Below are 230,686 nucleotides of genomic sequence, written 5' to 3' on the forward strand. Positions count from 1 at the left end.
TAGATATAAAGGAATTTGTCCATGTCTCTGATTTATGTACGGAAAACGGATGTGTAAAAGGAGTGGTCACAAATATAGGCGAATTTTCAAGTGAAACTGTAATTGTGGCAAGTGGTGCGTGGAGTGCCTTCCTCCTTGAAAAATCAGGGATAAACCTCGATACATATCCGGTAAAGGGAGAGTGCTTTTCCGTCCTGACTGATCGCCCATTACTTGAAAAAACGATCTTTTCACATGGCTGCTATCTTGTGCCCAAAGTTGGCGGAAGAATCATTGTCGGCGCAACGGTTAAAGCGAACACTTTCGATCAAAAGGTAAGTTTGGAAGGGATTTCAACGTTAATAGAAAAGGCAACGCAATTGCTTCCGGCAATTAAAGGAACCGAGTGGGAAAAGACATGGGCAGGTATACGTCCCCAAACAGGGGATGGATTGCCATATTTTGGTGAACACCCAGCATGCAAAGGACTTTTCATTGCAACGGGGCACTTCAGGAATGGCATCCTGCTTTCTCCAATTACAGGTGTACTTATAGCGGATATGGTGGAAAGGAAGACAAATCCTGAATGGTCCGCTTTTCGATTGGATCGTTCGATACAGACCCTTTTTTCTTAATGGAGGTGGATGAATTGGAATTGATTATTAACGGGGAAAAAATACGGATACCTGCTGATGAATCAACAGTTACAGCGCTTTTGAAACACTTTAATTTACATCAAAAAGTAGTGATCGTTGAATTGAATGATGAAATATTAACAAAAGAAAATCTAAGTGAAACACTTTTGTCAAATGGAGACAAGGTCGAGATTGTACATTTTGTAGGAGGCGGATGAAATGTTAAAGATAGGTTCTTATGAATTTTCTTCAAGGTTATTATTAGGTACTGGGAAATATCCGAATTTCGATGTTCAAAAGCAATCAGTGGAGGTTTCAGAGACGGAAATATTAACGTTTGCGGTCCGGAGAATGAACATTTTTGAAGCCAGTCAGCCTAATTTCTTAGAAAAGCTTGATTTGAAAAAATATACACTCCTTCCCAATACAGCAGGAGCTAAAACGGCTAAAGAAGCAGTGCGTATAGCCCACCTTGCGAAGGCTTCAGGTTTATGTGACATGATTAAGGTAGAAGTCATCGGCTGTCAAAAAACCCTTCTGCCCGATCCGATTGAAACATTGAAAGCTGCTGAAGAATTAGTGAAACTGGGATTCACTGTATTACCCTATACCTCGGATGATGTGTTGCTTGCTAAACGCCTGGAAAAAGTGGGATGTCATGCAATCATGCCTGGTGCTTCACCGATTGGCTCTGGTCAAGGCATTATAAACCCACTGAACTTACGATTCATCATCGAACAATCAGAGATTCCGGTTATTGTTGACGCAGGGATTGGAACGCCCTCCGATGCGGCAATCGCCATGGAATTAGGGGCGGATGGCGTATTGCTTAACACTGCAGTCTCCGGAGCAAAAGACCCCGTCAAAATGGCGAAAGCAATGAAGCTTGCCATTGAAGCAGGTCGATTAGGGTATGAAGCAGGAAGAATTGAAAAAAATGAATACGCCATTGCAAGCAGTCCAGTTGAAGGAATGAGCATTGGATGAATGAACGTTATTCACGTCAAGAACTTTTTGGCCCTATAGGGGAAGAAGGGCAATTGAAAATTCGCAAAAAACACGTTTTAGTGATTGGAGCGGGTGCTCTTGGTACAGGAAGTGCGGAAGGCCTTGTACGAGCAGGAATTGGGAAGCTGACCATTGTAGACAGGGATTATGTGGAGTGGAGTAACCTTCAAAGACAACAGCTTTATTGTGAAGAAGATGCTGAAAAAAGAATACCGAAAGCAGTGGCAGCGAAGAATCGTTTGAATGCTTTAAATTCAGATGTTACCGTAACATCGCTTGTGGCGGATGTCTCGGTTGATGAATTGGCGAAGCTCGTTGAAGACGTGGATTTAATATTGGATGCCACTGATAATTTCGATACCAGGATGATCATTAATGATAGTGCACAAAAATATAAAATACCCTGGATTTACGGAGCGTGTGTTGGGAGTTATGGGATAAGTTACACGGTGATTCCAGAGGTGACCCCATGTTTGAATTGTTTGCTTGAAACGGTTCCAATTGGAGGGCTGACCTGTGATACGGCTGGGATCATAAGCCCTGCCGTTCAAACGGTCGTTGCCCATCAAATGGCGGAAGCATTAAAAATCCTTGTCGAAGATTATGCATCTCTTAGAAACAAGATCGTATCATTCGACCTTTGGAAAAATGAGTACTCGTCCATTGATGTAACGAAATTAAAAAAAGACAGTTGTTTGTCATGCGGGGAAAATCGTACTTATCCACATCTTTCCTTTTCAAATCAAACAAAGACTGCCGTATTATGCGGGAGGGATTCTGTCCAGATCCGGCCGGCGATGAAACTTGAAAGAGACCTAGCGGAACTGGAAAAAAATCTTCTTGCACAAGGTGGGAAAATCGTTAGAAATCCTTATTTACTTTCATTTACGAACGGAAACCATCGGTTGGTTATTTTTAAAGATGGACGGGCCTTGATCCATGGAACTAAAGATATTGCAGAAGCCAAAACATTATATCATCGTTATGTTGGGTGAAGAAAACGAGAATGGAACTGACCTGATATGAACAAGCGTATTAATGAAAGAAGTGCCAAATGAATTTGGCATTATAATAGGAAGTTATCGAACATTCTTCTTGCGACTTGATTGCAGTGAAAACATAAAACGAAAGCGGTGTCTGCCTTTAAGGGCGGCACCGCTTCGCTTTGGATCGATTATATAAGCAGCTTACATATCATGACTGCTATTATGCTTCTGACGGGAGTGCTGTCTATTTTTTACCTTATGAGAACCGCTTAACGGTGCAGGTTGACCTGGGTTATTTCCTTTAGGTGCATTTTTTCGAATATCTTTACCATCATTTTTGTTCATGTGCGATCCCTCCTACTACTTAAGATAATCAGTCCGTGAAATTTTATTCACATACATATATTTGCAAACCTCGTACATGCTATGGATGGACACTATATTTAAGGAGCTGAACACAAATGCAGGATAAACAGGATAAGCGAAGGACTTTCCAGGAAGCCCAGCAAAGTTATCAACAAGTATTTGATGTATACTCATCGATCGAGAAAAACGCACCGAATTATGGAACGGAATTGAAACATGTGAAGCAGGAAGTGAATGAGGCCTATCAGCAAATACAATCTGCTTTAGTCACCGCTTCCGAGCATCAGAGAGAACAATTGAAGCAATTCGAGCAGGATATTCAGGCTATCGTCAATGAGGTCAATTCAGAGGACTATTGAGTGCCTAGGTCTATCGGGATTTTCCTGATTTTTATAATGGAATAGGCTTTTTGAAAAGAGCAGTACATCTGCAATTTCAAAAAGCCTATCCTATTTAAAGCCTAGAAAAGAGGGAAATCATTGGTTTTTCTTTCTTTTTTTATTATTTTGCCTTTGCATTTCCGATAATGGGGGTTCATTTCCCAGTTCATCATTGTAACCTGCTCCATTACCTTGCGCTTTTGCAGCATTCATTCCTGGTATAACATGATTTGCCTTTTGTTTTGACATTTCGACACCTCCACCCATAGAATGTGATAATGCTGAATGATTATGTATGTATGACTAATATGTTTTACTGGTATAATTTATCAGGTCATAAATGGTAGTATTTTCAATGAAAAGCACGTTAGTAAGGCTTCCTAAATGCACTTTAACATGTGGGGGATTTTTTTCTATAAGAGAAACTTATCAAAAACAATAACTTTCTTGTTATTTACTTATACTCATTTCTATATTAGTATTAAGTTGAAGGAAGAGTTAGGGTGGGAGAAGAGAGAGAAAATTCGACAAACTAACTTTTTTATTTATATTTATAGTAAACATGGTTTCAGTGAACCAGGTTTTACTTTTATGTGCAGAATAAGTTCTGACAGTTTAATAGGGGGTAATATTCATGACGAAAAATGACGTATACCAAGCGCGTAAGTCCTTTGAAATTGAAGGAAAACGCTACAACTACTACAGCCTAGACGCTATTGAAACAGCAGGGGATGGCCAAGTATCACGCCTTCCATATTCCATCAAAGTATTACTTGAAGCGGTACTTCGCCAAGTAGACGGAAGAGTTATCACAAAAGAACACGTTGCGAACCTTGCTAAATGGGGAACAAGCGAGCAACAAGATATAGATGTTCCGTTCAAGCCATCACGTGTAATCCTACAAGATTTCACTGGTGTTCCAGTTGTTGTGGATTTAGCTTCTTTACGTAATGCTTTCGCAGCACTTGGTGGAGATCCAGACAAAATCAACCCGGAAATTCCGGTTGACCTTGTAATTGACCACTCTGTACAAGTTGATAAAGCAGGTACAATGGATTCCCTTGATGCCAATATGGATCTTGAATTCGAACGTAATGCAGAGCGTTATCAGTTCCTAAGCTGGGCTCAAAAATCATTCAACAACTATCGTGCAGTTCCACCGGCAACTGGTATCGTTCACCAAGTTAACCTTGAGTACCTTGCGAACGTGGTTCATGCTGTTGAAACTCCAAACGGTGACTTTGAAGTGTTCCCTGATTCTGTTTTCGGTACAGATTCACATACTACAATGATCAACGGTATTGGTGTTCTTGGTTGGGGTGTCGGCGGTATCGAAGCAGAAGCAGGCATGCTAGGACAACCTTCTTACTTCCCGGTTCCAAAAGTAGTTGGAGTTAAATTGACTGGCCAACTTCCTAAAGGTACAACAGCTACTGACCTTGCATTGAAAGTGACACAAGTTCTTCGTGCACACGGCGTAGTTGGTAAATTTGTTGAGTTCTACGGCCCTGGAGTAGGATACCTTCCACTTGCTGACCGTGCAACAATCGCTAACATGGCTCCTGAATACGGTGCTACAGTTGGTTTCTTCCCTGTTGATGCAGAAGCGATCGATTACATGCGTTTAACAGGCCGTGATGAAAAACAAATTAAAGTGGTTGAATCTTACTGCAAAGAAAATGGATTGTTCTACTCTCCTGAAAACGAAGATCCAGCATACAATGATGTTGTGGAAATCGACCTTTCAGCAATTGAACCAAACCTTTCAGGCCCTAAACGCCCGCAAGATTTGATTCCACTTTCTCAAATGAAATCATCTTTCCATGACGCTATCAATGCACCTATGGGCAACCAAGGTTTTGGCATGGACAATTCCGAATTGGATAAAGAAGTAACTGTTAAATTTGCCGATGGTAAAGAAACGGTAATGAAAACAGGTGCGATTGCAATTGCTGCAATCACAAGCTGTACGAACACTTCTAACCCGTACGTAATGCTTGGAGCAGGTCTTATTGCTAAAAAAGCAGTTGAAAAAGGCTTGACTGTTCCGGAGTATGTAAAAACATCATTGGCACCAGGTTCTAAAGTTGTTACTGGTTACCTTCGTGATGCAGGTCTTCAACCATACCTTGATCAATTAGGATTCAACGTAGTTGGTTACGGCTGTACAACATGTATCGGTAACTCAGGTCCATTGGCGGACGAAATCGAAGCAGCAGTTGCTGAAGCAGATCTTCTAGTAACTTCAGTACTTTCCGGTAACCGTAACTTTGAAGGTCGTATTCATCCACTAGTGAAAGCAAACTATCTTGCTTCTCCAACTTTGGTTGTTGCATATGCACTTGCTGGTACTGTGGACTTCGATCTTAACAATGATTCACTTGGTAAAGACAAAGATGGTAACGATGTATATCTTGCTGATATCTGGCCATCACAAGAAGAAGTTAACGCTGCTGTTAAAGCAACAGTTACACCGGAATTATTCCGTAAAGAATACGAAACAGTATTCAACGATAACAAACGTTGGAATGAAATCCAAACAAGCAACGAAGCGATTTATGCTTTCGATTCTAAATCAACATATATTCAAAATCCTCCATTCTTTGAAGGATTATCACCAGAACCAGGTTCAGTTAACCCACTTTCCGGTTTGCGTGTAGTAGGTAAATTCGGTGACTCAGTTACAACTGACCACATTTCTCCTGCAGGTGCAATCGGTAAAGATACACCAGCTGGTATCTACCTACGTGAAAACGGTGTAAAACCGCGTGACTTTAACTCTTACGGTTCTCGTCGTGGTAACCACGAAGCGATGATGCGCGGAACGTTCGCAAACATCCGTATCCGTAACCAAGTTGCTCCAGGTACAGAAGGTGGATACACAACTTACTGGCCAACAGGCGATGTAATGGCTATCTATGATGCTTGTATGAAGTACAAAGCTGATGGAACAGGTCTTGCAGTCATCGCTGGTAAAGACTATGGTATGGGAAGCTCTCGTGACTGGGCTGCGAAAGGTACTAACCTTCTTGGCATCAAAACAGTCATCGCTGAAAGCTTTGAACGTATTCACCGTTCTAACCTTGCGTTAATGGGTGTTCTTCCACTTCAATTCAAAGAAGGCGAAAACGCTGAAACACTTGGATTGACAGGTAAAGAAGCGATTGCAGTTAAAATCGACGAAACGGTTAAACCACGTGATATCGTAACAGTTACTGCTACTGATGAAGCTGGAAACGTAAAAGAATTTGATGTACTTGTTCGTTTCGATTCCGAAATCGAAATCGATTACTACCGTCACGGTGGTATCCTTCAAATGGTATTACGCAATAAATTAAAAGGCTAATTTCTGCTTAGGAAGCGGTAAACCTACTTGATAGGTTTACCGCTTTTTTTGTGTCAAGTTTATGAAAACAGGGGATAACATGATAAGATGATAGGAATTTTACTTTTCCGACTGTCCATTTATTGATAAGATGGAATACGGAAGTAGTTCTATTTCTGGAAATGGACTAATATTTTTATTGTGATGGGACTAGGGGGACGAGTATGCTTAAAAAAATTATTGCCTCGGTTGTCTTACTGTCACTCTTTACGATAGCGATCGTGCAGGCGATGGATAATGAACCGAAGGAAAATGATGAAAAAGATTCACTGGGCGGATTGAAAATTGGAGCTAAAGCACCGAATTTCTCCCTGAAAACTTTGGATGGGAAACAAGTTGAATTATCGGATTATAAGGGGAAAAAGGTAATGCTGAATTTTTGGGCAACGTGGTGCCCGCCTTGTAAGAAGGAAATGCCGGATATGGAGAAATATACACAACAAGCGGGTGATGATGTTGTTGTTCTTGCTGTCAATATAGACCCGGAAAATGATGTACAATCCTTTGTAGACAATAATGGAATTACTTTTACCATACCGCTGGATAGTCAAAGTGCAAAAAATCCAGTGAATGAGCGCTATAAGATTCTTAGTATTCCGACAACTTACTTCATCGACAAAAAAGGCATTATCAGGAACAAGGTAATTTCAGCCATGCAACTTAAAGATATGGAACGTAACATCAATAGCATGCAATAGCGAAACCTTTTTGAGGTTCTGTTAGTTTGTCTACAAAAGGTGGCTTGGAATGGTCATATCCCAAACCACTTTCACGATTCTTTGACTACGCAATCATAAATGAAAGAAAAATCAATGGCAGCTTCCATTTTTCGGATACATGGTTCGGGGACACAATATAGTCTAAAGCGAGGATCTCATTTGGTATCATTGGATATTATCATATTGGTTACCTCGAGGGGATTATTACTTAAATCAAAATTTGGTTCTACTCCATGACCTTTTCTGATTTAAATGGGTTGAAATAAACCCTCACAAGATTGAATAATATTTGCGACACTCCTTCTGAATAGCTGGCTAGCCAAGACCCCACAGACGCTTGCGGCGAGGCAGAAAGTCGGCGGAAAGGGAGCGGATTTCTCTTCAACAAACTCTAGGTAAACTCAATATTCTTCGAGATTGAATATGCTCCAGCGGAACCTTTATGAGGTTCCGTTTTTTGTAATGTTAACAAAGTTGTCAAAAGTTAATGGAAAAATCAAAAAAATTAAAAAAATATGGTTAATGTTCATGAAAAAAGGGTTAAAGTATAGAGAGTGTAGTAATGGATTTTTTATCGGAATAAAAATCTGATAATTATGACAATTTATGGATTGCAACCATATAGTCATAATTTTACATTAATTTGGCAATGCTGAATAATATACTAAAAATAAGTAGGTGAAAACCATGAAAAAAAGAAAAAGGACATTTGAAGAATTAATTAAAGAAAACAAAAAAGAATTGCTGATGGACCTGGAACAAATGGAAAGACTTGAGGAACGTCTTGAAAAAAAACATATGCAAAAGGCTGAATAAGTTTTGCAAAATATTTCGAAATAAGAGTCAGTGCCATGAAGGTCCCTTCAAAGTGCTGGCTCTTTTTTTTGGATTTTTCAAAAACTGGCATTCATGAATTTCCTCATTTATATCCATGATAAGAGAAGGAGGCGATAGAATGGGTAATCCAAAAAAAGATTCCAAACACTTTAGACCAAGCCATCTGGGGACACAACCAATAGCAGCAGGTGGGAATAACGGGAAGAAAATGCAGGACAAATCAGGGAAACATCCTCAAGTCATTCAAACTAAAGGTGAGTAATCAAGGGATTTTATAAAGTAATCGTAATAATATTATGTAAACAAAATAACATGAGGTGAAATTGATGGGCTCATATAAGCACAATCAGGATAACCGTTTGGATAATGTTGAAAAAATTCAAGATGCGATTCAAAATACAGAAGAAAACATAGTCGCAGCAAATGAAACGTTATCATTCTCTTCAGGGGCGGAAAAAGAGGCAATTAAGGACAAAAATGAACGAAGAAGAAAGAGCATTGATGGGATGAAGGAAGAAATGCAAGAAGAGCAAGAAGCACGGGAAAGCGGTTATAGTAACGATAATATTTAGCAAATGGGTAATGGGGAGAAAGAGGCGCGAAATCTTTCTCCCCTTCTTTATATTGCGAAGCAGACCGTTGAAACAGCTTAAATGAAATTTGAATAGTTATTATGGTAAAATGTTTATTGCAATAGACATGAAAGTGGGGAAACAAAATGTTCATAGCAGAAAACGAAATTGAAGTGCGGTATGCAGAGACGGATCAAATGGGTGTCGTTTACCATGCGAATTATTTTATATGGATGGAACTGGGCAGGACAAAATTGATAAATGATTTAGGTTTTTATTATGCTGATATGGAAGCGGATGGTATCCTCTCACCTGTTATGGATATTCAGGCTTCGTATAAAACCCCTGTCCGATATGGTGATAAGGTAAAGGTTAAAACCTGGATTGAAAAGTATGACGGCTTACGGGTCATTTATGGATATGAGATCGTTAATGGGAAAAATGAAGTGGCGGCTACAGGTCATTCTTCTCACGTTTGCGTTAAAAAGGAGAGCTTCCGCCCGATATCCATTAAACGCATGTTTCCTGATTGGCATGAGGCCTATGAAAAAAATAAAAAGCAGGATGAATTGGTTTAATAACAATTATTGAGGTGATCAAGAAATGGCTTTTGGGATTAAACGGGTAGACGTCGTAACCTGGAAACAGCGAATCGATCAAGGCCAAATAGCTTTTTTAACTCATTATTGGATCGATGACCGATTTCCTGGTTGCAAGACGGTTACAAAAGTGGGCTGCAAAGATTTAGGGCGTTTATCGGAGTGGGGTAAGAAATATGGCCTTAAAAAAGAGTGGATTCACCACAGGAAGGATGGTTACTCTCATTTCGATCTTCTAGGGGACAAGCAAAAGGAAATTCTTGAGGCAGAAGAAATTAAAGAGCGTCTGCTCGATTGAAACAAGAAAAAACAGCAGTTTACACCGCTGCGCATTGTCAAGCACTTTTTTCATAGTGAAATTCAGGTTCAGACAGTTTTTCGTTAAAGGTAATAATTAAATCATGGCCATCAAAGTACCAGATATCTTTCTCTTCTACATAGAAATTAATCTTATTCAATGTTGTTACGGCTCCTGTAGTTTCTGGTTCTTCTTGCATGATACCTAATGAAAAGCCGCTTTGGACGGAACTATGTCCACCATATCTTACATAAAAGCGCAAATGAGAGCCTTCTTGAAGCCCCAGTTCATCAATATACCACTTAGCTGCTTGATCGGAAATGGTAAGTTTCATAAAATTCTCCTTCCTGAGGTTCGTTATTTAAGTATAAAGTAATTATGAAGTAGATGCGAATAATGTGCGTTTTAGAAAGGAAACAACAATGGAGATCATATATAATATTTGTTTCATAACTCGAAAAATATCCAACGAAGTTGAAGTGTTGATGCTATTTCGCAAAAAGAATCCGAATAGGCATAAATGGAATGGAGTAGGTGGGAAATTAGAACAAGGTGAAACCATCGATGAATCGATGGAGCGCGAAATTCTTGAAGAAACTGGATTGAAGGTCAAGGGGTTGGCCTTTCGAGGGATTGTGACATGGAATCAAACGGGTGGAATGTATGTTTACCGAGCTGAAGATGCCGGGGGCGTGCTTGATGCCTGTGATGAAGGAGAACTTGCCTGGAAGCCATATCAATGGGTTATGGAGGCAGATGAAGTGGTGTCCAATATAAAGTATTATCTAAAAGATATTTTACAGGATGACCCACCACTGGAATTTGCCTGTATCTATGAAAATGAACACTTAATATCCGTCAAAAAGAAGCCTTTGCCTGATTTGGCAAAAGAATTGACTCTCACCATTTGAAAACCGCCCATGTGCGGTTTTTTTGCCGTATTCCGATTAGTAAGCTATATATCAAAAAGTGGCATAGGAGTACTCAAAGGAAGATATATATCATATAAAAAGGATAAAACCGAAAAACTATATGGTATGAAGATATAGCGATAATACCATCTATTTAATTACCTTATATAGTGAATGCTGCTGATTTGCGGAAAACGGAGCTGTTAAAAGGGAGTAGGGATATGGTGTTGCTTTCATTATTATCATTATTAGCCTAAAAGGATATGTAAGGGTATGAGATGATTGTAAAGCTCAAACAGTTATTAAGTGATGGTTATTTACATTATAAAGAAGGGATGCTTTACCCAGCTTTAAAAAGGCGGGAAGAGAAAGAGAAATTAAAAAGACTTGTGGGATTCTTTAGAAGGATCGAACAATGGAAGGAATGGAACGGATTTCAATAACTAATCAGTAAGGTCGTTTCCAAAACATATGGACACACAAAAATAGCTGCAGATTCCTGCAGCTATTTTGTATTTTCTTTTGCTTCAGCTTCTGCAAGCTTTCTCAGCAAGATTGGGGTAGGCATATGCATGATTTGCTCTAAAGGCAAGTTAAGCGACTTGGATAACTTTAATGCCGTTTCCGGTGATATTTGCAATGGCTTCATGGCACTTTCTCCTATCGATGGTTATTAGCTAGTTCCAGTGTAGCCTTTGTTCTACAATTATACAATCCTTACTTGACCATTTCTCGATCAAATAAAATCCATGCTTTACATATGAATGGAAGTTATCGTAAGAATTTTCAGTATATTTTACCTTGACATAGAGTGTGGTTGAAGGCAGAATAGGATAAGTGGTAGTTCGTATGGACTATAAATACCATTTGTAATTCATGTATTTTTATTTAATATAAATAAAACGGGTACAAAGATTCATGTTGATTTGATGGTTAAGATTGGCCTTATCGCGAATTACATGATCAGGGGGATTAGGAAATGGGGATTTTCACGAAAGCTAAGCCGGAAAAAGCAATCTGGCTGCAAAAGGCAAAAGAGACGGATGGTATATTGGATGTAAGCAGTGAACAGGTGAGACTTCAGGTAAATATCATTGATTTAAAAGAATTCGATTTAAAGCTGATTCATGCTTTTAGGGAGGCAATCGAACCTAAGGTCGAAAGTGTTGTGGATTCCTTTTACCAAACGATTCTGCAGGTTCCGGAATTGAAAGGGATAATCACGGAGCACAGTACAGTGGAAAAATTGAGAAAAACGTTAATTTCTCATATGCTATCATTATTCAATGGTGTGATCGACGATGAATTTGTTGCATTGCGAACGAAGGTGGCGAAGACTCATTATCGAATTGGATTAGAGCCACGTTGGTATTCATCCGGTTTTCAAAATGTACAGAATTTTTTGCAAAAGATTGTCTTTGAGCAAACCAAGAATGAAGAAGAGCAGCGTGCATTGATATCAGCGATAGGAAAAATACTCAATCTCGAACAGCAGTTAGTCATTGAAGCCTATGAAGCGGAAAATTTAAAAGCAAGGGAAAATAAATACAAAGAAATCAAGGAGGAAGTGAAAAAGAAAATCTCATTGATTAGTGAAGAAGTACTATTATTAAGTAAAGAAACGGATGTATCCGTTAAACAATTGATAGAAAATGGGCATTTTGTCAAAGCGCAGATCGCAATGCGTGCTAATCTATCACTTCGTTCAAGAACGATAGCTGAAGAGGGTCAGGATCGTATGCAGATCATGACGGAAAAGATACAAAACCTTGTTATATTCATGAAAAATGTTGATGAAAACATCGGTTTGTTAAACCAATCCTTCCTAACCATTACCGAGTTTGTAAAGCTTGTACAGGGGATAGCCGACCAGACAAATTTACTCTCATTGAACTCAGCCATCGAGGCAGCACGTGCAGGTGAACATGGTAAAGGATTTGCAGTTGTTGCGAATGAAGTCAGGAAGCTTGCTGAACAGACTAAAACTTCAATCACTGAAATAGATGCAATCGTCCATACTTCCGGTAAATATATGAAAGAAGTTGTTGAATCAGTCCAAAGGGTCAAGGCGGTCGTTCAAGCAGGAGAGGAAGAATCTGAGTTAACCGAAAAGGCCTTCAATGAAATAATCGGAGTGATCGAAGGGAATATAACGGATTCAAATGAAATGGAAAGGACAATTCAGGAATTAGTATCAGTCATCCAGGAAATCGGAAACTCTACGGAAAAGGTGGCAGGGCATGCCAGTATACTGAATAACACGGCAAATCAACTGTAGAATGGAAATAAGCCCGTTCATAAGGGCTTATTTCGATGGACATTATGATCCTCTTACAACCATTTTACTTTTGGTTCAGTTTTATTGATAATCCGCTTGATGTTTGCACGATGCCGGTAAAAAATGAAAATCGTTAATATACCGATTACAATAATAAGCGGCCAATCCCCGGCATGAAACACTAAACTGTAGATGAGAGCAAGTAGAGAAGCAATCATGGAAGAAAGCGAGACATATTTGGATATGTATAAGGATATAAAGAATATGATAACGGCAAAGACAAAAAACAATGGTTCATAAGCAAGAATGACACCAGCTGAAGTTGCCACCGCTTTCCCGCCACGAAAGTTAGCGAAAATGGGAAACATATGACCGATGACTGCAAAAACGCCGGCTAGCAATAAATGCATTTCCACGCCTAACAAGTACGGAAGAAACGTTGCTAGGGTACCCTTAAGTATATCCATGATGGTAACGGTAAGCCCTGCTTTGACACCTAGTGTCCTGAAGGTATTTGTGCCGCCTAGATTTTTACTGCCATGCTCCCGAATGTCGATTTTGTAAAAGGTTTTACCTATTATTAAACCGGAAGGAATCGAACCGATCAGGTAGGCTGACAGTAGAGTGATAAATGTAAACATTCTATGACCCTTTCTTTAAAGAAAAATCTTCTTTTTTATCACGTTTAAGAAGCTGATTATTCCTTTTTTCAAAAATAAACGTGTAGAAATAGCTAAAAACAGCCTTAAAATACCTGTTAAGCTTCTCTTATTGTAACATTTTCGTGACAAAATGGTACGGCTGTCCAAAAAAAAATCCACTGAAAAAATGAATTTTCCTTGATGATCTTATATCTTTTGATATACGTTAAGTTCATGAAGGGTTAAAGGTTTACGCTTCCTTATTTTCGTGAATATAAATTGATGGAAGCCTCTTTGTATAAATTATTACAATACGTGGTAGTCTGTATGAACAGAAAGACAGTTAAGATAAGTTAAGTGGGTCACACCTTTTCGAAACATATTCTTTCTTGTATAATGGTCTTTCTTAATAAAGGTAATAAACAGCTTTTCTCTTAAATAATACCCGTGTTAAGGAATACTCTATATGCAAATATTACACTTTATTATAAAGGGGATTGAAAAGAATAATGGAGAATCCAAGCAGAGAAGAAATGGGTCAGATGTTGAAAAAATCAAAGCGCATCGCTGTCGTTGGTTTATCAAATAACCCTGAGCGAACTTCTTATATGGTATCAAAGGCCATGCAGGAAAGCGGTTATGAAATCATCCCGGTAAACCCTGCTGTATCTGAAGTGCTAGGTGTCAAGGCTGTAAAAGCCCTGAAAGATATTGAAGGGCACATTGATATCGTCAATGTTTTCCGCCGTTCAGAGTTCCTTCCAGAGATTTCCAAGGAATTTGCAGAAATCGATGCTGATATCTTTTGGGCACAGCTAGGGGTGGAAAATGAAGAAGCCTATAATTTTTTAAAAGAAAAAGGATATACTGTCATCATGAATCGATGCATTAAAGTCGAACACGCCCTTACTAAGTAAAATGAAAAGAGCGGAACTTCCGCTCTTTTTTAAGGATGGCAGTGTCTCAACCAGAGAAATAGTGGGGATTGAGCTTCAGGGCAAATTTAAGCCATTTAAGCTTAATTTGATTAAAATAGTAAAAGTATATTTGCCAAATGAAAATTTACCGCTACAATTAGAAAGGTAGCTATGATACGTTTTCAAAAAAGTGACCAGTTCCAAACAAAGGTGCTAACGCTAATAAAAGGGACGAAAAAAATAGAACACTTGTTCTTTGTTCGTGAAAGTATTATACTTTTTATATGATATTAACGTATGAATGAATTTGTTAAGCTAGTGAGTCATTTCATTGCAGTATGATTTGGCCCGGAAATTGTGTTTAGTAAGGAAAGGGGAATTTCTGTGGCAAAGAAAGTAAAAACAATCGAGTACAATGATGATGCAATTCAGGTACTGGAAGGACTCGAAGCGGTCAGAAAACGTCCCGGTATGTATATCGGCAGTACTGATGCACGCGGACTTCATCATTTAGTGTACGAGATTGTCGATAACTCCGTAGATGAGGCTTTGGCTGGATATGGAGACCAAATTAGTGTGAAAATACATAAAGATAACAGTGTAAGTGTGTCAGATAAAGGCCGTGGAATGCCTACCGGTATGCATAAATTGGGTAAACCGACGCCTGAAGTCATTTTGACGATTCTTCATGCCGGGGGTAAATTTGGACAAGGCGGTTATAAAACGAGTGGAGGCCTTCATGGGGTTGGTGCTTCGGTCGTTAACGCGTTGTCTGAATGGCTTGTCGTGACGATCAAAAGGGACGGGTTCATCTACGAACAACGTTTTTTCAATGGCGGCAAGCCGGAAACCACCCTGGAGAAAATCGGTAAAACCAATCAAGCTGGTACCAAAATCCACTTCAAGCCCGATCCAAAAATATTTTCGGTGACAACGTTCAATTATGATATCCTATGTGAGCGTCTTCGCGAATCAGCTTTTCTTTTAAAAGGCATGAAGATAGATTTGACGGATGAACGAAACGACCATAATGAAACTTTTCACTATGAAAATGGAATTGAAGCGTTTGTGGATTACTTAAATGAGGAAAAAGAGACCCTCCATAGTGTAGTCAGCTTAGAAGGGGAACAAAATGGGATAGAAGTCGATCTCGCCTTTCAATTCAACGATGGGTATTCAGAAAATATTTTAAGCTTTGTAAATAACGTTCGAACAAAAGACGGCGGCACCCATGAGATTGGCGCAAAAACGGCCATGACACGGGCATTTAATGATTATGCCAGAAAAATGGGGCTATTGAAGGAAAAAGATAAAAACCTCGAAGGTACCGATATACGTGAAGGCTTGTCTTCAATAATTTCTGTTCGTATCCCAGAAGAACTTCTTCAATTCGAAGGACAAACCAAGAGCAAGCTTGGAACTAGTGAAGCCCGTTCTGCAGTCGATTCCATCGTGTCAGAGCACTTAGCCTACTTTTTTGAAGAAGATCCGACCACGAGTACACTATTGGTTAAAAAAGCGATTAAAGCGTTCCAGGCCCGGGAAGCTGCGCGCAAAGCCCGTGAAGATGCAAGAAGCGGAAAGAAACGGAAAAAATCTGACGCCATCCTTTCAGGGAAATTGACACCAGCTCAATCGAAAAATCCCGAACGGAATGAATTATATCTCGTGGAAGGGGACTCTGCTGGAGGATCCGCAAAACAAGGGCGCGATCGCCGATTCCAAGCAGTACTGCCATTACGGGGTAAAGTTATCAATACGGAAAAGGCAAAACTAGCGGATATTTTTAAAAACGAGGAAATAAATACGATCATCCATGCTATCGGTGGAGGTGTCGGGGCGGAGTTCAATACGCCGGACACCAACTATGATAAAGTTATCATCATGACTGATGCCGATACGGATGGTGCCCATATCCAAGTGCTGCTGCTGACTTTCTTTTATCGCTATATGAAGCCGTTGATAGAGGCAGGAAAGGTTTACATTGCCTTGCCCCCTTTATATAAAGTGAGTAAAGGGACCGGGAAGAAAGAAGTCATTGAATATGCTTGGAGCGACGAGGAACTTCAGGGAGCGATAGACAAGGTAGGGAAAGGCTATATGATTCAGCGCTATAAAGGGCTGGGTGAGATGAATGCCGATCAATTATGGGATACCACCATGAACCCGGAAACTAGGACATTGATACGTGTGAAGATCGATGACGGTGCCCGTGCAGAAAGACGAGTGACAACGTTGATGGGAGATAAGGTCGAACCGCGCCGTAAATGGATTGAAGCCAATGTCGCTTTTGGTCTCGAAGAGGAATCGAATATTTTAGATAATGAAAATATGTCGATTGAAGAGGAGGTCAATAACGATGGTATTTGAAGAAACGTTTCGAGATTTGCCGCTAGAAGAGGTAATTGGGGACCGCTTCGGGCGTTATAGTAAATATATTATCCAGGATCGGGCACTGCCGGATGCAAGGGACGGATTAAAGCCAGTTCAGCGCAGGATATTGTATGCGATGCATGTAGAAGGAAATACACAGGAAAAAGGATTTAGGAAATCTGCAAAAACGGTCGGTAATGTAATTGGTAACTATCATCCTCATGGCGATTCATCTGTTTATGAGGCAATGGTCCGGATGAGCCAAGACTGGAAGCTGCGAAAGGTCATGGTTCAAATGCACGGAAACAACGGTAGTATTGATGGTGATCCGCCTGCTGCGATGAGGTATACAGAAGCAAGGCTATCATCGATTGCCTCCGAGATGTTACGAGATATTGAAAAAAGGACGGTCGATTTTGTACCGAACTTCGATGATACTTCGGAAGAACCTATTGTTTTGCCAGCGATGTTTCCTAACTTGCTTGTAAACGGATCCACAGGAATTTCTGCCGGTTATGCCACTGAAATCCCGCCACATCAAATAGGTGAAGTCATTGATGCTGCCATTATGCGAATCGATAAGCCAGAAGCGACAGTCGCTGACTTAATGACGGTCATTAAGGGGCCGGATTTCCCTACAGGCGGTATCATTCAAGGAATTGAAGGCATTCGTAAAGCCTATGAAACAGGTAAAGGGAAAATAATCATTCGCGGGTTGGCGGAAGTTGAAACGATTCGCGGCGGCAAACAGCAAATCGTCATCACTGAAATCCCTTATGAAGTCAATAAAGCGAACCTTGTTAAGAAAATGGATGAGTTCCGTCTTGACCGGAAAGTGGAAGGTATCGCTGAAGTAAGGGATGAAACGGACCGTACAGGACTGCGTATCGTCATTGAACTGAAAAAGGAAGCGGATGCCAATGGCGTCCTGCATTATTTATATAAAAATTCCGATCTTCAAATTGCTTACAATTTTAATATGGTCGCGATTTATAAAAAGCGGCCGACATTGATGAGCCTGCCAAAAATGCTAGATGCTTATATCGATCACCGTAAAGAGGTAATCGTGAACCGCTCCCGTTATGAGTTGCAAAAAGCTCATGACAGGGCACATATTGTCGATGGTTTAGTGAAGGCTTTATCTATATTGGATGAAGTCATCGCTGTAATCCGTGCCTCTAAAGATAAACGGAATGCCAAAGATAATCTCATCGCTAATTTCGCATTTACAGAAGCTCAAGCTGAAGCCATTGTCTCCTTACAGTTATATAGGCTGACAAATACGGATATTACAGCGCTTGAAGCAGAGGCAGCGGAATTGAAGAACAAAATTGAGGAATTGACCAAGATTCTTGGCAGTGAAAAAGTTCTTTTTCAAGTTATAAAAAAAGAACTTCGATTCATTAAAAAAGGTTTTGATGACGGCCGGCGTTCCAAAATCGAAAAAGAAATTGAAGAAATCAAAATTAATCTTGAAGTCTTGATTGCGAGTGAAGATGTGATGGTGACCGTGACGAAAGAAGGCTATGTCAAACGGACTTCATTACGGTCTTATGCAGCATCAGGCGGTCTTGATTTTGGCATGAAGGATTCCGATCGCCTGCTCCAGAGGCTGGAGATGAATACGACAGATGTCCTGTTACTGTTCACATCAAAAGGAAACTTCCTCTATTGTCCAGTTCATCAGCTTCCTGATATTCGTTGGAAGGAAACCGGTCAGCATATCGCGAACATCATACCTATCGACAGGGAAGAACAAATCATAAAAGCGATTCCTATCAAAGATTTCACCCTGCCGCAATTCTTAGTGTTCATCACTAAAAATGGTATGGTGAAAAAGACTGAAATAGCTTCCTACAAAGCCCAGAGACATTCAAAACCACTGGTCGGTGTCAATTTAAAAGGTGATGATGAACTGGTCGATGTCCATCATACCGATGGACAGGCAGACCTTTTCCTAGTCACGCATAATGGCTATGGTTTATGGTTTGATGAAGAAGAAGTAAGTGTTGTAGGTGTCCGGGCAGCAGGAGTCAAAGGGATTAATTTGAAAGAGGATGACTATGTCATTGGTGGTAAGGTTTTAGCCAAGGATAGTAAAGAATCAATCCTTATCGTTACCCAGCGCGGAGCCATCAAGAAAATGAAATTAACCGAGTTTGAGAAAACGAGCCGGGCAAAACGCGGTGTCGTGGTCTTGAGGGAATTGAAATCGAATCCTCATAGGGTCATTGGATTTGATACCATCAACAAAACTGATAGTCTATTCATTCTTTCCGAAAAGGGAACCATTGAAACGATCCACGCCGCTTCATTAAAGAATCATGATCGATACACGAATGGATCATTTGTTTTTGATGAAACGGTTAGTGGAAAAGCGAAAGAACTGTGGAAGATATCATTGGAAGATGACTCCGCCATAGAGCAGTGAATCATTTTTTTAAAGGGATGCTGATCATGATCAGCATCCCTTTTTATTTTTTTTACAAAAGAACAGTCCTATAAGAAAATAATCCCCGCATATCCCCATTACAGGTTGAGTCCTTTTACGAGAGTAACCTTTTAAGTCAAAAATGACTTATTGAGTCAATTTTAAATCCTAGCATTGCGAGCCGTATATTTCTAATGGGACAACAAATAATTCAATTTTGAATTTTAATATTAACAGAATCTACATAACATAACGATTTATTTTTGGCACACTCCTTGCATATTGTTAGTATGACTTCTTTATTTTTTGAATGAAGAAAGGGGAGGACCAATGGATAGACCTTGGAAAAAGCATATCCCGCCCGGAAATCCAATGGAGATTGATATTCCTGAAATGTCTTTAACAGAACTATTTTATCAATCAGTCGAACAATATTCGGATAAAACAGCGGTTACGTTCATGGAGCAAAGGTATACATATTCAGGGTTAGGGAACTTAGTGAAAAAATGTGCCCGCTTGCTTGCTGATGAAGGGATTAAAAAGGGGGATCGTGTGGCTCTTATGCTTCCTAATTGCCCCCAATATCCGATTGGTTTTTTCGGAACTCTTTTGAATGGAGCAATAGTTGTCCAAATCAATCCGATGTATAAGCAAAACGAATTAATACATGTCCTGAAAGACTCAGGTGCAAGGCTCATCATTGTGCTCGACGAATTATTGCCAATAGTTGAAGCCGTAATGGCTGAAACCGATGTTGAAAAGATGTTGTGTGTGTCTCTGGAAAAAGGTAAATGTGAAATGATAAAAAAGCTGCTATCAGTAACAGAGGCGGATTTCACAGTGCGGATTGAACCCTCCGAAGATGTCGCCGTTCTCCAATATACAGGAGGAACGACAGGGCGTTCTAAAGGGGCGATGCTAACCCATGGTAATATCGTTGCGAATACGCTGCAAAGTGCAGCTGCTTCAAGAATAAATACTCAAAAGGGGAAGGAAAGGGTACTTGGAGTTTCCCCATTATTTCATGTTTACGGGATGACTTCAGGGATGAACCTGACATTTTATAATGGTGGAGAATTAATTCTTGTATCCCGGTTTGAGGTGACGGAAATCGTCGATATTATCAATAAACTTAAACCGACCATTTTTCCAGGGGTACCAACGATGTATATTGCTTTATTACAATATTACCAGTCCCAACCATTTGATTTGCATACATTGAAATCTTGCGTTTCAGGTTCGTCACCATTGCCATTGAATGTATTGTCAAGGTTTAACGAATTGAGTGGAACAAAGATTGCAGAGGGCTATGGCCTGTCCGAGGCGTCACCAGTCACTCACCGAAATCCAGTTAGCGGTCTCCAGAAATCTGGAAGTATCGGGATTCCTTTACAGAATACTGATGCCGCCATATTTGACAGTATTACAGGAGAACCATCCCTCTTGGTTGATACACCAGGTGAATTGGTCATAAAGGGTCCACAGGTAATGAAAGGCTATTGGGGCATGCCTGAAGAGACGCGAAATACGATTCAAAACGGATGGCTTCATACCGGTGACATTGCCAAGATGGATGAAGATGGCTTCTTTTACATTGTGGGACGCAAGAAAGAAATGATCATCGCAGGCGGATTCAATATTTATCCAATTGAAATTGAAGATATTCTCTACAGCCATCCTAAGGTTCTTGAAGCTGCCGTCTTTGGCGTTCCCGATCAATATCGCGGTGAAACGGTACATGCTGCGGTAGTTTTAAAGCCAAGTGAAAGGATAACTGAAAACGAGTTGAAAGATTATTGCCGAAAACAGCTCGCTGCCTTTAAAGTCCCAAAAATAATCACATTTGAAAGTGAACTTCCGAAGACAGCGGTCGGTAAAATCTTGAAACGCAAGCTTCAAGAAAAACATATCGCTTATTCGGATAAAATATGAAAGCGTTAACAATCAATTCGCAGATAAAGGGGAATGCAAATGGACTTTCGCTTAGATGAAGACATCCTGCTATTAAAAGAAAATATAAGACAGTTTATCGAAGAGCAAATCGATCCTTTTTCCATGCAGATAGAGGATGAAGATCATATACCGGAATCGATCATTAATTTATCGAAGGAAATCGGGTTATTCGGACTTAGTATCCCGGAAAAGTATGGTGGGCTCGGAATCGGAATGGTAGGGAAATGTGCTTTATATGAGGAAATCGGCAAAACACATAATGGATATACCACTCTGATTGGGGCCCACACAGGTATAGGGACAGTAGGGATAGTTGAAATGGGCAATGAAATGCAAAAGGAAAAGTATCTTCCAGATATGGCAAGCGGTAATAAAATTGGCGCATTTGCTTTAACTGAGCCTGCAGCGGGGTCCCATGCGACGAATCTCAAAATGACGGCTGTCAAAAGTGGCGATAAGTATATCCTAAATGGGACTAAGCATTATATAACGAATGCAGATGTAGCGGATATTTTTACAGTTATGGCCGTAACGGACAAAGATAAAGGGGCAAAAGGAATCACTTCATTCATAGTAGAAAAGGATTTTCCTGGTTTTAGAGTTGGTAGCCTGGAAAGGAAAATGGGACTACGAGGCTCACATTCGGCCGAATTGGTTTTTGAAGATTGCGAGGTTCCGGCTGAAAATGTACTGGGGGACGTTGGTCAAGGGTATGTAAATGCATTGAAAATCCTTGCAAATGGCCGGGCAGGCCTTGCGGCACGAAATTTGGGGTCCTGTCAATACCTGCTGGATCTATCTACTAAATATGCCACTGAACGTGAACAATTCGATGTTCCTATCATTGATCATCAAGCCGTATCTCATATGATTGCCGAGATGGCAATGGAAATAGAAGCACTTCGCTCATTCACATACCGTGTCGCATGGATGGTCGATCAGAAAGAAAAAATCATTAAAGAAGCGGCAATGCTTAAGTTGTATGGTTCAGAAGTATATAATCGTGTCGCTGATAAGGCCGTTCAGATTCATGGCGGGATGGGATACATGAAGGATTATCCAGTTGAACGTTTCTATCGGGATGCCCGAATCACTAGAATATATGAAGGCACATCCGAAATCCAAAAAAATATCATTACTGGGCAATTGAAGAGAAAATATCAAAACTAGTCTAATTGGAAAGTGGAGGGGTTAAAATGGATTTACGATTATCGGATGAACAAAAAATGGTACAAAAAACAATACGCAAGTTTGTGGAAAATGAATTGATTCCCTTGGAAAATGAAGTACTACGGAATGAAATGGCTGGAAAACCTAGTTTACCAGAGGGGACATTAAAAGAATTACAGGAAAAAGCAAAAAAAGCTGGGTTTTGGGGCATCAATACTCCGGAGGAATTTGGTGGGGCAGACTTAGGACAGCTTATGATGGCCATTGTCTTGATGGAAGTATCAAAAACGTTTGTACCATTCAGCTTTGGAGGTTCGGCGGACAATATTCTTTATTATGGTAATGAAGAACAGAAAAAGAAATATCTGATCCCTACGATTAACGGGGAGAAAAAGTCCTGTTTTGCCATGACGGAGCCGGGAGCAGGGTCCGATACGCGAAATATTAAAATGACGGCAGTAAAAGAAGGGAACGAATGGGTGCTTAACGGGGAAAAAACTTTCATTACAGGAGGAAACGATGCCGATTTCGTCATGGTCATTGCTGTAACCGACAAAGAAAGTCATCAAGCAACCGGAACGGAAGGGGTAACTTGTTTCATTGTAGACCGTGATATGGGCTGGAGATCAGAATATATCAATACGATGGGAGAATGGGGACCGGCCGGTTTGGTTTTTGATAATGTCAGGGTACCTGAAGAAAACATTTTAGGGGAAGTGCATGGCGGTTATAAACTAGGCTTGGAATGGATTGGGTTTGCAAGATGGATTGTGGGGGCGCGCGCTGTCGGTTCTGCAGAAAGATTGCTGCAAATGGCTATAGAATACGCTAAAGAACGTGTTACATTCGGTAAACCGATTGCTGAGCGACAGGCCATTCAATGGCAGATTGCTGATTCGGCTGTAGAAATCGAAGCTGCAAGATGGCTTGTTTTGAATGCAGCTTTCACACTTGATAATGGAGAAGACAATCGCCATTTAGCTTCAATGGCTAAACTCTATGGAGCGAATATGGGGAATCGGGTCGTTGATCGCGTATTGCAGATACACGGTGGCATGGGTTATACGAAGGAGCTTCCTATTGAACGTTGGTACCGTGAGGCTAGGCTTTGGAGGATTTATGATGGCACGGATGAAATACAGCGGATGATCATTTCCCGAAATTTGATTAAGGGACATGTTAAATTAGGACAATTCTTATAATAGATTAGGAGGAAACGATTATGACAGGGAGATTTACAGGGAAAACGGCTTTAGTTACGGGTGGAAGCAGAGGGATTGGCCTGGCGATCGTCGAACTATTTGCAAGCGAAGGCGCAAATGTAGCCATTATCGATATCAACGAAGAGGTTTTGACATCAACAGGAAATGAATTAAGGGATAAGGGTTACACCATTTTTACAAAAGTGGCCAATGTGGTCAATTCCGAAGAAGTGGAAGCATCCATTAGAGAAATAGCCGACACATTCGGCTCCCTTGATATCCTCGTGAATAATGCGGGGGTCATCCGAGATAATCTACTTTTTAAAATGACCGATTCAGATTGGCAAACGGTGATGGATGTGCATTTAAAGGGTACCTTCAATGCAGTACGTTCCGCCCAGAAGCATATGGTTGCAAATAAATACGGAAGAATCATCAATATATCATCCACCTCCGCCCTTGGGAATCGTGGGCAGGCTAATTATTCAGCTGCAAAAGCCGGGCTTCAGGGGTTAACAAAAACACTAGCGATCGAACTTGGAAAATATGGAATAACGGCTAATTCGGTCGCACCAGGTTTTATCGAAACCGAAATGACGAAAGAAACAGCCAGGCGGGTGGGAGTGAGTTTTGAACAATTCATCCAGGATAGGGCAAACAGTATTCCTGTTGCTAGAAGCGGTTTGCCAAGTGATATTGCTCATGCTGTTGCATTCTTTGCTGATGAAGCATCCTCATTCATTAGTGGGCAGGTTTTATATGTCGCAGGCGGTCCAAAAAATTAAGGGAAAAGGCGGGATGTTATGTTCAACGAAAGTATTGGAAAACGATCCAAACCCGTTAAAAATATGGTTGAACGGGGTGCCGTTAAAAAATTCGCATTATCGATTGGTGATCCCCACCCGATTTTCATCGATGAAGAAATAGGCAGGCAATCAAGGTATGGAACGAATATCGCACCACCAACTTTCCCAAGGGTTTTTGATTTTGGGACGATCGAAAGCTTAAACCTCCCGAATAAAGGGTTGATTCACGGCGAGCAGATATATCGCTACAACAGGCCGCTGAAGGTAGGGGAAGAAATCACCTGTTATACGGAAGTGAAAGACTATTATGAGAAAAAGGGAAAACAAGGGGAAATGGGATTTCTAGCCTTTAAAAATTATGGGACGGATGCGGATGGGGAAATTGTCTTCACTGCTGAACAGCTTGTCATTATCAATGAAACGATCAGAAAGATGGTGATGAGTAAGTGACGACATTAACCGAACTTCATATTGGTGACTCGTTACATTCAATTGAGCTTGAACCTGTAACGCGTTTGGATCTCATTAAGTACGCTGGTGCATCAGGTGATTTCAATCCCATTCATACGATTGATGAGGAAGCAAAAAATGCTGGTCTTCCCGGTATCATCGCACATGGAATGTGGACGATGGGAAACCTCGCAAAGATTTTCAGTAATCTTTATGAAATCGGATTTATCGAAGAATACAAGATTCGTTTCAAAGGTATGGTTTTCTTGAATGATGTCATAACTCTTCAAGCCGATCTAAAAGAAAAAAGTGGGGATAGATATTTTTTCAATGTAGCGGCCACTAACCAGTCAGGTAAGGAAGCGATCAGTGGAGAGGTTATTTTTAAGGCATACTAAGGGAAAGTAGTGATGAAAGTTATTTCATCACTACTTTTTTTAGGAACGAAATTCGACAATTTTAAAGGGATTTCGAATTTTATCCAGAATTGTACTTAAAAAGAATTCTTTTTGCGGCGGTGAATAGTATTGAATCAAGTGAAACAGGATTCTCAGTTTAATTTGCTCAAAGAGTGGACCTTTCCTGCACTAGTCGTGGATTCTGCAAACCGGATAAAGGATTGGGGCTATTATTTTAATCAATTGTTAGGTCAGAATGGTAATAAAATATTAACCGAACAATTCGATGAGTGGCAATTTCTCGATAATAAAAGGCTTGCAGCTGCAAGGCTGCGTGATAAACGGTATTTATTTTTATTGATGAAACAAATGGATACTGACAATATTCTATATATAGGCAGAGAAACACAATTTTTGGATGATTTATTGATTGATGCTCATGAAACGGATAAGTTGAATCGCGCTCTGGATGCCATTATCGAAAATTCCTATGATGGGATATACATCACCGATCAAGATGGAATCACCCTTTATACCAATTCGGCAATTGAACGGATCACTGGCATTCCAAAAGAGTATTATATAGGCAAGTCGGTGGACCAATTGATTAAGCGCGGCATCCTGAATGCTTCGGTGACGCATAAGGTAGTGAAGCTGAGACGAACGGTATCAGTCGTACAGGATAATTTTGCTGGAAAAGAAACATTGATTACAGGAAGTCCCGTTTTTAATGCGGCAGGGGAAATAGAGCAAGTCGTTACGAATATAAGAGATTTATCAGATTTAAATGAACTGATGCATGAGTTGACGAAAGTTAATGAATTGAATAATCAATATAAGCAGGAAATTGAAAAACTGCGGAAGATAACAAGCCAGGATGGCGTCGTATTCGTCAGTGATAAGATGAAAATGATTTATGAGATTGCTGAAAGAATATCGGATATTGATGCGACCGTACTCATTTTAGGAGAAACGGGCGTTGGAAAAGATGTCCTTGCCCGTAATATTTATAATCGGAGCATCCGATCTAAAAAAGGAGATTTCATCAAAATAAATTGTGGGGCAATTCCTGCTGATTTATTGGAATCCGAGCTCTTTGGATATGAAGGAGGGGCATTTACCGGTGCCAATCAAAAAGGTAAACCAGGGATGTTTGAGCTGGCGGAAAGTGGGATCTTGTTCTTGGATGAAGTCGGTGAGCTTCCCCTGCAACTTCAAGTGAAGCTGCTTCGGGCCCTTCAGGAAAGGGAGATTCAAAGAATCGGAGGTACAAAGCCAAAGAAAATCGATGTTCGCATAATCGCAGCCACGAACCGGAATCTATCGGAAATGGTCAAATCGGGCGATTTTCGTGAAGACCTCTTTTATAGGCTGAATGTCATTCCGATTACGATTCCTCCCCTAAGGGAAAGAAGAGAAGATATCTTGGCATTGATTGACCTATTTTTAACAAAGGCAAACGAACAATATAAATTCTCAAAAGAAATAGATTCGAGGCTGAAGGAATACTTTTATCAACATGATTGGCCAGGAAATGTCCGTGAATTGATTAATATAGTGGAAAGGCTCGTCGTACTGACGGATAATCATTTATTATCGATTAACGACCTTCCAGAAGAATATCAGCCGGAAAATCGGAATCAGCCCAACCGTAATTCTTCCCTAACTTTAAAGGAAGCGGTGGAAAGAGCCGAAAAGGAAATCTTGACGAAAGCGGCTCAAACCTACCAAACTACATATGAAATCGCAGAAGCCCTTGATTCCAGCCAGGCAACAATTGTGCGGAAACTTAAAAAATATCGATTGAAGGTCAGTGGAAAAGAATAGGTAAGTATGAAATGCACCTCCCATTGTTGGACACCATCCAACAATGGGAGGTGCATTTTTTTTGACTAAATACCGGATAGGCGAAAAATTACATGGAGTTAAGTACTTGGAAGGGGAAAAATTTTATAGATCCATCGCAGATGAAAGAAATGTAGTTTTATCCATCTAATAAGATGGGTGACTTGCTATCTAGTAGACGGGATGGGGGGAATTGCCTTATTAAAGATTGTTATTTACTTTTTTCTAATATTCAAATAAATAAGGAAAAATATTATTGTGTTAGCAAGATTATCCAGAATATATACAATCATGAAATCACCTTCTTTTTTCAATAAGTAGTCTCCAACCAATATTTGTCTTTGGCAACCCTTGTATATACTCTAGAAACGTTCAACTTGGAATTTTGAGATGCTCAATACTTAATCTCCCCCCATATGCACTGTAATTTAATGTCTCCGTACCTCATGGTCATGGGCTTCTATTGAACAGTACTGAGTTCTAACTTCATCACATCAGAGATACCAACATCAGTAAGAAACATAGAACTCATTACTGAATAACGAAGTAATATTCTTTTCATGAATAAACTACCTCAACTTGGTAAGGAGCCTTCTTTACAAGAACAACAGATAGATAATTACCACATATTTTGTTCATATCAAAAATTACCCCCGAAAAAATTTCGTTTTTAATGTTGCTTTTTGTGCATGATTACCTCCTATTGCGAGAAATAAATGTAGTTGTGAAGGGTATTTTTAGATACTTGTCTTTTTATTTCTTCATTCTGATTCTTTTACTGATTCAGAAATGATTTTTTCAGTCAAAAGTGAATGATGGATAACCCATATGGAACCCATACATTTGGTTTTTACAATTCAATAATGAATTCACACTGCTGGGAATAGGCGGTTGGACAGTGTGTTACTTATGGCACGGCACTTGCATTCATAATAGGAAATTAAATCTATCTACGGAAGAACCTGTAGAAAGTGCGAGGTGAAAGGGGTGAACGATCCAGACGATTACCGTGGGGAAACTGTTAATCAGAGAAGAAGGAATCAGTGGCTATCCCTAAAAACAGCATATGCATTTCAGATAATCGTATCGCCTGGGATTCATTAGGCAGAAAGAATAAGGACTTAAAAACGTTAGGTGCATGTACTGAAATAAGTAGTCATTATAAATGAAAGCGCTAACAAGAACCCGAGTGGTGTTATCCGCTACTCCTAAGCTATATCTGTAGGCGGAAAGAATAGGGAAATAAACAGTGCCTATCTAATTGATCGATGATTGAGTTACTGCTCCTCCTCGAGAGGTTGAGCCAGTGAGGAATAAGTGAAAGTGTTTTTCGTCGCAGAAGTGTGCTTTCAAAATATGGACAGGAATGTGGGCCAGGGAATGAACCTAGGAGCAAAGTGAAATTCAATAATTATCAGGGAGGAAGTAAATGGATATTTTGATCCAGCAGCTTTTTAATGGTTTGACGATTGGCAGCGTATATAGTCTTGTTGCCCTGGGATTGACGCTAGTATATGGAATTTTGCATATCCCGAACTTTGCCCACGGTGCCCTATATATGTTGGGTGGATATATCACGTTGTCAATGATGACATTATATGGGGTCAATTACTGGATTGCCATGTTTGTATCCGTTATCGTTGTTGGTTTGTTGGGAGTCCTTTTGGAACGTTTCGTGTTTCGTCTGTTAAGGGAGGCACCTCCATTGCACGATAAGATAGCAGCAATCGGCATTCTCCTTTTTCTTGAAGCTTTTGCCCAATTTGTCTGGGGTGCAGACTTCCATACAATGACTTCTCCATACGGCCAAGTCGTCAACTTCATGGGCTTGACGTTCACACTACAGCGGTTATTGATCATCGTGTCAGCTATCGCAGTAATGGTTTTACTTTATCTTTTCCTTAAGAAAACTTATACCGGGTCAACGATAATAGCGATGTCCCAAAGCCGTGAAGGTGCGTCATTAGTGGGAATCAACATTAATAAAGTCGCGATGCTGACCTTCATGATATCGGGTGGTTTAGCTGCCATCGCTTCATCCCTTGCATCACCGATTAACCTTGTTTTTCCCGGCATGGGGCATTTAGTCATCCTAAAAGCATTCGTCATTATCATCTTGGGCGGGATGGGGAGCATCCCGGGGGCGATCGTAGGCGGATATATCCTAGGTTTTAGTGAGAGCCTGGGCGCAACTTATATTTCAAATGATTATAAGGACATCATCGCATTCATTCTTTTAGTCGTGATATTAACCGTGAAACCAACAGGTCTTTTTGCCAAGGGGGAGAGGTAGCGTGAAGATCTTAACGAAAAGAAATGGAATCATCGCTCTTATCATCTTTTCATTTTCATTCCCCTTTATCGCGCAAAACGACTATTATCTCCATATGCTGACGCTTTCGTTCATCTGGGCGATAGCTGTTTATGGGATTAATTTACTGTCAGGATATACTGGATATCTCTCACTTGCACATGCTGGATTTTTTGCCATTGGAGCATATTCACTTGGGCTGCTGACGGTAAAAGCGGGAATGAACTTTTGGTTGGCACTTGTAACGGCATGTTTAATAACATGTGCAATTGGGTTTTTAATCGGATTGATAGCGTTGAGGACAAAGGAACACTTTTTCGCGATTTATACCCTATGTGTTGGTTACATCATATATCTGGTCATCGATAAATGGGAGGGGCTTACAGAAGGGGTTAGGGGATTGATCGGTATTCCTGCTCCTGGAAATATAGGTCCAATCGCATTTGATACTGCAGCATCACAATATTATTTGGTCCTCATTTTCCTGCTTGCAGTGATTTTGATCGTGTATCGAATTATCCGCTCGTTGACCGGCAGGACGTATATGGCCATCAGGAACAGCGAGGACCTTGCACAAACGATAGGCATATCCACAATGAAGAATAAGTTAACCGCATTTGTCCTATCCACATTCTTTGCAGGTTTAGCAGGTGCCTTGTATGCTTCATTCATTCGCTTCATTGGACCTGATATCGGATCAACTGCCATAATGTTCGATCTATTGATGTATTTATTGGTTGGTGGAATCGGGACACTCTCAGGTCCATTGGTAGGTACATTACTATTAGTTATCCTTTCGCAGAATCTGCAATTCCTTCAAGAATATCGAATGTTGATATTCGGACCATTGCTTACGATAATCATCATCTTTTATCCGCGCGGAATCTCAGGGGCCATCTTTGATTGGCAAAACAAGCGAAAAGTTAATAAGCGGTCCAAGGTGAGAAACGAAATTCACATGAAAGCGGAGGAGGGATGAGTTTGCTTATCGAAACGAGGAATTTGACAAAGCGGTTTGGCGGATTAGCGGCGGTCAATAATGTGGATTTTATGATTGAAAAAGGCAGAATCAATGCAATAATCGGACCGAATGGTGCAGGAAAATCAACTTTTTTCAACTTGATCAGTGGCTTTCATCGCCCAACTTCAGGTACGGTCCTTTTTAAAGGGATAGATATCACCAAACTTCCTGCCAATGAAATTGCAGGGCTTGGAATTTCAAGGACCTTTCAAACGACAAGCCTTTTTGATCAATCGACCGTCTTGGATAATGTCATTGTCGGGCATAGACTGCGTACCAAATCCAATTTGGTTGATGCCATTCTAAGAACAAACCGTTTTAAACGGGAGGAAGCGGCATGCAGGGATAAGGCAATGGAGGTGCTTGATATTGTTGGATTGACGCAATCTGCTGACAGAATGGTCTCCAGCATCTCGCAGGAGGAAAAGAAACGGACAGCCATTGCCCTTGCCCTTGCAACGGAACCGGAAATTATCTTTCTCGATGAACCTGCTGCGGGAATCAACCCGGATGAAACGGAAGGTTTGACAGAACTGATTAAAAATTTAAATCGATCAGGACTGACCATTTGTTTAATCGAGCACAAAATGCATATGATCATGAACTTGGCAGATCAAATCATGGTCCTTAATTACGGGGAAAAAATTGCCGATGGCACACCTAAGGAGATCCGCGGAAATGAAGCGGTGATTAAAGCCTATTTGGGAGGTAGTGCCAGTGCTTAAGTTAACCGATGTCGCCGTGAATTATGGGAGTTTCACTGCGATAAAACATGTGAATATCGAAGTTGCCAAGGGAGAAATCGTAGTTTTGTTAGGAGCTAATGGGGCAGGGAAAAGCACGACTTTTCGTTCCATAAGCGGTATCAGTAAGCTGTCCAAGGGGGAAATTCATTTTCAGGGCATGCCCATAGGGGGCCGTGCCCCGGATAAGAATGTTCTGGAGGGAATAGTCCAGTGTGCCGAGGGACGTAAACTATTTCCACAGATGACCGTCCAGGAAAACCTGAGGATGGGTGCCTATGTGCATCGAAAGAAAAAGGCTGAGATCAAGGATTCCTTGGAATACGTCTATCATTTATTCCCGATTTTAAAAGAAAAGCATCATGATGAAGCGGGAAGCCTGAGCGGAGGTCAACAGCAAATGCTGGCAATTGGAAGGGCCTTGATGTCGAAACCCAAATTGTTGATGCTTGATGAGCCTTCGGTGGGACTGGCTCCACTTATTGTCGAACAGATGTTTCAAGTCATTGAAGAAATAAACCGGGAAGGAATCACAATCCTGCTTGCGGAACAAAACGCGAATGCTGCCCTTAGCATTGCAGATAAAGGATATGTTTTTGAAAATGGGGAAATTGTCGTTCAAGGGACAGCCAGTGATTTATTAGCCAATGATGAAGTCAGGAAAGCATATATTGGAGCCTGAAAAATTGAATGGGGGATTTTTATGAAAAAATTGAAAGTAATATTTGTCTTCATGCTGCTAATGATCACTGTTTTGACTGGGTGCAATAAAGGGGATAGCACTGTGTCTAGCAGTGGCGGTAAAGGTAAAAGTGAAAATGTCGTTAACATTGGTTTTAGCGGTCCATTAAGCGGGGCAGCAGCGCTATATGGGAAAAGGACATTGAATGGTGTCGAAATGGCCGTCAATGAAATTAACGATGCTGGTGGTTTTGAAGTGGAAGGTAAGAAATACACATTGAATTTGGTATCATTGGATGATAAATACTTACCAAATGAAACAGGTGCGAATGCAAAACGGCTAATTCAGGAACATGATACGCCGATCATTTTCACGCCTCATAGCGGAGGTGTGTTGGCACTGCAGGTTTTTAATGAACAAGAGGAATTCATCATTGGTGCTTATACGAGTGAACCGACAGTGACCGAGAGTGGAAATTCATTAACCGTTCGAATTCCGCCGAATTACGAAGGGTATATCGAACCTTTTACAACTTACGCAATGGAAAATTTCGGCAAGAAAATAGCCGCTTTACCTACTTCCTCCCAATATGGTAAAGACTGGACGGAAGCCGTTCTCCCACATTGGGAAAAGCAAGGCGGTAAAGTCGTTTATAATTCGTCGATCGATTTCGCCAAAGAAACCGATTTCTTCACGATCGTTACCAATGCCTTGAAAAAAGACCCTGATGTTCTATTTATCGGTGGTGCTTCGGAACCTACGGCAAAAGTAGCGAAGCAAGCTCGGGAGCTAGGGTTTAAAGGCGGTTTCATCATAATGGATCAAGCAAAGCTAGATCAAATGAAGCCGATTGCCGGTTCATATGAAACATTGGAAGGCTCGATTGGCGTTCTTCCACTGATGGATTCGGATGAAGAAGCAGTTCCCGCTTTCGTTGAGAAATATCAAAAGAACTATAAGGAAGATCCAAGTTCCGAAGTAGGTTTGAATTATATCGCCATGTATGCCTTTGTTGAAGCTATGAAATCTGCAGGCAGTGTGGATGATGCGAAGGCTATCCGTAAACATATGCAGGATGGTCTTTCAAATATAGGGCCAGATCAAAAAATATATGATATTCCCTCAATTGATGAAAATGGAGGATTTGCATCAACTATTGTCGTCGGCGCTGTCGAAGACGGGAAAGTTGTCCCCGTCCGTTAACTGGGTCAGGGGTTGCAGGCGTCCCGAGTCCTGTGAGTAAACCAGTTTAGCATTTTGTTATAGTACTTATGCGTGTATCGTACCCAAGTTTGGGAACGGTACACGTTTTTTTATTGTCGGAAAAATCAGGAGTGCAATATTACAAAACTAGAGGTTTCTATGGGTAAATCATTACACACAGAAGGCGGCTATAGATGCATCCATTTCCCCAGGATGTAATGAAATTTTATTTGATTCCAAATAAGGAGATTGCCTGTGTGGGGTATGTTAAGGGAATGAATAATGTGAATTTTACAAAAATATCTTGTGTCAAAGTAATGAAACCGCTATCATTGAATATAATATGAAATATAATTTCATTATTTTCTATCAAATTTTGAAATTATATTTAAGCAATAGGAGGATTTGATTGTCTATGGAAGAACATCTGCGTTCGTTAACGACTGAATTACGGAACGAAGGGACGATGAATATCGATAGTGTAAATACGATGGAAATCATTTCAGCAATCAATAAAGAAGATTCAAAGGTGGCAGCAGCGGTACAGGAGGTTTTGCCAGAAATAAAAACGGTAGTTGAATGGGCTTACGAATCGTTAAAAAAAGGTGGGAGACTCATATACATCGGAGCAGGAACGAGCGGAAGACTCGGTGTTCTGGATGCCGTGGAATGTCCACCTACTTTCAGTACCCCGCCTGATAGGGTGCTGGGAATTATTGCAGGAGGGGAAAAGGCATTTGTTCGGGCTGTTGAAGGAGCGGAGGATAAAGAAGAGTTTGGGGAATCTGATTTAATTGACGTGAACCTTACAGCAAATGATACGGTAATAGGCATTGCGGCAAGCGGCCGTACCCCTTATGTGAGGGGCGCTTTACGTTATGCAAGGAAAGTTGGGGCTAAAGCGGTGGCTTTATCATGCAATAAAAACGCGAGCATCACAGAAGCAGCTGATATAGGGATTGAAGTGGTGGTCGGACCGGAAGTGTTAACGGGATCCACGAGAATGAAAGCGGCAACCGCACATAAAATGGTACTCAATATGATTTCAACAGTAACCATGATCCGCTTGGGAAAAGTCTATGAAAATCTGATGGTTGATGTAAATGTCAGTAATCAAAAACTGAAGGACCGTGCGATAGGCATCATAGAAACTGTAACGAATGCTGACTATGATCAAGCTTTGAATACGCTTGAGAAGGCAAATAATCAAGTTAAACCAGCGATTGTCATGATAAAAACGGCAACAGATTATCAAAAAGCAATCGAGTTACTGGAAAAGGCTGATGGAGATGTCAGAAAAGCCATCTCGATCCATAAAGATTAAGGAGGGAAACAATGGCTACAGGAGGATTATCCATCATACAGACGATGTTGAGCAAGCTGCCGCAATCAGAACAAAAACTAGCAGAATATATTCTACAGAATCCTCATGAAGTTGTGAACAGCACTGTACAGGAATTGAGTACGTCTGCCCAAACCAGCGGGGCTGCTGTTATTAGGTTGTGTAAATCGCTTGGAATAAAGGGGTTTCAAGATCTGAAAATAAGGATAGCTGGAGATTTGATGAAGACTGTAGAACAGGGTTACCGGGATATCGAGCCTTCCGAATCACTGTATCGGATTGTTGAGAAAACGACGAGTAATTCGATTCAGACCATTCGGGACACATCTGAAATAATCGATCATGATAATCTCAAACAGGCTATAACGCTGATGCTGAACGCTAAAACCGTCCACTTTTGCGGAGTGGGTGCTTCGAATATAGTTGCTGCAGATGCTCAGCAAAAATTACTTCGCATCAATAAAGGGGCAACTGCTTTTACAGATATGCATTTAGTTGCAACCCTGATTGCAAATGCAGATGAAAATGACATCGTTTTTGCCATTTCATTCTCAGGGGAAACACCTGAAGTTGTCAATATACTGAAGCTTGCTAAAGAACGTGGGGTCAAGACGATCGGGCTTACTCATTTTGGCCAAACAACGGTGTCTTCTTTATGTGATGCGACACTGTATACATCCTTTTCGAATGAAGCACCGTTTCGAAGTGCAGCAACATCCTCACGATTGGCGCAGTTATATATGATTGACATTTTGTTTTTGGGGATGGCTTCAGAGCAATATGAAGAAACTGTCCAATATATTGATAACACCAGGTCCGCAATCAAATCGATGACGGATCGATATAAATGAATATTACGAGATTTGACAAAGGGGGTTTTTGAATGGGTAAGGGGGATAAGTACGCCAGTTTAGCAGAAGAGATATTGGGGAAATTAGGTGGGGCATCGAATGTTGCCGATGCTGCACATTGTATGACCAGACTAAGGGTAATGCCAATCGATCGTTCAAAAGTAAACATGGATGATATAAAAAACACGGACGGCGTTCTTGGCGTCATTGAAGAAGAAACGATCCAAATCGTCCTGGGACCAGGCGTGGTGAACAAGGTTCATACAGAATTTGAAAAGCTTCTGGAGTCTTCCGGCGGTTTGGACTTAAAAGAAGTGGCCTCGAAGAACAAATCCGAGAATGATAGGAAAAACGCCAAACCTTTTAAACTTTTTTTACGCAGGATTGCAAGCATTTTCATCCCCTTAATTCCCGCGTTAGTGGCATCAGGTTTGATTACCGGTATTACAAAAGCGATCGTTCAAGCGGGCTGGCTTGCAGCAGAGTCGCAATTAGCCATCATTTTAACCGTTATCGGGTCAGGGCTCTTTGCCTATTTGGGAATTTTGGTTGGGACCAATGCGGCAAAGGAATACGGCGGATCACCTGCACTTGGTGCAGTAGCGGGTATCTTGGTCATCAATCCGGCAGTCGGCGACATTTCATTGTTCGGTGAAAATTTACTTCCTGGCCGCGGTGGGTTGATAGGAGTCCTTTTTGCTGCTATCTTCATAGCCTTGGTGGAAAAACAGGTCAGGAAATTCATTCCGCAATCACTGGATATCATTTTGACGCCAACCATCGCTTTACTCATTACCGGGATTGTCACTTACATTGTTTTTATGCCGGTAGGAGGGTTTTTATCGGATGCCATTACGACAGGGTTATTGAATATATTGGATATCGGCGGTGTTGTAGCAGGATTCGTGCTTGGTGCGGCATTCCTACCTCTCGTCATTACTGGTTTACATCAAGGTTTAACGCCAGTTCATCTAGAATTGATCAATTCGATTGGAGATGATCCACTGCTACCCATTTTGGCAATGGGAGGTGCAGGGCAAGTAGGAGCGGCATTTGCCATCTATATGAAAACGAAGAAAGCTAGTTTAAAGAGAGCAATCGGCGGGGGTCTTCCTTCAGGGATGCTTGGTATCGGCGAACCGCTTATATTTGGAGTGACGCTGCCACTGGGCCGGCCTTTCTTAACCGCCTGTTTAGGTGCAGGAGTAGGTGGGGCATTCCAAGCTCATTTCGGAATCGCAACGTCGTCAATCGGTGTTTCTGGACTACCGCTTACCTTTTTAGTGCATCCAAACCAAATCGGTCTGTTCCTCGTAGGGTTGTTTATTTCCTATATAGCAGGATTTGTTTTTACGTATTTGTTTGGATTTAAAGATGAAATGGCAGTAGAATTCAAGTGATTGGAATCTCTTTTTATTTACAGGATCCACATGCAGAAGCACAAATTATCCATGCCGCCAACCTAGGAGTGAAGAGGGCATTTACCTCGCTTCATATTCCTGAAGAAAAGGGTGACCTCGTAAAGAGGATGATCAAGCTTTTAAAGCTTTCAGAGTCCTATGGAATGGAAATCCATGCAGATGTATCATTAAACACGCTTAATCATTTGGGGATTAGCAAACTTGAGGATTTATGGCCATTAGGGATTAAAGGTATTCGCCTTGATGATGGGTTTGATCAAGAAGCGGTTACATCTTTATCTAAGGTGTTTTCCCTCTCACTGAATGCAAGTACGTGGAATGAAGTTGAACTTCTAGCCGTGCTTGGGAGCGGGGTGGAACCGGAAAGTTTGATAGCATGGCACAACTTTTATCCAAGGCGTGAAACGGGACTTGAGGAAGAATTCTTTCATGTGCAAAATCGTATGTTCAAGAAATACGGCATACCGATTTTTGCTTTCATCCCGGGTGCTGGGAGTAAACGCGGCCCACTGCATGAGGGCCTTCCAACGCTTGAAAAACACAGGTTGATGAATCCATATGCTGCCGGTGTTGAGCTGTTTCAGCATGTGGAGGGAGTTTTCGTTGGAGATCAAGGAACGGAGAATAATTTGCTTGAGAATCTAATTACCTATAAAAGTCTAAATATTCTATCTATTAGAGTGAAATCCCGACTCTTGCAAAGCGGTCAGTTTAAATTGAGGCCAGATGTTTCTCAAGATGTTTTCCGGCTGCAAAATACCCGAGTCACAGTAAATGTTGAACCGAGTAATACTGTTGCACGCACCCTTGGATCCATAACGATGGACAATGATGGATACGGTCGATATCGGGGAGAGGTTCAAATTTGCAGGAGAGACCTGGAGGCAAGTCATCGGGTCAATGTGATAGGGCGAATTATAGAAGAAGATATTCCCTTGCTGTCCCTTCTAAAGCCTGGTCAAACGATAAAACTTATAATTGAGTGACCAATTGGGCTCTGAAAATCAATTATACAGGGATAAATGGATATATTCATGAAGGCTTGTTAAAAGAAGGCGGCTGATGGGGTTCCGGATGCTGCCTTGATTTCTTTTTAGGACCTAAATAGCTCATTTCCAATCTCATCCTTTCAGGGTTATGGATATGGAATTGTTACTAACAGAACTAAAAAGTATACAAGGGAGGAAGCCTAAATGATAAAAAGGATATGTGCCCCTGCTGGAATCGCATTATTCTTGGTTTTATCCAGTCTGGGAGGGAATGCGACAGCAAAGGGATCAGAGAATGAGAATGAAAAATCAGTATCGGAAATTCAGGAAATCGTAGAAAACATGACAATCGATGAAAAAGTCGGTCAAATGCTCATGCCGGATTTTCGCAATTGGCAAAAACAAGGAGAAGATAAAGCTACAGGGTTTACTGAAATGAACTCAGAAGTTGCAAGCATCATCAAAAAATATCATCTGGGCGGTGTGATTCTGTTTGCTGAAAATGTAGTCGATACCGAACAAACTGTTCGGCTCACGGATGGTTTGCAAATGGCAACCCCAGACCTTCCGCTGTTCATTACGATTGATCAGGAAGGAGGAATCGTAACTCGCCTTCAAACTGGAACGAACCTTCCTGGTAATATGGCGCTTGGTGCAGCCAGAAATGGAAATTACGCTTATCAAACTGGAGAAATCATTGGAAAGGAACTTTCGTCACTTGGCATAAATGTCAATTTTGGGCCGTCTGTCGATGTCAATAATAATCCCGGAAATCCAGTTATTGGCGTTCGTTCCTTCAGTTCTGATCCAGAACTTGTATCAAAGCTTGGCATTCAGACGATAAAAGGATTGCAAAACCAGAACATGATAGCAACGACCAAGCATTTTCCTGGTCATGGAGATACAGCAGTCGATAGTCATTATGGACTCCCACTTGTCTCTCATGATAAAGAGCGTTTGCGATCCATAGAGTTGGTTCCTTTCCAAAAGGCCATCGATGCTGGAGTGGATATGATGATGACTGCACATGTTCAATTTCCTGCATTCGATGACACTACGTATATCAGTAAAAATGACGGACAAGAAATTATGGTTCCTGCAACGTTGTCACATAAGGTCATAACCGGTCTTTTACGTGAAGAAATGGGTTTTGACGGTGTTGTGGTCACAGATGCTTTGAATATGAAAGCCATTGCGGACAACTTCGGACAGGAAGAAGCTGTTGTCCTTGCCCTGAAATCGGGTGTTGATATTGCGTTAATGCCTGCACAAGTAAATTCGCTACAAATGGAAAAGAATATAACCTCTGTATTCCATGCAGTGAAGGCAGCAGTGGAAAGCGGCGAACTTCCTCTAAGTCAAGTCAATCAATCCGTAACAAGGATACTTGAACTGAAAGTGAAAAGAGGGATATTAAACCCTGATAATACTCTGATCGATAAAAAAATCGAAACCGCGCTTCAAGTGGTCGGGAATGAAGAGCATTTAAAAAAAGAAAGGAAAATCGCGGAAGATGCCATCACTCTATTGAAAAATGAAGATAGAACATTGCCTTTCAAACCTAAGAAAAATGATAAAGTTTTAGTTCTTGCCCCTTTTGATGATCAAGTTGAATCCATGTCAAGGAGCATCCTAGAATTAGCTGATAAAAAGAAAATAAAGAAAGTCCAAATAACGGGTATGAGTTTTTCAGGAAAGTCATTTACAGTTGAAGTGGCTAAACTAATCGATGAATCGGATTTTGTCTTAACCGGTTCCTATGTTGTCAAAAACGATCCGGCTGTAAATGATGGAGTGATCGATGATAGCATTCAAGATTCGTCGAAGTGGGCAACAGCCTTCCCAAGAGCGATCATGAACCATGCTAATAAGAAGGATAAAGAATTTGTTTTAATGAGTTTAAGAAACCCGTATGATGTTGCAAACTTTGAAGAAGCGAAAGCGGTTCTTACTGTTTACGGGTTCAAAGGTTATTCGAATGGGCGTTATAGACAGCCGAATATCCCGGCAGGCATCTCGACCATTTTTGGAGAATCAAAACCTAAAGGCACGTTGCCGGTCGATATACCATCAGTGACTAAGCCCTCTGAAAGGATTTATAAATTTGGATATGGATTAGATATTAAATCAGGAAGATCCATTAAAAAATAGGGAGGGAAGCAATTTGAAAAGAATGATTATCTTATTTACCATTTGCATGCTTTCTTTCGGCATCGTTTCCTCAAAAAGTGTAACCGCTGTTAAAGAGAAGAAAAAACAAAAAGTCAATCCCGGTATTGAAGTCCTTTTAAAAGAAGAAAAGGACGTGTTAAGCGGAAAGAAAGTCGGTTTGATCACGAATCCAACTGGCATCGATTCTAAATTAACCAGCATCGTAGATCTACTTCATGATGATCCGGATATTAATTTGACAGCGTTATTCGGTCCTGAACATGGAGTGCGAGGAGATGCGCAAGCAGGTGCAAGCGTTGAATATTATATTGATGAAAAAACAGGGTTGCCCGTTTATAGCTTATATGGCAAAACGAAAAAACCGACGCCCGAAATGTTAAAAGATGTTGAGGTCCTTGTCTTTGATATCCAGGATGTCGGAACACGCTATTACACGTATATCTACACGATGGCTTATGCAATGGAAGCAGCCAAAGAAAATGATATCCCCTTCATCGTGCTGGACCGGCCGAACCCACAAGGCGGGGAGTCGGTAGATGGACCGGTGCTTGAACCTGAATTCTCATCGTTTGTTGGTTTGTACCCAATACCGCTTAAGCATGGGATGACTGTTGGGGAACTCGCGACTTTGTTCAATAAGGAATTTAAAATTGGTGCAGATCTAAAGGTCATCAAGATGAAAGGCTGGAAGCGAGATATGGATTATGACGATACTGGGCTTCCTTTTGTCTTGCCGTCACCGAATATGCCGACAGTCTCCACTACATTTGTATATCCGGCTACAGGCTTGATCGAGGGAACGAATGTCTCGGAAGGCAGAGGAACGACTAAACCATTCGAGTTGATTGGTGCTCCTTATATAAACGGTGATGAGCTTGCTGGGAAATTAAATGCTCTTCGTTTACCTGGTGTAAAATTCAGGGCAGCCTCTTTTACACCTATGTTTTCAAAGCATGCAGGTAAACTTAGCCACGGAGTGGAAATTTATATAACGGATAGAGAGGAATTCAAGGCTGTCCCTACTGGACTTCACATCATCAAGACCATTCAGGACCTATATCCTGGTGATTTCGAATTCCTTGCAGCCAACAATTTCAATTTATTGATTGGAAATGGCTGGGTAAGGTCCAGAATTGAAGAAGGTTCTTCAGTAAATGAAATTATAAAAGAATATCAAGAAAAGCAGGATGCTTTTAAAAAGGTTCGCAAAAATTACTTACTCTATAAATAAGTGGAGAAAAAGGAAAAGTCCATTTGGACTTTTCTTTTTTTTATGAACATTAGAAGGAGGAGTAAATCGCTAAGACTTTTTTCCTGAATATAGTCAATTTATTAATGAAATGAAGTTCTAAAATGGAAGGAACAGTTGTCTAATAGAATATGGGGTTTGCCCTAAATCAGTAATTGTCAGGAGGAAAGCGGAATGAAAAAATATCTTCAAAAAATTGGACGTTCCTTGATGCTGCCAGTAGCCGTATTACCGGCAGCCGCCATTTTAATGGGGATCGGTTATTGGATAGACCCAGCAGGATGGGGAGCGGAAAGTCCGTTAGCGGCTTTCTTAATCAAAGCAGGGTCTTCCATCATTGACAATATGGCTATCTTGTTTGCTGTTGGAGTGGCGTTGGGGATGTCGAAAGGAAAAGATGGAGCCGCCGCTTTGAGCGGGCTGGTAGCCTATCTAGTCGTAACGACATTGCTTTCCACGGACTCGGTAGCGATGCTGCAGGGAATTGATGTAAAAGATGTAAACCCAGCATTTGAGAAAATAGAAAATGCATTTGTCGGAATCCTCTCGGGTCTAATAGCGGCAGCTATGTTTAATCGGTTCAGTAAGGTCGAACTGCCGGATGCATTCGCTTTCTTTAGCGGTAAACGCCTTGTCCCGATCCTTACTGCGGTTGCCATGTTACTGGTTTCTCTTATATTATTCTTCGTTTGGCCACTCATCTATTCCTGGTTAGTAATATTTGGGGAAGGAATAAGTGAATTAGGTGCTGCTGGAGCAGGACTCTATGGATTCTTCAATCGGCTTTTGATACCAACAGGTTTACATCATGCGTTAAACTCCGTATTCTGGTTTGATGTAATAGGTCTTAACGATATCGGTAAATTCTGGGCTGGAACAGGAATAAAAGGAACCACGGGTATGTATCAAGCCGGATTCTTTCCCGTCATGATGTTCGGTTTACCGGCTGCGGCTCTTGCCATGTACCATACAGCAAAATCACGGAAGAAAAAACAAGTGGCTTCATTAATGCTTGCAGCCGGTTTCGCTTCATTTTTCACAGGCGTCACTGAACCGTTGGAATTTGCTTTCATGTTTGTTGCACCAGCCCTTTTTGTTGTGCATGCCTTATTAACAGGAATATCGTTAGCTATTGCTGCGACTTTCCAATGGACAGCAGGGTTCGGTTTTAGTGCAGGATTCATTGACTTTGTTTTAAGTTCAAGATTGCCAATGGCAAATGAACCTTATATGCTACTTCTTCAAGGACTTGCTTTTGCTGTCATCTACTATTTCTTATTCCGATTCTTGATAACAAGGTTCAATTTAATGACTCCCGGCAGAGAAGATGATACAGAAGATGAGCTTGATGGTGAAGGAGTGATTGCGGAGGCAGACAACAGTCAAGGCGGGAATAATGAGAGTAAATTCTTTAGGATGGCTTCTGTTATTTATGAGGGATTAGGCGGAGACGCCAACGTAACATCTGTAGATAACTGCGTTACCCGATTAAGGGTTGAGGTGGAGAATATGGGAGCTGTCGATCAGAATAAAATCAAATCAACAGGGGTTGCTGGAATCAATATCGTGGGTCCCCAAAGCATTCAAGTCATCGTAGGGACACAGGTACAATTTATAGCAGATGAAATTGAAAAGATCCGACGGCATTAGGTCGGGATAAACTGCATATTGGCTTCCAATTCCCCCTTTAATGCAACTGTTTGTTTAATGTAAATGGGATGGATACACTAACTCTACGATCAGTTTTAAGTTTCCTTATCATTCTGATCGTAGAGATATTTATGATAACGTACTGTTTCATAGGTACCAATCAATTGATGTGAATCAAATCATTTCCTAATCTTAGATATATCTTATTAATCTCTGCTTTTAAATTAGAATAAAACGAATCAATGTTCTATAATATAAGGGTATTGAATAAAGGATTTGCAATGAAGTTTGGAGAATTACTAAATGAAGCTCGTCCGCATTCATTTGAATAGTAAGGATTTCATCGATAATGTAGGCTGTAGCTGTATACATAAAGACAACCTTAAAGAACACGATCGAATAGGGTACTTCGTTTTGAGCAAAGGATATCTTTGAATTTTTCTACCTTTTAGTATAGGAGAGGTTCAGATCATGTATAAACAAAAAACCAAAGAAACTGACAGTAGTGTCATTGAGTTCATTGAGAACGTCGATAATCCTAAAAAGCGTGAAGATGCATATCAATTATTGGATGTTTTTGCCAAGACGACAGGTTATGAGGCAAAGATGTGGGGACCGAGCATCATTGGATTCGGTATCTATCATTATAAATATGAATCTGGTCACGAAGGCGATGCCCCTCTGGTTGGCTTTTCACCCCGAAAAGCAAAAATCAGTTTATATTTTTCTACGGGTGACAAAAAAAGGGAAGAATTGTTACAGGCATTTGGAAAACACACTTCTGGAAAAGGGTGTGTGTACATCAATAAAGTGGCAGATATCGAAATTGATGTTTTGAAAGAATTGATTAATCAGTCTCTCAAGTTTTTGAGAGAAAAGTATCCAAACAATGAAGTGAAATAAAGCGGTTGATCAATTTAATATTTGTTTCAGAGAACAAGAAAGCGAGAGGGAACCGAAAATGAGAAAAATTAAAGTGGGTTTAGTTGGGTATGGATTATCGGGCTCTACATTTCACGCGCCTTTACTAAGTGTTTTAGGGCAATTTCAAATAGTGAAAGTTGTCAGCTCCCAAAAGGAAAAAGTCCTAAAAGATTTGAAGGATGTGGAAGTGGTAGGCAGCTTGGAGGAAATACTTGAAGACTCGTCAATCGATTTGGCCGTTATTACGACACCGAGTGGTTTACATTATGAAATGGCCAAGCAAAGCTTGTTAGCCGGGAAGCATGTCATCCTTGAAAAGCCGATGGTAGTGGAAGCCTGGGAGGCAGAGGAGCTCATTAAGATTGCAGAGGAAAAGAATCTGCTCTTAAGTGTTTATCATAACAGGAGATGGGATAATGACTTTTTGACGGTGAAAAAACTTATGGATGATGGAGTGCTTGGGGAAATCAATACATACCAAGTCCATTATGATCGGTTTAGGCCAATGGTCAGGGATAGATGGAGGGAAAAACCAGGCCCGGGGTCAGGTATCCTATTTGATCTAGGTTCACATCTCATCGATCAAGCCATGCATTTGTTTGGGGTGCCGCAGTTCGTTTGGGCAGATGTATTTTCGCAAAAAGAAAATGCAGAAACTGATGATTATTTCCATGTGATATTAGGATATGAAAAGCTGAGAGTTATATTGCATTCAGGTTCAATCGTCCCGACTAATGGACCTCGTTTTCAGGTTCATGGAAGTAAAGGATCATTTATAAAGTCCGGTAATGATTGCCAAGAGGCCGACCTAAGTGATGGTAAAAAACCGATTGATGACTCTTGGGGTGCAGATGCTCCTGAATTTTATGGTAAGCTGGTTACGGTTGAAGGAGAAAATGAGACACATGAAACCATTGAAACACTGCATGGTTCTTATTTAACGTATTACCAGGCAGTTGCCGATAGTATATTGAGCGGAAAAAAAGCTCCAGTCACTGCCGAAGAGGGACTAGCCGTCATTAAAATCATTGATGCGGCTTTTGAAAGCAGTAAATTGAGGAAAGCCGTTTATATTAAATGAAATTAATTTTCCCCTTATAACAATTTGAAGAACTATAAGCGGCCTTAACCTCTTTCAAGAGGAAAAAGGCCGCTTTTTATTATCGACAAATGTATGATTTCCTGGTTTATTAGGGAAATCATTAACTTAAGGAACATATGAAGCATTTACTCGTGAATTTGGAGCAAATACTCGTGAAATTCGTACATTTACTCGTGAATTCGAAGCAAATACTCGTGAATTCGAACGTTACGCAAGATTTCGAGCTGTAAATGCATAAGTTTGGCCCCAATACGGTAGAGGGTAGCAATACTCGTGAATTTAAGCCAAATACTCGTGAATTCGAACGTTGAGCAAGATTTCGAGCTGTAAATGCATAAGTTTGGAGCAAAAATTAGAGAGTTGGAAGCAAATACTCGTGAATTCGAACGTATTACTCGTGATTAAACTGAATGAAGGATCACGATTACAAGAGGAAAGGATATAAAAATCCTAATGAAAAACCCCGAATAGCGCTGCTACTCGGGGTTTTATCATGCTATAAAACTTGAAATGCCTTTTTGAGTTCTAGGATAATGCCTTTGCATGAAGAGATCGCTTTTGCCAAGCCATGGTAATCATCAAAGTAATGATTAAGAGGAAAAGGCCCAACATGAACGGATAGGTGATGTGGATATCATACATCATTCCGGCAAGTGTGGGTCCAAGCACATTTCCGATACTCATATACGCATTATTCATACCCATTGCAAATCCCTGCTCATTCCCTGCCATTTTGGAAATCAGTGTGTTAAGAACTGGCCGTAAAATGGAAGTGGAAAGGAAGATAATAAGTGAGATTAAAAAGAAAATCAGGTAACTTGAAGCAAAAAGTGATAGAAGGAAACCTATGGCTGCAACACTGATAAAGATATTCAGCACATTCACTTCCCCAAAACGCCGTACAATCCGGTCGACGACAAACAATTGTACGATTACACTGACGATACCTGTTGCAGTAACCATGACAGCGATGTCCTTAGGACTTGAGTTGAATTGATTATCAAGATAAAGACCAATTACAGACTCATATGCCATTAATCCAAAGCTCATTACAAGAGTAATGATAAGTGGAATGAAATAGGGCATTTTCACGGATAAGGCAATCTTCCGAACCATTGTTTCAGTTTCTGCATCCATGGATTGAGTAACTTGTGCCGTTTCGCTTTCTTTTAATACAAAAATCGAAAATACCACTGCTGATAGGGATACCAGTGCAGAAATTAAAAAGGGAAACTTCAGGCCAAAGTCAGCTAAAAACCCTCCAATTCCTGGACCGACTACAATTCCTAGGGACATAGCGGCAGATACTAAACTATTGCCTTTAGCGCGTTGATCAAATGTGGTGATGTCAGCTACATAAGCAAATATTGCGGGTATAAGCAAAGCGGCTCCAATCCCACCGATGATACGCGACGCATACAATAACCAAATGGAATTGACTGCATAAAAAATAAACATGGATAATGTCAAACCGACCAATCCATAAATAATCATTTTTCTGCGCCCGAATTGGTCAGTCCATTTTCCGGCAATTGGCGAAAAGATAAGTTGTGCACCTGCGAAAATGGCGATCATTAGGCCAGCGGCGGTTCCGCCTTGATTAATGGAGGCCAAGTATGCAGGTAAAATGGGAATGATGATACCGAAACTTCCTATTGCTATAAACATATTGATCATAAGGATTATGATCTTTTTACGTTGCTCTGCTGACATGGACAGCCTCTCTCTCTTTAAAAAATCAATAACCATTTTAGTTCGCATGGTTAATTTTTTGATACGTTAATTATGTTATAGTTTTAGATAGATAGTTGTCAATAAGAAAGGATTGTCAAACATGCATTCAAGTGAATTGTATAATTTACATATAGAGATTAAAGAACTAAGCAGCCTCTCACAGGAAATGGTGGAACCGTTATTGGTTAAATACGATTTAACTTCTGTACAGTACCGTGCATTGCAATTAATAGTCTTAAATGAATCCATAGCTGTTAAAAATGTTTCGAATCATTTGAAGATTAAACCTGCAGCAGGAACTGCGCTAATTGACCGGCTTGAACGGAAGGATTTGATCGAAAGGGTACACAGCAAGGATGATCGGCGGGTCGTTTTTATCCAATCAACCGAAAGTGGAAAGGAAACCTACCATTCCATCAATAAGTGTTTTGCCAAAATCTTTCGTGATTTTTATAGCGTCTTAAATGAAGAGGAAACGGAAAGGCTTAAACAAATCGTTGGGAAACTGACAGAACATGTGTCGTCACGTATAGATAATAAAATATAGTCTTCTTGGAGGGGTTCCCTTATATATAGAAAGAAAAAGCACTATATTGATTTTCACGCTGGCCATTTTTATTAATTAGAGCAATGAATTCCACTATAACTTCATTGCTTTTAGGTGATTAATTATCAGAATGATTAATGATAAATGTTCCTAAACTTTTTTTCATTGTGTTCATAAAATGCCCAACGATGTAATCTGTTCACCACATACACATTCCCCGTAGACTAATTTCAGCAAATTCAATGATTCTTAAAAATGATGTCAGAAATCCATTAAAGAAGATATGATGATGGGAAATTGAATATGTATCAAAAGATTAAGAATTTTTTTTTAATGTGAAATGCAAATGGTTCATACTAATGACGGAACTTGTAAAATGATACACTCAAACAAACTGGTGTGTAGTTCTATAAGAAGATAAAAAGGTCGATTCCTTATCGTGAGGAAATCGAACTTTTTAGGTTGGAATTCTCTTAGCGGATAAACTTTCCGAAAAGGAATTTTAGGGATTAGTTGGTATATTTCCTTTGAAATGGCACGATTCCTGCATATTATTTTTGCATATATATCTAACAATTATTTATGGGGGAGGAAAAGAATAGGAAACTGATGGAAGAACAATTATTGAAAACATTTATTTGAGTACCTTATCATGTTCGATGTAATTTAGGTTTAATTTCTCAACTTTGGATACCTATAGCCCCTTGGTTATAAAACATATTGGCTAGGTTTATATGTCAGAAAATTAATCCCGATTTATATGGGCAAGGCAATGCAATTAAACTTAAAAAAGTTAGGAGATTATTAGTATGAAAATACCAGTGGAAAATATAGTAGAGTTAACTGTAGAACATCAATTCTTACAGGCTTACCCTATATTGAGTCAGTTACGAACTGATTTGACCCTAAAGGAATATCTACAATTATTAAATGATATGCGTAAGGAGGGTAAACAGCTATTTGCTTTATATCATGATACAAGCATCGTAGCTTTAGCGGGTATTAGCTGGCGTGAAGATTTATATAATGAACGCTATGTGTTTGTACAAGATTTGGTTACTGATGTAAATCATCGTCCTAGTGGCCTTGGATATAGTCTGCTTAGTTATATACATAATTGGGCAAAAGAAAATGGTGCTGAATATATTTCATTGGAATCGTGAATTCGGCGCGTTTTTTAGGAGGCTAGTACCTATTAGGTGCAGCCTTTTTTTTCGTACAAAACAAGTTAAAGGGATCCAAATGAAAAATGAAATGAGTCAGGAAGAATACTATGCACCTATTCAAAGGGGGAGGTGCCCTGCTGGAATTTATGATTGAAATTATCCTATGAATAAATGCATAAATTGCCAATATACGCATAATTTTGACTGAACCTTTATTTAATTGTACCGAATTACCTAATAAATTTACTGATTTATTTTTTTGTAATACTTTATATATTTAAATTTTAAGAGCAATTACTTAGGTAGGCTTATATCAGTCTGTATACTGGCAGGTAGATTAATCAACGAGGGCTTCTAAATGAAAGATTCGATTTAGTGTAATAAATATAAGTTATTTTAGATAAACTTGGTTTTTTACCACTAGCATAGACTGATACGTGGTAAGCGTGTTTTCCGGAATGATATGCTGCAATTAAACTATTTGGACTGCCAGCGAGTGCGGATGCCAGTGCAGTAGCTACTCCTGCTGGTGCTGTTGGACCACCTGCAAACACAAGAGTACTTACGATGCTTAACCATGTTGTTCCCTTTTGATAAGCCTTTACCATCTTTCCTAATTGGGCATTTGTTAGTTTAGCTTGATGAGCAATAGGTTTGCTCATTTCAATAATGCTTGCAGTTGGTTGTATTTGTATAAAATCTCCACTAATTAAATTGACTTCTACGATTGGGTTTACTGCTGTTGATGAAGGTGTTAATTCAATTTTCTCTTCTGTGAATGCATTAGGAACATTAGAGACCACCAATAAACTTGTTATTAGTATTGAAAATAAGGACTTTTTCTTCATTTAATAACACTCTCTTTGTATTTTTTTGAATATTGGATATAATTTGATACTATATAACTATATAAGGGAGGTCAAGATAAATATGGAAATAAAGGAAAGAAAATATAAATCAGTGAAAATTGTACTTATCTCTACTTGTATAGGTTTAATAATAAGGATGTTTTCAGTAATTATAGCTGATCAAAAAGTATTTTCTATTTACAACATAGACATATTAATTTTAATTATAGCCATAATTGGATTAATCATATTTTTGAATAAAAAGAAAAAAATAAGATAAAATTAATAATGTATTTAGAATAAAATGTTGCAATGCTCTCTATATCCTAAAGTATCTAGAGGTTATCTTTATTTTTTATGATATATAGTACGGTAACCGACTGGAATGCTATTTTTGTATTCCCATAGGGCCTATGATTTTTTGAAATTTAGAATTTTGGAACATCTGTTACATCAATTGTCTTTTTGTATAAATCCGTGAAAAAATAAAAGGCGGGAAGAAAAACAGATTGTTTTTCTTCCCGCCTTTTATTTCATTGGACAGTCCCCAAATTGTTTAAAAGATCCCCAAACTAGATCACAATATAAGGGAGAAATTAACAATTATAGCGAAAGAAAAATAATGAATGATTTATGTATTCTGTAAATTCAAATCAAACATTATAACGTTATATTGATTAGTTCGGTAAAATATGATAATCTATTTTTGTAAAGAGAAATGAAATGAATTCTCACACAATTCAGTGTAACCGTATACAAAGTCCTTGCAATCGATAGGATGTACCGAAAAGGATGAGGGAAATGACAGATACGTTAGTTCTGAAGAATGTAAAGATGATAGAGGGATATGCAGCTGATATCATACTGGAAAATGGGATGATTAAAGAAATCGCACTTCCCGGAACTGCAACAGGAGATAAGGTAATAGATTATGATCAAAAAGTATTTGTTTCCAGCGGATGGATCGATATGCATGTACATGCTTTCCCGGAATTCGATCCTTATGGTGATGATGTTGATGAGATTGGATACAAAACTGGTGTAACAACGGTCATTGATGCGGGAAGCACGGGGGCAGATAGGATATCTGATTTGGTTAGCAGTTGTGAAAATTCCAAAACGAATGTTTTCGCCTTTCTGAATATTTCGCGGATTGGATTGAAAAGGATTGATGAGTTATCGGATATTTCATGGCTGGACGAAGGGGAGATCGGGAAGGCAATTTCCAAGTACGGGGATTTTGTCGTTGGACTAAAAGCGAGAATAAGTAAAAGTGTGGTTGGTCCAAATGGTATCGAACCATTGAAAATCGCTAGGAAGTTCTCGGTTGAAACTGATTTACCTTTAATGGTTCATATCGGTTCAGGGCCGCCTGATATTAAGGAAGTCCTTGATTTACTTGAGGAAAAGGACATTATTACACATTTCTTAAATGGTAAAGCGAATAATTTATTTGATGAAAGAGAAGAGCCACTGCCTGAGTTCAGTAAGGCGATTGAACGTGGTGTTCATTTGGATGTAGGTCATGGAACGGCAAGCTTTTCTTTTAAAACGGCAGAAACGGCGAAAAAGCGGGGAATCCGCTTCAATACGATCAGTACGGATATCTATCGGAAAAACAGAGAGAATGGCCCAGTTTTTAATATGGCACATGTGCTTACAAAATTTTTGTATCTGGGCTATCCATTAAAAGAAGTAATAGATGCCGTTACGGTCAATGCAGCATCATGGTTGCATAAACCAGAGTTAGGCAGGATTTCTGCTGGGGATATTGCGAACTTAACCTTATTCTCAATTGAGGATGAGCCGACGCTTTTATTGGATTCCGATGGCGAAAAAAGAATGGCAGAAAAAAGAGTTGTCGTAAAAGGAGTGGTTATAAATGGAGAGTACAATGAATGCTAAATACGGTTTGAAAAGAGTCATCAATGCAAGCGGAAGAATGAGCATATTGGGGGTTTCTGCCCCAACGGATACAGTGATGGACGCGATGAAAAAAGGTGGACAAAATTATGTTGAAATTTCTGATTTAGTCGATAAGTCAGGCCAGCATATAGCGAATTTGCTTCAGTCTGAAGCAGCTGTCGTCGTAAACTCGGCATCAAGTGGAATTGCCCTTTCAGTAGCGGCGATCGTTACTGGAGGAAACAGAAGAAAAAGCGAAAGGCTTCATCAAGAACCGATTAAAAAGAATGAAATCATCATGCTGAAAGGCCATAACGTTCAGTATGGTGCACCGGTTGAAACCATGATTTACCTGGGTGGCGGAAAATTGGTTGAAGTTGGGTATGCAAACGAAGGGAAAGCGGAACATATTGCGGATGCCATTAATGAAAATACTTCCGCCATTTTATACGTGAAATCACATCATACTGTTCAGAAAAATATGATATCTGTCGAAGAAGCATGGGAAGTGGCCAAAACGAATAATATCCCTCTGATTGTCGATGCAGCAGCGGAGGAAGACTTGGAGAAATATGTACAATTTGCCGACTTGGCGATTTATAGTGGATCAAAAGCTATTGAAGGACCGACATCCGGTATCGTAGCTGGCAGAAAAAAATATATCGAATGGTTAAAGGTTCAATTGCACTGTATCGGAAGGAGCATGAAGGTCGGTAAAGAAACTACCTTTGGGCTGCTTCAGGCATTGGATGAGTATTTTGTCAAAACGGATAATAGTGAAAAAGAAAAAGCTAGTTTACAAGTTCTCGCTTCACTAAACTCCATTGATGGCGTAAAAGTAACGATTGTTCAGGATGAAGCCGGTCGTGCCATATATAGGGCACGTATTTCCATTGATCCTTTGATTACGGAAACAACGGCGAAGGAAGTGAACGAGCAGCTCAGAAATGGGGATATAGCCATTTATACACGTGATTATGGGATACGGCAAGGCTTTTTCGATATAGATCCACGTCCATTGCAAGGCGATGATATAAACGTCATTGAAGCTCAATTAAGAACCATTTTAGGAGGAAAATAAGGATGACAAACATAAACAAACGGTTATTGAATGATCGTGTAGCCTTAAATGTACTAGCAAACAGTGTAGAAAATGCAGTGGAAGTCTTTGAAGCAGCGGAAGGCCATGTATTGGTTGGTGTACTCTCAAAGGATTATCCAACTGTGGAAGCTGGTGTTACAGCAATGAAAGAATACGGGGAAGCCATTGATGAGGCCGTTTCCATTGGATTGGGCGCGGGCGATAATAGACAGGCAGCAGTTGTCGCAGAAATTGCAAAATACTATCCAGGCAGTCATATTAATCAGGTTTTTCCGGCTGTAGGTGCTACAAGGGCTAATTTAGGTGAGAAGGATAGCTGGATAAATTCACTTGTTTCTCCAACGGGGAAAGTCGGTTATGTGAATATTTCCACTGGTCCTGTAAGTGCAGGTGCAAGTGAAACGGCCATTGTGCCTATCAAGGCTGCCATTGCGCTGGTTCGCGATATGGGAGGAAATGCATTGAAATACTTCCCGATGAAAGGCCTGAAGCATGAAGATGAGTATCGTGCTGTGGCAAAAGCTTGTGGTGAAGAGGGATTTGCTTTGGAACCAACAGGCGGAATCGATTTAAATAATTTCGAGACCATACTGGAAATTGCATTGGAAGCAAAAGTGCCTAAAGTCATTCCCCATGTCTATTCTTCCATCATCGATGAAGAAACTGGAAAAACGAATGGGGAGGATGTACGGAAATTATTAGCCATAACAAAACAATTGGTTGAAGAACATGCCTAAAAGGATTGTGGCATTCGGGGAAGTAATGATGCGTTTGCAGGTACCAGGGTATGAATTGCTATCACAGGCTAACACTCTGCAATACTCCTTTTCAGGCACGGGGGTAAATGTTGCTTCTGCTATGACCAAGCTTGGACATGATGGATATCTTGTTACAAAATTACCGGATAACCCCCTTGGGGATTCAGCGGTTTCGGCTTTGCAGCGCTTAGGAATTGGACGGAACTTCATCTCTAGAGGTGGAAAATACTTGGGGATGTATTTTTTGGAAAATGGTTTTGGACAGCGGGCGAGCCGTGTCACATACTCCAATCGATTGGAAAGCAGTTTTAATACAGCATACTCTTCCGATTATGATATGGATATGATTTCAGAAAATGCGGATATCATCCATTTTTGCGGAATCACGCTTGCCATGGCGGAAAATGTACGGGAAAGTATGAAGGTGCTGGCTAGAAAAGTCAAAGAAAAAGGCGGTACAGTCTGTTTCGATTGCAATTACCGCCCCTCTTTATGGGAGGGTGGTTACGCGGACGCAAAGCCTCATTATGAAGAAATGCTTTCTTTGGCTGATATCGTCATGATGAATGAAAAAGACGCACTATATATTTTAGGAATGAAGTCAGAAGGCTCCACAAGGGAAGGGCAGCTTGTTGAGTTGATCCCAAAAGTAGCAGAGACATTCAATATTCAATCGATAGCGGGGACACATCGTTCGATCAACAGCGATAATACCCATACGTTGAGGGGATATATGTATAAGGAAGGAACATTTTACTTTTCCGATATCCTATCATTTTCCGTATATGATAGAATAGGTTCTGGAGATGCCTATACCAGCGGAATCTTACATGGTGAATTACTGGGATATTCCCCTGAAAAGACAGTTCGGTTTGCGGCTGTATCAGGAATGCTGGCATGTACTGTCGTTGGAGATACTCCTTTGGCAACCGAAAAGGAGATACTTTCGGCGATGGAAGGTAAAATGGAAGATATTAAGAGATAAAAGGCAGGAGATTAGGAATGAATGTGAACAGAAAAAATGGACCGATGTATTTACAAATAAAAGAAATATTGAAGGATCGTATTTTACATGGGGTTTATGCCATCGACACAAACATTCCCTCCGAGCCTCTATTGGAAGAAGAATTTAATGTAAGTAAGGTCACTGTCCGTAATGCAATCAAAGAACTTGTGCAAGAGGGGTATGTTGAAAAGAAAAGCGGCAAAGGCACCAGGGTCATAGCTAATGGATCTATTGTCAAACTTTCTAAAGGAAAGCGTTTTACAGAGCTTTTGGTGGAAGAAGGGCACTTCATTGTAAAAAAGGTGTTAAACATAAGTCATGTTGACCTTTCTTCGGACGCTAAGCTGCATTCTTTATTTGGTGACCAATGCACAAAAATCGAACGAATATATTTATTGGACAATGAACCTTATATTTACTTTACACATTATGTTTCACTTAATATAAATCAAGAAGAGATTAAAGAGGTCCAAATCAATTCTTTGTACCGCTTTTTGGAAGATCAAAACGTCAAACTTGAAACATTCAGAGATGAGTTTGCCGTTGCTATCGCTCCGGATCACATTTGCGAAACACTGAAAATCGAAAACAATAGTCCAGTATTGAAAAGGATTCGGATTTCCAGTGATGGGGACGGAAATGTTATGGAATACAGTGAAGGGTATTACAACACGGCTAAACAGAACTACATTGTGACATATAACGAGCCGGTACAATAATCCCATTTATTGTATTGGTTTGATTGTAAGCGATTTCTTAGGGATGGGGAGAACATATGGATCTATATTTATTAGGAATCACGCTGATAGCAATCGTAATTGTTATTTTGGGGGTATCATGGTGGAAATGGCATGCATTCATAAGCTTGACTGTAGCCAGTTTATTTTTAGCGGTTTTTTCCGGACTGCCAATGGACAAGATTGTAGGAGCTTATGAAACGGGTGTCGGAGCTGTCCTTGGTCACCTTATTGGAATATTGGCCTTAGGGACCATCTTAGGAAAGATGATGTCCGACTCAGGAGCTGGTATGCAGGTAGCTGACTTTTTCATTGATAAATTCGGCGTGAAGAACCTTCCATGGGCCATGCTTTTATCTGGTTTCATCATCGGTATTCCGGTATTTTTTGAAGTTGGTTTAGTCATATTGCTGCCTTTGGTCATTTCCATTCGAAAATCAACCAAAGTGAACATCTTGTTAATAGGTATTCCCGTGCTTGCTGGTTTATCGATCGTACATGGTCTGGTACCTCCGCATCCGGGAGCCATGACAGCTATTGGAATCTATAATGCAAACATGGGACACGTACTTCTGTACTCATTGATCATCGCATTCCCGACAGCTGTAATTGCCGGACCAATATTTGCAAAATGGCTTCATAAACGGGTCATTCCTGTTGGAGAACCGGAATTGATTCGGGTGGAAACAAAGTCAAGTGGATTACCGGGGACTGGAGTTTCGTTCTTCATCATCCTTTTGCCGGTTTTGTTGATGGTTTTAACTGTAGTGGCGCCTTATCTGTCGCTACCAGGTTCCATAGAAAAATTCCTATTGTTTATCGGAAGTCCAGTGATCGCCTTATTAATCTCCTGTTTTGCAGCTTACTATTTCTTGGGTTTCAGACAGGGCATGGACAAATCGCTACTTAAAAAGTTAACGGAAGAATGCTTATTGCCATTAGCTTCCATAATCCTTATTATCGGTGCAGGTGGAGGATTCAAGCAAATTTTAATTGATAGTGGCGTAGGGACTGCAATTGCTTCCATGTCTGAAGAAATATCATTATCACCCATCGTCCTTGCATTCCTTGTGGCCGGATTGATTCGGGTTGCCACAGGTTCTGCAACAGTCGCTTTGACCACGGCAGCAGGAATTGTATCACCGGTCGTTGCCAATATGACGGGTGTTAATCTAGAATTACTCGTTATTGCCACGGGCGCAGGCTCACTTATGTTTTCCCATGTTAATGACGCCGGTTTCTGGTTAGTAAAAGAATATATGGGATTAACCGTAAAAGAAACCTTCAAAACATGGACAGTCATGGAAACCTTGCTTTCTTTCGTGGCATTCGGTCTGGTTTTAATTTTGGATATATTCATATAGTCAACAAAGGATGCAATTGTTGAATAAGTAACTTTTACCTCCGTGATATGTCTTGGGGTGACATATCACGGAGGTTTATTTATTGAAAAGCTTTCTGGGAAGGGATCTCTTCTAAAGTAAATGAAAAGGATTGAATATAGTTGCCTTAGCTATGGAAGTGATTTGACTAGTGACAAGGGCAGTTTTCACCCAGAAGACGTTTGTTTTGCTCCTCGAAGATATAAGTCCTGACAGAGACTTCTATATTGAAAGATTGACAGCTTCCCGTTTACATATTCATTCTGAATATAATCCAGTAATTCATTGGCATGGTTAGGCTTTTGACGTTTTTCCTGAATATAATGGAGAATTAAAACTTCTATATTCACACACTCACCTTACTTGACAAGTATTTTTTTCCATTAACAATATAACATGGTAATACAAAAAATATCATTTTTTGAATATTTTAACTATCGACATATTTATACAAATAAAGGAATGATTAGGAATGAACGCTGGAAAAATTGACGAATTATTATCGGGAAATGCTAAAAAGAGCTATACCGACTGATATGAGCTCTTTCCAACTTTTATTGTGCCGGCTTGCATTTAGGTCCGCCCAAGAAAAAAACCCTTGAAATTCAAGGGTTGGAGATTCAAGGGTTGGAGATAGTCCATTAAACTAGTGTTCGTCTGATTTTACAAGGAACGTTCTCTTTAGACTTGTATCTTTTGAGCAGGCAAAGGTGATAAAAGCAGTTCTGCCGCTTCTCTCTTAATGGAGAATATATAAGCTGCCAAACCTAAGAGGGCTGCAAAAATCAGCATGGCGATCGATGAACTGAAATCCCCGCCAGACAAGTCACGAAGCCATCCCATGATATAGCTCGAAAAGCCGCCCATGATATTCGTGAATCCAATTAGACCAGCGGCCCGTCCTGCCGTTTCAGGTGTTGAGTATTTTACCATGAGCATATTACTTAGATGGAACACACCGCCTTGACATCCCATTGCCAGTCCCATACATAGCCCGGCCAAAATAGGATTGGGGATGAATACCGCTACAGTCAGAAAGACAGCCGTCAATGAAAATAGAATCGAGGCCATCAAACTTGGACGTCTGGTTTTGTCAGCCAGAAAACCGCATGCCAAGACAAATCCTAAAGCGAATAGCCAGGAAAGTGAAGTAATGCTCGACATTCCTTCCTTTTCGAATCCTTTTGCTTCAATGAGGTAGGTAGGAAGCCAAATGCTGATTCCGAAAAATAAGAAGGAGCATACGAGCATGCCGAACCAAACAATCCAGAAACGATAATCTTGGGCGAAACTCTTATTCTCGGAGGCAGCTGTTTCTTTCACTTCATCATCCGTTTGGCGAATGAAAGCCAATTCCTCCTTACTTATACGGGGGTGCTCTTCTGGTGTATTCCGAGTCATAAAGATGAACATCGGGATATTTATAAATAAGTTGAATGCTGCAAGCATAAAGAAAGCTGCCTGCCAGTGGAGTAAAGATATCACGAGCACCAAGAAAATGGCTCCCATTGCCGGTCCTAAATAGTTTCCGGTAAGCCAAGATGCCTGGGCCCTCCCCAATTCCCGTTTATTAAACCAGTTAGAAATGAATTTTCCGGAAACCGGAATCATCATCCCTTCACCAAAACCAAGAATGATCCTGCTTATTAAAAACATTTCATATGAATTTGCCAGGCCTGACGTGATCATCGTGAGTGTCCAAACGAATAAACCGGCGATGGCTGTTTTACGTGCACCTAATTTATCAATGATGAAGCCCCAAAAAAGATTTGAAACTCCATAAGCAATGGTGAATACAAATGATAGAAGACCGATCTTTGCATTTTTGTCATCGCCTGTCATACCGAGTGCATGCAAGAATTCCGGATCTGTTTGAATGATGGAAATGCCAACTTTATCAATTTGTCCAAAAAACCAAAAGAAAAAAATTGGAACGGCAATATACAACCATCTTTTTTGCCCATTTAACATAATACCATCTCCTTATCGCTTTTTAACATGCCTTAAAACGCTTACATTTGAGAATAAGTGTTTTTCGGTTATCCCTTTAGAAAGGTACTAGTTTTGATTTTTCCCGCCTTTCTTTAAAATTTTGATAGATAAAAAGGAACAGAAGTGTTTTGCAAGGAAAACAAAGTTTTACTTCCTTAACGATAAATTAAAATAATTTGATTGTCAATTTAATATTTTGATAATTCTCCATTTTTAGAATAAATGATTCGATGGCCATTTTTAAATAACCCATTGGGATTCATGTTTAAAATCGACCTCCGTTGCACACTATTTTACGTTGTGGGGGAAAACATACAAGCAAATGAGTGGAAAGGCACTTATATAGGATTTAAAAAGAGAAGTGTATTAGATTTGTGTCAAAAAAAGGAATTAATATTAAATTATTAAAAATTCCGACTTGTTTATATTGAATTTAAAATCAGGAAAATTTATAATTCATTTAGGTTGTTTTATATATGAAATACTTATTATGGAAAATCACATGATTTGGTAGAAAAATATTGATGTATTAAGATTCTTCTTTTGTTCTTATTTGCATATTTAGATATATTTGGTGGATCGGGATGTCTTCAATAAGTCGTGTAATTCTATCGTTACGTCAATTAAGCTAGGCCCTTCAAATAGTTTTATAAATGTAATTATGCTTTAATTGACAAATAAACACTTAATATTCATGAAGAGTAAAGGATTGTGAGGTTGCAAGGATGCCAATTAGCCATTTAGAAGAAAGCTCGATTGCTCGATTCATTATCTGGAATCGGGTGAAGGAAAAGCGCTTGTTATCCTCCATGGTTTGGGAAACAATTCTTAATCATGGAGACAACAGCTCGGTCAGTTGGATGATGAATTTAGAGTAATTGCCTGGGACGCACCAGGGTACGGTGAAAGTTCTGCTGGATACCGGTCCGTTGCCTTCTCTTTATCAAATTTAAACCAAATGGACATCCTTTCTTCTATATCTATCCCGACAATGGTCATGTGTGGTGAACTGGATCAGGTCACACAGGTTAGTGAATCAAGAATTTTTCATGAATTGATTCCTAATTCCGAGTTTGCCATGGTACCGAATCCCGGCCATTTATGTTACCAGGAAGTTCCAGGGGTTTTCAATGAATATGTTACCGAGTTTTTACTGAGACAAAAGGCAGGCAAAGATTGAAGTAGCATGAAAAAATATTCACCAAAAGAAATTGCAGAAAAAGATGTACATATACTGCAAGTTATTCTTTCTAGGTATGAAGAAAGCTTTACTGAATGTGTTATAGTCAGGAGAAAATGAGATTTATTCACAACGGGGGGAATACTCGAATGGCAAGCGAAGAAAAAGAGAAAGAGAAATATAGTGCTAATTCATTGGTTAGAGGGTTGGAAATCATTAAGCTCTTTAATGAAGTACAGCCTAGTTTGTCTCTTTCAGAAATTGCAAAACAACTGGGAGTAAGCAGAACGGTACCTTATCGTTTATTATTCACATTACAAAATATTGGTTATTTGTCTCAGGATGAACATACCAAACGTTATAGTTTAACGCCAAAGGTTCTTGAATTGGGATTTAGCTATTTGAACAGCTTGAAATTCCAGGAAATTGTCCAGCCTTATATGGAGAACCTGCGTGATGAAATCGGAGCCTCCTGCCATCTGTCCATTTTGGATGGACAGGAAGTTGTTTATGTTGGAAGTGCCCCAATCAGAGGCGTATCAGCTGTCAATGTGAACATAGGTTTGCGGCTGCCGGCACATGCTTTGGCCAATGGAAAATTACTTTTGGCATATCAACCGAAAGAAATGCTGATGCAAATGTTTAAAATCTCAAATCTAACTCCTTATACAGACAAAACACTGACCGCGCCAGGTGAATTTCAAAAACAGCTGGAATCGATTCGGCAAAATGGCTATTCGATGACAAGCGGGGAATTCCACCCTGGCATCCGTTCTGTTGCCGCTCCGATTTTTGACCGCACAGGAAATGTATTGGCTGCCTTGAATGTCGTGGCGACGGAGTCGGCTTATCAGGAAGATTTCATCGATAAAGTCGCCTTGCCTAAACTCCTTGATGTTTCTCGGCAGTTATCCGTTTATATGGGATATAGTGGGGTGACGCCGTTTCAGCATGAAGATATCTGATCATGATTGAGTGCCAATCTAAAAAAATGAATAATCTTCGAAAGTGTGGATCCCCTACTCTAGGGTATCCGCACTTTTTTTGTGTTAAAAAGGAATATGGTGGTTGCGTCATTCCAAGTTATACCAAGAGGGGAGAAGGTTTGAATTATAAAAAAAGTTTTAAATATTCTAAAAACTCATTGACAATAAAGCGGTTTCATTTTAGTATTAATTCATAGACGAAACAATGTTTTGCTTATAAAACGCAATGTGGTTTAGAAACAACAAATAAGGGAGGAATTTTAAAATGACAAAAGAAACTTTTTCAGTGAAAGATTTTGAAAAAAAATATGTTGCCCGATTGAAAGACCGTACGCTTGATTGGGGTGTATTGAAGTTCCAAGAAGAAATCGATCCAGCTTATAGACGTGCACAGATGAGATATATCGGACGCGGTGCCACCGCAAATAACGATACAAATGTAATTGCAGGTGAGCATTTCACTCTTAGTACAATGGTGCTACCGCCGGGATGTATCGGGCCATTGCATCTTCACGATGATGTTGAAGAAGTGTTTTTCATTCTTGAGGGTGAAGTCACGGCGTTAATTCAAGAGGATAGCTTCAGTGAAGTGCATGAAATTAAACTAAGTGCGAGAGACTGCATCAGCAGCCCACCAGGGGTTTATCGGGGAATTAGGAATGACGGTGATGTTGAAGCGCGCATGCTCGTGATGCTAGGGGCAGTGAAGCCTAACTTGCCAACATATCCTGAAGGCAGCGAGCTGGAAGAACTGCGTAAACAACGCTCAAAAGAAAGAGAAGCCATCATTAAAGACTGATCATTTAGCCGAAAAGGGCACCTGCATTATGGAAATTAATGAGGCGCCCTTTTCGAATAGATTTTAATGTGGTCAATGTAAATTTTCTAAAGGTAATCTGATTTATGGGAGGTATAAAAAAAGATGCTAGGGATTACTCATTTACGACATATTAGCATGATTACTCCGAATTTCGACGATCAAGCAGAGTTTTACGAAAAGGTTTGGGGACTGGATAGAGTGGATGCTCCGGATGAGGAGAACACCGTTTATTTTCGGGGGGCAGGACCGGAACATCATATTTTAAGCCTTCACAAGGGAGAAAAACGTGGGTTGCACCATATATCTTTCGGCATGGTCGATAAAAATGCGGTGGATCGAGCAGCGGGAATATTACAATCGAAAGGTGTTCGAATTATTGAACCGCCTGGATATTTGGATGAAGCAGGTGCTGGTTATGGCCTAAGGTTTATTGATCCGGAAAATCGCGTGATAGAGCTTTCGGCTTGGGTGGAAGTTCAAACGTCAATTTGGAACAATAAAAATGTTGATCCAGTGAAGCTGAATCATGTTGTAATGAACACTAAGAACTTGGATATGATCGTTGAGTTTTATACAAACGTACTTGGTTTTAAAGTTACCGATTGGAGTGAGCATCAAATGTCATTCCTGCGATGCAACAGAAAGCATCACTCCATTGCATTCAATCAAGATGAACATGCGTCAGTCAATCATATCGCCTACGAAGTCGATTCCGTGGATGAACTGATGCGCGGCATAAGCAATGTGCGGAAAGCGGGACTGTCAGAACTTTGGGGACCTGGACGTCATGGACCTGGAGACAATATTTTCTGTTATTTTCAAGATCCAGGCGGTTTTGTTATGGAGTATACATGTTATCTGGAAACGATTGAAGATGAATCGGAATGGAGAGCACGTGTATGGAAACGGGTACCACATTTAATGGATCAATGGGGGATTGCAGGGCCGCCGAAACCCGAAGCCCGCAAAGCAATGGGAGGAGATCCCGATCCTGGCTGGGTGGACTCTGCTATAGATGATTCAGTCATGTCTAAAAAATGAGAAGGTATTCCATTTCCTTCCATTTGTACTTGCGCTAGATGTATTGGTTACAGTGAAACAACTTCCTGTATTTTAAAGGACAGCGCACTTAAGGAAAATGGCTTTGAAAAGGAGTGACAAGATGGATTTAGGATTGAAAGGGAAAGTGGCTGTCATTATGGGCGGCACATCGGGCGTGGGATTAAAAACAGCAGAAATGTTTTTAGCTGAAGGAGCGAAAGTGGCTATATGCGGCAGAAGCACAGAGCGTATGGATAGTGCACAAAGTCAATTGCTCTCATTTGGCACTAAGGATGATATTTTTGCTTCAACCTGTGATGTCACCTCCAAATCGGATGTGGATTCTTTCATTAATGGTACGGCTGAGAAGTTTGGCGGGATCGATATATTGGTGAATGCAGCCGGCCAAAGTGTTATGGGATACTTTTTTGACATTACGGATGAACAGTGGGATGAACAGATTCAATTAAAGTTTTTTGCCATCATATATGCCGTTCGTGCAACGCATCCTCATTTAGTTAAAAGGGGAGGGGGGCGGATTATTAATATTAATGCAACGCTTGCTAAAGAACCTGAACGTCACATGGTAGCGACTGCAGCAGCAAGGGCTGGTCTCCTTAATTTAAGCAAAACCTTGTCCCAGGAACTGGCCTTTGACAACATACTGGTGAATTCAGTGAGTCTTGGATTGATCCGGACCGATCAATGGGAGCGAAGAAGATTGAAAAATGCGCCTGATATGGACCCGGAAGAATATTACGGAGACCTTGCGAAAAAACGGAATATCCCTCTCGGCCGCGTAGGGGAAGCGGAAGAAGTGGCCAGTGTCATTGTTTTCCTTGCTTCAGACAAAGCAAGTTATGTAGCGGGTTCGACGATTGAGACAGCAGGAGCGATCGGAAAGGCACTTTAAATATATTACTAAAAAAGGTAGGATAACGCGATGAAAATACAAGAAGAAATAGAGTTTACGACTGCCGATTCCATCGTAAAGGAACTAGTTCTAGCAGGAGTGGAAGCGGCTTTCGGGATTGTCAGTATTCACAATATGCCCATCTATGATGCAATTCTTAGAGAAGGGAGCATTAAACTCATTTGTTCACGCGGTGAGAGCGGTGCCGTCAATATGGCCGATGGATATGCCCGCGCTACTGGAAAATTGGGTGTAGTGATCACGAGTACCGGTACAGGGGCAGGTAATGCTGCTGGTTCATTAGTGGAAGCTTGGGCAGCTGGTGTTCCCCTTCTTCATCTTACTGGTGAGGTAGCTTCTTCTTATCTTGGTACAGGCAAAGGATACATACATGAGTGTAAAGACCAGCTTTCAATGATGAGCGGAGCGTGTAAAAATGCAGTGAGGCTGAGAAATCCTGAGCAAACTGCGGCAGTTGTAAGGAAGGCGATCCAAGAGGCGTTAACTGCACCAACAGGACCGGTTACATTGGAAATTCCCATTGACTATCAATCGGCAATCATAGAAGATCTAACCCTCGAAGGACAACGAGCTTCAACGTCTGAAACAAATTCAACGCCATTCATTCCCGAACAAGCCGTGCAAAAAATGGTTGAAGCACGCCGTCCTGTGATATGGGCCGGGGGTGGAGTCATCACTGCCAATGCTTCGCAAGAGCTGCAAAAATTGGCGGAAATCCTTGGTGCAGCAGTTATAACCAGTCAGTCAGGAAAAGGTTCGATCCCAGAAAACCATGAACAATGCATCGGACATTTTGCGGCTTATGAAACAACAAAAGAGTTTTTGAGAAATGCGGATTTATTGATCAGTGTAGGTGTAAGATTCAGGGGAAATGAAACATCCAACTGGAAAGTGCCGGTGCCAGAGGAACATATAGCGATCGATGCGGATTGGCAGGCCATTAACCGGAATTATAAGGCCACGCTGGGTTTGGTTGGCGATGCAAAAGATATGCTAGCTGCCATCATTCAAAATCTGGAAGGAAATTCAGTGCAGGCTGAACCTTCTTATTTACGAGAAGTCCTTTCGCTTAGAAACGAAGTGCGTGCTCAACTCCGGGAAACGCTTGGACCTTATGAGCAATTTGTAGATGGCATGAGGGAGATATTACCGGATGATACCATTTTAGTTCGAGATGTAACTGTACAGGCAAACGTGTGGGGCAGCCGTTTATTTGAAATCTATGAACCGAGAACATCCATTCATGCATCTGGCGGTGGAATAGGTCAAGGTCTTCCAACAGCAATCGGTGCCCAAATGGGGTGTAAAGATAAAACCGTGGTTCTTATGGCTGGAGACGGTGGATTTATGGTGAATGTCGGGGAAATGGTTACGGCAGCCGAAGAAAACTTACCAGTTATCATCGTATTGTTCGATGACTCAGGCTATGGGGTTCTTCGCAATATTCAAACTGCCGCATATGGTCGGCAGGTAGCCGTGGATTTATTAAGTCCAGATTTTGTGAAACTGGCTGAGTCCATGCATTTTGATGCAGTACGGATTGGATCTGGAGATGAATTCATATCTGAACTGAAAAAAGCAAAAGAAAGACGTAAACCTTCAATGATCGTTGTTGATATGGATGCTGTCGGTCCAATGGCCAAGCCATTTGGTGGACCACCAGGAGCTGCAGAAGCATTTAAGCCAAAAAAACTATAAGGAGGATTGAGAATGATTTCGACATACCCATTTGTTTCAGGAAAATGCCTTGTTAATGGAGAATGGATAGAAATGATTGAAAAAGCCGATGTGATCAATCCCGCAAACACATCGGAAGTAGTTGGCCAGGTGGCAAAATGCACTGGGGAAATCGTGAATGACGCGATTGAAGCGGCAGAAAATGCTTTTGAAACGTGGTCTCGCTCTGATGTCAGGGATCGGGCTAGCCGGATGAATTCAGCGGCAGAAGAACTTTCAAAAATAATCGAGGAAAATGTTACAGTGTTTGTACGTGAAAATGGCAAAACACTAGTTGAAGCTAAAAAGGATTTATTACGCTGTGTTGAAGTCATGAAGGGCTGCGCGGCAGAACTACTTGATTGGTGGAAGCCTGAAGTGCTCCCAGGAAATCAAAAAGTCCAAATCCGGAGAAGGGCAAGAGGTGTCACGGCAATTATCACACCGTGGAATTCTCCGATGATATTAACATTTAAAAGGGTCATACCTGCTGTCTTGGCAGGCAATGCAGTTGTAGTAAAACCTGCAACGAATTGCCCGTTAACGATAATGACCTGTTTAAAAGTAGTTGCTGAACATTTTCCTCCAGGAGTCATCAATATAGTCTCAGGATCAGGAAAAGCAATCGGCGACAAACTTTGTTCCGATTCCCGTGTACGGACAGTGGCATTTGTCGGAAGTACAGAAACTGGAAAAGATATCATGAAGAAATCAGCTGGAAACCTGCAAAAAGTGTATATGGAACTTGGCGGCAATGACCCTGCCATTATTTTGGAAGACGCAACTATGGATGAAGCGGCGATCAAACGTTTGAGGATGGGGATTTTACGGGCTGCAGGTCAGGTGTGTTCTGCGGTTAAACGAGTATATGTCCATGAATCACGTTATGACGAGGTAGTTGAGAAGCTGACCAAAGAGTTTAGCCGGGTGGTAATTGGGGATGGCATTCAGCCTGACGTAACGATGGGTCCATTGAATAATAAAGTACAGTATGACTATGTGAATGGCTTGATCGAACGTACCGCTAAGGAAGGAGGAAACATAATCACTGCTGGCATTCAACTGAATCCTGAAACTTGGGATAAAGGTTATTATATGCTTCCTTCCATTATTACTGGTGTCAATCAGCAGAGTGAAGTGGTTAGGGTAGAACAATTCGGTCCTGTCATTCCAATTTTACCTTTCAATGATATTGATGAAGTTGTAAAATTAGCGAATGATAGTGAGTTTGCCTTGCGTGCGTCTGTTTGGACCCAAAATGAAGATATAGCTGTTGAAATGGCAGATCGACTCGAAGCTGGTGCGGTTTTCCATAATAATCATACCGTTTTCAGCGACTTAGCTCTGGATTTCCCTGGCTTAAAAGAAAGTGGTGTTTCCCGGGAAACAAGGCATTGCGGGCTGGAATTCTTTGCGGACTCATACGGGTTTGCTGATTGAGGAAGGATGAAACTATATGAAGTTAGGCTTAATCGGGTGCGGCAATATCGGGAAATTTCTGCTTCAGGCAATTAATAACGACGGACTTCTTCCAGGTGGGAAAATCGTTTCGATTTATGCCCGCCGTGAAGAAATCGCAGCTCAACTGGCTGAAGATTTCAGGACACAGCCATATAGTGATGTCGACGAACTCCTTAAATCGGATGTAGATTTAGTCATAGAGGCTGCAACGATTGAAGCTGCTGAAGAGTACTCATTGAAAGTACTTAAAAGCGGGAGAAATCTCTTGTTAAGCAGTATAGGCGTGATGGCGAATGCTGCCTTCGAAGAACAATCAAACCAGATTTGCAAAAAAAATAAAGTGAATATTTTCCTTCCGTCTGGTGCGATTGGAGGTCTCGATGTCCTTAAATCGGCAAAAGCGGTGAATGGCCTTGATTCTGTTTGCATCACGACGAGAAAACCGCCAAACGCATTGCCCACAGGTGCTTCAGTGGAAGAAGAAACGGTTTTATTCGAAGGATCGGCTGCAGAAGCGATCAAACAGTTTCCGAGAAACATTAATGTTGCGATTGTGCTGTCTTTGGCTGGTCTTGGATCTGAAAAGACGAAAGTGAAAATCATTGCCGATCCAAAAGTGTTTAAAAACAACCACTTAATTGAAGCGTCAGGTTCGTTCGGGAAACTAAAACTTGAAGTGGAAAATGATCCGATGCCAAATAATCCGAAAACGAGTTATCTAGCCGCATTAAGTGTTTTGGCTACTCTGCAAAACAAGGAAAAGAGCGTTCAAATCGGGTAATGAATTATTGGTCAAGTTTATGGAAGGGAGAGAGTAAGTATGCTTAAAACTGATAAATCCTTAGAAGAAATGTCAAAACAGCAAGTTGTCAACTATTTGAATGAAACCGTTAAACCAGAGGAAGGCGTTATACCTGCATACCTCCTTGGAGATCAAAAGGTTTATGATATAGAACATGAAAAAGTGTTTTTGAAAACATGGGTTTTTGTCGGTCATGAATCTGAAGTTCCCAACAAAGGAGACTTCATGACCCGTGACCTTGCTGGCTACTCGCTCATCATTACTCGTGATGCTGAAGGGGAAATCAGGGCGTTTTATAATATGTGCACCCATCGCGGAATGAAACTATGCCGTGCAGATAAAGGGAACAAGTCTTTATTTACATGTCCCTATCATGGATTTAATTTTAAAAACACAGGTGAGCTCGTGGGGGTACCATTACAAAAGGACATTTATGGGGGCACCCTTGACCGTTCAGAAATGGGCCTTCATAAAGTGAAGCTTGAATCTTATAAAGGTCTTTTATTTGGAACTTGGAATGAAGATGCAGAGCCGCTTGAAGAGTTTCTTGGAGATATTAAATGGTATTTGGACTTACTTGTAGGTCGTGCAGAAATGGAAGTTATCGGCGTCCCTCAAAGATTCGTCGTTAATTCCAACTGGAAAGTGGGTTCCGATAACTTTGCTGGTGATTCCTATCACACGATGGTCACGCACGGCTCCATCGCAAAACTGGGGATGGTGCCCAATGCTACCTATTCAAAGCGTGGTTTTCAAATCCATATGGATAATGGACATGGACTAAACTTAGGGACACCTAACCCTGACTTCGCTTTCCCTGAAGAATTGAAAGATGAATTTAAAAGTAACCTGACTGAAGAACAATATGAAGTGTTATCAAACTTAAAGAATATGATTGGAAACGTTTTCCCCAACTTATCCTTTTTAATATCCCATACAAAAATCAAAGACCAGTTCATCTCCAACACTTCAATTAGAATGTGGCGTCCAATCGGTCACAATAAAATGGAAGTGATCGCTTGGATGCTCGTGGAAAAGAACGCCTCCCAAGATTGGAAAGATAGATCAAGAGATTCGTTTATATTGACCTTTAGCCCATCCGGTATTTTCGAACAGGATGATACTGAAGTGTTTACTGATATTACTGAAGCAGCCCAAGGTCCAATGCCTTTCCTTAAGAACTTAACCTATAATTATACCATGGGACTACATCGTGATCCTGTTGATTTTATTGGACCGGGTATTGCTTACGATGATAAATTTACAGAAGCGAGCCAACGGAATTTTTACAAGTACTGGCTGGAATTAATGACGAAATAATAACTGGGAGGGGGAACGGAAATGAACGTGGAGAAAATGTTGCTTAAATGTGAATTTGAACAGTGGTTGTATGATGAAGCACAATTATTGGATGATATTGAATTTGATGATTGGTTCGATCTAATGCACACCAGCTTGCGTTATCAAATGCCTGTTCGTGTTAATAAAGAAGGGGTGGAACGCCCGGATTATTCAACGGACATGTTTACATTTAATGATGATATTGAGCTGCTGAAGCTGCGCGTGGATCGATTGAAAACAGATTATGCCTGGGCGGAAATACCACCATCAAGAACACGGCGTTTTGTCTCTAATGTACGCGTTAAAGATTTTGTAGAAGGTGAAAAGGCAGTCGTTAAGAGTTATCTGCTTATCTATCGAAGCCGAAGCACGGATATTCAACACGATTTGATTTCGGGGGAACGAAATGACGAATTCATATTCGAAGAAGGTAAATGGAAACTTTCCAAACGGATATTCATTGTTGACCAAACAACGATAAATACCAGGAATCTTGCTATCTTCGTATAATATGGACTTGGATAAAAGAGAAAAACAAGGAGGCTGGTTACAATGGCAATGGCGTTAAAGGATAAAGTAGTGTTGATTACCGGAGGCAATTCAGGTATAGGAGAGGCTGTCACTAGACGTTTTATACAAGAAGGGGCAAAAGTCAGCATTATCGGCCGCTCGATAGAAACGCTAAAGAAAATGAAAGAAGAATTTGGTGAAGAGATTCTCATTAACCAAGGTGATGTAAGTAAATATGAAGACAATGAGAGGGCTGTACAGGCCACTGTCAAGCAATTTGGAAAGCTGGATGTTTTCGTTGCCAATGCAGGAGTCTTTGATGGATTTGCTAAATTTGCCGACGTAACTCCCGAGGCACTTTCCGATGCATATGATTTTCTGCTCGATATCAACGTAAAAGGATCTTTCTTCGGTGCGAAAGCCGCTCTTAAAGAACTGCAAAAATCGAATGGCAATATTATTTTCACCGTATCCGGTGCTAGTTTCTATCCTGATGGCGGCGGGGTTTGGTACACAGCAAGCAAGCATGCTCAAATAGGGTTGATGCGCCAACTTGCCTTTGAACTCGCTCCGAATATTAGGGTGAATGCTGTTGCGCCTGGTGGTACACTGACAGCATTATCCGTCATTCCTCCTCTAAGTCCATTCGTGAAAATCGTGGATAATGATACGAAGGCCAAAAGCATAAAAAAAAGAAACCCACTTCAGCTTGCCCAGATGCCCGAAGATCATGTAGCTGCTTATGTCCTGTTAGCATCGGACGAAGCGCGTGCAATTACCGGAGAAGTCATTTCCAGTGATGGGGGATTGTCAGTTCGCGGACTGGGATGAGTTTATAACAAAATAAACTATGGGAAGTAGCTTAATAATTATGGCTGAATCACTATTGGGCAATAGGAATATTAATCAACTCGCATTTGTTGTAAAAGATATTGAAGCTGCTAACCTAGCTTTCACAAAACTGCTGGGCATTAAGAAGGCAGAACCATTTTTAACTGGGGACAGTTCTGTTTCGAAAGTCACTTTTAGAGGTGTGCCGACGGAATCAAAATCTAAACTGGCTTTTCTGAATACACCAACCGTGCAATTTAAACTAATAGAACCGGATAAAAATCCAGGAACGATGCGTGAGTTCCTGGATGAAGTGGGCGAAGGGATCCACCATATTGCTTTTGATGTTGACTCCATCCAAAAGAGACTGCCAATCATGGAGAAAAGTGGATACCCGGTTTTGCAAACGGGCGAATTCACTTCAAGTGACGGCAGATATGTATATGTGGATACACTGGATGATCACAAAACCTTAGTTGAACTGCTTGAAAGTGCAGAACCAAGACAAATGGAATGGGAAAGACCTGAAGATGCAAGAGTTCAGCCGCTATTAGGGACAAACAAAGTGGAACAACTTGCACTGGTTGTGAAAGATCTGGATGCGGCTGCAGATGCATATTGTGAGTTGTTGGGTATTGAAAAACCTCCCATCATTCATTCGGGTCCCACCGAAATTACAAATGTGATTTACAAAGGGCAGCCCACTGAAGGAAAATCAAGATATATGTTTATCGATACTCCGTTAATTCAGATTGAATTGATCGAGCCGGGCGAATCACCTAGCACGTGGAAAGATCATCTTGAAACATATGGAGAGGGAGTTCACCATATCTCGTTTGTCGTAGAAGACATGGAGGATAAAATGAGGATGTTGGAAGAAATGGGGTACCCGGTCATACAGACAGGGAACTTTTTTAACGGAAAAGGCCGATATGCCTATATGGATACATCCTCGACCTATAAAGTGATTATTGAATTGCTAGAACGTTTTGATGCGTAATCGTATTTCATTTGATCATCAAAAAGTGTTCCGAAAGCAATTATCTGAGCCCTTTGAACTTACATAATCAGGAATATTGAACTCCAGGAGTCTATATATCCGAAACTTTTATTCACTATAATCTATAGTTCAGCCATTCATCAGCATTCCCCCTTCGCAGTTGATAAACTTACTGGACAAATTAAAACCGTAGAAAGCATTTACAAGGCAATGGGCAAGCGGGGGACTTCACCATTGCCTTGTACGGTTGGATAAAAGTGAGATATTTAGCAACAAAAGAAAAAAGTAGTTGACAAATAATTCTGAATATTAATATTATTAAAGGGCGTCCTTTGGTTCTAAAAATTTAATTTAAGATGTATACATGTATGCATCTTAAATTGTTAATCTTTTCAAGAAACAAACGGGTTATAACAAAAATTTGTACGTATGGAGGCTGAATGAATTGGAGATATCGGGAAAAATAAACTTTGATTTTAGTACAGAAGTGATTTGGGAAGCCATGCATAATCCGGAATTACTAAAGAATGCCATACCAGGATGTCAAGATCTGTCATTAGTTGCAGATGGCGAATACGATGTTGAACTAAAGCTTGGTGTTGCAGCTGTAAAAGGTGACTATACGGGAAAGGTTAAGTTGAGGGATTTGGAAGTGCCTTATCAGTATATCTTAAATGCTGAAGGCAGCGGGAAGCCGGGTTTTGTTTCTGCGGTAATGGCCTGTAATATCGTTCCTGATGGTGAGGGATGCCAATTAATTTGGGAATGTAACGCAGATATAGGTGGAATGATCGCTGGTGTGGGAAGCAGGGTCATTGGTGGTATTGCAAAATTCATGGCAGGTAAATTCTTTAAGGATATGGAGAAACAATTAAAAACACATCAAAGAATTTGATGCGGTCATTCAAACCAATTTGAAAGGTGAAATAAGAATGGAGGGGTTCCTATCAAACCAGCTAAGTTTAATTACCTTCGACCTTCGAGCATGGAAGAAGCGGTCCACTATTTATCGGAATACGGAGAAGATGCGAAAGTTTTATCCGGTGGTCAAAGTTTGATCCCATTATTGAATATGAGACTTTCAACACCTAAATACCTTATTGATATAGGTAGGGCTGAAGGGTTGAGCTATATAAAGGAAGATGGTGAATCACTGGTTATCGGAGCTTTGACGAAACACACGGAAATAGAAAAATCTGAATTGGTTAAGGGAAAGTGTCCATTGCTATCGGAAGCGATCCGGTGGGTAGGCCATGAACAAATTCGCAATAGGGGAACGGTTGGTGGCAGTATTGCCCATGGGGATCCATCTGCGGAGCTACCATGCGTTTTAACCGCATTAAGAGGTGGAATAGTCATTGTCGATGTAAATGGCGAAGAAATAGTGAGCCCTGAAGATTTCTTCCTTACCTATATGCTAACATCCTTGCAGCCGGATCAATTGGTTAAAGAGATTCGGTTCCCGAGCATAAAACCGACTAGTGGATCGGCATTTGTTGAAGTGGCCAGAAGGCATGGGGATTTTGGTTTGGTTGAGGTGGCTGCAGTAGTGGATATATGTGAAGATGGCAGATTTTCTGATGTTAAATTAGCTATTGGTGGAGTGAACTCCGTTCCCACACTTTTAGAGGATGTGGAGAGGCTTTTAGTTGGAAAGGAACCTACTGAGGAAATTTTTAACGAAGCGGGTGATTTAACCATGGAGTTGGTCGAACCTGAATCGGATCTCCATGGTACTGCCGAATATAGAAGGGAACTATCTGGTACGATGGTCATCCGGGCCTTAAAGCAAGCGACCGATCGTGCACAAGGGGGCAGGGTGATGTGATGGAGGGAATTAAGATACACCTAAAAGTTAACGGACAAGATATTTCGAGGGAAGTAGATCCTAGATTGCTATTATCGGATTTTATCAGGGAGAACCTGTTACTTACTGGAACACATATTGGCTGTGAACACGGAGTTTGCGGTGCTTGTACAATCCAGGTTAATGGTGATCCAGTCCGCTCATGTTTAATGCTTGCAGTCCAAGCGGATGGATGTGAAGTCAAGACTGTGGAGTCACTGATCCAAGAGAATGGGGAACTTAGTCACTTACAGCAAGCTTTTTCTGACAATCATGCCCTGCAGTGCGGATTTTGTACACCAGGTTTTTTGATGACGCTTTCAAGTTTACTGGAAGAAAATTCAAATCCGAGTGAAGAAGAAATAAGAAAATGCATATCAGGAAATTTATGTCGATGCACAGGCTACTCCAACATTATTAAAGCTGTCAAGCAGGCTGCCCAGACGGTGTCCAATTAAGGAGGGATGAGGCATGATGAAATACGTTGGCCAAAGTATTAAACGGAAGGAAGACTATCGTTTGGTTACAGGTACAGGGCAATTCGTGGGAGATATCCGAATGGCAAATATGGTTGAAGCAGTCTTTGTCCGCAGCACGCATGCACATGCCACCATCAAAGGGATTGATATCAGCGAAGCTCAGGCATTGGAAGGTGTACATGCAATCCTCACCGGAAAGGATATAGATAGAAAAATAAAGCCTCTTGTCCAATTTGAATCCCATTGTGCTTTGCCTCCCAATCTAGTGGAAGCGATCAATCCTACTATCCATTTTTGTTATGAAGATGTCCTGGCCAAGAATAAGGTGATGTATGTAGGGCAACCAATTGCAGTCGTAGTTGCAGAAAACCGTTATGTGGCTGAAGATGCAGCAGATTTAATAAAAGTGAAATATGAAACATTACCAGTGGTTGTTGATCCATTCAAATCATTGGAAAAAGGCGCACCATTGATTCAAGAACACTTACAGAGTAACATCCAGTCAAATTTTCATGTTACGACAGGAAATGCCGTACAGTCGCTTAAGGATGCAAATCATATTCTAAAGGCAAGAATCAAAACGCCTAGAGTTTCTTCCAACCCGCTCGAAACGAGGGGGGTCGTTTCAACCTATGAAAACCGAACCGATCAATTACATGTTTATTCTTCTACCCAGCTCCCTTTTGAGATTAGAACTTATATAGCTAGATCATTGGATTTGGTTGAACAGCAAATCAGGGTGACAGCACCCGACGTAGGTGGAGGCTTCGGACCAAAGGGTGGGGTTCACCCAGAAGAAATCGTGGTTCCATATTTATCCAAGTTAATGAATAGACCTGTAAAATGGATTGAAGACCGCCTTGAACATATGACAAGTGCCCGCCATTCAAGGGATCAAATCCATGATGTTGAGGTTGCTTATAATCGGGATGGCACTATTTTAGGAATTAAAGATCATTTCATTATAGATAGTGGCGCTGTTAATTATTTTGGTTTAACATGCGCCTACAATAGTGCCTACCATCTAAGGGGGGCATATAAGATTCCAAACTATGATTCTACTTGCCAGATTGTCTTAACGAACAAAACACCGAATGTTCCATTCAGGGGAGCGGGGAGACCAGAGGTCGTTTTCGTAATGGATCGAATTATCGATATGGTCGCTAGAAAGTTGAAAATGGATCCGGTGGAAGTTATGCGAAAGAACATGATTCAAGCGGAGGATATGCCTTATGACCAAGGGATTTTGGTTAAAGATGGAGCACAGCTGATTTATGATAGCGGGGATTATCCTGCAGCACTGGATCAAGGGTTGAAAATGGTTGATTACGAAGGCTTTAGAGAGCAGCAAAAAAAGTGGAAAAAGCAAGGAAAGCTTGTCGGTGTCGGCATTTCAACTTATGTAGAAGGAACCGGTGCTGGTCCATTCGAAAGCGCCTATGTCACGATTGATGGTTCCGGTCAAGTTGTGGCATATCTTGGAGCATCCCCACAGGGGCAGGGACACGAAACGGTATTCTCCCAAATCTGTGCGGATGAATTAATGCTTAGCCCCAATGAAATTACTATAAGGGTCGGGGATACAGCGAACTTAGCCTTTGGTGCCGGGACGTACGCAAGCAGGAGTGCAGTAAATGCTGGATCTGCCATTCAAATTGCTTCAGCAAAGTTAAGGGAAAAAGTATTGGTTGTCGCAGCTGCCATGCTTGAAGTGAAATCCTCTGATTTACAAATGGAGAATGGTAAAGCATTTGTTAAGACCCAACCTGAAAAATGTGTGACCTATAAGGAAATTGCGGAAGCGGCACGTCCAGGAAACAGATGCAAGGTGCCTGCAGGAATGGAACCAGGCCTGCAAGTCACACATTACTTCGTTCCGCCGACTGTTACTTTTTCATCGTCCGTCCACATTGCCATGGTGGAGGTGGATAAGAAAACAGGTTTTGTCGAGTTGAAGGGTTATAGTGTGGTCCATGACGCAGGAAAGGTCATCAATCCAATGATCGTGGATGGTCAGGTTCAGGGTGGCATAGCCCAGGGAATTGGTGCGGCCCTATATGAAGAAATCGTTTACGATGAGAAAGGTCAACTGTTGACTGGATCTTATATGGATTATTTATTGCCGACATCCATGGAGATCCCGACTGTTGAAAAGTCCCATCAAGAATTCCTCTCCACCAGAAATCCACTTGGTATCAAGGGAGTAGGTGAAGGTGGAGCCATTTCGCCGCCTGCAGCGATAGCGAATGCTGTCGTTGATGCGCTCGATCCATTAGAAATCATGATCAATCAATTGCCCATTAGCCCTAGTAAACTCCGTAATTGGATTAAGGAAGCGGAAAGGAAACAGTATAAAATCGAAGTAGGTTAAAAGGATTCATTTTAGCGATTCAGGATTCATTGTTGATGGATATTACCCTATGCCATGACAGAATGACAGACGAGCATGAAAATGGAAGGTGTAAATAGGGGATTACACTCGTTACCAACATTTCATGAATAGGGGCTGATTTTCTTGAATAATTTAAATCCACAACTGCAAGTTCCATCGGGGAAAATGACGAACACTCGTTGGTTCTTTACGGCTTTTCCTTTGCTTATTCTTTTCACTGTTTCCATGATGGATAAGGCAAATATAAATATTTTACTGGCCAACAAGCCTTTTCTAACTGATTTGGGCATTGATGGAAACTTAGTGAAAGGAACACTTAGCAGCATATTTTTAGTGACTTATGCTTTTGGTCAATTAGCATGGGGTTTCATCGTTGATAGGATTGGTGCACTACGCAGCGGTCTCATTGGGATCACTCTATGGGCATTTGCGATGGTTTTAGGTGGAATGGCCGATTCCATTAGTGCAATCTTATGGTCCAGGGCCATATTGGGAATCGGAGAAGGTGTCCTGTATCCAATGGCACTGAAATTGACCTCAAGCTGGTTCCCGCAGAATGAACAAGCAAAAGCACAAACAACATGGTATAACGGGAATGCGATAGGGCCAGTTATCGGGCTTCCGCTAATAGCCATCATAGCGTCTACATACGGCTGGAGGGAAAGTTACTTTATACTTGCAGCATTATCGGTCGTATGCTTGATTATATTTGTGATCATGACAAGAGATAATCCGGCTAAGCATTATGCAGTTAATTCAATGGAATTAAACTATATTCAAAGTAATCAAAAAGAGGGGAAAACTCCTGCCGCAAATAAAGGGAATGTAAAAGCGGTTCTTACGAGTCCGATGTTCTGGATCTTAACGATTGTTTATTCTTGCATTTCCATTGCCTACTATGGAATTTCCACCTTTTTACCAAGCTATTTAACGGAAGAAAAAGGGATTGCTTTTGTAAATTCCGCTGTAATAAATGCCGGGGGTTTTGCATTAGCTATTGTTGTACAAATGGTTGCTGGGTTTCTCTCTGATCGATTCATGAAAAGGGCTGCTTTTGTATGCGGGGCATGCGGGCTTATCATCGTTTTCATGCTTTTCTCCCTTTTCACTACTGACAGCACAGTTGCGGCCGTATTGAGCATTTTACTGATAGGTCTTTTGTTTATGCCAGCTGCCCTTACCATGACCATGCTTCACCGTGTCGCATCACCGAAGGTAATGGGGAGCATCAGTGGGGTTTTCGGCTGTGTATCTTATTTAATTGCAGCTCTAGGACCTATGGTTGTCGGATTATTCAGTCAAATGAGCAGTTCATATAATGGTGGGTTTATTGCCCTTTTATGTTTTGTTGCCCTCTCCCTAATCTTAAGTGTTTTCTTAGTCAGAAAAGGATATTAGGTGATCTGATTTAAATTACTGAAAATGAATAATGGGGGAGAGACAAATGGGCATTTTCTATTTGTCTCCCTTTTTTTGCTTCCAAATATGTGATTTCAAGAAGGGGGTTAAGTATGTCAAGGTTACAAGAACTAAAGGATGTATTGGAAAATATAAATTCAGCATGGGAGCGGCACGAAAAAGCAGCTATGGTCATGCAGATAGGTGTAAAAGGTTCTGCATACAGACTTCCAGGTGCAAAAATGATGATGGCATCGGACGGCAAGATGTTTGGCACGATAAGTGGCGGATGTTTGGAAAACGATTTATATGGCTGGGCGGAAAAAGCTATGGAAACCAACACTTTCCTTACACACCAATATGACTTAAGCGAGAATGAAATTTGGGGGATTGGGAATCGGATGCAAAGGTAAATTGGATATATTTATCCTCCCTATTGAGCCAGATGATGAATTCTGGCTCATGACCAATCAAATTGTCCAGAAAGGTCAAAAATTCACATTGATATTGGATGTCTCCACCGGTAAAGGATTAATCATCGATAAATATGGTAACCTCATTGGAAATCATGAGAATGTGCCTTCTGAAGTCATTGAAAAAGCAAGAATGGTGATGGATACACAAACTCGTGCGGAAATGGTGAACCTGGAGGGAAACCGGTTTTTAATTGATGCTATAAAGCCTAGTGAGCATTTGATAATCGCTGGGGCTGGCAGGGATGCTGTACCAGTTGTTGATTTGGCGGCAAAAGCTGGGTTTTCCGTAACGGTATTGGACTCACGTAAAGATTTCAATAATGATCGTCTGTTTCCTTTGGGTTCGAATTTGCAAAAATGCCCAGAGGAAATAAATCCTTGTGAATTCACTGGATCATGGTGGGTAGTCATGAATCATGTCCAGTCTTTAGATGAGAAAACCTTACAAGTGGCTTTAAAAAGTGACCCACGATATATTGGTGTGCTTGGCCCAATCTCCCGTACAACGGAATTGCTCAATACCATTGGAGAAGACTTCAACAGCGGTCCAATTCACTCACCAATTGGTTTGGACCTTGGTGCTGAAACGATGGAAGAAGTTGCACTAAGTATTGTGTCGGAACTTATGGCTGTAAGGAATGGAAGAATTCCTGCACCCTTGCATGGTAAAGTGAAGATTCATGCCTAAAATAGGCGCAATCATACTTGCGGCAGGCATGTCCATTCGAATGGGAGAACCTAAACTGTTACTTCCTTTACGGGGCCAACCTCTTTTTCGTCATGTCATTCATCCTATCGTTGGAAGCTCCATGCAGCCCATCTTCTTGGTTGCCGGTAAATATATAGAAGAAATACGTCAACATTGTAATGATTTTCCAGAATTGAAGATTATTCACAATCTGAAATATGCAGATGGAATGTCCACCTCCCTAAAACTTGGAGTTCAATCCATCAAAGAACATGTGGATGCAGTCATGATCTTCCTTGCGGATCAGCCGCTTATTTCCCCTGACGTCATACAAGCTTTAATTCAAAAATATACAGCATGTAAAGATGAAGGAATACGGATCGTTCAACCGAAATATAAAGGAGACTTAGGACATCCGATACTAGTGGATGCAGTGATCCTCAATGAATTCCATTCAATAGAAGGTGATCAAGGTGGTAAAAACATCATTAGGGAATATGCCCGGGTGACTGAAACAGTTTCTTTTGATAATTCGATGTGGGGATTTGACATTGACACGCCTGAAGACTTCCTTAAAGTGAAACTGCATTTGGATTCATAATGCAAACAAACTGAATGACATGAGTAATACTGAACGAAATATCCCGCGGATGGCCGGAATAAGCGAGAGAAGGTTGGAATATCACGCGAATCGATCGTATACTTCCTGAGGGTCGTTAAATGTCGCATAAAATAAAAGGGTTCCTACAATTGCGGACTGAATTTCGCAAATAGGCACCCTTTTATTAAGGTTAATTTCATTCAGATATACGTTTTATGTAATCAAGGTAATAATCATGACTTTTTTGGATATGGATTGTATTGACCTTTATTGCTTTTTCTACATCTTTGTCACGAATTGCATGGATTAACTGTAAGTGCTCGTTGTTCCGATCCTCATACCAGTCTTTATCAACCATTGTAACATCTTCATTACGGGCCGACAAAAAGGAAATTCTTAAAGAAAGCCATAATGAATCAGTAGTCTTTTGGAGAAAGGTATTTCTCGAGTAGGAATATAATAAGCGATGAAATTCAATGTTTGCACGACTAGCCGCTATTCGGTCATTACTCTTTATTGCCCCTTGCAGTTTATCCGTTGCCCATTCCAATTTTTTTAATTCCTCTTCCGTAATTCCTTCACATGCTTTTTGTATCGAATAGTTTTCGAGCATTTTCCTGATTTCCAATTCTTGTTGCAAAAGTCCAATATCCACATTGGATATGACCATACCTATACCAGGTTTCACCTGAAGCAAATTTTCCTGTTCTAATTTCCTCAAAGCTTCACGAACCGGTGTACGGCTACAATTGAATTGTTGGGCGATATCATCTTCCGTTAAACGATCTCCTGGTAAAAATACCCCTTCGATGATCGCATTTTTAATAACAAAAAATATAGCTTCCCTTAAGGGCTTAGAAGAATAATGTTCTATTTGTTCTGTAATATATTGATAGTGTTTGGTTTCCATGGTGCTCCTTTCTAAAATCCAATTATATACAAGTATATTTATTTTATCTTAAAAAACGATTGAAGTCATTTCAATGCTTCAGACTTTTGATTATTTATACATTTCAATGGTTCGAGTCCGTTTCTGTTTCGGCATAACTAATGATTTAGCATTTATTTCAAATCCAAGAGGTGACTTATATAATCTAGGGAATTGCCCGATAATATAGTGGAAAACAAGGGAGTCATAGAATAAGCGGAAGCAAACTTACAGTAAACATCGGTTTGATATAGTCACTTTGCCGTGATGAATGATGTATTCTATCCTGCTAGAAGTGCAATGAAGTTGCTCGTTTACCTAAACATGCTATGATGGAAATAGAAGTGTTTGCTATTATTTATTTTCTAAAGTAACGAGAACGTCAGATTGTTTTTTTTCAAATGTACAACAGAGGATACAGGAGGAGTTTTTATAATGAATTTAGCACAATTTCCCAGAAAGCGATATACACCAACATATACATCAGTTGAGAGATTAGATCATTTTTCTGAAGTTCTTGGGGGCTCATCCATATATGTTAAACGAGATGATATGCTTGGTCTGACGGCTGGGGGAAATAAAACAAGAAAACTGGAATTCCTTGTTGCCGATGCATTGGAACAAGGCGCGGATACGTTGATTACATGTGGAGGCATTCAATCGAATCATTGCCGCTTGACACTAGCTGCTGCCGTTAAAGAGAAAATGAAATGCATCCTTGTGTTGGAAGAGGGGCTTTCAAAAAATTCAGAGCCGGATTATAACGGTAACTATTTTCTCTATCATTTATTGGGGGCTGACCAAATTATAGTTGTACCTAATGGAGCGGACTTAATGCAAGAAATGCAGAAAGTGGCTAAAGAGGTAACGGAGAAAGGACATAAACCTTACATCATTCCCGTTGGAGGATCCAATGTCATTGGTGCAACGGGATATGTTGCATGCGCTCAAGAGATTTTAGCACAGTCCTTTGAGCAAGGGATTGATTTGAAAGCAGTTATTTGTGTAAGCGGCAGTGGGGGAATGCATGCTGGTTTGGTGGCAGGATTTCATGGAAATCAAAGTGGAATATCAGTAATTGGCATAAATGTAAGCAGAGGAAAAGCTGAACAAGAAGAGAAAGTTTTTCAGCTTGTTAGAGAAACTTTAACACATATAGGCATAGAAAATTCAATCCCTCGTGAGGCTGTTACGTGTTTGGATGAGTATGTCGGTCCTGGTTATGCTTTGCCTACCCCTGAAATGGTGGAAGCTGTCAAGCTTATGGCAAGGACAGAAGGGATTTTGCTGGATCCGGTATACACGGGTAAAGCGGCAGCGGGACTCATTGATTTAATCCAAAAAGGCACCTTTAAGCCGGAGGATAACATCCTTTTTGTACACTCTGGTGGTGCTTCATCGTTATACGCCAATACTTCTCTCTTTAATTAAATGTCATTGAATAATAAATACTAATCTTAAAGTGGAAAAAGCTCGCCATTTGCATAGCTCAATTGGCAAGACAACAGAAGCAGTGAGAGTATTCTAAACGGGATTCTTTCTATACTTAATATGCAGGCGAATTCCAATATGAGTCATTAATTCCTAGTTTATAACTCTTTATTTCAACTAAATTTGAATGGGGAGAACATATGTTTTATAATGTTCTTTGAGTAAGTAATTATCTATCGGAATAGGGAGGGATTATATGTATATTACAATTTCAGATTTTATTAAAGAATGGAATAAAGAAGCTATACTGACTCAAAAGGTTTTGGATAGCTTGACAGATGATTCATTAGAACAACAAGTTTATCCTGAAGGTCGTACTTTGGGAAGAATTGCGTGGCATTTCACAACAAGCATTCCAGATTATCTAGCTCATTTCGGTTTAAAGATTGATCGGATAGAAAGTGCAGAAAACGTCCCATCTTCAGCCCAGGAAATAGCTATTACTTTTAAAAATGTAAGTTCTCATGCAGCCAAAATTATTGAACATCAATGGACAGACGAATCCTTAGAACAAATACAAGAAGCTTTTGGAAGACAGGAAACAAATGCGTCCATCCTTATGGGGCTAATCAAGCATATTGTACATCATCGGGGACAAGTTACGGTTCTGATGCGTCAAGCAGGAATAAAACCTTCTGGGGTTTATGGGCCGCCAAAAGAAGATTGGATTCATTTAGGTGTGGAAAATCCACCACTATAATTATGCTATCTTATAAAGCTTAAGTAATGATCTTCAACAAAAAGGTTCTATTGTTTAATATTTAAATCCCAATTCCTCATTCATAGACTGAGAAATTGGGATTTTTTTAATCGTGGAATACCCTTGAAACTTCGGAGCTGTCTTAAAGAGCTTTTCCTTTTATGAAACAGAAGGGGGGAGCTAAGTGCTTTTGCAGAGAACAAAGCTATTAAGCTGTACGTAAAAATGGGGCTTTAACATAAGAACAGTTACTATGAGTTTGCTGTTTTGAATGAAAAGCACTTTAACTTCACTGTGAAAAATACTTACGGCTGAAATAGGGAAAAAGGAGATTACTTACTATATTTACATAATAAAAAATGGATGGTACGGAACAAATCGTAAGTCTTGAAATAAAACTAAACAAATCGAACAGTTATTCGTCAACTATGCTATACTTGTAAAAGTGGGTGAAAATTTTGTATATTTTGAAAATTAGTTACAATTTTTCTCCTAAATATGGCTTTTTTTTTATGGATCAGGAGTTCTTTTATTGATTAAATATGTAAAATATCTTTAAGTCGAGATATGGTCGTAAAAATAGATTTTGGGAGGAAAAGCCTTATGAAAGAAACAGCTATAGTATATTGTGAAAATAATTTTGGGACAATGGATGGAAAGACAGCTAATGGACTAGTTAGAAGCTCTAGGAAATTTGAGATTGTTGGTGTGATTGATAGTACAAAGGCTGGAATGGATGCGGGCAATTACCTTATTGGGGAGAAAAATGGAATACCTATATTCAAGGACCTTAACCAGGCACTCGAAAATATACAGAATGTTCCTGATCAATTCATATATGGAATAGCTCCTTCAGAGGCATTCCTTAAAAAGGATGAGAGAAATCTCCTTCTCAAAGCTATGGAACATGGGATGAATATCGTTAACCCTCTTCATGAGTTTTTTACAGATGACCCAGAGTTCATTAAGCACGCAGAACAATTCAATATCACGATCCATGACGTAAGAAAACCTGCACGAAAAAAGGATATGCATCTCTTTTCAGGACGGATTTTAAACATTGATACACCCATTGTAGCCGTTCTTGGTACGGATAGTGCAATAGGCAAGCGTACAACGTCGGTTCTGCTCGAAGATGCCTTACTAAAAAGGGGCTTTAATGTCGCTTTTATTGCGACGGGACAAACGGGACTGATACAGGGGGCGAAATACGGTGTGGCGATTGATGCAATCCCGTCCCAATTCATGACAGGTGAAATTGAAAACCAAATCATGAAGGCATATGAAAATGATAATCCGGATATTATTATTGTCGAAGGTCAAGGGGCGTTAAGCCACCCAGCGTATATAAGTTCGTGTGGAATAATAAGAGGCTCAAGACCTGGAGCGGTCATCATTCAGCACGCACCCAAACGGGAACATTTAGGTGACTTTAGCTATATGGAAATGCCGACGGTAAAAAGCGAGATCGATCTTATTGAAAATTTTTCAAAGGCAAAAGTGATTGCGGTGACCATCAACCATGAAAACATGTCCGATGATGAGCTGGCTAAAACAATTTCCGAATATGAAGAGGATATTAAACTTCCAACGACTGATGTACTAAAATTTGGCTGCGACAAACTGATTGCAAGTATTTTTGATGCCTTCCCCAACTTGAATGGTAAACAGGAAAAAGCATTGATTAAATGACACAGTCTTTTACACCAAGGATCGAAATCAACCTTGCAAAAATTGCCCATAATGCAGCTGAGCTTGTTAAAATATATGGCACAAAAAATATTGAGATTATGGGCGTTACAAAAACGGTTTGCGGAGCTCCGGAAATAGCAAGGATCTTATTGGATCAAGGGATTCATATGCTCGCAGATTCGAAGGTTGCCAATCTTCAAAAAATGCGTGATGCAGGAATCAAGGCAAACTTTGTATTATTAAAATCTCCTTCTTTAAGTGAAGTGGATTCCGTTATAAAAAATGCAGATATTAGCTTGAATACCGAGTTTTCCGTTATTGGAAAATTATCAGAAGCTGCTTTAAGGCATAACAAGGAGCAGAAGATTATTCTTATGATCGAAATGGGAGATTTAAGAGAAGGAATCATGCCTGAAGATCTAGATTCTTTTATTTCAGAGGTCTTGAAACTCCAAGGTGTCAAAATAGTGGGCATAGGTGTTAACTTTGCCTGCTTTGGAGGAGTAAAACCAAACGAGCAGAAAATGGGCATGTTATCTTTACTGGCCAGCGCAGTTGAAACGAAATTCTCTCTTCCTCTTTCCTATATATCGGGAGGGAACTCTGCCAATTATAATTGGTTCATGGCAGTTGATTCAGTAGGGAAGGTTAACAATTTACGGTTGGGCGAATCCATTTATTTGGGTCGTGAAACCTTAGATAGACTGGCCATCCCGGATTTATATACTGATGCGTTCACTTTCGTGACTGAAGTTATTGAATCGAAAAGAAAACCATCCGTACCCTATGGGGAAATAGGTCAGAATGCTTTTGGAGTCTTTCCTCAATTTCAAGATCGTGGCCAAATGAGTAGAGTTATTCTTGGAGTGGGTAATCAGGATGTTCTGGTGGCAGGGTTAATTCCGACATCGGATATCGAAATCCTTGGTTCGAGTAGTGATCACACCGTGCTTGATCCAAAAAAGTGTAATCTGATAGTAGGAGACGAAGTCACTTTTAACCTTAACTATGGTGCGCTTCTTTCCATTATGACTTCTCCTTATGTTTATAAAAAATACAGCAACGCCATTTAAGCAAGTCATCATTCCACGTAATAAACTCCATTTTCCTCTCCATTCATTAAATCAAAAGGCAGGCTGTGAATGCTAATAAAGTACAGAAGCAAACTGTTAAACAGCCTAATCCCGGATCATTCGGTTAAGTTTGTTAGTCTATATCACTTAAAAAGGTTCCTGTCATCAGGATTACCAGCAAGTACTTCATTCATAGATTGCATCTTTTGCAAGGATCAAATTATCGGCTTGGCTTTCATAGGCCATTTTTTGTTTAATTCAGTTATAAAAGTCTTGACATTCTTTTTATCTTCCATAATTGGTGAATACACGTAGGAAAGAGTTCTGTTAAAGGATTCATTTTTTAACTGAATAATAGAAAGGATTTTATTTTGCACATCCCTTTCAATGACACTTTGGGAAAGGAGAGCCAGCCCTACGCCGTTTTTTATAAGTGTTTCTTTAATACCTTGATTGCTGCTAATCGTAAGTATCGATTTAATCTTCAAACCATTTGAACGTATGACATGGTTAAGGTATTCTCGTGTACCGGACCCAACTTCCCTGGTTACCCATGCTTGGTCATGTAAATCGGTAATTTCCACTTCTTCTTTATAAGCGAGTTCATGGTCGTTGGAAGAAACAACGAAAAGCTCATCTTGCATGAAGGGGTGTACAGAAAGCTCTTTTTCATTAGTTTGACCCTCGATCAAGCCGATATCCACTTTGTATAACCGAACGGCTTGAACGATTTCTTCAGTGTTTCCAATTACGACTTGAAGTTCAAGTTCAGGGTAATCCTTTTGAAGGTCGATGAGCAACGAAGGTAGGATATACTCTCCTATCGTAAAACTTGCCCCTATCTTTAATTCTCCTTTAATGGACCTATCATGTTCCTGGATGTCTTGTCTGGTCTGTTCATATATTGTGATCATTTGCTTAGCCCGATCGTAAAGAATTTCTCCTGTCAAGGTGACTTTTAGGAATTTAGGGGAGCGGAGAAATAATTTGGTTTGGAACTCTTCCTCTAATTTTTTTATGTGCAAGCTAACACTTGGTTGTGACATTAGAAGCATTTCTGCCGTTTTAGTAAAATTCTTGACTTCCACAAGGGTCACAAATGTTTTTAGAGCATCATAGTACATAGAATTACCACCTTATTATTAATATTCTTAATAGTTACAATAAATTATATATATTTTACTAATGATGTGCCTTCCGGTAAAGTTTAATAAGAAACTTATTTTAGGAAGAGTCTAGACTGGGGAAGGATAACGTCCTTTATAACCTTATTTTTTATTTCTAGCTTGCTATGAAAAAATGTTCCCTCCGTGTATGAACTGTACTTTGTGATTTTTTTTGCAGTTAAAACCGACTTGGTCTATAGGAGTAAACGAGTTAATTGATTTTATGGATGGAAATAAATGTTTAAACCCACTCTTTATACATAAGAGTCAACTAAGATAAGTTAATATCCCTTTGTGAGGTGGAAATCGTGCAACTTCAGGTAATGAACAGTCCCTTTAAACATGAGCAGGCAGAGCTCCTTAACAATCTACTGCCTAGCTTAACAGAAACACAAAAAATTTGGTTGAGCGGTTATCTGACGGCATCTTTGTCAGTTTCGAATATGGGAACGGCCGAAACACCGGTAATGGAAGCTCAAAGCAGCGGGAAGACAATATCAAAAGAAGTTACCATTCTTTATGGTTCACAGACGGGCAATGCTCAAGGGCTGGCAGAAAATGCGGCGAGAAAGCTTGAGGGTAATGGCTTTCAGGTTACCATTTCATCCATGAGTGACTTTAAGGTGAACAATTTGAAAAAAGTCCAAAATCTTCTTATTGCCGTTAGCACGCATGGGGAAGGTGATCCACCGGATAATACGTTGTCCTTCCACGAGTACCTTCATGGCAGGAGGGCACCAAGCCTTGAAGAACTCCGCTTTTCGGTATTGGCGCTTGGAGACAGCTCATATGAGTTTTTTTGTGAAACGGGAAAACAATTCGATAAACGCTTGGAGGAACTTGGCGGGACAAGGTTATTTCCTCGAATGGACTGTGACCTTGATTATGATGAGCCGGCTTCAGAATGGCTGGAAGGAGTCATTTCCAGTTTAAGTGAAGAGCAAGGAAGTACCGTTACAGCAGTCCCTGCAGCGAAAGCTCCAGAAAGTGAACACACGTATTCCAGGACAAATCCGTTTAAAGCGGAAGTGCTTGAAAATATAAACTTGAACGGCCGTGGCTCTAATAAAGAGACACATCATCTTGAATTATCACTTGAAGGATCTGGTCTTACATTCGAACCTGGAGACAGCCTTGGTATTTATCCGACAAATGATTCTGAATTAGTGGATATGCTTCTTATGGAACTCGATTGGGACCCTGAAGAAACCGTGAAGGTCAATAAGCAGGGGGATCTTCGTCAGCTTAGGGAATCGCTCATCTCCGATTTTGAAATTACGGTTTTGACAAAATCGTTCCTTGAGCAGGCCGCTCAGCTTTCAGGTAACGAGGAATTAAAGGAGCTCCTATCACCAGGTAATGAAGAAGGACTAAAAGAATATCGTGAAGGCCGTGATTTACTTGATTTTCTCCGTGACTTTGGCTCATGGGGTGAAACGGCGCAAGAGTTCGTATCTATACTCCGGAAAATGCCAGCACGTCTATATTCGATCGCGAATAGCTTATCCGCTTATCCGGATGAAGTGCATTTGACCATAGGTGCTGTCCGGTATGAAAGTCACGGTCGGGATCGAAAAGGAGTCTGCTCCATATTATGTGCGGACCGAATACAGCCAGGGGACACCCTGCCCGTTTATATTCAGCATAACCAGAACTTCAAGCAGCCTAAGAATCCAGATGCTCCAATCATCATGGTTGGACCGGGAACGGGCATTGCTCCGTTCAGATCCTTTATCCAGGATCGCGAAGAAACGGAAGCGAAAGGGAAAACGTGGCTCTTTTTCGGCGATCAGCATTTCGTGACGGATTTCCTTTATCAGACTGAATGGCAAAAGTGGTTGAAAACAGGTGTACTTACGAAAATGGATGTTGCCTTTTCACGTGATGCGGATGAAAAAGTGTATGTTCAAAACCGGATGCTCGAGCACAGCGCGGAATTATACGAATGGCTTCAAGAAGGGGCAGCGGTTTACATTTGCGGTGATGAGAAAAACATGGCACATGACGTCCATAATACGCTTATTGAGATCATAGAAAAAGAAGGTCAGATGAGCCATGCTGATGCGCAAGCTTATCTTGAAGATATGCAACAGAATAAACGTTATCAACGTGATGTGTACTGAAATATGGATGAAAAGGAGATAACAACATGGTGAACCCACTATTAAAAGCACCAGAAGGCCCGCCTAGTGATGTTGAGCAAATTAAAGCGAAAAGCAATTATTTGCGAGGTACACTTGGAGAAGTGATGCAGGAGCGGATCAGCGCCGGTATTCCAGATGATGACAATCGGTTAATGAAACACCACGGCAGCTATTTGCAGGATGACCGGGACCTACGCAATGAGCGTCAAAAACAAAAACTTGAGCCTGCCTATCAGTTTATGTTGCGTGTCCGCATGCCAGGCGGGGTTGCACAGCCTTCCCAATGGCTTGTCATGGATGACCTTGCTCAGAAATACGGTAACGGTACCTTGAAATTGACAACAAGACAGACGTTTCAAATGCATGGAATCTTAAAATGGAATATGAAAAAAACCATTCAGGAAATCCATGCGTCCATGCTGGATACAATCGCTGCATGCGGGGATGTAAACCGTAACGTAATGTGCAATTCAATTCCATTTCAATCCGAAATCCATTCCGAAGTATATGAATGGTCGAAAAAATTGAGTGATTATTTATTGCCACGTACAAGGGCGTACCATGAAATCTGGCTGGATGAAGAAAAGGTTGTCGGTACACCTGAATTGGAGGAAGTCGAACCAATGTACGGTCCGCTTTATTTGCCAAGGAAGTTTAAAATAGGCATTGCGGTCCCGCCTTCCAATGACATTGATGTCTACTCCCAGGATCTTGGCTTCATAGCCATTATTGAAAATGGGAAACTCGTTGGCTTTAATGTGGCGATAGGTGGCGGTATGGGAATGACCCATGGTGACAAAGAGACTTATCCACAGCTAGCCAAAATAATCGGCTTTTGCAAGCCTGACCATATACTGGATGTCGCGGAAAAGATCATTACGATTCAGCGCGATTACGGAAACCGTTCCGTCCGGAAATATGCCCGGTTCAAGTATACGGTTGACAGGCTTGGGCTCGAACCGGTAAAGGCTGAACTGGAAAATCGTCTTGGATGGAAACTTGAGGAGGCGAGAACTTATCATTTCGACAATAATGGTGACCGCTATGGCTGGGTAGAAGGCATTCAAGGTAAATGGCATTTTACACTATTTGTCGAGGGTGGCCGAATTGCCGATATCAAAGATTACAAACTGATGACCGGCTTGCGCGAAATCGCTAAGATCCACACGGGCGATTTCCGTTTGACGGCCAATCAAAACCTGATCATTGCCAATGTATCAAGCGAGACAAAGGAAAAGATCGTTGAATTGCTCGAAACATTCGGTTTGACGGATGGTTCACGCCATTCAGCGCTCCGACGCAGCTCGATGGCATGCGTGTCGCTTCCAACATGCGGGTTGGCAATGGCAGAAGCGGAACGTTATTTGCCGGTTCTGATTGATAAAGTCGAGGCCATCGTTGATGAAAACGGGCTGAGGAACGAAGAAATCACGATACGAATGACCGGATGCCCGAATGGCTGTGCCCGACATGCACTAGGAGAAATCGGTTTTATCGGGAAAGCACCTGGCAAATATAATATGTATCTCGGTGCTGCATTCGATGGAAGCCGATTAAGCAAAATGTATCGTGAGAACATCGGTGAAGATGAGATTTTAAAAGAGTTGCGAGTGCTACTTTCCCGTTATGCAAAAGAACGACAGGAAGGGGAGCGTTTCGGGGACTTTGTCATCAATGCAGGCATTGTTAAAGAAGTGACGGATGGAACGAATTTTCATGATTGACTAACACGAACGAGAGACAGGAAAGTATTCCTGTCTCGGTTTGTATTTAAGGTGTTTTTTATTAAATAGAAAAGTTTTCTGGCTTGTATCCTTCAATCACTCAAGTTTTTTCTCTTCCAATTTTCCTCATCAATCAACCCCTTGGTTGCACTTTTGAATTCAGATAAAGTTCGCCCAAAAGCCCGCCCGATTTCAGGTGATTTTTCAGGACCAAAAATCACAAGTGATAAGAATTATAACTAGGCCTGGAACCCCGAGATTTTGAAACATGACCATTCACTTCTATCGTCTATTTTTTTGACTTGCTGTTATTTTTAAAGGCTACCTCTGCTTCAATCTCAATGAGATAATCCGGCGAAACCAGACTTTGCACCCCTACTGTGGAACGAGCTGTTTTCACTGGATTTTCTTTTGTATTAAAGAACATAGCATAGGCATTAAACCAACCTTGATAGTCTGGAGTACCTTCTTTGTTTGGATCTGGTGCGACATACACACGAAGAAAGGTTACATCAGCGAGGGAAAGTCCTTTTGTTATCAAATCTGCTTTTAATTTTTCTAAAATTCCGATAGCCTGCCTTTCTGTATTGCCATATCTCTCATAAGTGGTTTTTCCATCCTTGTTTAAAAGAGGAGAGACTGTTCCACTAAACAATAACCGGTTATAACTTTGAGGTACAGCAACTGAACTGGAAATCGCAGAAGTTGGGGACCCAAAGAAGGTCACTTTATCCGAGTTCAATTCATCTTTTTCGCTACTTGCGGAAGCTAAAGAGAATCCGACGATTAAACTTATACCTAATATTGAAGTAGCAATGACTGATATTATGGTATTCTTCATAAAGTCAGCTCCTTTCAATTATAAAAACATCGTAAGGTTAATGTTTTATCCTACTCAAGTAGTGACCTTACCTTCTTTTATGCTATCTGGCTGATTTAAAAGCACCTGCCGTGCAACCGATTTAATAAATGTGATATTCACAAGCAAAATGAATTCTACCCTGTTGTATATTCAATATATGGTAGTAGTTTTTACGAACAGATGAAGAATATTAAATGCCCTATTGATATTCGTTTAATATTTATTATTCTGAGACCCCGGTTTGGATGATGTCAACTTTGGTTTTTACTTTAATGTCCATCTTCGGATAAATCTTTTTCCAATGTTCATAGGTCATTTTTTTATTTTTGGCGTGATATTTTTCCTTTAAGCCAATCGGATCAATGTTTTTTTTCTGAAAATTTTTAATAAGACGGTTTGCTCGCCTCGTTAAATCATCTTCCATATCCTGTTCGATTTTTTTTATCATCTTTCTATTGGTTAGATTTTCACTTCGCATTGATTCCTTGATTTGCCCTTTTATTTTAAGTTTAATCGTGATTGAGGGATTTCTCTCTGAGTCGGAGACCTCATAACTTGAACCGCTTCGGATGCTTTCCACTACGATATCGCTTTTTTTCTTGTCTTTTAATTTAAATTTGTAAATTCCCCGTCTATGAGATTGAACCAATGTCTTGAAAACGAACATATCTCTCGTTCGGACTTTACTGACGATTTTATTTTCATGAAACAAGGCCACTCCCGATACCGCAACTTCATTGTTAATTATTTTAATTAAAGGAAGATACGAATCTCCGCCATCTTCCAGGGCGTTTCCTAAAAAAAGATGGAGGTTTGTATCGGGTCCATTCCCTGTTTCATTCTGTTGATTAATCAAATCCGATAAAAAGATTCCAACATTCACATTCGTATTTGGAGGTTTCGTATTTATTACATCCTTGACCTTTCCTTCAACGACGGCCAATATGACCCTGTTTCCAAGTTGTGGCTCACGGTAGAGATAATCAGTCAGTTCTGTCACTCCGATTTCATGAACGATTTTTTCGCTAAATAAAACGATGCGTGTCTGTCCAAGAAACACAGGCTTATCCGCTTTTTTGGAAACGACAGCCTGAACATCACTCGTTGTCGTCGATGTTCCAGTTAAGATTTGATATTTACCGATCTTGTCCTGTTGGAAAATAGGGATGACGAACATCCCTTCGACGATATCATTCTTGAGTATATCGTAGCCAATGGCTTGGGACATATTGACTTCGTCAACCACCCTTGGCTGGGCACAGCTGCAAAGGAGGGGGAAAGTCAAGATAATAAGAAGTAACTTTCTCATTTGCGTTTCCTCCTATTCTTTATATAAATGATGACCAAAAGAAGAGGCAAGTATAAAGCAAGGAAGAGCACGCCGTATGGATTGATTATTTTATTCAATATATATAGGGAATCGACATCAAAAACAAAAATATTTGTAAGCAGGATGATAATGGACATCACCCATAATGGATACTTTTGCTGAACATTGAATAAACGCTTGAAACCTCGGCTTGCAGCCCACAAGGCGATGGTCATGTTGGGAATGATTACGATGGCCCACCAAGAAACATCTATATATTCAAATCGCTGAATAAAGGGCAATTCGACAATGCTGGTCAATGACAGTGTCGGCCATATAGTCAGTTCCAATTGTTTTTGTGAATAAAAAACCAGTGAAACCAAATAAAAGGATAAGTTTATTAAGGTTGTTGTCAAGGCCCCTCCATGAGCATATTTTTGTGAAGTTTTAGCATCTTTGATGAACGGATAAAACATCAGGATCATTTCAAAACCAAGCATCGTTAAGGAAGTACTTCTGGTTCCTTTCAATATATCCAATAGAGTGTGGTGAAAAATAGGGAGCAAATTAGTGAATTCAGAGTATTTCATGGCATAGAACAGGACAAATAAAAGCCAGTATGTCAAAATGACGCTTAAAAAGGCAATACCCGTAATTGTTCGGAACCCTCCCGTATTTATATAATAAATGAGGATCAGGAATATTAAAGCAAACGCCCAAGATGGTACCTCTTCAAACATCCATACATGTATGACATTTATATAGCTGATCATGACTGTCATCCCAAGTATCAAAAAGTAAAGAATGAATAATAAACTGAAGAAATTCCCGATCCATTTCCCGAATGCATGATTATTTGCGGAAATGATATCACCAGGGACGATACTGAAGATTTTATATATCACCCAAATCAATATATGAACGATCAGTCCGGCTAGTAATATCGAAATCCAGCCATCCGTTCCCGTGGACTTCGCTAAAACTCTTTGAAAACTTAAAACGCCTACTCCTGTTTGCATGGAATGCACTAAAAAAAACACATAGAACGGTGACACTTTATACTTTTCATTAACTCCAGCTTGGTTCATATAGGACCCTCATTTAAATCATTCATTAAAATCATTTTTTTTGATTCTTGCTTTTTTGGGCTGTGGCTGTCTGGACGTATTATCAGGACGTAAATTTACAGGTCGCGACTTGAAAAAATTAAAGGGGAGTCGGACAAAGCTATCTTTCCAATCTTGCATGCGAAATGGGTATATCGGTTCAAGGTATGGGTGTCCCATTGACGTTAATTTGATAAGGTGGGTCAACAAAAACACAGCTGCTATGGTTATGCCGAGCAACCCCCAAATCTGGGCGCCCACTAAAAAGGGGAACCGCAGCAGCCGTATGGCATTCCCCATTTTATAAATGGGCGTAACAAATGATGCCAATGCCGAGAGGGCAACGATGATCAATAAGATATTACTGGTCAAGCCAGCTACAACAGCAGCTTGACCGATAACGATACCGCCGACGATACCTAATGTCTGACCTACCTTTGTTGGCAGCCTGGCAGCCGCTTCACGTAATAACTCAATGGAAATCTCCAAGAATAATGCTTCGATCAAGGGTTGAAAAGGTATTAAGTTCCTTGAAGTAACAATCGTTTCCAAAAGATCTTTAGGAATCAGTTCATAATGATAGGTCAGCACGGCTACATAAATGGGAGTAGCAAATATCGAAAAAGCGACCGCGAATATCCTTAATAAACGGAATGCAGATGCCGGAACCCACGGCATATTATAATCTTCCATGGTGATAAAGTATTCCAACAAAATGGTTGGAGTAATAAGTGCAGAAGACGACCTATCGATTAACAGGGCTACTTTACCTTCAGCCAATGCACTTGCGATGCGATCGGGTCTTTCCGTATTTAGAAAAAGGGGAAACACGGTATTTGAATCATCATATAGCAATTGCGCGAGATAGGACCCGTCCAATATTTCATCAAACTCTACATCATTGATCCTTTGAATAACATTATCGACATTTTCCTGATCAACGATTCCTTCTATAGATAAAACCGCCACTTTCGTTTTAGACAACGACCCCACAGTCAGTTCGCTTACCTGCAATCCAGGTACAGGCAGCCTTTTTCTGACTAGATTCAGGTTGATATCAAGATCCTCGACAAAAGCTTCTTGAGCACTTATGATTCCAAATTCAAGTTCAGGTTTATCAACTTGCCTTCCTTGTTGGGCAGCAACATTGATTAATAGGCATTCATCAAGATTCCCATCTAAACGAATGGCAATTTCGCCTCTCATGATCCTTTCTTCGATTACAACCTTGGTACTGGTGATTAGTGTATTTTCTATAGGAACGTTTTCTTTAATTTGCTCCAAATTTATCGCTTCCAGAGTTGGTATGACAGAAAGGACACTTTTATGAAGTTCCTGCGCATCAATTAAAGAGCGATAAAAAGATACCCAATAGCCTACGCCATGATATGTTCCTTGATGGTTCATGAAATCATTGGATGAAGAAAGGGTATTGAATAGATCCCTTACATCCGAAACTTTATTTAATTCATCATTTTTATCGTTTGGTTGATTGGGTTTTTTTTTGAACTTTCCGCGGTTAAACAATGCTGTCACCTCTAAACTAAAGCTTGTTATCCTAGCATTTGCAATTTAATTACATATTAACCATTTTGGATTGTTTAGGATGCTCGTTTCGGAAAGGGAATACATTATAAAGATCCTTGGTCTAAAAGCTGTCACCATATCCTTTTCGAATAAAATAATTGAAGAAAGTGGAAACTAAAATAAAACGCATTTAATCAAAGGAGTTCACCATGAAAAGTAAACCCTTGCATATAAGATTGGATCAAAAGCAGGAAAAATTGAAATCTGAATTGGATATGCAGGATGATGTAGTTTTTAAACAGATATTCATTCCCGGTTATGAAGTTTCAGGATTATTTATATTTGTCAATGGAACGATGGATTATCCAGCATTCAATGATATAGTCCTGGATTTATCCGCTGCGCAGGTCGAATCAAGGCACCCGGTTTCCATCGAGAAGCTGGTCATTTCCAAAATCTGTTCAGTCAGGGAACAAGATGTTGAAACATATGAAAAAGCAATAGAGCATATTTTTGACGGGAAAACACTTTTATTTATAGATGGAATAACAAATGGTTATGTTTTGAATCTGGAAAAGGAGAAAATTCGTACACTGAGTGAACCTTCGACAGAGAGGGTTGTCCGTGGACCGAAGCTTGGGTTTATCGAAAGTCTCCAGGAAAATATCGGCTTGATAAGACAATATTCAAACCATCCCAACCTAATCGTCAAACAACAGAAGTTAGGGACGCTTGAAAAGCGGGAAGTTGCATTGGTTTATTATGAAGGAAAAGCAAGCGATTCTTTGTTAAAAGAAGTGAATGATCGGATAAACGGAGTAAAAGCTACCGATCTCCAAGACTCGGGGATGCTTGAAGAATTAATTGAAGATACATCGTTTAGCCCTTTCCCACAGATCCAGAATACGGAGCGTCCGGATAAAGTATTGGCGGCACTGCAGGAGGGAAGGGTGGTCATCATGGTTGACGGCTCGCCATTTGCGTTGATGGCACCTACGACGATCACGATGCTGCTGCAGTCACCTGATGATTATTATGAAAGGTGGGTCGCGGGTTCTTTTCTACGTGTCCTTCGTTACTTTTCTTTATTTATTACCGTTTTTCTTTCAGGAATTTATATCTCCTTGGTTTCGTTCAACCCTGGATTGCTGCCGACGGAACTAGCGATGACCATCGCTGGTACAAGGGAGAACGTGCCATTTCCGCCTTTTGTTGAAGCTATCATTATGGAATTGACGATTGAACTGCTTCGCGAAGCAGGCATTCGGCTCCCGGCGCCCATTGGGCAAACGGTTGGATTGGTTGGTGGTGTAATTATTGGACAAGCAGCCGTTCAAGCGAATATTGTGAGTTCCCTCATGGTCATAATCGTTGCGATTACTACGATTACCTCTTTTACGGTACCACAATATAGCTTTGGACTGGCATTCAGGGCATTAAGGTTCGGGGCGATGATTTTTTCCGCCGTTCTAGGCCTATATGGAACCACTTTATTCTTTATCATCGTTATCAGCCATTTGTCGAAATTGACTAGCTTTCAAGAACCTTATTTTCAACCAACGGATTTTATCGGTAAAAAGACTTGGAAGGACGCGTTCCTCCGGTTACCGAAGCGGAAAAAGGGGGGAGAACTTTCTTGAGCCAAGCAGACGGCAAAATTTATAGTGGGGAATTGGCATCGATCATTTCATGCGCCATGTTAGGAGTTGGGATGCTTACGCTGCCAAGGACGATAACGGAAAAAGTTAATTCATCCGATGGATGGATCGTCTTGATTTTTAATGGGATTGCTATTGCCCTTTTCATATGCTTATTGGTTGTACTGTTAAAAAAACATAAGGTGGCTAACTATTACACATACATGGAGGAGGCATATGGAAAGTGGCTCTCCAAAATTATTGGGTTGATCGTGGTGGTGTACTTTGTAGGTGTGGCCAGTTTTGAAGTTCTTGCAATGAGTGAAATGGTCCGATTTTATTTGTTGGAGGATACCCCGGTTGAAATAGTAATGCTCACATTGATTTTAACGAGTGTCCATCTATTGACAGGCAAAATTAAAGCGATAGCAAAGGTGTGCGTCTTCTTTCTACCACTGACAATTGTCATCGTTTTGTTCATTTATATGTTCAGTATAAAAGTAGTCGATATAAAAAACCTGCAGCCTGTTCTTGGAAAAGGGTTTCTCCCTGTGATGAAAGGAATGAGCTCCGGGACTTTGTCTTTTTTTGGAATTGAACTTTTCATCTTTTTGTTTGGCGTCGTTAAAAATCAAAACAAGATAAAAAGTGGCGTTTTAATCGGTTTTTTCATACCGATGATATTATATGTGATTACATATGTTCTGGTAGTCGCTACACTGGCTGTTCCTGAAGTCAAAGCTGTTACATGGCCAACCATTTCTTTTATTCAATCGTATGAAGTAAAAGGGATATTTATAGAGCGTTTAGAGCTGTTTCTCTTAATCACCTGGATTCTTCAGTTCTTTTGTACACATGCAATTTACTATTACTTCGCAGCAGAAGGACTGACGAAAATTTTCAACAATTCATATTCAACGAACCTTATTGTTTTGGTTCCAATCATTTTTTTTCTCGCCAAAATCCCTAAAAATACAACCGAGATTTTTAAAATGAGCGATTTGCTGGGCTATGTATTTCCCTTTATATTGATTGGGTTGCCAATTATTACATTCGCAATCGTTCAAGTGAAAAGGAGTAGAAGAAGCGGATGAAAAGATTATGGTTAATCTTGCTTATTCCTTTGCTTACAGGCTGTTGGGACAGTCAAAATATTGAAGAATTATCCCTTGTGGTCGGAATGGGAATCGATAATAGTAAAAAGAAAGACGAAATTATGTTAACACAGCAAATTCTGGTACCTCCAGGAAGTGGTGTTCAGGAGAATCAAGCTCAACTAAAATATAAGAATGTTACCGTCAGTGCCAAAACGTTGCATGAAGCAATAAGGGATTCTTTGCTCATAACCAATACGGTTTTAACCAATCATCAGCGTATCCTGATCATTAATGAAGATGTATTAAAGAAAGTACCTATGGAAGCTATCATTAATCAGTCCATACGAGATAACAATACAAGGAGAAGTTGTCTTGTTTATTTAACAAAGAGACCGACAAAAGAAATTTTGGGACTATCCGACGATGGTGAAATCCCTTCGAATGTAATTTATGGATTGAAAGATAATGTGAATCGAACGAATAAAATCCTTCCACCTTTAACGATGGGCAAAGCTTCCTCAAATTTGCAATCAGATGGAAGCTTTGCCATTCAGGCCGTTAATATTAGGAGAGGGAAATTAATTTTGGAGGGTGCAGGGGTGATCAACAATTCAAAGTTGGTCGGGGTCATGAATGATGAGGATATAGCTGCTTTGAATTGGTTGAACGGAAATTTGAAAGGCGGGATAATCGAAACGGTCCAACACGGTAAGCCTTTAAGTGTTGAAGTGATCAAAAGGACAAGGAGGAAAATCACGACGGAATTGAACGGGGATCATTTGACGATAAATGTTAAGGTCGGTTACACAGGAAGACTTTCGGAAGATTGGTATGGTAAGGAAAATTCATTTGAAGAAGCCTATTTAAAAGAGATTGAGCGAATTGCCGAGGATGAAGTTGAGAAGGATGTCGAGAAAATCGTATACAAATTACAGCATGAATATAAAACAGGGATAGCTGGATTTTATCGTTATGTGGAAATTCAGCATCCGAAGTTTTGGGAGAAAAATAAGCAGAAATGGGACGAAGTTTTCAGTAAAGCTGATATTAATTATGATGTGGATTTAAGGGTCATAGACTTCGGTTCAAAAGGAGGGATAAAGTGAATGGTCATAAGAAGAAAAACCTTCCAAAGGGAAGGTTTTTTTTGTTAAGTGCTCCTTAGTTGAGTCATGGTCAAATAAGGAAAAGTCCCTTCATTTATAAGGGCCCATCGAACGCTCTAGGAAGATTCGTTACTTCATGTGCAACCCTGATGCCGGATTGGATGGCTCCTTCAATCCATGCTGGTACGGTTGATGTATGCTCACCAGCGAAGTGGACCCTTCCTTCAGGAGTGGGGATGTATGGAAATAAGTCCGTTTCCTGACCAGGTTTAAACATGGAGAAAGCGCCGTATGCATACTGATTTAGTGTCCAGCTATATGAAGCTCCTGATAAAAAATGATCATATACTTGTTTTCCATGGATCACTGCCAAATTTTTCAATGCGTGCTGTAAACGGTCTTTTTCTGGAAGGATATCCCACAAAGTGGCGTCATCTTCCCATGTATAACTTGCTAAGATGAGACCGGATTCACTCTGGTTGCTCGTTTGGCTGGGGTAATAAGAAAATCTAATGGGCAAATCGGTCGTCAATTTACCGCCGAAGATTCCTTCCTTTTCCCAAAACCTATGTGTGAACTGAAGTCCAATTTTTGTGGACGCAGCATAATGGAGTTCCCTTATTGCCTTCCACTTATTATGGGAAAAGGAATTCCGGGGTTCAATATCCATAAATTGCAGCAATTGAAGAGGGATAGTCACGATGGCAAGGTCACCGGTGACCGTTAAGGGTCTTTTGCTTTGAGTATGTTTGGAATGGATGGTGACTTGATTATCATGTTGAACGATCTTTGTCACTTCATATCTGAAGTTTAGATTATCCTTCAATTCAGGTAGAAAAGCATTAGGAAGCCGGTCGTTTCCTCCTTCGATTGCAAAAAAATTTACGTCTGGATTAAAGAGCGGCATAAGCTCCCGAAGTATGGCAGGAAAAGAAAGTTCAGGGAATCCTTCTATACCCATCAGGACTTTGATGCTTTCAATCGCCCCTGTTGATAGACTGATTCCTACTGGATTGTACTGCAAAAAGAAGCTCATGGAGTATTTATCAAACTCTTTAATGACTATTTCCCAATTTCTACGTGGGTCTTGAATGATGAAGTCAGTCACAGGCTTAATTGCCATGTTGAGTAATTCTTCAGCTGTTTTACCTCTTTCATGCGGAGCTACAGGGTACCTCAGTATATCCGGGTTTCGTTGATATATAGCGGCGGTCGTCTTGATTCCATTGGCATAAATGGGATCATTAGGAGTCGTATTCACAAAAGTGTTGACTCGTAAACCATACTTCTTGATGTATTCAGCAACTAAGTAATGATAATTCGGGATGCGCATGGCACCGGCTTCAAGGTAGGAACCTTCTGAAAATGGCTCCCGTATGGTCAAAACACGCCCTCCGACCCTCCCTGTTGCTTCCAATATCGTTACATCGTGCCCCGCTTGTTTTAAAAGGGATGCTGCAACCAACCCTGACATGCCGGCACCAATGATTATGATTTTTTTGGGGATTTGGGATTTTCCCAGTCCATTTCTGATGGCAGACAGCATTTGATCGGGTGACAGCGGACTATTGATAAAGGACAAAGTGTTTTTCTCCTCTCCGGTTACACTTTCCTAATACGCTATCCTATTCTCATGGGTCCACCATTTATGAAGGATCTTCATTAATTTGTCATGATTGATTATTGCTATCATATTCCGCTAGGTTTATCCTTTATGTGGAATACTCAATTTTTAGATAATTTAAATGTGCAGGAGATGAATAAGCTGCTGATTTGAGGTTAAAAGATGATGCCTTTTTTTCGGCAGCTAACTATCTTAAGACTACTATTTATGATGGCGCCGAAATTAATTTAGAAAGTTAGAGAAGCAGTGTTCAGCCTTTTTTGAACAATGGGATGAAATAACGAAGAATGCTATTCGCAACCTTATTAAAATATTGGAAAGATCGCACCAATCTAATATATATAAATAAAAGTTGATCAAGCAATAAAGAAAGTGGATATTAAATAACTGAGGCATTAAGCGTGGCAAGGAAGTTTTTCGAAATGATTAAATTCATTGTTTCGAATTTCAAGAATTTATTTTCTTTCTTGGTCCATTGAAACCAAACGCTAATTTAGCACAACAATTGGAGTCAGTATAGTTTCATATTTTTAGTGAGTGCACACATAAAAATTATATGAGAATCATGAAGAGCATTTGCTGAGTGGTAGTTATACGGCGATTGTGTCCCATGATCATCGTATAATTGCCAGCGTAAAAGAATTTGTTTAAAAACACAATATTCCAAGTAACCAATTTGAGTTTCAGATGTTATATGGATTTAGAATAGACATGCAACTAAGTTTAGCTAAAGAAGGATATACATTGCGTGTGTATATTCCTTTATGTAACGACTGGTTTGGTTATGTTATGCGTCGCTTGGCAGAAAGACCCCAAAATATTGCATTTGCCCTTAAAGGATTCTTTTCTAAATAATTGATGAGCTAATAATAATGGGTGAAGTTTTCATAGTAAGATATTTTACGTTTAGAGTTCGAAACTGGGAAATTAAACCAAATAGGCACATCTACTATTTTTCTATAATAGAAAAACATAAGCATAAATCTTGTCTCTTTCTCCGCTTTATCTTTGATCATGCATAATAAGCAAGATTTACGTTGTTAATAATAAGTAGAATTCATTGATAATGATTCAGTTTCAACGGAAGTGGAAATTAAAGAAAACCCTCAGTTATGAGTATGATCTGACCACGTCCTCCCTTGACCGGTGGCTTCACCAATATGAAAAGTCTGGTTCCTTCCAAGAGAAAGACAACAGTTACTCGAACAGGAGGAGCTTTTATTGCTTCGCAAAGAGCTGGAGCAACAGCAGATGGTGAATGATATTTTAAAGCAACCTGCGCATTCTCGGAACACTAAGCTATGTAGGCCGAAAGTGAAGGATAAAAATCTCAAAATTGTATCATAATATTACCATATACTAAAAGTTTACATAGGTGATTTCAGGCCCATGTTTTAGGAGGACGGGTTTATAGAAGCAAAATATTGCAAAGAATCAAGGGTGATAAGAACGAGTCGTATTTTTCCAAATGATGTGAACAATCATAATACATTATTTGGCGGCAGATTAATGAGTGACGTCGATCAAGTGGCATCGATTTCTGCAGCACGTCATAGTCGAAGTGAATGTGTAACTGCTTCAACAGATTCAGTTGACTTTTTACATCCCATTCGTACAACGGATTCAGTTTGTTTTATATCTTATGTGGCATGGACAGGCACTTCTTCAATGGAGGTATTTGTAAAAATTATTGCTGAAGATTTAAAAAGCAGTGTACGGAGAATTGCAGCGACTGCTCTATTAACATTTGTTGCACTTGATGAACAAAAACGTCCAACACGTGTTCCAAAAGTTATTCCGGAGACAGAAGAAGAAAAAAAATTACATGAAACGGCATTAGATCGAGCAAAAATGCGGAACCAGAGAAAACAAAAAAGCAAAGATGTGGCTACGTTTTTAAATGTAGATTATCCTTAACTTTCATATAAAAGATAAAACTTATAACCTACGAGGTGAAAGAAGGTAAGAGGCAATCCTTATCAATATCGATCAAGCTGAAAATCCGGACAATAAGCAAAGTGAAGTATTTGATTTACTAAGTTCAATCCAGTTTATTATAAAAAAAGTAATTCAAAAGTTAGATAACATTGTACGAGTTACTGAAAGAACCTGTTCGAATGGGTGATGATTAAGTAAAAGTTTTCACCGGCTATCGATCTCAACAAAATGATGCAGTTGAGCCTTCCGTTTTCACCCAGAAGTAACTGCTTTATCCATGTTTGATGGAGGAAAAGATCCTCCCGAACATGTCCTCTTCTGAATTAGAACGGGTAAGTCGATGTATATGGGTGCGATTAGTCAAATTGTTGGCACAACCAAAGAGATTCCCCAGAGGTCTATACACCCACAAATTTGGCATGGATGATAGATGAATACAGTCATAAACAAGATTCGAATGGATTTATTACTGTAAACCCTCTTGTAATAGGCAGATTACAAGGGTGTGAAACAGCGACAACTATAATTGAAGCAACAACCATATTAGCAATACTGAACGTATTGTTAGTACTAGCAATACTTGCTGGTTTCTAGGGCTCTACGATATGGTAGAGTTTTTTTATTATAGAAGTCCTTCGTTATGATGCAAAAATCGCTCGCTGGAAACATAGAGCTATTTTTGCAATAAAGTTAATTTTGTAATGTATTGTTCTTTTTATGTCTAAGATAGTTCTACGGATAATAAATAAATATATATAGGCTAGTACCCGTACTTTTTTATTTGATATATAGAAAAATCATTCCTAAAACTGGGCAAAAGTCAATGCCGGCCGCAATACACACATAGACTACTATTTTGTAGGGTATGTGTGTATTTTTATGTGAAGGAAATATAAAAATGAACGTTCTTTAGAGGATTGTGAAGAATTCGCGGCAATCTTTGATGCCACTCCTAGTGATGTCAATGGTAATTGTTTGGTGACCCGTTCGTTATGCGGAAGAATAAATTACAAGTTAAAGAGGAAGTAATTTATTTTATAAATACTTTATTATTTGCACAGTTATAATAAAATTGCCGTTCGTACATGCAATCTAAGCGAGGTTAAGAAGCGATTAACTGAAATAAATATATCCTAAGAATAACCTCGATAGAATATTGAATAAAAAATAATCCAAAAACATCATTAAGTAAATTACTGACTTTCTGTAAAATCTTTGAAAACTTTGTTTGTGGAAAATTATTAAATATTTTCCTTTACAGAGGAGATACTACCAAGAGACAAAGGTTAGAAAGGAAGACAGTATGGATCATATACAAATGGCCCGTGCGATGTTCGGGACGAATATGGCTGTACATATCATATTTGCAACGATCGGCGTCGGGTTGCCGATGATGATGTTGGCCGCGGAATTGATGTATCAAAGGACAAAGGATTTACAGTATGTTGTCATGGCTAAACGCTGGACCAAAACATTAGGGGTTTTACTTGGGGTCGGGATTCCGACCGGTACGATTGCGGGTGTACAACTGTCACTATTATGGCCTGGATTCATGGAAGTGATTGGGCGTGTCATGGCGCTTCCGTTCCAAATCGAGATTTATGCATTCATGGTTGAAGCGTTGTTCATGTCGATCTATGTGTATGCTGCTGAAAAAATCAAGCCATGGGCGCGAATCGTGAGTTTATTCTTTGTTGCATTCGGAGCAATGGCTTCGGCTGTTTTGATATCGAATGTCCATGCTTTTGAAGGGACACCTGCTGGGTTCCGGTTTGAAAATGGGGAAATCGTCGATGTTGACCCTTGGGCGGCATTTTTTAACCCAAGTTTCTTAGTGACTGCAGGACATACGGCCCTGACTGCTTATACTACAGGAGCGTTTGTCGTAGCGGCAGTTGCAGCCTATAAGATGCTGAAAAATAAATATGGGACTACTGAATTTAATTTTCACCAGAAAGCACTCAGGCTCAGTATTGTATTAGGTTTGGTTTTTTCTTTTTTGACGGCACTGAATGGTCATGCGACTACACAGCATTTATATAAGGAACAGCCAGAAAAATTGGCGGCTGCAGAAGGATTGTTCGAAACAACGGACCATGCTGGACTTACCTTATTCGGTTATACAGATAAGGAAGCCCAGGAAGTGAAGTATGGGATCGAATTTCCATGGGTACTAAGCTTCCTATCTGGAAATAGTTTCGATACGGTCGTAACGGGTTTGAATGATTTTCCAGAAGAGTATTGGCCGCCACTTTATGTCCATATCTTATTCAACGCCATGGTCCTCATTGGTTCAGGTTTAATTACGTTAGCACTGTTTGCATTGGTTTGGAATAAGTGGCTGAAAAAGGAGACTTATCCGAGATGGATTCTCTGGCTGTTTGTTGCTGCAGGGCCGCTTTCGGTGATATCAATCGAATGCGGTTGGATTTTTGCTTGTACAGGCAGGCAGCCATGGACGATATACAGGATGCTGACCACAGAGGACTCAGTCACCTCGTACGAAAACCTTGGATTTCTTTTCACGATGTTCATTCTTGTATATATCATTTTATGCGTTTCGGTCGTGTTTACACTTTTGTATTATTTCAAACGACATTCCGTGATGGATGATATATATAAAGCCGAACAGAAAGATGTAAGGCTTTTCGATTCGAATTCATAAAAGGGGGAGGGAAGGCGAATGAGTGATGCTCTTCTTGCAATAACACTTGTGTGGGGCTTTATTTTTCTTTATGCCATCATGGCCTCCATGGATTTTGGCGCTGGCTTCTGGGCAATGACTTACATTAAAAAGGAGGAAACGAATGCTACGAAGATAGCGAATAGCTATTTATCACCGACTTGGGAGGTGACTAATACTTTTGTTGTTGGTCTTGTCATTGCGATTTACAGTTTATTTCCAGGTGCAGTTTTTCCGATCGGGGTAGCTTTGATCGTTCCCGCGAGCCTGATTTTGGTCCTGCTATGCATTAGGAGTGCTTTCTTGGTTTTCTCGCATAGCGTAGACAAATATGAAAAAGCGTTAACGTATATATCAGGATTAACGGGATTGATCATACCCGGACTATTAATCAGCGTATTACCAATCACCCATCTGGGATTTGTCGAGGGAGTGAGAGGGAATGAAGAATTGAATCTTTCGAGACTTTTCACGAGCCCGAATGAGTATGCATTTGTGGGGTTTGGGATTATGAGCACGCTTTTTTTATCATCTTTGCTCCTATCTGATTACTCAAAACAGGCTGATGAAATGAAAGCATACAAAATATACCGCAGGGATGCGATGATAACGGGACCGCTTATGTTAGCCATGGCTCTGCTGGTAATGTTCACGTTAAAAAATGAAGCGTATTGGATCTACGAAGGGATGATGAGAAACTCTGCATTATTACTCGTCTCGCTCGTCTTTTTCATCATTAGCGGGGTAGCTCTGTACCTGCCCTATTTTTCTAAGCAGGAGGTTAAAGGGATGCCTCGCCTCGCCGTAATAGCGATTATCATTCAGTATTTGATCGGCAGTTATGTGTATGGAATCGCACATTTACCCTATATCATTTATCCGAATGTCACGATTCTTTCGGGATTTACCGACCCGACTTCATTCCGTGCCGTTTTTGCCACATATATCGTGGGCTTTGCGATATTAGTGCCAGGTTTCTATTATTTCTGGTCCATCTTCATGAAAGATCAGCGTCGAAAGTTCAAACGGCGCCAAATGTCAAATTAGTTCATCTTGGAAAAGAGAGGTTATCACTATGAAAAAGTTATATCTGCTAAAATATGCGGTTTTAGTCATCTCACTCTTTTTGAGCTATCAAGCGGTTGAAGCACATGATAAGAATTTTCAGGTCGATGGCACATATATTTCAACAAAAAGGGATGTAACAGGTGACCAGAAAATAGACATCATCCAGATTCAGGGGTTGCCTTATGAGGAAGGAAGCAAGTTTCTGAAGAAAATTGAGTTAAGCGTTGAAAGCAATCGCCGTACAATCAGTGTCCCGCTTGAAGCAGGGTATAAACCTGATCTCAAGGTTGCGGACTTGAATAATGACGGGGTCCAGGATGTATTGGTCACGGTTTTGATGGAAGGCAAGGACCGTTTGATAACCAGTTACGCCTATACGTTTAAAGATGGAAAAGTTAAGGAATTGGAAGTACCTCCATCCGTTCCCGTAATGGCCCAATTTCTAGACGGATACAAAGCGGAAATCAGAATTGAAGGGCAAAAGCCAGTGGTGATAGATGTGAGTTCCAGAAAACAAACGTATGATGAATTAGGCATTTATCGTAATGGAAAGCTTAATGAACCTACCGAGCTTTTGGTTGATCCATACTCTTCACTGGACCTCAAGACCGTTTTGGGAAAAGGAAAGGGGCTTATGGGAATCCAAAATGTGAAAGGGTCCGATGAACGTGATCCGATATTTGAGATTAAATCAGTCTGGAATTATAACCATGGATGGAAGCTTGTAAAAGCCCAGGTAAAACCAGTCAAGGCAAAAAATAATAAATAATCAGTGTGATTGGTAAACGGATAATTTGAATGAATCATTGTTCAGGCATATCTTACTTAAATAAAGTAAGTTGACAGCTCTTGGTTTTGAGGGCTGTTTTTTTTGTTTATAATTAAAAATTGACAATTTTTAAATATTTGGTAAAATCTAAATAAATCCAATTAACTACATAGCAACACTCTTTATGTTGTTAAATGTAAGCGGATACAAATAGGGGGTGCAGTCTTACGGAGTTAAAAGAAAAAATAATTGAAACATCGTTGACACTCTTCGATCAGCATGGTTTTCATGGTGTCTCCGTTAATGAAATCGTTAAGGCATGCGGAACTAGCAAGGGTGGTTTTTATCACCATTTCTCTTCCAAAGATGAGCTCTTATTTGTCATTCATGATTACTTTATTTCATATGTTTTAACAAAAGCACAAGAAGCCATTTCAGCAAGTACCCATCCAACAGAAAAAATGCAAAAGATCATTCAATCATTCGTTAAAGTTTTTGACCTCTATAAACCACACATCTCAGTTTTCTATCAAGAAAGCATTTACTTAAAGCCACCTTATGTTGAAGCAATTAAAAAAAAGCGTCAAATGTATAAGGAAATCATTTTTTCCGTCATCAAAGAAGGTATTGATAAGGGAGTGTTCCGCAGTGAATTGCCTGTTGAAATAACCGGGATGTCGATTCTGGGCATGGTGAACTGGTCCTACAAATGGTACAAAAGGGACGGCGGAAAAACAATCGATGAAATCGGTGATATCTACGTAGATTTAATTCTCCAGGCATTATTGACAGATAAACAAAAGAAAGCGGAAATAACCCAGCCATTTTTACTGAAAAACCAAATGGTTGCGGATTAAACAGAAAATATGACTTGTACAGACCAACTAGTCGGTCTTAAAAGGAAGGGGAATGAACAAATGGATTTCTCACTTACAAAAGAACAACAGATGATTAAGGAAATGGTTAGGGAATTTGCCGAAAAGGAAATTAAACCAATTGCGATAGAATTGGATGCCAAGTCGATGTTTGCGGAGGATGTATTCAAAAAAATGGGGAAACTTGGGTTGCTTGGAATTCCGTTCCCCGAAGAATATGGCGGCTCGGGCGGAGATACGATTTCGTATGCCATTGCCGTTGAAGAGATTGGCAAGGCATGCGGGGGAACCGGCTTAAGCTATGCAGCAGCCGTTTCACTTGGGGCCAGTCCAATTTACTATTTTGGAACCGAAGAACAGAAGCAAAAATATCTCGTTCCAATCACGACAGGTGAAACTCTGGCAGCATTCGGGTTAACAGAGCCCAATGCGGGTTCGGATGCTGGGGGTACGAAAACGACTGCTGTATTAGAAGGTGATGAATATGTGATTAATGGCGAGAAAACATGGATAACCAATGCCAGCTATTCAAGAACCATCACCGTTACCGCTGTATCGGGTAAGGATTCCCGGGGCAAGAACATCATCTCTGCATTCATCGTGCCAACGGATACAGAAGGACTTACGATCAATAGCAATTATGAAAAAATGGGAGTTCGCGCTTCCAATACGTGTGAAATCATTCTTGATAATGTCCGCGTGCCAAAGAAAAATTTATTGGGAGATCCAGACAAAGGGTTCAAACAATTTTTATTCACGCTGGATGGCGGCAGGATTTCGATTGCAGCTTTGGCCGTCGGCATCGCACAAGCAGCCTTTGACAAGGCTTTAGCTTTTTCAAAAGAGCGGGTTCAATTCGGTAAATCCATTTCAAGTTTCCAGGCGATTCAATTCAAGCTTGCAGACATGGCGATGGAAATTGAATTGGCTAGGAATATGGTATATAAGGCAGCATGGTTAAAAGACAACAAAAAACCTTTTGCAAAGGAAGCGGCATACGCCAAGCTTTTTGCAAGTGAGACCGCGTTCCGTGCCAGCAATCAAGCGATTCAAATACATGGCGGTTCTGGCTACATGCGCGAATATGAAGTGGAACGCTATTTAAGAGATGCTAAGTTATTGGAAATTGGGGAAGGCACATCCGAAATTCAAAGAATCGTTATCGCCAGACAATTAGGCTGTTAATCTTTTTGGAACGCAAAATGAACAATGATGCTAGGGTTCATTTAGGTGAAAAGCAGATGTTATCTAAACAGCAAAAAGCGTTCATCCTTACTTTTATTTGATAGGAGGAGTATGATGTCCGATTTGCTAGATGTTACTATCGGGAAACTGCTTGAAAAGACAGCTGAACAATATGGTGATAATGAAGCTGTGGTTTACCATGAACTTGGCCTTCGCCATTCGTATCGCGAATTTGAAAAGATTTGCCGAAAGGCAGCCCGGGGGTTCATGTCACTCGATATTGAAAAAGGGGAACATATCGCCATTTGGGCGTCCAATAAACCGGAATGGCTTATATCCCAATTTTCCACTGCGAAAATGGGCGGGGTGCTGGTTACGGTCAATACTAATTACCGTACAAGTGAACTGGAATACCTACTTAAGCAATCGGATTCGACGACGATTATCCTGATGGAACAATATAAGGATCATTCCTATATAGAAACGCTGTATGAAATCGTACCTGAATTGAAAAATGCAGAACCGGGAAAATTACAATCTGAGAAACTGCCAAAATTGAAAAATATCATCGTTTTAGGCGAAACGCGTTATCCCGGCACGTTTTCCTGGGATGAAGTCATTAGTGGGAGCGAATCCATTTCGGAGGAGTCGCTGGACATGAGGATGGGGGAATTGGGTCCAAGTGATGTGATTAATATGCAATATACATCAGGGACGACAGGATTTCCAAAAGGTGTGATGCTAACGCATTCAAACTTGGTCAACAACGGCTTGAATGTTGCGGAATGCATGAAGCTTACCAAGGATGACCGGCTTTGCATCCCCGTTCCGTTTTTTCATTGTTTCGGCTGTTCCCTTGGTACGATGGCCTCTGTTACTGTAGGGGCAACAATGGTGCCCATCGTGGAATTCAATCCACGCGCAGTCCTTCAGGCCGTTGAATCCGAAAAATGTACGGCGCTTCATGGTGTACCGACGATGTTCATCGCTGAACTTAATCTCGATGACTTCGACCAGTATGATTTACGTTCGTTACGGACTGGAATCATGGCAGGCTCAACATGCCCAATCGAAGTCATGAAAAGTGTGGTGAATAAGATGGGGATCTCGGAAATTACGATTACCTATGGTCAAACGGAATCATCTCCAGGAATTACGATGACAAGAACGGATGACCCAATCGAACTTCGTGTTTCCTCAGTGGGTAGGGCCTTGCCGAAAGTGGAAGTGAAAATTATCGATCCAGCTACTGGGGAAGAAGTCCAGCGGGGCAAACAGGGTGAACTTTGTTCAAGGGGATACCATGTGATGAAGGGATATTATAATAACCCGGAAGCTACTGAGCAGGCGATTGACCGGGAAGGCTGGCTTCATACGGGAGATTTAGCGGTGATGGACGAAAATGGTTATTGCAAGATTACAGGTCGGCTGAAAGATATGATCATTCGCGGAGGGGAAAATATATATCCCCGTGAGATAGAAGAATTCCTCTATCAACATCCTGCAATAGTCGATGTACAGGTACTCGGCGTTCCAGATCAAAAGTATGGGGAAGAGGTAGCGGCATGGATCATTTTGAAAGCGGGAGAAACCCTTACGGAGAAAGAATTGATTGAGTATTGCAAAGGGAAAATATCTTTTCATAAAATTCCCCGTTACATTCAATTTACGGATGCTTATCCAATGACTGCATCCGGAAAAATCCAAAAGTATAAGCTTCGGGAACAAACTCTTGACCTACTATCGGAACACACTAAATAAGGAGGATATCGAATGATTCGAAAAATTCTTATCGCAAACAGAGGAGAAATAGCATCACGTATTATTCGTACATGCAAGAAGATGGGAATACTTACTGTCGCCGTCCATTCGGAAGCAGATTCGGATTCGCCATTTGTGGGATTGGCAGATGAGGCATATTTATTGGGTGGTTCAAGAGTACAGGAAAGCTATTTGAACGTCGATAAGATTTTGGAACTCGCTAAAGAAACCGGAGTCGATGCCATTCATCCAGGTTACGGATTTCTTAGTGAAAATGCAGATTTCGCCCGTTCTTGCGAAGAAGCCGGCTTGATATTCATTGGTCCCAAACCAGAGGTCATCCAGCAGATGGGGAATAAAGTCGAGGCAAGGAAAAAGATGGAGGAAGCGGGACTTCCATTGGTTCCAGGATTTTCACGTCCATTAATTGATAGCGCAGAAGCGGCAGCCGTTGCCGAAAGGATTGGATATCCAGTCATGTTAAAAGCAGCGGCGGGCGGCGGGGGAATCGGCATGCAGGCCGTTGCCGATGAAGATGAACTTTCCAAAGCCTTCGAAGGGAACCAAAAACGTGCCCAATTGTTTTTTGGCAATGGAGATATGTTCATTGAAAAATTGATAGAGAAACCTCGTCATATCGAAATTCAAGTATTGGCGGATTCCTTTGGGAATGCTGTTTACTTATGGGAAAGGGAATGCTCCGTTCAAAGGCGTCACCAGAAGGTCGTGGAAGAAGCTCCCTCTTCTTTCCTGGACGAAGAAACAAGAAACAGGATGGGAATGGCTGCAGTGAAAGCGGTAAAATCCATTGGTTATAGCAATGCGGGTACCCTCGAATTTTTAGTTGATGCGGATAAAAATTTCTATTTCCTTGAAATGAATACGCGCCTTCAGGTTGAGCATCCTGTCACCGAAGAAATTACGGGACTGGATTTAGTCGAGCAGCAAATTAAAATAGCGTCAGGCAACAAACTGGAATTCACACAAGCAAAGATTAAAAAGGATGGACACTCCATTGAAGTGCGCATATATGCTGAAGATCCGAAAACCTTTTACCCAGCACCGGGGAAAATCACCAGCATGGAACTTCCTGAAGGTGAGGGGATCCGTCATGAATTGGCGGTTCATGGAACTTCTGTCGTCTCGCATTTTTATGATCCGATGATCGCCAAATTGGTAGTGAGCGGCGATTCGAGGGATAAAGCAATCGAGAGATTAAGAGAAGCGCTGGAAAGCTATAACATAGAAGGAATCAAAACAAACCTTCCATTGCTGAGGGAAATAATTTCTCATGAAGCTTTTTCCCAAGGGGATACGACTACGGATTTCATTGGGAAATATATTAAAAAATTGACTGTATAACGCATATTTTTAAAACATTAATGATCTGGGGGAATATAAGATGGCAGAATTAAAGGCAAGCATGGCAGGAAGCGTTTGGAAGATCGTAGCGAACGAGGGGCAAAGTGTAACCGAGGGACAGGATATCATTATCTTGGAATCCATGAAAATGGAAATTCCGATTGGAGCTGAGGAAGCCGGCACCATCAAAGAACTTAAAGTGAATGAGGGGGATTTTGTAAATGAGGGCGATGTATTGGCCGTCATTGAATAAAGGGACGGAGGGATAAGATGAATTGGCCCGAAAAGGTGATAATTAAGGAAGTCGGTCCGCGTGATGGGCTACAAAATGAAAAGGTCATCATACCTACGCGAAGCAAAATCGATTGGATCGACCATCTTTCTGATACAGGACTATCTTATATAGAAGTGACTTCTTTTGTACATCCAAAGTGGATTCCTCAATTGAGTGATGCCGTTGAGGTGGCTAAGGGAATTAAGCGCAATCCCGGTATCACTTATGCTGCCCTTGTACCCAATCAAAGGGGACTTGAGTCGGCGCTTGAGGCTAATATCGATGAAATTTCAGTGTTCATGTCATCCAGTGAAACCCATAATCTTAAAAATATCAATAAATCGATTTCCGATACCTTTCCAGTATTGAAGGATGTCATCGGGACAGCAGCAAAAAGCGGGAAAACGGTTAGGGGTTATGTTTCAACCGTTTTCGGCTGTCCTTATGAAGGGGAGGTTTCAACCGAACAGGTTTTCCGTGTTTGTGATCAACTTTTTGAATACGGAATCAATGAGGTCTCATTGGGTGATACCATCGGGGTTGCATCTCCAAGACAGGTTGCCTTGTTCCTTGAACAGGCTGTTAAAAGATATGATATCAGCCAAATTGCCCTCCATTTTCATGATACAAGGGGCATGGCACTCGCTAATGTACTCGAATCACTGAATTATGGAGTGGTCACTTTCGACTCTTCGCTCGGTGGTTTAGGGGGATGCCCGTATGCACCAGGTGCGAGCGGCAATGTGGCAACGGATGACCTGATTCATATGCTTCATAATATGGGAATACACACGGGAATCAATCAAGAAAAACTAACTAAGGCTGCGACCATGATGCAAAGCTTTTTGGAAACGCCATTGCCTAGCCATCAAATGGCTGTATATAACGCGGAAAAAGAAAATTGAGGTGGAATTTATGACTTCATTAGTTGAGATCAGTCATGAGGAAAAGGGAATTGCCATCGTGACTTTGAATCGTCCGGATGCTGCCAATGCATTATCCACGGAATTGCTTCATTGCTTAATCGAAGGGTTGGATGACCTGAAAAGGGATTCCAATTTACGAACCGTCATATTAACGGGAGCAGGGGAAAAGGCGTTTTGTGCAGGTGCTGACCTTAAGGAACGAGCTGGGATGAATGATGATAAAGTCAAGGAAACAGTCAAGCTGATCGGTGAGACGATTACGGCTGTAGAAAACCTTCCAGTCCCAGTCATCGCTGCAATTAACGGCTCGGCTTTTGGCGGAGGGCTGGAGTTGGCTCTTGCTTGTGACATACGCATCGCATCGGAAACGGCAAAGGTGGGACTGACGGAAACGGCATTAGGAATCATCCCGGGCGCCGGCGGTACTCAGCGCCTGCCGCGAATAGTCGGAATACCTACAGCTAAAGAACTGATTTATACAGCAAGGAGATTGGACGCAAAAGCAGCACATGCCTTGAAAATCATCAGTCATGTATATCCGCCCCAACAATTACTTGAGGAAGCGAAAAAACTGGCTGGGGAAATTGCGGGCAATGCCCCATTAGCACTCAGGGCAGCAAAAGCGGCGATCAATCAAGGGGCTGATACCGACTTGAACACAGGATTGCAAATTGAAAAAGACTGCTATCAGACAACCTTAAAAACCCGCGACCGACAAGAGGGTCTGTCAGCATTCAAGGAAAAGCGCAAACCGGTATTTACGGGTAAATGATTTCAATTGAAGGAGGAACATGAATGGTAACGACGGATAAACTAACCGAAACGGTTGAAACGATTAAAAAAGGCGGTTTAGAAAAATATCATCAAAAAAATGCTGAAAAAGGAAAGCTTTTCGTACGTGAACGGCTAGAGCTTCTATTCGATGAAGGGGTCGAAATAGAGGACGCTTTCTTTGCGAATTGTTCCAGTGATGGCCTTCCCGCAGATGGTGTAGTTACAGGTATCGGGAAAATCAATGGTCAGAGGGTCTGTGTCATGGCCAATGATTCGACGGTAAAGGCCGGTTCCTGGGGAGCAAGGACAGTCGAGAAAATCATTCGCATTCAGGAAACAGCTGATAAATTACAGTTGCCCCTCCTTTATTTAGTCGATTCTGCCGGTGCTCGAATCACGGATCAGGTAGAAATGTTTCCGGGACGCCGCGGTGCAGGACGAATCTTTTACAACCAAGTGAAGTTATCGGGAAAAGTCCCGCAAATTTGTCTATTGTTCGGTCCGTCTGCGGCGGGTGGGGCATATATTCCAGCTTTTTGTGACATTGTCGTAATGGTTGAGGGCAATGCATCTATGTACTTAGGTTCACCGAGAATGGCAGAAATGGTCATTGGCGAAAAGGTGAGCGAAGAGGAAATGGGCGGGGCGAAAATGCACTGTTCTGTTTCAGGGTGCGGGGATGTGCTTGTTAAGTCGGAAGAAGAATCCATCGCGTTTGCACGCCGATACTTAAGCTATTTTCCAGGAAATTATCAAGAAAAGCCTAAAGCCACAAAGCCTGAGCTGCCTGCGGATTTCGAAAAAACATTGGAAGAACTGATTCCAAAAAATCAGAATGCAGCCTTTAATATGTATGACCTGATCGATAGGATCATAGACAGGCAATCGTTTTGTGAAATCAAGAAGCTATTTGCTCCTGAATTAATTACTGGGCTTGCAAGGCTAAATGGGCAAACGATAGGGATCATTGCCAATCAGCCGCGAGTCAAGGGCGGCGTACTGTTCCATGATTCAGCCGATAAGGCAGCCAAGTTCATCAATTTATGTGATGCTTTCCATATACCGTTGTTGTTCCTGGTGGATATTCCTGGATTCATGATTGGGACGAAGGTCGAACGGGCAGGCATCATTCGCCATGGTGCGAAAATGATATCGGCCATGAGTGAAGCCACGGTCCCAAAAATTTCAGTCATTGTCCGTAAGGCTTATGGGGCTGGACTTTATGCGATGGCCGGTCCCGCTTTTGAACCGGATTGCGTTCTTGCCTTACCGACGGCATTGATTGCGGTCATGGGGGCAGAAGCTGCGGTCAATGCCGTCTATGCCAATAAAATCAATGCGATGGAACCAGAAGAGCGCCCGGCATTCATCGAACAGAAGCGCAATGAATACAATGAAGACATTGATATCTACCGCTTAGCCTCCGAGATGATTGTTGATGGCATCATCCAGCCAAATGACCTGCGTGATGAATTGTGCGCCAGGTTTGAAGCATATAGCAGTAAACAATTGACATTCACCGATCGTAAACATGGAGTCTATCCAGTCTAATTAATTCAAAAAAAAGCCCGGTCATGATGACCGGGCTTTTTATCTTGTGTTAAAATAAATGACTTTTCAAATAATAAAAAATTTTTTTCCATTATTTATTCTAATAATAGAAAATTTAAGGAAATTGAATTCTCTGATGGATTAAATATTATTATGGGAAAGGTAACAAATAAAAAGGATTTAGATTCTAATTCTCACAATCTTGGGAAAAGTACCCTCATTAATTTAATTGATTTCATGTTTTTAAAAGAACTTAAATCAGGTCATTTTCTAAAAGATAATTTCGATAAGTTCAGTAATTATATCTTTTATATGGAATTAAAAAAAGCAGAAAATGATTATATTACAATAAAAAGACCAGTTAAAGCGAACACAAAAATTTCTTTAAAATATCACAAGCGGGGTAAACAAGATTTTCGATATGATCAAGACTGGGATTATAAGGATATTCCTTTAACCTCCTCAAATTTGGATAAAAATCCAAAGGAAATACTTAATCGTTACTGGGAATTTAGTTCGATCCTTCCTTATAACTATAGACAATACTTAAATTACTTTCTTAGAACCCAATATGATTATGATGCGGTCTTTAAATTATCTAAATTTAGAGGTTCTGATTCAACTTGGAAGCCAGCAATTGCAGATTTATTTGCGTTTAATGGTTCTCTTTTAAAGGAAAAATATTTTTTAGAAACAGATATATCAACTGAGCAGAGATTGTTTGATGAAATGCAAACTAAACTAAATATAAGTTTAAATGAGCTAGACCAAATCCAGTCACTTCTTGATATTAAATACGTAAAAAGACAGCAGGTTACTACTAAAATAGACAACTTTGACTTCTATCTAAAAGATAGGGAATTAAACAGGGAGTTAATTGAAGAGATAGAAACCACAATATCTAGTTTGAACAGTAGGGAATACACAATAAGGTATGAAATTGAAAAAACAGAAGAATCTTTAAGGAATAGTGTGTCATTTGATGAGATCAATGTGCTTTTTCCTCAACAATTAAAAAAAGATTATGATGATCTGATTAAGTTTAATAATGACATTACTGAAGAAAGAAATGGCTTTTTAGCAGAAAACTTATCTAAATTAAAGCAACAATTAAATGATGTAAATAATAAATTGCTTATACAAAATAAGCGGCGTAATGAGATTCTCTCCGTTTTAAAGGAAAAGGATTCCTTTGTGAAATTTAAAAAATATCAAATGGAACTTGTTGAGTTAGAAAATGAAATAAGTAATTTGTTAAGTAAGATTGATAACTTTGATGTTTTAAAACAGATGCAAACAGCTATTAAAGGAAAGATTGCAGAATTAGAAAAACTTATTGTGCAGATAGATAATCATCTAAAAAGAGGTAGCGAAATATTTAAAGCAATAAGGTTAGATTTCTCAGCATTAGTGCTCGACATTTTAGGAGAGACGACGATACTATATAATGAATTGAATGGATCTAATAATGTTGATTTTAAGGCACACATCGTTGGAATGGATGAAGCTCAAATCACATCGAAATCAGATGGATATTCCTATAGAAAAATGCTTTGTGTTTGTTTTGATCTAGCGGTTTTACTAAATTATCCGACAGAAAAGTTTTATCAATTTGCTTACCATGATGGAAGTTTAGAATCAGTGTCTGATTCAAAAAAAATAAAGTATATTGATAAGATTCAGGAATTGTGTTCCACAAATGGAATTCAATACATATTTACTACACTGGAGGATGACATACCTCGATATGCAGATGGTTCATTGTATAAAATTCAAGATTCAGAGATAGCTATTACTTTGGATGACAGGGAAAACAATGAGGGCATGTTATTTGGTATAAGTTTTTAGATAAAAAAAATAGGAGAACTGAAAAAGCTCTCCTATTTTTTTCAGTATCCGCAAGTGCTCCAAAATTAATTACAGTAATACAGTTTTTATGATTTATAATAATCTTGAATTATAAGTGCCTTTGAATGACCTATTAGTTTATTAAATATCAGCCTCCTTGATATAAGCTTATTTACTATGATCAGTCTCACTAATGGTAAGCATAGCATCAGCAACTATCAAACTCATCACTTAATTCTTCCTGTGCTATATCAAAATGTAGCTTATATTACTTGATGCATAAGGGTTTTCAAAAGTATACAAAAAGCTGTATAGCTTATTCAGCAGCCTGTTCTAATTATTCGACCAATAAAAGGAGTCACAGTCATCCTCTTTTCTAGAAGTGATTTTATTAGCTAGTACAATACAATAGAATTACTATAAGAGCCATGTTCATTCCATGGTGAAGATCAAAACCATTTAGTTTCGTATTCTGATGATAATTGGAGTGACAGGTATCATCATGAATTTCAGTACCTTATCGAACAAGATATGATATTTGGAGACCCTTTATTAGAGTTACTAAATGATTCTCTAAAGGATTAACGGTTAAGGATTTACCATATATTCAACAGATAACCACAAATCTGTGTCATGAAAATACACGCTGGTATGTGAGTTACTATAGTGTAGGTGAGATAGCAAGTCATAGAAGGAGTCTAGAAAGATGCTCAATCTCTGAAAACAAAGTTGCTTTCTTTAGACTTTGTGATTTGTAAATACATAAAAAGAATTTCTAGAATGCACATGTTTGTTTTGTATTTTAAATGATACTTTGAACTGTATAAAAATTGTGAAGATTTTCACTTAAACTAGCGTGCGCTTTTTTTGAATAAGTGAAGAGGGACCTTTAAGGTTCTTTTCTTTTTACTAAAAATCAAAAGCATCTTTTAACAGAGCTATATTAATAAAGAGAGAGTTAGAAGGTGCTAGCCCTCTACACTATAAATACCTTCTGCTCTCCCTCAAATAAACCCATTCCATTAGACTCATTAAAAAAACTTAGCTGTTTTATCGTTCTCTGCATCTATTTTCCTCTGCTACTTCCTCAGCAGTCATTTTCTTAAAGCCTTGATTTGTTTTTCTGCCTCTTTTAAATCTAGGTTGCTGTACTTCCTCATTTGTATCCTTAGACGCCTCTAACAGCATCCTCATTAAATCATCTGCATTCTCTGTAGGTTCTACGGCTTTCCTCCTCTTAACTTACTTAAAGTATCTTGCTCCTGATCCTCTATAGGTTCTAAGTCCATAATAAAAGCCTCAGGCTGTGTAGCCTCAGGCTTTTGTATTGCTGTATTGGCTCTATTGGCGTTGTGTGTTCTACCGTATCCTTATCCTCTAATTCCATTGTTTCTAAGTCCTCAAGGGTATTGTCCTGCTTACTTTGTTCCTGTCATTCATGCTGTCTATCTCTTCTTTTATGTTTTAGTAAGCTGTCCCTTATTTGAAACAACTTTCTACATCTTTACATTCACCTGAATAGAGCTAAACCAAGCATTTACAGCTTTTATTAATGGTAATAAACCCTGGTTTATTGGGTGTAGTTTTACAGTTACCAAACGGAAGTTTGGAGGAATAAATGGAGCAGGTAAGGAACAGGGAGAGGGGCTGAGTCAAGGGGCACTTGTCCCAATTTGAATAACATGCATAGGATACATCAGAAGAAGCCTGCTAAATTTTAAAGTATGATTAGACTTTTGGAAGGAATTTCATACAGTTTGGAATCCTTGATAAATAAGGGTTGAGAGAGCTAGAAAAAGTTTCTACAAAAATATACTTTATTTCGTGGCTTGCAACTGTCTAGGAACTACCAACTTCCTTAAGGACCTAACGGTTAATACAGTAAAGAAAAAGTGACTTAAGTTATTAATTGATGCTATTAATGCTACTTGCCCATCCATTTCTCAGGGTATACAGTACCTCGAAGATGAAAAATATATAAAAAGACTAGTGGAAAATATAAATAAACAAAGCTTCCAGCAGAACCTTGAGTTTAATACTGGGAGAGGTAATAGCGCGTTCAGTAACCTAACGTATTTGGGAGATAAAAAAATACTGATGGATGTTAGCGAATTAAAAATAAAAGGAATATGGTTGTATACAGGAAGGATTTACGATGATTTAATCATATTTGAAACAGAAGAAAATGAACCTTTTATTATAAATGGAAAAGAGACTTATAATGCATTAAGAGTCAACAATGAACATATAGTAGAAGCACTTCACCTAAATACAGGGTATGTAGAAATTGGAGACGAAGTATTTAGTCTTAGTGACCTTCACGTACAAGAAATCAATAGATCAAATTATTATAAGTATTACTTTATTGGCACTGAGTTTCACTCTTCAATAATACCTGAGAATGATTCTGTGTTAGATGGGTTTCAAGAAATAGAGATCATAAATGGAGAAGTAGTATCACAAGTGATAAGAACTATAAGAAAGAAGAAACATAGAGAGGTATCATATAGGTTATAGTAACCGTGAAAATAAATGGACGTTAAAACACATTAAATAAAAAAGGAGGGGCTGTTTAGAGCTCCCTCCAATGAATATCTAACTTTGGCTCATTATTTGTCTCGATGATACACTAATAAGCAAACTGTTTAACAAAATGAGGGTTGAGTTAATGTATTGACCGGTTTAAATGAGTATCCTGAATTAGGTATAAAATTGAGGGGAGCATTAGAGTTTAAACTCCATTCGATGATTTAAGAGAGCCTTTTGGCTCTTTTTATTTTGAAAAAGTTTTAACTTTGTAAATTTGTGTTTTGCTGTCCTACCCTCCCCCTACAGGGATTATTTCTATTAGGATCATGGTCCTTTGTTTACTCTAAGCTATATTTATATTATGTAAATTGGGGAGGATAAAGTTTTCGCTTATTATAAAACGGATTTACATAAATATGGGGATGACTTTACATAATATAGAAGGATATGAATTCCTTTGTAATAGGGAGGTGATTAGATGTTCTTCAAAAAACGAAAGATTAGAAATAATAAAGACAAACAGGTCGTGACTGAGAATTCACAAGATATTGGCCAGCTGTTTGCTAAGGTTAAAAAATCCAGTGATTTTAAACAATTTCCACTTACGGATGAATCGGGACATTTAATCATTTCTTACTACAATACACTGGTCGATAAACAACAACTCCAACTGAAAATTTTAATGATTTTCCGAGAGACCCCTTTTGAACTAGGCAGGCTAGAGAAAATTGATGACATAAAGAAAATCATCGCAATAGAAGATATTGTAATAACGGATAATCGGAACGAAGCTGAATCAAAGTTACTTAAAGGGTATGCGATAATTCAAATGAAGGAAAATGATCAAAGGGTTGCTTTAATTCTCTTATCTAATGATACAGCTGGATTGCGTGAACAAAATAATGTTGAAAATGAGTTTAGTGTGGTGGGGCCACAAATTGGGTTTCTTGAGAATATTGATGTAAATATACATTTATTAAGACAACAAATAAATACAACTGATCTAATTACGAAGGAAGTAAACATTGGTTCTACTTCAAATACTCGAGTTATTATTGCTCATATTGATGGGATTACGAGTGAGCAGCATGTTAATACCATGACCCAACGGCTTCAAGATATTGATTTTGATGTCATTTTTGATACTTCTCAGCTGCATCAATTTATAGAAGATAATTCCCTTACACCGTTTCCTTTGCTTCTTCCAACTGAACGTGTGGATAGGGCGGTTCAAGCTCTTATTAACGGACAAGTAGCTGTTTTAAGTAGTGGGTCGCCATATGTCATTACAGGTCCTTCTACGATCATTGATTATTTTATGTCACCTGAAGATTACTTTCTCCCATGGATTCTTGGATCTTTTTTTCGTTTAATACGGGTATGCAGTGTCCTTTTCTCCATTTTTGGAACATCTATTTATATAGCTGTTATCACTTACCATTACGAGATGATTCCAAACGATTTATTCGGTTCACTTAGTATTTCTCGTTATAATGTCCCGTTTCCGCCGGTATTAGAGGTGATTTTTCTGGAATTCACGATTGAACTATTACGTGAAGCGGGAGTCCGGTTACCTACAAAGGTAGGACAAACATTGGGAATAGTGGGCGGTATTGTTATCGGCCAAGCGTCAGTTGAGGCGTCCCTTACAAGTAATGTCTTACTCATTATAGTCGCCTTATCTGCCTTAGCTTCCTTTACTACCCCAATTTATAAAATGTCGAACACTATACGTTTTTTACGTTTTCCATTAATTCTCTTCGCATCTATTTGGGGGGGACTAGGCATCGTTATCGGGATTGCCTTTTTAATCATTCACCTTACACGGTTAGAATCTTTAGGAACACCCTATACCGTTCCATTTTATCCTTTTAGGCCTGAGGATTTAACGGACAGCCTGATCCGTTCCTCTTATAGTAAAACATCCAAAAGGCCAAATTATTTACGTCCTAAATCAATTTGGAGATACCACCCACATAATCACAAAAAAAAGAAAAGTGATTTTGATGAATAATCAGGAAAGGATAATAAAGGTGAAGTAAATGAAATTATGTTTTCTGTTAACTTTTAGCTTAACTTTCTTTTTATCAGGGTGTGGTATACATGAGAGGATCATTGATGAAGTTCAGATTATTGAAGCTCTAGGATATGATCGGGAAGAAGGCAAAGTTAAAGGAATTGCTCTTTATCCTACTTTCGCAGAAAAGGATAATATCAAATTGAAGATTTATAAAACGGTGTCTGATTCAAATGAAGACATACTCCCGAGAATGAATGCAAAATCGGCCTACCCTATTGAGACAGGAAAATTAGATTTTATATTGTTCGGCAAGGAATATGCCACACAAGGGATCGAAGATGTTATCACTAATTTTGCCCGAAATCCAAGAACTGCGAGTCGAATGCAGTTGGGCATTGCTGAAAACAAAGCCGAAGATATACTTCAATCCAGTAAACATGTGAATCTTTCATTCCATTTAAGTGAAAAAATCAATCAAAACATAGAAAGTGGTAATTTGCCAAAAATGAATCTGCACATGTTTTTGAAAAATTTTCATCAAGAAGGGAGGGATCAAATTTTACCTTACTTTATCCTAGAGGAAAATCAAATTAAAATTGACGGGTTAGCCTTATTAAAAAACGGGAAGTACATAAATCATATTAATTTAAGACAGTCCTTAATTCTAAAAACATTAATTGACGGGTCTCAAAATGGACAATATAAAACCAAAATCACGCAAAATAAAAAGGAAGGTTTTATTCTCTTGAAAAACCTGGATGCAAAAACTACATATACGGTTGAGAAAAGCGAAAGCATTCCCAGTATATTCATCGATTTAACCATCCATGCAGAGATTGAAAAAGCATCATCCTGGTTTGATTTGAAAAAAGATAAAGATATTGTAAAATTGGAACGAACTTTAAATGAACACTTTAAGGAAGAGGTCCAACGTTTAATTTCACTGGTACAAGGATACAATGTAGATCCCATTGGGTTGGGAGAAAAGGTTAGAGCCACCTCAAGAAATTGGGACTATCAACGGTTTATGGAGATATACCCAGAAGTAAAAACCACTGTACACACAAATATTGACATCCTAAATACAGGTATTGAAGATTAAGTCTGCATGATAAGAGGAGGAACCACGTGAAATCATTACTAGACGAACGACATTTAGTATCCTCTTTTTACGTTTTCTTTCTGATCTACACGAATATTATTGGCATAGGAATCATGAGTTTTCAACGAGATATAACGAAGGACGCAGGTTATGATGCATGGATTTCCATCATTTTATCAAGTATAAGCATTCATATATTAGTTTGGATGATCTATCGTATTCTTGGAATTGCTAATAATGATGTCATACATGTTCACAAATTTTGCTTTGGAAAATGGATTGGCGGACTGTTCAACATTTTTATGATTTTCTACTTTCTTATATTAGCGTTAATTGTTTTCCGTGTTTATATTGAAGTTGTTCAAGTTTGGCTGTTTCCCTTAATGAAGACCTGGCAAATAAGCCTCATTCTTCTAGTCCTCATTTATTACGTTGTATCCGGTGGATTCCGCGTGATTACTGGAATGTGTTTCTGGGGAACTATCATACCCTTTATTATCCTGTTTCCCCTTAATTTTTTTTCATTGGAATTTGCCAATTTTCACAATTTATTACCCGTCTTTAACCACTCTGTGAAGGAAATCGTATCATCCTCTAAAGCTATGTTGTTTCAGTATGTTGGCTTTGAGACCTTATTCATGTTCTACCCATTCATTAAAAATCCAGACAAATCACAAAAATGGGCCCATTTTGGACTTTTGTTCTCAAGCTTACTTTATCTAATAATAGCACTCATCACATTTGTCTTCTTTAGTGAAGGACAATTAAACCATACAATATGGCCAACATTAGCTCAAATGAAAATTGCGAAATTCCCTCTAATAGAAAGAGTCGAATTTATCGTTGTTTCGATTTGGCTACTTCTCGTATTACCCAATATCAGTGTGAAAATATGGGCAGGTTGTCGTGCTATTAAGAAAGTAATAAATGTGAAACAACGTATAAGTCTGTTCATTGTACTGGTCCTATTCTTTATTATAGCTAATGTGCTCAAAGAGAGGAGTCAAATAGAGCGATTGAATGAAATGTATTCAAACATTGCTTTTTACTTTGTGTATCTATATATCCCTTTTCTCTTTTTGTACATTCATATTAAGCATAAAATAACTAAGTAGGATGGAAAGCTTCTAGAAACTTATAATACAGTCTGGGCAGATCGTTTTGTAAGGATTCAACAGAAAAGGTCTGCAGTTACATTTGGGAAGGTGAACCCTTCCAAATCACAGAAATTACAATGGATGATCCTAAACTAAGTGAGGTTTTTAGTTCGCCTTATTGCGTCAGGGATTTGTCACACTGATGTTCTAACACAAATCAAGCTTACCATTATATATTTCTCCATTGGTTCTTGTAAATTTAGTTATCATAACGCATTTTGTTTGTTTGAAGTTAATTAGGGGGTTTGTAGGAATGGGAGTAAGTAGGGTAGGTGCAATTATACTTGGAATAAGCCTAAGAATCTTAGTTTTAATATTAATTACAGATTAAAATAAGAAAGAAAATTGAAGAGAACCATTTGATTGATTAATGAAGTACTTCTTAAACTAACGAGTGAGATACTTCAATAAGAGGTATCGTTTTTCTTATTGAGCTCCCATGAAAATTAAAAAAGCTCAAAATCCAGAAAAAACCACAACAAAATAGACCCAGTAAAAACGCTTTATAAAAAAGGGCTGAGCCTTATGAGTGATCTGATTGAGTTTGGTAAATCGTTAAACAAAAACCTCCAATCATTGCAAATTAAGTAAAGGCTAGCGCGACGATCAAAAAAGGATTAATCTCCCAAAAGTATTACCCATAAAGGGCGCGATAGTCGATAGGTACACCGTTGTTGTCGGAGTCAGGCTAACGGATGGGCTCAAAGGCACCATAGTTCAACGACCTTCTTCGCCAGCCATTAAAACATTATCGACATAGAGACCAATTTTCATTCTCTGTGGTGAAACGCTGATTTTTGCGCTTCATAGATGGTAACGGATGCGTTAGCTGAAAACAGGAGCTGTTTTTAAGGCAGCACATTCTTTGTATACCGGGCATTTTGGTTGAAGAAAAAAATGAATTGATTAGTGTTGAATTAAATACTAAATACCCTAATTATAGCTTATACCAAGGCGTAACTGCCGGGGAAAAAATATTTAGACAGTGGTCAGAATTTTTGAATAAGAAAAAAGAGTCGGCAAAGCGACCCTCTCTAAGATTCTCTGTGTTTAACTTAATAAGTATTTATTCAATGCTTGTTGTAAAGTTCCAAATGTTAGTGCTTTTTCATTGAATCTCATTCCTATGTTTATCATATTTCTAACCACTTCAGATCTTAACCCGGTAATCACAGTGGTACATCCCATTAATGAAGTACCGTCAATAATCTTCATTAAATGATCAATTACTTCAGTCTCCATTTCCATAATTCCAGATAAGTCCATAATCAATGTTTGAATGCGTAATTTTCCAATCTCTGTTAAAACTTTTTCCTCGAGGATATTCGTTCGGTAAAGATCAACCGCACCAATTAAAGGTAAAATACATATAGTGGGTGTTATTGGTATTATAGGCACCGAAAGATTTTCAACCAATTCTTTTTGAGCCATTATCAAGGAATCTTTGTATTGAGAATATGTGATAAAAAAAACATTTAAAAACCTGTCGACTTGATTATTAACTTGTTTTTCTACCGAAAAAAATTCTTCAGTTATAACCTTATTCGTTACCTCGTTATATTCTTGTAGGAACTTCCACAAGGTTCTTCGAATGGCTTGCACCCACTCTAATTTGAATGATAATGGTATTGCGTGTGTCGCCCAAGCTATGCCTTCTTGTTTAGCAAATGATTGAAGTTCTTGTTCTTTACCCTCAATAATGTATTGAACCAGCTTATGGGCATTATTTATCAGATCAATATTACCGATCGTTAAAATCTCTTCAATTTTGTCTTTCACATTAGATGCTTCGTTTAATAATGAATCTTGAAAATCCGTTTTATTTTCTTGGATGAATTCCAGTAATTTATATTTATCTAGTGACTCCTTCATAATATAATCCCCCTATTTTTTATATACCAAAACTTTAATTACCCTGTAATTATAATTATTAAACCCGTTTACACTATAATAAGCTTCTACTTTAAAGGAAAAATGGATGTATTTATGTTAATTAATCTTGTTTAGATTTTCACTTAAACTAACGGTCGTTAGCTATAGATCAGAGCTGTCTTTAAGGCAGCTTTTTCTTTATGCAACTCCCATGAAAATTAAAAAAGCTCAAAATCCAGAAAAAAACCACAACAAAATAGACCCAGTAAAAAAAGGCTGAGCCTTATGAGTAATCTGATTGAGTTTGGTAGATCGTTAAACAAAAACCTCCAATCACAGCATATTAAGTAGAGGCTAGCGCGACGACCAAAAAAGGATTAATCTCCCATGAGTGCTACCCATAAAGGGCGCGACAGTCGGTGGTACACCGTGGTCGTCGGAGTCAGACTAACGGATGGGCTCAAAGGCACCATAGTTCAACGACCTTCTTCGCCAGCCATTAAAACATTATCGACATAGAGACCAATTTTCATTCTCTGTGGTGAAGCGCCGATTTTGCGCTTCATGGATGGCTAACGGGGCAGGATAGTTGCATAAGCATAGTGTAGTCGTACTGCGCAATAGGTTCTTTCAAATATTCCCCATAGTTACTCATTAAGATAATTCTGATAAAATAGATATTATTTATTAATTTGGAGGCAACATGACTGACTTAGAAAGACAACCGACGACTACTTTATTGGCCCAACTAACTTATAGCCCTTTATATATCAACACTGTAATAATGGCTCTTGGAGTGCTTATTTTCTTAAAAAGTGAAAAAGGTCGCTTAATGTTTTTGATTAGAATTTGGGCTGTGTGTCATACAATTATTTACTTACTAGCTATTTACTTTAATTTAACAAACCCTAATTAATGCACAGTTTGTGTCAACTCTACAATAAGTCTTTATAGAACTAACGGGTGCTTTACTTCTTTACCAAGCGAATCAGTAGCTCCTTCTGTTATGCAACAAACGGTGCAGGGCAGGTTAAAGAAGGGATTTGGACTACGAAAAAAAGACATTCTGTTTTCAAGAATGTCTTTTATTAATTTATTATTGTATTTTAAGTTTTTCTTTTTCAACAATATCCTTAGCAATATCTTCAATGGTTACATTTTCCAGTACCTTTTCCATAGCAAATTGAGCTGCTGACAACACAGGAGTGATCGAATCTTGAATGTTCCTGCCCACAAGGCAATCAGGGTGCGGATTTTCATGCACACTAAACAATTCTTTTTCCTGCACAACATCGACCGCCTTATAAACGTTAAGTAATGTTATATAAGAAGGTTCCTTGGCTAGTTTTGCCCCTGCAATACCAGGTTGTACTTCAATTAACCCTGCCTTTTTTAACATACCCATAATTTTTCTTATCAAGGTTGGGTTCGTGTTTACGCTCCCCGCTAAGAACTCCGATGAGCTTATTCCCTCTTTATTTAATTCAATAAGAGCTAATATATGAACACCAACGGTAAATCGGCTGCTGATGGACATATCATTCACCTACCTTTTACTTCATCGCAAAGTTTATTACACAGATTAATCATGTATTTAATTTGATTACAACGTATTATACCTTAAAATTTGAAGAAAATATAAAAGGTTTATAAATTGGTTGACAAGACAACTACATGTATCTATTATAAATACATGTATTAGATATAGATACAGGTTAATGGATGTTTAATTTGAATATAAAATATTATTGGAGGAATACCAAATGAAAATATTAGTAACAGGAGCAACAGGAAAGTTGGGAACGAAAGTTGTAGAAACCTTATTGAAAACTGTACCAGCTAATCAACTGGCTGTAAGTGTGCGAAATCCAGAGAAAGCTGAAGAATTAAGAACTCGCGGAGTAGACGTACGTCAAGGAGATTTTGATCGTCCAGAAACATTGGATACAGCTTTTGCAGGAATTGATCGCTTGTTAATTATTTCTGCGGATGGAGACAATGAAACAAGGATACGTCAGCATTCAAATGCGGTAGTTGCGGCAGAGCGTGCTGGAGTTAAATTTATTGCTTATACTAGCTTGGCCAATGCAAAGGAAAGTAAAAATTTTCTTGCTCCAACGCATCAGGCAACAGAAGAATCCATTCTGAAAACAGGCATTCCATACTCCTTCTTACGCAACAACTGGTATTTGGAGAATGAAATTTCAAGTATTCAAGGTGTTCAAGCAGGAGATCCTTGGGTAACATCAGCAGGAAATGGCAAGGTAGGATGGGCACTACAACAAGATTATGCAGAAGCTGCGGCATCGGTACTATCTGGTAACGGACACGAAAATACAATCTATGAGCTTTCTGGCAAGTTATTGACTCAGGAAGAACTTGCATCTGCAGTTTGTAATGTATTGGGTAAAGAAGTACCTGTTCAACAGGTTGATGATGCTACTTATGCTGATATTATGAAAAGTGTTGGCTTACCTGATTTCCTTATTCCTATGCTCATTGATATCCAAAAAGGCGTTCGAGAAGGCACCCTTGAAGTAGAAAGCAATGATTTCGAAAAACTTCTTGGACGGTCAGCTACACCAATTAGTGAGGGCTTAACTCAAATCATTAAAGGTATCTCTTAAACAGCATAATTGAACTTAATTTAAACTAGAAAGGTCGGTCGGTTTTAAATATAAGAATCATGCAACGCCAATAAGAGATTACTTGTATTCAATATGTAAAATGTTCATGGGGAAGGTTGCTAAGGCAGCCTTTTTCTTATAGAGCTAAAGGGGCAGCATTCCTGTAATAACTGAAAATGAGGTTTGAACGAAAAAAGACCTCTTGATAAGATGAATGTGTCCTGAGCTGGCCAGCTAAAAAGGACAATACATCTATTTGGAGGTCTCACAATGAATTATAACCAAAATCATAAAATCTCTCAAATTACTTCTGAAACCTTAATTGTCGGAGTAGATATAGCCAAGCACAATCATGTCGCGAGAGCACAAGATTTTAGAGGATTGGAACTAGGTAAAACGTGTTTCTTTGAAAATACGAAAGCAGGATTTCATTCGTTTCTAGATTGGATTACCCAACTTGTTAAAGGATGTAAGTTAAATCAAGTGATTGTAGGGATGGAGCCAACCGGTCACTACTGGTTAAATCTAGCTCATCTTCTAAAAGAGAATAATATTAAGTTCGTATCAGTCAATCCACTACATGTTAAACGAAGTAAAGAATTAGACGATAATTCACCTACAAAGAATGACGTGAAAGATGCAAAAGTCATCGCACAGTTAGTCAAAGACGGAAGATACGCCGAACCAACAATTCCACGAGGAATTTATGCAGAACTCCGAGTGGCCAAAAAACTTCGCGATCTTCTTAACGTTGATTTACAGGTCGTTCAGGGACAAGTTCATAACTGGCTTGATCGTTACTTTCCCGAATTTTTGACGGTGTTCAAAAGTTGGGAAGGCAAGGCAGCTATTCATTTTCTATAGCTAGAAGCCTTGCCACATGAACTTGTAAATTATACGGATGAAGAGCTCTTACTTTCCTTAAGACAAGTGGTAAAACGCAGTATAGGCTTAAAGAAGATACGAGCACTTAAAGAAGCAGCCAATCGTTCGATTGGTATTCGTCAAGGGGCAGCTATGGCGAAATTAGAGTTGAGAGCTTTACTAGAGAAGTATGATTTTATTCAAATGAAATTCGAAGAATTAGATCAGTTATTAGACCATATCCCAGGTGTCACACAGATGTTAGAGGTGTCAGGAATCGGTCGAGATACAGTAGCAGGGTTTTTCGCAGAGGTCGGCGACCTCAGAGACTATCAACATCCTCGCCAAATCGTAAAATTAGCAGGTTTAAGTTTAAAAGAAAACACATCCGGAAAGCACAAAGGTCAGACCAAGATTACCAAACGGGGACGAAAGAAATTAAGGGCTCTCTTATTCCGGGCAGCCATGATACTGGTGGCAAAGAACAAGGCTTTTAAAGCTCTTCATATATATTACACAACACGTTCTCACAATCCCTTAAAGAAAATGCAATCTCTGATAGCTTTGTGTAACAAGCTTATTCGAATTCTGTTTTCAATCAGTAAAAAACAATTTACGTTTCAAGAAGACAAGATGTTAAAGGATATCCCTCATATGGCAACATTTGTAGCACATCAAACAGTCGCATAGTTCATCGGATTTTTATGGTTACACGGTCATTTAATTAACACTCATTTAAAAGTGAAGCACGGATTAGTCGGCAAAGCAACTAACGTGAGGACTTAGATCCTGTGGGGCAGCATGACCGACATCCACCTCATGGAAAGGTTGAACGAAGGAATGTAGGAGCATCGACTCTGTGAGACATGGGAGGGTTGACCTCCATGAGACATGTGGATATCCTAAAGTGCGATCATAACATTACTTAAACCAATTTTTTCCTATGATTGGCTAGTTTAGCATACACTTTTTTCGATAAATCCCTATCCTAGAGGAGTAATGCCGAGCTTACATAGATAACGGTTAATGATATGACTATGAAATCCTAAGAATTCTAGAGCAATCGTGAGATTGTGTTTAGTTTATTGAGGGAGGTTAGTTTAAAAGAGGGTAGCTTCAAACGAAGGATTTATTCTATAAAATCTACCAATTTAAAATTTTCAATTTGGTAACCCCCATCAACAGATTATGACGGGGGTCTACTTTAATTTGTTTTTTCTAAGCTAAATATTAGAGATAGTCCATAATTTTACACGCCGTCAAAGTACTGTTTCAACCATAGGTTAAGAGAAAATAGATTTTATAATTATAAATCAGACTTTATTATTGTTTCTAATGATTTTTTTAGCACTTCTTTATCGTTATCTGACAAGTTTTGAAGAACCTTATTATTCAACTTAAATGTTGCAGCTTCAACTTCATCTCTAATTTTGTTAGATTTTTGAGTAGCTATCACTAAAACATTTCTACGATTTTTTGGATCTACCGAACGTTCTATTAATTCAGCTTTTTGCATTTTATCTAATATCCCAGAGACAGTAGGGGCTTCTAAATATACCATTTCTCCAATTTGTTTAGGAGATAATTGTCCTTCTCTCCACAAACAATTCAACACACCATATTGAGCTGGTGTTACTCCAAATTCCTCTAAAAGCTTGCTAAAATATTTGAAAACTTTATTCTGACTAACACTTAGTAAAAAGTTCATACAATTTTTTAATTCCATAGTATCTCCTCCATATTGACAGTAACCATAATATCATGTTAGATTTTGCAAGGAAACATTTTTGTTACAAAAATGTTTTGTGGCGAAAAAAGGAGTGGATAATTATGAATACATTCAAGGCAATTATTGTACAAGAAAGACAGGATCAAGTAATTTATGATTTGGAAGATGTTAATCTTGACAGTCTTTCTGATGGCGAGGTTTTAATAAAGGTGGCATATTCTTCAATAAACTATAAGGATATGTTGGCTGTTCAAAAAAATGGGGGAGTTATTCGAAATTATCCAATGATCCCTGGAATTGATTTAAGTGGAACCATTGTTCATACTACAGATAATCGTTACAAAGAGGGACAGAAAGTTGTTGTTACAGGTTTTGCAATGGGGATGAGCCATACAGGAGGGTTTGCAGAATATGCTAGAGTCTCTGCAGATTGGATTGTTCCTTTGCCAATCAATTTAACCTTGAAAGATGTTATGGTTTTTGGGACAGCAGGATTTACGGCTGCACTCTCCATCATAGCTTTAGAGAAGAAAGGCATGAATATAAATAACAATCCTAGGATACTAGTCACTGGTTCAACTGGTGGAGTAGGTAGTATTGCATTACAAATTTTATCTAAAATTGGTTACAAAAATATTTCTGCTTTAGTTCGAAAAGAACACCAAGCAGAGGTAGCAAAATCATTAGGAGCAACCAATGTGATTTTTGTTAATGAGTTAGGAGAGCAAAATAAACCATTAAATAAACAAAAGTTTGACTATGTCCTAGATACTGTTGGTGGGGAAGTTGCTTCTGTATTAATTCCTCAAATTTCTTATGGTGGAAGTATGAGTATGTGTGGGAATGCAGGTGGTATAAAACTAACATCAACAATATTACCGTTTATACTCAGAGGGATTAACCTTTTGGGAATTGATTCTGTAAATGTACCAATTAATAATCGTGGTTATATTTGGGAGAAAATAGCGAATGAATGGAACATTTCTCAAACTACTCTTATAAGGGAGATTTCACTTACAGAATTACCTAAAACGATTGAAGCAGTTAAGAACGGTCACCATTTAGGAAGAACAATTATTAAGTATTAAAAATCATTTAAACTTACTCAAAAGTAAAAAACGCCTCTTATTATAAATCGATTTATATGTAAATTTAAACAATGGATGCTTTCCTGATTCAGTTGCAATAATCAGTAAGATTTTTAGTTAGGTCGCTGTTGGGGCAGCATTTAATTTAAGAAGAAATTTACTTAAACTGTCGGGTGCGTTAGCTGAAGAATGCAACTGTCTTAAAGACAGCTTTTTTGTATGAAAGTACATTAGTGAAAGACCATACTAAAATAAGCCCACCAAAATTCTAATTTTTTGAAGGACTAAGTGCACAATGTCGTTATTTGCAGTTTTTTGTTCAGATGGAAAGATTGTTGTATATCCTTTCTTTTTTAGGTATTCTATCATTTTTAATTCTTTGTTCATTTGTTTTTCTTCAAAAGGCGACCTTCATCTTGAAGTATCGCCCAAAGTTAGCTGAACATAAGTGTGTTCTTATCAAAATACTTTTTAACTTCCTCAGTAAAACCAGTATCCTCGTATTATAAGGTCGACCAGTAAAAATGAACTGCACCCCAATTGTTAGACACAACTAACAATTGGAGGTGCAGTTTTTTTATGGCGAGATTTTCTTCAGAAGAAAAAATACAGGCAGTAAGACAATATATAGATGGTAATGAGGGAGGACAAACCATTGCTAAATCTATTGGTGTTCATCCGAGTTTACTCCATCAGTGGATTAAACAATTTGAACTTTTTGGTGATGATGCTTTTGAAAAACGCTATACACCCTACCCTGCACAGTTTAAACTAGATGTACTTAATTATATGAACGAACAAGGGACGTCTATCAGGAAAACAGCAGCGATTTTTAATATTCCTTCTTATGAAACGCTTCGAAAATGGAAAGTTGCTTATGAAACAGATGGATTTGATGCCCTACAATCAAAGAAAAAGGGGCGTCCATCCATGAAAAAATAAAAATAATAAGACATCAAATTCTCAATTACCCGATGAAGGATCAATAGAGGCTTTACAGGCGGAGAATGAACGTTTACGTATGGAGAATGCCTATTTAAAAAAGTTGAATGCCTTAGTTCAAAACAAGGAAAAATCACCAAACAAGACAAAGCACAAGTAGTCTATGAATTAAGGAATGCATTCTCGGTGAAAGCACTTATACAGCTCGCAGACATTCCGCGTAGCACGTATTACTATTGGGTGAAAAACTTCGGTCGTCCTGATGCAGATGCAGAACTGAAAGTATTGATTAAATCTGTTTTCGATGAACATGAAGGTCGGTTTGGTTACCGGCGTATTCGTGATGAACTTAGAAATCGCGGACACAAAGTAAACCACAAAAAGGTGCAACGTATCATGAAAGAACTAGGGCTAAAATGTCTTGTCCGTATGAAAAAATATCGCTCTTACAAAGGAACTGTGGGCAAGATTGCACTAAATATTTTAGATCGCAATTTCAAAGCTGAACAACCAAATGAGAAATGGGTTACGGATATTACAGAGTTTAAATTATTTGGAGAAAAGCTATATTTATCGCCGATATTGGACTTATTTAATGGAGAAATCATTACGTATACAATCGGTTCAAGGCCAACCTACTCACTCATTTCAACGATGTTAGATCAAGCTTTTGAACGTTTAACAGACGACGATACTCTCCTTATTCATTCAGATCAAGGCTGGCATTATCAAATGAAACAATTCCGTGATGCCCTTAGGGAACGTGGCATTACGCAAAGTATGTCTCGCAAAGGGAATTGTTACGATAACGCTGTTATGGAAAATTTCTTTGGTATCATGAAATCGGAACTTCTTTATCTAAAAGAATTTGAAAGTGTGGAACACTTTAAACAAGAACTAGCAAAATATATAGAATACTATAATCACAAACGAATCAAGGCAAAATTAAAAGGCATGAGCCCGGTACAATACCGAACTCATGCCCAACAGGCTGCCTAACGATATAACCTGTCTAACTTTAGGGGGTCAGTTCAAAATTACTGGTTGACCTTTTTTTAATAGAATCTATTATATCAGTAGCCAGGGTAGGACGTACGGGTGCGTGGGACTTGATCCCGTGAACTAAACTGTCCGCCCCCTACTTGTAGAAACATGTTTGAGGCTGGTTGGGACTTAGATCTCGTATATCAAGCGAAGCTATGACACTACTAGGAGGACTAAGGGATACTGGTCAGTAAGTTGAGGAGGAAAAAACGATGAATCCAGTTGTTGGTCTGGATGTGGCAAAAGGAGAGAGCCAAGTTCAGGCATTTTTAGATCAATCTAAACCGTATGGGAAGAGCTTTTCAATGATGCATATCAAAGAGGAACTAAATCATTTTTTAGACTTTCTAAAAGAAGTTGAAGAAGTGGCAGGGCAGATGCCTATGGTCATTTTAGAATCTACAGGTCATTACCATTCTCCCGTTATTCAATACTTGGAGGAACAAGGGATTCTATATATCTTACTAAATCCGATTATTTCTTATCAGGCAAAGAAGTCCAGTTTAAGGAAGGTAAAAACAGACGCTATCGATGCGTACCAGAAGTATGTTTTTCACGTACTATCAGTAATAGCGTACTAAAGAAGAGGAAAGTTTTGTTTGACAGATTTATTTTGAAATAAGAAAAGTAAGATTTTAAAAGACTGATATATATTAATTGATTATTCTGTTATTAGGGAAAGTTAACTCTACTTCAAATATCTTTATAAGATTCTCCTTACCTTTATTTGTAAACGCTTTCTTTTTTTAGGGGGATTTGATTCATAAAATAGGAGGGATGACAACGTGGACGATAAAAGGAAAACGTAAATCTCTGGCCACTATTTCGTTAGCTAATACCAAAAGTAATAGTATTCCGTTTTAGATTCCGTCCTAGGAGTTGGCCAGAGACAGAATCTTTTTCTATCCAATGAGATGATAAAAAAGGAGGTTCCCAAAATGAGTATCGAAAGAGGTACAGACGTTAGGAAAAACATTATGGATTTTTTTGGTAATTTAACTCCCGCTGCTCTTGGAACTGGTTTGGTTGCTGCATTGTTTAGCATTATGGGGCCAGGTTTAATTGTAATGAATTCAGCTAAAGAAGGTAATCTTTCTGTTGAGCAGGCAATTTCTTGGTTGTTTATTATTTATACGGCGGGAGGTATATTTACGATTATCTTGTCACTCCGCTATCGCATACCTATTGTGGTGGCCTATAGCATACCTGGTGCAATATTAATAGGTAATGCCTTAAAGCATATACCCTTTAATGAGGCAATTGGTGCATCTATTGTTGCTGGAATAGTAGTTACAATTCTTGGATTGTCAGGGGTAATCAAGAAGATAATAGAATTAATTCCTCTTCCGGTTATGCTAGGAATGATTGCGGGTGTCCTTCTATCTTTTGGTATCAAAGCAATACAGGCTGTGGTAGAGGCACCAGCAGTTGCAGGGAGTTCTTTTGCAGTCTTCTTCCTCTTAATGGCGATGAAAAAATTCTCAAGAAAATTCCCGCCTATTCTAGGAGCAATAATAATAGGAGGGATAATCGCAACAGCCCTTGGGCAAACGAACTGGGGGTCGATACAACCTTCATTTGCTCATCCTATATTTGTAGTACCTCATTTTAGTATTCAAGCTACATTAGAACTAACGTTGCCCTTAATTATATTGATAATTGGTGTTCAGAATATGCAGGCTGTCGGGGTCCTATTTGCTACAGGATATAAACCTCCTATCAATGCTATGTTTACTATTCCAGGTATTGGTACAATCGTTAACTCTCTTTTTGGAGGACACCCAACTGTTATAGCTGGACCAAGTACTGCAATGGTTTCTAGCGATGCAGCAGGTGAGGATAAAAATTTGAGATATGTAGCGGCAACTTTTGATGGATTACTTTGGATATGTTTTGGTTTAGTAGCCGGGATGGTTATTGCGGTTTCGACGGTGGTTCCTGGTCAATTGCTTTCTGTGCTCGGTGGTCTTGCTATTTTTAACGTGTTTATAAGTACATTTGCCGGGGCTTTCAACGGGAAATTTAAAAATGGAGCCATGGTAGCATTTCTTATAGCCATTTCTAATGTAACAGTATTTACTGTTGGTGCCGCATTCTGGGCTCTATTGGTAGGATTTGTCGTTTCATTATTACTTGATCGAGAGGACTACAGCAAAGCAAAAAGTAAAATGGATTCAAAAAAAGATGGAGCAAAGATTGCATAGTAATATAAAGGGTTTGGGATTTATGAAGCTCCCCTTTGGACTATATCCCTTAAAAGGGACAAATTAAAAAGGGGTACTCTATAAGAATATGGATCATGGTATTTGAACTGGAGTCTTTTCTTTAATTTCCATTGGTTTCTCTCAAATAATAATCGTATCTAAATGGTCTGCCTTTGTTTTATTTCATTAAGTTCTCACGTGACTTATGATCCATTACATCTTTAAGATGACAAAATAATTAAATTTGAATTATCCTAATATTCTTTTTTGAGACATTGATTCTGTTACCTTTAGTTTTTTTAAAAGAGGAGGATGTAATAGAAGCCAATGGAGAAATAGAAAATGACATTAGGGTGAAATTGTTATACTAAGCGTCTTTCCATTTACACAATGTGTAAAAAAATAGAATTACCTAATAGATGACATATTAATTTATCAGTCAACATATTTGAGGTATGGGAACATATTGGCATAGTAAAAAACTTTGGAGTAAATGGTATTCTCCAAGTTTATATTAAGTTAAAAAAAATTAAAAGCCTGTGCGCAATTTTAGAAGGGGAATATTGAATATTCGAAATAATAAGAAATATTTTAAGTGATTTAAACAAGATTTTGAAAATGGAAAGTAAGTTTATAGATTATTATGCTAGTAATGGAAGGTGAAATCACAATTAAAACAATCCATATTATTAATGCAATACTTTTTTTTCATTTATTATTTATCATTTGAAACCGCTTTCTTGAAAACGTTGTTAAAGATAGGATAGGAGGAGTTTATGATGGAAGGTAAAGGGAGTTTGAATTTGCCAGCAGGAATTGAACAGTCTTGGGATGTGTTATTAGATTCAGAGGTGCTTAAGAGATGCATCATGGGGTGCAAAAAATTGGAATTAGTTGAAGAAAATAAATATGAAGCTGATATATCAATGGGTGTTGCATCAGTGAAAGGTGATTACTCTACAACAATTGAATTAGCGAATATTAATAAACCGATATCTTATCAAATGATCGTTAAAGGTGAGGGAGGACCTGGAAGCATAGAAGCCGTCGCAGATATTACTCTTGAATCAGTAGATGAAAACAACACTGTTCTCTCTTACAGCTTTGAAGCAGAAGTAGGAGGAAAAGTTGCGATGGTCGGTCAGCGAATGCTAGGAGGCGTATCTAAACTGGTTATTAAAGACTTCTTCAAAAAATTTGGGAAAGAATTAAAAAAGGCTGAAGTTACCAATTAAATAAGTAATGAACCATCAAGGGGAGAAAGGAGAGATTTTTTATGAATTTAGGTACATTATTGGATTTTGCGGTGGAACGCTATCCAAATCAAATTGCTCTCGTTCAAGGCCTGAAATCTTATACTTATGCCCAATTACAAAAGGAAGTAGAAAAAGTTGCTGCCTCTCTGCAGCGTTTAGGCATTCAAAAACAGGACCGTGTTGTTGTCATCTTAAAGAACAGACAGGAAAATGTTATGGTTTACTGGGCAATACAACAGATTGGTGCAATCTATACTCCAATAAACCACCGCTTATCCGCCAAAGAGGTCGAGTATTGTGTAAACGATTCTGATGCGAAGGCCATCATCTTTGAATCCACCAGTCAAAGTGCTGTGTCAGGTGCGAACTTTCTCGAAAGACCAATCTTGATTGGTGTTGAAAATGATAATGGTGTGGATATTTCTTATCCGGAACTAGTAGACAGAAGCCCAGGAAGCTATCAAAGGCCAATTCTAGATGAGAATGATATATCGATAATGCTATACACATCCGGTACAACAGGACGTCCAAAGGGAGTACCACGAACGCATAGGAATGAATATGCCTCGGCTATGGCACATATCGTCCAAAACCAGTACCAGTTGTGGGAAAGTACATTAGGAGTAATGCCGCTTTATCATACAATGGGTGTTCGTTCGTTGCTCTCTATGACTTTTTTAAATGGAAAGTTTGCTCTTTTATCAAACTTAGACTTTGATGCTGGTGAGGCGCTTGAGATTGTAGAAAGAGAAAAAATTTCATCCCTTTATTTAGTTCCGACGCTTTATCATGATATGTTATCATACCCGGATTTTGGCAGGTATAACCTTACCAAGCTTGAAAAAATCGGGTATGCTGGTGCCGCAATGACCACTACGTTAGTAAATCAATGTGTGGAGTTACTTAAACCAAAACTGTTTGTAAATCATTACGGCAGTACGGAGGTATATACGTTTACCATCTGCCCTGATGTACATGAAAAGCCAGGCAGTGCAGGTAAACCAGGGATTCATCAAAATATTCGCCTGGTAAAAGCAGATCCAGACGGTCATTCTACTCCTGATGATATTGTTGGGAGAGAAGAAGTCGGCGAAATTATTGCGAATCTGAAGTCCGTTGAAGCCTTTAAAGGGTATTGGAATCGCCCAGAGGCGACGGATAAAACTATTCGAGATGGCTGGTATTTTACAGGAGATATTGGCTTTATTGATAAAGACGGTGACTTATTCGTTGTTGGCCGGGTTGACGATATGATTATCTCTGGGGGAGAAAACATTCATCCATTAGAAGTCGAGGATTGTCTGACTCAACATCCAAAAGTTAGGGAAGCTACCGTAATTGGGGAGCTTGATGAGCGCTGGGGACAGATTGTTACCGCTTATATTGTTGCTAAAGACGAATCTGTTACAGAGCAAGAACTGGATGAATTTTGCAAGAATCTACCCAGTTTATCAAACTTCAAAAGGCCTCGTAAGTATACGTTTGTAAAAGAGATTCCAAAAAGTCCTGTAGGGAAAATTCTTCGCCGTAAATTGCGCGAGGGTGATATTGATGCACCGCACAATGAAAGTGAAGCTATCAGCCAATAAAAATTTTAAAATAGAAAAGGGGAAATAACAAATGACTATAACAGAACAAACGTATGACCATATTCGGGTAGAGAAAAATACAGAAAAACAAACGGCAACAATCGTGTTCGATCGTCCAGAGAAAATGAATTATATCAGTATGCTCGGCAGAGAACAGCTGACAGAGATTTTTGATGGTTTGAATCAAGATGATGAAGTGCGTGTCATTATCCTCAAAGGAGCAGGAGATGTATGCTTCAGTGCAGGAGGAAGCATCCCAGAATTTATGGCGACCCATCAAGAAAAGCTTTCCCATTTAGCCGAAAACGTGGCTGCTCCTGAACGCTCTCCAAAACCTGTCATCGCTCAGCTGCAGGGGTATACGTTCGGTGTAGGCCTAGAACTTGCGATGGCCTGTGATTTCAGGATTGCACGCGAAGATACCCTGCTTGCCCTTCCAGAAATGAACCTAGGAATGATTCCTGGGAGTGGAGGTACACAGAGAATTGCAAAGATTGTGGGCTTAACAAGAGCAAAGGACATGATCATGCGTGCCAGAAAAATTCCTGCAAATGAAGCGTATCAATGGGGTCTATTAACACAAGTAGTGTCCAAAGGGGACCTTCAACAAACAGTGGATTCGTTAGTTGAGGAGCTTGTTCAATTTTCTCCGCTTGCTCAGCGTGTTGCAAAAGAAGTGTTGAACGCTTCTGAAGAAAGTCCGCTGGGAGTCGGATTGAAAATGGAAGGGAAAGCCTACGGCCTCCTTCGCACAACAGAAGACTTTAAAGAAGGCGTAGATGCGTTCGTAGAAAAGAGAAAACCAGTTTTTACAGGGAAGTAATAAAATGAGAATCACCGGCAGCCTCTGCCGGTGATTCTCATTTTAGATCAAGAAAAGTCGCTTTAAATCATGTTTGATTCAGGGAAGTTAATAGAACGATATGGGAAGGATTGAAGGTATGCAGCTAAAAAAGAGTTCTGAAAACAAGAAAGGTTTATTAAGTCATTTAAATGTAAGAACGGTTAGTGCAGGAACGCTGGCAGCAATTTTTGGCTGTACTGGTCCGTCGCTAATTATAATAAACGGAGCATCAAATGGTGAATTAACTCAAACACAAATGATTTCTTGGTTATTTGCCATTTATTTTTTTGGTGGGATATTAGGAATACTCATCTCCTTAAGAAATAAGCAGCCGATTGCAGGCGCTTATTCAATTCCAGGTGCTGTACTTGTTGTAGGTTCACTGTCAAACTATTCTTTAAATGAAGCTGCTGGTGCTTATTTGGCAGCAGGCCTCATTGTCTTTATGTTAGGGATAGCAGGGGTTATTGGTAAAGTTATGCACTGGATTCCGGTTCCAATTGTTATGTCGATGGTCGTTGGAACAATGATTAGTTTTGGGACTGAGATGATTGCATCCCTCGAAAAAGCACCAATCATTGCAGGTTCATCCATCCTCGTGTATCTTCTCTCATTCCGTTATATAAAAAAATTTCCACCTATTTTAATATCATTTGCTGTTGCTATCATTTTATCGGTTTGGATGGGAGAATTCCAAGTGAAAGACGTGAGTTCCGTTTTTGTCGTTCCTCAACTAGTGACTCCATCCTTCAATATTGATGCGATTATTTCAATGGGCACCCCACTTGCACTTTTAGTAATTGGTGCTGAAAACGCCCAGGCTACAGGTGTGTTAAACACCCAAGGATATAAACCACCGGTTAATGAGATGACGATTTTAAGCGGAATTGGCGGGGTTATTACGTCTTTTTTTGGAGGTCATAATGCGAATATTGCGGGGTCAATGACTGCAATCTGCGCATCAAAAGAAGCTGGTCAAATGGAAGGGAGATATGCAGCAGTAGTTGTATGTGGTGTGTTATTTTCTACCTTTGGATTGTTTGCAGGTACAGTCATGCCTTTTGTAGCTGCAATGCCGAAAGTATTAATCAGTACTGTTGCAGGACTGGCTATGATGGGAGTGCTTTTAAGTTCATTACAAGAAGCGTTTTCTAAACCCCAATTCCAAGTTGGTTCATTTTTTGCCCTTATCATTGCGATGTCAGGAGTCCATTTTTATGATATAAGCTCTTCATTCTGGGCGATATTGGGTGGTGTTGCTGTTTCTCTAATTATTGAAAAGCCTGATTTTAAAACCATCATTGTTCAACAAAGTAAAAATAGTACAGATTCTAACGTTTCTCAAGGAGTTTGAAATAAATAATAAACATTCATCTCTAATAAAAGCCCTCTCGATTAAGAGAAGGGCTTTTTACATTAAACAATCACGGTTGGTTATCCTTTTTACTTCATTATTTTATTGGTACCGACTTGGAATCAAGTACTATTATGCAGTTCACAAGGTGTGACAGTAAAATGAATGCCACTCAGATCGGTATCGACGTTTCAGAGGAAGAGCAAAATTTTTTTTGTTTATTTGAAATTTGCCATCCAGTAAGGTTCGAGCCTTACCCTAGTCTTCAAGAAAGGAATTAGTGTGTTTCATTAGAATTTTTTCCAACTCTAAAAGCTAGTTATTTCTATGGAACTAGCTTTCTTATAATCTTTAATCGACAAGCGGAACTGCAGGGGTTCCAGTTGTAACGTCATTCGTTCCAGTTGGATGGTTAATGGGTAGGAAAGAGTGAATTTTAAACAGTTTATTAATGGCATGAAACTTGCAAATATAAAAGATGAATATTGAAAGTTGAAAGGGGGGAACTTTGAAAAGCATGCAGTTAACAAAAGTGGATTGATTACCCGCTTCAAAGTGCATGATCCAAAAAGTCGTTTTCAAATGTAGGAGGAAACAGAGTGAAAAAAATTGTTATAGGTATATCAGGGGCAAGTGGATCCATTTACGGTATTAGATGTCTTGAGACATTAAACAAACTTCAAATTGAAAGTCATGTAATTATTAGTTCCTCTGCTGAAAAAACCATCGAATATGAAACAGAATACTCGGTGGAACAAGTAAAATCACTGTGCAGTTTTGTATATGATTCAAATGATATAGGTGCAAGCATCTCAAGTGGTTCCTTTCATGTTGACGGGATGATCATTGCTCCATGTTCTATTAAAACTCTATCATCTATCGCAAACAGTTTTAATGATAATTTAATCACTAGAGCTGCTGATGTAACTTTGAAGGAACAAAGGAAGTTGGTTCTAATGGTCCGTGAAACACCATTGCATTTAGGGCATTTGCGGTTAATGCAATCAGCTGCAGAGAATGGTGCAGTAATCCTCCCTCCTGTTCCTAGTTTTTATCATAAGCCAACATCATTAGATGATATTGTTAATCAAAGTGTAGGTAAGGCGTTAGATCAGTTTGGTATTGATGCTCGACTGTTTGAAAGGTGGTCGGGACTCAATAAAGATGAAATAATAACCAATCTATAATCCTTATTTTTTGGGTATTAATATACTATTTTTCCCGTTTAACATGACTCAGAACATGATATGAAAAAATGGAGGTACTCTAATGTCTAATGTAGTCGCTCATTCTGAACAAGAAAATGTAATCGTTAACAGACGTCAGGTTGTCTCTGCAATGACAGCGTCACTATTAGGGTGGTCTTTTGATCTTTATGATCTTTTTCTTCTACTTTTTGTGGCTCCCACAATTAGTGTACTATTTTTCCCTACAACCAGCCCTACGCTTTCTTTAGCTGCTGTTTATGCTTCTTTTGGGGTAACGCTTTTGATGCGGCCTCTTGGGTCGGCAATATTTGGATCTTATGCAGATAAAAACGGGCGAAAGAAAGCAATGATTGTTTCTGTGGTAGGGGTTGGTGTTAGTACAGCTGCCTTTGGTCTTTTGCCTACTGTCCCACAAATTGGTGTGACGGCTGCAATCCTTTTTTTAATTCTACGATTAGTTCAAGGGGTCTTTGTCGGCGGTGTCGTGGCATCTACACATACAATTGGAACAGAATCTGCGTCGCCTAAATGGCGCGGATTGATGTCTGGTCTTATAGGTGGGGGAGGAGCCGGGTTAGGAGCATTATTCGCTTCACTAACGTTTACCATCGTTTCTGCTTTTTTTCCTGGTGAAGCGTTTAATGATTGGGGTTGGCGAGTCATGTTCTTTACAGGGATTTTAGGTGCAGTAGCTGGTCTACTTGTATTTAGAACACTTAACGAGTCTCCGCTTTGGGCACAATTACGTAAAGAAAATGAAGAAAAAGGGCAAGAGGATGTAATACCGCAGTCTCCTATTAAGACCCTATTTACAAAATATTTCCGAGTTATAGCTGTGAATCTAATGATTGTTATTGGTGGTGGTTCAGGTTATTACCTTACAGCTGGTTTTATTCCCACATTTCTAAAAGTAGTTAACAATGTATCTTCAGAAGTTTTATCAGGTGTTCTCATTGTCTCAAGTATTGTCACGATAATTTCGGCTTTACTGTTCGGACAACTTAGTGAAATTATTGGAAGAAAAAAGACCTTTTTAGTTATTGGATGTTTAAATATCGTCGGACTTCCATATTTTTATCTAGCATTAGCCGATTCTGTTACAACGACTTCGATTTATTTGAATACGATGGGTCTGGTGTTTTTAGGAAATGCTGCTTATGCACCTGTGTTAATTTTTCTTAATGAACGCTTTCCTACATCAATACGGTCTACGGGTACAGGACTGTCATGGAATATGGGATTTGCAATTGGCGGTATGATGCCAACTTTCGTAACATTAGCAAGCGGTTCGATTGAAAATATACCGTACACACTTATGTATTTTGTGATTGTAATTTTTCTTGTCTACATTATTGGAAGCCTCATCGTTCCAGAAACAAAAGGCAATCTCAAATAGAAACGGGGGGGGGTAAATAGTGATTACAAAATTAGAGATTACTAGAAATTATATTAATGGCGATTGGCAAGAAGCCAAAACTGGGGAAACGATGACATCCGTAAATCCTGCTACAGGTGAGATCGTTGGAGAGTCACAGAAATCGGGATTAGAAGATATTAAATTGGCAATTAAATTGGCGAAGGCAGCATTTCATACATCCGACTGGCGTTCAAATTCTTCGCGACGTTCTGATGCTTTAATGCAATGGGCTTATAAATTGAAGGAAAATAGAGAAGAAATTGCTAGAATTTTAACCACAGAGAACGGAAAGCCGATAAAGGAGTCTCGTATAGAATTGGACGCCTGTATTGATATGTTAAAATATTTTGCAGGTATGGCTCGAAGTATATTCGGTAGGTCGATAAATCTTTCCTCCACGTCATATGGCATCATTGACAAAGAGCCGATTGGAGTAGTAGGGATTATTTCACCTTGGAACTGGCCGGCTATGCTAATGATTCGAGAGGTTGCTCCAGCCCTTGCTGCAGGAAACGCAGTGGTTTTAAAACCGGCAAGTCGGACACCACTTATCAGCACTGCCATTGTCAAATTAATCGAGGAAAATAGCGACTTTCCACCAGGAATTGTGAATATCGTGTCTGGTCCGGGAAAGGTTATTGGAGATGAAATGACTACAAATCCCGATGTTAATGCCATCAGCTTTACAGGTGACACGACTACTGGCAAAAACTTAATGAAAAAAGCAGCAGAAAAGGTGAAGAAACTTGCTCTTGAACTGGGGGGGAAATCTCCTAATATAATATTTCCTGATGCAAACCTAAACAAAGCAATTCAAGCCGTTGCAAAATCAGCCTTTATTACTGCCGGCCAAATGTGTTTTGCTGGATCAAGAGTGATTGTTCATGAGTCGATTCATGAAGAAGTGGTGGAAGGATTGCGTAAACAGGCTGAAAAATTGAAAGTTGGTAACGGGTTAAATGAAACAACCGATATGGGACCTGTCATCTCGGAAGAACAGCTTAATAAAATTTTGGAATATTGCGAGATTGGAAGACAAGATGCAAAACTTATTACGGGTGGTAATAGGTTGACCGGTGGAGATTACGATAAAGGGTATTATATTGAGCCAACCATTTTTGATCAGGTGCCAGTTGAATCAAGAATAGCACAAGAAGAGATTTTTGGGCCCGTGCTGGCCATACAAGTTTTTAGGGACGAGAAAGAAGCGATCTCACTTGCTAATGGAACAATTTTCGGTTTAGCTGCTGGCGTTTGGACAAAGGATGTCAACAGAGCTGTGAGAATTGCGAAAAAGGTGGAGGCCGGAACGGTTTGGATTAATACCTATAACAAAAATTACCCACAAGCAGAATTTGGGGGTTATAAAGAGAGCGGAATTGGGCGTACAAGGGGAATTGAAGGATTAATGGAATATACCGAAACAAAACATATTAATATTGAAATAGAAGAATAGGGGGGAATCTATCTATTATGTATCAATCATTTGAGTTTCATCTTCCCACAAAGATTTATTTTGGATATAACAAAATCAACGAACTTAACAATATACCTTTTAAAGTAAAACGTGCCTTTATCGTTACTGATAACGGTGTCTTAAAATCAGGGTTAATCGAAAATGTAACAAAAATCTTAGAGGACAATCACATTTCTTATGTGATTTATGATGAGGTGGAACCGGATCCGAGCGTTGAAACCGTTGACAAAGCAGCTCACGGATTTCAACAGGAAGAATGCGATGCTTTAATCGCCATTGGCGGGGGCAGTCCGATCGATACAGCCAAAGGTGTTCGTGTAATAGCTGGAAATGGAGGGAGTATTCGTGATTATGCTGGAGTAAATCTCATCAAGCAATCATCCAATATTCCTCTCATTGCAATACCTACGACATCCGGCACCGGAAGTGAAGTGACCATGTTTGCTGTTTTTTCGGATTGGGAGGAGAATCGAAAAGTTACGGTAACGAGCCCATTCATCGCACCGGATATAAGTATAGTGGACCCTAAAATGACGATGACTGCACCAACGAAAATTACAGCAGCCTCAGGATTTGATGCCTTTGCACATGGGGCAGAGTCATTTGTGTCACGGATATCCCAGCCTGCCAGTGACACACTTGCATTATCAGCCATGCGAACTGTTAGCAAATACCTTCGTCGGGCCGTATTTAATGGAAATGATGTAGAGGCAAGGATCAAAATGGCAGAAGCTAGTCTTTTGGCCGGTATAGCATTCAATCAATCCTTCCTCGGATTGACACATGCCATTGGAAGTGCGTTAAGCGGATATGCCCATGTTAGTCACGGAGTAGCAATAGGTCTGCTTTTACCTGAGGTTATCCGCCGTAATTCGATATCCCTGGTCGATAAGCATGTTGAAATGGCGAGCGTTTTTCGAGTAACTGATCCATCGTTACCTGGTTGGAAGATTACAGACCAATTAATAGAAGATGTGACTAAATTACGAAACGATATCGGGCTTCCACAGAAATTGCAGCAGGTGGGGGTTAAAGAAGAGCAGCTTAAGGGGATCGCACACGACTCCGTGAAAAGTGGAATGTGGAAATTTAATCCTTGGCTAGCAACAGAAGAAGAGATTTTGGATCTACTGAAAAAACTGTTTTAAAGTTTGATTTTTTTATTAAAGACTATTAATTCTATTATAAAATTGGAGGTAATTGTAATGACAGAAAATATCGATAAAACTGAAGAGCTAATCCCTAGTATTGATAAGACGACGGATGAAGTGGCATGGGACTTATATCGAAAAGCGATTCGTTTTGGGACTTGGGATCCTGCTGCTATCGATCTTAGCCAGGATAAAAGGGATTTTGAAGCGCTTGATGAAGACCTTAAAGGATATCTTATTCATTTTTGTACAGGATTTCTCGATGCTGAAGAAAATGTTGCCTTAAAGTTTTGTCCCTGGATCATGTTAGGTACCTCTACAGAACAACAGGCATTCCTTAGTACTCAATTGCTCGAGGAATTTAAACATACTGAGTTTTTTATGCGCTATTTTAAAGAAGTAATTGGTCGTAAGCGTATTCCTTCAGTGAAAAATATGGTTCAGCAGAAACTTGATAATCGTGTAAAAGTAATGCTGAATGCTCTTGAACAAGGAGAAGAGGAACGTGAGGCTGCACTTGTAGAAGGGTTAACCCATTACCAAGGAATAATAGAAGGTGTTCAAGCGATGACTGGATATGATGTGTTTCGAGGTGTATACGGAAGTAAGGGCCTATTGCCTGGTTTGAGTGAAGGATTTGCCCGAATCAAGGAAGACGAAGGACGGCATGTAGGCTTTGGACTTCGTATGCTAAAGCTGTTTGCCCGTAAACCAGAACATGCCAAGAGAATTCGTGCGTTATACGAAGAATACCTTCCTCTTATCTTGGTTCGATATGATCAACCTGTCATTGTAGATGGTAGGGAATACCCAACTCCACCTGAAGTTCGAGGCCGTGAAAGAGTGTCTAAAATGTTAGAACGCAGACTTAAAGACATATTAGGTTCATCAGTTACCGTTTAATGAGGATTCTTTTATTATGAAAGCATAGCCATTGCGTACCTGGCTTGGGCATCTTCAAACATGAATAAATGAAAATTCATAAATTCATTTCTAGATTAAAATGGGGGAGTTACTGTGCCTAATGGTAATATAATAATTTTAGGAATTGTCGTCTTTTATATTTTGCTTACTGCTTTCTTTGGTTTATATACAAAAAAATTCTCAAAAAGTTCCGATAAGTACATGACAGGCGGAAAGGCGTTTGGGCCTTTTATTATTGGAGTTTTAATGATGTCAGAGTTTATTGGTACCGGATCAACGATCGGAACAGCCCAAACTGCTTACAGCACAGGTATTTCGGCAGCATGGAATTTGATTACACTTGCATTGGCATTTGCGTTATTTGCTTACACTATGGCAAAAAAGTTTCATGAACGGGGAGAGTATACAATCTCGGGAGCCATTGCTAAAACGTATGGGAATGGTGCACGAGTTATAACCTCGCTAATTATGATCTATGCCCTGGCAGTAGTTAATGTTTCAATGTACGCTGGCGGAGCGGCTACATTATCAGCAATTCTTAATGTCCCACATACAATGGCAGCAATAATTGTTGGGGTGATAACCGTAGTATATGTCTCATTAGGTGGAATGTTTGCAGTTGCATATACCAATTTAATTCACGCCTTTATCAAGTACTTGGGTTTGATACTTGCGCTTGCATTTGGTTTGGCGGCAGCGGGGGGACTTTCCGGGTTATCCTTGAATCTAGAGTCTGAGATGTTTGACTGGACGGGAATCGGCTTGTCAACAATCATTGCTTGGACAATAGCTAATATCGGTTCCATTTTTTCAACTCAATATATTATCCAGGCGATATCTTCAACACAAGATGATGCTAAGGCCAAGAAAGCGAGCATCTATGCCGGTTTCCTTGTAATTCCCGTTGGTATCATTGCATCTTTGATTGGGATGACTGCCTCAATTGTTTTTCCGAACATCGCGCCAGCAGAAGCTTTCCCTATGATGACAACGTTAATGAATCCGTTTCTGGCGGGACTAGTTGTAGCTGGATTAATTGCCGCTGTCTTTGGTACAGTTGCAGCTTCAACTATTGGGTCGGCTGCCCTTCTATTGAAAGATTTCTACAATCCCATTTTTAATAAAGATGCTTCTGACACGAAATCGTTGCGGTTTGCCCGAATTGCAACAATTGTTATGGGACTGATTCCGATTCCATTTGCGATTTTTGCACCAGAAATATTAAGCACTGTCTTTTTTGCTAGAGCTTTAAGAACCACCTTAGCCGTTATTGTCGTTTTGATGTTCTATTTCCCGCGTTTTAGTAGTGGACGAGGAGCAGTATTGGGAATGGTCTTTGCCGTGATTACGACAACTGTCTGGTATCTTGGCGGTGATCCATTAGGGATAGATAATATCTATGTCGCTGCAGTTACTCCATTAATTGTCATGTTGTTTGATCATTTCATCAATAAGAATAATAGAGTTTCGTATAACGAACCTAAGGTCAAGACGGAAATCATATAGGGATGAACGCTATAATTGAAGCTAAAATGAAGTAAATAATAATAACTATTAAAAAAATCAGGAGGATTCAATTTATGAGATCAAAGACGTTTCGGACATGGCTTACACACCTGCAAACAACGGGTCGTTTAGCGACAATTGATAAAAATGTCAGTTTAGAATATGAGGTTGCTGCTATTGCGAAAAAATTAGATGGAAAAAAGGCTACCTATTTTACTAGCGTAGAAGATTATGAGATTCCTGTCGTATCAGGAATTTGTTCAACACGTGAGGATTTTGCAGAAGCTTTGGAAACGGATCAATACAATGTTATAACAAAATTCACAGAGGCGGTATCCGCTCCAGAAGCATGTCTGCTAGTTAATGAAAATGAAGCCCCTGTTAAAGAAAATATTATTCTAGAAAATATCGATTTGATGAAGATGTTTCCAATTCCGGTTCACCATGAGAAAGATTCGGGTAATTACATCACCGCTGGATTGTTTATTGTTAGGGATCCAGTTACTCGGAAGCAGAACGTTTCAATTCATCGTCTCCAAATTTCTGGGAAAAATAAGATAGGAGCCTTAATTTTGCCTCGCCATACTTTTCATTTGTATAAGCAGGCTGAAGAGGCGGGGAGACCACTGGAATGTGCAATCGCCATTGGCGTCGATCCGGTGACCTTACTGGCGTCTCAAGCTAGCACTCCGTTCGGAGTAGATGAACTTGAAATTTCAAGTGCTCTCCGTGGAGAACCATTAGAAGTGGTTCGTTGTAAGACGGTTGATATTGATGTCCCGGCTTATGCGGAAATTGTATTAGAAGGAAAAATTCTTCCACATGTTCGTGAGCCGGAAGGTCCTTTTGGGGAATTTCCGAAGTATTATGGACCGCGCAGTGACAAGGAGGTCATTGAGATTACTGCAGTAACTCACCGAAACAATCCGATTTTTTATACGATTGTTCCTGCGGGATACGAACATCTTTTGCTTGGTGGGATTCCACGTGAGGCAAGTCTATTCCAAAGCATTCGCCAGACCGTCCCGTCAGTAACAGCGGTGCATATGAGCCCTGGTGGCACATGTCGCTATCATGCGATTGTTTCAATAAAAAAACGGAATGAAGGCGAAGCGAAAAATGCAATTTTAGCTGCTCTTGCTAATAGTTTTGATATTAAACATGTCGTTGTAACTGATGAAGAGGTTGATATTTTTAATATGGAAGAAGTGGAATGGGCAATCGCAACTCGCTTTCAAGCAGACAGAGACTTAGTGGTAGTTCATGAAGCACAAAGTTCGAAGCTTGACCCGTCAACACGCGATGGAGTGGGCTCGAAGATGGGATTTGACTGTACAATCCCCTTAGACAGTGAAGAAATGCAATACTTGCGAGTTCAAATTCCCGGCTACAATGAATGTAATCTAGATGATTACATAAATCCTGATAAATTGATTCAATCAGTTCATCTTGAAGGAGATATAGACTTCTAAAAAATATGAAAAAATTGTGGCTGACTCAAAAGGCTTAGTGTTTGACCTTTTGGTGTCAGCCTTTTCAACATGGGTAATCAAAAAAACACTTCGCTCATTTCCTACAAGTTATCATTCATATTCTCCTCTATTCAATGTGATTGTAAGCAAACCTGTACAAAAAGTATTAGTCAAACTTTTGAATTCATGTTGAACAGTATGCCTTTGATTCACTTGGTAAAAAAGACCTGCAAAGTCTCTTGAAAAATAAACGGCTTCATGCTTTATTTTTTTCCTTTAAAACCACTATCAAAACAACTAAACTACCTTTTCCAGATGGAATTATAAGGAACAGGAAGCCTAGGTTTTTTTATAAATGGAACTTGGCTTGTTTTTTGCAGTTTTAATAGATTCAATATAGGTACATTGTTTGTACTAAGGAAAATATTGATATGAGGAAAGTGAAATATTGAATACCAAAAGTAAGTTATCGATTATTATGTCTATTAAAAAATTTAAAGATGCATTCTTAATTTTAAAATCATTTTTTGAAACACTACTCTTCTATCATATGTTATTTTAGTAAAGTAATATAAAGCGAGGGGGTATTCATCATGGAAGGTATAGGGAGTTTAAAATTGTCAGCAGAAATTGAACAGTCTAGGGAGTAGATTCAGAGGTGTTTAAAATATGCATCATGGGGTGCAAAAAAATAGAGCTTGTTAAAGAAAATAGAAAATATGTATTAAGCTGATATTTCTATAGTTGTGTAGCAGTGAAGGGTGACTACTCGATTGTAAATCTATATCTTATCGAATAATCGTAAAGGGTGTGGGGGGCCTTGGAATCAACTGACTCAAGGATAATACCCGCAACAGCCTCCATGCTAAAAAACCACAACTGGCCTTTCTTAGAATTAAAAAAACGAGTAAAAAGTGATTTAGATAAGATAAGCACAACTCAAGGGGAAAAGGAGAGATGTAAAATGAATTTAGGTACATTATTCGATTTTGCAGTTGAGCGCTACCCAAACCATGTCGCTTTAGTTCAAGACCAAAAACGCTATACTTATGTCCAATTACAACAGGAAATAGAAAAAATTGCAGCCTCTTTGCAGCGTCTAGGCATTCAGAAGCAGGATCGTGTTGTAGTCATCTTAAAGAACCGAGTTGAAAATGTAATCATTTATTGGGCATTACAAAAACTTGGTGCGATCTATACTCCGCTTAATGACCGATTATCCACTAAAGAGGTCGAGTATTGTGTAAACGATGCTGAAGCGAAAGCTGTCGTCTATGAATCAGCCAGTCAAAATGCCGTATTAGGATCGAACTTTTCTGAAAGGCCAATTTTGATAGGTGATGAGAATTATATTGGTGTAGATATTTCTTATCCTGAACTAGTAGACCGAAGCCCAGGTAGCTATCAAAAGCCTACTTTAGATGAAAATGATATTTCGATCATGTTATACACGTCAGGAACAACAGGACGTCCAAAGGGAGTACCACGTACCCATAGGAATGAATATGCCTCAGCGATGGCACATATCGTCCAAAACCAGTACAAGTTGTGGGAAAGTACACTAGGAGTAATGCCGCTTTATTATACAATGGGCGTTCGTTCACTGCTTACCATGGCGTTATTAAATGGAAAAATTGCTATTTTGCCGGACTTTGATTCTGGAGATGCTCTTGAGATTATTTACAGAGAAAGAATCTCTTCCCTTTATTTAATCCCTACGCTTTATCATGATATGCTAACACATCCAGACTTCAATAAATATGACCTATCCAAGCTTGAAAAAGTTGGATATGCAGGTGCTGCAATGACCACTACATTAGTAAATCAATGTGTGAAGTTACTTAAACCAAAGGTATTTGTAAATCATTACGGCAGTACAGAAGTATATACGTTTTCTATTTGTCCTAATGTATCTGAAAAGCCAGGCAGTGTAGGTAAACCAGGTATTCACCAAAATCTTCGTATTGTAAAAGCAGATCCCGACGGTCGTTCTACTCCCGAAGATATAGTTGGGAAAAAAGAAATTGGTGAAATAATTTCAAATTTAGATTCCATTGAAGCATTTAAGGGGTATTGGAATCGCCCTGATGCTACTGTTAAAGCGATGCGCAATGGTTGGTATTTTACAGGAGATATTGGTTTTCTTGATGAAGACGGCGATTTATTCGTTGTTGGTCGGCTTGACGATATGATTATCTCTGAGGGAGAAAATATTCATCCATTAGAAATTGAAGATTGTCTGTCACAACATCCAAACGTTTTGGAAGCTATTGTTATTGGAGAGCAGGATGATCGATTGGGACAAATCGTATCCGCCTATATTGTCTCTAAAAACGAAACGGTTACAGCACAAGAGTTAGATGAGTTTTGTAAAAGGTATCCTAACATGTCGAACTATAAAAGACCAAGAAAGTATACATTTGTTAAGGAAATGCCAAAAAGCCCCGTTGGAAAAATCCTACGCCGAAAATTACGTGAGGGTGATTTTGAGGCACTACAAAATCAAAGCGATTCTGTAGGCTGATATAAAATAAATCTCTCCGCTGAGAGTGTTGAAAAAGATGTATTTTCTAACTCTAGTGAAGTGGTTAAATTTTTATAACTCTCATCTTAAAAAATTAAAACTAATTATTTCTGAATATTTTTATAATAGATTTACATAGAAGTAAAGAGGTGTCCTATGGCAGAGCTGCTAATTGTTGATACAGACCTAAGCTGTATAAGCAATATTCGTCATATTGTTGAAAATAGCGACTATAACTTTCTTCGTATTTATGAAGCTAATAACGCACAACGGGCTATGATGATGCTTAAACAATCCCGTCCAAGTGCGCTTATAATGGATGTTTCACTTCCGAACATGGATGGCATAGATTTTGGAAAAAACGTACTACTTATCTATCCAGACTTACCCATCATTGCAATTACAGGGTTAAAAATGTTTGAAATCGTCCAATCAGCCATTAATGCGGGTTTTTCAGCTTATTTATTGAAACCGCTTACTAAAAACCAGCTTTTGAACATATTCGATCGTGTTTTAAGACCAATAATTAAAATGGAAATAAGTCAGACGGTTAAAAATGAAGGTGAATTCGAATTAGATTTAAGAAAACCGATTCAAAGTGCCGTACAATACATTCAGTTACATTACAATGAATGTCTTACTCTTAAAAATATTGCTGATAAGGTTTATTTAAGCCCATCCTACTTTAGTAAATCTTTTAAGGAAGAAATAGGGATGACATTTGTAGAATACTTATCTTGGATTCGTGTTCAGAAGGCAAAAAATATGTTAAGAATGATTTCACTACCAATTGATGTTATTGCTAATAACACCGGTTTTGCAAATTCCAGTTACTTTGCAACAACATTCAAGAAAATAGAAGGAAAAACTCCAACTCAGTATCGAGAGCATTTTTGCTGGGAAAGAAAAAAAGATATCAATTGAAAAAAATATTTTTTCACTTTGGGAGGGGTGGTTATGATTACCATAATAAATGAGATGGACAGGTGTGTCAGAGAAAAGAAAAGAGGAATTCTGGCCACTGTCATACGTGTCGAAGGTTCAACCTACCAGAAAGAAGGGGCAAAATGTTTTTTTGCTGAAGATGGAGAGTTAATAGGCTTGTTAAGTGGAGGATGTGTGGAAGGTGATGTCCTTGAGCATGGAAAAGAAGTTTTACAGACAGAAAAACCCAAAAAAATCCATTACAATTTCAGAGGCGAAGAAGACCAAATTTGGGGCTTGGGTGTAGGGTGTAATGGAGCCATTGAGATTTTTATAGAGCTATTTGATCCTGTTGGTCAACATGAAAGAAGCAAGTTAATGAGAGAGGCTTTTACAACAAGTCAGCCCATTATCATAGCAACCATAACTCGTGATGAAGAAGAATCTAAGATCGGTGAGAGATGGGTTCACTCCAATTTACAAATTGGGGAACCAATGGATCTCAAGATGAGAGATAACAGTGAAGTCTTCTATGACCATATTACGCCGGTTCCTACCCTTTACATATTTGGTGCAGGACCAGACGCTGTTCCATTGGTGAAGACGGTTAAAAATTTAGGCTGGACTGTAAATGTATTAGATCACCGACCGGGCTTTGTTAATAAAAGAAATTTTCCCTTAGCCGATGAATTAATATGCTATGAACGAGACCACCCCACTTCCGTTCCATTAAGTGAACATAGTTATGCTATTGTGATGAGCCACAATTTTACTCAAGACCAATTGGTTCTAAAATCGTTGTTACATTCATCGGTAGCCTATATCGGAGTGTTAGGACCAACAACTAGAACAAACCAGTTGCTCCAACCGATAATGAACGGTTTCACTATTGATGAAATACAGTTAAACCGTATTTATAGTCCTATAGGCCTTGATATTGGTGCAAAAACTCCTGAGGAAATTGCTATCAGTATTGCTGCAGAATTGGTTAATGTTCATCGTGGTGGTAATTCGATGCATTTAAAACAAACGAAGGGTAAGGAACTTTTGTATACCTCTAGAGATCAGAGGGGAGTGATTGCTTATCAATGATAAGAATCATGAAGTCTGGGGGATCATTTTAGCTTCGGGCTTATCAACCAGAATGGGTACTCCAAAAATGCTTTTGCCCTATCAACAAAAGACACTAGTTCTTCATGTCATCGAAACGTGTTTACACTCAGTACTTGATGGGATGGTTGTTGTGATAAATCCAAAAGTGAATGGGTTGGTAGAGGCGGTATCTGTTCCTGGTATAAAACAAGTGGTAGAGAATCATGATTCACATTTAGGTATGTCTACTTCGATTAAAGTCGGACTGGAAGCTTTACCCCAACAAGTAGAGGCCATGGTTATTCTTTTAGGCGATCAGCCTGAAATGGATGAAGGCTCAATAAACAGAATTGTTGAAACCTACCAAGTAAAGAATAGGCCATCCATCGTTCAGTCGGTTTTTTTAAACAACGAGAAGGGGCATCCTGTTTTATTCAAACGAGATATGTTTCATCATCTTTTACAGGTAGAAGGAGATAGTGGTGGAAAGTCCGTCATTCAAAAGTTTAGCAGGGAAGTTGTATATGCACCAATGAATCAGCACATTATTCCGGATGTTGACACAATAGACGATTATCAAAGATTGATTAAAAAGAGGGGGGTTGTACATGACAAAGGTAATAGGTAAGTCTGCTACGAGGGTGGAGGACAAACGGCTACTAACCGGTCAAGGAACTTATATTGATGATCTGGGTAACACAACAAATACAGGCTATGCGGCAATTTTACGTAGTCCACATCCTCATGCTTATATAATATCCATAGACGCAACCGAAGCGGTAAAAATGCAGGGAGTAAAGGGAGTAGTAACCGGTCAAGACATAAAAGACCATGTAAAACCATTTAGTGTTGGGGTTACGGCACCAGTTAAGTATTTTCCTCTTGCCATCGAAAAGGTGAGGTATGTTGGAGAACCTGTTGCCATTGTAGTTGCCAAGGATCGTTATACTGCCGAAGACGCAATGGAAAAGATTAAAGTTTCTTATAAACAGTTACCAGCCATTGTAGATATTGAGAAAACGGTACAAGAGGATGCACCGATCTTACATGAAAATGTTGGGTCGAATATCGCCAATCATCGTCAATTCCATTATGGAGATGTAGACAAAGCCTTTAAAGAAGCAGATCATATCGTCAAGCATAAATACAAGTTTCCGAAATATACGGCTACCCCTGTTGAAACATATGGTGTGGTTGCAAATTATGATTCTGCTCATAATCAGTATAATGTTCATGCTAATTTTCATGGACCCTTTATTATTCAGGCAATCATGGCTCAATCCTTACAAGTCCCCAGCAATAAATTAAGACTGATCATTCCAAAGGATATTGGGGGAAGTTATGGAATAAAGGCAGGGCTTTTCCCATATATCGTTCTTTGTTCCATCACAAGTAAACTTCTCGGCTGTCCAGTTAAATGGATAGAAGATCGACAGGAACATCTTTCATCAAGTGCGAGCGGAACAGATCGCGTGACCTACATTGAAGCCGCCGTCAAAAATGATGGCAAGGTCACCGGTTTAAGAATGAAATTGATGGATAATGTTGGTGCTTATATTCGCGCACCAGAACCAGCCTGCTTATACCGTAACCATGCCAACTCAACCGGGGCATACGATATACCAAATTTAAATATTGAAGCGTTTGCAGTCATGACAAACAAGTCACCTACCGGGTTAATCCGTGGTTACGGGGGACAGGAGCATTACTTTGCCCTCGAAAGAATTATGCAGCTTATTGCAAAAGAACTTTCTTTGGACCACTCTGAAGTGATTAGAAAAAACCTGATTAAAAAACAACAATTTCCATTCACAACAGCTTCGGGTGGAATTTACGACAGTGGGGATTATGAGAATTCATTTGAACTCGCCCTTTTAACGGGGAAATATGAGAACTTTAGAAAAAAACAAGCAGAAGCGCGTAAAAACGGAAAAATTTTAGGCGTCGGCCTTGCATGTATCGTCGAACCATCCGGATCAAATATGGGATATATCACGGTTGCCTTAACACCAGAAGAAAGAGCGAAATCCTTACCGAAATCAGGGGCATCAGAAGCGGCTACTGTTTCAATGGATCCCTTAGGAAGTGTAAACGTGAGAATTAGCACTGCACCAACAGGTCAAGGACACGAAACTGTGGCAGCCCAAATTGTATCTGAAGTTTTAGGGATACCAAGGGAACAAATAAATATAATCGCTGAACTTGATACAGCGACTAGTCCTTGGTCCATCGCTTCAGGAAGCTATTCAAGTCGGTTTGCCTCGTTAGGTTCAAGCGCTATTTATTATGCAGCCCAAAAGGTAAGGAAAAAACTTTTTAACATTACTGCCTCTCAACTTGGTGTAGACGTCTCTGAGCTCGAGCTGGGAGAGGGTTTCATTTACGTAAGGGATAATCCTACTAAAAAGTTTCCTATCAAGCGCCTTGCAGGTCTAGCACATTGGAATCCGCTTGCATTACCTGAAGGAATGGAACCAGGAATCTATGAAACTCATTATTATACACCTCAGGCTGCAGAACCACCGGATGATAACGACCTGATCAATTCCTCTGTCACATACGGATTTGTTGCGGATATGGTGACCGTGGAAATTGATCAGGATACAGCAGAAGTGAAAATAATAGATTATTTCACCGTTCATGATGCTGGAAAGCTTTTAAATCCGTTGATTGCTGATGGACAAATCATGGGTGGTCTGGCTCATGGTGTTGGTGGCGCTTTATACGAGGAATTAGCTTATGACAAGAATGGACAGTTCTTAACGGGGTCATTTATGGATTATTTATGCCCAACTGCTCCAGAAATCCCTAATGTAACGATTAAACATACGGAGTCTCCATCCCCTCTTACTCCATTAGGAGCCAAAGGCTTGGGTGAAGGGAATACCATGAGTGCACCGGTGGCGATTGCCAATGCCGTAAGTGATGCCTTAGCCCATTTAGATATTATGATCGATGAACTACCATTAAGCCCTAATCGCATTTGGAAGTTACTCAATGAGGCAAAGGAAAAAGTGACAGCTCCTTAAACAAATTTTCTGAATCTCATAAAAATAGGATTGCCGAAGGGGAGGGGAAATATGAAACCACCAAAGTTTGAATACTATAAACCTACCACACTAAATGAAGCATTGAATCTTTTAGAAGAAGCCGGTGAAGATGGAAAGATCATTGCCGGTGGGCAAAGCTTAGTTCCCATTATGAATATGCGCCTTGCATCACCCAAGTGCTTAATTGATATAAATGGTTTATCAGAACTAGATTATATTAAAAATGATGAAAATCAAAATCTACTTCAAATAGGAACTTTAACAAGACAAAGTAAAGTAGAAGAATCTGAAATGGTAGCCAATACCTGCGGTCTATTAACCGAAGCAATTACCCAAATTGGACACGTGCAAACAAGGAATAGGGGAACTATAGGCGGAAGCATTGTTCATGCCGATCCAAGTGCCGAGCTCCCGCTTGCCTTGCTAACACTGAACGGTTCAGTGCAAATTGCATCAAAGGATGAGGTTCGAAACGTTGGTGCAGAAGATTTCTTTGTTACTTATTTGACGACAGATATTATGCCTACAGAAATCTTAACGGAGATTAATATTCCAATCATTGGAGGTAGACGAGGGTATTCGTTTCAGGAAATTGCCAGGAGGCATGGGGACTTCGCGTTAGTTGCTGCTTCTTGCTATATGACAGTTGATGATCATGACAAGATTTCATCCATAAGATTAGCCCTTGGCGGAGTTGAGGCTATTCCTTTGTTAATAGAGGATGCAGAAGACTTCATGATAGGGGAAACACTGTCCGATTCTTTGCTAGGAAAAATAGTGGAAAGTGTAGAATTAGCAGTTGAGCCCGAATCAGATCTTCATGCTTCAGCAGAGTATCGAACACATCTTGCTAAAGTTTTAACGAAGCGTACGTTAACACAAGCCTATGAAAGGGCAAGGAGGTAGAGAAATGGGCCGTCATCAAGTGGAAGTAACTATTAATGGCAAAGTCTATCAAGAAGAAGTGGAATCACGAATGCTGTTAAGTGATTTTATCCGAGATGTATGCGGACTGACTGGAACACATGTTGGATGTGAACACGGTGTTTGTGGTGCTTGTACCGTACACGTAAATGGCACAGCTGTGAGAAGTTGTCTCATGTTTGCTGTACAAATAGATGGGGACGAAATTAAAACCGTTGAAGGGTTAGCAAATAATGGTGAGTTGACAGATCTACAGAAAAACTTTGTCGAATGCCACGGTCTTCAATGTGGATTTTGTACACCAGGTATCTTAATGTCTACAACAGATTATCTTGAAAAAAAGCCAGATCCCTCTACCAAGGAAATCAAAGAAATGCTTTCTGGCCATTTATGCCGCTGCACGGGGTATGACGGTATCATTAATGCCATCGAGAAAACCATTGTAAATAAAAAAACAGCGATCTCATCTTAAATAGAAAAGGGGAAATAACAAATGACTATAACAGAGCAAACGTATGACCATATTCGGGTAGAGAAAAATGCAGAAAAACAAACGGCAACAATCGTGTTCGATCGTCCAGAGAAAATGAATTATATCAGTATGCTCGGCAGAGAACAGCTGACAGAGATTTTTGATGGTTTGAATCAAGATGATGAAGTGCGTGTCATTATCCTCAAAGGAGCAGGAGATGTATGCTTCAGTGCAGGAGGAAGCATCCCAGAATTTATGGCGACCCATCAAGAAAAGCTTTCCCATTTAGCCGAAAACGTGGCTGCTCCTGAACGCTCTCCAAAACCTGTCATCGCTCAGCTGCAGGGGTATACGTTCGGTGTAGGCCTAGAACTTGCGATGGCCTGTGATTTCAGGATTGCACGGGAAGATACCCTGCTTGCCCTTCCGGAAATGAACCTAGGAATGATTCCTGGGAGCGGAGGTACACAGAGAATTGCAAAGATTGTGGGCTTAACAAGAGCAAAGGACATGATCATGCGTGCCAGAAAAATTCCTGCAAATGAAGCGTATCAATGGGGTCTATTAACACAAGTTGTGTCCAAAGGGGACCTTCAACAAACAGTGGATTCGTTAGTTGAGGAGCTTGTTCAATTTTCTCCGCTTGCTCAGCGTGTTGCAAAAGAAGTGTTGAACGCTTCTGAAGAAAGTCCGCTGGGAGTCGGATTGAAAATGGAAGGGAAAGCCTACGGCCTCCTTCGCACAACAGAAGACTTTAAAGAAGGCGTAGATGCGTTCGTCGAAAAGAGAAAACCTATTTTTAAAGGAAAGTAAATAATGGATAGTAAGTCAACTGAGGTGTTGAGAAACCCCTGAATCCGTTCTTTCCCAGCTTGTAGAGAAAGCGTGGTATTACTCTCTCTACAAGCTTTTTTTGTTCCTTTTGACTTCCTTACAAGGACTTACACCTTTGGATATTTAAAATAATTAAAAAGAAAAATCTTCTATCCTTAGTTGACCAATGAACTATCGAATGATATACAGTTATACCTATTTGAAGAGTAATAATATTATTGTTTTAAGAGGTTGTTTACTCTACTGATATTATTCACGATGGTGTTTATTAGGTTAATTTTTATATTCGTTTTCATATATAAGAGCTTCATTTCTACACATCTATTTAACAAGAAACAATTCCAAATATCCTTAATCTGTTCGAAAAGAATGAAAAAAGGTGATATACATGAACTGGTTAGATCGTATTGAACAAAATGTTCCTGTCGTTCAAAGTGCAGATCCTATCTGGAAAGCGGCTGAATACATGAAGTCTTCACAATTAAATGAGATCCCTGTTTTGTCGGGTCAAAATTTCATAGGAATAATTCATGCAAGGGATTTACTAAATACTGATTCAGACCGATTCGTCGAAGAGTACATTGATAAAGACTGTGTTTCAGTCGACGGGACGGAAGTGATTTACGGCTTACCGTGTTCCAACACCCACCAAATTATTCCTGTTGTAAAGGATGGAATTTATTACGGCAGTATCAAATGGAATGAGATTCATCGTTGCCTGCAGGAAGAATTAAATCAGTTGATGCTCGTTATAGACAATTCTTATGATGGAATATTGATAACAGATGAGACAGGTTATATTCTGCATATCAATAAAGAGTTTGAACAGATCACTTTGCTGAACAAGGAGGTAATGGTCGGGGCGCACATGAACGATATGGTGGATAATGGCCTATTTCTGAATGATTCTGTGGTGATGAAGACGCTACAATCAGGAAGATCCTATACAAACGTTCAGAAGTATAAAAATACTGGAATATATACTCTGGTTACAGCTACGCCGGTTTGCAACCAAAAAGGAGAATTGATCCGGGTTCTGGCAAACGTCAGGGACGTTTCGGACTTAACTAGACTTCAGGAACAACTTGCTGAATCCAAGAATTTACCTTCGGGCTACCAAACCGAGCTCAAACAGGTGCGCATTCAAAATATAAAAAGTTCAGGAGAAGTGATAGCCTATAGCCAAGAAATGCTAGATGTCCTTGATCTTGTCTATCATGTTGCATCATCCGATTCTACTATATTATTGCTGGGGGAATCTGGAGTTGGGAAAGAGGTCATTGGCAAAGTGCTACATGAAAACAGCTTGCGTTTTGAAAAAGGATTATTCGTGAAAGTAAACTGTGGAGCGATTCCTCCTAATCTATTAGAGGCAGAGTTGTTCGGATATGAACAGGGTGCTTTTACAGGGGCAAAAAAGGCAGGTAAGCAGGGTATTTTTGAATTGGCCAATAACGGAACTCTTTTCCTTGACGAAATCGGAGAGTTGCCATTAGACATGCAGGTAAAATTCCTGCGGGTTCTTCAGGAACAGGAACTTATCCGAGTTGGAGGAACACAAACGATCAAAATTAATGTAAGGGTTATTGCTGCAACCAATCGAAACCTGGAAAGAATGGTAGAGGAAGGAACATTTAGGCTAGATCTCTATTATAGGTTGAATATCATACCAATAACAATTCCGCCACTAAGGGAAAGAAAGGATGATATTACTCCGCTACTTGGTTATTTTTTGAAGAAATTTAATGAGAAACATCAATATTCAAAACGCTTATCCAAAGAAGTTGTGGATCAATTGTTAATGTATAAATTTCCCGGGAATGTTCGGGAGTTATCCAATATAGTGGAACGACTAGTGCTTACCTGCCGTGCCAAGGTCATTAAATTGAAGCATATTCCAAATATAGTAAGTGAATGTAACGAGATAGAAAATAAACAGAAGGTTCAAGAAGGTAAACCTGAGGTAGACTTGCAAATCCTCAAGCTGTCTTGTTACGGTCCTGCAGAAGGAGGCAACCTGGTCGATCTGGAAAAGGAAGCACTAATCCAAGCCCTGAAAAAATACGGATCAGTGCGAAAAGCTGGTAAGGCCATAGGTGTCACTCATACAATGGTTCTCAAAAAGATGAAAGAGTTTGGGGTTACCCTCAATGCGATACGCTAAAGAACTATGTACATTACTATTCTAATTATTGTTCGTTTTGGATCCGGTTATATATTGAGATTCATATTCGTCGTTGTTTTGTTCTGCTTGTCGTACATTTCTTTTGTACTGTATAGAGAAGCCGTTTCAGAAAGGGCTAACAGGTGACACATAAGCGTTACTGGAAATGGTTTATAACTATACAATTTGGATCGTAGGAGGAGAACATGGAGTTTACGAGGATACCTGATTTAGAATTATATCGGACAATTGTGGAGAATTTTCATGATGGAATTTTGGCGATGAATCAGGAAGGGAAAATTCTATTGGTCAATCAGTCCATGCTTAAATTAAGTGGTTTACCTCGCGAAGCTTATGCTGGGCGGAATATAAGGGATATTGTGGAAAGTGGAATCTTCCAAAAAGAATCTGTCACATTGAGGGCTATTCAGGAAAAACAAACGGTGACCGATTTCCAACAGTATCAGAACGGAAGGACTGTCTTGGTTACTGCAATTCCTATCTTTGATGGAGGAAACCGTTTGATTCGGGTGTTATCCATCACCCATGATATAACCGATCAGATAATTATGAAGAAAAAGGTAGAAGAAATAGAGAGGCTTTCAGCAAAATATTATATGGAACTTTTATCACTTCGACAGCACCATTCCAAAAGGGGAATCATTACCGCTAACCGGATAATGAAGGAAATTATCGACCTTATTCACCATATCGGTCCAACTGACTCAACAGTACTTCTGTTGGGTGAATCTGGAGTAGGAAAAGATGTCTTGGCTAGGGAAATTCATGAGACAAGTAAGCGGAAAGATTCCGGAGCCTTCATCAAAGTGAACTGCGGGGCCATCCCTAAGGATCTCTTGGAATCTGAGTTCTTTGGCTATGATACCGGTGCCTTCACCGGTGCAAAGAAGGATGGGAAGCCAGGATTATTTGAACTTGCTGATCAAGGAACCTTATTTTTGGATGAAATCGGGGAGTTCCCCTTATATCTTCAGGCAAAACTTTTAAGTGTGCTACAAGACCAGCAGTTTACCCGGGTCGGTGGAACGAAGGTGATTCAGGTCAATGTAAGAATTGTGGCAGCGACCAATAGGGATTTAGAATCTATGGTCCTGAGAGGAGAATTTCGGGAAGACCTATATTACCGATTGAATGTCATCCCTATCCAGACTCCAGCATTGAGGGAACGAAAGGATGATATCCCCTTGTTAATCGGCCATTTTCTCCAAAATTTTAATGAGGAATATAATAAGAATAAATCATTTACGATGGATGCTATGGATATTCTTTGCGCATATCACTGGCCAGGCAACATCCGAGAATTGTCAAATATTACAGAGCGACTTGTCCTAACCACTAAAAACGATGTAATAGAACCGAAGGATTTGCCTATTGCAAAACAACATACGGGAGTCAGTCTATCAAAACTCTTAAGAAATGAGGATACCAAAAGTAACTTATTTAAGTCTGTGGAGAAAAATCTAATCGAGAGCATGATTCAGCGGGAAGGGAGTATTCGCAAGGCTGCCAAGGTATTGGGCGTTTCGCATACGACCTTAATCCGCAAAATGAAAAAACATGGTCTATAACGTCTACTCAAAGGGGGAAAGTCTCATCTTCTCCAGGGTCTAAGATGGAAAAGATAGTCGTTGTACACTCTCAGCTAGTTGAAGTCCCTAAAGTGTTATGTCGAAGTAAATGACTAAAAAATTAAATAGTCATATTTCTTTATTCATTAATATAAGCGTACTCTTTGCTAGTCTACTTTCTTAATTGAGGAACTTGCCCTCCTTGACCCTGCACCCCTGCCATCCACAATGAAGAAAGATGGTTGCCGTAAACTTACCCGATGAGTGAACACTTGGATCTACTCCAGCGAAGGCAACCAGTTTTTTCGGATGATTAAACCGATCGATTTCACCAAATTCAGAGATAATCGTGGCTGCGATTTTTTCTCCTATACCGGAAATCGATTGGATGATCTTATATACCAGGGACACCTTTCTGATTTGGAAAATCGTATAGTGGCCCTGGCAAACACTTGGCTCTCTGGCTGGCATCCCGAATTAACAAAGTTCAAACGGAAGGGGATCGGAAATACTCTGCTTGTACCTATACAGAGCGTATTAAGTTTGGCAGGGGTTTCGGATCTGAAGAAGATGTGGGAAATCCATGAAGAAAAAGGGGGAAGTAGTCACGTAGCTGCTCAAGAAGTATCTGAACGTTGTAGGTTAGCTTCACCGATAGAATTGTTGCCTTTGAATGTCGAGCAAATTTTAATTCATGATGAGTTAGACCGCCATGTTCCAGTTGATTTGAGTGTTGAGTATCATCGTAGGGCTATTGAACAGGGCGATTTTACTTTGTCTGAAGAAATTCTAGAGGAAAAAAAGGAATATGACACCATAATTATTTTGACTACGAAGATTATCCTGATTATGTTAGTGGTCGCTGTGACAATTGCGGTAAAGCTCAGGTTGAAAATTTGGTTAAGAACTATGTATATATTCGTAAATGCAGAGAGTGGGCATGAAGAAATCGATTTAACCCTATTAAGAAAGAAGTAAAATTATTAAAACACAACAACTTATTGATTGGATCATCTACATTACCGATATTCCCCCGTTTACTAAGAACTTGCTATAATATACCCTTAAAAAAAGCAATGTATCTCAAGTTTGAGAAATTCATTGCTTTTTTCCATTTGCCCGAACCTCTGTGTGATCTGTCTGTTTTCACATCCATGAGTTGACTTTATTGTTGAGGAAGATTTAGGGCTGTATTTGCTGTATTTATGTCAACTTGTAATTGTTCACTTAAATCATGTGGATGATAGTAACCTTTTGAAATCATATAGTTACTTATCTCTCCGTGTCTTTCTACAGCAACACGAAGCTGTTCTCTTAAGGCTGCTTTCAATTCAGGTGTTTTTGTTTCTGTAATGGCAAATGCAATATTTCTAATTGCTGATTTTGCGGATATTAAGAAGTCCGTTGCAATCACCTGATCAGTCATGCCACCCATACCCGCCATATTTTGCAAAAAATTTGTCATTGCTGTTCCCCTCGATTTGTCAGAATTTCCTGCAGTGTTTGAATATCTTGTGTCCCAGTGCTCATGTCTTTTAATAGAATATTTTGTAGTTCTGTATCCTGCACTAAACTGCTCATTGTAGAGGACTTTGTTAGACAAAGACTCTTGAAAGTTAAAATTTCGTGCGCCTCTAAAGTTTCATGCAGTCCTAAATTTTTGGTCATGATTTTTCACTCCATTTCTTTGAGAATTCACTTACATATCTTTCGTAATACAAAAGTTTTTATACATCATCATTTGCAAAGGTAACGTGTATTTTGCGTAAAAAACTACCTATCGGTCAATATTCCGTATAACAAACAGATGAACTGGGAAAGGTATTTTTGTTATATAGATTTAGGGAGGTTAACGTATGGAAAATGAAAGTTTGGCATTTCATGAAACCATGGAAACGCATGAAATTTTAAATTTTAAAACAATCGGTTTAATGAGATCAAAATTAATGCAAGGAATTTGCTTTGACAATGACTTAAAAGCATTAATGGAAAAAGACGTACAACAATCTATAGCTGCTATAAACGAGCTAAAGGGTTTTTATAAAGAAGCCCGAACAAACTATGAAAAATGAGGTGAAATATAAATGGAAATGGATTTTTTAGATCCTCAAGGCGCTGAACATATGCCGGAAATGGCTGATTCCTCTTTCGCGTTAGATTTTCTACTCTCGATTAAAAGTGGGATCCATACTTATGGTATTGCATTATCTGAAACAGCGAATCCCGCATTGAGAAAAGCATTGTACCAGCAAATGGAGCAATCTATTGACTTACATGGTGAGTTATCCGATTTAATGATCAGGAAGGGCTGGCTTTATCCGAACGATGTAGGTAAACAGGTGGAATTAGATTTGAAATCAGCCGATATGGCGGTTAGTATCGCTGGAATGAATCTTTTCCCGAATGATACTGACAGACTCGGCATGTTCGCAACGCCGAATAAATAAAGGAGGAAAAGCATCATGAAAGCCGTAACTTACCAGGGCAATAAAAATGTACAGGTTAAAGAAGTTAAAGACCCTAACATCAAAAATTCGGATGATATTATTGTAAAAGTCACTACTTCAGCGATTTGCGGCTCCGATTTGCACTTAATTCATCAATTAATTCCCAATATGCCTACAGATTATGTGATTGGTCATGAGCCGATGGGGGTTGTTGAGGAAGTTGGACCAGGGGTAACTAAGGTAAAGAAGGGAGACCGGGTCATTATCCCCTTTAACGTTAGCTGCGGGAGCTGCTGGTATTGCGACCACGACCTTACAAGTCAGTGCGATAATTCAAATCCTCATGGGGAAATGGGTGGTTTTTTTGGATACTCTGAAACAACTGGTGGGTATGCGGGCGGGCAAGCTGAATATATGCGTGTTCCTTATGGAAACTTCACCCCTTTTAAAATCCCAGAAGACTGCGAGGTAGAAGATGAAAAGTTGGTGTTGCTCGCTGATGCAGCATCCACAGCATTCTGGAGTGTAGATCACGCAGGTGTCAAATCTGGCGATACGGTTATCGTTTTAGGCTGTGGTCCTGTAGGTCTACTCACTCAAAAATTCGCTTGGTTTAAAGGGGCGAAAAGAGTGATTGCTGTCGACCATCTCGATTATCGTTTAGAGCATGCAAAAAGGACGAATAAAGTCGAAACCGTAAATTTTGCACAATATGAAAACACTGGCGAATACCTTAAAGAAATCACTAAAGGTGGTGCAGATATCGTTATTGACTGTTCCGGGATGAGTGGCAAAATGACTCCGATGGAATATCTTGCATCGGGTCTTAAATTACATGGGGGAGCCATGGGAGGAATCGTAATTGCGTCCCAAGCCGTGCGTAAGGCGGGAACCATACAAATAACAGGCGTTTATGGCGGCCGTTATAATGGATTCCCCCTAGGAGATATTTTCCAAAGAAACGTGGATATTAAAACCGGACAGGCTCCTGTTATTCCTTATATGCCCTACCTTTATAAACTAATATCAGAAGGAAAAGTAGATCCTGGCGATGTTGTAACCCATGTACTTCCAATTGACCAAGCAAAGCATGGGTATGAAGTATTTGATACAAGGACAGATGGATGTATTAAAGTGGTCCTTAAGCCATAAAGATGGTTGTTTTCATTTGGGAAAATAGATTTTACAACTATGGATATGGACTATGTGTAAGAAGGGAAGGTATCAAACCCTTTTTTTAACTATTTGGAGTAAGGATGAAATACGCATAGAAGAATATTTTTGAACACCCCTGTCTTGAGAGCTACATTTACCTTATTCAAAAATAGCACCAGAAAAGACGATTTTGCCCACGTTAAGGGAAAATCGTTTTTTTTGTGCTCTAAGCTATCTTTTTTTCAGAAACCCACGACCTACAAAAACTATAAGGGGCAAATTAGTTATAGGGTTTTCGTTATTTTTTACTTCTTTCGTTTGGATTTTTCACATATACTTTTTCTTTTCTTTGGAGAACAAAATCAGAAAGGTTATAGCAGTAAGTGGATTCATTCAGCGAATCATTCGGCATATACTCTTTCATAGTAAAATCCCTATCAATTGTGATAGGGGTTTTAGTTTGTTATTTTGATTTAGCAAATGTTTTTTGCAAATTCAAATCCAATCGATCCATCATCTTTCAAAACAAGAGAAGCATCAAAAGGCTTCTTTTCTTTTGCCTTTGGTTTCATCCCTTTAATCACACTTGTTTTCTTCTTGGTGCATAAATCTTTCACATGTTTTTCTGTCACTTTCTTTAAGCATTTGAGATGGGAATGTCTGTTTACACCCACTTGCATATTCCGAGCATCCAAGTGAAATGAAATGTGATCAAAGCCATTACGATGACTGATATCCGAAGAAGATTATCCTCAATAGCTTCCAAGTATTATCTTTTTGTCCTCTCCAATAAACGATCTATGGAATCCTGTATGTGGCTGGAGATCGCAATCTCGGCTCTGTATACATCCCTTGTCCGGATGGCCTCAATGATTTCCATATGTTCCGATGGTGCGTCTTTTTGGTCGATCTCACCTTTGACGTGATAAAACCGGCCTATATGAAGATGACAGTGCATGCCTTTATATGCTTCAAATAAAAACGGATTTCCTCCAGCGTTCATGATGGCATGATGAAATTGTTGATCTAAATGAGTAAAATCTAGTATTTTTTTGTTGGAAGCACCTGTGTTTGTGGAAAACATTTCATCTGTAAGCGCGGCCATTTCTTCCGTCACGCTTACATTATTTAAGCGGATAATATTCCGGACCGCATGCGTCTCCAGTAATATCCGGGCCTCTAACATTTTCGCCATATTTTCAGTATCTAATATGTCACTGACCCGATACCCCTTATTTGGTTCTAAGATGACTAAGTTCTCAGAGTTCAGACGAGATAATGCTTCTCTGAGAGGTATGGCGCTAATGTTGATTTCCCGGGTTAAGTGGCTGATATTGATTTTTTGTCCCGGCGATAAATCCCATTCAAAAATCTTTTCTTTTAATAAATTGTAGACATATTCCGTTGTCTCTCCGCGTTCTTTTTCCTTTATCATCGAAATGCCCCTAACTTAAAAAAATTTCTATGAGAACGAGTGTTATTTCATATAGATGTAACAACTTAAATTATTATTATTACTGAAGTAGCTTTCTGCTTGTTGCCCCTATCAATAAGATAAGGCGAAACCATATTGATATCAAGAATAGAGAGTTTATAAGGGGACTCTATAGTTTGCTGGATAGCTACAAAAATATATCCTCATTACTGATAATTATATATTATATTCGGTGAGTTTTGTGAAAATTATATATGAAATCATCCGAATTATTATGAATTAATTAATCTGTCGATATTATTAAAAGTCATAAATCCTTTATTAGTAAGGTTTTTATAAAAAAACTGAATCTTTTTAATTTTAAATATTTACACAATCGTATATTATATGATATATTTTTGGAAATGATTACATACTATTTTTTGAGCAGGATTATATAAACAACAATAATCAGTTACTAAAGAGTATTGATGGGCAGGCAATATCTTAAGTTTAAAATGGAAGCGCTTTATGCTTGCAGTTTTCTTGATTGAAATTTATTGAATCTATTAGAAGAAATAACTGTGAAGTTAAAAAAAGTGATCTTTATTTTTCAAAGGAGGAATCTTCAATGAGCACAACGCTGAGCAGAAAAGACACATTTTATGGCCATTTCATAAATGGGCAATGGATATCCGATCAACATACAATCGCTGTTATTAACAAATATAACAAAGAAGAAATTGCCCAGATCGGCAGGGCATCCCGGAAAATTGTTTCTGAAGCGGTGACCAATGCCTTGGAAACCTTTAATACGAGAAAGCTAGATTCCAATCAACGCTATGAGATTCTAATGCGTGCAGCGGATATCGCTAAAGAGAGAAAAGAAGAGCTGGCGATGATTCTGGTTCAGGAAGTCGGTAAAGTATTGAAGGATGCCAGAGGGGAAATCGATAGAGGAATCCAAACGATGATAGCTTCAGCGGAAGAAGCAAAAAGGATTGCCGGTACAGGCGTTCCTTTGGGGCAGTCTGGAAACGACAATAAGATGGCTTTCACCATCAGGGTTCCTGTTGGGGTTATCGGTGCGATCACCCCGTTTAATTTCCCATTCAATCTCACCATACACAAGGTAGCTCCTGCGTTGGCAGCGGGAAATACAATCGTGTTGAAGCCAGCTGAAATGACGCCACTCATTGCATGCAAGATCGCAGAAATTTTTTCTGAAGCTGGATTGCCTGCAGGTTTTCTGAATGTGGTTAACGGGTTTGGGCAGGAAACAGGTCAATACCTTTTGGAGGATGAACGAATTGCGATGTTCACTTTTACAGGGAGTCCCGGTGTAGGTCGGCATATTAAGAGCAGTACGGGAATTCGTAAGGTTACTTTGGAATTAGGGAATAACTCCCCAAACATCATTCACAAGGATGTCCATGATTTAGACAGAGCAGTTGAGCTCTGTGTCACACGAGGGTATGTGAATGCAGGGCAAGCTTGCATCTCAGTACAGCGAATCTACGTTCATAGAAATATTTGCGATACGTTTGTGGAGAAGGCAGTCAAGGTGGCACAGGGCTTGAAGGTCGGTAATCCGGAAGATTCTTCCACGGACATTGGCCCTATGATTTCCGAGAAAGAAGCAAGGCGTGCGGAAGAATGGATCCAGGAAGCCAGGCGTCTTGGGGCCAAAGTGGTATATGGAGGGAAAAGGCGGGATTCGATTCTAGAACCTACTATATTAATAGATGTGAAACCGGAAATGAAGGTAGTCTGCCAGGAAGTGTTCGCGCCGGTGATTAGCATCATTCCTTTCGATAGCATCGAGGAGGCTTTCCATCAGGCCAATGATACGAAGTTCGGCTTACAAGTTGGTTTATTTACATCCGATATCACTTTAGCCATGCGGGCAACACAGGAACTCCATTTTGGCGGTGTAATCATCAATGATGTTTCTACATACCGTGCTGACATTATGCCGTATGGCGGTGTGAAGGACAGCGGAATTGGCAAAGAGGGACCGCATTATGCCATGCAAGAAATGACAGACGAAAAACTTGTCGTCATCAATCTTTAGACTTTGGAGGTAAGGAATATGAGAAATACATGGGATTTTTATTCTACCGAAAGAATCGTATTTGGAAACGGGGCAATCGGGCAATTGGATGTGATCCTTCAAAGATTAAAGGCGAAAAACATCTTACTCGTTACTGACCCAGGGATCAAAAATGCAGGAATCGTAGACAGAATTTCATCGTTGTTGGAACATGCAAATTACGAAACAGTTATCTATGACCAGGTCGTACCGGAGCCTCCGGTAGATTCGGCGATGGATTGTTATAAGTTTGCTAAATCTCAAATGGATATTGATGCAGTAATTGGCCTTGGCGGAGGAAGCAGTATTGATATGGCGAAGATTGTCGCTTTGTTGGTTGCCCATGGCGGACATCCCCTGGACTATTATGGCGGAGAAAACCAGGTTCCTGGACCCATCGCCCCTCTTGTAGCGATTCCGACGACGGCTGGAACCGGTTCAGAAGTGACATCTGTAGCGGTGTTGACCGATGTGGAAAATAACCTGAAAGTTGGTATCTCGGATAATTACCTAAGACCAACTGTTGCTCTACTTGATCCAGAATTAACGTTAGGACTTCCCGCTTATGTTACAGCTTGTTCCGGAATTGATGCTTTGTCACATGCGATAGAGGCGTACACAGCCAAACCTTCTGCATATATCCAGGCAGAAGGTAGCATTTTATTCCAAGGTTCAATCCCCATAAGCGATGCACTCGCCTTCAGAGCCATTGAATTGATTGCAAAAAACCTGCCGCTTGCGGTGCAACAAGGGAGCAATCTCGAGGCCCGTTCCAATATGCTAATGGGCAGCCTGCTTGCTGGAATGTCCTTTTCAAATGCAGGTACAGCAGCAGCCCATGCATTGGCTTACCCAATCGGAGGACTTGTGAAGTCACCTCATGGAGAGGTGACCGGACTCTTGCTTCCATATGTCATGGAATATAATGCAACTGTAGAAACAGAAAAAATGGTGAGGATTTCCCAGGCATTCAATGTGAACTCGGATGGCCTCTCCGATAAGGAAGCGGCTTTGGCTGCTTCAAAAGCTGTGCTTACCTTGCTTGGGGAAATTGGACTGCCTACAAAGCTGACGAAGATTGGGATCAAAGAAGAGGATATTCCCGAAATTGCTGAGAAGACCCTCCAAATCGATCGCCTGATTCGGAATAACCCAAGAGTGCCAACCCAGCACAGTTTAGAAGAATTACTTAGAAAAGCTTTATAGATTGCTTGAAGGAATGGTGTCCTTGGAAGGTTAAGCATCATTCATGATGGATCTGCAGACTGCGGAGGAAAGGGTTTCACTATCTAATAGAATATAAATGGAGAGGAAGATGAAAATGTCTCTTTTGCCTTTTACATATAGTATGCCGACACGGGTGGAGTGCGGTAACGGAATATCGGGAAAAACAGGGGAACTAATTAAGGATTTAGGTGTATCGAGTGTGCTGATCGTAACAGATAAAGGGGTTAGAGGAGCCGGTCTCTTACAAGGCATTGAAAAATCCCTTGCTTCGGCAAACCTTTATTTTGAGATTTACGATGAGGTAGAGCCTAATCCATCAGCTCAAACAATCCAACAGGGGACAGTGTATCTTAAGCAACAAAAGATGGAGGCGGTTCTGGCTGTAGGCGGAGGAAGCAGCATTGACACAGCCAAGGGCATCGCGGCAATGGCTACTAATCCCGGCAATATCCTGGATTATGAAGGAGTTGGAAAGATTTCCAATCCTCCGCTCCCGATCATAGCAATCCCGACTACGGCTGGAACTGGCAGTGAAGCTACTAATTCGACGGTGGTAACGAATAAGGACACCTCTTTTAAATTAGGAGTACTTAGTTCACTTTTGTTTCCAAAGCTAGCTATATTGGATCCTGCTCTTACATTAAATTTGCCTCAAGAGATTACTGCAGCTACTGGTATGGATGCTCTGACTCATGCGATTGAATCTTACACCTCCAAATCTGCCAACCCTGTCAGCAGGGCTTTCGCGATGCAGGCCATTAAGATGATCGGTGAAAATTTAACACGATCGTACTTTGTGGGAACGGACATGGAAAGCAGGGAAAACATGCTTGTAGCCTCCCTGTTAGCTGGTGTAGCCTTTTCACAATCCCGACTGGGTAATGTACACGCCATTTCCCATACATTTGGAGGAGTCTTTAATATCCCGCATGGCATCGCAAATGCAGCACTATTGCCATTCGTCATGAGATTCAACCTGCCGGCATGTGAGGATCAGTATAGAGAAATTGCAATAGCTTTAGGAAGGGATGTAAGCGGTTTATCCAATGCGCAAGCAGCCGAGAAAGCAATCGAAACCATCATCGATATGAATCGGAGCATGAATATTCCTCTTAATATTAAAGAGCTTGGAGTATCATTGGACGTTTTGCCGAAATTAGTGGAAGATTCCATGCGAAGCGGTAACGTGGTGGTTAATCCAAGGCTGACGAAGGCATCGGATATCCAACTGATTATAGAGAAGGCTTATGAGGGGGACTTTGAAGGTTTTAATAATGGTAATCGAAATGCAAGCAGTGCAAAAAATTCAGAAACGGCCATCGTGAATGTATAAAAACCATTCAACTTGAAAATCACCTGGAATTTCAGGGGATTTCGAATCAGTTTCCCCTTTTTAACTTTTTTCGGACACATGGATTTCCCGCAGCATTTTTCTACCTGAATATAATTATCTAATGAGGTGACGTATGAAAAAGACCAATGGAAGATGGCTTGTAGTGGTACTCCTTTTCGTCGCAACAACAATCAATTATATGGATAGGGCAATTCTTGGCATTGCAGGACCCTCGATGATGAAGGATCTTTCGCTTTCGGCAGTAGAATTCGGGATATTGGGGTCAGCGTTCTTTTGGTCGTATGCCTTAATGCAGATCCCGGTCGGGGTAATCGTTGATAAATTGGGGGCACGCTTAACGTATTCGATTGCCATCGTTTGGTGGTCGCTCTGTACGGTGTTTACTGGAATGGGACGTTCGCTTGGCGGACTGATCGGTATCCGCGTTTTAATGGGAATCGGAGAGGCTCCAGCGTTTCCAACCAATACGCGCGTTATTTCAGACTGGCTGCCGTCACACGAACGGGGCATTGCAAACGGGATATTTAATTCTGGTACAGCTATCGGGATTGGCATAACGACACCCATTTTAGCATGGATCATCCAGACTTGGGGATGGCAAGCATCCTTTGTGGTAATTGGATCCATCGGTTTTGTATGGCTGGCATTCTGGTTATTCTTTTTCAAAAACCATCCAGAGCAAAGTAAGATTGCAAACGAGGCCGAAGTAGCCTATATCAAAGAGGAGCAAAGTCAAACCGAAAAAGCGACGACACTAAACATCTCGCCATTTAAATTCTTCAAATTCAGAAGTGTTTACCCTATGTTATATGGCTTGTTTGCCCATAACTATCTTACTTATTTAATGATGACCTGGCTTCCCACTTATCTTGTAGTCGAAAGGCAAATGACTCTTTTAAAAGCCGGATTTTTCACGATGCTACCTTGGATCATGTCCTTTCTGGGAAATATTCTAGGAGGGGTTTTGTCGGATTTCTTGATTAAAAGAGGCTGGAATTCCATCAAAGCAAGAAAGACTGTTTTAACTATCGGCATGCTTTTTCCATTAGCCATTATACCGACTATCTATACAGACAGCGCCATAATGGCACTTACGTATATCTCAATAGCAATCGGCGGTGAAGGATTGGCTGCGGGCATTCTCTGGGCCACTGTTTCGGATGTTGCTCCAAAGGGTGCGGAAGGAAAGCTTGCAGGGCTGCAAAACTTCGTAGGGAACCTCGCTGGCTGGATAGCTCCAGTCGCAACAGGGATCTTAATAACGAAGTTCAATAATTTCAATATAGCCCTGATCATACCTGTAGTCATTTGCCTTATTGCTGCTGTGGGGTATACCTTCGTTCTTAAAAATGAAAGGATTTCCATTAACACGGACATTGACGGGGGAACTAAAGTTTCAGGACTCTAATCTTTTTGTGTATATAATGAAGCGCTTTGCAAATTCAACGAAAAAAGGAGACATATTCATGCTGAAAACTAGTGGATTAGTCAATTTATCTGAACTGAAAATGTATGTGAACGGTGAATGGACTGCAGCACTTAACGGAGAAACTTTACCAGTAACAAATCCATCAACAGGGAAAGTGGTGGCAAAGATTCCAAGTGGAGGACGCCAAGAAACGCATGCCGCAATTGCAGCTGCTGAGGAAGCGTTTAAAACCTGGTCAAAACTGACGGCACAGGAACGCAGTAAATATCTTAAGAAATTGCATGACCTTATGCATGAATATAAAGATGAATTAGCAGAAATCATGAGTATGGAAATGGGCAAGCCCTTAACGGAAGCCCGGGGTGAAGTGGATTTTGCTGCAAGCTACCTGGAATGGTTTGCTGAAGAGGGCCGCCGGATTTATGGGGAAACGATCCCTGCTTCTGCCGCAAATAAAAGGCTATCGGTGATCCGCCAGCCGATTGGAGTGGTTGCTTCCATTACCCCTTGGAATTTCCCGTTGGCCATGATGACGCGGAAAGTAGGACCTGCCATGGCCGCTGGATGTACAGTCATTGTCAAGCCTGCAAAACAATCTCCTATTAGTGCGTTAGCGTTTGGTAAATTGGTAGAAATGGCGGGAGTGCCTGCTGGAGTGGTCAGTATCGTAACAGGGAGTGCTGGACCTATCTCGGATGAAATTTTTGAAAACCCGGTAGTAAGGAAAATATCTTTTACCGGATCTACTGAAGTAGGCAAATTGCTGGTTACCAAGTCAGCCCCGCAGCTCAAGAGACTTTCCCTTGAGCTTGGAGGACACGCGCCCTTCATCGTTTTTGAGGATGCTGATTTGGAAGCCGCAGCAGCTGGTGCCGTTGCAAGCAAATTCAGGAACACCGGACAAACGTGCGTATGCGCAAATCGAATTTATGTCCACCGTTCTGTCATCGATGAATTCTCTTTACTTTTTGTTGAAAAAGTAAAAGCTCTAAAAGTCGGAAATAGCATCGATCCAACCGTTGAAGTCGGGCCGCTTGTCAGCAGTGATGGCCTGGAAAAGGTAGAGGAACATGTACAAGATGCCTTGGAAAAAGGTGCCAGACTTCTTTGTGGCGGACAAAGAGTTGAAGGGGAATTGGCTGATGGATTATTCTATGAACCGACCGTACTGGGTAGAGTGAACAAGGATATGCTCATCACATACCAGGAAACATTTGGACCGGTCGCGCCAATCATTCCGTTTGATACAGAAGAAGAGGTGATCGAGCTTGCCAACAATACAGAGTACGGGCTGGCCGCTTATTTTTACACACAGAATATAAGCAGGGGGGTCAGGGTATCCGAAGCTCTGGAGTTTGGCATCATTGGGTACAACGACGCCATTCCCACCGTTGCACAAGCCCCATTTGGCGGCATGAAAGAAAGCGGCATGGGAAGGGAAGGCGGCCATCAAGGCCTTGAAGAATATTTAGAAGAAAAATATATATCGATGGGTTTTTAAAATAGGGCAAGAAAAGGCTTAAGGTGAAGTAGAATCCTTAAGCCTTTTCTTATTTACCTCATAAAAAGACTTAATTCAACACACGCTCCCCATTGATTAACAAACCTCAGTTACAGAACCTATGGCCAGGTTGCTTTACATCCTAAGACGAATATAAAATATCCTGAATTTTTGAATTGGTAACATGCAAATTCGCTTAATTGTGACAAAGGAAGGTGCAAAGATGAATGTTTCAGATATAAAATTGACAAGTTTACCGAAGAGTTTATAGATAAAGGTAATGTTAGAAAAGACTTTGTGGAAATAATTGAAACAGAACCGGAACTTGATTCAAATGTATTAACGGAGAAAGAGGATTTTACTATGATGCAGAAGAAGAGAAAATATTAGACCCATATGGATGCCATCATCCCTAACTTGATAAGCCTTTCCTGTTTGCTATAATTACCCTGTTCGTAAAAGTACACTTAACGGCAGTTGCTGCAGAAACAGTAATTCCATTATCGGTTCCTTTAGTTGTTAATACAAGTCCAGTACGACAAATATTTGCATTTATACCGCTAGTTTTAGTGGGTATGGCGAATAAATTTTTTACTATTTCTATTCCGAAATGGTATCCAGAGGGATTTGACTTTTCAAAGATAGGATTAGATTTGTTTGGGAAAGTAGATCTTGCGACAGTAACAGGTATTTGGTCTGTCGAACTACTCTAGTATTAGGTATTATTGCAACCGTTGCTTACGATTGGGGACGTGTTACAACGGGGTTTCAACAGGGCATTAATGCCAGTATTGGTGGAGCGTTACTAGCAGCTATGAATACTGCTTCTGAATTTGGTGGGGTCATTGCTTCATTACCAGGATTCGCAACTGTACGTGATGGTATTTCACACACTTTTACGAATCCACTTGGGGCCGTTACAACAAACGAGTTATCTGGTATTACTGGTTCTTCGTCTGGTGGAATGGGAATTGCGCTTAGTGCGATGGGAGATAAGTATATACAAGCTATTAATCAATATAATATTCCTTCCGATGTAATGCACCGTGTCATAGCGATGGCATCAAGCGGGATGGATTCGTTACCTCATAACGGCGCTGTTATTACCTTACTTGCGGTTACAGGCTTAACACACAAACAATCATATGGAGATATCTTTGTGATTACAATTTTTAAGACACTAGCAGCATTTGTAATTATTTTAGTCTACAGCTCAACTGGATTAGTCTAATAAAGGAATTAGAAGACCATGATAAATTGTACTTAAAGTAACGATATTTTACTTCAATCCCAGAAGCTGATTAGCAGCTCTTTTGTATGAAAACAAATAAGCCCTCCATAATCAAATTTTTGAATTAGGGATGGAAACGTTGCGATCCCTTTATGATTGAGGAGAACTTGCTGTTTGTCACCCGCCTATGAATGACATTTCGATTTTATCCTGTTTTTTCACTGTTCCCGCTGACCGCTCATCCGAATAGCGGTCGTCCCTCTGGTTCCAAAGTGAAATGATGAAGCAAGTCAATTCTTCATCTGACATCTTGGAACGGAGCAATGACTTTAAGTCATGCCCCTTTCCATTAAACAGGCATGTATATAAACTTCCGTTAGCAGAAAGACGAGCACGAGTGCAACTGGAACAAAAAGACTCAGACATGGATGTTATAAACCCCAATTCGGTTGTAGTTCCCTTATACCGGAAGCGTTTTGCCACTTCTCCAAAATAATCTTCTTCAACTGGTTCAAGATCGAATTTTGCTTGGAGAATCTCGAGTAACTCTTTTTTTGTAAGTACATTCTTCATCTGCCAGCCATTTGTATGTCCGACGTCCATGAATTCTATATAGCGTAATTGAATACCTTCTTCTTTACAAAAATGTGCCATTGGAAGTATTTGGGATTGATTAATTTCTTTTTTCACTACCATATTCACTTTAACTCCAAGGCCTGCTTCTTTGGCAGCCGCTATACCTTCTATGACAGGCTTTATCCCTATACCCCTGCCGTTCATCTGCTTAAAAAGTTCATCATCCAGGCTATCTAAACTGATATTCACCCTCTTTAATCCCGCTGATTTCAAATTCCCGGCTTGTTTTTTCAGAAAAACACCATTTGTAGTCAAACCGATATCTTCTATACCTTCAATTTTGACGAGCTTTGAAATAAGAGTTGTAAGGTCTTTCCGCAGTAAAGGTTCCCCGCCTGTCAATCTTAGTTTTATAACTCCCAAGCTTGCAAATATTTTAGAAAGCCTTACGATTTCCTTAAATGACAAGAGCTCACTTTTAGGCAAAAATTGAAAATTATCATGAAAAATTTCAGCAGGCATACAATACTGGCAGCGAAAGTTACACCGATCAATGACGGAAATCCTTAAATCCCTTAGTGGTCTGTCCAATGAATCTTTTATATGCCGGTTCACTTAACCACTCCCATCCCCAAGTATTAGAAAAAACAGATCATAAAAAGTGGCGCCACGGTCTAAAGCTTTTTGGCGTTCACTTTCAGTTAAAGAGCTGATGAATAGTTTTCTACTTCCAAAAAGGTTATTAATGTATATGCATCTAACATCAAATAATTAAGAGTATCAGTAAAACTTCTTACAAACTCCTCAAACTCTTTGCTTCTTTGCTTATTCTTAACCCTTTCAAAATCCTCATTACCTTCAATTTGTAGATTGGTTTAGGTTTTCTGAAAGACGACTTGAAAGTTAACCGGACTACCTTAAGGTAATCCGGTTATTGTTAAAGATACAAGAAGGACCCCATCAAGATGGGGCCATTTTACTGTTTAAAAGGGCGAAAAAAAAAACTTTACTCTGGGAAATAATTCGGGAAGTGGGGACGGTCCCCTATTATGGAAGCATGTAAATGGTGTTGTGCGGTGGCTGTTCCAGTTTTGATTGTCGGAGGCGTCCTTCTTGTACAAGTTCCTGCAATCCTTTTTCGATATGGGAGATGGAGGTTTCTAGGAGGTCTGCAACTTTCACCGTAGAGATGCTCATGTATTTTGGTTTCTTTGATGAGGACATGATCATTGATTGAACTAGTTGTAAAAGATTTTCTTTTTCCATAGCTTCGGTTCGCCTGCCTTCAGTTAAATTTCTTTATATATGTAGACTCGATTCGCTATCAACAAATCATCTCCTATAAACTTGCCAAAAAAGAAAGGATTAATACACAGAGGCTTTAGAATAATTTTTAAGGGCTGTAAAAATATATTTTATTTTATTCATATCCTTTTTGGGAATACTAGGATGAATCAACAGCATTTGCTGGTGTATGGCTTAATTTATAAAATAATTCAGCTTAACGGCAGCAAGATAGGAGGAATCACATGTCTGACCATTCTTTTTCCATCCGAATCAACGAAAAGGAATTAACAGCACAGCCAGGTCAAACGATATTGCAAGTCGCCCAAAGTCATGAATTGTACATTCCAAGCATTTGTTATCATCCCGATCTGGGGACAATCCAAACCTGTGATACATGTTTTGTGCAGGTGGATGGGGAATTGGTCCGTGCTTGCTCGACAAAGGCTGTTCCAGGTTTGACGGTTGATACAATGTCAAAGTCTGTTAAGGATGCCCAGTATGAAGCGATGTCACGGATCCTAGAAAATCATGAACTGTATTGTACTGTTTGTGATAATAATAACGGCAATTGTACCGTCCATAATACTGCCGAATACTTAGAGATTGAGCATCAGAAATATGAATTTAGAGAAAAACCCTACCCTCCGGATAATTCCCATCCTTTCTATAGGTATGAACCGGATCAGTGTATTTTGTGCGGCCGGTGTGTTGAGGCCTGTCAGGATTTACAGGTCAATGAAACCTTAACTATTGACTGGGGAAGAGAAAGACCAAGGGTTATCTGGGATAATGATGTTCCAATTGATGAGTCTTCTTGTGTATCCTGTGGACACTGTGTGAACGTGTGTCCATGTAATGCTTTAATGGAGACATCCATGCTCGGTGAAGCAGGATTCTTAACAAACCTGCCGGCTCCAATTTTAGAGCCTATGGTTGATTTAATTAAAGAAGTGGAGCCTGGATATAAAGAAATTTTTGCGATATCAGAAGTGGAAGCTGCCATGAGGAAAGCACGGATTAAGAGGACTAAGACGGTTTGTACATACTGCGGTGTAGGCTGCAGCTTTGAAGTATGGACAAAGGACAGGCAGATTTTAAAAATTCAGCCTACCCATGAAGCTCCCGTTAACGGCATTTCCACCTGTGTAAAAGGAAAATGGGGCTGGGATTTTGTTAACAGTGACCAGCGCTTAACCAAGCCTTTGATTCGTAAAAACGGAGAGTTTGAAGAAGCGACCTGGGATGAAGCGTTAGATCTGATTTCAAGTAAGCTTACGGAAATAAAGGAAGAGTATGGCCCGGAATCCATTGGGGTGATCGCTTCTTCCAAGTGCTCCAATGAAGAAAACTTCGTGGCGCAAAAATTTGCGCGTGCGGTTATCGGAACAAACAATATCGACAACTGCTCTAGATACTGCCAATCTCCGGCTACTGCAGGACTCTTAAGGACAGTAGGATTGGGGGGCGATTCTGGAACTATCCAGGATATTGAAACTACAGACTTGGTTATTGTAATTGGTGCAAATCCAGCGGAATCTCATCCTGTCCTCGCTACACGTGTAAAACGGGCTCATAAGCTATTTGGACAAAAATTATTAGTAGCTGATATTAGAGAGCATGAGCTAGCACAACGTGCGGATTTCCTCTTGCATCCTAAGCCGAGTTCTGATTTAATCTGGATTTCTGCCGTAACGAAGTACATTATCGATCAAGGTTGGCATGATAAAGAATTTCTGGCAAATCGTGTATCAGGCGTAGAAGGATATATTAAAACACTGGATAAATTCACCATAAGCTACGCAGAAGAGATGACCGGACTTTCGCAGGAGGAATTAATCAAAGCAGCTACAATGATTCATGAAGCTAATTCAGTTTGTATCCTTTGGGCTATGGGGATTACCCAGCATTCCGGCGCAACAGACGCAAGCACTGCCATTTCAAATTTATTGCTGATTACGGGAAATTATGGCCGTCCAGGTACAGGTGCCTATCCGTTAAGAGGCCACAATAACGTACAGGGAGCCTGTGATTTCGGTACAATGCCATCATGGTTTCCTGGTTATGAGCCAGTCGGAAATGCCGAGGTTAGAGAAAAGTATGAAAAAGCATGGGGCGTTGAAATTCCAAAAGATCCTGGAATGGACAACCACCACATGGTAGAGGCAATCCACAAAGGAAAATTAAAATCCCTGTATCTATTTGGAGAAGAAATGGGGCTTGTGGATGCAAACTCGAACCATGTTCAGAGTGCATTTGAAAAATTGGACTTCTTTGTCGTACAGGATATTTTCTTCTCGAAAACGGCACAATTTGCCGATGTTGTTTTACCGGCATCACCTTCACTTGAAAAAGATGGGACATTTGTAAATACGGAAAGGCGCATTCAAAGGTTCTATAAGGTGTTTGATCCGCTGGGCGATTCGAAACCGGATTGGCAGATCTTCCAGGAAGTAGCGAACCGGATGGGTGCCAATTGGGATTATTCGCACCCAAGTGAAATTATGGATGAAGCAGCCAGTCTTGCTGTCCTATTTGCAGGTGTGAGCTATGACCGTCTTGAAGGCTTTAACAGCCAAGTTTGGCCGGTTCACAAAGATGGAACGGATACACCTCTATTATATGAAGACAAATTTGCCTTTGCGGATGGAAAGGCAAGGCTGTTCGCTGTTGACTGGACTCCTCCATATATGGCAGGAGAAGAATATGATCTCCATTTAAACAATGGACGTTTGCTTGAGCACTTCCATGAAGGAAATATGACGTACCGGACAGAAGGACTTATCCATAAGGTACCTGGCACATGGCTGGAGGTATCGCACGAATTGGCGGAGGAACGCAATCTCAGTGACGGTACATTAGTTAGATTAAGTTCACCATATGGACAGGTTAAAGTAAGGACGCTTGTTACGGACCGGGTTAAAGGCAAGGAAATTTATCTCACGATGAACAGCTTTGAGGACGATGAAGCTGTCAATTACCTGACAAGTAGCTATCATGATCTAGTTACACATACTCCTGCATATAAGGAAATCGGTGTTAAAATGGAGATTTTAGAAGCAACAGGTGAACCGCCATTGCCTAAGCATAACCACCGGTTCGGTAACAGGAATCCGCAGATCAGCGTTCGGGTTGAGGAAAAGTGGCAGCGTGACGATTTTCAAGCGATAGAAGAGTTATTTGGAAATGGAGGGGAAGCATATGGCGAAAGCAATCAGGCAAATTAATAAACATGTGCCAAATACGATGGAAGAACAAGCTCAGTCAATCGGGGAAATATTAAAAGCTCTTGCTGATAACAAAGAAGGGATTCTTTCCGCACTCGCTATTTTAAAGAATCTGCAGGAAATCGGGATTCTCGATGCGCTTCATGCCATTTTGGAAAATCGTACAGACGTCGGGGTTATTGCCATGCAGCAAGTTAACCAGCCTGGTATGCATAACACCATCAAAAATGCCATTTACCTTTTCAATTTCATGGGCACCTTAAAACCGGACCAGCTGCAATCTATGCTGGGCGGTGTTACAAAAGGCCTTGACCATATGGGCGAAAGCATCAAAAACCATGAAAAACACAGCTTATGGAAATTAGGTAAAAGCTTGAGAGATCCAGAAATCAAAGCGGCGATGACAACCATGGTTGAATTCCTTCATGGCATGGGTGAATCATTTACACAGCATCCTTCACAGGAACTTCATCCAGAAGGAGGACAAGGGTAATGGAAGAACAAGGTGTTATCAAGATTCATGGACCACTATCGGAAAAAGATTCCGACAAAATCATTCGATCATTAAACGGTGTATGGGGCATTCTCCGGGCTGATGTAAATAAAGAAAGCGGAGAAGCAAGAATCGGCTATGACAAAAATGCCGCTTCATTCCAGGACTTTCAACAGGCCATCAGAGACTCAGGCTATGATATAAAAACGGAAAACCAAAAATCACCTCATTAAGAGGAGGAAGATTATGCAGATTTGTGAATTATGCGGCAGTGAGCAGGAAATGGAAACCGAAGAAACAGAATCAGAAAGAACCAGAATTCTTCATATCTGTGAAAACTGCCAGAACGACAGAGCGTTCAACTATTTTGACAATTAAAAGAAGACGTGAGAAAAGGGAATCCGATTATGGAATTCCCTTTTTTTATAGCAAGGCAGTAAGTGCAGCTGCCAGTTTGACTGTATAAAGCTGTGAGTTAAATCAAATAGCCAAATAGCATATGAGCGAGAGTACTTGAAGCTGTGACTCAGTCAGCATAAACCAAAGCGGATTGCGATATAAAGAGGTTTATTAGCCACCTAAAATTGCAGTATGGCTACTGTTATGCCTTAGTCTTACCGGGTTTAACTTTACGTTCCATACCCTAAGAAACCAGAACCTTCATAAAAAAAGCGATATAAAAATCTATATCGCCTTCCATTTTATTGAGCATCCTTATATAACACATCTTCTGCCAGCGATCGGAATAGCTCTCCTACCAGTGAGTCTTCGTCATATACAGAAGAGCCTGCTGCTTGTACAGGACTCGCAAAGGGGACTCGTGCGATTACATCTGTTTGAAGCCGTTCAGCCAGGCGTTCTCCGCCGCCTCTTCCAAAAAGGTAATTCCGTGTGCCATCGCTTTCTTCATAGTAGGCCATATTTTCAATTACGCCTAATATGTCATGTTTCGTATGACGCGCCATGACCCCAGCTCTTGAGGCAACATGCGACGCTACATTATGAGGAGTAGTCACGATCACTTCCTTTGCCTGAGGAATCATTGCAGCCACATCAATTGCCACATCTCCAGTACCTGGAGGCAGGTCGAGAAGCAGATAATCCAGTTCGCCCCAATAGGTATTGGCAAGGAAGTTTTGAATCCATTTATTCAGCATCGGCCCCCGCCACATAACCGGGTTATTATCCTCAGCAAAAAAACCCATGCTCATTACCTTCACATCATGACTGAGAATTGGTATTGCGGTTTTGCCGATCATAGTCGGCTTTTCATTAATCTGCATCATGGACGGGATGCTGAATCCATAAATATCCGCGTCCAAAATTCCTACCTTTTTCCCCATTCGGGCGAGAGCAGCAGCCAGGTTGATGGTAACGGTCGATTTCCCTACGCCGCCTTTGCCGCTGGTTATCGCGATAAAGCGTACCCCGGAATCATGGCGTAGCATCGACGGCATCCCGCTTTCCGTTGTTGAATTCTTCTTTAATACTTGAGTTAATGAAGCTCTTTCTTCAGGACTCATGACCCCAAAGCTTACATACACATTTACAGCACCAATGCCTTGAAGAGCATTTTGAACCTCTTCTTTAATCTTTGCTTTTAAGGGACAGCCCTTAATGGTTAATACAACCTCAACACTAATATCTGATTGTTCTATTTTTACGTTTCTAACCATTTTTAACTCAACAAGGCTTCTATGAAGTTCTGGATCCTGCACACCACTTAAAACTTGCATCACTTGTTCCTGTGTAATCATTTTATAACATCCTCTAATGTATTTATCCTCAGTATGGTCATTTTTTATAAAAAAAAGACTGAAAAGATCAAGTGTCCTATAAATCTTTCATCAAAAATTGTGTAAGCGGGCAGAAGAGTCTGTATAGCCGAGATTCACATTAACAAGGAATAACCCTATAATTGAAACATATCTTCCTGCCGACTAATGTTGACAAATACATTATTTTCCTCAGAAAAGGAGCCTTAAGCACATCTATTTCATTTAAGAACATGCGTATATCCTGTCATAGCAATTGCTGCATTTTCGGTAAACTCCTGCGATGATAAATAGCGAGAAGCTGATGGGTTTTCTCTGATTGAACTGGAACTACCGCATCAAAGCGGCTGCCTTTTGTCCCAAAGTGGAATACTCTCTGACAGAACATGGAGAAAGCCTAATGCCGATTCTTGATTCGATGTATATATGGGGTAAAAATTATATGGAGAATATCCTTGGGGGACAAGTGGAAAGAAAAGAGGATATCAAGTAGAAAAATTATTCCTTCCTTTTTTCTTATTCAGAGATGTTTTCTCCTTTTTCTTTACCTTGATATGGTCACGTATCAAATTTTTAAGGTTGAGAAAAGCATAACATATAATAATCAGTTATTAAAAGCCTAGGTTAGCGATTTTTGTATAGCGCTGACCTTGGCTTTTTCACATGCACCCGGCATTGGTGCAATTCCATTGGTGTACGGTAAGCTTAATGAAGGAGTGTCTACCTTGAGGGGAAAACCTCTTCGTTTCTAGGAATATTATATAAAGACACAGTAATTAATATACTTTATTACACTATGTAATTTTATTGATACTATATGATTATAAAGTGCGTACTTACACAAAATAAATATACGTAATATAATAATTTACTGACAAATAGATTTGGATAAGATTCAAAAAAAAATGGATAGGATTTAATTTTTGAAGAAAATAATTAAAAAAATTATAAAGAGCTCCATGTATCATGGTGCTCTTTGAAGTGGAAATTCTACAGTTCATCATTTACTTCAGAAAATATATATACTTTTCCCCTTTAAGAAATAGTGTTAACTATACTGATGATTTTTAATTATCAGATCCTTTGTGAAATAAGGAATTAAAAACGGCAGAACTTATAATTTTCCCAATAAACACAATGAAATCAAGAAAGGACATCCTGGTTTTTCATTATCCATTGTTATTAGATAAACCTTCATTTTTAGTATTCCGCCCGAGCTTTCTATAAATTGTGCTTCTATGAATGCCAAGTTTTTTTGCAGCCGCTGTAACATTGCCATTTGCCTCATTAAGTACCATAAGAATCATATGCAATTCTTGCTGCTTTAAAGAGTTTGGATAACTCACTGATTCTTCGTGAGATGAGGAAGGATTAGTAAGTATTAATGGCTGTTCTTTATTATTCAATTTTTGATGTGTATGATCTGTCGCTGAATAATTTATTATCCTTTTAGTTAGTCCGATTTCTTTTGGGAAATCACTGTTTGTGATTATATTGCCATTTGCCTTTATGGCCACTTTGTAGGCAAAATTCCTTAATTCACGTACATTCCCAGGCCATTCATACTGCTCTAAGACAAACATGTCTTGGTCGCCTATTTTAAGTGGTGGTCTTCTAATTTCTGCACAGGTTTTTGTCAAAAAATGATTTAATAATAAGGGGACATCCCCTGTTCTTTCGCGCAGTGGGGGGACTTCCAAGGAAAGGATATTAAGTCTGTAGTAAAGGTCTTTACGAAAAGTGCCTTCCTCGCAGGCTTTTTTTAAATTACAATTTGTTGCCGCAATTACCCGTACATTTAATTTTATCGGTTCTCTTCCACCCATTCGTACAATTTCTCCTTCTTCAAGCACGCGTAAAAACATGGCCTGTAAATCTAGTGGCATCTCGCCAACTTCATCTAAAAAAATTGTTCCTCCTTCAGCCTGTTGGAATTTTCCGGCACGGCCACCTTTTATACTTCCTGTGAAAGTGCCTTCCTCATAACCGAATAATTCGCTTGCTGCGAGTTCTTTTGGAATTGCCCCACAATTAACAGCTACAAAAGCAGCTTCAGATCGATGGCTATAAGCGTGTATGGATTGGGCGAATAACTCTTTGCCAGTACCGCTCTCTCCCTCAATTAAAACGGGTAAATCCAGATTGGCCATTGTATACGCCTCATCGATAACAGATTGGAATTCCGGAGATTTCCCAATCATATTTGTGAAGGAGTACTTTGTACTAAATCCCGTTTTATTTAAAGGTTTGACTTTTGAAATCGCATGTATCATAAAACCAATAGGGAATCCTTGATGATAAAAAGGGACTGACTCAAAAATCCAGCCGTCTTTCATGCCTTCTGTGCCACTGCAATCTGATAATGAATTTATTAATCGGTTATTGTAATCAATCCAACCTTTGTCATACCATTGGGTGGAGGCTTTAATGACTTGATGTCCACGATCGAGCACAGCCACTATTTTACTGGGGCTTTTACGAGTTGTTTCAATATAATGTTCAAGTAGCAAAAAGTGCTCAAATTTGAGCTGGCTTTGGAGCTTTTCTTCGATTGTTTGAGTGATAGAAACAACAGCGGATAGAGAGAGGGGATGTACCACGTCCCAAATACCGGTTAAGTTGACCGCTCCAAGAACCTTTTGTGTTGCAGGATCTTTAATCGGCGAGGCTGAGCATACCCAATTGTGAACAGGTTGGCAGAAATGTTCTCCCGCGAAGACTTGCATGGGGACTCCTGTAGCCAAAGAAGTGCCCATAGCATTTGTCCCTACATAGCTCTCTGACCATGAAGTCCCTGCTGCAAAATTTATATTTTCGGCTTTCTTTTTGAGAGAGGCATCTCCTTCTAGATATAATAATTCTCCTTTATGATTACAAATCACAATTAAGTGACCTGAATCTATTGCTGATTCTTTAAGTTTTGGTAGAAGGGATTCTGAAATAGAAAAGAACGTGTGGGTTGTTTGATATTCTTGTATTTCATCTTGTGACAGAACCAGTGGGGCTCTCCCTTTGGTGGGGTGTACTCCATGACGAATAGAGCGCTCCCAAGATTGATAAGTTAAGGATCTCACTTCAGATACTAAATTTTGGCCTGATATAAAATTCTCCCAGGCTCTTTCGATTCTATCCTTTTCAGTCTTCGGTGAAGAGAAAATATCCAACGAAATATATGGGTTCTTCATACCGGTACCTTCCTTTTAATGTAAGTGCGTGCCATGTTTCTGAAATCACCCTGACCTTTCAGTAAACGCTTACAATATTTTTAAGTGATTGATAATAAAAAGTTCTACATCACGTTGGTAATATAGTTACACATATTATATACCAATTATCTGAATTATCAATCTTATTAGTCTCCACTATGCTTTCCCACTCTCAAATATAATCTACTATTCTTAATCAAACTAATAAGTTAGGTGTGTCGCACTTTGCTTAATTACGATTGTCACTTTTAGATACAGTGTCGCTTAATGCACCATATATCATTAAAAAAAAATACAGAACTTTCAATATTTTTATTTAAATCTATAGTTATCATTCCAGATTTCCAATTATTTAGAACCTGATAAAATCGGAATAGATGTACTCTTGCTTGTATTAAAGAAACATTTAATAATTTTTGATAGTAAAGAAGGAAGTTTTGGCACAGTATTTGCAATGAAGTAAAGAGAAAGGCAAAACTTGAAGGGGTGATAATGTTGTATAAAACGAAAAGCGGGGAAGAAATTTTTGTTATTGATTCTCATGTGGCAATTTGGGATGGAAGCAAGGAAAACCAGCTAAACATACATGGTGAACAGTTTATTAGTTGTTTCTATGATTATCATAAGAACTTGAGTCCTGAAGAATATTTTTGGCCAAGGGAAAAATTCGAGAAATATGGCTCTGAAACGTTGGTACAGGATGTCATTGTAAAAGGATATGCTGATATGGCTATTTTTCAACCGGTATATCTTAAGGAGTTTTACAAAAAAGGGTTTGGAGATTTTGATGTGAATGATGCCCTTTCAAAAAAATATCCAAATCGTTTTATATGTAATGGGACGCTTGATCCTCGACATGGTGAGCGCGGGTTAGAAAATCTAGAAGCGATGAAATTGAAATACGGTTGGCAAGGTATAAAACTTTATACAGCTGATTGGTATGGCGATTCTAAAGGGTATAAGCTGTCTGATCCGTGGTCTCAGCGTTATCTGCAAAAATGCCTTGATCTGGGAATAAAAAATATTCATATCCATAAAGGTCCAACGGTCACACCGCTTAATCGTGACGCTTTTGATGTAGCTGATGTTGATGATGCTGCAAGTACTTTTCCAGAACTGAATTTTATCGTAGAGCATGTTGGGTTGCCTAGACTGGAAGATTTTTGTTGGATTGCAACACAAGAGAAAAATGTATACGGGGGATTAGCTGTAGCCATATCACTTATCCATCAACGTCCTCGTTATTTTGCAGAAATCATAAGTGAGTTATTGTACTGGCTGGATGAGGATCGCATCCTTTTCGGGAGTGATTATGGAATATGGGAACCAAAATGGCTTATCGAAAAATTCGTAGATTTTGAGCTTCCTGAAGATATCCAACAGGAAACAGGCGTAACTTTTGATTTGAATGTAAAAAAGAAAATTTTAGGTGGTAATGCAGCCAGACTCTATAATATTGATATCGAGGCTCAAAAAGCGAAGTTACAAAAGTGCGAACTAGCTTCACATATAATGGTTTAATCTCAATCAATAGACCAGTTGAGTCGTGTTAAAGTTTTGTATCAATCATTGAAAAAGAGAGGTGCATCGAACTTTATGAACAAAGAAAAACAGGTTTATAGCATGCTTGATAAAGTTTATGATCCAGAATTAGACCAGCCTTTAACTGAATTAGGATTTATCGATCACACAGTAATAAAAGAAAACGATGTCGAAGTAGTTTTTCGATTACCAACTTACTGGTGTTCACCTAACTTCGCATATATCATGGCCGAAGATATACTGAAGTATGTGGCTGAATTAGACTGGGTAAATGAAGTTAAAGTAACTTTATTAGATCACTGTGCTTCGGATGAAATCAACCAAGGAGCAACTTCAGGTAAATCCTTTAGCGAATCCTTTAGTAGTTTATCTGATGGAGATCTTGATGAATTACGTAAGACTTTCCAGATAAAAGCTTTCTATGCAAGGCAAGAGAAACTTATAAGATATTTACTTCAAAATGGGATGTCAAAGAAAGAAATCCTCAATTTATCTATCCAAGAGCTATATGAACTACCTTTATCTGTAGAAGGGAAGTTACTTAGGGAAAAATACCTAGAAAAGAAAAAAACGTCGAATTACTTAAATCAATTAGCCATAACGACTCCTGAAGATAAAGAGATAACTGAAGAAGGGTTTGCTGATTATCTGCGAGGTGCTAAAGGGTCACGAATGAATATGGAGTTTAATGCTCATTATTGTCGCGGTTTGTTAGAGGCTCGATATAATTTGCCTTCCGCTGATGAAAGTACATTGACGAAAATATAATTTTAAGTATGCTAAGGGAATTTTAAAAAATTTCAGAAAAGGAATGTGATGAAAAATGAGTAAAAACGTTCTTATTATAACTGGTGACGCTGTAGAGGCATTGGAAGTATTTTATCCATATTATAGATGTATCGAAGAAAATATTAATTGCACAATTGCCTCACCTGTGAAAAAAAGTCTCCAGACAGTTGTTCATGATTTTTTGCCTGAAATGGAAACGTTTACAGAAAAATGGGGATATAAAATTGAATCTCATGCCTCGGTTGAAGAGATTGAACCTACTGATTATGACGCACTTATTATTCCTGGGGGCCGTGCTCCTGAATATATTCGTATGAATAAAAAAGTACAAGATATAACCGCCCATTTTTTAAAAGAAAATAAACCACTTGGAGTTATCTGTCACGGACAACTGGTATTAACAACGATAAGAGAATATATTAAGGGCAGGGAGATGACAGCTTATAACGCATGTAGACCCGAAATAGAAGCTGCAGGAGCTACATACGTGGAAAAAATGCTTCATGTTGATGGCAATATCGTGTCAGGGCATGCTTGGCCAGATCTCCCAGGTTTTATGAAAGAATTCTTTAAATTGCTAAATGTTAAAAAAGAAGCTTCTGTTTAAATAAGTCAAAAGGACTGAAACATTCCCTCCTTATTTTCAAGCTAATATGGGTGAGAATACTAATATTGAGAAAAAAGGGTTGCCACTGGCAATCCTTTTTAAATTGGACAATATTTATGGCTGAATTTATTAAAACGGCTTCCAAATAGGTTTTTTAAAAAGTATTAGGCAACTTTGAGTTTTTGTGACATCGAATAATCATAGACAACACCTAAGATATCAAAGACCGTTTTCTTGTTATAACGATGACATTTCCGTCCGTTTTTCTCCAAAAGGTAAAACAGATGGAGATAAGTCTTTGATAGTTCTTGGGTGTCCTTTTGTAATCCTTGATAAAACAATAAATAATAGTCTTTTATCATATAGATAGATTTATATTCACTTAACTCCTTCTATGTCTAAAAGTAACTGACGCATTTTAAACATGGTAGAGGAACAGAGTAAAATGCTAATCAGTTGCCCATATAAGTGACACTCTAAGCGTTCCCTTTTGATCTCTTTGCACTTGTCAATTTGAAAGAAAGATTTTCCAGTTCTTAAATAGAATGTCAATCTGCCAACGTAACGAATACAGGTCATGGATATGTTCCGTTGGAACGTCTTCTAAAGGAAGATTTGTAATATATACGTTCATTCCACTTAATCGTTTGCTTCGGTCTTTATAGGTAATGCCCTTCTTCTTTTCTTTTTTTGCTTGTTCTTTCAATCTTTTCTCTGTTTGTGCCTCAGTTAGTCGATGAATAACCACTCGGGCGGGTAGTTTTTGATACAGTCCGATGTATGCTTCTGAAATTTCGAGTGTTTGACCAGGTTGTAATTAATTCATAAGCTCTTCCGTGTCTAACTGAATAAAGAGAGTACCTTTCTTCACAGTCCCATTCCGAAAAAACTCTGGTTCATCATTCTTACGATATATACGAGAATTCAACTTCAAACGTGAGACATAGTAAGCACCTTCATCATTCATTTTCTGTAAGTCGTGTAAGTCGAAATACCCTAAATCCCTTATGTATAAGTCTTTCGGTTGAATGATTTGTAGACTCGTTGAACCGAAGGTTTTATCATTTTCTCTCCCTTCTCCTACATAAACGTGAAGGAACTTCCCACTCAATAAGTCATATTCAAGTTGGATTTTAACACCTGCGGTATGGCTGCTTCCGCCAGAACCTTGATAATGTGAGGCAAACTTATCTGGAAGTTGAAATGTTGTATAATCTAGGATCCGAATACGATTAAAAGTCGTGGAGTATGGGTGAAGTATTTCTTGTGTTGAATGAATTCTTTGAGTGAGAAGATTAGCTAGAACTTGTTGAAGAAACTGTACGGCTGAACCATTAAATCGTTGATTAAGCCCTTCGGGGCTCATGAGGACACCTGTAGATGCTTCGAGATGGCTACAAAATTGTGTGAGTGGCGTTCGCAACCTGTTGACTAAGCCATACACATAAAGCAATTAATTCTTGTGCTTGATATTTACTTTTACGTTGAACAAAACCAACTTCTTTAGCTAATTGTTGTAGAGAAGACGGAGATAAGTAGTTTTGAAGTTCTTGAGAAAAGAGATTCATTTCGTCTGAAACAGAAAAACTCATAGAAAACGCCATCCTTCCTGTATATTTCTACAAAAAGAATAGCGTTTTTTTCGTTATGATGATACAAATTCACCTTAGCTTAACGGCCATGCGGTGGGACCCCTAAAATAGTAAAATATCGACTAATGTCTCATTATGGATGATATACTATTATTTTAATAAATTTCCAAATTATGAGGAGGTTATTCAATGAAAAAGGTACGTTATGGAATGTGGATGTTTGCTACACTCGTTCTCATGTTTTCTCTACTTCCAGAAACATTCGTTAAGGCGGCAGCCGATCCATTCATTAAGGTCAAATTAAAAGGCTATCTTGGTAACAAATCCGAGATTACTGTCGAACCGGAAGTCACGTACACTACGAATCTAGCAAATGTAAAACTAGAATCGAACAAGAAGTATACGTTGAGGGTCAGCGGTACGGACATTGTTGTTCTAACAGATTCAAAAGAAGTTGGTAAAGCTTCTGAGATTGAAGTGAAACCCGAAACAGGCAATGGTCCACTTTCGATTAATGGCCGTACATACTTAGGTAGTTTTCGTTTTATTATCGAAGATGGGAAATTCATCCGTCCGTATAACTCAATTGGTCTTGAAGATTATTTAAATGGGGTCGTTCCAGCTGAAATGCCGGCTTTATGGAATCAGGAAGCCTTAAAGGCACAGGCTGTTGCGGCGAGAACCTATGCAATGAGCTACATTAACAAAACGCCCGATGACACAATGAGTTACCAAGTATACGGTGGCTATGCTTGGCACGAAAACTCAACAAAGGCTGTTAAAGCAACAGAAGGTCAGGTCATTGGTTATGGTGAAAAACTACATATAGGTTCAGATGCACTTTTTTCCTCTAGCAATGGAGGAAAAACCGAATCAAACAAAAATGTTTGGGTCGGCACAGAGCTACCATATTTAAAGGTCAAAGACGATCCATATGATCCACAAGCTGTGTGGAGTTTTAGTGTGAAAAAGCAACAAATAGACCTTACAAACTTAGATTTGACAAAAGCAGATGCATGGTGGGCTAATACCAAGGAAGCTGAACAAACACCAGTAATTTCTAATATTAGAGCATGGCTACAGAAAAATGGCTATACCGGCAAAGACATTAAAATAACGGCTGTCCCTCATCTATCCCTTCACGCACTAACAAGTGGCGGCAGGGTAAGTAAAGGAAGTATAAAGATTGAATTTATGGTGAAAGAAAAGGGGAAAGCGCTACAGCAAAGTGTAATATTAGAAGATGTAACGGCTTCGAAAATTAGAGAAATTATCGGTCTGAGCTTCATGAAAAGCTTTTTAGTAGACAAAGTGGATACTGCAAGGGATGCGATTAACGTTTCAGGCAAGGGCTACGGCCATGGTGTCGGACTAAGTCAGTATGGCGCGAAAAAGGCTGGCGAAAAGGGAAATACGTATCGCGAGATTCTTGCTTTCTATTATGAAGGGACAAGCTTAAAACAAGCTTATCAGCCAGAGCCTGAAGAAGTAGAACCAGTCAAGCCAGAACCGGCACCTATCATTCCAACGCCAATTCCAACACCAGCTCCGGATCCCGCACCTAAAGATGAAACAGCACCAATGATTAATAGTTTAAAAGCCCATTACGATTCTAAAACAAACCAAGTCAAAGTAACCTTTGATACAAATGAAAAAGCGAATGTGACAGTGGAAGTTACGGATGAAAAAGAGCAAATCATCGCTTCTCTTGTCAAAGGGGATCAAAAGCCGTCAGGATCGCAATTAGCCATTTGGGATGCATCAGAGGTAAGTAACGGTTCATACACCTTTGAAATTAGAGCGATTGATAGTAGTAATAATGCAAGTTCAGCATCTGTTCCATTTTCATTAACAAAGCCTGACACAGCGGCTCCAGTTATTAAAAATACAAATACCTCATATGACTCAAAAACGAATAAAGTTTTCCTGAAGTATGAGATTAATGAAAAATCAAAGGTTACCGTTCAAGTAAAAGATGCAAAAGGCAAAATCCTAGCTACTCCGATCAATAATGCAGAGAAAAATCCCGGTGTCCAATGGACATCATGGAATGTGTCGAATGTATCGAACGGGAAATACTCATATGAAATTGCAACGATCGACAGCAGTCAAAATAAAGGCTCAGCAACGGTTCCATTTACATTAACAAAACCCGATACAACGGCACCTTCCATTAAGAATTTAAAAACCTCATATGATTCAAAAACGAGTAAAGTTGGTTTAAAGTATGAGATTAGCGAAAAGGCGAAGGTCACCGTTCAAGTAAAAGATTCAAAAGGAAAAATCTTGGTGACACTAACCAATAATGCTACAAAAAATGCCGGTATACAAAGTGCATCATGGAATGTAACAAAGGTATCGAACGGAAAGTATACATTTACCATTACAGCGATTGATCCAAGCAAGAATAAACGTACAACGACCACTTCCTATACAATAAACAAATCGGCAGCGAAGAATTTGACTGGCAAGGTCAATGCTACGAAGTTAAATGTCCGTTCCGAACCATCCACATCAGGGAAAGTTCTTGGCTCTTTGAAGAAAAACCAAATCGTTACCGTAATTACTAAGAGCAGTTCTTGGTACAAAATTCAGTTCGGTAAGGGCACAGGTTATGTACACGCAAAATACCTAACGAACGTCCGATAAAGAATCCGATCAGTGAAACGGGCTTATCAAAATTTAGAGCATTGAAAAGACCATGATTTTTTATAAGTCATGGTCTTCTTTTATAAATTCATTTCCGATAGTAAATTCAGTCTGAAACAGCCTCTTATTGGGGTCCCCACCGCATCGCCATCAAGATAAAAAATATTAAACACTCCAAAACGAAAAAAGAGCTACTTTTTCTGTAAATCAATCAATAGAAAATAGAATTTTTTCGTTATGGGGATACAAATATATCTTAGCTTGATGGGAATGTGGAGGTACCCTTAATGAACTAACGGGGCTGGATAGTTCTACAAGCACAGTGTTTTCGAACTATGATTAACTTCTAAAGGAATTTTTTGAAACTTGTTGAATTTCTTTAGGTAAGGTCCAATGAAAGGTGGGAAACAATGGAAATAGCCAGTTCTCCTATTAATAGAAAAATAAACAATGTTTTTATCCATGTTAAAGATTTAAAGAAATCAGTTGAATGGTATTGCAATCTCCTTGGCATCTCGCGAAATAATGACTCTGTAGAATCACCTGTTTACAATATTCCTGTAACAAGTGAAACTGGATTAACTTTAGATGACCATACGTTTGATCCAAATTTTATATTTAAACCATCCAATAATGTCTTATTTAATTTCTACGCAAAAGATATAGACGAAGCTTACCAATTTATCAAGAGTAATAACATAGCCATTGTTAAAGAAATAGAGCGTATTGGAAATTTTGCTTATTTTAACTTTCAAGACCCAGATGGTAATGTACTTATGATTTGTAATGGTTAATGTTCTTAGGGAGTAGCCGGCTCACTACTCCCTTTACTTAAGTTTTTTTCGCACTTCATTTTAACTTCACAGTTTGTGACAACTCTACAATAAGGCAGGTTGCTGAAGCTGCCTTTTCATATGGCGGGAGACAGATTTATTTTTCTAACCAGGCTGCTGGACGGGAGCAAATCATAATAGTTTTTATGTTAGTTCTAAAATTGACTGCAAACGTAAATTCAAATGCTCTCATTCCCCGTCTTTGGAGAGCCAGTGGAAGTTTGAATCACTTTATCGAAACTCCCATGTTTCTCCTGGACTAATAAACCTACAGCATCCATCACGATAGAAAAATTTATCAAGAAACAGGCACTACAAAAAAATTTCATCATATATAGGTGATATCCGTTCGGATTTGATGAGGAGGATATCATGCAACCTATGTTACCTATGGAAAAATATTTTGGGCAGTTTGAACTGGTGCATGCTTTTTATGGGGCTATGCCTACAGGTGTCAGCGTTTCCGAAACCGGTCGTATTTTTGTATGCTTTCCGAAATGGGGAGACGATGTTCAATTTACTGTGGCGGAAATTGTTGAGGGTGCATTACAGCCTTATCCCAGTGTAGAAACCAATTTAGTTAATACTGGAAATATTACGATGTCTTTCGTCAGTGTCCAAAGTATCGTTGCTGATGGAAGAGGAACACTTTGGGTACTAGATACAGGGGCACCAAATTTTTCTGAACCTATTCAAGGGGGAGCAAAATTAGTTGCTGTTGATTTAAGCACGAATACAATAAGGAGAGTATATACCTTTACAGAAGATGTTGTCTTGCCAACAACTTATCTGAATGATGTCCGTTTGGATTTTCGGGTTGGAAGAGCAGGCTATGCATATATAACAGATTCTTCTTCCAGTGGGCCAGGGGCTATTATCGTCGTAGATTTAGAAAATGGGAACGCGTTTAGACGGTTAAATGGGGCAATATCAACTTCACCTGATCCCTATTTTTTACCGAAAGTAGAAGGTGGAATTTTGATGAATCGAAACCCGGACGGCGCAACTTTCCCATTTAGATTGGCTTCCGATAGTTTAGCGATTTCTCCTGATGGAAAGGTTTTATTTTATGCTCCGCTAACCAGCCGTCAGCTGTTCTCGATCTCAACAGAAGCCCTAAGAGACAGAAGAATACAGGACCTGAATTTATCCCAATATGTGCAGTATTGGGGGGAAAAAGGTGCGTCTGATGGAATGATCACCGGCGCAAAAGGAACCGTTTATGCGGGAGACTATGAAAACAATAGTATCCGGAAGATATTGCCGAATGGCGCAATGGAAACCATCGCACATGACCCCAGAATTTTATGGCCGGATACTTTTTCGATTGGCCCCGATCAATACTTATATGTCATTGTGAATCAATTACATCGGCAGGCGAGATTTCATTATGGAAGAGACCTGCGGGAAAAACCATATAGTTTACTTCGTATGAGAATTGATGAATTCCCTGCTCCTACCTTTTCATAGTAATCGTAAACGAAGGTAGCTATCCCCCATCTGGGAGCTGCCTTTTTTGTCAGATATTCCCGCAACCGTCCTATAATAAAGAGGTGACTTAACTCAAATTGAAAAGCCTGCTTCATCTTAGACTTTAAAATATAAATAAAGCACCATAGGCATGAAGCTATATAAGTATCAACTTACGGTAAGAGGAAAAACTTTGAACAAAACTAGGAGGTAATCATGGGAAGATTAGTTCACCTCGAAATTCATGTGGATGACATGGAATGGGCAAAGAAATTTTATGGTGAGGTATTTGGATGGTCATTTCAAGATTGGAGTGATTTCGCAGGAATGCCTTACTTGGGAGCGGTGACTGGCGATGAGAATGAACCTGGGATAATGGTGCTTTGATGCAGCGTCAAAGTCCTCCGCCGGAAGCAGGCCAAGCTCTTAATGGGTACTTGGCCAATCGAACCACCATAGGAGTCAAACGCGATCACATTAGCTGTGCCGGGGGCGGTTTGCAAGTTATGGATCAATACGCCAAGTGCCGCATCTGACAGAGGTTCGTAGGCATAGGCGGAAGAATGTTTAAATTTGTCTTGCTTTACCTGTCGTCCTGCAAACAGGCGGGCTGCTTCAATCCAAGTAGTGGAGTGGAACTCAGCGGTCTTGGGCCGAGTCGCCTCTTGCAGAGGACGCATAATCTGCCTGAGCTCTTGTTCCGAGCCGACAAATACGCCGCTGGAACGGAGATCGCCCTGGTTTTGCGCAGGAACCAATAGCAGGGATGTCAGACGTGCATCGGTATGGGGAGCCCACGTCTGCCAATAACGCACCACTTTTTCGAGATCGGCAAAGTCCCATGTTATTCTGTAACGAGCGACATACTCGATCGGATGCACACGAAAGGTAAAGGATGTGATCACGCCAAAGCTGCCGTCTCCCCCACCACGGCAAGCCCAAAACAGGTTGCTGTGCTGACTGTCATTGGCACGGATAATCTTGCCTTGTGCTGTAACCATTTCCACCTCGAGTACGTTATCGCAGGTCATTCCCAATTGCCTGGACAACAACCCGTATCCTCCTCCGAGAGTTATTCCGGATACACCGATCGTCGGACACGTCCCGGATGGGATGGTTAATCTTTGTTTCCAAAGCGCTTCGTACAAAGGTAGCAAACGGAACCCCGCGCCGATCTGCGCCGTGCCGCCCTCTTTATTGATTTGCAGCTTTAGCAGCCCGCTGACATCAATGACGAGACCACCGTCGACGAGGGAAAATGCTTCATAGCTATGTCCGCCGCTGCGTACGCGAAAAGGAAGCTGCTGCTTACGTGCCCATAGGATCGCGTTGACAACGTCCTGTGTGACCTCACAGTAAACGATCACCTTTGGGAATTTATTAAAGCGGCCGTTATAATTTTGTCTTGCTTCGTCATAGCGGGGTGAGCCTTGCAGGATTACACGCCCGGTTAGTCCTCCTATGCTTACCATGGGACGATACCTCCTTAAAAACGTAAGATGCGGAAAGCTTTATACAATCCATATGTAAAACGAGAAGAAACAGAACTGATGGACGAATTCTTTCTGATTATGGACAGATGATTCCATAAATCAACCTGTTCTTTTTTGATCATTTGCATGGCCTCTACTCCAAAATGAATGGATGTAGCTGTGTCAATAGACTTGAATCCTAACATAGACTATATTCCTTCAATTAATCGATGTTTTCAATTCCGGTTTACCAGGAATTATTTAGGCTTTGAGTATGAAATGCTTGTTGATTAGAATTTTTAACTTTTCAAAAACTAGAAAATATAGTGGTTCTTAAACTGCGTTAGTTGAACTAGAAATAAGGGGTTCTTAGTAACGAGGATAAATCTAAGTTATTCCATTAAAGGGCGCTTTTCTTTTATAAGAAGGCGTCTTTTTATAATATACTTATAAATTTCAGGGATTGGATTTTTTTAGGTAAAGAAATGATTGTGAAGCTTTCTACTTAAACTAAAGGGTGCGTTCGTATTATACGGTCGACCAGTAAAAATGAACTGCACCCCAATTGTTAGACACAACAAACAATTGGAGGTGCAGTTTTTTAATAGAATCTATTATATCAGTAGCCAGGGTAAGACGTACGGGTGGGGCTATTTACATGTGTTAAAATAAATGATTTTTAAAAAAATTAGAAAATTTTTCTTATTTTGAGTTGCTAAATCTTACAAGGAAGAGTACTATAATTAGTAATTAATGATTTACTAATTACTCAATCCCATACTTAGTGAAAGAAAGTGAGAGTTGCCATGGCTCAGCAGGAAAAAAAGAAATACATTACTCCAGATGGATATACGGCAGATATTGCGATCTTTACTATAACTTCGAAGAAAACGGCAGAGAAAGCCCCGCCTGAAATGTTTTTGAAGCTATTATTAATCAAACGCGCAACAAAAGATAAAGAAGGACGCCCAAATGTCGAAGGAGATAAATGGGCTTTGCCCGGAGGCTTTGTCAATGCTTTCGAGACTGCCTATGAAGCAGCTAAACGAGAATTAAAAGAAGAAACGGGCGTAGCTGGATTCCATGTCAAGCATTTCGGGGTCTATGACCGGCCAGGGCGCGATCCCAGGGGATGGATCATATCCAATGCTTTTTATGCAATTGTCCAGGAAGAGTATCTTCATCAAAGAAAAGCGAATGACGATGCAGCCGAGGTTGAATTGTTCACGATACAGGAAGCCTTACGATTAGAGCTTGCATTTGATCATCATACAATCATTAACGACGCGATGAACTTAATGAAAAAAGAAATGGTGCAAACGACGATAGCCCAAAAATTCCTGCCGGATGAATTTACTCTTTCTGAACTGCAACGGGTTTTGCTGACAGCTAGAGATGATGCAAAAATCAGCGCAGATTCACTTTTTTATGCTAAAGCCCCTAAACTCCCGTTCTTGGAGAAAGTCTTGGATGAAAAGGGTATGCAGAAGAAAACGAAACGTAATTCATATCGGCCTTCACAACTTTACCGATTTAATGCAGAGGTTGTCATGGACTCTATTTATTACTAAGGGGGAATAGTGAAATGGGTAAAAAGGCATTGATCAATATCGATTATACGTATGACTTTGTGGCAGACGGAGGTTCATTGACCTGCGGGAAGCCAGGCCAGGATATCGAGAAGGCACTTGTCAGCATAACAAAGGAATTTATCAAACAAGGCGAATACACAGTCTTCGCGATTGACTTACATGAAGAAGGAGACCGCTTACATCCTGAATCGAATTTGTTTCCACCGCATAATATTAGCGGTACAATGGGTAGAGACCTATATGGGGCGTTAAAAGAAGAGTATGAAACAAATAAAAATCAAAAGAATGTTCATTATATAGATAAAACGCGTTATTCGGCATTTGCAGGAACGGACCTAGATATCCGCCTAAGGGAACGCCACATTACTGATGTATATTTAGTCGGGGTTTGTACAGATATCTGCATTTTGCATACGGCAATCGACGCTTATAATCTAGGCTATAAAATCTTTGTATATGAAAATGCAGTGGCCTCGTTCAATGATGCCGGTCACCATTGGGCGCTTGGACATTTTAAAGGATCTCTTGGAGCCACCATTCTATAATAACGATTCACGCAACAGAATAGAAGGGAAGCGAATGCTTCTCTTTTGGGAGGAACTATCCATGGAAAAAAAGTACAACGACGACAGTTACGCATTACACACTGACCTTTACCAAATCAATATGGCCCAAACTTATTGGCAGGACAAAACACATGACCGAAAGGCAGTTTTCGAGATATTTTTCAGAAAGCTTCCATTTAATAGCGGATATGCGATTTTTGCGGGACTTGAAAAAATTGTCCATTATCTTCAAAACTTTTCCTTCTCGGAAAGTGATATCGACTATTTGAAAACGGACCTGCACTACGATGAAGAATTTTTGAAATATTTGCAGAACATCCGTTTCACGGGAGCGATCCGTTGCATGAAAGAGGGAGAGCTCGTCTTCGGCAATGAACCGATTTTACGGGTGGAGGCACCACTTGGCGAGGCTCAACTAATAGAAACGGCGTTGCTCAACATTGTGAACTATCACACACTCGTGGCAACAAAAGCTTCGCGCATCAAACAGGTCATCGGTGAAGAATCTGCCCTTGAATTCGGTTCAAGACGGGCGCAAGAAATGGATGCTGCAATTTGGGGAGCGAGAGCGGCCTATATTGCCGGCTTTGATTCCACTAGTAATGTACGTGCTGGAAAGCTGTTCGGCATTCCGGTTTCAGGAACGCATGCCCATTCCATGATCCAAGCTTATAAAGATGAATATACGGCTTTCCATAAATACGCTGTTTCCCATAAAGACTGTGTATTCTTGGTTGATACCTATGATACTTTGCGTTCAGGCATCCCGAATGCAATCCGTGTTGCCAAGGAACTGGGCGATAAAATCAATTTCATTGGCGTCCGTCTTGACAGCGGTGATTTAGCTTACTTATCTAAAGAAGCACGACGTATGCTTGATGCTGCAGGCTTCCATGATGCGAAGATTGTCGCTTCCAATGACCTGGATGAATATACGATCATCAACCTTAAGCAACAAGGAGCAAGAATTGACATTTGGGGAATCGGAACCAAATTGATTACGGCTTATGACCAGCCAGCGCTCGGTGCTGTTTATAAAATGGTTTCAATAGAGGGCGAAGATGGGAATATGAGAGATACCATCAAAATTTCTTCTAACCCTGAAAAGGTTACGACACCTGGCTTAAAACGAGTATATCGAATCATCAATAAAGTGAACCATCATGCTGAAGGTGATTATTTGGCGATGGAATATGAGAAGCCGCAGGAACAGGAAAAATTAAAAATGTTTCATCCTGTCCATACCTTCCTAAGTAAATTCGTCACGGATTTCGATGCGGTTGATCTGCATGTGGATATTTTCAAGGATGGCAGCTTGATTTATGAATTGCCAACCATAGATGAAATCAAGGCCTTCACGCAAAAAAACCTCCAAGTATTATGGCCGGAGTACCTTCGTGCACTTAATCCAGAGGAATACCCGGTAGATCTCAGCCAGGATTGTTGGGATAATAAAATGAGGAATATAGATGAAGTTAAAGCCAATGTAGAAAGAATGCTAACGAAATGACCAATCTATTTTATTAGAAAGCGGGGCTATGCCAATGCGTCCATTACAAAAAGAAATCGTAAAAAAATTACTTGTCCAACCAACGATCGATCCTGAAGTCGAATTCAGGAAAAGTGTTGATCTATTAAAAGGGTATATGAAGAAAAATACGTTTCTGAAAAGCTTTGTACTTGGAATATCTGGTGGTCAAGATTCAACACTGGCGGGGTATATTGCCCAAACCGCTGTCAATGAATTGAATGAAAAAACGAATGGTAGCGACTATAAGTTTGTTGCTGTAAGCTTGCCATATGGAGTACAGGCTGATGAAGATGACAGGCAGCTGGCTTTAAAATTCATCAAGCCCAGCCAAACGGTTACAGTCAACATCAAGGAAGCGGTGGATGCATCAGTAAAAGCTGTGGAAGAAGCAGTTTCTGAAAAGCTATCGAATTTCTTAAGGGGAAATGTCAAAGCACGTGAGCGAATGAAGGTACAATATGATTTAGCCGGACTTTATAAAGGCGTCGTGCTTGGTACGGACCATGCAGCTGAAGCGATCACAGGTTTCTTTACGAAACATGGTGACGGTGCAGCGGATATCATTCCATTATTCCGCTTAAATAAAAGGCAAGGAAAAGAAATCCTGAAATTCGTCGGTGCTCCTGAGCGTCTTTATACGAAAATACCAACGGCCGATTTAGAAGATGACAAACCGTTACTTCCTGATGAAGTCGCTTTAGGCGTTAGCTACGATGAAATCGATGATTACCTTGAAGGCAAGGAAATCAGGACGGAAGCTGCCGAAATCATCGAAGGATGGTATACAAAAACCGAACATAAACGCAATGAAGCCATAAACGTTTATGATACTTGGTGGAAATAAAAGAACGTGTGAAGCCGAGACTAGTTAAAGAAATTTAACACCTGCATCTCTTAAGGTGCGGGTGTTTTTTTACAAGACCACTACTATCACCTTTGCTAACACATCAGTAATTAAAAATTTTACCAGCAAAGGGGAAAACTAAATGTCGACTCTACAAATGGATTTATCCAGGCTTATTAAAGAAACAAGCAAGGAAATTGATTTCTCGGGTGTAGTTGGTGTGAAAGTGGGAGATGATCTGATCCATAGCTCAGCACATGGCTATTCCAATCGATCGGATGAGATTATGAATACGACTGAAACAAGGTTCGGAATTGCTTCTGGATGTAAACTGTTTACCGCGATCGCCATTTGCCAGTTAATACAAAAAGGGAAACTTAGCGTTGAGTCTAAACTTCAAGACTGTCTTCCGAGGGTGTTTCCTAATTTCCATCAAAATGTAACCATACATCACCTCTTAACACACACTTCCGGCATTCCTGATTACTTTGATGAAGAAGTGATGGAGGATTTTGAAGAGCTATGGCAGAAAAATCCGATGTACCATATAAAAAGATTAAAAGATTTCCTGCCAATGTTTCAAGATGGCGTGATGATGTTCCAACCCGGGGGAAGATTTCATTATAATAATGCTGCCTATATTGTATTGGGATTGATTGTTGAGGAACTAACCGGACTCGAATTTTCTGAATATATCAATAAAAATATCTTTCTACCTTGTGAAATGAAGAATTCCGGTTATTTTTCCATGGACCAGCTTCCTAAAAATACTGCATTAGGGTACATTGGCGAAGAAAATGGAGCATGGAGAACGAATGTTTATTCCCTTCCGATCAAAGGTGGAGCGGATGGAGGGGCGTATATTTCCACAACAGATATGTTCAGGTTTTGGGAAGGGTTATTTTCCAATCAGTTACTGAATCAAGAATTTACCAATCTTTTATTGGAACCCCATATTTCTACGGGAGATGAAGGGGAATACTATGGGTATGGTATATGGATTAGTAAAAAAAATGATGGGATATTCAAATATCATATTATGGGATATGACCCCGGTGTAAGTTTCCATTCTGCGGTATATCCGGCAAATCGGATGAAAACGGTCATTGTTTCAAATGAAAGCATGGGTCCATACGATATTGCCCGCGCAATCGAGAAAGAATTATAAACAAATGAAACCATATCGATAGGGAAAGGTTCCATCCTTCATTTAAATACCTAGTTTAAAAAGCGCTATCCTAATTACTCGAATCAAATACGGAACAGTGCAAAAAATAGCCCCTAATCGTTGTAAATAAAGGTTTTCTACAAATCGACAAAATAGTGCTGAAAGAGAAATGGAAGGAATACGATAGTGAAATTGCCCCTCATGCCTTATGTTATAATATGGTATTATGATAATTTGAGGGGGATATGTATGGTTTCTTCTTTATTTATAATAATAGTAGTTGGCATTATAGTCCTGATTGGTTACAGAATAATTTTTAAAAAGAAAACGCCTTCTAACATGTATACACCATACGATGACATGTTAATGGGGAAAAAAGAAGATGTTAAAAGAGAACACCCGGCACAAGATACAAAACATAATTTTGAATATGAAGAAAAATGCGATGAAGACAAGACCGTTTAAACGGTCTTGTCTTATTTAAGGAGGGAGTTATAACCAATGAAAATAACATTTTCTGATTTTATACCTATATGGATATAGTTCTCATGCAAGCCAGCTGATCGGAATGGCACAAAATAAATTAAAGAGAAATATTTGGACAGAAAGACTCATCGCATACCTTTGTGGCGTGAGATGCCCCTTTTTAAAAACTATAGTCTGAAACGTCATTCCGTATATAGGGAAAGAAGCTTTTATAGACCTAAAATATCAAACAAAGGATTTGTATATTTAGATATCTTGAAGTAGAGTATATTTAATATACAATATTCTAACCGGTATTTTCCGATGGAGGTTCTTTTTACGTTATGAAGGCAAGATATGAACTCGCGAACATGAACTTAACAGTAAGCAATGTGACTTTACGTAATGCAGCGGATAGTTATGTCCTCTTGAAAGCTGCAGATGATCAAAATAATAATGAAATTACGATCAAGCTTTCCCATGGTCAAGCGGAGTTTCTGGAAGCGGAATTACGTGAAGTAAATCGCCGTCGCAGGGAAAATAGTTCTGAAATATCCGGAAATGATCAAGAACGAATTAATGACGACGATTCTTTTAATCTGTTTAGCATTGATTTATTCAATGAAAGTGAACCGAAGTAAATGATAGTATATGTTTATTTTACCCCGCCTCATATCCGCTTCTCTGTAACCTTTCCAATCTGATTTAAGATGATGCTACAGAGAGTTTATCATTCCCGATGCAAAATCCGAATTTCAAAGATCATCCTGATTGAATGTCCATAAGGAAAATCTTAAGTAAGGTGACCTATCGTTACCTTTTTTTTGATTGCTTGAAAAAATTCTTCACTAAAAGGAATATGGATGATAGTACAGCAAAAACCATGAAAAATACGATGAACCCCCAAAGACCTATAGCCGCATCTTGAAATTCCATATTCCCTCTGCTGGTAAGGGCTTGCTGTATTTCAATGGCAAATACTAAAACAACCATGACAGTAAAGGTATAAAGGAAAGAGAGTATCGTAATCCCAAAACGCATCCGGGAAATTAAATTAGATAAAAATAACACGAACAAAAATATGATGATACCGATGATTCCCATTATCCAAAAATGCAGATCTTTGTCCGTTGCATTTGAATTCAATGTGTCACTCACAAAGAATAAGATGAAATCGTGAAGATTATTGACGACTTCGGCTAATATCTGGATGATTTCTTTCATTTTTCACACCTCCAATCCCTAGATTATAGCAGGTTATAAATCTATATAGAAGAGGGGGCTGGTTTTCGGGGGTGTAAATGCTGACCTTAGATTAACGTAATATGCAAACATAAACATGCTAAGGCGAGTAAATCTTCTACTATATAAGTGTTTCATTCTTTCGCGTTTTATTGGGAAACATAAGAAAAGCATAAGTGATGACTTGGAAAGTCAAGACATGCAATGACAGCAAAATAAAGGTATAGTTAATCGTGAATAGATCAGTCAAAATACATAGAAAAATAAAGAATAAGTTTTTTCATGGGAAGTAGGTGTACCTATGTCCAATATTTTAATGCCTTTAGCGATCTTAGCGATGATTGTTTTGATCGGTTTCTTTATTTATAAGGTTAGTAAAGAATAATTTGTATAATCTTATCCTTACTTAAGATTTTCATGGTTGGAGGTTAAAAAGAATGAATGATGTACATAATCATGTGTTAACGGTAATTGATTTTATGAAAACCGGACACAAAACTTGCTTTGTGAAAGTAATCGGTTTTGATGCTGAATCCGGACAGAATTTTGAAGGCGAAGTTAAATTTGTCGGTGATTTGCCTTTTGGAGATCTAATACATCCTCAACGGTCACATCTATCTTCCACTTGCAGGGAGTTTGTTCAGGGTGATTTGATGAACAGGTATAGTCTGGGGCAGTTTGAATAAAGTGATTGAAATTTTTATAGGGGATCTAACGAGATGACATTTTTTACTTATTGTTTAAAATTGGTAAAATCCAGGGTATAAAGAATATGGTATGTATGAAACTTTTGTATGCCAAACTTCTCTTTTAACTGATAAAATAGCATATTTTTCCCTATTTAACTCTCGGACTATAATCCTTATAATGATAAATAAGAAAAATATGACAGTTAGTGTAGGAATATACTGTTTTTGAGGTGAGTTTCATGGTATATGCAGATATATTGAGTAATATACACTCTGCTATCTCCGGTAAAAAAGCTGATTTAAATGTGAAAATTGAACGTTTGGTAGATGCGAAAAACGATATTATAAGAGAACAGAGTATGTGCCTTAACGAGATCAGGAAAATAAAAGACCCTGAGCTAGGTGGCAGCTGGACAGGGCAGCGCTCAGATCATTTTCAGGAAGCCCGTCATGATGCCTATAATGTGATGTTCAGTATCATTCATGACGATTATGACGATTATCAATGGAAAATCGAAGCGATGATTACAAAGTTAAATGCCGAGAATACGCTTCTGAGCATAGCGGGGAATATAGCCCAAGAGGCCGACCACCTTTTAAGTAAAGGCGAAGAGGCATTTGAGCAGCTGGAAAGCAAAATATCAGATTTAAAAAGGCGGTTGTTTTAATGACGACAATCAAACTGAATCATCCTGCCGTAACGAAGCAAGTCGATCAGGTGAAGACGGCACTTGGTACAGTCACGCTCGGAAATCTGCCGGCAGGCGAACTTGGCAACAATAAATTGGAATTCACCTCGAAGTGGATCGATCGGGAAACGAACCTGGAGAAGGTCTTTGAGCAATATATCAAAATCGTCCAGAAAAATGTGGAAGATACCCGTGCCAACATTGACTTATTAAAAGAACAAGATGAAGCCATCGCCCATACGTCTTCACATGGGTATCAGCCGCGATGAAAATATATGAAGCCAAGACATTGACGGCCGCAACCAAGTCGCGTGCCAAGCAATATGAAGAATTAAAGAAAGAAGTCGCAGCCCTGAAAAAGGAATTTCAGGGCATCGTTGGCTTGGATAATGAGTTTCAAGGTGCTGGTGCCACCGCCATCAAAAGCTTCTATGAAGCGCAAATCGAGGTGGCGGACGCCTGGATGGAACTTTTCACTACCCAGATCAGTTTTTTGGAAGGCATTCCAGCCAGCCTGGAAGAGGCGGATCTATCCGGAAATACGGTGGTCGAGGTTCCCTTTTTAGATGGCGAAGTCTCGACCGGCATTAACCAAGCGAAGTCGCTTGTCGATGAACAAGCGAGCGATCTTCAAAGAATCCTGAACAGCATTGACGATATCCTTCCTCTTGATATGTTCAACCAAAATGACTTTAATGAAAAAATCACGCTGGCCGGACAGAGACTGGATGACACCGTGACAAAGGTCGAGAATGTCGACCGGCAATTGGTCGAGGAATATGATGTGTCCGTCGGGCAGGAAAACGTGGCCGTAGGCCTCTTCCGCGCCTTGCTTGATGCCACCAAACAGGACGGCAACGTTTCGCCGATGACGTTCAACCAATCGGCATTCAAGAATAGTGACATCTATCAAGTGAAGGATGAAGTCGCCGGTCAGATGAAAGACTATCAGACCTTCAAAAAGCAACAAGCCGAAGCCCAGAAAATCGAACGTGAAATGGAAGAACTCGAAAACCGCCCGTGGTATGAAAAAGCCTGGGATACGACAAAAACCTTTACAGGGGAATTCACGGGATATTATGATTCAATCAGGGCCTCAACCGGAGTCGATCCAGTAACGGGCCGCAAGCTGTCCGATGCCGAAAGAATCGCCGCTGGCGCCATGGCCGCCGCTGGCTTCATCCCAGTTGTCGGCTGGGCCGGCCGGGCCATCAAAGGCGGCAGCGCCCTATACAAAACGGCCAAAGGACTCAACGCAGCGAACCACGCGCTCGATGCCTATAAAACGACAAAAGGCTTTAGCCTCCTCCAGAAAACCGAATACGGGATATATGGACTTCTCGCAGCCAACGGCCTCGGCGAAGCGGTCACCGGCAAAGACATGTTCGGCAACCAACTAACCGAGGAACAGCGCCAGAACGGCCTGCTAATGGCACTAGGAATCGGCGGTGTGGCAGGTGCGGCGAAGGTCGCAGATAAGGTAGCGAGTGGAACAAAGTTCGTCCCTTACAGTAAAGAATTTGCGCAAAAGCAGGTTCAGAAGGCAAAAGCATTCGGCCGGCAAATCGGTAATGTGGAAGTACCTCTTCGTATCAGGGTCGAAGAGTTAGCCACGGCGTATGGAAACAACTACAAGCATGTCACTTTTGATAAAACGACGATTAAGGATATCGTACAGAAGTTTGCGGTGAAGAGTGATGGTGGTAAGGGTACAGGCATGTTATACCATGTCCAAAGAATCTCAGAAATAGAGGTTATGTTCAAGCAAAATCCAAAACACAATGCAGAAGAATTTGCAAGACAGTTAAAAGACCAAGAAAAAGGGTTGAATGATTTAACTATTGAAGAGTATTTAAAGAATAGAGAAAGATATATAGAAGAAGGAAGAGCTTTAGAAGGCAATGCAGCTCAAAAACTTGCTAGAAAAGAAGCTTTAAAAGAAAAAGTTTTAGAATTACGTAAACAAGGATTGTCTAGACAAGACGCAAACAAAAAAGCAAATGAATGGTTAGAAACTCAAGCTGCTCTCCATAACCCGGATCAAATTGCGGGAGGAAATCCTATTAATATAGGTGGGATGGGGGATAAAAAAGTTAATTCTTCTATTGGTTCTCAATGGAAATACAGAATAGATGTATTAGATGAACAAATAAGAGAGCTATCAAAAACCATGGTTGAATCAGAAAGAAAATCAACATATTTAAATGTTAAATTAATGAATTAATTATTGGAGGGAGAATAATTTGTCAAATAATGTATTTGAAGGATTTATATTAGAAGAAAAAATTGATAAAGAAGTCATCGATAAATATAAAGAGAAGATACCAGAACAAATAACAGAAATATGGAGGCAATACGGGTTTGGGAGTATATTAAAAGGTTATTTAAAATTGGTAAACCCTGATGTATTTGAAGAACTTTTAAAAGATGTATATATAAGAAGCGAAGATGCTATTCCGTTATTTGCTACATCTATGGGCGATATAATTGTTTGGGAAAAAGGAAGATATTTAAACTTGCTAAATTTTAGAAAAGGGAATGTAAATGTTATTTCAGCTGGTTTTGACTTTTTTCTAGATGATTTAAATGATAATAGCTTTATTGTTGAAGAATTAGATTGGAATCCTTATCCTGAAGCAGTTGATAAATATGGAGAACCAAATTTTGATGAATGTTTTGGTTATACCCCTCTCCTTGGATTAGGTGGACCAGATAAAGTGGAAAACCTGAAAAAGGTGAAACTTATTGAACATATTTATCTGATTACTCAATTCATGGGACCAATCGAATAAGGGAGAACCAATCAAGTTGAAAAGATTATGATTATAATTATGAAGATCTATCAGATTCAGATAATCACGAAAGAAGGGTTATTTGGGAATATACTTCCTTGGGTCTTTTACATGAATCTGAATATGATAAGAATATTTTAGAAGAATACCTTAAGAATGAATATTGGAGGACAAGAAGAGCTTGTTCTTTTGAATGACCTTAACGCAAAAGTTAAGGTCTTTTGTCTTTTCATTGTTGAAATATGAAAATGGATCATCTTACGCCATATCGGGCTCCTCCGATAATAGGCCGTAAGGACTTAAAATCATACAGATTTACTTCAAGGCAAGGTTGCTTAGAAAAAAGTAGCGAGTGGTACAAAGTTCATTCCTTACAGTAAGGAGTTTGCGCAAAAGCAGGTTCAGAAGGTTCAAGCTACAATAACAGATATTGCGAGATCAGGAAAAACCACGTTAAAAAATATAGGTGAAGAACTAGGTAAAAAGGAAATTCCTAAACGTATAAGTGTGGAACAAGTATCCCTCGCGGGAGGACCAACCCTTCGCCAAGTTGTGATGGAAAAGCATACAATTAAGTAAGCCTATCAGAAATTTACGGTGAAGGATAGCAAAGTAGAGGCTGTTTCAGGGGAGAGTATTTCTAAGGGTACGGGTGAAGTTAAAAGGCTTATTCCTGGTAGTCCTGGAAAGGTGACAGGAGGTAGTTCTACAAAATGAGGGAAAAATATGTTTGAAGAAATGGGTATACCTAAAACTACAGAAAGAACGCCCTATCAAGCATAACATATTATTCCAAAGGAATTTAGAAGTCATCCTGTATTAATAAAAATAGGAATGGATATGGACGATGCCTCAAATGGATTTTTTCTTCGAGTACCTGATGCTGATATTAGTACAACTTCTAGACATAAAGGATATCACTCAGTTTATAGTAATTTTGCAAGAAAAAAATTAGACGAAATAGATGTTAGTCAAGATATATCTAAAATAGAAATGCAAGTTTTTGAATTGCAACAAAAGTTAAGAACACTTCAAGAAAAGGGATTACCATTATACATGAAAGATGCTTATCTTGAAATTGAGCTTAAGAGGATAAAAGAAATTGGGTTGGAACAGTATAAAATTGAAAGAATGGAAAAGGAGATTGTAACCCTGTATGGAAAAGAGGAGGGGGAGCAACAGTCGACCTATGGGAAAGGTGGTATAATAAGTAATGAATTATGGTATATATAATAATTTTGTTGAAGAAGTGATACAGTTTTCAAAAAATTTTCAAGGAGAACTTCCTAATAATATTTCAGATAAAATTGTTTTTATTAATGATATAAAAACAGCAGAGCACTTAGCTTATGATGAAATATTTGGTGAAGACGAATATAATTGGAAAGATATCAGGGAATTAGAAATGAGTGAAGTTTGGGGTAGTTATTATGCAATGCCAGAAGATGAAAAGCCGGAGGGATTGGAAGCATTATTAGAAATAATCTCTAAGAATGTAAGAGAAAGCCCATTTGAATATAATATATTTTATAACGATGTTGTGGCTGATCTTACTAATTGTGCTATCAATAGAGCAATAAACGGAAAGAATAGTTCCTTTTTTGAAGAATTATTTGACATATATGAATTCGGTGCTTTTCCTTGCGGTTGGAATGGTGATTATCCAGATGGGAAAATTGTTGCGTATAAATTGAAAAAATGAATAGAGTATTTTAGAAGAATACCTTAAGAAAGAATAAGGGTGGACAAGAAAAGCTTGTTCTTTTGTATGACCTTAACGCAAAAGTTAAGGTCTTTTCATTGTTGATATGAATATGTACCATCTTATGCCATATCTGGCTCCTCAGATAACAGGCCGTGAGGACTTAAAATCATATAGATTTACTTCAGACATGGTGGCTTAGAAAAAAGTAGCGAGTGGTACAAAGTTCATTCCTTACAGTAAGGAGTTTGCGCAAAAGCAGGTTCAGAAGGTTCATGCTACAATTACAGACATAGCGAGATCAGGAAAAACCACGTTAAAAAATATAGGTGAAGAACTAGGTGAAAAGGAAATTCCTAAACTGATAAGTGTGAAACAAGTTTCCCTCGCAGGAGGACCAAGCCTTTCCCAAGTTGTGGGCTTTATGGGAAAGTAGAAAAGAAAATTAATCCTCAGCTAACATATCATCCAAAAGACCAAATGCGATTTGTACGGACTCCTCGCAGCCAACGGCCTTGGCGAAGCGGTCACAGGCAAAGACATGTTCGGCAACCAACTAACCGAGGAACAGCGCCAGAATGGGCTGTTGATGGCACTCGGAATCTGCGGTGTGGCTGGTGCGGCGAAGGTTGCCGATAAAGTAGCTAGTGGAACAAAGTTCGTCCCTTACAGTAAGGAATTTGCGCAAAAGCAGGTTCAAAAGGCAAAAGCATTCGGCCGGCAAATCGGTAATGTGGAAGTACCTCTTCGTATCAGGGTCGAAGAGTTAGCCACGGCGTATGGAAACAACTACAAGCATGTCACTTTTGATAAAACGACGATTAAGGATATCGTACAGAAGTTTGCGGTGAAGAGACTGTCTACTGTAAACCAGGCAAAGGCTGACGATGCGATGGTTGAAGCAGTTAGAAATCTACCAGCATATACAAGAAGACCTAACCAACCAAGAAATTATAAATATAAAGAACGTAATGAAGACGGAACTACACTGTACACTTTTATTTCAAACAAAAATGGAAAAGAATATAAAGTAATTTATGACAAAGATGGATACCCAATTTTTCAATTAAAATTTGAAATTTACTTACCAGAAAAATATTTTTTAGAAACAGATGCTGCACAATTTGAATATTTATCTAAAACCTTATCTGAAGAAATTATAAGCAATCCAGAACTAGCTGAAAAGTTCACAGCGAAAGAATATGAAGTGTTAAAAGAAGGTAGAGTTCCTAAAACACTTACTTGGCATCATCATCAGGAAACAGGTAGAATGCAAATTGTGGATTATTTTGAACACCAAGCAGCCGGACATACTGGTGGAAGAGCTATATGGGGCGGTGGTGAATCGGGCAGAAAAGGTATTATAAAAAAAGAAATTCTGGAGATGGTAACATGGGATTAAAAAAGTGGCTATTTGTAGAGGAAGAAAAACCCGATGAGGGTGTAATTGCTTCGATTGAAAGAGTGTTTGAGATTGAATATCCTGATGACTACAAAATGTGTGTTATGAGATATAACGGAGGTTTTCCAGAGCCTAATATCTTTAATTTTGGTGAAGGGCAACAGGGAGTATTTAATGATTTAATTAGCTTTACTGATAATGATATAAATATAGGGATGTTTTATGAGCTATTTTCTAGTCCAACGTTAAAAGGGATTGTGCCTTTTGCCAGAGATCCATTTGGAAACTACTTATGTTTTGATTATCGAAATAATTATCCTTCTCCCAAAATAATTTTCTTCAATCATGAAGAAGAAGCGTTATCATTAGTGTGTGATACATTTAGTGATTTGCTAGAGCAAATGTATTCTTTAGAAGATACAAAGTAGATGGGGGAGCAAAAATAAAATGGAATATAAATTTGAATATACATTTGAATATACATTTAAAAATATTACAGTAAGTGAACTTGAAAATTTCGAGAAAAAATTTCATTTAGTACTACCGGAAGATTTCAGTAAATTTTTATTATCTAATAATGGTGGAAAAGCGGTAAATAGAAGATTTCAAACAGAAGATCGAACAATAACTTCCTCGATTATACTATTTTTCCCTTTATCTAGTGAAATAGAAGAAAATTTAGAAAGTAATTTCATTAAGTATAATGAAAGCAGGATTGTACCGAAAGATTTTCTCCCTATAGGATTAGATCCGGCTAATAGTTTAATCTGTTTATCTTTAGATAGAGAACAAAAAGGTAAAGTTTATTTTTGTGACATGGACTACTTTGAGGAGGATAATGAATTAAGGAAAGAATTTATTAAACCGATATCTGGAAATTTTAAAGAGTTCATGGACAATTTATTTGTCGCAAAGTAAATAAAGTCTGAATATTGGGTGCGAAAATACAACAATTAATATATAGAACCCGGTGGATTCCAAGCACTATCATCAACGCTTTCTGATGCTATTCTTCAATTTGTTCGTTTTTATGAATGATATTAAAAGCTATTAGCCATGGTTATAATTCTTTTGACCTTTTATACAAAATAAACCAAAACTTTACTCTTATCAGGTAGCGTCTTTTTTAGAGCAGGAGAGTAAAAGAATTGAATGAATCAAACTACCAAAAAATAGCTCAAACTGTAAATGAGATAATTCCAGGAGAGTGGAGTAAAGTAATTTTGTATGGAGAAATTACTGTGGGGACAGGGACAGCGTTCATTTTCTATCACTTAATTTTAATGATAACCTCATATATATCCATGATATACCTTAATTACATATTAGTTGAATGGAGCATAGAGAAACATGGCGGAGGTTAATAAAGATCTTAAAAGACTTATCAGAAGAATTTAAACAGAATAATCAAGAACAATGGACCAATTTAACTTTTACTTTAGAAAGTACAGGAAAATTTAAGGTTGATTATGATTATGTAGATCTATCAGATGCAGATGACCACGAAAGAAGGGTTATTTGGGAATATACTCATTTGGGTATTTTACCTGAATCTGAATATGATAAAAGTATTTTAGAAGAATACCTTAAGAAAGAATAATGAAGGACAAGAAAAGCTTGTTCTTTTGTATGACCTTAACGCAAAAGTTAAGGTCTTTTCATTGTTGATATGAATATGTATCATCTTAAGCCATATCGGTTCCTCAGATAATAGGCCGTGAGGACTTAAAATCATATAGAATTACTTCAGGCAAGATGGCTAAGAAAAAAATAGCGAGTGGTATAAAGTTCGTCCCTTACAGCAAGAATTTGCGCAAAAGCAGGTTCAGTATGTAAAAGCTACAATAACAGACATAGAGAGATCGAGGAAAAACAACATTAAAAAATATAGGTGAAGAACTAGGTAAAAAAGAAATTCCTAAACGGATAAGTGTGGAACAAGTTTCCCTCGCAGGAGGACCTAGCCTTCCCCAAGTTGTAATGGAAAAGCAGACAATTAAGGAAGCCTATCAGAAATTTACGGTTAAGGATAGCAAAGTAGAGGCTGTTTCAGGGGAGATTATTCCTAAGGGTACGCGTAAAGATAATTCTGGAGTAAGTGAAGTCAAAACATTTATCGACAAAGGGCAACAGTTTACAAATGGTAGAAAAAATAGGTTAAAGCCTGATATTAGGTATAAAACTGGAGAGTATGATTACTTATATGAAACAGATAATTTAGGTAGGATTACAAAATTTGAAACAGAAAATTTACAATTAACAGAAAGAAAAGACAGATTGTCACACAGCAAAAATACACCAGGTAAAGTAAAAGGTCAAGACTATGCAGGGCATTTGGCAGGTGATAGGTTTGGAGGCTCACCTAAAATTGATAATTTGGTTTCGCAATTATCTGATGTTAATTTGAAGCAATATAAGAAACTTGAAGAAATATGGGCTGCAACTCTAAAAGAAACACCTCCCAAAAAAGTAACAGTTGATGTTAATATAATTTACTCTGGGAACGATATGCGTCCAGAGAAATTTATAGTCAGATACACTATTGATTGTGAGTTTGGTTCTGCAAATCTTAAAAATTAATCAAAGGAGTGAAAAAGTAGTATGAGAGAATTTGAAGATATATTTAGTGAATTGCAAGCAGATATGATATCCATATGTATGGAATATGTTGAAGATAGAGCTGATAAAGTATATGTTTATGCTTCATGTGAAGAAGGAATTATTTCGAGCAGTTTCTTTTATTTGATTAACAATAAGTATGTAAAGTCTCATAAATTGAATGATGCATTGGAAAATGGGGAAGAAAGATATGATGTGTCTGCAGAACGAGGGTTTATGGTACTTGATATTATCAATGAAAATACTGAAAAAATAAAAGTATTGTGCAAAGAATATGAAAGAGATATGCCCACTGAGATGAAATTAATATATGATGTTAAGAGTGGGAACTTTAAAGCTGAATACAAGTATGATTTAGTATATACTAATGACGATATTAAAACGGCCCATCATATTGCTAATGAGTGGTTTGAGGAGTTAAAAAATAACAACCTTTAAATTGTTTCCAGTTAAAGATATGCTCTAATTTGAATTCATGACTCATCTAGGTTGTACCTTCAAGGAGTGTCAATGTAATTTTAATATTAGGCAATAAGAACGAGAATAGGGCGGGATAACATTTTAATAGATAGGACCCCTCATAGATGTCATACTGTCACCATAAAAACATGAAACTTAATGTTTTATTTAGAAAATGAACTTAAAGCGCTTGATTGTCTACTAAAGGCAACGAGTGCTTTTTAGCGTTAAAAATTAAAAGAGCACTATAATTTTTATAATACACTAAGTGTTAAATTCTTATTGTCCTGTAAATAGACTGTAATGACTGTGAACAGTGTATTACGAGAGTAGAGGAAAGAAGGGAACTATCTTTAACAATGGTTTCAGGGTAAGGTGAAATAGAAAATTAATCCAATAATAGTATGCGTTTAATGATACTGAAGAAGTACAAGCAAAAGTTAATAATGATGGACAATTTGCATTTAATGATGAACAAATGGAACATGAAACCGGTATTGATATTATGGAAGGAAAAAACCTACGTTTTTTCTTGATTATAAGGCAGGCATCGAGCCTGCCAACGGATGCTGAAGCATCCTAAAACAAGAGCGGGTGTCAGACACCAATTGATAGTAGGAATTTAAAGACTAATGACGCATTTACAAAATATTCAGTTAAATACATAATTAGGAAGATTATGAAGAAGGAGGGATTATATGTATAGAAAATCACTAACAGTACTATTAGCTGCGGGTATGGTTCTATCAACTGGTACAGTATTCGCACAAACAAACGGGGCAACAAATGCCCAGTCTGACACAGCTTTTGATAACAAAGTTATCAAAAAAATTAGTGCGGACGATATGTATAATACGATTGCCTATCTATCAGAGCAACCGAGGGCTGCTGGTACAGAAGGGGAGCTCCGTGCAGTCAAATACATAGAAAGTCAGTTTAAGAGTCTTGGTTTTGAAACAAAGGTTCAGCCTTTTCCCATCTATGATACGGTGCAAAATGTAAAAGTGAAAATTGGTGACAGTGATTTAGGAGGAACACCGCGTGCCATTAGCGGCAGTATCAGCGGGAAGGTAACGGCCGAACTTGTTAATGTTAGAAAAGCAAAGCCAGAGGAAGTTGGAGAAAATGTATCTGGGAAAATTGCACTAGTTGAACGTGGGGACATTACCTTTGTTGAAAAGGTTCAGAATGTCCTAAATAAAGGAGCGGTTGGCGTTTTAATGTACAACAACTCACCATCAGGAAATAATTTCGGACAAGTATCAGCGGGGCAAAATATACCTGCTGTAGCCATTACACAAGCCCAAGGGTTAGAGTTGGTCGAACAGCTTAAAACTAAACAAATCACGTCCACTCTGGAAGTGGGAAAAGCTGAAAGAATCGAAAAGACATCCTACAATGTCATCGCTTCCCTAAAACCAAAAGCCAATAAGGATAATGGTCAAATCGTGACTGTTGGAGCTCATCATGATTCTGTCCCGGGCGGCCCTGGTGCAAACGATGATGCTTCGGGTGTATCAGCTGTGCTGGAACTGGCAAGGATCCTGGCCAAAACGCCAATTGACACTGAAATTCGCTTCCTCACGTTCGGATCTGAGGAAAGAGGGCTCGTTGGATCATCCTTCTATGCAGATTCCCTTCCCAAAGAGGATGTAGACCGCATGGTGGCTCACTTCCAAATGGATATGATAGGCGGACGTGATGCTGGCGAGGATAATCCTGCAGGTGGTTTGATTATGTATACCATTGATGGAATGAAAAACCTTGTGACGGACCTGGGTTCCTCAGCAGGGGCCAGAACGATGGATGTTGCGATTCCTTATGGACAACTGGGCAGGAGTGACCACCAACCATTCCATGAGCTTGGCATTCCATCCGCCTTGTTTATCCATTCCCCTGTAGAGCCTTGGTATCACCAGCCTACAGATACACTGGATAAGATATCGAAAGAAAAATTGCAGCAAGCAGCTGAAATTGTTGGTGCCAGTGTGTATCAAATTGCCCGTCCGGAAACTCCGGCATTAACAAATGCACGTGTAGCTCCTGGCACGGTAGACTATGATTTTGATGACCGTCCGGTAGATTAAATACTTCATTGTACAGAATTACGAGATTAATAATGGATCTTGGAGAAAATCAGGAGGGCAGCTGTGTAGTTTACAGATGCTCTCTTCCTTTTATCGGCCAGCGCCTCGTGCTTAATTTTTTCACTATTTCTAAGCTCTAAGTCTAGTGAAAATCCTATATGAAATATGTAATAAAACATACATGCTTATCCAACTCCAATACCATTCCCACTGTAAATACTCAATATTATCAGTGTACCTCTCCAATACTACTTCACAGAAATAATTTCAACAATCAATAGATAGAAATCCAAAAACAGCTCAAACTTTAAAGGATGAGCTGTTTTTTGAAATTTTAGGTTACAAACTAAATTCATAACGCTTTCTAAGTCGCAAGTAATATAGCCATGTTCTAACTGTGAATGAACCAAAGATAAAAATGAGAAATACAAACATAACCGTGTTAAGTAAACTCAAATTCGATGTATAGTTATTAATCAGCTGTCCAACAGCTGACCCCATAAGTGAACGTCAAGTAGCCCCCAAATACTACATGGGTGGTGTATTTCGGGACTATGTTTTGTTTGCTTCACTTTTTATCGTACTCTGCATGCCGAGGGTAAACTAGATGACCACGGCAAGACTTTATTTATTTCTATTTTATTCGTTAGATCCATATTTGGCAGCGTCTCAAACAAATAGCGAAGATAATGATAGGGACTCAAATCGTTCTCTTTTGCCGTTTCAACCACACTATACATGATGGCACTCCCTCTAACACCTCGCGGTGTATTAGAAAACATCCAATTTTTTCTCCCAATCACAAACGGCTTAATGGAACGTTCACTTCTGTTGTTGTCGATTTCTAAATGCCCGTCCAATAAAAAAGCTTCAAAAGTGTGAAACAAGTTTCCCTCCCAGGAGGACCAAGCCTTCCCCAAGTTGTGATGGAAAAGCAGACAATTAAGCAAGCCTTTCAGAAATTTACGGTTAAGGATAGCAAAGTAGAGGGTGTTTCAGGGGAGAGTATTTCTAAGGGTATAGATAATGTAAAACCAGGAGATAAGAGTTCTCTTGCACCTGGTGGTGGACTGGCTGTATATGAGTCAAGAGGTGGGCATTTGATTGAAAGACATGTTGGGAAAACTGATGAAGAATTATTAGAAAGAATAAGATATAATCCAAGAATTACTGGTTCTTCTACTTTTATAGATAGGGCAACAGCTGAGAAAGTTGCTTATACAGTCTTAAACAACCCCAAAAATATTGAGAAAATACAAAAATGGCTTTCTGACCCTAATAGTAGACCTACATTACCATTAAGATACAAGGGTGTTGGAGAGATAATTGGTATCAAGAAACTCCGAAGTTGTAGAAAATGTAACAAACGCAAAAATTGTACTTAAAAAGGATTCAAACGGTAATTTTATTCTAACAGGATATCCAAAAAAATAAAGAAGCGAGGAATTTAAATGGACAAAAGTTATGATTACTTAGAAGAGTTAGAAGATTTTTTAAGTGGAACATTCCACCAGGATATTAGTTCGCCTAAACAAGCATTAGATGAGTTTATAAACGAAGCTAATAAAGAATGTTTGCTTTTTACAATAAAGTATTGTGAAGAATTTTTAACTAGTAATAGAACAAAACAAGAAAAGGAAAACTATATTCAAACTAATGCTGAAATTTATTTTCCCGCAATTGGATTAACTCCCATACAGTGGCTTAATAAAGTCGTAGAACAAATAAAAGAAGCTGTGAAATCAAAATAGAATTTTTTTGAAAACCTTGGGTGGAAAATAAAAGGACCTTAACATATGTTGTTAAGGTCCTTTTATTATAATTGACTGAAGGACTATAGCCTCCAGAAAACCAAATACGGGATATACGGACTCCTCGCAGCCAACGGCCTCGGAGAAGCGGTCACCGGCAAAGACATATTCGGCAACCAACTGACCGAGGAACAGCGCCAGAACGGATTGATGATGGCACTTGGAATCGATGGGGTGGCAGGTGCGGCGAATGTCGCAGATAAAGTAGCAAGTGGTACAAAGTTTGTCCCTTACAGCAAGGAATTTGCGCAAAAGCAGGTTCAGAAGGTTCAAGCTTTCGGTAGAGAAATCAGCAAAGTAAAAGTACTTCTCCGTATATCCTTAATCGTCGTATTATCGAAAGTAACATGCTTGTAGTTGAATAAGGAGGAAAAGTTTGTGATAGAAAAAATTAATGAAATGAACGCTGATTTACAGGTAACTTTAAAAATTATGAAAATAAGGTAAGTAACTGTGAATTAAAAAGTTATTATCTTCCTTAAAGAGCTACTTAATAAATCAATACTATATAATCAGTCAGTTGACGAATATAGACCACCCACTCTTTATTACTACATTACTTTGCAACGAATTCAAAAACAAAATCTATTTTAAACATGTAGAGTGGATTTAATGGATAAGCGAGAGCAGTTAATCGAACAAATAAAATTGGTGATAAATAAGCTTGAAAAAGATTATTGTAGTGAAATAAATAGTGGTGTTTTACAACTAATATATAAAAGATATAAGAATGCATTGGAAGTATTAGAGAATAATGAAGATATAAAAGAAATAAATATTATCGGAAGTATAAGGGCTTATATGGATAGTTATAGTGACTATCAAAATTCATTACTTGTAGAATTACATAAATCTGAAAAATTAAATAAAGAAATGTTATGAAAAATGGTTGTTGAAAAATTTAGGATATATAAAAATGAGAAACTTTTTAATAGTCTATCCTATAAAACGAAGATAATTTATTTATATGAATTAAAGGCGCATAATTGATCTATGCGCCTCATTTGCTTACATTATTGAATGATTACAGTTTCCAGCTCGACCATCTTACTCCAATCAGCGATTTGATTAACTGAAAGGGAGAGGGATAGTACGGTATGATGGCCTCCGCCAGCTTGGATCCAAGATTTAATGCCGTCTTTGAAGTTGGGTTTCGGTTCCCATATCACTTTGGCGACTGGTAAATGAGGTGTTTCATTTTCCGATGTGACTGTACTTATGGCATTGACAAGGAGACGGTAATGGGTTCCTAAATCCAGCATCGAGACCACGATGCCTTCTCCGGCGGCTCCATCAAAAATAAATCGTGCTGGATCTTCTTTATTACCGATGCCCAGAGGGTGTACGACGATTTTTGGTTTATTTGCAGCAAGTGTGGGATCCACTTCAAGCATATGTGAACCAATTATCCGTTCTGCTCCTGTAGTTAGGTCATAGGTGTAGTCTTCCATGAAGCCCGTCTGTTCGTTGTTCGCCATCACTTTCATCAAGCGGTCGAGGGCAGCGGTCTTCCAGTCTCCTTCTCCAGCAAACCCATAGCCTTCTGCATTCAAACGCTGAACCGCCAACCCGGGTAATTGCTTCATACCATGCAAGTCTTCAAAGTTGGTCGTAAAAGCTGTGTAACCGCCATTTTCCAGGAAACGCCGTAGACCAATTTCAATTTTTGCTTGTTCTTTGACATGTTCTTCGAAGTAGTTGGGATCATTATTCCCGATCTCAAAATCGTATAACGTTTGATATTCTTGATAGGTTCGATTGATTTCATCTTCTGTGACGCCATTCATCACTGCCACTAGATCACCGATGCCATAATAATCAACTGTCCAGCCAAATTGAATCTGGGCTTCTACCTTGTCACCTTCCGTTACGGCAACATGCCTCATATTATCACCAAACCGAGCTACTTTTAGCTGTGAACTGTAGCAAAACCCGATAGCGACATTCATCCAGTCACTTATTTCTTGTTGGATGTCCTCATTTTTCCAGTAACCGACAACGGTCTTGTTGTTTTTCTTTAGTCGCGCATTGATAAAACCATATTCACGATCTCCGTGTGCGCTTTGATTTAAATTCATGAAATCCATGTCGATCGTAGACCAAGGAACCTCTTGATTGTATTGAGTTACCAGGTGTAGCAGTGGTTTTTGAAGCAATTTTGTTCCGGTTATCCACATTTTTGCTGGAGAAAATGTATGCATCCAAGTAATTACACCTGCGACCTTATCTTGGTAGTTGATTTCTTTTATGATGGCAGTGATTTCATCGGCTGATGTGGCCAGGGATTTGAACTGGATTGGGTAAGCTAGATTGCCGGATTGATTGAGTTTTTCTGCCATTTCCATTGCATGGTTTTCCACTTCTTTTAATGCTTCCTCACCATATAGACTTTGACTGCCTACAATGAACCAGAATTCTTTTTGTTTAATTTTTAACATAATCATTCACTCCGTCCTTTTTGGATTTACCTTGGCCATAGTAAGCGTGAGGTCCATGCTTTCTATTAAAATGCTTGTTTAATAAATTTTGGTCCATGCGAATATCGTGCGGATTAAGCTGAAGGGAATGGTAAGTCATTTTTGCCACTTCTTCCAGCACTACAGCATTATGTACAGCATTCTTTGCATCGGTTCCCCACGTGAAAGGACCATGATCATTCACTAAGACGCCTGGTACACGGTTGGGGTCAATATGATTCTCGGTGAATGTTTCGATAATCACATCACCGGTTTGTTTTTCATAGTCTTGCTGGATTTCAGCCTGTGTCATGGCTCTGGTTACAGGGATATCCCCATAAAAATAATCGGCTTGAGTCGTCCCGGCAGCGGGAATGCCGCAGCCAGCCTGCGCGAAGGAAACTGCCCAAGGAGAATGGGTATGAACGATACCGCCAATATCCTTAAACGCTTGATAAAGCCTGATATGTGTATCCGTATCGCTGGAAGGTTTATAGGTTCCCTCAATTATTTTTCCTTCCAAGTCCACGATCACCATATCTTCAGGCTGAAGTTTGTCATATTCAATGCCGCTGGGTTTGATGGCAATCAGTCCGCTTTCCCGGTCGATAGCACTTACGTTTCCCCAGGTAAAGGTAATGAGTTGATGTTGCGGAAGCAGCATGTTTGCTTGATATACCTGCAGTTTTAATTGTTCTAGCATATTAACGATTCCTCTTTTCCACTATTGGATTTTAGAGTTTTCAGCACTTTCATTACATCATTTGCACCTCTGCCGAAATAATCATGCAGCTTAACGTATTCCTGATATAAAGCATTGTATTTCTTCATGTTTTCAGGAATCGGCTTCACTTTTTCTTCTTGGATACGGGCAATCCTTGCTGCGGCTTCTTCGATATTAGTAAAGCCTCCGGCATCCTGTCCGGCAGCTACCGCAGCAAACATCGCTGCACCTATGGCGGGGGCCTGAAGGTGAGTGGCAATGGATATTTCTTTCTGGGTAATGTCTGCATATATTTGGTTGAGCATTTGATTTTTATGAGGTAATCCACCGCAAACCATCAATTGGTTGATGTCAACGCCAGAGGCTTTGAACGTATCAATGACCAATCTTTTTCCAAAGGCGGTTGCCTCAATCAAGGCTCGATAAATTTCTTCAGGTTTTGTGCTGAGGGTCATTCCAAGAATTAAGCCCGTTAGATCTGTATCTACAAGCACAGATCGATTACCATTCCACCAATCAAGGGCAAGCAGACCGCTTTCGCCTATGGCCAATTCATTTGCTTTTTCTTCTAATAATTGATGAATATTGATGTTTTTTTGATCGGCTTCTTTAAAATAAGAAGGGGGAACTTGATTATCGACAAACCATGCAAAGATATCCCCGACTGCATTTTGCCCGGATTCGTAAGCATAATAACCAGGAACGGCACCATTTTTCACGACCCCACACATTCCAGGCACAAGCACTTCTTTATCGGAAAGTGTAATGTCACAAGTTGAAGTGCCCATTATGTTAAGCATGGTTCCGCTAGTGATCACTCCGGTTGGAGCAACGGAAACGTGTGCATCGACATTTCCCACACATACAGAGATTCCAGGTAAAAGTCCCATTTCGTGAGCCATTTCAACAGTCAATTCACCAGCTTTCGAACCAACAGGAAGAAGTTCCTCACTTAATTTTTCAGAAACGACATGTTCAAGGCGAGGGTCTAAAGCGCTGAAAAAAGATGAATCCGGGTATCCGGTATGTTCATTCCACATAGCTTTATAACCGGCAGTACAGGAATTACGTGTTTCTTTTCCTGTCATTTGCCAAGTAATCCAATCAGCAGCTTCAATAAAACGATCCATAGCTTGATAGATTTCCGGATCTTCATCAAGGATTTGCATCAGTTTCGGGAAAAGCCATTCAGAGGAGATCTTACCGCCATATCGGGCCAAAAACGGTTCGTTCCGTTCTTGGGCAATGCGATTCAATTTATCTGCAGCGTATTGTGCTGCATGATGCTTCCACAGTTTCACCCATGCATGCGGACGATTCCTGAACTCTGGGATTTCACATAAAGGAGTGCCATCATTTTTCACAGGCAATACTGTGCATGCAGTGAAATCCACCCCAATGGAAATGATATCTTCTTTAGCTATATGACTTAGGGAGACCGCTTCCTTGACTGTATCAATCAAGCAAATTACATAATCCCTAGGATTTTGAAGGGCCCAATCTTTTCCTAATTGAATAGTTGTACCAGGTAAATGATTGCATATTACCGCGTCAGGATAGTCTTTAACGGTTGAGTTTATAACATCCCCGTTGTCAAGATTGACAATTACGGCTCGAGCTGACAAGGTACCGAAATCCACCCCAATTGAGTATTTACCACGCATTTTATCCTCCCTTTCGAGTAAGCGTTTTCTATGAAGCTAATATAATATTTATACGTACAAATGTCAATTAAGTTTTTTTGTACTAATGAATATAAAGCGTTTCAATGGTTATCTTGTAATCAATGAAGTAAATAGGTATGATATTAGTAATGATTTACGGAGGGATACCATGTTACCGAAATATAAAATTGTAATAGAAGAGATTAAGTCCTGGCTTTTCAAGGAACAGTTTCTTCCTCATGATAAATTACCGACTGAAACGCAATTAATGGATAAATTCAATGTCAGCAGACACACGATCAGACGGGCAATTGGAGATTTGGAAGTGGCGAATTATCTGTATCGCATTCAAGGCGGGGGGATATTCGTTGCGGATTGGGAGGATAAACGGATCAATCAGGCACCAACGAAAACCATTGCCGTTTTAACGACCCATATCGCTGACTATATTTTTCCCAACATCATCGTCGGCATTGAAAAGGTCTTATCGGAGCATTCATTTTCACTCGTTCTTGCCAGTACGCACAATGATGTAGCAATAGAACGGAAGAGCTTGGAAAATCTATTATCCCAATCGATCGATGGCATGATAATCGAACCGACAAAAAGTTCCTTTCCCAGCCAGAATATTGGAATGTACAAAAATATAAAGAAAAATGATATCCCATGTTTAATGATTAATTCCACTTATCAGGATATGGATTTCCCGTTTCTCGTCGTTGATGATTTTAAAGGGGGGTATATGGCCACGGAACACCTTCTAACGCTTGGCCATGTGAAAATATTAGGGATATTTAAAACGGATGATAAGCAAGGGGTAAACCGTATGAATGGATTTATTGCCGCATATCAGCAACAACCCTCACTTGATTCTCCCGGCCAATTCATCACCTTCCAAACAAATGAAGAGAAAAAGGAATTATCCGACCGTATCAGGACCGTCCTGACACAATCCAATCGGCCAACTGGAATTGTTTGCTACAATGATCAAATCGCTTTCCTGGTGATTTCCATTGCGAAAGAATTAGGAATCGCCGTTCCAGATGAGCTATCCGTCATAGGATATGATGATTCACCGATCGCCAAAATGCTTGATATCAAATTAACGACGATCAAACATCCGAAAGAACAGATGGGCACAGATGCGGGAAACATGATTCTTAAGTTAATCGGATCGCAGACAAGTAAGGACATCGAATCGATTGTCTACGAACCTGAACTAGTAAAGCGGGATTCTACGAAAAAAGTAAAAAAAGATACCAATCGTTGATTGGTATCTTTTTTTTGCAGACTAATTTTTAGTGTTGACATTTATACGTATAAATAATAAACTCGATTAAAGAAAGCGCTTCCTGAAAAGGGTTATTCAAGTTAGCTTCTTACTATCTGTGGGAGAAGGAAAGTAACAGGTTCCATTGTCAATGGCTATAGTTTCAGTATTCAGAATATTACATAAAAACTGGAAGCATAAAAGACTGGGAGGAACTAAAAATGGGGAATCGCAAGGTAAGGGACAAAAATTCATTTTGGTATATTGTTATAATCTCTGCAGCGGCAGGGATGGCAGGTTTACTCTATGGTTATGATACCGCAGTCATTTCGGGAGCCATCGGTTTTTTACAAGAGTTATACGATCTGTCACCGGCCATGGAAGGATTCGTCATATCCAGTATCATGGTAGGCGGTATTTTAGGGGTCAGTGTATCAGGGTATTTAAGCGATGCCTTCGGAAGACGGAAAATACTAATGTTGGCGGCCTTGTTTTTTGCCATATCCGCCATTGCATCCGCTTTCACGATTTCGGTCGAGATGTTAATTGGTGCCAGGATATTTGGCGGTGTAGGAATTGGACTTGCTTCAGCCTTAGCTGTCACGTACATTACCGAATGTGCCCCGGCTGCCATTCGTGGAAGATTATCCTCCATGTACCAACTATTCACGATTATCGGGATATCAGCCACATTCTTCGTTAATCTGATGGTTGCCGGTTCCGGTACACATGAATGGGGAGTGGAAACTGGATGGCGGTGGATGCTGGGGTATGGAGTGATACCAGCCCTCATCTTTTTTGTAACGTTGATTTTTGTTCCAGAAAGTCCCCGGTATTTGGTTCAAAAGGGTAAAGACCAAGAAGCACTGTTTGTGCTATCTAAGATTAATGGGAAAAAATTAGGCCAAGAAGAGCTTAAGGCCATTAAAAAATCGATTGATTCCGAAACGAATCTATCAATGAGGCAATTGTTCAAGCCAGGTTTAAGGAAAGCACTTGGAGTGGGGATTTTTCTTGCTCTTTTCAATCAAGTGATAGGAATGAATGCGATTACATACTATGGGCCGGAAATTTTCAGAATGGGAGGATTCGAGAATAACACAGAATTCGTTGCGACTAGTTTGGTCGGACTCATGCAAGTGGCTGCCACGGTAGCGGCAGTGATCTTCATCGATAAAATCGGTCGTAAGAAGCTCATGGCAATCGGTTCTGCCTTCATGGCTCTTTTCATGCTGCTGATTGGAGGCGTTTTCTTTTTCGATATAAACAATGGTCCCTTGTTAATTATCTTAATAATGGGTTTCACAGGTGCATTTTGCGTATCGATGGGTCCTATACCATGGATCATGATACCCGAAATTTTTCCAAACCATTTAAGGGCGCGTGCAGTAGGGCTGACTACGATGTTCTTATGGGGAGCGAATTGGGCAATTGGGCAATTCACGCCGATATTACTTAATGGGCTAGGCGGCGCGATAACTTTCTGGATATTCGCTGCGATTAACGTCATTTGCTTCATCTTCGTCGTGAAAATCATCCCTGAGACCAAAAACAAAACGCTCGAGGAAATCGAAGAATTTTGGAAACCGGCAAAAAAACAGAAAATCCATGAAGCACAAGCCTAAAAGCAAATTCGCAACAGCTCCTCCGTGTAGCAGAGGAGCTGTTGTTTTGCGATTAATAGAACGTCATGTATATTTAAACTAAAATTTGGAAGTGTATATAATTCTGTAAATATAGTAGAGAAAGGAAGAATTATATGAAAAAGTTAAAAAAAGGATTTTTAATCGTTTTAGCAAGTGTTTGTTTTTTACTCTTAAACATTTCGACACCGGTTTCAGCTCATGAATCCAAATCAAAACAAACGGTTATAACCAGTGAAGATGGAACAGTGGTTTTAACTAAAATAAAAAAAGATGTATGGGTTCATACAACCTATACGGAAATCAGTGGTAATAAGATTGGTGCGAATGGTTTGGTTCTTAATACTTCAGAAGGAATCGTCTTAGTCGATGCAACATGGGACGATACGCTGGCAAAGCAATTATTGGATATGATTAAAAAGGAATTCAAAAAACCTGTAAAGCTGGCTATAATTACGCACCACAAATACGATAGAATTGGGGGTATACAGACATTATTGGATCAAAAAATAAAAACAATAAGTACTCCTGAAACTGCAAGATTGGCAAAAGAGTTCAACTATCCTATGCCCGATCCTTCCCTGGATTCAATGGCATCAACTTTAAAAGTTGGAAATATGAAAATCGAAACATACTTCCTGGGAAAAGCCCATACTTCTGATAACATGACAATATGGCTTCCAAAGTATAACTTATTATTTGGTGATATGATTTTCGCGCTGGAACAAAAAAATTCCGGGATCATTGATGAAGCTAACATGGAAGCATGGCCAAATACGATGAAGAATTTAATGTATGTATATAATGATGCGAAAATCGTGATTCCAGGCCATAAAACTTGGGGGGATTTCAGTTTGCTTCCACATACATTGGAAATTGTCCAGAAACATGGAAAATAAAAATAATTCGCATTCACTTCTAAACTTTTAGCAACTTGTCCACACCTTCCATTAGTCCATGCATATACAATAGTAAGGAGGGTGTTAGGATGGAGATAAATTGTTGTTATGTAGAAAAATGTTTTGAGAACAATGACCCCAGTACAATATGGTTTCCTGGAAAGCGTTGTAAATGTAAAAAATGAAAAAAACTAGCACCGTTTGTATTAATCACTAAAAGAATGAAGCAACTGTAAGGCAGTTGTTCTACAGGGCAGTCCTAGTGGCTGCCTTTTTTATTTGGACACGCAGATAATGGTGATAGATGTGAGCCTGATTTATACAATCATATAAAGATGAATAAACACTTAACCTTGGTGGCTAAGTGTTCATCAGTTAATCTTTCTTAAGGATTTGCCTGCTTTGCTGAATGATTTCATTATTTTTATTAATGGCTTCCACATTGTTTAACTTAACATGATCATTGATCAATTCATTGTCTTCCATATATTCTAGTAACAATTCGACGGATTTATCCAACAATCTTTCCAGTGGGATACCCCTTTCATCTGCTAAACGAGTGAGTCTCATGTTTAAATGAGAAGCGAGTGAAGAAACGAATGGATCTCTACCATCGTTCATTTGCATTCCCCCATCAGCTTTAATAGCTCCATTATATGATGGAAAGGATTGGTAGGCAAATGGAACAAAGTGAATGGGGATTAATGGAAAGTTGGTTGTGGATTGGTGAATTGTACTGGGAGCTGGATGATTTTTGGATTGGAAGCTGTCATTTTATTATTTATATTACGTGATTTTAATAATTATTTTGCGTAAAAAATAGAAGCTACCCATAATAAGTTAACTGCAACCTGTATTGGTTTATGTAACGGATAGCACAACCCCAATGTCTTATTTTAGGTTAACTAAAATAAGACATTGGTCATCTTTACGTTGGTCAGTGCCCTCTTCATTTCTAAGCGAATGTATAATTTCCTCTTTAAGTGTAGATATAGGGGCAGCCGAATAGGTCTTTAACAATGAGCATAAACGGTCTGAACCTAGAGGTTCTTCAACTCCATCTGTATAAAGGCACAGCTTACTGTCCTTATTGTATGTAAGGGTATTTGTTTTAAAAGTTATATCTTCAAACATCCCGAGTGGAGGCCGATTAGAACGCAAGTGATATTGTTTTCCGTTTATATCCTGTAAAAGAACGGAAGGATGGCCTGCATTGATATATTTAATTTCTCTCTTATCAGTATCGATTAAAAGGTAGACAGCTGTGCAATAATGATAAGTTTCACTTGTGTTTTTGAATAAAGAATGAAGATGATCATCTAATTCCTTCATCACAGTTCTTACTTCAGAACCTTTTAAAATTAATCTCTGAAATATGGA

201 protein-coding genes and 14 pseudogenes (2 of these 215 running past the window's edge) are annotated in these 230,686 nt (G+C 39.5%); 176 read left to right on the forward strand and 39 right to left on the reverse strand.

Annotated elements, in window-relative coordinates; all coding sequences use genetic code 11:
• The 4 genes in view from thiO to ABIE66_RS11860 are tightly spaced (at most 14 nt apart) and all read left to right on the forward strand, a layout consistent with a single transcriptional unit that may run on beyond the window.
• Positions 1 to 614, forward strand: the 3' portion of a protein-coding gene (gene thiO / locus ABIE66_RS11845) for a glycine oxidase ThiO (protein WP_370014817.1). 511 nt of this gene lie to the left of the window's left edge; only the last 614 of its 1,125 coding nucleotides appear in the window; its start codon lies beyond the left edge, outside the window; its stop codon occupies positions 612 to 614.
• A gap of 14 nt (positions 615 to 628) precedes the next feature.
• Positions 629 to 832: a sulfur carrier protein ThiS gene (gene thiS, locus ABIE66_RS11850; RefSeq protein WP_370014818.1), complete on the forward strand. Its 204-nt coding sequence runs from the start codon at positions 629 to 631 to the stop codon at positions 830 to 832.
• 1 nt (position 833) lies between these two features.
• Entirely contained in the window at positions 834 to 1,601 is a 768-nt protein-coding gene (locus tag ABIE66_RS11855) for a thiazole synthase (RefSeq protein ID WP_370014819.1), read from the forward strand.
• A complete protein-coding gene (locus tag ABIE66_RS11860) occupies positions 1,598 to 2,617 on the forward strand; it encodes a thiazole biosynthesis adenylyltransferase ThiF (protein ID WP_370014820.1) in 1,020 nt (339 codons plus the stop codon). Before ABIE66_RS11855 ends, ABIE66_RS11860 begins: the two co-directional genes overlap by 4 nt.
• A 192-nt stretch (positions 2,618 to 2,809) precedes the next feature.
• On the opposite strand, the gene ABIE66_RS11865 is transcribed toward ABIE66_RS11860, so the two are convergent.
• On the reverse strand, positions 2,810 to 2,953 hold the full coding sequence (locus ABIE66_RS11865; RefSeq protein WP_083450736.1) for a small acid-soluble spore protein P: 144 nt from the start codon (positions 2,951 to 2,953) through the stop codon (positions 2,810 to 2,812).
• A gap of 116 nt (positions 2,954 to 3,069) precedes the next feature.
• Here ABIE66_RS11865 and ABIE66_RS11870 point away from each other — a divergent pair, with 116 nt between their 5' ends.
• A complete protein-coding gene (locus tag ABIE66_RS11870; protein ID WP_061462981.1) occupies positions 3,070 to 3,333 on the forward strand; it encodes a hypothetical protein in 264 nt (87 codons plus the stop codon).
• Positions 3,334 to 3,450: 117 nt separating this feature from the next.
• Here ABIE66_RS11870 and sspO read toward each other — a convergent pair whose 3' ends face one another.
• Positions 3,451 to 3,603, reverse strand: coding sequence for a small acid-soluble spore protein O (gene sspO, locus ABIE66_RS11875; RefSeq protein ID WP_370014822.1), 153 nt, complete (start codon positions 3,601 to 3,603; stop codon positions 3,451 to 3,453).
• A gap of 385 nt (positions 3,604 to 3,988) precedes the next feature.
• Here sspO and acnA point away from each other — a divergent pair, with 385 nt between their 5' ends.
• From acnA to ABIE66_RS11910, 7 genes are all read left to right on the forward strand, one after another.
• On the forward strand, positions 3,989 to 6,700 hold the full coding sequence (gene acnA / locus ABIE66_RS11880) for an aconitate hydratase AcnA (RefSeq protein ID WP_370014823.1): 2,712 nt from the start codon (positions 3,989 to 3,991) through the stop codon (positions 6,698 to 6,700).
• Positions 6,701 to 6,903: 203 nt separating this feature from the next.
• A complete protein-coding gene (locus ABIE66_RS11885) occupies positions 6,904 to 7,437 on the forward strand; it encodes a TlpA disulfide reductase family protein (protein WP_370014824.1) in 534 nt (177 codons plus the stop codon).
• A gap of 708 nt (positions 7,438 to 8,145) precedes the next feature.
• Entirely contained in the window at positions 8,146 to 8,274 is a 129-nt protein-coding gene (locus tag ABIE66_RS11890) for an FbpB family small basic protein (RefSeq protein ID WP_289324852.1), read from the forward strand.
• 139 nt (positions 8,275 to 8,413) lie between these two features.
• Positions 8,414 to 8,557, forward strand: coding sequence for an acid-soluble spore protein N (locus ABIE66_RS11895; RefSeq protein WP_057275900.1), 144 nt, complete (start codon positions 8,414 to 8,416; stop codon positions 8,555 to 8,557).
• Positions 8,558 to 8,621: 64 nt separating this feature from the next.
• Positions 8,622 to 8,867 carry a small acid-soluble spore protein Tlp gene (tlp, locus tag ABIE66_RS11900; protein WP_289324853.1) on the forward strand — a complete coding sequence of 82 codons (246 nt, stop codon included), beginning with the start codon at positions 8,622 to 8,624 and terminating at the stop codon, positions 8,865 to 8,867.
• Positions 8,868 to 9,013: 146 nt separating this feature from the next.
• On the forward strand, positions 9,014 to 9,445 hold the full coding sequence (locus ABIE66_RS11905) for an acyl-CoA thioesterase (protein ID WP_289316625.1): 432 nt from the start codon (positions 9,014 to 9,016) through the stop codon (positions 9,443 to 9,445).
• A gap of 25 nt (positions 9,446 to 9,470) precedes the next feature.
• A complete protein-coding gene (locus ABIE66_RS11910; RefSeq protein WP_289316624.1) occupies positions 9,471 to 9,764 on the forward strand; it encodes a hypothetical protein in 294 nt (97 codons plus the stop codon).
• 37 nt (positions 9,765 to 9,801) lie between these two features.
• Here ABIE66_RS11910 and ABIE66_RS11915 read toward each other — a convergent pair whose 3' ends face one another.
• Positions 9,802 to 10,098 (reverse strand): HesB/YadR/YfhF family protein, encoded by a 297-nt coding sequence (locus ABIE66_RS11915; RefSeq protein WP_370014826.1) that lies wholly within the window; start codon positions 10,096 to 10,098, stop codon positions 9,802 to 9,804.
• A gap of 88 nt (positions 10,099 to 10,186) precedes the next feature.
• Here ABIE66_RS11915 and ABIE66_RS11920 point away from each other — a divergent pair, with 88 nt between their 5' ends.
• The gene (locus tag ABIE66_RS11920) at positions 10,187 to 10,675 is read left to right on the forward strand and encodes an NUDIX hydrolase (RefSeq protein ID WP_289324855.1); all 489 of its coding nucleotides are present in this window, start codon (positions 10,187 to 10,189) and stop codon (positions 10,673 to 10,675) included.
• Positions 10,676 to 10,953: 278 nt separating this feature from the next.
• On the forward strand, positions 10,954 to 11,118 hold the full coding sequence (locus tag ABIE66_RS11925; protein WP_370014828.1) for a hypothetical protein: 165 nt from the start codon (positions 10,954 to 10,956) through the stop codon (positions 11,116 to 11,118).
• A 62-nt stretch (positions 11,119 to 11,180) separates the two neighbouring features.
• On the opposite strand, the gene ABIE66_RS11930 is transcribed toward ABIE66_RS11925, so the two are convergent.
• Entirely contained in the window at positions 11,181 to 11,324 is a 144-nt protein-coding gene (locus ABIE66_RS11930; protein WP_207438196.1) for a YycC family protein, read from the reverse strand.
• A 330-nt stretch (positions 11,325 to 11,654) separates the two neighbouring features.
• Between ABIE66_RS11930 and ABIE66_RS11935 the strand changes: the two genes are divergently transcribed.
• A complete protein-coding gene (locus ABIE66_RS11935; RefSeq protein ID WP_370014831.1) occupies positions 11,655 to 12,953 on the forward strand; it encodes a protoglobin domain-containing protein in 1,299 nt (432 codons plus the stop codon).
• Between the two features lie 53 nt (positions 12,954 to 13,006).
• Here the strand turns inward: ABIE66_RS11935 and plsY are convergent, their stop codons facing one another.
• Entirely contained in the window at positions 13,007 to 13,594 is a 588-nt protein-coding gene (gene plsY / locus ABIE66_RS11940; RefSeq protein ID WP_289316620.1) for a glycerol-3-phosphate 1-O-acyltransferase PlsY, read from the reverse strand.
• A gap of 509 nt (positions 13,595 to 14,103) precedes the next feature.
• Between plsY and ABIE66_RS11945 the strand changes: the two genes are divergently transcribed.
• From ABIE66_RS11945 to ABIE66_RS12065, 25 genes are all read left to right on the forward strand, one after another.
• Positions 14,104 to 14,511 carry a CoA-binding protein gene (locus ABIE66_RS11945; protein ID WP_370017028.1) on the forward strand — a complete coding sequence of 136 codons (408 nt, stop codon included), beginning with the start codon at positions 14,104 to 14,106 and terminating at the stop codon, positions 14,509 to 14,511.
• Between the two features lies 1 nt (position 14,512).
• Positions 14,513 to 14,680 (forward strand): hypothetical protein, encoded by a 168-nt coding sequence (locus ABIE66_RS11950; RefSeq protein ID WP_370014832.1) that lies wholly within the window; start codon positions 14,513 to 14,515, stop codon positions 14,678 to 14,680.
• Between the two features lie 215 nt (positions 14,681 to 14,895).
• Positions 14,896 to 16,881 carry a DNA topoisomerase IV subunit B gene (gene parE / locus ABIE66_RS11955; protein ID WP_289324859.1) on the forward strand — a complete coding sequence of 662 codons (1,986 nt, stop codon included), beginning with the start codon at positions 14,896 to 14,898 and terminating at the stop codon, positions 16,879 to 16,881.
• Positions 16,871 to 19,315 (forward strand): DNA topoisomerase IV subunit A, encoded by a 2,445-nt coding sequence (gene parC, locus ABIE66_RS11960; RefSeq protein WP_289324860.1) that lies wholly within the window; start codon positions 16,871 to 16,873, stop codon positions 19,313 to 19,315. The genes parE and parC overlap by 11 nt, the downstream gene beginning before the upstream one ends.
• Positions 19,316 to 19,645: 330 nt before the next feature.
• Complete coding sequence (locus ABIE66_RS11965; protein WP_370014834.1) at positions 19,646 to 21,247, forward strand: long-chain-fatty-acid--CoA ligase; 1,602 nt, start codon at positions 19,646 to 19,648, stop codon at positions 21,245 to 21,247.
• Between the two features lie 39 nt (positions 21,248 to 21,286).
• Positions 21,287 to 22,438 carry an acyl-CoA dehydrogenase family protein gene (locus ABIE66_RS11970; protein ID WP_289316615.1) on the forward strand — a complete coding sequence of 384 codons (1,152 nt, stop codon included), beginning with the start codon at positions 21,287 to 21,289 and terminating at the stop codon, positions 22,436 to 22,438.
• A 26-nt stretch (positions 22,439 to 22,464) separates the two neighbouring features.
• Entirely contained in the window at positions 22,465 to 23,640 is a 1,176-nt protein-coding gene (locus tag ABIE66_RS11975) for an acyl-CoA dehydrogenase family protein (protein WP_289324863.1), read from the forward strand.
• Positions 23,641 to 23,660: 20 nt separating this feature from the next.
• Positions 23,661 to 24,425, forward strand: coding sequence for an SDR family oxidoreductase (locus ABIE66_RS11980; protein WP_289324864.1), 765 nt, complete (start codon positions 23,661 to 23,663; stop codon positions 24,423 to 24,425).
• Positions 24,426 to 24,443: 18 nt separating this feature from the next.
• A complete protein-coding gene (locus tag ABIE66_RS11985; RefSeq protein ID WP_370014836.1) occupies positions 24,444 to 24,896 on the forward strand; it encodes a MaoC family dehydratase N-terminal domain-containing protein in 453 nt (150 codons plus the stop codon).
• Positions 24,893 to 25,294, forward strand: coding sequence for a MaoC/PaaZ C-terminal domain-containing protein (locus ABIE66_RS11990; protein WP_289324866.1), 402 nt, complete (start codon positions 24,893 to 24,895; stop codon positions 25,292 to 25,294). Before ABIE66_RS11985 ends, ABIE66_RS11990 begins: the two co-directional genes overlap by 4 nt.
• A 138-nt stretch (positions 25,295 to 25,432) precedes the next feature.
• Positions 25,433 to 27,121, forward strand: a complete 1,689-nt coding sequence (locus ABIE66_RS11995; protein ID WP_370017029.1) for a sigma-54 interaction domain-containing protein — start codon at positions 25,433 to 25,435, stop codon at positions 27,119 to 27,121.
• Positions 27,122 to 28,568: 1,447 nt separating this feature from the next.
• Positions 28,569 to 29,432, forward strand: coding sequence for a branched-chain amino acid ABC transporter permease (locus tag ABIE66_RS12000; RefSeq protein WP_289316610.1), 864 nt, complete (start codon positions 28,569 to 28,571; stop codon positions 29,430 to 29,432).
• A gap of 1 nt (position 29,433) precedes the next feature.
• The gene (locus ABIE66_RS12005) at positions 29,434 to 30,429 is read left to right on the forward strand and encodes a branched-chain amino acid ABC transporter permease (RefSeq protein WP_370014837.1); all 996 of its coding nucleotides are present in this window, start codon (positions 29,434 to 29,436) and stop codon (positions 30,427 to 30,429) included.
• Entirely contained in the window at positions 30,426 to 31,196 is a 771-nt protein-coding gene (locus ABIE66_RS12010) for an ABC transporter ATP-binding protein (RefSeq protein ID WP_370014838.1), read from the forward strand. The genes ABIE66_RS12005 and ABIE66_RS12010 overlap by 4 nt, the downstream gene beginning before the upstream one ends.
• Positions 31,189 to 31,896, forward strand: a complete 708-nt coding sequence (locus tag ABIE66_RS12015) for an ABC transporter ATP-binding protein (RefSeq protein WP_289316608.1) — start codon at positions 31,189 to 31,191, stop codon at positions 31,894 to 31,896. Before ABIE66_RS12010 ends, ABIE66_RS12015 begins: the two co-directional genes overlap by 8 nt.
• Before the next feature lie 21 nt (positions 31,897 to 31,917).
• Entirely contained in the window at positions 31,918 to 33,099 is a 1,182-nt protein-coding gene (locus ABIE66_RS12020) for an ABC transporter substrate-binding protein (RefSeq protein ID WP_370014840.1), read from the forward strand.
• Positions 33,100 to 33,514: 415 nt separating this feature from the next.
• Entirely contained in the window at positions 33,515 to 34,423 is a 909-nt protein-coding gene (murQ, locus tag ABIE66_RS12025; protein WP_370017030.1) for an N-acetylmuramic acid 6-phosphate etherase, read from the forward strand.
• Between the two features lie 11 nt (positions 34,424 to 34,434).
• Positions 34,435 to 35,292 (forward strand): MurR/RpiR family transcriptional regulator, encoded by an 858-nt coding sequence (locus tag ABIE66_RS12030; protein ID WP_289324871.1) that lies wholly within the window; start codon positions 34,435 to 34,437, stop codon positions 35,290 to 35,292.
• A gap of 32 nt (positions 35,293 to 35,324) precedes the next feature.
• Complete coding sequence (locus tag ABIE66_RS12035; RefSeq protein ID WP_289324872.1) at positions 35,325 to 36,692, forward strand: PTS transporter subunit EIIC; 1,368 nt, start codon at positions 35,325 to 35,327, stop codon at positions 36,690 to 36,692.
• The gene (locus tag ABIE66_RS12040) at positions 36,689 to 37,699 is read left to right on the forward strand and encodes a MupG family TIM beta-alpha barrel fold protein (protein WP_370014841.1); all 1,011 of its coding nucleotides are present in this window, start codon (positions 36,689 to 36,691) and stop codon (positions 37,697 to 37,699) included. The genes ABIE66_RS12035 and ABIE66_RS12040 overlap by 4 nt, the downstream gene beginning before the upstream one ends.
• 207 nt (positions 37,700 to 37,906) lie before the next feature.
• Positions 37,907 to 39,853 (forward strand): glycoside hydrolase family 3 protein, encoded by a 1,947-nt coding sequence (locus tag ABIE66_RS12045; protein ID WP_370014842.1) that lies wholly within the window; start codon positions 37,907 to 37,909, stop codon positions 39,851 to 39,853.
• Positions 39,854 to 39,866: 13 nt separating this feature from the next.
• Positions 39,867 to 41,105: an exo-beta-N-acetylmuramidase NamZ family protein gene (locus ABIE66_RS12050; RefSeq protein WP_370014843.1), complete on the forward strand. Its 1,239-nt coding sequence runs from the start codon at positions 39,867 to 39,869 to the stop codon at positions 41,103 to 41,105.
• A gap of 192 nt (positions 41,106 to 41,297) precedes the next feature.
• The gene (gene nagE / locus ABIE66_RS12055; RefSeq protein WP_370014844.1) at positions 41,298 to 42,773 is read left to right on the forward strand and encodes an N-acetylglucosamine-specific PTS transporter subunit IIBC; all 1,476 of its coding nucleotides are present in this window, start codon (positions 41,298 to 41,300) and stop codon (positions 42,771 to 42,773) included.
• A 471-nt stretch (positions 42,774 to 43,244) separates the two neighbouring features.
• Positions 43,245 to 43,676, forward strand: coding sequence for a DUF1801 domain-containing protein (locus ABIE66_RS12060; protein ID WP_370014845.1), 432 nt, complete (start codon positions 43,245 to 43,247; stop codon positions 43,674 to 43,676).
• Between the two features lie 58 nt (positions 43,677 to 43,734).
• Positions 43,735 to 44,778, forward strand: a complete 1,044-nt coding sequence (locus ABIE66_RS12065; RefSeq protein WP_370014846.1) for an oxidoreductase — start codon at positions 43,735 to 43,737, stop codon at positions 44,776 to 44,778.
• A gap of 546 nt (positions 44,779 to 45,324) precedes the next feature.
• On the opposite strand, the gene ABIE66_RS12070 is transcribed toward ABIE66_RS12065, so the two are convergent.
• Positions 45,325 to 46,512: an MFS transporter gene (locus ABIE66_RS12070; RefSeq protein WP_370014847.1), complete on the reverse strand. Its 1,188-nt coding sequence runs from the start codon at positions 46,510 to 46,512 to the stop codon at positions 45,325 to 45,327.
• A 136-nt stretch (positions 46,513 to 46,648) separates the two neighbouring features.
• On the opposite strand from ABIE66_RS12070, the gene ABIE66_RS12075 reads away from it, so the two are divergent.
• Positions 46,649 to 47,080 (forward strand): MarR family winged helix-turn-helix transcriptional regulator, encoded by a 432-nt coding sequence (locus tag ABIE66_RS12075; protein WP_289324878.1) that lies wholly within the window; start codon positions 46,649 to 46,651, stop codon positions 47,078 to 47,080.
• Between the two features lie 809 nt (positions 47,081 to 47,889).
• On the forward strand, positions 47,890 to 48,243 hold the full coding sequence (locus tag ABIE66_RS12080) for a GNAT family N-acetyltransferase (RefSeq protein WP_289324879.1): 354 nt from the start codon (positions 47,890 to 47,892) through the stop codon (positions 48,241 to 48,243).
• 344 nt (positions 48,244 to 48,587) lie between these two features.
• Here ABIE66_RS12080 and ABIE66_RS12085 read toward each other — a convergent pair whose 3' ends face one another.
• A complete protein-coding gene (locus ABIE66_RS12085; protein ID WP_370014849.1) occupies positions 48,588 to 49,094 on the reverse strand; it encodes a hypothetical protein in 507 nt (168 codons plus the stop codon).
• Positions 49,095 to 49,895: 801 nt separating this feature from the next.
• Between ABIE66_RS12085 and ABIE66_RS12090 the strand changes: the two genes are divergently transcribed.
• The 6 genes from ABIE66_RS12090 to ABIE66_RS12115 are packed head-to-tail and all read left to right on the forward strand — an operon-like array spanning position 49,896 to position 55,966.
• Entirely contained in the window at positions 49,896 to 50,999 is a 1,104-nt protein-coding gene (locus ABIE66_RS12090; RefSeq protein WP_370014850.1) for an amidohydrolase/deacetylase family metallohydrolase, read from the forward strand.
• Complete coding sequence (locus ABIE66_RS12095; protein WP_370014851.1) at positions 50,977 to 52,080, forward strand: DgaE family pyridoxal phosphate-dependent ammonia lyase; 1,104 nt, start codon at positions 50,977 to 50,979, stop codon at positions 52,078 to 52,080. The genes ABIE66_RS12090 and ABIE66_RS12095 overlap by 23 nt, the downstream gene beginning before the upstream one ends.
• Positions 52,081 to 52,082: 2 nt before the next feature.
• On the forward strand, positions 52,083 to 52,838 hold the full coding sequence (gene dagF / locus ABIE66_RS12100) for a 2-dehydro-3-deoxy-phosphogluconate aldolase (RefSeq protein ID WP_370014852.1): 756 nt from the start codon (positions 52,083 to 52,085) through the stop codon (positions 52,836 to 52,838).
• Positions 52,831 to 53,844: a sugar kinase gene (locus tag ABIE66_RS12105; protein WP_370014854.1), complete on the forward strand. Its 1,014-nt coding sequence runs from the start codon at positions 52,831 to 52,833 to the stop codon at positions 53,842 to 53,844. Before dagF ends, ABIE66_RS12105 begins: the two co-directional genes overlap by 8 nt.
• Positions 53,845 to 53,861: 17 nt before the next feature.
• Positions 53,862 to 54,584, forward strand: coding sequence for a GntR family transcriptional regulator (locus tag ABIE66_RS12110; protein ID WP_289324885.1), 723 nt, complete (start codon positions 53,862 to 53,864; stop codon positions 54,582 to 54,584).
• A 56-nt stretch (positions 54,585 to 54,640) separates the two neighbouring features.
• On the forward strand, positions 54,641 to 55,966 hold the full coding sequence (locus ABIE66_RS12115; protein ID WP_289316590.1) for a GntT/GntP/DsdX family permease: 1,326 nt from the start codon (positions 54,641 to 54,643) through the stop codon (positions 55,964 to 55,966).
• Positions 55,967 to 56,151: 185 nt separating this feature from the next.
• Here ABIE66_RS12115 and yppF read toward each other — a convergent pair whose 3' ends face one another.
• Positions 56,152 to 56,334: a YppF family protein gene (gene yppF / locus ABIE66_RS12120; protein WP_081112928.1), complete on the reverse strand. Its 183-nt coding sequence runs from the start codon at positions 56,332 to 56,334 to the stop codon at positions 56,152 to 56,154.
• Positions 56,335 to 56,665: 331 nt separating this feature from the next.
• Positions 56,666 to 57,955, reverse strand: a complete 1,290-nt coding sequence (locus ABIE66_RS12125) for an MFS transporter (RefSeq protein ID WP_289324886.1) — start codon at positions 57,953 to 57,955, stop codon at positions 56,666 to 56,668.
• Between the two features lie 746 nt (positions 57,956 to 58,701).
• On the opposite strand from ABIE66_RS12125, the gene ABIE66_RS12130 reads away from it, so the two are divergent.
• The 21 genes from ABIE66_RS12130 (at position 58,702) to ABIE66_RS12230 (ending at position 78,478) form a co-directional block, all read left to right on the forward strand.
• The gene (locus ABIE66_RS12130; RefSeq protein ID WP_289324887.1) at positions 58,702 to 58,854 is read left to right on the forward strand and encodes a hypothetical protein; all 153 of its coding nucleotides are present in this window, start codon (positions 58,702 to 58,704) and stop codon (positions 58,852 to 58,854) included.
• Positions 58,833 to 59,156, forward strand: coding sequence for an alpha/beta fold hydrolase (locus tag ABIE66_RS12135; RefSeq protein ID WP_289324888.1), 324 nt, complete (start codon positions 58,833 to 58,835; stop codon positions 59,154 to 59,156). The genes ABIE66_RS12130 and ABIE66_RS12135 overlap by 22 nt, the downstream gene beginning before the upstream one ends.
• A 149-nt stretch (positions 59,157 to 59,305) precedes the next feature.
• Positions 59,306 to 60,121 carry an IclR family transcriptional regulator gene (locus ABIE66_RS12140; protein ID WP_370014855.1) on the forward strand — a complete coding sequence of 272 codons (816 nt, stop codon included), beginning with the start codon at positions 59,306 to 59,308 and terminating at the stop codon, positions 60,119 to 60,121.
• Positions 60,122 to 60,407: 286 nt separating this feature from the next.
• The gene (locus ABIE66_RS12145) at positions 60,408 to 60,941 is read left to right on the forward strand and encodes a cupin domain-containing protein (protein ID WP_289324890.1); all 534 of its coding nucleotides are present in this window, start codon (positions 60,408 to 60,410) and stop codon (positions 60,939 to 60,941) included.
• 123 nt (positions 60,942 to 61,064) lie between these two features.
• On the forward strand, positions 61,065 to 62,003 hold the full coding sequence (locus ABIE66_RS12150) for a VOC family protein (RefSeq protein ID WP_289324891.1): 939 nt from the start codon (positions 61,065 to 61,067) through the stop codon (positions 62,001 to 62,003).
• Positions 62,004 to 62,124: 121 nt separating this feature from the next.
• The gene (locus ABIE66_RS12155; protein ID WP_289324892.1) at positions 62,125 to 62,916 is read left to right on the forward strand and encodes an SDR family oxidoreductase; all 792 of its coding nucleotides are present in this window, start codon (positions 62,125 to 62,127) and stop codon (positions 62,914 to 62,916) included.
• A gap of 30 nt (positions 62,917 to 62,946) precedes the next feature.
• Positions 62,947 to 64,635, forward strand: coding sequence for a thiamine pyrophosphate-binding protein (locus ABIE66_RS12160; protein ID WP_289324893.1), 1,689 nt, complete (start codon positions 62,947 to 62,949; stop codon positions 64,633 to 64,635).
• Between the two features lie 12 nt (positions 64,636 to 64,647).
• Entirely contained in the window at positions 64,648 to 66,093 is a 1,446-nt protein-coding gene (locus ABIE66_RS12165; protein ID WP_370014857.1) for an aldehyde dehydrogenase family protein, read from the forward strand.
• 16 nt (positions 66,094 to 66,109) lie between these two features.
• On the forward strand, positions 66,110 to 66,895 hold the full coding sequence (nadX, locus tag ABIE66_RS12170; RefSeq protein ID WP_370014858.1) for an aspartate dehydrogenase: 786 nt from the start codon (positions 66,110 to 66,112) through the stop codon (positions 66,893 to 66,895).
• 39 nt (positions 66,896 to 66,934) lie between these two features.
• Positions 66,935 to 68,236 (forward strand): aromatic ring-hydroxylating oxygenase subunit alpha, encoded by a 1,302-nt coding sequence (locus ABIE66_RS12175; protein ID WP_370014860.1) that lies wholly within the window; start codon positions 66,935 to 66,937, stop codon positions 68,234 to 68,236.
• Positions 68,237 to 68,257: 21 nt separating this feature from the next.
• A complete protein-coding gene (locus ABIE66_RS12180; RefSeq protein ID WP_370014861.1) occupies positions 68,258 to 68,767 on the forward strand; it encodes an aromatic-ring-hydroxylating dioxygenase subunit beta in 510 nt (169 codons plus the stop codon).
• A 42-nt stretch (positions 68,768 to 68,809) separates the two neighbouring features.
• Entirely contained in the window at positions 68,810 to 69,598 is a 789-nt protein-coding gene (locus ABIE66_RS12185) for an SDR family NAD(P)-dependent oxidoreductase (RefSeq protein ID WP_289324898.1), read from the forward strand.
• 19 nt (positions 69,599 to 69,617) lie between these two features.
• A complete protein-coding gene (locus ABIE66_RS12190; protein ID WP_370014863.1) occupies positions 69,618 to 70,598 on the forward strand; it encodes a VOC family protein in 981 nt (326 codons plus the stop codon).
• 445 nt (positions 70,599 to 71,043) lie between these two features.
• A complete protein-coding gene (locus ABIE66_RS12195) occupies positions 71,044 to 71,493 on the forward strand; it encodes an SRPBCC family protein (RefSeq protein ID WP_370014864.1) in 450 nt (149 codons plus the stop codon).
• A 51-nt stretch (positions 71,494 to 71,544) separates the two neighbouring features.
• Positions 71,545 to 72,426, forward strand: coding sequence for an FAD binding domain-containing protein (locus tag ABIE66_RS12200; RefSeq protein WP_370017031.1), 882 nt, complete (start codon positions 71,545 to 71,547; stop codon positions 72,424 to 72,426).
• Positions 72,426 to 72,902, forward strand: coding sequence for a (2Fe-2S)-binding protein (locus ABIE66_RS12205; protein ID WP_370017032.1), 477 nt, complete (start codon positions 72,426 to 72,428; stop codon positions 72,900 to 72,902). The genes ABIE66_RS12200 and ABIE66_RS12205 overlap by 1 nt, the downstream gene beginning before the upstream one ends.
• A 13-nt stretch (positions 72,903 to 72,915) precedes the next feature.
• Entirely contained in the window at positions 72,916 to 75,294 is a 2,379-nt protein-coding gene (locus ABIE66_RS12210; RefSeq protein ID WP_370014865.1) for a xanthine dehydrogenase family protein molybdopterin-binding subunit, read from the forward strand.
• A 144-nt stretch (positions 75,295 to 75,438) separates the two neighbouring features.
• A complete protein-coding gene (locus ABIE66_RS12215) occupies positions 75,439 to 76,713 on the forward strand; it encodes an MFS transporter (RefSeq protein ID WP_370014866.1) in 1,275 nt (424 codons plus the stop codon).
• A 113-nt stretch (positions 76,714 to 76,826) separates the two neighbouring features.
• Positions 76,827 to 77,126, forward strand: a complete 300-nt coding sequence (locus ABIE66_RS12220) for an XdhC family protein (RefSeq protein WP_370014867.1) — start codon at positions 76,827 to 76,829, stop codon at positions 77,124 to 77,126.
• A gap of 1 nt (position 77,127) precedes the next feature.
• The gene (locus tag ABIE66_RS12225) at positions 77,128 to 77,877 is read left to right on the forward strand and encodes an XdhC family protein (RefSeq protein ID WP_370014868.1); all 750 of its coding nucleotides are present in this window, start codon (positions 77,128 to 77,130) and stop codon (positions 77,875 to 77,877) included.
• The gene (locus tag ABIE66_RS12230; protein WP_370014869.1) at positions 77,870 to 78,478 is read left to right on the forward strand and encodes a nucleotidyltransferase family protein; all 609 of its coding nucleotides are present in this window, start codon (positions 77,870 to 77,872) and stop codon (positions 78,476 to 78,478) included. The genes ABIE66_RS12225 and ABIE66_RS12230 overlap by 8 nt, the downstream gene beginning before the upstream one ends.
• A gap of 196 nt (positions 78,479 to 78,674) precedes the next feature.
• Here ABIE66_RS12230 and ABIE66_RS12235 read toward each other — a convergent pair whose 3' ends face one another.
• Positions 78,675 to 79,388: a GntR family transcriptional regulator gene (locus ABIE66_RS12235; protein ID WP_370014870.1), complete on the reverse strand. Its 714-nt coding sequence runs from the start codon at positions 79,386 to 79,388 to the stop codon at positions 78,675 to 78,677.
• Between the two features lie 453 nt (positions 79,389 to 79,841).
• Between ABIE66_RS12235 and cuyA the strand changes: the two genes are divergently transcribed.
• The 4 genes from cuyA (at position 79,842) to ABIE66_RS12255 (ending at position 84,362) form a co-directional block, all read left to right on the forward strand.
• Positions 79,842 to 80,837: a D-cysteate sulfo-lyase gene (gene cuyA / locus ABIE66_RS12240; RefSeq protein WP_370014871.1), complete on the forward strand. Its 996-nt coding sequence runs from the start codon at positions 79,842 to 79,844 to the stop codon at positions 80,835 to 80,837.
• A 256-nt stretch (positions 80,838 to 81,093) separates the two neighbouring features.
• Entirely contained in the window at positions 81,094 to 81,597 is a 504-nt protein-coding gene (locus tag ABIE66_RS12245; RefSeq protein ID WP_370014872.1) for a DinB family protein, read from the forward strand.
• A 603-nt stretch (positions 81,598 to 82,200) separates the two neighbouring features.
• The gene (locus ABIE66_RS12250) at positions 82,201 to 83,289 is read left to right on the forward strand and encodes an N-acetyltransferase DgcN family protein (protein ID WP_370014873.1); all 1,089 of its coding nucleotides are present in this window, start codon (positions 82,201 to 82,203) and stop codon (positions 83,287 to 83,289) included.
• The gene (locus ABIE66_RS12255) at positions 83,286 to 84,362 is read left to right on the forward strand and encodes an alanine/ornithine racemase family PLP-dependent enzyme (protein ID WP_370014874.1); all 1,077 of its coding nucleotides are present in this window, start codon (positions 83,286 to 83,288) and stop codon (positions 84,360 to 84,362) included. Before ABIE66_RS12250 ends, ABIE66_RS12255 begins: the two co-directional genes overlap by 4 nt.
• Before the next feature lie 215 nt (positions 84,363 to 84,577).
• Here the strand turns inward: ABIE66_RS12255 and ABIE66_RS12260 are convergent, their stop codons facing one another.
• Positions 84,578 to 85,486, reverse strand: coding sequence for a LysR family transcriptional regulator (locus ABIE66_RS12260; RefSeq protein WP_370014875.1), 909 nt, complete (start codon positions 85,484 to 85,486; stop codon positions 84,578 to 84,580).
• A 350-nt stretch (positions 85,487 to 85,836) separates the two neighbouring features.
• On the opposite strand from ABIE66_RS12260, the gene ABIE66_RS12265 reads away from it, so the two are divergent.
• Both ABIE66_RS12265 and cysI read left to right on the forward strand, forming a co-directional pair.
• Positions 85,837 to 87,651, forward strand: a complete 1,815-nt coding sequence (locus ABIE66_RS12265; RefSeq protein WP_370014876.1) for an assimilatory sulfite reductase (NADPH) flavoprotein subunit — start codon at positions 85,837 to 85,839, stop codon at positions 87,649 to 87,651.
• A gap of 26 nt (positions 87,652 to 87,677) precedes the next feature.
• Entirely contained in the window at positions 87,678 to 89,396 is a 1,719-nt protein-coding gene (gene cysI / locus ABIE66_RS12270) for an assimilatory sulfite reductase (NADPH) hemoprotein subunit (protein WP_370014877.1), read from the forward strand.
• Between the two features lie 92 nt (positions 89,397 to 89,488).
• Here the strand turns inward: cysI and ABIE66_RS12275 are convergent.
• The 5 genes and pseudogenes from ABIE66_RS12275 to ABIE66_RS12295 all read right to left on the reverse strand — a co-directional run bounded on the left by ABIE66_RS12275 (position 89,489) and on the right by ABIE66_RS12295 (position 94,200).
• A pseudogene (locus tag ABIE66_RS12275) lies at positions 89,489 to 89,666 on the reverse strand (twin-arginine translocase TatA/TatE family subunit).
• Positions 89,667 to 89,685: 19 nt separating this feature from the next.
• The gene (locus tag ABIE66_RS12280) at positions 89,686 to 90,237 is read right to left on the reverse strand and encodes a Rid family hydrolase (protein ID WP_370014878.1); all 552 of its coding nucleotides are present in this window, start codon (positions 90,235 to 90,237) and stop codon (positions 89,686 to 89,688) included.
• Between the two features lie 244 nt (positions 90,238 to 90,481).
• Positions 90,482 to 91,567, reverse strand: a complete 1,086-nt coding sequence (locus ABIE66_RS12285) for a Ger(x)C family spore germination protein (protein WP_370014879.1) — start codon at positions 91,565 to 91,567, stop codon at positions 90,482 to 90,484.
• The gene (locus ABIE66_RS12290) at positions 91,564 to 92,655 is read right to left on the reverse strand and encodes a GerAB/ArcD/ProY family transporter (protein WP_370014880.1); all 1,092 of its coding nucleotides are present in this window, start codon (positions 92,653 to 92,655) and stop codon (positions 91,564 to 91,566) included. The genes ABIE66_RS12285 and ABIE66_RS12290 overlap by 4 nt, the downstream gene beginning before the upstream one ends.
• A gap of 18 nt (positions 92,656 to 92,673) precedes the next feature.
• Positions 92,674 to 94,200 (reverse strand): spore germination protein, encoded by a 1,527-nt coding sequence (locus ABIE66_RS12295; RefSeq protein WP_370014881.1) that lies wholly within the window; start codon positions 94,198 to 94,200, stop codon positions 92,674 to 92,676.
• A gap of 209 nt (positions 94,201 to 94,409) precedes the next feature.
• On the opposite strand from ABIE66_RS12295, the gene ABIE66_RS12300 reads away from it, so the two are divergent.
• The 3 genes from ABIE66_RS12300 to ABIE66_RS12310 are packed head-to-tail and all read left to right on the forward strand — an operon-like array spanning position 94,410 to position 98,040.
• Complete coding sequence (locus ABIE66_RS12300) at positions 94,410 to 95,840, forward strand: spore germination protein (RefSeq protein WP_370014882.1); 1,431 nt, start codon at positions 94,410 to 94,412, stop codon at positions 95,838 to 95,840.
• Complete coding sequence (locus ABIE66_RS12305) at positions 95,837 to 96,931, forward strand: GerAB/ArcD/ProY family transporter (RefSeq protein ID WP_370014883.1); 1,095 nt, start codon at positions 95,837 to 95,839, stop codon at positions 96,929 to 96,931. Before ABIE66_RS12300 ends, ABIE66_RS12305 begins: the two co-directional genes overlap by 4 nt.
• The gene (locus ABIE66_RS12310) at positions 96,928 to 98,040 is read left to right on the forward strand and encodes a Ger(x)C family spore germination protein (protein WP_370014884.1); all 1,113 of its coding nucleotides are present in this window, start codon (positions 96,928 to 96,930) and stop codon (positions 98,038 to 98,040) included. Before ABIE66_RS12305 ends, ABIE66_RS12310 begins: the two co-directional genes overlap by 4 nt.
• A 94-nt stretch (positions 98,041 to 98,134) precedes the next feature.
• Here ABIE66_RS12310 and ABIE66_RS12315 read toward each other — a convergent pair whose 3' ends face one another.
• Positions 98,135 to 99,586 carry a flavin monoamine oxidase family protein gene (locus ABIE66_RS12315; RefSeq protein WP_370017033.1) on the reverse strand — a complete coding sequence of 484 codons (1,452 nt, stop codon included), beginning with the start codon at positions 99,584 to 99,586 and terminating at the stop codon, positions 98,135 to 98,137.
• A gap of 625 nt (positions 99,587 to 100,211) precedes the next feature.
• Between ABIE66_RS12315 and ABIE66_RS12320 the strand changes: the two are divergent.
• The 18 genes and pseudogenes from ABIE66_RS12320 to ABIE66_RS12405 all read left to right on the forward strand — a co-directional run.
• A pseudogene (locus ABIE66_RS12320) lies at positions 100,212 to 100,519 on the forward strand (proline dehydrogenase family protein); the annotation flags it as partial.
• A 555-nt stretch (positions 100,520 to 101,074) separates the two neighbouring features.
• The gene (locus ABIE66_RS12325; protein WP_289327305.1) at positions 101,075 to 101,581 is read left to right on the forward strand and encodes an acyl-CoA thioesterase; all 507 of its coding nucleotides are present in this window, start codon (positions 101,075 to 101,077) and stop codon (positions 101,579 to 101,581) included.
• A gap of 1,324 nt (positions 101,582 to 102,905) precedes the next feature.
• Positions 102,906 to 104,267, forward strand: coding sequence for a cytochrome ubiquinol oxidase subunit I (locus ABIE66_RS12330; protein WP_370014885.1), 1,362 nt, complete (start codon positions 102,906 to 102,908; stop codon positions 104,265 to 104,267).
• Between the two features lie 18 nt (positions 104,268 to 104,285).
• Positions 104,286 to 105,332 (forward strand): cytochrome d ubiquinol oxidase subunit II, encoded by a 1,047-nt coding sequence (locus ABIE66_RS12335; protein WP_370014886.1) that lies wholly within the window; start codon positions 104,286 to 104,288, stop codon positions 105,330 to 105,332.
• A 28-nt stretch (positions 105,333 to 105,360) separates the two neighbouring features.
• Positions 105,361 to 106,122, forward strand: coding sequence for a hypothetical protein (locus ABIE66_RS12340; protein ID WP_370014887.1), 762 nt, complete (start codon positions 105,361 to 105,363; stop codon positions 106,120 to 106,122).
• A 245-nt stretch (positions 106,123 to 106,367) separates the two neighbouring features.
• Positions 106,368 to 106,979: a TetR/AcrR family transcriptional regulator gene (locus tag ABIE66_RS12345; RefSeq protein WP_289327306.1), complete on the forward strand. Its 612-nt coding sequence runs from the start codon at positions 106,368 to 106,370 to the stop codon at positions 106,977 to 106,979.
• A gap of 60 nt (positions 106,980 to 107,039) precedes the next feature.
• On the forward strand, positions 107,040 to 108,182 hold the full coding sequence (locus tag ABIE66_RS12350; RefSeq protein ID WP_289324922.1) for an acyl-CoA dehydrogenase: 1,143 nt from the start codon (positions 107,040 to 107,042) through the stop codon (positions 108,180 to 108,182).
• A 123-nt stretch (positions 108,183 to 108,305) separates the two neighbouring features.
• Complete coding sequence (locus tag ABIE66_RS12355) at positions 108,306 to 109,943, forward strand: AMP-binding protein (RefSeq protein ID WP_370017034.1); 1,638 nt, start codon at positions 108,306 to 108,308, stop codon at positions 109,941 to 109,943.
• 12 nt (positions 109,944 to 109,955) lie between these two features.
• On the forward strand, positions 109,956 to 111,305 hold the full coding sequence (locus ABIE66_RS12360; protein WP_289324923.1) for an acetyl-CoA carboxylase biotin carboxylase subunit: 1,350 nt from the start codon (positions 109,956 to 109,958) through the stop codon (positions 111,303 to 111,305).
• Between the two features lie 40 nt (positions 111,306 to 111,345).
• Entirely contained in the window at positions 111,346 to 111,558 is a 213-nt protein-coding gene (locus tag ABIE66_RS12365) for an acetyl-CoA carboxylase biotin carboxyl carrier protein subunit (protein WP_370014888.1), read from the forward strand.
• Between the two features lie 17 nt (positions 111,559 to 111,575).
• The gene (locus ABIE66_RS12370; RefSeq protein WP_370014889.1) at positions 111,576 to 112,484 is read left to right on the forward strand and encodes a hydroxymethylglutaryl-CoA lyase; all 909 of its coding nucleotides are present in this window, start codon (positions 111,576 to 111,578) and stop codon (positions 112,482 to 112,484) included.
• A 10-nt stretch (positions 112,485 to 112,494) separates the two neighbouring features.
• Positions 112,495 to 113,277, forward strand: a complete 783-nt coding sequence (locus ABIE66_RS12375; RefSeq protein ID WP_370014890.1) for an enoyl-CoA hydratase — start codon at positions 112,495 to 112,497, stop codon at positions 113,275 to 113,277.
• A gap of 23 nt (positions 113,278 to 113,300) precedes the next feature.
• Positions 113,301 to 114,830 (forward strand): acyl-CoA carboxylase subunit beta, encoded by a 1,530-nt coding sequence (locus ABIE66_RS12380; RefSeq protein WP_289324926.1) that lies wholly within the window; start codon positions 113,301 to 113,303, stop codon positions 114,828 to 114,830.
• 153 nt (positions 114,831 to 114,983) lie between these two features.
• Complete coding sequence (locus tag ABIE66_RS12385) at positions 114,984 to 116,678, forward strand: DUF2326 domain-containing protein (RefSeq protein ID WP_370014891.1); 1,695 nt, start codon at positions 114,984 to 114,986, stop codon at positions 116,676 to 116,678.
• A gap of 2,076 nt (positions 116,679 to 118,754) precedes the next feature.
• The gene (locus ABIE66_RS12390; RefSeq protein ID WP_370014892.1) at positions 118,755 to 119,195 is read left to right on the forward strand and encodes a hypothetical protein; all 441 of its coding nucleotides are present in this window, start codon (positions 118,755 to 118,757) and stop codon (positions 119,193 to 119,195) included.
• A 490-nt stretch (positions 119,196 to 119,685) separates the two neighbouring features.
• A complete protein-coding gene (locus ABIE66_RS12395) occupies positions 119,686 to 121,221 on the forward strand; it encodes a spore germination protein (RefSeq protein WP_370014893.1) in 1,536 nt (511 codons plus the stop codon).
• A gap of 28 nt (positions 121,222 to 121,249) precedes the next feature.
• On the forward strand, positions 121,250 to 122,329 hold the full coding sequence (locus ABIE66_RS12400) for a Ger(x)C family spore germination protein (protein WP_370014894.1): 1,080 nt from the start codon (positions 121,250 to 121,252) through the stop codon (positions 122,327 to 122,329).
• A 26-nt stretch (positions 122,330 to 122,355) separates the two neighbouring features.
• Positions 122,356 to 123,444, forward strand: a complete 1,089-nt coding sequence (locus tag ABIE66_RS12405; protein ID WP_370014896.1) for a GerAB/ArcD/ProY family transporter — start codon at positions 122,356 to 122,358, stop codon at positions 123,442 to 123,444.
• 1,092 nt (positions 123,445 to 124,536) lie between these two features.
• Here the strand turns inward: ABIE66_RS12405 and ABIE66_RS12410 are convergent.
• Positions 124,537 to 125,358 (reverse strand): STAS domain-containing protein, encoded by an 822-nt coding sequence (locus ABIE66_RS12410; protein ID WP_370014897.1) that lies wholly within the window; start codon positions 125,356 to 125,358, stop codon positions 124,537 to 124,539.
• Between the two features lie 703 nt (positions 125,359 to 126,061).
• On the opposite strand from ABIE66_RS12410, the gene ABIE66_RS12415 reads away from it, so the two are divergent.
• Entirely contained in the window at positions 126,062 to 126,274 is a 213-nt protein-coding gene (locus tag ABIE66_RS12415) for a hypothetical protein (RefSeq protein WP_370014898.1), read from the forward strand.
• A 180-nt stretch (positions 126,275 to 126,454) separates the two neighbouring features.
• Here ABIE66_RS12415 and ABIE66_RS12420 read toward each other — a convergent pair whose 3' ends face one another.
• Positions 126,455 to 126,895: an Rrf2 family transcriptional regulator gene (locus ABIE66_RS12420; protein ID WP_289324930.1), complete on the reverse strand. Its 441-nt coding sequence runs from the start codon at positions 126,893 to 126,895 to the stop codon at positions 126,455 to 126,457.
• 226 nt (positions 126,896 to 127,121) lie between these two features.
• On the opposite strand from ABIE66_RS12420, the gene ABIE66_RS12425 reads away from it, so the two are divergent.
• Positions 127,122 to 127,985, forward strand: coding sequence for an SDR family oxidoreductase (locus ABIE66_RS12425; protein ID WP_370014900.1), 864 nt, complete (start codon positions 127,122 to 127,124; stop codon positions 127,983 to 127,985).
• A gap of 270 nt (positions 127,986 to 128,255) precedes the next feature.
• Positions 128,256 to 129,539: pseudogene (locus ABIE66_RS12430) on the forward strand (IS110 family RNA-guided transposase).
• A gap of 616 nt (positions 129,540 to 130,155) precedes the next feature.
• On the opposite strand, the gene ABIE66_RS12435 reads toward ABIE66_RS12430, so the two are convergent.
• On the reverse strand, positions 130,156 to 130,575 hold the full coding sequence (locus tag ABIE66_RS12435) for a MarR family winged helix-turn-helix transcriptional regulator (protein ID WP_144529324.1): 420 nt from the start codon (positions 130,573 to 130,575) through the stop codon (positions 130,156 to 130,158).
• Positions 130,576 to 130,679: 104 nt separating this feature from the next.
• Between ABIE66_RS12435 and ABIE66_RS12440 the strand changes: the two genes are divergently transcribed.
• The 25 genes and pseudogenes from ABIE66_RS12440 to ABIE66_RS12560 all read left to right on the forward strand — a co-directional run bounded on the left by ABIE66_RS12440 (position 130,680) and on the right by ABIE66_RS12560 (position 163,627).
• Entirely contained in the window at positions 130,680 to 131,666 is a 987-nt protein-coding gene (locus ABIE66_RS12440; RefSeq protein WP_370014902.1) for a YhdH/YhfP family quinone oxidoreductase, read from the forward strand.
• A gap of 579 nt (positions 131,667 to 132,245) precedes the next feature.
• Positions 132,246 to 133,607 (forward strand): annotated as a pseudogene (locus tag ABIE66_RS12445) (IS3 family transposase).
• Positions 133,608 to 133,864: 257 nt separating this feature from the next.
• Positions 133,865 to 134,191, forward strand: a pseudogene (locus tag ABIE66_RS12450) (IS110 family transposase); the annotation flags it as partial.
• Between the two features lie 399 nt (positions 134,192 to 134,590).
• Complete coding sequence (locus tag ABIE66_RS12455; protein WP_370014903.1) at positions 134,591 to 135,856, forward strand: benzoate/H(+) symporter BenE family transporter; 1,266 nt, start codon at positions 134,591 to 134,593, stop codon at positions 135,854 to 135,856.
• Between the two features lie 779 nt (positions 135,857 to 136,635).
• Positions 136,636 to 137,091: an SRPBCC family protein gene (locus tag ABIE66_RS12460; RefSeq protein ID WP_095394978.1), complete on the forward strand. Its 456-nt coding sequence runs from the start codon at positions 136,636 to 136,638 to the stop codon at positions 137,089 to 137,091.
• A gap of 41 nt (positions 137,092 to 137,132) precedes the next feature.
• The gene (locus ABIE66_RS12465) at positions 137,133 to 138,701 is read left to right on the forward strand and encodes a class I adenylate-forming enzyme family protein (protein WP_347942322.1); all 1,569 of its coding nucleotides are present in this window, start codon (positions 137,133 to 137,135) and stop codon (positions 138,699 to 138,701) included.
• A 31-nt stretch (positions 138,702 to 138,732) separates the two neighbouring features.
• Complete coding sequence (locus ABIE66_RS12470; RefSeq protein WP_370014904.1) at positions 138,733 to 139,524, forward strand: enoyl-CoA hydratase/isomerase family protein; 792 nt, start codon at positions 138,733 to 138,735, stop codon at positions 139,522 to 139,524.
• Positions 139,525 to 139,624: 100 nt separating this feature from the next.
• The gene (locus ABIE66_RS12475; protein WP_370014905.1) at positions 139,625 to 140,899 is read left to right on the forward strand and encodes a benzoate/H(+) symporter BenE family transporter; all 1,275 of its coding nucleotides are present in this window, start codon (positions 139,625 to 139,627) and stop codon (positions 140,897 to 140,899) included.
• Positions 140,900 to 141,498: 599 nt separating this feature from the next.
• Positions 141,499 to 142,086, forward strand: coding sequence for a UbiX family flavin prenyltransferase (locus ABIE66_RS12480; RefSeq protein WP_101225185.1), 588 nt, complete (start codon positions 141,499 to 141,501; stop codon positions 142,084 to 142,086).
• Between the two features lie 82 nt (positions 142,087 to 142,168).
• On the forward strand, positions 142,169 to 143,503 hold the full coding sequence (locus tag ABIE66_RS12485; RefSeq protein WP_370014906.1) for an MFS transporter: 1,335 nt from the start codon (positions 142,169 to 142,171) through the stop codon (positions 143,501 to 143,503).
• Positions 143,504 to 143,522: 19 nt separating this feature from the next.
• Positions 143,523 to 144,980: an aldehyde dehydrogenase family protein gene (locus ABIE66_RS12490; RefSeq protein WP_370014907.1), complete on the forward strand. Its 1,458-nt coding sequence runs from the start codon at positions 143,523 to 143,525 to the stop codon at positions 144,978 to 144,980.
• Positions 144,981 to 144,997: 17 nt separating this feature from the next.
• Positions 144,998 to 146,149, forward strand: coding sequence for an iron-containing alcohol dehydrogenase (locus tag ABIE66_RS12495; RefSeq protein ID WP_370014908.1), 1,152 nt, complete (start codon positions 144,998 to 145,000; stop codon positions 146,147 to 146,149).
• Positions 146,150 to 146,206: 57 nt separating this feature from the next.
• Entirely contained in the window at positions 146,207 to 147,055 is an 849-nt protein-coding gene (locus ABIE66_RS12500; RefSeq protein WP_370014909.1) for a R2-like ligand-binding oxidase, read from the forward strand.
• Positions 147,056 to 147,169: 114 nt separating this feature from the next.
• The gene (locus ABIE66_RS12505; RefSeq protein ID WP_289324938.1) at positions 147,170 to 148,582 is read left to right on the forward strand and encodes a sodium:solute symporter family protein; all 1,413 of its coding nucleotides are present in this window, start codon (positions 147,170 to 147,172) and stop codon (positions 148,580 to 148,582) included.
• Between the two features lie 74 nt (positions 148,583 to 148,656).
• Positions 148,657 to 150,054 carry a UbiD family decarboxylase gene (locus ABIE66_RS12510; RefSeq protein WP_289324939.1) on the forward strand — a complete coding sequence of 466 codons (1,398 nt, stop codon included), beginning with the start codon at positions 148,657 to 148,659 and terminating at the stop codon, positions 150,052 to 150,054.
• 820 nt (positions 150,055 to 150,874) lie between these two features.
• Positions 150,875 to 152,578 (forward strand): AMP-binding protein, encoded by a 1,704-nt coding sequence (locus tag ABIE66_RS12515; protein WP_370014910.1) that lies wholly within the window; start codon positions 150,875 to 150,877, stop codon positions 152,576 to 152,578.
• Between the two features lie 156 nt (positions 152,579 to 152,734).
• Complete coding sequence (locus ABIE66_RS12520; protein WP_370014911.1) at positions 152,735 to 153,502, forward strand: response regulator transcription factor; 768 nt, start codon at positions 152,735 to 152,737, stop codon at positions 153,500 to 153,502.
• Positions 153,503 to 153,535: 33 nt separating this feature from the next.
• Positions 153,536 to 154,594 carry an XdhC family protein gene (locus tag ABIE66_RS12525; RefSeq protein WP_370014912.1) on the forward strand — a complete coding sequence of 353 codons (1,059 nt, stop codon included), beginning with the start codon at positions 153,536 to 153,538 and terminating at the stop codon, positions 154,592 to 154,594.
• On the forward strand, positions 154,581 to 155,222 hold the full coding sequence (locus tag ABIE66_RS12530; RefSeq protein ID WP_289324942.1) for a nucleotidyltransferase family protein: 642 nt from the start codon (positions 154,581 to 154,583) through the stop codon (positions 155,220 to 155,222). The genes ABIE66_RS12525 and ABIE66_RS12530 overlap by 14 nt, the downstream gene beginning before the upstream one ends.
• Positions 155,203 to 157,623 (forward strand): xanthine dehydrogenase family protein molybdopterin-binding subunit, encoded by a 2,421-nt coding sequence (locus ABIE66_RS12535; protein WP_370014913.1) that lies wholly within the window; start codon positions 155,203 to 155,205, stop codon positions 157,621 to 157,623. Before ABIE66_RS12530 ends, ABIE66_RS12535 begins: the two co-directional genes overlap by 20 nt.
• Positions 157,624 to 157,674: 51 nt before the next feature.
• The gene (locus tag ABIE66_RS12540) at positions 157,675 to 158,550 is read left to right on the forward strand and encodes an FAD binding domain-containing protein (protein WP_370014914.1); all 876 of its coding nucleotides are present in this window, start codon (positions 157,675 to 157,677) and stop codon (positions 158,548 to 158,550) included.
• 4 nt (positions 158,551 to 158,554) lie between these two features.
• On the forward strand, positions 158,555 to 159,040 hold the full coding sequence (locus tag ABIE66_RS12545) for a (2Fe-2S)-binding protein (protein WP_101225176.1): 486 nt from the start codon (positions 158,555 to 158,557) through the stop codon (positions 159,038 to 159,040).
• Positions 159,041 to 159,061: 21 nt separating this feature from the next.
• Positions 159,062 to 159,853, forward strand: a complete 792-nt coding sequence (locus ABIE66_RS12550; RefSeq protein WP_101225175.1) for an enoyl-CoA hydratase/isomerase family protein — start codon at positions 159,062 to 159,064, stop codon at positions 159,851 to 159,853.
• Positions 159,854 to 160,262: 409 nt separating this feature from the next.
• Positions 160,263 to 162,038, forward strand: a complete 1,776-nt coding sequence (locus tag ABIE66_RS12555) for a sigma 54-interacting transcriptional regulator (RefSeq protein ID WP_370014915.1) — start codon at positions 160,263 to 160,265, stop codon at positions 162,036 to 162,038.
• 206 nt (positions 162,039 to 162,244) lie between these two features.
• Positions 162,245 to 163,627: a sigma-54 interaction domain-containing protein gene (locus tag ABIE66_RS12560; RefSeq protein ID WP_370014916.1), complete on the forward strand. Its 1,383-nt coding sequence runs from the start codon at positions 162,245 to 162,247 to the stop codon at positions 163,625 to 163,627.
• Positions 163,628 to 163,864: 237 nt separating this feature from the next.
• On the opposite strand, the pseudogene ABIE66_RS12565 reads toward ABIE66_RS12560, so the two are convergent.
• Positions 163,865 to 164,026: pseudogene (locus ABIE66_RS12565) on the reverse strand (transposase); the annotation flags it as partial.
• Positions 164,027 to 164,047: 21 nt separating this feature from the next.
• Here ABIE66_RS12565 and ABIE66_RS12570 point away from each other — a divergent pair.
• Positions 164,048 to 164,605, forward strand: a complete 558-nt coding sequence (locus ABIE66_RS12570; protein ID WP_370014917.1) for an alpha/beta hydrolase family protein — start codon at positions 164,048 to 164,050, stop codon at positions 164,603 to 164,605.
• A gap of 187 nt (positions 164,606 to 164,792) precedes the next feature.
• Here ABIE66_RS12570 and ABIE66_RS12575 read toward each other — a convergent pair whose 3' ends face one another.
• Positions 164,793 to 165,092, reverse strand: a complete 300-nt coding sequence (locus ABIE66_RS12575) for a spore coat protein (RefSeq protein ID WP_370014918.1) — start codon at positions 165,090 to 165,092, stop codon at positions 164,793 to 164,795.
• Positions 165,089 to 165,295 (reverse strand): hypothetical protein, encoded by a 207-nt coding sequence (locus tag ABIE66_RS12580; protein ID WP_095394809.1) that lies wholly within the window; start codon positions 165,293 to 165,295, stop codon positions 165,089 to 165,091. Before ABIE66_RS12580 ends, ABIE66_RS12575 begins: the two co-directional genes overlap by 4 nt.
• A 188-nt stretch (positions 165,296 to 165,483) precedes the next feature.
• Between ABIE66_RS12580 and ABIE66_RS12585 the strand changes: the two genes are divergently transcribed.
• Genes ABIE66_RS12585 through ABIE66_RS12595 form a run of 3 tightly spaced genes read left to right on the forward strand, consistent with a single transcriptional unit; the run spans position 165,484 to position 167,226 of the window.
• Entirely contained in the window at positions 165,484 to 165,699 is a 216-nt protein-coding gene (locus ABIE66_RS12585) for a hypothetical protein (protein ID WP_048682438.1), read from the forward strand.
• Positions 165,700 to 165,711: 12 nt separating this feature from the next.
• The gene (locus ABIE66_RS12590) at positions 165,712 to 166,074 is read left to right on the forward strand and encodes a spore coat protein (RefSeq protein ID WP_048682441.1); all 363 of its coding nucleotides are present in this window, start codon (positions 165,712 to 165,714) and stop codon (positions 166,072 to 166,074) included.
• Positions 166,075 to 166,089: 15 nt separating this feature from the next.
• The gene (locus ABIE66_RS12595; protein ID WP_063575945.1) at positions 166,090 to 167,226 is read left to right on the forward strand and encodes a zinc-dependent alcohol dehydrogenase; all 1,137 of its coding nucleotides are present in this window, start codon (positions 166,090 to 166,092) and stop codon (positions 167,224 to 167,226) included.
• 476 nt (positions 167,227 to 167,702) lie between these two features.
• On the opposite strand, the gene ABIE66_RS12600 is transcribed toward ABIE66_RS12595, so the two are convergent.
• Together ABIE66_RS12600 and ABIE66_RS12605 are read right to left on the reverse strand one after the other, a co-directional pair.
• A complete protein-coding gene (locus ABIE66_RS12600; RefSeq protein WP_370014919.1) occupies positions 167,703 to 167,861 on the reverse strand; it encodes a topoisomerase C-terminal repeat-containing protein in 159 nt (52 codons plus the stop codon).
• 137 nt (positions 167,862 to 167,998) lie between these two features.
• Entirely contained in the window at positions 167,999 to 168,664 is a 666-nt protein-coding gene (locus ABIE66_RS12605) for a GntR family transcriptional regulator (RefSeq protein ID WP_057215460.1), read from the reverse strand.
• 610 nt (positions 168,665 to 169,274) lie between these two features.
• Here ABIE66_RS12605 and ABIE66_RS12610 point away from each other — a divergent pair.
• The 6 genes and pseudogenes from ABIE66_RS12610 to ABIE66_RS12635 form a co-directional block, all read left to right on the forward strand.
• Positions 169,275 to 170,717 (forward strand): aldehyde dehydrogenase family protein, encoded by a 1,443-nt coding sequence (locus ABIE66_RS12610; protein ID WP_370014920.1) that lies wholly within the window; start codon positions 169,275 to 169,277, stop codon positions 170,715 to 170,717.
• 18 nt (positions 170,718 to 170,735) lie between these two features.
• A complete protein-coding gene (locus tag ABIE66_RS12615) occupies positions 170,736 to 171,941 on the forward strand; it encodes a hydroxyacid-oxoacid transhydrogenase (RefSeq protein ID WP_098371989.1) in 1,206 nt (401 codons plus the stop codon).
• 97 nt (positions 171,942 to 172,038) lie between these two features.
• A complete protein-coding gene (locus ABIE66_RS12620) occupies positions 172,039 to 173,295 on the forward strand; it encodes an iron-containing alcohol dehydrogenase (RefSeq protein ID WP_370014921.1) in 1,257 nt (418 codons plus the stop codon).
• A gap of 133 nt (positions 173,296 to 173,428) precedes the next feature.
• On the forward strand, positions 173,429 to 174,724 hold the full coding sequence (locus tag ABIE66_RS12625) for an MFS transporter (RefSeq protein WP_370014922.1): 1,296 nt from the start codon (positions 173,429 to 173,431) through the stop codon (positions 174,722 to 174,724).
• A 58-nt stretch (positions 174,725 to 174,782) separates the two neighbouring features.
• A complete protein-coding gene (locus ABIE66_RS12630) occupies positions 174,783 to 176,246 on the forward strand; it encodes an NAD-dependent succinate-semialdehyde dehydrogenase (protein ID WP_370014923.1) in 1,464 nt (487 codons plus the stop codon).
• A gap of 509 nt (positions 176,247 to 176,755) precedes the next feature.
• Positions 176,756 to 177,477: pseudogene (locus ABIE66_RS12635) on the forward strand (GntP family permease); the annotation flags it as partial.
• 177 nt (positions 177,478 to 177,654) lie between these two features.
• On the opposite strand, the gene moaA reads toward ABIE66_RS12635, so the two are convergent.
• On the reverse strand, positions 177,655 to 178,668 hold the full coding sequence (moaA, locus tag ABIE66_RS12640) for a GTP 3',8-cyclase MoaA (RefSeq protein ID WP_101225164.1): 1,014 nt from the start codon (positions 178,666 to 178,668) through the stop codon (positions 177,655 to 177,657).
• A gap of 432 nt (positions 178,669 to 179,100) precedes the next feature.
• Positions 179,101 to 179,319, reverse strand: a complete 219-nt coding sequence (locus ABIE66_RS12645) for a hypothetical protein (protein ID WP_370014924.1) — start codon at positions 179,317 to 179,319, stop codon at positions 179,101 to 179,103.
• A 263-nt stretch (positions 179,320 to 179,582) separates the two neighbouring features.
• On the opposite strand from ABIE66_RS12645, the gene fdhF reads away from it, so the two are divergent.
• From fdhF to ABIE66_RS12665, 4 genes are read left to right on the forward strand one after another with little or no spacing between them, the layout of a single operon-like run.
• Positions 179,583 to 182,564 (forward strand): formate dehydrogenase subunit alpha, encoded by a 2,982-nt coding sequence (gene fdhF, locus ABIE66_RS12650; protein ID WP_370014925.1) that lies wholly within the window; start codon positions 179,583 to 179,585, stop codon positions 182,562 to 182,564.
• Complete coding sequence (locus ABIE66_RS12655) at positions 182,539 to 183,057, forward strand: helical membrane plugin domain-containing protein (RefSeq protein WP_063575957.1); 519 nt, start codon at positions 182,539 to 182,541, stop codon at positions 183,055 to 183,057. Before fdhF ends, ABIE66_RS12655 begins: the two co-directional genes overlap by 26 nt.
• Complete coding sequence (locus ABIE66_RS12660) at positions 183,057 to 183,290, forward strand: heavy-metal-associated domain-containing protein (RefSeq protein WP_095394836.1); 234 nt, start codon at positions 183,057 to 183,059, stop codon at positions 183,288 to 183,290. The genes ABIE66_RS12655 and ABIE66_RS12660 overlap by 1 nt, the downstream gene beginning before the upstream one ends.
• 38 nt (positions 183,291 to 183,328) lie before the next feature.
• Positions 183,329 to 183,523 carry a hypothetical protein gene (locus ABIE66_RS12665; RefSeq protein ID WP_370014926.1) on the forward strand — a complete coding sequence of 65 codons (195 nt, stop codon included), beginning with the start codon at positions 183,329 to 183,331 and terminating at the stop codon, positions 183,521 to 183,523.
• 235 nt (positions 183,524 to 183,758) lie between these two features.
• Here the strand turns inward: ABIE66_RS12665 and ABIE66_RS12670 are convergent, their stop codons facing one another.
• Positions 183,759 to 184,814: a P-loop NTPase gene (locus ABIE66_RS12670; protein ID WP_370014927.1), complete on the reverse strand. Its 1,056-nt coding sequence runs from the start codon at positions 184,812 to 184,814 to the stop codon at positions 183,759 to 183,761.
• Positions 184,815 to 185,190: 376 nt separating this feature from the next.
• Between ABIE66_RS12670 and ABIE66_RS12675 the strand changes: the two are divergent.
• Positions 185,191 to 185,325 (forward strand): annotated as a pseudogene (locus ABIE66_RS12675) (winged helix-turn-helix transcriptional regulator); the annotation flags it as partial.
• A gap of 676 nt (positions 185,326 to 186,001) precedes the next feature.
• Here ABIE66_RS12675 and ABIE66_RS12680 read toward each other — a convergent pair.
• Positions 186,002 to 188,017 (reverse strand): sigma-54-dependent Fis family transcriptional regulator, encoded by a 2,016-nt coding sequence (locus tag ABIE66_RS12680; RefSeq protein ID WP_370014928.1) that lies wholly within the window; start codon positions 188,015 to 188,017, stop codon positions 186,002 to 186,004.
• A 516-nt stretch (positions 188,018 to 188,533) separates the two neighbouring features.
• Between ABIE66_RS12680 and ABIE66_RS12685 the strand changes: the two genes are divergently transcribed.
• The 3 genes from ABIE66_RS12685 to ABIE66_RS12695 all read left to right on the forward strand — a co-directional run bounded on the left by ABIE66_RS12685 (position 188,534) and on the right by ABIE66_RS12695 (position 190,976).
• Entirely contained in the window at positions 188,534 to 189,559 is a 1,026-nt protein-coding gene (locus ABIE66_RS12685; protein ID WP_370014929.1) for an amidohydrolase family protein, read from the forward strand.
• Positions 189,560 to 189,634: 75 nt separating this feature from the next.
• Positions 189,635 to 190,348 carry an iron-sulfur cluster assembly protein gene (locus tag ABIE66_RS12690; protein ID WP_230175773.1) on the forward strand — a complete coding sequence of 238 codons (714 nt, stop codon included), beginning with the start codon at positions 189,635 to 189,637 and terminating at the stop codon, positions 190,346 to 190,348.
• A 55-nt stretch (positions 190,349 to 190,403) separates the two neighbouring features.
• Entirely contained in the window at positions 190,404 to 190,976 is a 573-nt protein-coding gene (locus ABIE66_RS12695) for a DJ-1/PfpI family protein (protein ID WP_230175774.1), read from the forward strand.
• A 164-nt stretch (positions 190,977 to 191,140) separates the two neighbouring features.
• Here the strand turns inward: ABIE66_RS12695 and ABIE66_RS12700 are convergent.
• Positions 191,141 to 192,568, reverse strand: a pseudogene (locus tag ABIE66_RS12700) (IS4 family transposase).
• Between the two features lie 189 nt (positions 192,569 to 192,757).
• Between ABIE66_RS12700 and ABIE66_RS12705 the strand changes: the two are divergent.
• The 4 genes and pseudogenes from ABIE66_RS12705 to ABIE66_RS12720 form a co-directional block, all read left to right on the forward strand.
• Positions 192,758 to 195,217, forward strand: coding sequence for a SpoIID/LytB domain-containing protein (locus tag ABIE66_RS12705; protein WP_370014930.1), 2,460 nt, complete (start codon positions 192,758 to 192,760; stop codon positions 195,215 to 195,217).
• Positions 195,218 to 195,627: 410 nt separating this feature from the next.
• Positions 195,628 to 196,011, forward strand: coding sequence for a VOC family protein (locus ABIE66_RS12710; protein ID WP_370014931.1), 384 nt, complete (start codon positions 195,628 to 195,630; stop codon positions 196,009 to 196,011).
• 411 nt (positions 196,012 to 196,422) lie between these two features.
• Positions 196,423 to 197,520: an L-dopachrome tautomerase-related protein gene (locus tag ABIE66_RS12715; protein WP_370014932.1), complete on the forward strand. Its 1,098-nt coding sequence runs from the start codon at positions 196,423 to 196,425 to the stop codon at positions 197,518 to 197,520.
• A 216-nt stretch (positions 197,521 to 197,736) separates the two neighbouring features.
• A pseudogene (locus tag ABIE66_RS12720) lies at positions 197,737 to 198,041 on the forward strand (VOC family protein); the annotation flags it as partial.
• 459 nt (positions 198,042 to 198,500) lie between these two features.
• On the opposite strand, the pseudogene ABIE66_RS12725 reads toward ABIE66_RS12720, so the two are convergent.
• Both ABIE66_RS12725 and ABIE66_RS12730 read right to left on the reverse strand, forming a co-directional pair.
• A pseudogene (locus ABIE66_RS12725) lies at positions 198,501 to 198,992 on the reverse strand (FAD-binding oxidoreductase); the annotation flags it as partial.
• Between the two features lie 39 nt (positions 198,993 to 199,031).
• A pseudogene (locus ABIE66_RS12730) lies at positions 199,032 to 199,201 on the reverse strand (IS6 family transposase); the annotation flags it as partial.
• A 597-nt stretch (positions 199,202 to 199,798) separates the two neighbouring features.
• Here ABIE66_RS12730 and ABIE66_RS12735 point away from each other — a divergent pair.
• The 7 genes from ABIE66_RS12735 to ABIE66_RS12765 all read left to right on the forward strand — a co-directional run bounded on the left by ABIE66_RS12735 (position 199,799) and on the right by ABIE66_RS12765 (position 205,799).
• A complete protein-coding gene (locus ABIE66_RS12735; protein WP_289324973.1) occupies positions 199,799 to 200,563 on the forward strand; it encodes an NUDIX domain-containing protein in 765 nt (254 codons plus the stop codon).
• Between the two features lie 14 nt (positions 200,564 to 200,577).
• A complete protein-coding gene (locus tag ABIE66_RS12740; RefSeq protein ID WP_289324974.1) occupies positions 200,578 to 201,129 on the forward strand; it encodes a cysteine hydrolase family protein in 552 nt (183 codons plus the stop codon).
• 61 nt (positions 201,130 to 201,190) lie between these two features.
• Complete coding sequence (locus ABIE66_RS12745) at positions 201,191 to 202,660, forward strand: nicotinate phosphoribosyltransferase (protein ID WP_289324975.1); 1,470 nt, start codon at positions 201,191 to 201,193, stop codon at positions 202,658 to 202,660.
• 34 nt (positions 202,661 to 202,694) lie between these two features.
• The gene (gene nadE / locus ABIE66_RS12750; protein WP_370014933.1) at positions 202,695 to 203,525 is read left to right on the forward strand and encodes an ammonia-dependent NAD(+) synthetase; all 831 of its coding nucleotides are present in this window, start codon (positions 202,695 to 202,697) and stop codon (positions 203,523 to 203,525) included.
• A gap of 142 nt (positions 203,526 to 203,667) precedes the next feature.
• Positions 203,668 to 204,693 carry a serine hydrolase domain-containing protein gene (locus ABIE66_RS12755; protein WP_370014934.1) on the forward strand — a complete coding sequence of 342 codons (1,026 nt, stop codon included), beginning with the start codon at positions 203,668 to 203,670 and terminating at the stop codon, positions 204,691 to 204,693.
• Between the two features lie 249 nt (positions 204,694 to 204,942).
• The gene (locus ABIE66_RS12760; RefSeq protein WP_289324978.1) at positions 204,943 to 205,158 is read left to right on the forward strand and encodes a hypothetical protein; all 216 of its coding nucleotides are present in this window, start codon (positions 204,943 to 204,945) and stop codon (positions 205,156 to 205,158) included.
• Between the two features lie 344 nt (positions 205,159 to 205,502).
• Positions 205,503 to 205,799, forward strand: coding sequence for a hypothetical protein (locus ABIE66_RS12765; protein WP_289316545.1), 297 nt, complete (start codon positions 205,503 to 205,505; stop codon positions 205,797 to 205,799).
• Between the two features lie 172 nt (positions 205,800 to 205,971).
• Here ABIE66_RS12765 and ABIE66_RS12770 read toward each other — a convergent pair whose 3' ends face one another.
• A complete protein-coding gene (locus ABIE66_RS12770; RefSeq protein ID WP_289316544.1) occupies positions 205,972 to 206,382 on the reverse strand; it encodes a hypothetical protein in 411 nt (136 codons plus the stop codon).
• 455 nt (positions 206,383 to 206,837) lie between these two features.
• On the opposite strand from ABIE66_RS12770, the gene ABIE66_RS12775 reads away from it, so the two are divergent.
• The 16 genes and pseudogenes from ABIE66_RS12775 to ABIE66_RS12850 all read left to right on the forward strand — a co-directional run bounded on the left by ABIE66_RS12775 (position 206,838) and on the right by ABIE66_RS12850 (position 218,839).
• Positions 206,838 to 207,086, forward strand: a complete 249-nt coding sequence (locus tag ABIE66_RS12775) for a hypothetical protein (protein ID WP_370014936.1) — start codon at positions 206,838 to 206,840, stop codon at positions 207,084 to 207,086.
• 242 nt (positions 207,087 to 207,328) lie between these two features.
• Entirely contained in the window at positions 207,329 to 207,757 is a 429-nt protein-coding gene (locus ABIE66_RS12780; RefSeq protein ID WP_230156211.1) for a DUF5082 family protein, read from the forward strand.
• Positions 207,757 to 208,047, forward strand: coding sequence for a YwqI/YxiC family protein (locus tag ABIE66_RS12785; protein ID WP_053344261.1), 291 nt, complete (start codon positions 207,757 to 207,759; stop codon positions 208,045 to 208,047). The genes ABIE66_RS12780 and ABIE66_RS12785 overlap by 1 nt, the downstream gene beginning before the upstream one ends.
• A complete protein-coding gene (locus ABIE66_RS12790) occupies positions 208,044 to 210,002 on the forward strand; it encodes a polymorphic toxin type 15 domain-containing protein (RefSeq protein ID WP_370014938.1) in 1,959 nt (652 codons plus the stop codon). Before ABIE66_RS12785 ends, ABIE66_RS12790 begins: the two co-directional genes overlap by 4 nt.
• A gap of 19 nt (positions 210,003 to 210,021) precedes the next feature.
• A complete protein-coding gene (locus ABIE66_RS12795) occupies positions 210,022 to 210,570 on the forward strand; it encodes a T6SS immunity protein Tdi1 domain-containing protein (RefSeq protein ID WP_289324986.1) in 549 nt (182 codons plus the stop codon).
• Between the two features lie 41 nt (positions 210,571 to 210,611).
• Positions 210,612 to 210,767 (forward strand): annotated as a pseudogene (locus tag ABIE66_RS12800) (hypothetical protein); the annotation flags it as partial.
• A gap of 637 nt (positions 210,768 to 211,404) precedes the next feature.
• Positions 211,405 to 211,803 (forward strand): AHH domain-containing protein, encoded by a 399-nt coding sequence (locus ABIE66_RS12805; RefSeq protein WP_370014940.1) that lies wholly within the window; start codon positions 211,405 to 211,407, stop codon positions 211,801 to 211,803.
• Entirely contained in the window at positions 211,784 to 212,272 is a 489-nt protein-coding gene (locus ABIE66_RS12810) for a hypothetical protein (protein WP_370014942.1), read from the forward strand. The genes ABIE66_RS12805 and ABIE66_RS12810 overlap by 20 nt, the downstream gene beginning before the upstream one ends.
• A 487-nt stretch (positions 212,273 to 212,759) precedes the next feature.
• Positions 212,760 to 213,674, forward strand: coding sequence for an HNH endonuclease (locus ABIE66_RS12815; protein ID WP_370014944.1), 915 nt, complete (start codon positions 212,760 to 212,762; stop codon positions 213,672 to 213,674).
• Entirely contained in the window at positions 213,665 to 214,102 is a 438-nt protein-coding gene (locus ABIE66_RS12820; protein WP_370014946.1) for an SMI1/KNR4 family protein, read from the forward strand. The genes ABIE66_RS12815 and ABIE66_RS12820 overlap by 10 nt, the downstream gene beginning before the upstream one ends.
• A 19-nt stretch (positions 214,103 to 214,121) precedes the next feature.
• Positions 214,122 to 214,592: an SMI1/KNR4 family protein gene (locus ABIE66_RS12825; RefSeq protein ID WP_370014947.1), complete on the forward strand. Its 471-nt coding sequence runs from the start codon at positions 214,122 to 214,124 to the stop codon at positions 214,590 to 214,592.
• A gap of 230 nt (positions 214,593 to 214,822) precedes the next feature.
• The gene (locus ABIE66_RS12830) at positions 214,823 to 215,038 is read left to right on the forward strand and encodes an immunity protein YezG family protein (RefSeq protein ID WP_289316537.1); all 216 of its coding nucleotides are present in this window, start codon (positions 214,823 to 214,825) and stop codon (positions 215,036 to 215,038) included.
• The gene (locus ABIE66_RS12835; RefSeq protein WP_370014948.1) at positions 215,008 to 215,274 is read left to right on the forward strand and encodes an immunity protein YezG family protein; all 267 of its coding nucleotides are present in this window, start codon (positions 215,008 to 215,010) and stop codon (positions 215,272 to 215,274) included. Before ABIE66_RS12830 ends, ABIE66_RS12835 begins: the two co-directional genes overlap by 31 nt.
• Positions 215,275 to 215,606: 332 nt before the next feature.
• On the forward strand, positions 215,607 to 216,254 hold the full coding sequence (locus ABIE66_RS12840) for a DNA/RNA non-specific endonuclease (RefSeq protein WP_370014950.1): 648 nt from the start codon (positions 215,607 to 215,609) through the stop codon (positions 216,252 to 216,254).
• 21 nt (positions 216,255 to 216,275) lie between these two features.
• The gene (locus ABIE66_RS12845) at positions 216,276 to 216,731 is read left to right on the forward strand and encodes an immunity protein YezG family protein (RefSeq protein ID WP_370014951.1); all 456 of its coding nucleotides are present in this window, start codon (positions 216,276 to 216,278) and stop codon (positions 216,729 to 216,731) included.
• Positions 216,732 to 217,450: 719 nt separating this feature from the next.
• The gene (locus ABIE66_RS12850; protein WP_370014952.1) at positions 217,451 to 218,839 is read left to right on the forward strand and encodes a M28 family peptidase; all 1,389 of its coding nucleotides are present in this window, start codon (positions 217,451 to 217,453) and stop codon (positions 218,837 to 218,839) included.
• Between the two features lie 575 nt (positions 218,840 to 219,414).
• Here ABIE66_RS12850 and ABIE66_RS12855 read toward each other — a convergent pair.
• Positions 219,415 to 219,708: pseudogene (locus tag ABIE66_RS12855) on the reverse strand (IS66 family transposase); the annotation flags it as partial.
• Positions 219,709 to 219,765: 57 nt separating this feature from the next.
• On the opposite strand from ABIE66_RS12855, the gene ABIE66_RS12860 reads away from it, so the two are divergent.
• From ABIE66_RS12860 to ABIE66_RS12875, 4 genes are all read left to right on the forward strand, one after another.
• A complete protein-coding gene (locus ABIE66_RS12860; protein ID WP_370014953.1) occupies positions 219,766 to 220,224 on the forward strand; it encodes an RNase A-like domain-containing protein in 459 nt (152 codons plus the stop codon).
• 66 nt (positions 220,225 to 220,290) lie between these two features.
• On the forward strand, positions 220,291 to 220,590 hold the full coding sequence (locus tag ABIE66_RS12865; RefSeq protein WP_370014954.1) for a contact-dependent growth inhibition system immunity protein: 300 nt from the start codon (positions 220,291 to 220,293) through the stop codon (positions 220,588 to 220,590).
• A 213-nt stretch (positions 220,591 to 220,803) separates the two neighbouring features.
• On the forward strand, positions 220,804 to 221,007 hold the full coding sequence (locus tag ABIE66_RS12870) for a hypothetical protein (protein WP_370014955.1): 204 nt from the start codon (positions 220,804 to 220,806) through the stop codon (positions 221,005 to 221,007).
• Positions 221,008 to 221,262: 255 nt separating this feature from the next.
• Positions 221,263 to 221,532, forward strand: coding sequence for a hypothetical protein (locus tag ABIE66_RS12875; RefSeq protein ID WP_289324990.1), 270 nt, complete (start codon positions 221,263 to 221,265; stop codon positions 221,530 to 221,532).
• Between the two features lie 131 nt (positions 221,533 to 221,663).
• Here ABIE66_RS12875 and araA read toward each other — a convergent pair whose 3' ends face one another.
• Genes araA through ABIE66_RS12890 form a run of 3 tightly spaced genes read right to left on the reverse strand, consistent with a single transcriptional unit; the run spans position 221,664 to position 225,494 of the window.
• A complete protein-coding gene (gene araA, locus ABIE66_RS12880) occupies positions 221,664 to 223,088 on the reverse strand; it encodes an L-arabinose isomerase (RefSeq protein ID WP_370014956.1) in 1,425 nt (474 codons plus the stop codon).
• Complete coding sequence (locus tag ABIE66_RS12885) at positions 223,075 to 223,809, reverse strand: L-ribulose-5-phosphate 4-epimerase (RefSeq protein ID WP_289324992.1); 735 nt, start codon at positions 223,807 to 223,809, stop codon at positions 223,075 to 223,077. Before ABIE66_RS12885 ends, araA begins: the two co-directional genes overlap by 14 nt.
• On the reverse strand, positions 223,803 to 225,494 hold the full coding sequence (locus ABIE66_RS12890) for a ribulokinase (RefSeq protein WP_370014957.1): 1,692 nt from the start codon (positions 225,492 to 225,494) through the stop codon (positions 223,803 to 223,805). Before ABIE66_RS12890 ends, ABIE66_RS12885 begins: the two co-directional genes overlap by 7 nt.
• Positions 225,495 to 225,663: 169 nt before the next feature.
• Here ABIE66_RS12890 and ABIE66_RS12895 point away from each other — a divergent pair, with 169 nt between their 5' ends.
• The 3 genes from ABIE66_RS12895 to bla all read left to right on the forward strand — a co-directional run bounded on the left by ABIE66_RS12895 (position 225,664) and on the right by bla (position 229,306).
• Positions 225,664 to 226,764, forward strand: a complete 1,101-nt coding sequence (locus tag ABIE66_RS12895; protein WP_370014958.1) for a GntR family transcriptional regulator — start codon at positions 225,664 to 225,666, stop codon at positions 226,762 to 226,764.
• Between the two features lie 221 nt (positions 226,765 to 226,985).
• Positions 226,986 to 228,389 carry a sugar porter family MFS transporter gene (locus tag ABIE66_RS12900; protein WP_370014959.1) on the forward strand — a complete coding sequence of 468 codons (1,404 nt, stop codon included), beginning with the start codon at positions 226,986 to 226,988 and terminating at the stop codon, positions 228,387 to 228,389.
• Positions 228,390 to 228,523: 134 nt separating this feature from the next.
• Positions 228,524 to 229,306 carry a subclass B1 metallo-beta-lactamase gene (bla, locus tag ABIE66_RS12905; RefSeq protein ID WP_370014960.1) on the forward strand — a complete coding sequence of 261 codons (783 nt, stop codon included), beginning with the start codon at positions 228,524 to 228,526 and terminating at the stop codon, positions 229,304 to 229,306.
• 375 nt (positions 229,307 to 229,681) lie between these two features.
• Here the strand turns inward: bla and ABIE66_RS12910 are convergent, their stop codons facing one another.
• Complete coding sequence (locus ABIE66_RS12910; RefSeq protein ID WP_289316531.1) at positions 229,682 to 229,927, reverse strand: hypothetical protein; 246 nt, start codon at positions 229,925 to 229,927, stop codon at positions 229,682 to 229,684.
• 270 nt (positions 229,928 to 230,197) lie between these two features.
• On the reverse strand, positions 230,198 to 230,686 hold the end of the coding sequence (locus ABIE66_RS12915; protein ID WP_370014961.1) for a PP2C family protein-serine/threonine phosphatase. 723 nt of this gene lie beyond the right edge of the window; 489 of the gene's 1,212 nt are visible here — the last part of the coding sequence; its start codon lies off the right edge, out of view; its stop codon occupies positions 230,198 to 230,200.

This window comes from Peribacillus sp. B2I2 (assembly GCF_041261685.1).
In the GTDB taxonomy this organism is placed as follows: Bacteria; Bacillota; Bacilli; order Bacillales; family DSM-1321; genus Peribacillus.

Excerpts from the sequence above, each read along its gene's own strand:
- ABIE66_RS11855 (WP_370014819.1), top strand. The coding sequence starts at position 834 with ATGTTAAAGATAGGTTCTTATGAATTTTCTTCAAGGTTATTATTAGGT.
- ABIE66_RS11860 (WP_370014820.1), top strand. The coding sequence starts at position 1,598 with ATGAATGAACGTTATTCACGTCAAGAACTTTTTGGCCCTATAGGGGAA.
- ABIE66_RS11865 (WP_083450736.1), bottom strand. The coding sequence starts at position 2,953 with ATGAACAAAAATGATGGTAAAGATATTCGAAAAAATGCACCTAAAGGA.
- ABIE66_RS11870 (WP_061462981.1), top strand. The coding sequence starts at position 3,070 with ATGCAGGATAAACAGGATAAGCGAAGGACTTTCCAGGAAGCCCAGCAA.
- sspO (WP_370014822.1), bottom strand. The coding sequence starts at position 3,603 with ATGTCAAAACAAAAGGCAAATCATGTTATACCAGGAATGAATGCTGCA.
- acnA (WP_370014823.1), top strand. The coding sequence starts at position 3,989 with ATGACGAAAAATGACGTATACCAAGCGCGTAAGTCCTTTGAAATTGAA.
- ABIE66_RS11885 (WP_370014824.1), top strand. The coding sequence starts at position 6,904 with ATGCTTAAAAAAATTATTGCCTCGGTTGTCTTACTGTCACTCTTTACG.
- ABIE66_RS11890 (WP_289324852.1), top strand. The coding sequence starts at position 8,146 with ATGAAAAAAAGAAAAAGGACATTTGAAGAATTAATTAAAGAAAACAAA.
- ABIE66_RS11895 (WP_057275900.1), top strand. The coding sequence starts at position 8,414 with ATGGGTAATCCAAAAAAAGATTCCAAACACTTTAGACCAAGCCATCTG.
- tlp (WP_289324853.1), top strand. The coding sequence starts at position 8,622 with ATGGGCTCATATAAGCACAATCAGGATAACCGTTTGGATAATGTTGAA.
- ABIE66_RS11905 (WP_289316625.1), top strand. The coding sequence starts at position 9,014 with ATGTTCATAGCAGAAAACGAAATTGAAGTGCGGTATGCAGAGACGGAT.
- ABIE66_RS11910 (WP_289316624.1), top strand. The coding sequence starts at position 9,471 with ATGGCTTTTGGGATTAAACGGGTAGACGTCGTAACCTGGAAACAGCGA.
- ABIE66_RS11915 (WP_370014826.1), bottom strand. The coding sequence starts at position 10,098 with ATGAAACTTACCATTTCCGATCAAGCAGCTAAGTGGTATATTGATGAA.
- ABIE66_RS11920 (WP_289324855.1), top strand. The coding sequence starts at position 10,187 with ATGGAGATCATATATAATATTTGTTTCATAACTCGAAAAATATCCAAC.
- ABIE66_RS11925 (WP_370014828.1), top strand. The coding sequence starts at position 10,954 with ATGATTGTAAAGCTCAAACAGTTATTAAGTGATGGTTATTTACATTAT.
- ABIE66_RS11930 (WP_207438196.1), bottom strand. The coding sequence starts at position 11,324 with ATGAAGCCATTGCAAATATCACCGGAAACGGCATTAAAGTTATCCAAG.
- ABIE66_RS11935 (WP_370014831.1), top strand. The coding sequence starts at position 11,655 with ATGGGGATTTTCACGAAAGCTAAGCCGGAAAAAGCAATCTGGCTGCAA.
- plsY (WP_289316620.1), bottom strand. The coding sequence starts at position 13,594 with ATGTTTACATTTATCACTCTACTGTCAGCCTACCTGATCGGTTCGATT.
- ABIE66_RS11945 (WP_370017028.1), top strand. The coding sequence starts at position 14,104 with ATGGAGAATCCAAGCAGAGAAGAAATGGGTCAGATGTTGAAAAAATCA.
- ABIE66_RS11950 (WP_370014832.1), top strand. The coding sequence starts at position 14,513 with ATGAAAAGAGCGGAACTTCCGCTCTTTTTTAAGGATGGCAGTGTCTCA.
- parC (WP_289324860.1), top strand. The coding sequence starts at position 16,871 with ATGGTATTTGAAGAAACGTTTCGAGATTTGCCGCTAGAAGAGGTAATT.
- ABIE66_RS11965 (WP_370014834.1), top strand. The coding sequence starts at position 19,646 with ATGGATAGACCTTGGAAAAAGCATATCCCGCCCGGAAATCCAATGGAG.
- ABIE66_RS11970 (WP_289316615.1), top strand. The coding sequence starts at position 21,287 with ATGGACTTTCGCTTAGATGAAGACATCCTGCTATTAAAAGAAAATATA.
- ABIE66_RS11975 (WP_289324863.1), top strand. The coding sequence starts at position 22,465 with ATGGATTTACGATTATCGGATGAACAAAAAATGGTACAAAAAACAATA.
- ABIE66_RS11980 (WP_289324864.1), top strand. The coding sequence starts at position 23,661 with ATGACAGGGAGATTTACAGGGAAAACGGCTTTAGTTACGGGTGGAAGC.
- ABIE66_RS11985 (WP_370014836.1), top strand. The coding sequence starts at position 24,444 with ATGTTCAACGAAAGTATTGGAAAACGATCCAAACCCGTTAAAAATATG.
- ABIE66_RS12000 (WP_289316610.1), top strand. The coding sequence starts at position 28,569 with ATGGATATTTTGATCCAGCAGCTTTTTAATGGTTTGACGATTGGCAGC.
- ABIE66_RS12010 (WP_370014838.1), top strand. The coding sequence starts at position 30,426 with ATGAGTTTGCTTATCGAAACGAGGAATTTGACAAAGCGGTTTGGCGGA.
- ABIE66_RS12020 (WP_370014840.1), top strand. The coding sequence starts at position 31,918 with ATGAAAAAATTGAAAGTAATATTTGTCTTCATGCTGCTAATGATCACT.
- murQ (WP_370017030.1), top strand. The coding sequence starts at position 33,515 with ATGGAAGAACATCTGCGTTCGTTAACGACTGAATTACGGAACGAAGGG.
- ABIE66_RS12030 (WP_289324871.1), top strand. The coding sequence starts at position 34,435 with ATGGCTACAGGAGGATTATCCATCATACAGACGATGTTGAGCAAGCTG.
- ABIE66_RS12035 (WP_289324872.1), top strand. The coding sequence starts at position 35,325 with ATGGGTAAGGGGGATAAGTACGCCAGTTTAGCAGAAGAGATATTGGGG.
- ABIE66_RS12045 (WP_370014842.1), top strand. The coding sequence starts at position 37,907 with ATGATAAAAAGGATATGTGCCCCTGCTGGAATCGCATTATTCTTGGTT.
- nagE (WP_370014844.1), top strand. The coding sequence starts at position 41,298 with ATGAAAAAATATCTTCAAAAAATTGGACGTTCCTTGATGCTGCCAGTA.
- ABIE66_RS12060 (WP_370014845.1), top strand. The coding sequence starts at position 43,245 with ATGTATAAACAAAAAACCAAAGAAACTGACAGTAGTGTCATTGAGTTC.
- ABIE66_RS12065 (WP_370014846.1), top strand. The coding sequence starts at position 43,735 with ATGAGAAAAATTAAAGTGGGTTTAGTTGGGTATGGATTATCGGGCTCT.
- ABIE66_RS12070 (WP_370014847.1), bottom strand. The coding sequence starts at position 46,512 with ATGTCAGCAGAGCAACGTAAAAAGATCATAATCCTTATGATCAATATG.
- ABIE66_RS12080 (WP_289324879.1), top strand. The coding sequence starts at position 47,890 with ATGAAAATACCAGTGGAAAATATAGTAGAGTTAACTGTAGAACATCAA.
- ABIE66_RS12085 (WP_370014849.1), bottom strand. The coding sequence starts at position 49,094 with ATGAAGAAAAAGTCCTTATTTTCAATACTAATAACAAGTTTATTGGTG.
- ABIE66_RS12090 (WP_370014850.1), top strand. The coding sequence starts at position 49,896 with ATGACAGATACGTTAGTTCTGAAGAATGTAAAGATGATAGAGGGATAT.
- ABIE66_RS12095 (WP_370014851.1), top strand. The coding sequence starts at position 50,977 with ATGGAGAGTACAATGAATGCTAAATACGGTTTGAAAAGAGTCATCAAT.
- dagF (WP_370014852.1), top strand. The coding sequence starts at position 52,083 with ATGACAAACATAAACAAACGGTTATTGAATGATCGTGTAGCCTTAAAT.
- ABIE66_RS12105 (WP_370014854.1), top strand. The coding sequence starts at position 52,831 with ATGCCTAAAAGGATTGTGGCATTCGGGGAAGTAATGATGCGTTTGCAG.
- ABIE66_RS12110 (WP_289324885.1), top strand. The coding sequence starts at position 53,862 with ATGAATGTGAACAGAAAAAATGGACCGATGTATTTACAAATAAAAGAA.
- ABIE66_RS12115 (WP_289316590.1), top strand. The coding sequence starts at position 54,641 with ATGGATCTATATTTATTAGGAATCACGCTGATAGCAATCGTAATTGTT.
- ABIE66_RS12125 (WP_289324886.1), bottom strand. The coding sequence starts at position 57,955 with ATGTTAAATGGGCAAAAAAGATGGTTGTATATTGCCGTTCCAATTTTT.
- ABIE66_RS12130 (WP_289324887.1), top strand. The coding sequence starts at position 58,702 with ATGCCAATTAGCCATTTAGAAGAAAGCTCGATTGCTCGATTCATTATC.
- ABIE66_RS12140 (WP_370014855.1), top strand. The coding sequence starts at position 59,306 with ATGGCAAGCGAAGAAAAAGAGAAAGAGAAATATAGTGCTAATTCATTG.
- ABIE66_RS12145 (WP_289324890.1), top strand. The coding sequence starts at position 60,408 with ATGACAAAAGAAACTTTTTCAGTGAAAGATTTTGAAAAAAAATATGTT.
- ABIE66_RS12150 (WP_289324891.1), top strand. The coding sequence starts at position 61,065 with ATGCTAGGGATTACTCATTTACGACATATTAGCATGATTACTCCGAAT.
- ABIE66_RS12155 (WP_289324892.1), top strand. The coding sequence starts at position 62,125 with ATGGATTTAGGATTGAAAGGGAAAGTGGCTGTCATTATGGGCGGCACA.
- ABIE66_RS12160 (WP_289324893.1), top strand. The coding sequence starts at position 62,947 with ATGAAAATACAAGAAGAAATAGAGTTTACGACTGCCGATTCCATCGTA.
- ABIE66_RS12165 (WP_370014857.1), top strand. The coding sequence starts at position 64,648 with ATGATTTCGACATACCCATTTGTTTCAGGAAAATGCCTTGTTAATGGA.
- nadX (WP_370014858.1), top strand. The coding sequence starts at position 66,110 with ATGAAGTTAGGCTTAATCGGGTGCGGCAATATCGGGAAATTTCTGCTT.
- ABIE66_RS12175 (WP_370014860.1), top strand. The coding sequence starts at position 66,935 with ATGCTTAAAACTGATAAATCCTTAGAAGAAATGTCAAAACAGCAAGTT.
- ABIE66_RS12180 (WP_370014861.1), top strand. The coding sequence starts at position 68,258 with ATGAACGTGGAGAAAATGTTGCTTAAATGTGAATTTGAACAGTGGTTG.
- ABIE66_RS12185 (WP_289324898.1), top strand. The coding sequence starts at position 68,810 with ATGGCAATGGCGTTAAAGGATAAAGTAGTGTTGATTACCGGAGGCAAT.
- ABIE66_RS12190 (WP_370014863.1), top strand. The coding sequence starts at position 69,618 with ATGGGAAGTAGCTTAATAATTATGGCTGAATCACTATTGGGCAATAGG.
- ABIE66_RS12205 (WP_370017032.1), top strand. The coding sequence starts at position 72,426 with ATGGAGGGAATTAAGATACACCTAAAAGTTAACGGACAAGATATTTCG.
- ABIE66_RS12210 (WP_370014865.1), top strand. The coding sequence starts at position 72,916 with ATGATGAAATACGTTGGCCAAAGTATTAAACGGAAGGAAGACTATCGT.
- ABIE66_RS12220 (WP_370014867.1), top strand. The coding sequence starts at position 76,827 with ATGTCAAGGTTACAAGAACTAAAGGATGTATTGGAAAATATAAATTCA.
- ABIE66_RS12230 (WP_370014869.1), top strand. The coding sequence starts at position 77,870 with ATGCCTAAAATAGGCGCAATCATACTTGCGGCAGGCATGTCCATTCGA.
- ABIE66_RS12235 (WP_370014870.1), bottom strand. The coding sequence starts at position 79,388 with ATGGAAACCAAACACTATCAATATATTACAGAACAAATAGAACATTAT.
- cuyA (WP_370014871.1), top strand. The coding sequence starts at position 79,842 with ATGAATTTAGCACAATTTCCCAGAAAGCGATATACACCAACATATACA.
- ABIE66_RS12245 (WP_370014872.1), top strand. The coding sequence starts at position 81,094 with ATGTATATTACAATTTCAGATTTTATTAAAGAATGGAATAAAGAAGCT.
- ABIE66_RS12250 (WP_370014873.1), top strand. The coding sequence starts at position 82,201 with ATGAAAGAAACAGCTATAGTATATTGTGAAAATAATTTTGGGACAATG.
- ABIE66_RS12255 (WP_370014874.1), top strand. The coding sequence starts at position 83,286 with ATGACACAGTCTTTTACACCAAGGATCGAAATCAACCTTGCAAAAATT.
- ABIE66_RS12260 (WP_370014875.1), bottom strand. The coding sequence starts at position 85,486 with ATGTACTATGATGCTCTAAAAACATTTGTGACCCTTGTGGAAGTCAAG.
- cysI (WP_370014877.1), top strand. The coding sequence starts at position 87,678 with ATGGTGAACCCACTATTAAAAGCACCAGAAGGCCCGCCTAGTGATGTT.
- ABIE66_RS12280 (WP_370014878.1), bottom strand. The coding sequence starts at position 90,237 with ATGAAGAATACCATAATATCAGTCATTGCTACTTCAATATTAGGTATA.
- ABIE66_RS12285 (WP_370014879.1), bottom strand. The coding sequence starts at position 91,567 with ATGAGAAAGTTACTTCTTATTATCTTGACTTTCCCCCTCCTTTGCAGC.
- ABIE66_RS12290 (WP_370014880.1), bottom strand. The coding sequence starts at position 92,655 with ATGAACCAAGCTGGAGTTAATGAAAAGTATAAAGTGTCACCGTTCTAT.
- ABIE66_RS12300 (WP_370014882.1), top strand. The coding sequence starts at position 94,410 with ATGAAAAGTAAACCCTTGCATATAAGATTGGATCAAAAGCAGGAAAAA.
- ABIE66_RS12310 (WP_370014884.1), top strand. The coding sequence starts at position 96,928 with ATGAAAAGATTATGGTTAATCTTGCTTATTCCTTTGCTTACAGGCTGT.
- ABIE66_RS12315 (WP_370017033.1), bottom strand. The coding sequence starts at position 99,586 with ATGCTGTCTGCCATCAGAAATGGACTGGGAAAATCCCAAATCCCCAAA.
- ABIE66_RS12330 (WP_370014885.1), top strand. The coding sequence starts at position 102,906 with ATGGATCATATACAAATGGCCCGTGCGATGTTCGGGACGAATATGGCT.
- ABIE66_RS12335 (WP_370014886.1), top strand. The coding sequence starts at position 104,286 with ATGAGTGATGCTCTTCTTGCAATAACACTTGTGTGGGGCTTTATTTTT.
- ABIE66_RS12340 (WP_370014887.1), top strand. The coding sequence starts at position 105,361 with ATGAAAAAGTTATATCTGCTAAAATATGCGGTTTTAGTCATCTCACTC.
- ABIE66_RS12350 (WP_289324922.1), top strand. The coding sequence starts at position 107,040 with ATGGATTTCTCACTTACAAAAGAACAACAGATGATTAAGGAAATGGTT.
- ABIE66_RS12360 (WP_289324923.1), top strand. The coding sequence starts at position 109,956 with ATGATTCGAAAAATTCTTATCGCAAACAGAGGAGAAATAGCATCACGT.
- ABIE66_RS12365 (WP_370014888.1), top strand. The coding sequence starts at position 111,346 with ATGGCAGAATTAAAGGCAAGCATGGCAGGAAGCGTTTGGAAGATCGTA.
- ABIE66_RS12370 (WP_370014889.1), top strand. The coding sequence starts at position 111,576 with ATGAATTGGCCCGAAAAGGTGATAATTAAGGAAGTCGGTCCGCGTGAT.
- ABIE66_RS12375 (WP_370014890.1), top strand. The coding sequence starts at position 112,495 with ATGACTTCATTAGTTGAGATCAGTCATGAGGAAAAGGGAATTGCCATC.
- ABIE66_RS12380 (WP_289324926.1), top strand. The coding sequence starts at position 113,301 with ATGGTAACGACGGATAAACTAACCGAAACGGTTGAAACGATTAAAAAA.
- ABIE66_RS12385 (WP_370014891.1), top strand. The coding sequence starts at position 114,984 with ATGGGAAAGGTAACAAATAAAAAGGATTTAGATTCTAATTCTCACAAT.
- ABIE66_RS12395 (WP_370014893.1), top strand. The coding sequence starts at position 119,686 with ATGTTCTTCAAAAAACGAAAGATTAGAAATAATAAAGACAAACAGGTC.
- ABIE66_RS12400 (WP_370014894.1), top strand. The coding sequence starts at position 121,250 with ATGAAATTATGTTTTCTGTTAACTTTTAGCTTAACTTTCTTTTTATCA.
- ABIE66_RS12410 (WP_370014897.1), bottom strand. The coding sequence starts at position 125,358 with ATGAAGGAGTCACTAGATAAATATAAATTACTGGAATTCATCCAAGAA.
- ABIE66_RS12415 (WP_370014898.1), top strand. The coding sequence starts at position 126,062 with ATGACTGACTTAGAAAGACAACCGACGACTACTTTATTGGCCCAACTA.
- ABIE66_RS12420 (WP_289324930.1), bottom strand. The coding sequence starts at position 126,895 with ATGTCCATCAGCAGCCGATTTACCGTTGGTGTTCATATATTAGCTCTT.
- ABIE66_RS12425 (WP_370014900.1), top strand. The coding sequence starts at position 127,122 with ATGAAAATATTAGTAACAGGAGCAACAGGAAAGTTGGGAACGAAAGTT.
- ABIE66_RS12435 (WP_144529324.1), bottom strand. The coding sequence starts at position 130,575 with ATGGAATTAAAAAATTGTATGAACTTTTTACTAAGTGTTAGTCAGAAT.
- ABIE66_RS12440 (WP_370014902.1), top strand. The coding sequence starts at position 130,680 with ATGAATACATTCAAGGCAATTATTGTACAAGAAAGACAGGATCAAGTA.
- ABIE66_RS12455 (WP_370014903.1), top strand. The coding sequence starts at position 134,591 with ATGAGTATCGAAAGAGGTACAGACGTTAGGAAAAACATTATGGATTTT.
- ABIE66_RS12460 (WP_095394978.1), top strand. The coding sequence starts at position 136,636 with ATGGAAGGTAAAGGGAGTTTGAATTTGCCAGCAGGAATTGAACAGTCT.
- ABIE66_RS12465 (WP_347942322.1), top strand. The coding sequence starts at position 137,133 with ATGAATTTAGGTACATTATTGGATTTTGCGGTGGAACGCTATCCAAAT.
- ABIE66_RS12470 (WP_370014904.1), top strand. The coding sequence starts at position 138,733 with ATGACTATAACAGAACAAACGTATGACCATATTCGGGTAGAGAAAAAT.
- ABIE66_RS12475 (WP_370014905.1), top strand. The coding sequence starts at position 139,625 with ATGGGAAGGATTGAAGGTATGCAGCTAAAAAAGAGTTCTGAAAACAAG.
- ABIE66_RS12485 (WP_370014906.1), top strand. The coding sequence starts at position 142,169 with ATGTCTAATGTAGTCGCTCATTCTGAACAAGAAAATGTAATCGTTAAC.
- ABIE66_RS12495 (WP_370014908.1), top strand. The coding sequence starts at position 144,998 with ATGTATCAATCATTTGAGTTTCATCTTCCCACAAAGATTTATTTTGGA.
- ABIE66_RS12500 (WP_370014909.1), top strand. The coding sequence starts at position 146,207 with ATGACAGAAAATATCGATAAAACTGAAGAGCTAATCCCTAGTATTGAT.
- ABIE66_RS12510 (WP_289324939.1), top strand. The coding sequence starts at position 148,657 with ATGAGATCAAAGACGTTTCGGACATGGCTTACACACCTGCAAACAACG.
- ABIE66_RS12520 (WP_370014911.1), top strand. The coding sequence starts at position 152,735 with ATGGCAGAGCTGCTAATTGTTGATACAGACCTAAGCTGTATAAGCAAT.
- ABIE66_RS12525 (WP_370014912.1), top strand. The coding sequence starts at position 153,536 with ATGATTACCATAATAAATGAGATGGACAGGTGTGTCAGAGAAAAGAAA.
- ABIE66_RS12535 (WP_370014913.1), top strand. The coding sequence starts at position 155,203 with ATGACAAAGGTAATAGGTAAGTCTGCTACGAGGGTGGAGGACAAACGG.
- ABIE66_RS12540 (WP_370014914.1), top strand. The coding sequence starts at position 157,675 with ATGAAACCACCAAAGTTTGAATACTATAAACCTACCACACTAAATGAA.
- ABIE66_RS12545 (WP_101225176.1), top strand. The coding sequence starts at position 158,555 with ATGGGCCGTCATCAAGTGGAAGTAACTATTAATGGCAAAGTCTATCAA.
- ABIE66_RS12550 (WP_101225175.1), top strand. The coding sequence starts at position 159,062 with ATGACTATAACAGAGCAAACGTATGACCATATTCGGGTAGAGAAAAAT.
- ABIE66_RS12555 (WP_370014915.1), top strand. The coding sequence starts at position 160,263 with ATGAACTGGTTAGATCGTATTGAACAAAATGTTCCTGTCGTTCAAAGT.
- ABIE66_RS12560 (WP_370014916.1), top strand. The coding sequence starts at position 162,245 with ATGGAGTTTACGAGGATACCTGATTTAGAATTATATCGGACAATTGTG.
- ABIE66_RS12575 (WP_370014918.1), bottom strand. The coding sequence starts at position 165,092 with ATGACAAATTTTTTGCAAAATATGGCGGGTATGGGTGGCATGACTGAT.
- ABIE66_RS12580 (WP_095394809.1), bottom strand. The coding sequence starts at position 165,295 with ATGACCAAAAATTTAGGACTGCATGAAACTTTAGAGGCGCACGAAATT.
- ABIE66_RS12585 (WP_048682438.1), top strand. The coding sequence starts at position 165,484 with ATGGAAAATGAAAGTTTGGCATTTCATGAAACCATGGAAACGCATGAA.
- ABIE66_RS12590 (WP_048682441.1), top strand. The coding sequence starts at position 165,712 with ATGGAAATGGATTTTTTAGATCCTCAAGGCGCTGAACATATGCCGGAA.
- ABIE66_RS12595 (WP_063575945.1), top strand. The coding sequence starts at position 166,090 with ATGAAAGCCGTAACTTACCAGGGCAATAAAAATGTACAGGTTAAAGAA.
- ABIE66_RS12605 (WP_057215460.1), bottom strand. The coding sequence starts at position 168,664 with ATGATAAAGGAAAAAGAACGCGGAGAGACAACGGAATATGTCTACAAT.
- ABIE66_RS12610 (WP_370014920.1), top strand. The coding sequence starts at position 169,275 with ATGAGCACAACGCTGAGCAGAAAAGACACATTTTATGGCCATTTCATA.
- ABIE66_RS12615 (WP_098371989.1), top strand. The coding sequence starts at position 170,736 with ATGAGAAATACATGGGATTTTTATTCTACCGAAAGAATCGTATTTGGA.
- ABIE66_RS12620 (WP_370014921.1), top strand. The coding sequence starts at position 172,039 with ATGGAGAGGAAGATGAAAATGTCTCTTTTGCCTTTTACATATAGTATG.
- ABIE66_RS12625 (WP_370014922.1), top strand. The coding sequence starts at position 173,429 with ATGAAAAAGACCAATGGAAGATGGCTTGTAGTGGTACTCCTTTTCGTC.
- ABIE66_RS12630 (WP_370014923.1), top strand. The coding sequence starts at position 174,783 with ATGCTGAAAACTAGTGGATTAGTCAATTTATCTGAACTGAAAATGTAT.
- ABIE66_RS12645 (WP_370014924.1), bottom strand. The coding sequence starts at position 179,319 with ATGGAAAAAGAAAATCTTTTACAACTAGTTCAATCAATGATCATGTCC.
- fdhF (WP_370014925.1), top strand. The coding sequence starts at position 179,583 with ATGTCTGACCATTCTTTTTCCATCCGAATCAACGAAAAGGAATTAACA.
- ABIE66_RS12655 (WP_063575957.1), top strand. The coding sequence starts at position 182,539 with ATGGCGAAAGCAATCAGGCAAATTAATAAACATGTGCCAAATACGATG.
- ABIE66_RS12660 (WP_095394836.1), top strand. The coding sequence starts at position 183,057 with ATGGAAGAACAAGGTGTTATCAAGATTCATGGACCACTATCGGAAAAA.
- ABIE66_RS12670 (WP_370014927.1), bottom strand. The coding sequence starts at position 184,814 with ATGATTACACAGGAACAAGTGATGCAAGTTTTAAGTGGTGTGCAGGAT.
- ABIE66_RS12680 (WP_370014928.1), bottom strand. The coding sequence starts at position 188,017 with ATGAAGAACCCATATATTTCGTTGGATATTTTCTCTTCACCGAAGACT.
- ABIE66_RS12690 (WP_230175773.1), top strand. The coding sequence starts at position 189,635 with ATGAACAAAGAAAAACAGGTTTATAGCATGCTTGATAAAGTTTATGAT.
- ABIE66_RS12695 (WP_230175774.1), top strand. The coding sequence starts at position 190,404 with ATGAGTAAAAACGTTCTTATTATAACTGGTGACGCTGTAGAGGCATTG.
- ABIE66_RS12705 (WP_370014930.1), top strand. The coding sequence starts at position 192,758 with ATGAAAAAGGTACGTTATGGAATGTGGATGTTTGCTACACTCGTTCTC.
- ABIE66_RS12710 (WP_370014931.1), top strand. The coding sequence starts at position 195,628 with ATGGAAATAGCCAGTTCTCCTATTAATAGAAAAATAAACAATGTTTTT.
- ABIE66_RS12715 (WP_370014932.1), top strand. The coding sequence starts at position 196,423 with ATGCAACCTATGTTACCTATGGAAAAATATTTTGGGCAGTTTGAACTG.
- ABIE66_RS12735 (WP_289324973.1), top strand. The coding sequence starts at position 199,799 with ATGGCTCAGCAGGAAAAAAAGAAATACATTACTCCAGATGGATATACG.
- ABIE66_RS12740 (WP_289324974.1), top strand. The coding sequence starts at position 200,578 with ATGGGTAAAAAGGCATTGATCAATATCGATTATACGTATGACTTTGTG.
- ABIE66_RS12745 (WP_289324975.1), top strand. The coding sequence starts at position 201,191 with ATGGAAAAAAAGTACAACGACGACAGTTACGCATTACACACTGACCTT.
- nadE (WP_370014933.1), top strand. The coding sequence starts at position 202,695 with ATGCGTCCATTACAAAAAGAAATCGTAAAAAAATTACTTGTCCAACCA.
- ABIE66_RS12755 (WP_370014934.1), top strand. The coding sequence starts at position 203,668 with ATGTCGACTCTACAAATGGATTTATCCAGGCTTATTAAAGAAACAAGC.
- ABIE66_RS12760 (WP_289324978.1), top strand. The coding sequence starts at position 204,943 with ATGGTTTCTTCTTTATTTATAATAATAGTAGTTGGCATTATAGTCCTG.
- ABIE66_RS12765 (WP_289316545.1), top strand. The coding sequence starts at position 205,503 with ATGAAGGCAAGATATGAACTCGCGAACATGAACTTAACAGTAAGCAAT.
- ABIE66_RS12770 (WP_289316544.1), bottom strand. The coding sequence starts at position 206,382 with ATGAAAGAAATCATCCAGATATTAGCCGAAGTCGTCAATAATCTTCAC.
- ABIE66_RS12775 (WP_370014936.1), top strand. The coding sequence starts at position 206,838 with ATGAATGATGTACATAATCATGTGTTAACGGTAATTGATTTTATGAAA.
- ABIE66_RS12780 (WP_230156211.1), top strand. The coding sequence starts at position 207,329 with ATGGTATATGCAGATATATTGAGTAATATACACTCTGCTATCTCCGGT.
- ABIE66_RS12785 (WP_053344261.1), top strand. The coding sequence starts at position 207,757 with ATGACGACAATCAAACTGAATCATCCTGCCGTAACGAAGCAAGTCGAT.
- ABIE66_RS12790 (WP_370014938.1), top strand. The coding sequence starts at position 208,044 with ATGAAAATATATGAAGCCAAGACATTGACGGCCGCAACCAAGTCGCGT.
- ABIE66_RS12805 (WP_370014940.1), top strand. The coding sequence starts at position 211,405 with ATGGATATGGACGATGCCTCAAATGGATTTTTTCTTCGAGTACCTGAT.
- ABIE66_RS12810 (WP_370014942.1), top strand. The coding sequence starts at position 211,784 with ATGAATTATGGTATATATAATAATTTTGTTGAAGAAGTGATACAGTTT.
- ABIE66_RS12820 (WP_370014946.1), top strand. The coding sequence starts at position 213,665 with ATGGGATTAAAAAAGTGGCTATTTGTAGAGGAAGAAAAACCCGATGAG.
- ABIE66_RS12825 (WP_370014947.1), top strand. The coding sequence starts at position 214,122 with ATGGAATATAAATTTGAATATACATTTGAATATACATTTAAAAATATT.
- ABIE66_RS12835 (WP_370014948.1), top strand. The coding sequence starts at position 215,008 with ATGGAGCATAGAGAAACATGGCGGAGGTTAATAAAGATCTTAAAAGAC.
- ABIE66_RS12845 (WP_370014951.1), top strand. The coding sequence starts at position 216,276 with ATGAGAGAATTTGAAGATATATTTAGTGAATTGCAAGCAGATATGATA.
- ABIE66_RS12850 (WP_370014952.1), top strand. The coding sequence starts at position 217,451 with ATGTATAGAAAATCACTAACAGTACTATTAGCTGCGGGTATGGTTCTA.
- ABIE66_RS12860 (WP_370014953.1), top strand. The coding sequence starts at position 219,766 with ATGGAAAAGCAGACAATTAAGCAAGCCTTTCAGAAATTTACGGTTAAG.
- ABIE66_RS12865 (WP_370014954.1), top strand. The coding sequence starts at position 220,291 with ATGGACAAAAGTTATGATTACTTAGAAGAGTTAGAAGATTTTTTAAGT.
- ABIE66_RS12870 (WP_370014955.1), top strand. The coding sequence starts at position 220,804 with ATGGCACTTGGAATCGATGGGGTGGCAGGTGCGGCGAATGTCGCAGAT.
- ABIE66_RS12875 (WP_289324990.1), top strand. The coding sequence starts at position 221,263 with ATGGATAAGCGAGAGCAGTTAATCGAACAAATAAAATTGGTGATAAAT.
- araA (WP_370014956.1), bottom strand. The coding sequence starts at position 223,088 with ATGTTAAAAATTAAACAAAAAGAATTCTGGTTCATTGTAGGCAGTCAA.
- ABIE66_RS12885 (WP_289324992.1), bottom strand. The coding sequence starts at position 223,809 with ATGCTAGAACAATTAAAACTGCAGGTATATCAAGCAAACATGCTGCTT.
- ABIE66_RS12890 (WP_370014957.1), bottom strand. The coding sequence starts at position 225,494 with ATGCGTGGTAAATACTCAATTGGGGTGGATTTCGGTACCTTGTCAGCT.
- ABIE66_RS12895 (WP_370014958.1), top strand. The coding sequence starts at position 225,664 with ATGTTACCGAAATATAAAATTGTAATAGAAGAGATTAAGTCCTGGCTT.
- ABIE66_RS12900 (WP_370014959.1), top strand. The coding sequence starts at position 226,986 with ATGGGGAATCGCAAGGTAAGGGACAAAAATTCATTTTGGTATATTGTT.
- bla (WP_370014960.1), top strand. The coding sequence starts at position 228,524 with ATGAAAAAGTTAAAAAAAGGATTTTTAATCGTTTTAGCAAGTGTTTGT.
- ABIE66_RS12910 (WP_289316531.1), bottom strand. The coding sequence starts at position 229,927 with ATGAACGATGGTAGAGATCCATTCGTTTCTTCACTCGCTTCTCATTTA.